Genomic DNA, 230,686 nt, shown 5'->3' with positions numbered 1-230,686 from the left:
CTCGGCGGCCAGCCCGTCGGCGAGCGCCCGCGCGTTGCGGACCACCTGCTCGGCGTATGCCCGGAACTCCGGCTGGGCGGCCTCGCGCAGCGCGACGGCCTTGGCCGCGACGGCGTGCATCAGCGGCCCGCCCTGGGTGAACGGGAAGACCGCCTTGTCGATCCGGGCGGCCAGCGACTCCCGGCAGAGGATCATGCCGCCGCGGGGGCCGCGCAGCACCTTGTGCGTGGTCGCGCAGACCACGTCGGCGTATGGCACCGGGGAGGGCACGGCCTCCCCGGCGACCAGGCCGATGAAGTGGGCGGCGTCCACCATGAGGTACGCCCCGACCTCGTCGGCGATCTCCCGGAAGCGGGCGAAGTCGATCAGGCGGGGGTACGCGGTCGCGCCGCAGATGATCATCTTCGGGCGGTGGGCGAGGGCCAGTTCCCGCACCTCGTCGTAGTCGATCAGCTCGGTGTCCGGCCGGACGGTGTAGCCGACCGTGGCGAACCACTTGCCGGAGAAGTTGACCCGGCTGCCGTGGGTGAGGTGACCGCCGTGCGGCAGGTCCATCGCCAGCACGGTGTCGCCCGGCTGGACCAGGGCGGCGTACGCGGCCAGGTTGGCGCTCGCCCCGGAGTGCGGCTGGAGGTTGGCGTGCTCCGCGCCGAACAGCTCCCGTGCCCGGGCGATGCCGATCTCCTCGGCCCGGTCCACCTCGGCGCAGCCGCCGTAGTAGCGGCGGCCGGGGTAGCCCTCGGCGTACTTGTTGGTCAGCGTCGAGCCGAGCGCGGCGAGCACCGCCGGCGAGGTGAGGTTCTCACTGGCGATCAGCTGGAGGCCGCCGCGCAGCCGGTCCAGCTCGCCGAGCACCACCGACGCGATCTCCGGGTCGGTGGCCCTGAGCTGGTCGAAATCCGGCCCCCAGAAGGTGGGCGTCGCGTTGTCCACAACGCCAGAGTCTATGGGGCCGCAGACTGGAGCCCATGAGATGCCTGGTCACCGGTGCCACCGGGTACGTCGGCGGGCGGCTCGCGCCGCGGCTGCTCGCCCAGGGTCACACCGTGCGCTGCCTGGCCCGGTCCGCCCGGCGACTGCGGGACGTGCCGTGGGCGGCGCGGGTCGAGGTGGTCGAGGGCGACCTGCGGAGACCGGAGACGCTGCCGGCCGCGTTCGCGGACGTCGACGTCGCCTACCACCTGGTGCACTCGCTCGGGCAGGCCGGGTTCGAGGCCGCCGACCGGGAGGCGACGACCAACTTCGCCCGGGCGGCCCGCGCGGCGGGCGTACGCCGGATCGTGTACCTGGGCGGGCCGGAGCCGGCGGCGGACGCCCGCCCCTCCCCCCACCTGCGCTCCCGCAGCGAGGTGGGACGGATCCTGCTGGCCAGCGGCGTGCCGACCGTGGTGCTCCGGGCGGCGGTGATCATCGGGTCCGGTTCGGCGTCGTTCGAGATGTTGCGGCACCTCACCGAGCGGCTGCCGGTCATGGTCACCCCGCGCTGGGTGCGCAACCGGATCCAGCCGATCGCGGTCCGGGACGTGCTGCGCTACCTGGTCGCCGCCGCCGACCTGCCGCCGGAGGTCGACCGGGCCTTCGACGTCGGCGGGCCGGACGTGCTCACCTTCACCGAGATGATGCAGCGGTACGCCGCCGTGGCCGGGCTGCGCCGCCGGATCGTCCTGCCCGTCCGGCCGCTGACCCCGTCGCTCTCGTCGCACTGGGTGGGCCTGGTCACCCCGGTGCCGAACCGGATCGCCCGGCCGCTGGTGGAGAGCCTGGTCCACGAGGCGGTGGCGCACGAACACGACATCGCGCGCTACGTCCCCGACCCACCCGGCGGGCTGACCGGCTTCGACGACGCGGTCCGGCTGGCCCTGGCCCGGGTCCGCGACGCCGAGGTGGAGACGCGCTGGTCCACCGCGAGCGGGCCGGACGCGCCGGCCGAGCCGCTGCCCAGCGACCCGCAGTGGTCCGGCGGGTCGGTCTACACGGACCTGCGGTCCCGTCGGGTCGCCGCGCCGCCGGACGCGCTCTGGCGGGTGGTCGAGGGAGTGGGCGGCGACCACGGGTGGTACTCCTTCCCGCTCGCCTGGTCGGTGCGGGGCTGGTTGGACCGGCTGGTCGGCGGGGTGGGGCTGCGCCGGGGCCGGCGTCACCCGCATCGGCTCCACGTCGGCGAGGCGCTCGACTTCTGGCGGGTCGAGGAGATCGTCCGGGGTGAACTGCTGCGGCTGCGGGCGGAGATGCGCCTGCCCGGCCGGGCCTGGCTGGAGATGCGCGTCGAACCGACCGACGACGGCGGCAGCCGGTACGTCCAACGCGCCGTGTTCCTTCCGCGCGGACTGGCCGGGCACGCCTACTGGGCGGCGGTCGCCCCGTTCCACGCCGTGGTCTTCGGCGGCATGGCCCGCAACATCGCCCGGGGCGCCGAGCAGGTCGCCCGCGCCGGGCGCTGCTAGTTCCCCGCGCGTGCGGCGTTGCCCCACCGGGCGATCGCCTCGGTCGGTGGGGCGAAGTCGCGGACCGGTTGGTCCCGCAGGGCGGCGGTCATGATGTCGGCGACCTGGTCGACCATCCTGGCCTGCACCGCCTCGCCGGCCGGGTCACGGGGGTCGTCCGGGTTGGTGGCCATCGTGGCGACCACGAGCTGCGGGGTGGCGGCCACCACCGTCTCCGTGCCGTACCCCTCGGAGCTGCCGGTCTTGCCGATCACCGGCCGCCCCAGCCGCTCGCGCAGGCCGTCGGCGGTGGCGCCGTCGCAGCGCCCGAACGCCGACTGGTCACCGACCGGGCAGCGGGCCGCGTCGGCCGCCGCGCGGGCCACGTCGACGTCCAGCACCCGGCGGCAGTCCGGCCGGGCGACGTCGAGGGGCCGGCCAGCGTGGTCGACGATCGTGTTCACCGGCAGCGGCGTGCAGCGGACCCCCTCGGCGGCCACCGTGGCGTAGGCGGTGGCCAGGTCGAGCGGGGTGGTGGACGCGACGCCCAGCACGAACGGACCCCAGTTCCGGGCACCGTACCGGGCCAGGTTGGCGTCGTCCTCGGCCCGCAGCACGATGCCGAGCCGCTCGGCCATCTCCACCACCCGGTCCGCGCCGACCCGCTCGGCCAGCCAGACGAAGTACGTGTTCACCGACCGCCCGAACGCGGTCCACATGGTGCGCTCGCCATCCATCCACGCCGGGTTGGCGTTCGCCGGGCACCACTGCCCTTCGCAGCTCGCCGGCCCCGAGGCCGGCCACTGGCTGACGATCCGGGTCGGCGCGTCGTAGCGGGTGTCCAGGGGCGCCCCGGCTTCCAACGCGGCCAGCAGGGCGAAGATCTTGAAGGTCGAGCCGGCCTGGTAGCCGACGATGTCGTCTCCCCCGGCGACGAGCTGGTTGACGGTGTACGGGCGGTTCTCCTGGCCGGCCGGGTTGGGGCCGAGACCGTACCTGCGGTTGACCGCCATGGCGAGGACCCGTCCGGTGCCCGGTTGCACCACGGCGGTGGGCAGCGCGTGGGGGCTGTTCTCGTCGTACACCTCCAGCACCCGATCCTGCGTCTCACGCTGCACGGTCGGGTCGAGGGAGCTGACGATCCGGAAGCCGCCCCGGCGCAACGTCCGCTGCCGCTCGTCCGGCGACGTGCCGAACGCCGGCTGCGCGTTCCACCAGTCCGTGAAGTAGTCGCAGAAGAACGCCCAGTCGTTGCGGTCCTTCGGCACCGCCGCGCAGTCGTCGGGTTCCACGCTCGGCTTCAGGGCGAGGGCCTCCGCACGGGCCCGGTCGGCCTCGGCGGACGTGACCGCGCCGGTCTCCACCAGCCGGTCCAGCACGTAGCCCCGCCGGCTCAGCGCCGCGTCGGCGTCGCCGTGGATCGGATCGTCGGTGTGCGGTGACTGGACCAGCCCGGCGAGCAGCGCCGCCTCGGCCAGGGTGAGGTCGGCCGGGGACTTGGAGAAGTAGCGCCGGCTGGCCGCCGCGACGCCGTACGCCCCGGCGCCGAAGTAGACGATGTTGAGGTAGCGACCGAGGATCTCGTCCTTGTCGAGCTGGCGTTCGAGCGCCAGGGCGTACCGGATCTCCTGGATCTTGCGGGCGGTGCTGATCTCGGTGGCGGCCTTCCGCTGCGCCTCGCTCAGGGTCGGGTCGCTGCTCAGCACGTTCCGGACGTACTGCATGGTCAACGTCGAGGCGCCCTGCCGGACCGGCCCACCCTGGTTGGCGGTGAACGCCCGGGCGACGCCCCGCAGGTCGACGCCGCTGTGGTCGTAGAAGCGGGAGTCCTCGGCGGCGACGATCGCCTTCCGCATCACCGGGGCCACCTCGGTCAACGGCACGTCGGCCCGGTTCTCCTCGTAGAAGGAGGTGATCAGGGTGGTGCCGTCGGCGGCGTAGAGCGTGGACCGCTGCGCGGTGGGGGGCGTCACCAGGTGCTCGGGCAGCGTCGAGTACGGGGCGGCGAGCGTGGAGAAGCCGAGCCCCAGCACAAGCGCGAGGGGCAGGGCCGCCGTGGCGAGCACCAGCCCGGCCAGCGTGCCGGCGATCACGACGGTCAGCAGCTTGTGCAGACGGGCCTGGGTCATCAGCTCTCCCGGAGCAGAGGCTGGGCTGGGACCCGTTCAGAATGGCCCGGACCGACCGGCCGGAGCCGGCCTTTCGGTAAATCAGCAGATATTTCGCAGAAAGCCGCAAACCACAGCAGAGTACGCGTCAGATCAGGGCAGCAGGACCGCCGCGAGCGGCTGCACCGTCTCCTCGATCTCGTCGGCCACCCGGCTGAAGCACTGGTCACCCCGGCCCCACGGATCGTCCAGGTCGTCACCGGGCAGCGCGGAGGCGCCCGCACGCGCGGCGTGGGCCGCCGCGACCAGGGCCGTCCCCCGGGCGTAGACGGCCTCCGGGGACGCTTCGGCCGGAGGCAGGGCGGCGCCGTCCACCGCACCGAGCAGCCGGCCGAACTCGCCCAGCACGAAGGTCCGCGCGGCGGCGTCCGGGCGCAGCGCCACCACGTACTCCTGCTGGTCGGCGGTGGCGGTGAGCACCAGGTCGGCGGCGTCGATCTGGTCGGACCGCAGCCGGCGGGCGGCGAACCCGACGCTGTCCCCGCCCCGGGCGGCGACCTGGCGGGCCGCCGGCGGGTTCATCTCCGACCCGACGTGCCAGCCGCCGGTGCCGGCGCTGTGGCTGAAGAGCAGTTCCTCGGCGCGTGCCGGGTCGAGCGCGCGCCGGATGAGCCGCGCCCGGACGGCCAGCACCAGCAGGCGTTCGGCCATCGGCGACCGGCAGATGTTCCCCATGCAGACGTGCAGGACGGTGAAGGGCGGCACCTACGCCACCCGGCTCTCGATGTCGGGCACCACGTCGCGCAGCTCGGTCAACGAGATGGCCCCCTCGCGCAGCAGCTGCGGCACCTCGCCGGTGAGGTCCACGATCGTGCTGGGCACCGGGTCCGGACAGGGCCCGGCCTCCAGGTAGGAGCGGACCGCGTACCCGAGCTGGTCCCGCGCCTGCTCGGCGGTGAGCGCCGCCGGCTGGCCGGTCTTGTTCGCCGAGGAGACCGCCATCGGGCCGGTCTCCCGCAGCACCTCCAGCGCCACCGGGTGCAGCGGCATCCGCACGGCCACCGCCCCGTTGGTCTCGCCCAGGTCCCACTGGAGGCTGGGCGAGTGCTCCACGACGATCGTCAGCGCCCCCGGCCAGAACGCCTCGACCAGGTCGCGGGCCGCCCGGGGCAGGGTGAACACCAGCCCGTCCAGGGTGTGCCGGGAACCGATCAGCACCGGCGGCGCCGCCCGACCCTGACCCTTCGCGTCCAGCAGCGCCTTCACCGCGAACGGGGTGAAGGCGTCCGCGCCGATCCCGTACACCGTGTCGGTCGGCAGGACGACCAGTTCGCCATTCTTGACGGCCTCGATCGCCGCGGCGATGCCGCGGTCCCGATCGGCCAGCGACCGGCAGTCGTAGAGCATCACGAGGAGCCAGTCTGCCACGCCGGGCCCGACGCGTCGTCGCGGCGGCGCAGCGCGGTGGTGAAGCGGGGGCGACCGGCGAGGTCGGCATGGCCGGTGACCGCCTCGAACCGGCCGTCGGCGGTGATCAGGTCGGGCACCGCGCGGCCGTGCGTGTCGTCGTGCTCGACCGCCAGCGCGCCGCCCGGACGCAGCAGCCGGGCCGCCCGCGCGACCACCGGCCGGACCACGGCCAGACCGTCCGCCCCGCCGAAGACCGCCTCCGCCGGGTCGTCGGCCACCTCCGGCGGTACGGCGGTCCCGGCCGGCACGTACGGCGGGTTGCAGAGCAGCACGTCGACCCGGCCGGCCAACTCGTCGAGCAGCCCGGGAGCGGTGACGTCCGCCTCGACCACCTCGATCGGCCGGTCCCCGGCGGCGGCCCGGTCCGTCGCGTTGCGCCGCAGCCAAACCAGGGCCGCCGCCGACCGCTCGACCGCCACCACCCGGGCCGTCGGCACCTCCTGGGCGACCGCGAGCGCGACCGCCCCGGAGCCGCTGCACAGGTCCACCACCAGCGGCTCGACGCTCCGGCGGGCCCGGTCGATCCCCCATCCGGCGAGCAGTTCGGTCTCCGGCCGGGGTACGAAGACACCCGGGCCGACCGCGAGCTCCAGATGCCGGAACCCGGCGGTCCCGGTCAGGTGCTGCAACGGCTCCCGGGCCGCCCGACGCGTCACCAGACCGGCCAGTTGGTCGAGCTGGTCGTCGGTGAGGCCGTCGACCAGCAGCAGCCGTCCCCGGGGCACGCCGAGCACGTGGGCGGCGAGCAGTTCCGCCTCGACCCGGGGGGCGTCGACACCCGCCCCGGCGAGGGTCCGGGTCACCCGGGCGAGCACCGGCGGGCACGGGTGTCGGTTGTTCGTCCCTTCGGACGGCTGTTGCGGCGTGGCAGTCACGACATAATCATGAAGCGTCGCGCACGTCACCCCGAACTGTGACGCGTCCTTCTCCGGCACGCCCCGGTGGCGTCGGCCGGCTGTCGGGCGCGGCTCGCCGAGGGTGTCACCGGCGACCACGGTGCGGCGCCGGAGCCGGCGCGGACGGGAGGCTGCGGGTGGGTTGGCTCGACCGGGTCACCGACCAGGTTGACGCTCTCACGAAGGCGCGCGACCTGCAGGAGGCGAGCCGGTCCGCCGAGGCGTGTGTCCTCCTCGACCAGGTGATCCGCACCACCACCGACCCGTTCGCCCGCGCCGACGCCCGCGTCCAGCGCCTCTCCGCGCTGATCAACCTCGGTCGGACGGCCGAGTTCACCCGGGCCATCGAGGAGGCGTCCACCGCCGTCCGGGACCTTCCCGAGCCGTACCTGCACGGGCACCTGCACGCGCTGGCCGCGCTGGCCGCGCACCACCAGGGCGCCCTCGACCGGTGCGTCACCCACCTGGTCCGGGCCGCCCGGATGTTCGACGCGGTGGACGACCCCGACCGGGACACCGCGTGGGGCTGGCACGACCTGGCCATGACGTACTCCTACCTCAGCTTCCACGGGTACGCGCTGACCGCCATCGAGAAGGCGCGGCAGCTCGGGCTGGCCGCCGGCATCCCCGAGGAGACGTTCGCCGCACCCGGCATCCGGCTGCGCAACGCGGTCGCCCTGGACCACAACGGCGACAGCGACGGCTGTCTGCGGGTGCTCCGGGACATCGCCGCCGACCTGGACCGCTTCCGGCGTACCGGGCGGGCCGGACGGCTCCGCCCGAGCAGCCTCGCCGCGTACGGCTACACCGTCGCCCGCCGGGCCGCCCTCGGCGACCGGGTGGAGACCGACCCCGAGAACAACCCGGTCCGGCTGCTCGGGTTCGGTGGCGACAGCGCCCGCGCCCGCGACTTCCGACAGCTCGGGCAGGTCTGCCTGGCCATCGCCGACGGCCGGCTGACCGAGGCGGTCGCCCGGCTGGACACCGCCTCGGTCTCCACCGAGACCCTCGGTGCGGCCGAATCGGCCCGGCTGCGCAGCATCGCGCTGGCCACGGCCGGGGACCACGCCGGCGCGCACCGGGCCGACCGGACGGCGTTCCGCCTCGCCGCGCAGCGCAACGACCGGCTGCGGGACGTCTACATCGACGGCATCGCGGCCCGGATCGACCACGAGGAGATGCGGCGGGAGGCCGCCCGGTTCGAGGGCGAGGCGCTGACCGACCCGCTGACCGGGCTGCCCAACCGCCGTCGGCTGGAACGGCACATCGCCGGCATGGTCAACCGGGGCGAACGTCTGGTCATCGGGGTCTGCGACCTGGACGGCTTCAAGGCGGTCAACACCCGGCACGGCCACCACTCCGGCGACCTGGTGCTGCAACGGGTGGCGGGCGTGATCAACCGGGTGATGCGGCGCGGCGACTTCGTGGCCCGCTACGGTGGGGACGAGTTCGTGGTGGTGCTCGCCGGCACCGGGATCGAGGAGGCCGCCGAGGTCTCCCGCCGGATCGACGCGGCGATCCGGACCGAGGACTGGGAGTCCGTGGTCCCCGGCACCCCGGTCCGGGTGACCATCGGCTTCGCCGAGGTCAACGCGGCCACACCACTGGGCCGGGACGCCATCCGCGCCGCCTTCGACGCCGCCGACCAGCAGATGCTGCGCGCCAAGTCCCGCTCCCACCCCGGCTGACCCCCGCACCGCCCCCGCCCTGACGCGCCGCCCTCCGCCTGACGTGGTGCCGGCGCTGACGCTGGGGTGGTTGCAGGGGTCCCCTCCTCGGCAGAAAGCGGTAACAGGGGACCCTTGCTACCACCCGGGCGGGCAGCTCGCCGCGCCCGCTCAGCGACGACCGAGTTCCGGTTCCCCGGCCAGTCGGGCGGCCCGGTCGGCCTCGGCGAGGGCGTCGAGCACGCCGTCCAGCTCACCGGCGAGGGCCAGGTCCAGGTTGTACGCGGTGTAGCCGATCCGGTGGTCGGTGATCCGGTTCTGCGGGAAGTTGTACGTGCGGATCCGCTCGGACCGGTCGACGGTGCGCACCTGCGCCTTGCGGGCGTCCGAGGCGGCGGCGTCGGCCTGCTCCTGGGCGGCGGCGAGCAGCCGGGCCCGCAGGATCCGCATCGCCTGCTCCCGGTTCTGCAACTGCGACTTCTCGTTCTGGCAGGAGACCACGATCCCGGTCGGCACGTGGGTGATCCGGACCGCCGAGTCGGTCGTGTTGACCGACTGGCCACCCGGGCCGGACGAGCGGAAGACGTCGATGCGCAGCTCGTTCGGGTCGATCGTGACGTCGACCTCCTCGGCCTCGGGCAGCACCAGGACGCCGGCGGCGCTGGTGTGGATGCGGCCCTGCGACTCGGTGACCGGGACACGCTGCACCCGGTGCACGCCGCCCTCCCACTTGAGCCGGGACCAGACCCCGTTGCCGCCCTCCGGGACGCCCTTGGTCTTGATCGCCAGCGAGACGTCCTTGACCCCGCCCAGGTCGGAATCCTGCGCGTCCAGCACCTCGGTGAGCCAGCCGTGCCGCTCGGCGTACCGGGTGTACATCCGCAGCAGGTCACCGGCGAACAGGGCGGACTCCTCGCCGCCCTCGCCGGCCTTGATCTCGACGATGACGTCCTTGGCGTCGTGCGGGTCGCGCGGGATCAGCAGCTCCGCCAGGCGCTCCTCCAGCTCCGGCAGGGTCGCCGCGATGGCCTCCGCCTCGGCCGCGAAGGACGGGTCCTCGGCGGCCAGCTCCCGCGCGGCGGCGAGGTCGGAACGGGCCTGCTCCAGCTCGCCGGCCGCCTTGTGCAGCGGCACCAGTTCGGCGTAACGCCGCCCGACCCGACGCGCCGTGCCCTGGTCGGCGTGGATGGCCGGGTCGGCCAGCCGCTTCTCCAGTTCGGCGTACTCGTCGAGAAGGGTCGCCAGGCGCTCACTGCTCATGCTCGTACTCCCTGCGGTCGGCGCGAATCGGGCAGAGACGGACGACGCCCGCGCCCGGTGGTGAACCGGACGCGGGCGTCGAACGGACGGCTACTTGGCCTTCTTCGCCTGAACCTTGGCGTACTTCTGCTGGAACTTCGCGACCCGACCCGCGGTGTCGAGCACCCGCTGCTTGCCCGTGTAGAACGGGTGGCAGGCGCTGCACGTCTCGACGTGGATCGAGCCGCCCTTGGCGGTGCTGCGGGTGGTGAAGGAGTTGCCGCAGGAGCAGGTGACCTCGGTGGTCACGTACTCCGGGTGGATGTTGCGCTTCATGTCGCCTTCGGTCCTCTCGTGGGTGGTCGCCGGGTCGCCGTCCGCGCGGGTCGTGCCTGCGCAGGATCGGGCGTGAACCGGAACCGGTGGCCGATTGACCAGTGTGCCATGGGCTTCCGCCGACCCGGAAACCGGGCCGCACAGCTCCCCCAACACGGTCCGGACCACCCGCATTCCCGGCCCGGCCCGGAGCATTACCGTGACCGGGTGACCCGTCTCATCGCCACCCGGGGGCTGCCGGCCTCCGGCAAGACCACCTTCGCCCGGACGCTCCAGCCGTCGGTCGTCCGGGTCAACCGGGACGACCTGCGTCGCATGCTGCACGGTGCCCGGCTCTTCACCCAGTGGGCGGAGGCCCAGGTCACCACCGCCCAGCGGGCGCAGGTCGAGGCCCTGCTGCGGGCCCGGGTCGACGTCTGCGTGGACGACACCAACCTGCGCGCCCGCACCCTACGGGAGTGGGCCCGGCTGGCCGGCCGGTACGGCGCCAGCTTCGAGGTGCACGACTTCACCGACGTCCCGCTGGAGGAGTGCCTGCGGCGGGACGCGGCACGACCAGCCGAGGACCGGGTCGGCGAGGAGGCCATCCGCCGCCTGCACGAACGTTTCCTGGCCCACCGTCCGTTGCCCCTGCCGGTGCCCGAGGTGCCGCCGGGCGGGCCGGCCCGGGTGCGTCCGCCGGCCCCGGAGCCGACGGAGGTCGTCCTGGTGGACATCGACGGCACGGTCGCCCTGAACGTCTCCCGCAGCCCGTACGACATGACCCGGGTCGGTGAGGACGAGCCGAACGAGGCGGTCATCGCGGCGGTCCGGGCGATGCACGGGGCCGGCTACGGGGTGGTGTTCTGCTCCGGGCGGGACGCCTCCGCCCGCGCCGACACGGTGGCCTGGCTGGACCGGCACGTCCGGGTGCCGTACCTGGCGCTGCACATGCGGGCGGTGGGCGACAACCGGAAGGACTCCGTCGTCAAACGTGAGATCTACGAACACGAGCTGCGCGACCGGTACCGGGTCGTCGGGGTCTTCGACGACCGCATGCAGGTGGTCCGGATGTGGCGCGAGCTGGGTCTGACCGTCTTCCAGGTCGCCGAGGGCAACTTCTGACCGGGACCGCCCCGACCCACCCCCGGGGACGGGGACGGGATCGACCGGATCCGGGCGGAACGGAGCGCTTGTTAATCGGCTCCACATCGGAGGATCACCCGTGTCGTAACCGACGGTTCATCTGCCCGGTGCGCTCTGGTGGTGACGCGGTCGGACGGGCCCCGGCCGGGTGACCCCCGCGCCCGCGTCCGGCCGGGCCCTGCCCCGGTCGACGGTTCCGGTCGACGGATGGGCGGTCTCACGGTGCTCGGTTCCATCAGAGAGTGGGCGGTCTGGTCGCTCGTCGGCGGGGACACGCCGGTGGGCGCCGTGCTGCTCGTCCTGCTGCTCACCGTCTCGTGGCAGGTGTGGCGGGAGATCCGGGCACGCCGGGCGGCCCGCAAGCGGCTCTCCTACCACGTCTCGTTCAACTCCCGGTTGGGCTTCGACCCGCCGGACGCCGGGGAGATCACCCGGCTGCTCGACCGGAACGGCGAACCGGTGCCGGACCCGTCCATGGTGGTCATCCGCATCTCGAACACCGGGACCAACGACATCGCGGAGACCGACTACCAGCTACCGCTCAAGTTCGACTTCGGCGGGCGGACCGTCCGGACCGTCGACGTCAGCGAGGGCGTGCCACCGGCACTGGAGGAGGTCTTCGCCCCGCACATCGTGGCGACCGAGCACGGCGTGGTGGTCCCCGACCGGCACCTCAACGCGGGCAGCCGGTTCAAGCTCCTGATCCTGCTCAGCGGGAACAGCGCGGACAACACCGTCCGGGCCGGTGGGGTACTCAAGGGCGGTGACGTCGTCGACGCCCGGCACGAGCAGAAGAACCGCATCCGGTACTGGCGGGCCGGTACCGCCGTGGTGGCCTCGCTCTGCGTCGGGGCCCTCGCCGCGGTGGGCTTCGGCCTGCCCGGCGGGCCGGCCGGGGAGACCACCTGCGTCGACGGCACGCTCCGGGCGGTCGGGTCCAGCGCCTTCGCCACCGCCGCCGCGCAGGCCATCGGCTCGTACGAGGCGTTCTGCGCCGACTCCACCATCGAGTCCTCGTTCACCGGCAGCCGCCAGGGGGTGGAGGAGTTGCAGAAGTCGGACGGGGACGTGGTGGCCTTCTCCGACGGCCCGGAACCGGGCCTGGATCCCGGTCTGGTCGTGGGGCGTCCGCTCGCCGTGATCCAGTTCAGCGTCGTGGTGCACCCGGGCGTCGTCGGGCGGCACACCGCTGCGCTCGACCTCAGCGCGGCGGACCTCCGGAAGATCTTCGAGGGTACGGCGCGGCGCTGGCCCGAGGTCCGTCCGGGCCTGGCCGACCTGCCGATCAGGATCGTCGGCCGGCGCAGCCAGTCGGGCAGCCGGGTCGCCTTCGAGCGGTACGTGCTCGGCCGCAACCAGGGGGCGTTGACCTCCACCGACTGCGCCCAGCCAGACAGCCCCGGAGGTCGGGAGCCGACCCTCTGCGAGGTCAGCACCACCGAGGACGTGCTGGACCGGGTGAGCAGACTGCCCGGCGCCATCGGGTACGCCAGCACTCCGGACGCGTTGAAGGCCCGCAACCAGTTGGTGTCGGTCACCATCGACGGGCGGGCCGCCGACCCGGACGACCCCGGCAACGGCTACCCGTTCTGGACCGTCGAGTACGTCTACCACCGTCGCGACCCGGCCGGTCAGCCGTCGCTGGCGGAGTCGTTCGTGACGTACCTGACCGAGGAGTCCCAGGCGCAGGCGCTGGCGCGGGCCGGCTACCCCGCCTGCCGTGGTCTGGGCCTGCTCTGCCCCGACCGCACCTGACCCCGCCGCCGGCCAACGGTCGGAGGCGGGGTCGGCGGCGCGCTCGGTTGGTTGGTTGTTCGGTTGGTCGGTTGGTTGGTAGCAGGGGCCCCCTGCTACCCAAAAAGCGGTAACAGGGGGCCCCTGCAGACACCTCAGGCGGCGGGAGCCGCCTCGGACACGGCCGCCGTGAGGCGCACGGTCGCCTCGGCCCGGACGCCGTTGACGGTCACCGCGAGCACCACCGAGCCGGCGGGTCGCAGCGCGGTGAGCGTGCCGGTGGCCGGGTCGAGGCGGGCCACGTGCCAGGGCTTGACCTTGCCGTCGCCGACCAGGACGCTCGGCGAGGCCGACCAGTCGGCGCTGACCGGCGCAGCCACCGGCACGGTACGACCACCGGGCTGCGTGATCGTCGCGGTGACCTTCCCCGGGGTGCCGACCGCGACGGTGTCCGGAGCGGCCAGGGTGAGCCGGTCGACGTGCGCCCGGAACTCGGCGGCCACCCAGCGCGGGCCCTCGACCAGCGGGTCACGGCGGGCCCGTTCGGCCTCCTGTCGGGTCACCGGGTCCACCCCGACCATCGTCCAGCCGGTGAACCCGCCCTGGTCGGCGGGGCTGGACGGGCCCTTGCCGGCGTTGCCGTTGATCAGGAAGGGCACCCCGTCGATCCGGTCGGCGTGGAACGTGCCCACGTGGCCGCCGACGAAGAGCGCGCCCTTGCCGGTGCGGTGCTGGAAGTCGGCCAGCCACTGCTCCACCAGCGCCGCCTCCTTCCGGTCGGTGAGCTGGCTGGCCTTGGCCGGGCCGGGGTCGCGCGGCGGGTGGTGGTGCAGCACGACCACCGAGCCGATCCGCTCGTCACCGGCCGCGGAGTCCAGCGCGGTCCGCAGGGCGCGGACCTGGTCGAAGCCGCCGCCGCGCAGGGTTCCGGTGGAGCTGTTCAGCGTGACGAAACGGGTCCCCCGGTGGTCGAAGACCCGCGACGGCGCGCCGAAGACCGCCTCGAAGTTGGCGATCGGGGCGCCCATGATCTCGTGGTTGCCCGGCACGTAGTAGTAGGGCAGTTCGCCGCCGAGCTCCTCGTCGAGGATCCGCTTGGCCAGGGCGAAGTCCGCCGGGTAGGCGGTGTCCACGAAGTCCCCGTTGATCACGAGGAAGTCCGGCTTCGCCGCCTTGACCTCGCGCAGCGTTCGGCGGGCCTGGGCGACCAGGTCGCTGTCCGGGTTCGCCGCGACGAACTGGGCGTCGGAGAGGACCGCGAAGCGCCACGGCATCCCGGCCACGGTGCCGTCGCGCAGCACCACCGGATCGGTCCGGTGCGGCTCGGCCGGTACGTCGACGGTGGGCGACACCTTCGCCACCAGGTCGTCGATGATCACCTCGCTGGTGTACTTCGCGGCGGCGTTGGTCTCGGCGACGTAGAACCGGCGGACCCGCAGCGGGTACTGCACGCCGGCGGGCACGGCGAACTCGACGTACCGCCAGTCGGTCCAGGTGACCAGCGGCCCACGCAGCACGTGCTGGGTGTCCTGGGCGTCGTGCAGGTGCAGGCTGGGCCACTCCCCCGTGCCGTTGCCCTTGATCCACATGCCGAAGGCCTGCGGCTGACCGGGCACCTGGATCCAGGCCGGCGGGTCGGCGTACGCGGCCCGGGTGCCGGTGGACTGGCCGAAGTCGTACGACATCTTCAGGCCGGTGCCGGTGCGGCCGGGCACGGGCGTGACCGAGCCGGTGGCGCGGGCGGCGCTGAACTTCCAGTTCGCCGCGTCGTCGAAGCCGGCGACCGGCACGTCGGTGAGGCCGACGGTCACCGGCACGATCGTGCGCTGCCCGGCGACGGTGACGGTGACCAGGGCGGATCCGCTGTCGCGCAGCGCGGCGACGGTCAGGTTGCCGTCGGCGGTGGGCGTGATCCGCAGCAGGTCGCGGTCGTAGTCGAGGGAGAGGTCGGCGGGCTCGATCGGCGCGGTGTTCCCCTCGGCGTCGTAACCGACCACGCCGAAGGTGCCGGTGCCCCCGGTGCCGTCGAGGCCGACCCGGTCCACGGTGGAGTCGATCCGGGCCAGCGGCCCGAGCACGGTGAGGTCGAGCGTGCCCCGGGCCGCGCCGCGCGAGGCGGTGACGGTGGTCCTGCCGGGACGGCTGGCCCGGAAGACACCGTCGGCGTCGACCTTGCCCTGAGCCGCCGGGTTGGCGCGCCACTGCGGCGTGCCGGCCGCCGGGCCGTACGTCTCGTCGTGGCCGGCGGCGGTGAGCCGCCGGGTCAGGCCGGGGAAGACCCGGTCCGGCCGGCCGCCCCGGACCGGCGAAACGCCCGGCGCGGCGGTGGGGTCGGCGGCGGTCTCCAGCCAGTACCCGGTGAGCCGGCCGCTGCCCTCGGGCGCGTAGACGGCCAGGCCGTTCGGCACGGCCCGCTCGGTGCCGTCGGAGGGGCTGTTCTCCACCTGCACGGTCGGCGCGCCGGGCTCCCGGGCGAGCAGCGTCGAGGAGCCTCCGCCGTCGAGGTTGAGCGCGTGGTGCGCGCCGAGTTCGGCCATCATCCGGCCCATCTCGGTCTGGGTGACGCCCCGGCTGTCGACCTGCCGGCCGTCCACCGTGAGCATGATCATCTTGCGTCCGTCGGCGGTGAACCCGACGGAGGTGCGCGGCGCGAGGGAGGTGTCCGCGATCTGCTGCACCACGCCGTCGCGGACCAGCACGTTGCCGCCGCCGACGGCGGCGTGCAGGGTGCTGCCATCGGACGGCTTGGGCCGGTAGGCGACGGTCACCGCGTCGCCCGGCCGCAGGCCGGCGAGGGCGTTCGCTCCGGCGTCCCGGCCGAGCAGGATGGTGGTGCCGGCGGGGATCGGGCCGCTGCCGGCCCGGTCGGCGACGGTGGCGACCCGCCCGTCGACCACGGCGACCTCGGTGACCCGGGCCGCGCCCTCCACCGCCCGGCCCCGGTCGTACGAGCCCCAGAGCGCGGTGAAGACGCCGATGCCGTTCCCCTGCACCATGTTGTTGAACTGGGTCAGGGTGACCGGCCCACCGGGCAGGGTCGCGGTGCCGTCGAAGTGCACCTGGATCACCCGGCCGAGCCCGTCGGCGGTGACCGCCACCGCGTTGGTGTGTCCGGCGACCGGCGACTGGATCAGTTCGCCGTTACGGATGCCGATGCCCTGCGCGGCGCCGGAGTTGTTGATGTCGAAGAAGTCGCCGTTGACCGCGGCGACCGCGCGGGAGGCGTCCGCCGCGCCGCGCAGCGGCTCGGCCCGGCTGACCGCGCCGGAGTTGACGTAGTCGACGCTCAGGTCGCCGGTCAGGTCGGCGGTGAGCGCGTCGGCGCGCAGCCAGCCCTGCTGGTCGTAGCGGTCGAAGGAGGTCAGATCGAGCCCGGGGGCGACCGGGCGGGTGGTCTTCGCGGTCTCCAGGCCGTCGGCGGGCGCCACGCCTGCGGCGGCCAGGGTGGTGACCGAGGTCGGATGGGAGGAGGCGCGGGGGACGTCCTCGGCGGCCGTGTCGGCCCCGGGCGGCGCGGCGACGACCGGGGGCGGACCGGCCAGGCCGAGCAACGGCGTCAGCAACAGCACGCCGGCAAGTCGGGCGGATCGGGTACGCATGGCCGTCAGTCAACCCGCGACGAACAGAACTTTCAATACCCTGCCGACCAACCGAAGGAAAACTTCAGTCGACGCTCTCCCCCTGAGCAGCGAAAAGGGGCCCGACCGCGGACGGCCGTGCCCCTTTCTCGCGTACCCGCCGGGTTACTCGCCCGGCGTCGACTTGGCGATCTGCATCAGGAACTCGATGTTGGTCCGGGTCTGCTTGAGCTTGTCCAGCAGCAGATCCAGCGCCGCCTGCGAGTCCAGCGAGTGCAGGACCTTGCGGAGCTTGCGGTTGATGGCCAGCTCCTCCGGTGCGAGCAGGATCTCCTCCTTACGGGTGCCGGAGGTGTGGATGTCGATGGCCGGGAAGACCCGCTTGTCGGCGATCTTCCGGTCCAGCTTCAGCTCCGCGTTGCCGGTGCCCTTGAACTCCTCGAAGATGACCGTGTCCATGACGGAACCGGTCTCCACCAGGGCGGTGGCCAGGATGGTCAGCGAGCCGCCGTTCTCGATGTTCCGCGCCGCGCCGAGGAAGCGCTTCGGCGGGTAGAGCGCGGTCGAGTCGATACCACCCGACATGATCCGGCCGCTGGCCGGTGCCGCGAGGTTGTACGACCGGCCGAGCCGGGTCACCGAGTCGAGCAGCACGACCACGTCGTGCCCCAGCTCGACCAGGCGCTTGGCCCGCTCGATCGCCAGCTCGGCGACGGTGGTGTGGTCCTGCGGCGGACGGTCGAAGGTGGCCGCCACGACCTCGCCCTTGACCGAGCGCTGCATGTCGGTGACCTCTTCGGGCCGCTCGTCGATCAGCACCACCATCAGGTGGCACTCCGGGTTGTTGTGGGTGATCGCGTTGGCGATCGCCTGCAACACCATGGTCTTACCGGCCTTCGGCGGCGACATGATCAGCGCCCGCTGACCCTTGCCGATCGGCGTGACCAGGTCGATGACCCGGGTGGTGAGGATGTGCGGCTCGGTCTCCAGCCGCAGTCGCTCCTGCGGGTAGAGCGGGGTGAGCTTGTAGAACTCCGGACGGCGGCGGGCCTCCTCCGGCTCCATCCCGTTGACCGAGTCCAGCCGGACCAGCGGGTTGTACTTGTCCCGCCGCTGCTCGCCGTCACGCGCCGCGCGCACCGCACCGGTGATGGCGTCACCGCGCCGCAGGCCGTACTTCTTGACCTGGGACATCGAGACGTACACGTCGTTCGGGCCGGCCAGGTAGCCGGTGGTCCGGACGAAGGCGTAGTTGTCCAGCACGTCGATGATGCCGGCCACCGGGACGAGCACGTCGTCCTCGCTGACCTGGGGCTCACGCCCGCCGCCGGTGTCACCGCCGGTCTCGTTGCGCTCGCCACGGCCCCGACGACGGTCCCGGAACCGGCTGCGCCGGCCGCGCCGGCCGCCGCCCTCGCCGTCGTCGTCGGTGTCGGTGTCGCGGTCCCGGTCACCGCGCTGGCCCCGCTCGGCCCGCTCGCCACGCTCGTTACGGTCGGCCCGCTCGCCCCGCTCCGTGCGCTCGTTACGGTCGCCACGCTCGGCCCGCTCACCGCGGTCACCACGCTCGTTGCGCTCGGCCCGCTCGTTACGGTCCCCACGCTCGGCCCGCTCGCCACGCTCGGCCCGCTCGCCACGCTCGGCCCGCTCACCGCGCTCGGCCCGCTCACCGCGGTCACCACGCTCGTTGCGCTCGGCCCGCTCGCCGCGCTCCACGCGCTCGCCACGCTCGGCCCGTTCGGGACGCTCGGTGACCTCCGGGGCGGCAACCTCGCGCGGCTCCGCCTCGGTGACGGCCGGGGCGGCGGCAGCGGTGGCCGCGGCGCGTTCGGCGGTCGCGGCGGCCCGGCTACGCCGGCTACGCGGCCGGGGCTCGGCCTCGGCCGGTGCGGCCGCCGGCTCCGCGGTCTCCCGCACCTCCGCCCGGACCTCCTCACGGACCGGCGTGGCGGCTGCGGCCGCCACCTCGGCACGCGGTCGAGGGGCCCCGGCGGCGGCCCCGCCCTGCCGCTCGGTGATGGCGCTGATCAGCTCGACCTTGCGCATGCGTGCGGTGCCGGAGATGCCGAGCGACGCGGCCAGGCTCTGCAGCTCCGGCAGCAGCATCGCTGACAGACCGGTCCCACTCCGCCGACGACGGGCAGGGGCGGCGGCGGTGGTGGCTTCGCCAGCGACGTTGGAAACATCCGACGTCACGTCGGTGGTGTCGCTCAATGGATTCCTTCCCTCGATAGGCCGGGGTCGCCCGGAGTCAAGAGCTCAGGTGGCCGGGCGGCCTCGGTGCACCCGTGTCGCGTGACGCGCCGCGGGAGTCTGTGACACAGCAGCCGGTCGGTTTCCCGACCCACCAACTTCGGCGGGTAGGTCTCGCCGTCTGCGGCGACCTGCGGAAACTGCGGTACGGCGTGGGCCTAGGCAGGGGTGAGACGGGCTGACCGCCGATAGCTTCGGGGGTGCGCCGACCCGCAGGAAGATCGCATGCTTCGCGGCTGTGCTAAGTCTAGAGCGTAATCAACTCATACGACCTGCGGCAACAGGGTCCCGCTCGGCGTGTCCCAGTCTACCCGACTGACCTGGGCACCGCTGCTGTCCACTGGTAACCGCCAGGAGTGCCATCCTGTTCCCGGCTCGAAGCCCGCTCCGGGATCGGTCAACGCCAGCACCGTCGGTCCCGCCCCACTGACCACGGCCGCCACACCAGCCTCCCGCAACGCCGTGACCAGCGCAAACGTTGCCGGCATCCCCTCGGCACGATAGTGCTGGTGCAGTCGGTCCTCGGTCGCCGGCAGCAGCAGCGCCGGGTCGGCGGTCAGCGCGTGCACCAGCAGCGCGGCCCGACCGGCGGTCAGCGCGGCGTCCGCGTGCGGCACCGACGCCGGCAACGCCGCCCGCGCCGTCGCGGTCAGCCCCCGCTCGTCCGGTACGAACACCGTCGGGCTCACACCGGCCGCCGGGGCGAGCGAGACCGCCCGCGCGCCGGTCGGCTCGGTCCACGCCACGGTGAAGCCGCCGAGCAGGCAGGGCGCCACGTTGTCCGGGTGGCCCTCGATGTCGGCGGCCAGCCGCAGCGCACCGGCGTCGTCCAGGCGCTCCGACCCGTCCGTGACCAGCGCACGGGCGAGCAGCACCCCGGCGACGATCGCCGCCGAGGAGGAGCCCAGCCCTCGGGCCTGCGGGATCCGGTTGACGCACTCCACGGCCAGCCCGGCGGGTTGGCCACCGAGGGCGTCGAAGGCGACACGCATGGCGCGCACCACCAGGTGCCGGTCGTCGTCGGGCAGCTCGCCGGCGCCCTGGCCGGTCACCGCCACCCGGACACCACCGGTGGTCACCTCGGCGGCCACGTCGTCGTGGAGACCGAGCGCGAGGCCGAGCGCGTCGAAGCCCGGCCCCAGGTTGGCGCTGGTCGCGGGGACCCGGACCCGGACGGGACCGGAGACGAAATTCGGGGACACGGCTAGATGCTAGAAGGACGGCCGGCCGGATGGGGGGTCGGGACGGCCCTGGTTCACCGGGACGTGACCGGATCCACCGCCGGGGCCTGCTCGGTCAGCGAGAGCCGCCGGGTGGCGATCCGCCAGCCGATCGCGTACACGAGGGTGGTCAGCCCGCAGCCGGCCAGCACGATCCGCTCGTCGATGCTGTCGATCAGCGCGGCCACCACCAGCTGACTGACCGAGATGGCCAGGGTCGCCAGCATCATGTCGGTGGCGAAGACCCGCCCGCGCAACCGGTCCGGCACCTCGCCCTGGAGCGCGAAGTTCGACATCACCCAGTTGCTGCCCCCGGCGAAGTGCGCCACGAAGACCAGCACCAGGACCAGCGGGAACCAGCCGGTCAACGAGACCCCGACGTAGGAGAGGCCGTAGGCGGACATGGACAGCGCCAGGCCGGTCAGCAGCCAGCGGCGGTTGGTCAGCACCCGGCGCATCAGGAACGGGCCGACCAGCGCCCCCGCGCCCCGGACGGCGAAGAGGAGGCCCGTGCCGACCGCGCCCACCCCGTACAGACCGGCCAGCAGGGGGAAGACGGTCAGCACCCCGTTGCCGAGGCCGACCGCCGACTTCACGGTCACCAGGGCGAGCACCCGGGGACGGTGGGCGATGTAGGCCAGCGCCTCGCGGATCGCCGCCCAGGTCCGCTGGGCCGGCTCGGCATGGTCACGGGGCGCCTGCAACGGCCGGCGGATCAGCGCGGTCAGGCCGGCGGCGAGCGCCAGGGCGACCGCCGCCACCCAGAAGCAGACGTACGGGCCGAAGGCCGCGCTGAGCAGGCCGCCCAGGGACGCCCCGACCACGGTCATCGTGCCCCAGGCGGAACCGGCGACGGCGTTGCCGGCGGCCAGCTCGTCCGGGTCGAGGACGTTCGGCAGGGCGGCCTGCGCGGCCGGGGAGTAGAACGCCTTCGCCACCGCGATCACCGAGATCGCCAGCATGGCCAGCCAGGCCGTGCCGGAGGTGCGGACGGCGAGCAGGAGCAGCGCGCCGACCAGGGCGGCGCCGTTCGCCGCCATGAGGATCCGCCGACGGTCGAACCGGTCGGCGACGGTGCCGGTGTACGGCAGCAGGAGCGCCACGACCCCGGTGTCGACGGCGAGCACCAGCGCGCCCCACACCCCGCTGCCGGTCAGCTCCGGCAGGAGCACCAGCAGGGGCACCATGACGAACCAGTCCGCGCCGAAGACCACCAGTTCGGCGAGGAAGAGGATGCGGAAGTTCCGGTTCCGGCTGAGGACGGAGAGGGTCGACGCCACGTACCCACACGCTACCCGCCGCGGCCGACGCCGGTGGGGCGCAGGTCCCCGGCCCGGCCACCGTCGGCGGGTGGGGTGTCCCCGGTACGGCCGTGGGCCGTACCGGGGACACCGGGATCACTCCTGCGGGGGCAGCGGCGAGTGCCGGCTCTTCGGCAGGCGCAGCACCTCGAACTGGTCCGTGCCGTCGACCAGCGCCGGCGAGGGCGTCGGGCGGGCCGGGTCGTCCCCGGACGCGGTGGCCGACGCCGGACCGGCGGCGACCGTGGCCGGCTCGGGCGCGGCGACCTCCGCCGGCTCCTCGCCGGCCGGGGCGGTGTTGTCGCCGGCCGCCCGCCGGGCCTGCTTCCGTTCCTTGCGGCCCTCCACCATGGTGTAGAGCGTCGGCACCAGCACCAGCGTGAGCAGGGTCGAGCTGAGCAGGCCACCGATCACCACGATGGCCAGCGGCTGGGAGATGAAGCCGCCCTCGCCGGTGAGGCCGAGCGCCATCGGCAGCAGGGCGAAGATGGTCGCCACCGCGGTCATCAGGATCGGGCGCAGCCGCCGCCGGCCGCCCTCGACGACCGCCTCCCGGACGCTCATCCCCTGGTCCCGGTACTGGTTGATCAGATCCAGCAGGACGATCGCGTTGGTGACCACGATGCCGACCAGCATCAGCACGCCGATCAGTGCCGGCACGCCCATCGGGGTGCCGGTGACCAGCAGCAGTCCGATCGCGCCGGTCGCCGCGAACGGGATCGACACCAGCAGGATCAGCGGCTGCACCAGGCTGCGGAACGTCGCCACCATGATCAGGAAGACGATCGCGATCGCGGCCAGCACCGCCAGCCCGAGGTCGGCGAAGGCCTCCGCCTGGTCGGCGCTGACCCCGCCGATGGTCAGGGTCGCCCCCGGCACGTCGATCCCGTCCAGCTTCTGCTGCAACGCCGCGGTGGTCGCGCCGAGGTTGGAGCCGGTCGCCGTGCCGGTGACCGTGACGCTGCGCTCACCGTCGATCCGGGTGACCTGCTGCGGCCCCTCGACCTGCTCGACGTCGGCGATGGCGTCCAGGGTCACCGCGCCGACCCGGAGCTGGCGGAGCTGCTCCACGGTGGTCGGCGGAGCGGCGGCGAACCGGAGCACCACGTCACGCTGTCCGCTGTCGAGGTTCACCCGGCCCACCGGGCTGCCCCGGAACGCCTGCCCGACCAGCTGGCCGACGGCCGCCTCGGTCAGGCCGGCCCGGGCCGCGGCGACCCGGTCGACGGTGACGTCGATCCGGGGCACCCGCTCGGCCAGGCTGGACGAGACGTCCTCGACGCCGTCCAGCTCGGCCATGGCCTTCCGGGCCTCCTCGGCGGCGCGGGCGAGCACCTCCGGGTCACTGGCCTGGACGACCACCGCGAGCTGGTTGGCCGAGGCGCCGCCCTGGGCGGCGCCGAAGCTGATCTCGCCGGTGCCCTCGCCGAGCGCGTCGAACTCCCGGCGCAGGTCCTCCTGGAGCTTCTCGGTGTCGGTGTCCCCGCCGAGCGCGACGACGTAGCTGGCGGTGCTGTTGCCGCCGCCGCCCTCCCAGGGCAGGCCGCCACCGCCGATGGTGACCTGGTACGTCTCGACGCCCTCGGTCCGTTCCAGCACCGCCTCGACCTTGCGGGCCGCCTCGTCGGTGCCGGCCAGCCCGGTGCCCACCGGCAGCTTCTGGCTGATGTTCAGGGTGTCCTGGCCGGAGTCGTCGATGAAGTTGGTCTCCAGCCGGGTGGCCAGCCCGAAGGTGCCCAGGAGCACCACCAGGCCGATCGCCACCGTGGCCCACCGCCGACGGGTGGCGAACCCGATCACCGGCAGGTACGCCCGCTGGAGCGGGTTGCGCAGTTCCTTCTCCTCGGCCTCACGGCGGACCGCCTCGACGTCCACCGAGTCGCCGGCCGGCTTGAGGAACCAGTACGCCAGCACCGGGATGACGGTCAGCGAGACCAGCAGCGAGGCGAGCAGCGCCACCGTCACGGTGATCGCGAACGGCGCGAAGAGCTGCCCGACGAAACCGCCGACCAGGGCGATCGGGGCGAACACCGCGACCGTGGTGAGGGTCGAGGCGGTCACCGCGCCGGACACCTCGCGCACCGCGGTGAGGATCGCCTGACGTTTCGGCTCGCCGTACTCCAGGTGGCGCTTGATGTTCTCCAGCACCACGATCGAGTCGTCCACCACCCGGCCGACCGCGATGGTCAACGCGCCGAGGGTGAGCAGGTTGAGCGAGTAGTCCCCGCTCCAGAGCGCCAGCAGGGCCACCAGTACCGACAGCGGGATGGAGACCGAGGTGACCAGGGTGGAGCGTACCGAGACCAGGAAGACCAGGATGACGATGACCGCCATGACCAGGCCGAGCAGGCCTTCGGTGGTCAGCGACTCGATCGACTTCTCGACGAAGGGCGCCTGGTCGAAGACGATGGTCAGCTCCGCCCCGGAGGCCTCCGCCAGGTCGGCGAGGCGGTCCCGGATCTCGTGGGAGATCTCCACGGCGTTGCCGTCCGGGGTGGCGGTGACCATGATGCCGAGGCTGTCCTGCCCGTTGGTGCGGGTGACCGAGGTGGGGGGCGCGAGCTGCTCGGTGACCGCGGCCACGTCGCCGAGGCGGACCGGGGCCGCGCCCGGGGCCAGCACGATGCCGCGCAGGTCGTCGAGGGTGGCCAGCGGCTTGCCGACCTGGACGGTCAGGGAACGTCCACCCTCGACCACCGCGCCGGCCGGCAGGGTGACCCCGTTGGTCTGCAACGCGGTGCCGATCGCGGTGGGCTGCAACCGCGCGGCGGCCAGCTTGGCCGGGTCCGGCGTGATCACCAGCAGGTCGTCGCGGGTGCCGGTCAGGTCGACGGTACGGACCCCCTCGACCGCCTTAAGTTCGGGCAGGACCGCGCTCTCCAGCTTGTCCGCGAGGGCACGCGGGTCGTCGCCGCCGGAGGCGGCGATCACGACGGCGGGCAGGTCGTCCGTGCTGCCGGCGAGCACCTGCGGCTCGACGTCTGCGGGCAGTTGGCCCTGGATGCGGTTCACCGCGGTCTGCATCTTGTTGACCATGTCGTCCACGTCCGAGCCGAACTCGTACTGCACGACGACGGTGGCGGCACCCTCACGGGAGGTGGAGGTGATCTCCTCGACCCCCGGGATGCCCTGGAGGCTGGTCTCGATCGGTTCGGTGACCTGGGACTCGACCACCTCGGGACCGGCGCCGGGATAGGTCGCGACCACGAAGGCGGCCGGGAACTCCAGCGACGGTAGGAGTTGCTGCTTGAGCGACGGTACGGCGAACAACCCGAACGCCGTGGTCACCACCGCGATGAGGGCGACCAGCCCTCGGTTGGCGAGGCTCAATCTGGCGAGCAGCGACATCGGCGTGGCTCACTCCTGGAGTATGGGTTGGCTCGGTACGGCTAGTCTGCCCGACCGAGGTAACGCTCCCACCTCCGGGGTCACCGTGAGGAAACCGCCTGTGACCAGCTCTTTTCCAGGGTTTTGCCATCCCGGGTCGACCGGATCTCCACCCCGGGTCGACGAATTCCCGCCCCGGGGTGGAGGACGGTCAGACCAGGTCGAGGGAGCGGGCCGCGGCGAGCGGGTCGTTGGCGATGGTGATCGGGGCGGGTGCGGTGGAGATCGCCCACTCCGGGTCCTTCAGGCCGTGCCCGGTGACGGTGCAGACGACCCTGGAGCCGGCCGGCACGCGGCCCGCCGCCGCCTGCTGGAGCAGCCCCGCCACGCTGGCCGCGCTGCCCAGCTCGACGAAGACCCCGACCTCCCGGGCGAGCAGCCGGTACGCGCTGAGGATCTCCCGGTCGGAGACCGCGGCGATCAGCCCGCCCGAGTCGTCCCGGGCGTCGACCGCCTTCGTCCAGCTCGCCGGGTTGCCGATCCGGATCGCGGTGGCGATGGTGGACGGCTCGTGCACCACCTGCCCGGTGACGATCGGGGCCGCGCCGGCGGCCTGGAAGCCGTACATCCTCGGGGCGCGGGTGGTGGTGCCGGCGGCCAGTTCCTCGGAGTAGCCCATCCAGTAGGCGGAGATGTTGCCGGCGTTGCCCACCGGCAGGCAGTGGATGTCCGGGGCGTCACCGAGGGCCTCGACGATCTCGAAGGCTGCGGTCTTCTGCCCGTGCAGCCGGTCGGGGTTGACCGAGTTGACCAGCGCGACCGGGTAGTCCTGGGCGAGCTTGGCGGCGAGCGACAGGCAGTCGTCGAAGTTGCCCTGCACCTGGAGCAGCTTCGCGCCGTGCACCAGCGCCTGGGCCAGCTTGCCCAGGGCGATCTTGCCCTGCGGCACCAGCACCGCACAGGTCAGCCCGGCGCGGGCCGCGTACGCGGCGGCGGAGGCGCTGGTGTTGCCGGTGGAGGCGCAGATGATCGCCTTGTTGCCCGCCTCGATCGCCTTGGAGACGGCGAGGGTCATCCCCCGGTCCTTGAACGAGCCGGTCGGGTTGGCGCCCTCCACCTTGAGGTGGACGTCGCAGCCGAGCCGGCTGGAGAGCACCGGCGCGGGCAGCAGCGGGGTGTTGCCCTCGTGCAGGGTGACGACGGGCGTGGCGTCGGTGACCGGCAGTCGTTCCCGGTACTCCTCGATCAGACCCCGCCACATATCGCTCTCCTCGTGTTCCGCGTCGACCCGCCGGACCAGCCCAGCCTGGACCAGTCTCCCGGCCAGCGGGAGGGCGGACCCGGGAATAACCACCTGACGGGACGGGCCGAGCCCGGCTCGCCTACCGGCGCCGGCCGCCCGCCCACCGCCGGCCCGGACGGCGCGACCCGGACGTCGACGGCACATCCACCCACACCGCCGTCACGTCCGCCGAGCGCTGGTCGTTCACTCGCCGCCCTCGACCCGCAGCACGCTGGCGATCGAACGGACCGCGTCCAGCCCGCGCAGCTCCTCGACGGTGGCGGCGAGCGCGGCGTCCGGAGCGGTGTGCGTCACGATCACCAGCACCGCGTCCGCGCCCCGGCCGGCGGGCTCGGCGCCGGCCGGCACCTGCCGGACCGTGGCGATCGACACGTCGTGCCGGGCGAAGACGCCGGCCACGGCGGCCAGCACACCCGGCTTGTCGGCCACGTCCAGGCTGACGTGGTACCGGGTGAGCGCCTCCCCCATCGGCCGGACCGCCAGGTCGGCGTAGGCGGACTCGCTGGGCGCGCGCACCCCGGCGAGCCGGTTGCGGCAGACCGCCACCACGTCGCCGAGGACGGCGCTCGCGGTGGCCGCGCCGCCGGCTCCCCGGCCGTAGAACATCAGCGGCCCGGCCGCCTCCGCCTCGACGAAGACCGCGTTGTACGCGTCGCCGACGCTGGCCAGCGGGTGGCCGAGCGGGATCATCGCCGGGTGCACGCGGACACTGACCGACTCCCGGCCGGTCGCGTCGGCGCCCCGGGCCGCGATGCAGAGCAGCTTGATCGTGCAGCCCATCGCCTTGGCGCTGGCCACGTCGGCGGCGGTGACCTCGGTGATCCCCTCCCGGTGCACGTCGGCCGCGCCGACCCGGGTGTGGAAGGCCAACGAGGCGAGGATCGCGGCCTTCGCCGCCGCGTCGAAGCCCTCCACGTCGGCGGTCGGGTCGGCCTCGGCGTACCCGAGTTCGGTTGCCTCCTCCAACGCCTCGGCGAAGCCGGCGCCGGTGGCGTCCATCGCGGAGAGGATGAAGTTCGTGGTGCCGTTGACGATGCCGGTGACCCGGTTGATCCGGTCGCCGTGCAGCGACTCGCGCAGCGGGCGCAGCAGCGGGATGGCCCCGGCCACGGCGGCCTCGTAGTAGAGGTCCGCGCCGCCGTCGGCCGCCGCGTCGTGCAGCGCCGCGCCGTCCTCGGCGAGCAGCGCCTTGTTGGCGGTGACCACGCTCTTGCCGGCCCGCAACGCGTCGACCAGCCAGCCCCGGGCCGGCTCGATGCCGCCGACCACCTCGACCACCACGTCGACGTCCTCGGACTTGACCAGGCCGACCGCGTCGGTGGTGAAGAGTTCCGGAGCCACCGGCAGGTCGCCCCGGTCCCGGCCGAGCCGGCGGACGGCGATCCCGGCGATCTCCAGCGGCGCGCCGATCCGGGCCGCGAGGTCGGCCGACTGCTCGTGCAGCAGCCGGACCACCTCGCTGCCGACGGTTCCGCAGCCGAGTATCGCCAAGCGCAGGGGTGAGGTCATCCGACATCCAATGCGAGCAGGTCCGCTTCCGTCTCCCGCCGGACGATCAGCCGGGCCCGGCCGTCACGCACGGCCACGACCGGCGGCCGGGGCACGTGGTTGTAGTTGCTGGCCATGCTCCGGCAGTAGGCACCGGTGCCGGGCACCGCGACAAGATCTCCGGGCTGCACGTCGGCGGGCAGGAATTCATCCTTCACCACGATGTCCCCGGACTCACAATGCTTTCCCACCACGCGGGCGAGCAGCGGTGGAGCGGTCGAGGCCCGGGAGGCCACCGTCGCCGAGTACGAGGCGTCGTAGAGGGCGGTCCGGATGTTGTCGCTCATCCCGCCGTCGACGCTGACATACGTGCGGATCCCGTCGACGTCCTTCACCGTGCCGACCTCGTAGAGCGTGAACACCGCCGGGCCGACGATCGCCCGGCCCGGCTCGATCGACAGGTGCGGCACGGCCAGCCGCTGCACCAGGCACTCCGCCTCGACGATCCGGTGCAGCCGCTTGGCCAGTTCCTGGGGCGCGGCCGGATCGTCCTGGGTGGTGTACGCGATGCCGAAGCCGCCGCCGAGGTCCAGCTCCGGCAGCTCCACGCCCCGGGCGTCGCGGATCTGCGCCTGGAGGCCGAGCACCCGCCGGGCCGAGACCTCGAAGCCGTCGGTGTCGAAGATCTGCGAGCCGATGTGCGAGTGCAGGCCGCGCAGCTCCAGCACGTCCTCGTCGAGGATCCGCAGGGCCGCCGTGGCGGCGGCCCCGCCCGCGAGGGAGAAGCCGAACTTCTGGTCCTCGTGGGCGGTGGCGATGAACTCGTGGGTGTGCGCCTCCACGCCGACGGTGACCCGGACCAGCACCCGGGGCCGGACCCCGCGCTCGCGGGCCAGGGCGGTGAGCCGGTCGATCTCGTCGAACGAGTCGAGGATGATCCGGCCCACCCCGGCGTCCAGCGCCCGGGTGAGCTCGGACACGGACTTGTTGTTGCCGTGGAAGCCGATCCGCTCCGGCGGCATGCCGGCGGCCAGCGCGACCGCCAGCTCACCGCCGGTGCAGACGTCGAGGTGCATGCCCTCCTCGGCGATCATCCGGACCACCGCCCGGCAGAGGAACGCCTTGCCCGCGTAGTAGACGTCCTCGTCGGCGAAGGCGGAGCGGAAGTCGCGGCAGCGCGACCGGAGGTCGTCCTCGTCGAGGACGTACACCGGGGTGCCGAACTCGGCCGCGACCGTCCGGACGTCCAGGCCCGCGACGGCCAGCGCGCCGTCCGCGCCGCGCGTCACGTTGCGCGGCCAGAGCTGCGGCACCAGGGCGTTGACGTCGACCGGGGTACGCAGCCACGCCGGCCCCCGGCTGCCGATGTCGCCGTGCAGCGCACCGGCCTCGTGGGCCCGCACTACCTGTCCCCGCTTCGCGACGAGTGGGCTCGCATGGGTGTTACATCCTCTCCGGGGCGGAGACGCCGAGCAGGTGCAGGCCGTTGGCGATCACCGTGCGGGTGGCGTCGTTGAGCCAGAGCCGGGCCCGGTGCAGGTCGGTGACCTCCTCGTCACCCCGCGGCAGGATCCGGCAGCTGTCGTAGAACCGGTGGTACGCCCCGGACAGGTCCTCCAGGTAGCGGGCCACCCGGTGCGGCTCGCGCAGCTCGGCGGCGGTGGCCACCACGGCGGGGAAGGCGGCGAGCGCCTTGAGCAGCTCGTTCTCCTTCTCGTGGTCGAGCAGCTCGGGACGGAACGCCTCGGCGTCGCCCCGGGTGAGCCCCACCTCGGCGGCGTTGCGGCCGACGCTGGCCGTCCGGGCGGCGACGTACTGCACGTAGTAGACCGGGTTGTCCCGGGTGGCCCGGGTCCACAGCTCCACGTCGATGTCGATCATCGAGTCCGAGGAGTAGCGGGCCAGCGCGTAGCGGGCCGCGTCCACGCCGATCGCGTCGACCAGGTCCTCCAGGGTGACCACGGTGCCGGCCCGCTTGCTCATCCGCACCGGCGCGCCGTCGCGGACCAGGTTGACCAGCTGGCCGATGAGGATCTCCAGGTTGCGGGCCGGGTCGTCGCCGAAGCAGGCGGACATCGCCTTCATCCGCCCGATGTAGCCGTGGTGGTCGGCGCCGAGCATGATCACGACCCGCTCGAAGCCGCGCTCCCGCTTGTCGAGGTAGTACGCGCAGTCGGCGGCGAAGTACGTCCACTCGCCGTTGGACTTGCGCAGCACCCGGTCCTTGTCGTCGCCGAAGTCGGTGGTGCGCAACCAGACGGCACCCTCGGTCTCGTAGACGTGACCCTGCTCACGCAGCCGGTTCAGGGCCTGGTCCAGCTCGCCCCGGTCGTGCAGCGACTTCTCGTTGAAGTAGGTGTCGAACTCGACCCCGAAGTCGCGCAGCGACGACTTGATCTCGGCGAACATCAGCTCGACGCCCTCGACCCGGAAGACCTCCTGGGCCGCCGCGTCGTCGAGGCCGAGCGCGTCCGGCCGCCGGGTGAGCACCTCGGCGGCGATCTCGGCGATGTACGCCCCGCCGTAGCCGTCCTCCGGGGCCGGCTCGCCCTTCGCCGCAGCGAGCAGCGACCGGGCGAAGCGGTCGATCTGGGAGCCGGCGTCGTTGAAGTAGTACTCGGTGCCGACGTCGGCCCCGGTGGCACGCAGCAACCGGGCCAGCGCGTCACCGACCGCCGCCCACCGGACCCCGCCGATGTGCACCGGGCCGGTCGGGTTGGCCGAGACGAACTCCAGGTTGATCCGCTCACCGGCGAGCCGGTCGCTGCGGCCGTACTCCGGACCGGCCTGGACGATCGAGCGGGCGAGCACACCGGCGGCGGCGGCGTCGAGCCGGATGTTCAGGAAGCCCGGACCGGCGATCTCCACCGACTTGATCCCGGGGGCCCGGCCGAGCTGCTCGGCGAGGGCGGCGGCGAGCTCCCGCGGCGGCTGCCCGACCTTCTTGGCGAGCTGGAGCGCCAGGGTGGAGGCGTAGTCGCCGTGCTCCGGGTTACGGGGTCGCTCCACCACCGCCCGCTCGGGCAGAGCGGAGCGGTCGAGCCCGCGGTCGGTGAAGACGGCGTGGGCAGCGGATAGGACGACCTCGGCGAGTTCTGCGGGAGTCACCGATCCATGTTATCGGGGGTAGACTCGGTCACTCGTGGGCGACCCTGAACGTCATCGGCCCGCCACTTTCCCCTGACCGACCGACCTGACGAGGCACCATGAGCATCAGCACCCCGGGCGGCGACCAGCGCCGTCCGTCCGTGGTCAGCACCGGCAAGAAGCCGGCCGCCGGCAGGCCCGCGTCCGGCGGGAAGACGGCCGGCGCGAAAACGGCCGGGAAGACCGCCACCGCCCGCCCAGCAGGGGGTGGCAAGGGTCCCCGGAAGCCGATCACCCCGGTGAAGGTCAGCCAGGGGCGCTCGTGGGGTCCGATCGCGCTCTTCGTCGCGGTCGGTGTGCTGGCCGCCGCGATCATCGGCTACGGCGGCTGGGCCGCCTTCAACGGCGCCAAGCCGTGGGACGAGCGGGCCGCCGCCATCGACGGCATCAGCAACTTCCGGGAGAGCGACCCGGACCTGGTCAAGGGCGGCAACCACCAGACCGGCGCCATCCAGTACACGGTCCTCCCGCCGGTCGCCGGGCCGCACAACGCCGCCTGGCAGAACTGCCAGGGTGACGTCTACGACGCGCCGATCTCCAACGAGCACGCGGTGCACAGCCTGGAGCACGGCGCGATCTGGATCACCTACCGCCCCGACCTGCCCGCCGAGCAGGTCAAGAAGCTGGCCGAGCGGGTGCGCGGCCAGGAGAAGACCATGCTCAGCCCGTTCCAGGGGCTGGACAAGCCGATCTCTCTCCAGGCGTGGGGCTACCAGCTCAAGGTCGACAACGCCGACGACAGCCGGATCGACGAGTTCATCAAGACGCTGCGGATCAACGCCTCGGTCGAGGGCCCGAACGCCAACTGCGGTCAGGGCATCACCGCGACCGGCACCGCTCCGCGCGACCTCGGCGACCCGATGACGCAGGGCTGAGCCGATGACCACCGCCACCACGAGGGAGAACACGGCCCCGGCCGCCGGTGACGGCGGACCGGGCGCGGCCCCGGCGCGACGCTGGGGCACCGTCGCACTCGCCGTCGCCGTCGTGCTCGGGCTCCTCCTCGGGTACACCGGCGGCCTGCTCACCCCCCGCATCACCCGACCCGGCGACACGTCGGCGGAGGCCGGTTTCGCGCGGGACATGACCACCCACCACGCCCAGGCGGTGGAGATGGGTCTGATCGCGTTCGACCAGGGCACCGACCCCGAGGTACGCCAGATCGGCGGCGACATCGCCACCGGCCAGCAGGGCGAGATCGGCACGATGCAGACCTGGCTGCGGTCCTGGGGTCTCGATCCGACCGGCTCCGAGCCCAAGATGTCCTGGGTCGCGGACGGCGGCGACATGGTGCGTAACGGGCTGATGCCCGGCATGGCCACCCCGGAGGAGATGGCCCGGCTCCGCGCCGCCCAGGGCCGGGAGTTCGACATCCTCTTCCTGGAGCTGATGACGGCTCACCACATCGGTGGGGTGCACATGATCGACGCGGTGCTGAAGGTCTCCGACGAACCCGACGTCGTGCGCAGCGCCCGCACCATGAAGAACACCCAGCAGAAGGACCTCACCAACCTGCAGAACGCGTTGGCGCGGCTGAGCGGCTGAGCCGCCCGTCCACGCTCCGACGATCGCCGTCCCGCCTGGCGGGGCGGCGATCGTCGTTGGAGGGGAGAGCACCGCCCAGGGGCCGGCATCCGGTCACCGCCCCACCCGTCGACACCACCCGAACTGCGAACCTTTTGTCCGATTCGGTTAGTTCAAGGTTTTTCTACCCACATATCGTGACCAGTTGTGATTCGGGGTCGTTGCGCAGGACGTGGGGGTTGCACTCAGAGACGCACGACGCTCGGTCACCAGTTGGTGCCGACGCCACACCATCGGCGGTGACGGGACGGTGGCAGCCGTCCGTCGCGGACAGCGGGCGGGCGAGCCGGGAACGCTCAGCCGCGAACAGGAACTCGACCTGATCGACGCCCTGCGGGGCGTCCACCCCGACGAGTTCGACCTGGACGAGGAGCTGTGGACACGGCAGAGCCTCACCGACCTCATCCGACGCCGGTACGACCCGTCCATGGACACCGGGGCGGTCGGGGCGTACCTGCGGGCGTGGGGGCTGGGCCCCCGGGAACCGAGGGAACGGGCCTGCGGGCTCTGCGTCGGCGCGGTGGAGCACTGGGTCCGCACCGAGTACCCGGCGATCACCCGGGCCGCCCAGGAGCACCTGGCGGAGGTCTACTGGCTCGGCCGGGTCCGTCTGCGCGGCACCATGCCGGCGGCGGACGTGGTCTCCGCGGTCTCCTCCCGGGGACGGGTCCGCTTCATGATCACCACACCGTCGGTGGACCCGCCGCTCCCCCGGGACTTCGTGCTCCGGCTCAGCGGCGCGGAGGAGCGGACCGTTCACGTGATCATGGACGGCTCCTGGCCGAGGAACGAGTGGCCCCGTCGACTGCCCCGCCGGATCGTGCTGCACCCGCTGCCGAGCTGTGGACGCGTCGCGGCCACCCGGTCCGGCCGTCTCGGGCCAGCGGCCTGACCCGCCCCCGCCGCCGGGGGCGGGAGACTGCGAGCTTCCGCCGGGGCGGGAGGCCGCGGCCTTCCGTCGGACCGACCCGCCCCTCGACGCCGCCGACGGCGGGCTGGCGCAGGCCGCCCGGACACCGCGTTTCACCAGGTACGACGTGCCGACACACCGGCCAGCGGACGGATCGTCCGATACCGATTCGGCGGTTCCCGGGAGCGTTTGCTACTCTTTCCCGGTCGCTGAGCCCCCGTAGCTCAGGGGATAGAGCACCGCCCTCCGGAGGCGGGGGCGCAGGTTCGAATCCTGCCGGGGGCACCTCACACAACTGCGCGACGCCGCCAGAGCTGCTGGTTGTCGCCAATGGCAACACCGCATAAACTGCGACGGCAACGACCACGAACCCCACCGGTCCGTGGTCGTTGCAGTTCGCGGGGCACCAGGATCCGGTGGGCGGCGGTGGGCGTCGTCGCCAGCGGCAACGGCTGTCGGGCCGACGATCTTGTGATCCCCAGAGACAGCGACGTATCGTGGTGGCGCTGTTGCGGCCGACTATGACGTGTGCGTGGTAGCGGGCTCGGCGAGGGGGACCCTGAGTATGTACAGCGTGGGTATCGACCTGGGCACCAGCTTTACCGCCGCTGCCGTCGCCTCCGCCGGGACCGTGAACATGGTGCCGCTGGCCGGGCAGGCACTCGTCACCCCGTCCGTCGCCTTCCTCGACGAGAAGGGCACGCTGCTGACCGGTGAGGCGGCCGACCGCCTCGGTCTCCAGGACCCCGGCCGGACGACGCGGGAGTTCAAGCGCCGCCTCGGTGACCCCACCCCGGTGATCCTGGACGGGGCGCCGTACTCCCCCACCGCTCTGATGGCCGGTCTGCTCCGTTCCGTGGTGGACACCGTCAGCCAGGCCCAGGGCGGCCCGCCCGAGCGGATCGTGCTGACCCACCCGGCGGTGTGGGGCCCGTACCGGCGCGAACAGTTCGCCGCCATCCCGCACCTGGCCGGTCTGTCCCGCCCGGACGACGAGCCGGGCACCGCAGCCGGGTCGAACGGCCCGACCGTCGTCACCACCACGGAACCGGTCGCCGCTGCCACCTACTACTGCTCCACCCAGCCACTGCCCCCGGACGGCCTGCTGGCGGTCTACGACCTGGGTGGAGGCACATTCGACAGTGCGGTGGTCCGTAACGGCCGAGACGGACTGGAGATCGTCGGTACCCCCGAGGGCATCGAATGGCTCGGCGGCGCCGACTTCGACCAGGCGCTTGTGGACCACGTCGACCGTCAACTGGACGGAGCGGTCACCGCGCTGGACCCGGCCGATCCCGGCACCACGTCCATCCTGGCCACTCTCCAGCGCAACTGCATGCTCGCGAAGGAGGCCCTGTCCAGCCACGAGAAGGCCGAGATCCGGGTGCCGCTGCCCGAGTCGGTCCGGCACGTGACCGTGACGCGGGAAGCGTTCGAGCAGATGATCACGCCGCCCGTGGAGACCACCATCGAGACGTTCCGGCGGACCCTGACCGCCGCCGGCATCACCCTGCAGGACCTCACCGCCGTGCTCCTGGTCGGCGGATCGTCCCAGATCCCCCTGGTCAACCGGATGCTGCGGGACACCCTGCGGCGACCGATCATGATCAATACCCATCCGAAGCACGCGGTCGCGCTGGGCGCCGCGATGCTCAGCGCCGCTCCCCGCCCGGCGGCACGGGCCATCCCGGCACCCCGGCGGCCCGAGCCCGCCGCGCCGCCGGCCGCGCTGGCCGTCGCGGCGCCGGCCCGGACCGAGGCTCCACCCGCGACAGTCGGCCGTGACAGCGACGCGCCCGCAGCCGCAGCACCCAGAACCGCGGCTGCATTCGCAGCCGCAGCCACGGCCGTGCTGACGTCCAAGGGCAGGCGTAGCGCGAAGCACCGGGCGCAGCCGCCAGCCCCGCCAGCCAAGTCGGTCACGCCGGTCACACCGGTCAGCCCGGTCAGCGGTCCCCCCGGGCCCAAACCCCCGGCGGACGTGCCGCCCCCGCCGTGGCGACGGTGGTCACGACTCGCGATCACGCGCGTCGTCGTCGCGCTGGTCGCGGTCTTCAGCCTGGTGGGCGCGGTGCTCGTGTTCGGGACCGACACCCCGACCGACCCGCCGAGATCACCCAGCGCGACGTCGATCGCCACCGTTCCGAGCAGCCCGCCGCCGGCACCGACGCCGAACTCGACCCCGAGGGCCACCACCACCCCGAGCAGCACCCCACGGCCGTCCAGCCCGCCCGCCAGGTCCGCCACCCCGAGCAAGCGGCCCACCCAGACGGTGCTCGCACTCACGGACGTCCGGGTGGGCAAGCCGTCGAAGCTGTCCAAGGTTCGCCCGGCAGAGGTCGGTGCCAAGCACTTCGTCGACCGGACAGTCAAGATCTCGAGCATTCCGGGGCCGCTCGACGGAGGAGTGCTGATCCCCGGCTCCAGCGACGACAAGCGGATGACTTCGCCGGCGGACTACCTGACTTTCGATGTCGCGCGCAACGCCACCGTGTACGTCGCCGTGGATAGTCGTGGAGCACCGAATGTGGACAACTGGTGGCCGGCGTGGTTGAACCAGCAGGGCTTCGCCCGTACCAGCATGACCATCAAGACCACCGACACGGCCCAGCCCGGTTTCGTCGTGTTCGCCAAGCAGGTGCCGGCAGGACCCGTCACGCTCGGACCGAACAGCGCGACGAGCGTGTACTCGACCGGCTACATCACGGTCGTGACCGCTCGCTGACGGTGATCCCGTGACGAGGTGACCGCAGGGCCATGAGCCGGAGCACTCGGTCGTCTACGCGGCGGTGGTCACCGGAGCCGTCGGCGCCTGCTCGCGCATGACGTAGAGGCCCCGCTCCACGTCGACGAGCAGGGTCCCGTACGGACCGTAGATGACCGCCGTGACGTCGTAGCGGTACTGGTGGAACGCCCGCTTCGCCTCCACGTTGCGCTCGTTGACCTCGCTCATCTCGGCCGCGTGGGCTTCGCCGTCCTCGCGACCGACGCCGTAGCCGTCCCCGTTCCAGCCGAGCTTCTTGATGCCGCCGGTACGCTCGCCGACCTGCGGACCGAACGAGAACTCCCAGCCCGAGGAGGAGTCACCCTTGTTGATCGGGCCCGCCTCGTTCTGCTGGTACCGCCGGGCCTTCTGCTCGAAGGCGAGCGGCCGGCCGTCCTTGTCGACGTAGAACTCCGCCCGCCGGAGGTCCAGCCCGAGAGTGACGTCGGTGCCCGGAACCTGGTAGCGGTGTTCGAGCAGCGGCTCGAGGCGCGACCGCAGCATCATCTCGGACGCGTGGTGCGCCATCAGGCGGTCGAAGTCGCTTCCCCCGGGCACGCCCGGCACCCGCCAGGCGCCGTCGGCACCCAGGTCCAGGCCCTGCCGCAGCCGTGGCGGCTGGGTGGTCAGCGCCGCCCAGCGTTCGAACTCCCGGGCCACCCGGTGCAGCCGCCACGGATGGACGTTGCGGTCACCGACGAGGTCGTCGTTCAACCGGGGCCGGGTGGCGCTGGGCTCCGCCCACCGGGGTACCGGCCGGCCAGCCGGGGCCGGGGGCGGGGTCGGGGGCGGGGTTGGGGTCGGGGTCGCGGTCGGGGCTGAGACCGGGGCCGGGGCCGGGGCTGGCCCCTGCCAACTGCCCGGCTGTTCGGCCGTCGGCCGGGTCAGGTATCGCGGCACGACGAGCCGGACGTCCCCGGCGACCTGGATCTGCTCCTGCCAGCCGATCCCGGGCAGGTTGTCCCAGAGGTCGCGGACCGACCGTTCCAGGTTCGGCTGCCAGAGGCCGGCGAGCCAGGCGCCCCCGAACAGCACGTTGCGCACCGAGTCGAGCACGTACGTGACCGCCTGGGGCATCTCCGTGGTCAGCGTCATGTCGATGGTGAAGTCCAACGGGTACTCGACCTCGTGCGACTTCTTGGGTCCGGTCCGGAAGATGTCCTTGGACTCGGACTGCGTGCCGCGTTCACTGGACTTCGCGCTCTCCTGCCCGTAGTCACCGTGCCCGCCGAGGACGCTGCCCTCGTCGTTCAACGCGCCCCGGCCGGAGAGGTTGGCGAGTCCGCCCCACGACGCTCCGTAGCTTGCCGTGTTGGACTGGGCGTCGTGCGTCTCCCCCCGCAGGGTGAGGCTGACCTGCTCGCGGGGGCGGTCGCTCGACTGCGCGGCCGACGGGGTGGCGCTGACCCGCACCCACAGGTACTGCGTGGTGTGGTAGGGCGTGGGCACCGGGAACCAGCCGTACACGCCCTGCCCGGACAGGGGAAGGTACTGCGTCTCCAGGTGGCGGGAGGAGAACCGCTTCACCAGCGCGCGTCGCAGGTGGTCGGGAATACCCTCGCCGGAGGCGAACAGGCCACGCTGCCGCAGCCGTTGCAGGATCGTGTCCAGCACCGCGTTGGCCCGCAGCCGCTCGGGGTGCCCCACGGCGGGCAACAGCTCAGGATCGATGATCTCCCGCGACGGCGCCGGGCCGGCCACCTGCGGCCGGGGACGGTACAGCCCCAGATCCTCGGCCGCACGATCGGTCAACAGGAGATCCACCGCGTCGTCGGCGTCCAGGTAGACGGGTTCGGTGGCCGTGGTCTCGCCGCCCCGGGTACGCAGAGCGGTGACCTCGAAGACCACCCGGCCGTGATAGGCGTGGACGACGTCGTTGTAGGTGGCCCGGGTGATGTCGATGGCGCCGTAGTCCCTACCGTCCGAGCCGCCGAACGACACCCCGCCCTCGACGTACAGGCCGCCCCCGACCCGGCCGCGCTCGTGGGCCTTGTCCGAGCCGCCCCGGTCCGGGCCGTCGCTGTCCGGGCTGCCGCTGTCCGCGCCGCTCTTCTTCGCGGCGGTCCCGTGGTTGAGGTACTGGCCCCCGACGCCGGCCTTGCCGCCGAGGCTGAGCTCGTTGCTCGTCCCGGCGGCATGGCTGATCGCCGACTGCCGGTACTGCTCGAGTTCGACACCGCCCGCGCTGTCGATGCCGTCGCTGCTGTACTGGTACGTCAGGCCCGCCGCGAAGAACCGCTCCCGGATCCGGACGGTCTGCTGGTACCCGTCGTGGGCGGGCAGTCGCAGCTCCCACCCGTGCTCCTCGACCGCCTCCGGGAACCCGGCGGCCAGTTCCGAGCCGGCGCCGAGGTCGAAGATCTCGTCGGGCCAGTTCATCGGCTCGTCGAACCACTCGTCGGGCAGGTCGTTCACCTGCTGGTACAGCCGCGCCGCAGTGGCGGGCAGCTCGGGCACGTACCGGAAGGCCGCGTACATGCCGGCGCTGCCCTGGACGTCCAACGGCAGGTACGGCGGCCGGGCGGCCGGTGCCCACGCGGAGTCGGGTCGCGGGCTCGTGCGGGTCACGCCCGCGGCGTCGAGCTGCGCCGTCGTGACGGTCCGCTCCTCGCCGGTGCGCGGATCACGCGGCACGTGCTCGACCGGCACCGCGATGTGGGTCGCCACCTCGGCGCCGTGTCCGGCGCCGACCAGCCAGGTCTCGCGGGGTCCCCAGCCGCTCTCCGTCTGCGCGCGGATCACCACCTCGAACGCCGTACGGTAGCGATGGTCGACGACGTCTCCGAGGGTCTCGGTCCGGCGGTACTCCTGCACCACCTGGCTGAGCTCGTGCTCCTTCGACCGGGTGTGCTCCGCCGTCACGCCGAGTCGTGGGAAGAACACCCTCCCCTGGAGTTCCGTCCCGCTCTCCGGCGTCTGCCCGTTCCGGTCGGACTGCTCGACGGTGCCCACCGGCTTGGACACCCGACCGCCCAACCGGCCGCTGACGCTGCCCTCGGTCGACCGGGAAGCCGACGTGGTGGCTCCGGTCAACGCACGGGCGTTGACCGTCATCGGGTATTCCGGACTGTCCAGCAGTTCCCGCCGGTGCTCGGTCACCAGGATCTGGTACCGCTCGCCGCCGACCCGCACGGTGAACTTCTTCCCGGCCTGCGTCCGCGTCGGATCGGCCTCCATCGCGGCCCGGCCCACCTTCGCCAGGACGGTGCGGCGCACCACGGCGCCGATGTCGGCGCGCCCCGACTTCTGTCGCAGCACCGACTCCACCAGGTCGGCGACCTGTTCCGACCCGGGCATGTTCGCCGCGATCCCCAGCCCCTGGCCGCGCCTCATCGCCAGCGCCAGCGGCTCGCGAGGCGCCGGGCCGGCGGGCGGCACGTAGGGCTGCCGCGCCTGCGGCGCCCAGAGCACCGGCGGCGACAACCGGACGGCGATCTCGTCCGCCGGGGTCGGAGCCGGTGCGGGGATCGCGGCGGCCGGCGTGATCAGCGCCCGTGGCCGCCCCGTGCCCGGCCCACCGAACTCCGGGGTGAAGACCGTCCCGAAGACGCTGCGCTCGAACTGCTGCGCCTCGCTCACCGGCACGCCCAGCTCCGCCACCACCCGCCGGGTCACCGGCGCCACCGGAGCATCGCCGTGCGTGGTCACCGTCAGGTCGAACACCACCCGGTAACGCGCCTGGTCCTCCCTACGGTTCAGCACCGTGTGGTTCAGTGCCTTGCCGCCCACCTCCAGCGCGGACTCGCGTTCGGACTCGCCGCCCAAGCCGAACGAGAAGCCACCGGCCGTCTTGTCGGCGGCCTCCTCCCGGCCACCCGGGTCGGCCGCCGCGTGGGTCAGTCCGAGGAGCACCGCGTCCACGTCGAGGCCGGCGCCGCTCGTGTCCGACACCTCCTCGCCGGAGGTCGCGATCACCCCGAGGTCGTCCCGTACCGTAACGCCCTCGGTGACCCCCACCAGCTGCAACTCCCGCAGGACCGCCTTCGTGTCGACGTAGCCGCGGAACCTGCGGACCGTGAGCCGCTCGTCGATCGTGTCCGTCATGTCCCCGTTCGACAGCACCCAGCGACTACGGTTGCGCGTCGTGCGTTCGTTGAGTAGTTGGCGGGTGACCTTCGCGGCGACGCCCGCCGCGGTGTCGGCCGGCAGGGCAGCCGTCAGTGCCTGGTGCCAGCCGGTCACGAGTGGGGTCAGGTCGATCGCGTTGAGCACGTCCCGGGCCTGCGACGTCGACCGTGTCGGTGGCTCGGGTGGCGACGGCGCGAGCGGGGCCGCCGGGTTCGGCGCGGCGCTGCCGTCGGCGTACAGGGTGGGCAGGGAGATGTCGAGGAGGCCGGTCTCGGCCGGCACCGACGCCCGTCCCCACTCGACGCCGTTCACGAAGACCTGGAAGGACACTCCGCTGGTGAACGACGTCGACTGGGTCACGTACATCTTCCGGCCCCAGATGACCCGGGTCTCCCGGGACATCGCGTGCTCGCGCTCGCTCTTGATCGACACGGACGGGAGGTTCGCGATCAACCTGGACGCGTGCCCGGTCGAGATGTCGAAGGTCTCCTCCAGCCCACCGTCGGTCTTCCGTCCGCTGGACACGGACGTGCCGTCGCCGACCTTGGTCGAGCCGAACGAAACTCCGTACACCCGCGTGCCTCCGGCATCCCCTGCGGGCGACGGTCGCGGACCGTACGGCACGGGACGGATCCACACCAGTCGCCCGCCGGCGCTGAAGGTCTCCCCGGAGAACAGCACCTGCTCCCAGCGCTCCCGGTGTTCCTCGACGGCACGGGAGTCCGCCGGATCCGGTGCCGTCAGCAGCCTGTGCAGCGCCGCCGACACCCGTGCGTGGATGGCTGCGGTGCCCAGGTCCAGCCAGTCGGTCGCGCCCAACTCGATGTCGTCGGCGGCCCCGGTCGGCCACCCTGACGGCAGGTCGTCCATCAACTGCGCGACGGTCTCCGTCACCTGCTGCGGCGTCAGGTGCCGCACCGCCGAGACGCTCAGCTCACCGAGGGCACCGGCGGCGAAGTACCACGGCGTCGCCGGCTCGACGTCCCTGGTCGTCCCCGTGGCCCCGGTCCGAGCGGCGTCGGCCCGATCCCGCTCCTCGACCGCACGCTCCCAGGCCGTACGCGCGGCGGACGCCGCGTTCCTGGCCCGGTCGACCTGCCCCCGGTGGCGGTCGACGTTCTGCTGCAACCGGGTGCGTTCCGCCGTACGCGCCGCCGCGTCGACCGCGTCCCTCAGCTCGGCCTGACGCCACGTCTCCGCCTGGCGCTGCGCGTCGTCGGCGTGCTCCCGCTCCGCCTGGACGCGTTCGCGTTCCGCCTCGACCGCACGCAGGTCGGCCTGCCGCCGGTCCTCCTCCTGCCGCCGCGCGTCTTCGTCCACCCGGACCCGTTCGGCCTCCGCCAGTTCGGCCTCCCGCCGGCCCTCCGCCCACTGCCGCTGCGCCTGCTCGGCCAACTCGTCGTCGGCGCGCTGCTGGTCCTGCCAGGTCCTCGCTGCGGCCTCGGCCAGTTCACGCTCCCGTGCGCGCCACTGCGCTGCCGCAGCGGCGACCTGCCGTTGCTGCGCACGCTCCGCCGCCAGGTGCTGCTGCCCGGGGTCCTGGTCCGCCAGCTGTCGCTGCGTCTCCTCCTCCGCAGCCCGCGCCTCCTGCTCCTGGCGTCGTTGCTCCTGCCGGTCGGCCTCCGCCTGCGCGGCATCGCGGACCGCCTTCCGGGCCGCCAGCGCCCGCTGTACGCCCTGCCACGTGTCCCACCGGGCCTGCTCGTCCCGCCGGGCCTGCTCGCGTGCCGCCGCCCGCTCGCGTGCCTCCTGGCCCGCCACCAGACGCTGCGCCGCCCGGGTGGCCGCCTCCTGCCGGGCCACCTCCCGCTCACCGGCCCACTGGTCCGCGCGCTGCTCGGCAGCCACCTGGGCCGCGTTCCGCTGCCGGCTCCGCTCCGCTGCCCGGTCCGCCGCCGCTGCCTGGCCGACCTGCAACGCCTGGAGGCCGTCCGTCCACTGCTGTGCCGCCGTCCGCCAGGCCGCCTCCCGGCTGGCGGCGTCCTGCTCCAGCGCCTGCCGCGTCCGGTCCGCCGCCCGCACCGCCCGTTCCAGCAGCTTCTGCGTTGTCCCGCGCTGCCGTTCCAGCTCGGCCACCCGGTCCTGGGCCCTGGTGAGCCGTTCCCACGCCGCACGCTCCACCGCCTGGGCCGCAGCGCCGCTGGCCGACGTCTCATCAGCGTGGGGCGGGGTCTGCGTCTCGGGCACCGGTGGCACGGCCGGGCGGGCCTCGACCTGACGCGCCACGGCCTCCCGCGCCGACGACAGCTCGCTCCGGGCTGCGGCGAGGTCGGCCTCGACGGCAGCGGTCCTGTCCCGGATGCCGGCCAGTTCCCGGTTCAGCCGCTCGACCTCCGGCGTGCTGCCGGCCGGCGTCGCCGCCACGTCGCCATCCTCGACGACGCCGGCCGCCGTGGAAGGCGCTGGGGCGCTGCCCCCGCCGGCACCGGCCAGATCCTCCCCGGCCGGAACCGTCGCGGTCGCGTCGTCCCCCGCCGTCGAGGACGCCCGCGGCACACCTACCCCATCCGTCGTCGCCACGAACCGCACCCGGCCCGGTCGGGCGGGCCCCCGGGCCAGCCCACCCTCCTGACCGTCGAGGAACACCACCTTCCCGTCGTCGGTCCGCACCACGTTGACCGGGTGTGAGATCCGGTCACCCTCACCCGTCACCACCATCACACCACGGGCCCCCGGCGCCGCGGCTTCCATCACATCCACCACCGCCGCGTAGCCGGCCGCCTCCACCAGCGGTCGGCCCGCGTACCGCTCCAGCCATGCCACCGGGCTGGCCTTCTCCGGCGGCACCTGGTGCCCGACCCCATCAGCCAACGACAGGTCGGTGCCGATCGCCGCCAAGACGCAGTTCGTCTCGAAGTCCCCACCACGGTACGGATTCACCCCGCGCAGCCACGGGAACCGACTCAACGCCTCGGCCTGCGACAACCCACCCGGCAGCAACTCGTCTCCCGTCGCCCGGCCGGCCAACCCGGCGGACGCCGGATGCGGGGACGGGACATGGACGACGACGTCGGCCCGGCGGAGGTCGTCGGCCGCCGTGACCCGGTCAGCGACGGTGTCGCCCAGGTCACGACCTTGAGAGTCCGAGGTGAACACGATGTCGGCCGCCGTCACGTCCTGCCCGCCATCGAGCAGCGTGGTCAGGTCCTGGGCCACGTGCCGACTGAGGACGTCGCTGACGCTGTTTGCCCGTTCCCACCCGGTGGCCACCGCGCTACCGGGCCACAGGCGGGTGCCGTTGCCGTATCCGGTGACACCGATAGTGGGCATGGGAAGGCCGTTGTCGTGCCGCCATACGGCGAGCTTGCTGGTCTGCCGCGAGACCGAGCGCAGCTTGTTGAGTTCGACCGGTCCCGGAGTCTTGGACCCTGGATCGAAGCTGATCCGCATCGGCTCGGGAACGGTGGAGCCGCCGACGACGACTGTGGTGAGTGGGTTGGATTGCGCGACCGGCACGCCGGCGTCGTAGAGCACCGCCATCTGCTCGTGGAAGGTCTCGCCGGGGCGCTGGCTGAACATCTTGAAATGCCACATGTCGCTCGCCCGCGGCAGATCCATCAACTTCGCCATGGCGGCGCGAGCGGACTGCCACGCCACCGCGTCAGACCCGGCCGCCCCGGTTCCCGACTTCTCGACGATGGAGAGTGCCTCCGCCAGGTCCAATCTGCGTTGCAGCGCGTCGACGACCTGGGGGTCGCCGCCACCATCCGCCACCGCCTGCTCGAGCGTCGCCTTGACGGTGTCGAACCGACCGCGATACGAGGCCAGTGTTCGTTCGATCGCCTCGTCGACGGCACGTCTGCGCCCACCGACACGGGCGTAGTTCTCCAAGGTGATCTGGGTCTTTCCGTCGGCGCTCTGTGCGACGACCGCAGCGAAGTGGTAGCCGTAGGCGTTGGCGACCGTACCGCCACGGGCGAAGTCCGTCGTCATCGAGGCTTCGCCGTCGGCACCCTGAGACATGATGGTGCTGGTGGCGTAGGCCTCGCCGACCCTGGGCCAGGCATGTTCGTTGATGCCGATCCGCCTCGCGACCTGGCTGAGTCTGGCGTGCTCGGCGCGGCTCCCCCAATCGTTCCGGAGCGCCGCACCGTACGCGGCACCAGGAAGTGGGGGTTGTGTGACGCCGCCGGTCAACCGCGGGTCGGCCTCGATCCTGGCCGTCGCCCATCCCGGGTCGACGGCGGCGAGGGGGAGGGCGCCGGCAGCGACGGCAGCCACACCCTCGGCGAGATGATGCACACCCAGCAACTCCCGCCCGTTGCCGGCGTCGGTCGCCGCCAGGAGGGTCTGTCCCTCGGCTCGGAACACCACCCCGTCGGGTACGCCACCGAGGACAACGCCCGCGAACTCGACGCAGACGTCCGGCGGGGGGTTGTCGAAGTCCGCGCTCACCTTGCGGAGCGTCACCTGTCGGCCACCGTGGTCGACAGTGACGGTGACGGCACTGTCCACCGTCAGCCTGACGTTGGCCCCGGCCCTCGCCAGCCCGCGCCGTGCCGCGTCGATGACCTCATCGGTCGCGTAGAACTCCGTCGCCTCGGTAACCGGGCGGGCGCCCCTGACCGAGGCGATGCCGTTGATGGCGAGCGTCCCGTCGTCGGACAGCCGCAGCGGTGGATGCCGGTGGGTGACCACCTGTTGTGCCGGAACGTGCGCGGGAAAGTCCGCCTCGGTGGGCCGGCTGTCCGGGCTCGTGCTGACGACGCTCAGCCGCTGGTACGACCGCAACGGAGCCCTGACCTGACCCGTGCTCGGGCCACCGGAGGATGCCTCGAGCTGGTACGCGCTCGTCGTTCTGGGCCTCGGCCGGGGGTGCGGCAAGGGTGTTCTCGTCAGCCGCGGCCGTTCGACCTTCGGCGTGCTTCCGGTCGGCGTCGCGTCCGCCGTCGCGGATGGCGTGGCGCCGCCACCTCCGATCGTGGCGGCCCGACCCTCGGCGTCGACCGGACTGACGGGGTCGGCCGGCGGGGGCCATTCCTCCGGTACGGCATCCAGCCTGGGCGAGTAGTCGGATCCGAACGGGCTCGGATCCGGGTCCTCCGGAAACGGGCCGGGCTCGGCGTCGGTCGGGTCCAGCGCGGTGTTGCGCCGGGTCGGGGGCACGAGAATGCTGACGATCGAGCCGGACAGGCTGCCAGCCGTGCCTGTGTTCACCCGCGAGAGGCTGGTGAAGAGATCGACGAATGAAGATTCATCATCCGAGGTCTCCTGGTTGTTCTGCGCGTACTCGAGTACGGCCAGCATCTGATCCAGTTGGGCCAACGGGTTGCCGGCGGTCTGGCTCTCCAGCGCCATCGACCATTTTCTGGTGAGGCTCTCCGGGCTCTCGTCGACCCCGGGTTGGTTCGCGTCCGAGACCACGAAGATGTATTTGCTGTCCTTCCGTTCGATCGGCGGGAGCTCGGGAAGCGAGTCCTGCAGACCGATCCGGTTGTACTCCTCCCGGCGGTAGGTGAGCTGTTCGTAGAGCTGTTGCTGACGCTCGTCGAACGTCTTCGAGGTCTTGCCCTTCTCGAGCTTCGGAACCCGCTCGTCGTAGGACCCCTGGGAACGGACGACGTACTCACCCGCCTTCTCGATCTTGTTGTCGGCGACGAACTCCCAGGCGACGACCCGAAGGCCCTCGATCTCGCGCCGGTCGACCTTCTCGAAGAGGATCTTCGCCTCGGTGTTGTGCAGGACGCTCGGTACCATCACCCCCCGGTAGACGTGGGCGTCGATCATCCCGTCGGTGACTGCCACGAGCTGGTGGGAGAACTGTTCCCACATCCGGTTGAAGCCGGGCGGGTAGTTAAAGAAGCTGCCGGTGCCGAGCATGATGTTGTCGAAGATCTGCCCACCGGGCGTCGCCTCGAGCATCCGGTTGCCGCTCTGCTCGGTGATCCGTTCGGCGACGGCGGGGCCGATCTTGCCCCAGAGGGCGAGCTTCGACCGGAACTGCTGGGCGGCTTCCCGGAACTGGTCGTCGAAGTCGCTGTCGTGCTGGTGGTTGAACCACCACTTGGCCGGGACCGAGAACGCGTAATTGTCCGCCATCAACTGCGCGAACGGGGCGACCCGGTCAGAGCCGAACCGCTTGACGACCTCGGCATCGATCTCGTCGTTGGTCCGGCCCTCAGCCTTCAGCCGGAGCTCGAGCTTCATCTGCTTCTTGAAGTCCTCGTAGGCGGCTCTCAGTTCACCGTTGTTCCACAGCTTGTCGTAGCGGGACATGCGGTACTCGATCTTGTGCCAGTCTTCCTTGGCCTTCCGGAAGTCGATCGTCGAGCCCTGCGCGGGGAGGTCCTCGGACGAGGAACTCTCCGGCGAGGGGATCTGACCGGGGGAATGCGGCGACGCATGGGCAGCTTCGTCCATCCCGGCCAGATCTGCTGTTTCCGGGACGGTCACGGTCGCGGCGTCTGCCACCCCCGCCGGCGGGCGCGGAATACCCACACCATCGGTGGTCGCCACGAACCGCAACCGGCCAGGCTCCACCGGCCCCCGCGCCAGCCCACCAAGCTGACCGTCGAGGAACACCACCCTCCCGTCATAGGTACGCACCACGTTCACCGCATGGGAAACCTCGTCACCCACACCCGTCGTCACCAACACACCCCGGGCACCCGGCTCCGCCCCAGCCATCACCTCCACCACCGCCTCGTAATCGGCCACCTCCACCAACGGCCGACCCGCAAACCGCTGCAACCACCCCACCGGCGACGGCACCTCCGGCGGCACCTGCCAACCCACCCCATCCGCCAACGACATGTCCGTACCGACCGCCGCCAACACACAGTTCGTCGCGAACTGCTCCCCCCGACCCCGGAACGGATTCACCCCACCCAGCCACGGGAACCAGACCGACACCTCAGCCGGCGACAACTGACTCGGAAGCAACACGTCATCGCGTACCGACCCACCAGCCACATCCGCCGAGGAGTCCGACCCGTCCGCGTCGGAGTCGTTCCCCCCATCAACCGGCCCATCCGGCACGCCGGGCAACCCCGCCGGCCCACCAGCATCATCGGTCAGCGACCACAACCGCACCGTGTGGTCGTCACCGGCGGAGACCACCACCTGTCGGCCCGACTCGCCCTGCAACGACGTCACCGCCACCGCCCCGCCGGTGTGGCCCTCCAACGTCCAGAGCAGCGCACCGCTGTCCGCGTTCCAGACCCGCACCGTCCCGTGCGCATCGGCGGTGGTCAACCGCCGCTCCGACCCCGCCTGCCACGACGTCACCACCGTCGCCCCGCCGGTGTGGCCTTCCAACGTCAGGGGGGGCGCACCGGTGACCGCGTTCCAGACCCGCACCGTCCCGTCCTGACTGGCAGAGGCCAACCGCCGCTCCGACCCCGCCTGCCACGACGCCAGTGCCACCACAGCGCCGGTGTGGCCCCGCAACGTCAGGAGCGGCGCACCGGTGACCGCGTCCCAGACCCGCACCGTCCCGTCCCAACTGGCGGAAGCCAACCGCTGCTCCGACCCCGCCTGCCACGACGCCAGTGCCACCACACCGCCGGTGTGGCCCCGCAACGTCAGGAGCCGCGCACCGCTGGCCACGTCCCAGACGAACACCGTCCCGTCCGCCCAGTCGGCGGAGGCCAACCGCCGGTCCGCCCCCGCCTGCCACGACGCCACCGCCCCGACACCGCCGGTGTGGCCCCCCAACGTCAGGAGCCGCGCACCGGTGACCGCGTCCCAGACGAACACCGTCCCGTCGTCGCTGGCGGAGGCCACCTGTGGGCCCGGCTCCCCCGGCCACGACGTCACCGCCCACACCGGGCCGACGTGGCCCCGCAACGTCAGGAGCCGCGCACCGGTGACCGCGTCCCAGACGAACACCGCCCCTTGCATGTCGGCGGTGGCCACCCGCCGGTCCGGCCCCGCCTGCCACGACTCCACCGCCACCACCCCGTCGGTGTGGCCCCGCAACGTCCGGAGCGGCGCACCGGTGACCGCGTCCCAGATCCGTACCGTTCCGTCGTCGCTGGCGGAGGCGACCTGTGGGCCCGGCTCCCCCTGCCACGACGTCACCGCCCACACCGCGCCGGTGTGACCCTCCAACGTCCGGAGCTCCACACCGTCGATGACGTCCACCGACGATGTGTCAGGCGCCTGTCCGAGGTGCTGGTCCAGCTCTGCGGCCGCTGTCTCGACCTGACCGACCCGGTCCCCCAGCCCCCCGAGCTCGGTCGCGGGCAACGATTCCACGTAGGCGTCCACGGTGCGGTGCATCCGCGCACGGCTGAGACCCTGCATCGCATGGAGGTACCGGTCGGACAGCCCCGCCAGGGCGGACCGCGCCGGGCTGTCGTCCTGACCGGGGGCGGTCATCCGCCGCAACTCCCGGTCAGCGGCGTCCATCCGCCTCGCGTGGCCGTCGGCAAGATCTCGCCACCGCCCGATCAAATCCGCACGCGCAGTGGCGACCCCGTCGTCGGAAACGGGCACCGTCTGGTCACCCGACCCGGTCGCACCGTCCCCGGCCTGCCCCGGCAGCGCTACCGACCCCACCGGCAACGACGAGACCTGCTCCTCCAACCACTGCCGCGCCAGGCCGAACGCACTGACCGCGGAGAACAGCTCCGCCCGCCACTGCTCGGGCACCTCCGGCACGCGCCCCACCACACGCAGGTAGGGCAGCGGCTGCGACACCCCAAGGGCCGCCCGTAGCTCGGAAACCTGCGCTACCGCACCCTCCGTCGACCACAACGACGCCACGTCCTGGCCATGCTCCGACAGGAACCGGTCGAAGTCCGCCACCCCCAGATCCCGCACAGCGGACAGATCGACAATCCGCCGACCGTTTTCGCTCTGGACCCCCTCCGGCAGGTTCTCGCGGGGGTTTTCAGGTCTTTCGATCACCACCGGCCGGCCCGGTGCCGTATAGAAGACCCAGGCACCCAGGTACATCGCCCGCAACACCTCCGAGGCGGCGTCCGGCACCCCCCCGTCCGCCCGGACCGCCGACACCGGAGCCACCACCGTCTCCCACACCCGGTCGATCTCCTCCTCGACCCGTTCCACCACCTCCTCGGCCACCACGTCGTCAGTCGCCACCAACGCCGCCGCCAGCCGCCGGTTCCGCTCGTCGCCGGCCCACCTCTCCAGCCGCAGATCAGGCCGATCCGTCCCCACCGGGAGCGCGCCCTCACCCGTCCACCCGCGCGTGAGCCCGACCAGCCGCTCACCCAACGCCACCAACTGGTCAATTCGCTCACCCATCCGACGCTGCCCGTCCACAGCCGCCGGATCACCCGCCACCTCGGGAAGCGCCGCCCTCAGCTCCCCGGCCCAACCGACCCGCCCCAGAGCCGCCGCCCCAACCGTCTCCGGGATCCCCTCCACCTCGGCCAACACGCGGGTCCACCCCTCCGCCTCGACCAGATCCCGCGCCGCCCGAAGGCCCCCACCCGCCGGCCCGCCGGTGGCCAACTCATCCATCCGCACCGGCCACAGGTCGTCCTCGGCCGCATGCGTCAACACCACCGTCGACGTCCACCCACCGAACCCGTGCACCACCACGTACACCGGCTCCCGCAACCCCGACGCCGCTGGCGGCAACGCGCCATTAAGGAAGTCGAACAAAGACGGCACGACCGCCTTGGGATCGCCCGGATACGGCCCCGGCACACCCACCACCAACACCCGCGCGCCAGCCGGCACCCACCCCGCCGGCCCCACATCCGGCACCCCCGCCAGGCGCTCTCCCACACTCGCCGCCGCGATCTCCCCCGCGAGCAACTCCGCCTGCCGCAGCTGCGTCACCCGCAAACCACGCTCCGACGGCACATCCGGGAGGAACACCCAATCCCGGAAATGCGAGAACGCCCGCTGCCTCAACCGCGCCCAATGCAGGTCGAAAGGCAGGAGGTACGGCCCATGGTGAACGGGCAATCCAGCCAGCCTCCGCCGGCCCCGATAATCAAGGTCAACGTCCTCGTTGATCGGACGCGCCTGGACCTCCCGCAACAACGCCGGGAACGTCTCCCGACCCGAGAAATCGACAGCGACCAGACCGGGCGGGACCACCCCCGGGTCCGCCTCCGCCACATGCCGCCCGAGGATTGCCACCGCCCCCGACTCGGCACGCGCTGCCCGCAACGCCGCGACCTCGACCAACGTCCGTGGCTGCACCCCAGGCACACCGGACGGGTCAGCACTGTACGGCGACAGCTCGATCACCGCCGCCTCCGGCACCTCCACGCCCAACTCACCGTCAATCAACCGCTTGGTCAGGGCAAGCACGTCCTCATGCCCACGGTCCTCGAACGCCAGCACCACCCGCCAGACCGCATCACCCGCAGGCCGATCCTGCCCCGTCCTCGCCGCCCACGCCTCGGCATCCGTCACCGCCTGCTCCCGCGCCACCGCAGCGAGACGCTCCACATCGATTCCGGCGCTCACGCCCTCCGGATACACCACCACCGACCCATGACCCGACTCTGTCCGGAACCGTTCCCCCGACACCAGCGGCAACCCCACCGGCCAGGCAACTCCGTCCGACAGGGACCACAACCGCACCGCCCGCCTCTGGCCGACAGCCAACAGCCACCGGCCCGGCCCCTCCGGCAACAACGTCAACGCCTCCACGCCGTCGTGGCCCTCCAACGTCTGGAGCACCACCCCGCGGTCCACGTCCCAGATCCGCACTCTCCCGGCCACGTCGCCAGCAGCCAACCGCCGCCAGCCCGACTCGTCCTGCCACGACGTCAACACCCGCACCAAGCCGTCGTTGCCCTCGAACGTCTGGAGCAGCACACCGTTGTCCGCGTCCCAGACCCGCACCGTCCCGGCCGCGTCGGCGGAGGCCAACCGCGGGCCCGCCACCGCCGGCCACCCCGTCAACGCCACCACCGCGCCGGTGTGACCCCCCAACTCCCGGAGCACCACACCGTTGTCCGCGTCCCAGACCCGCACCGTCCCGGCCGCGTCGGCGGAGGCCAACCGCGGGCCCGCCACCGCCGGCCACCCCGTCAACGCCACCACCGCGCCGGTGTGACCCCCCAACTCCCGGAGCACCACACCGTTGTCCACGTCCCAGACCCGCACCGCCCCGGCCACGTCGGCGGAGGCCAACCACCAGCCCGCCACCGCCGGCCACCCCGTCAACGCCACCACCGCGCCGGTGTGACCCCCCAACTCCCGGAGCACCACACCGTTGTCCACGTCCCAGACCCGCACCGCCCCGGCCACGTCGGCGGAGGCCAACCGCGGGCCCACCACCGCCGGCCACGACGTCAACACCCCGGAGTAGTGGCCCTCCAACTCCCGGAGCAGCACACCGTTGTCCATGTCCCAGACCCGCACCGTCCCGGCCACGTCGGCGGAGGCCAACCGCCAGCCCGCCACCGCCGGCCACGACGTCACCGCCAACACCTCGCCGAAGTGGCCGATCAGCGGGCCCCGCCTATCCGGCACGGCGGACAGGCGGGCGACGGGAAGGTCCAGTGCGACGGTCCGGTCATGCCAGGGTGCGACATCGTCGTTCTCGTGAGGTCCGGACCCGGCCGGAGCCACGGTGACGTTGACGGAGAACGCCTCGGACAGCAGGTGCGGTAGCGCCCCCGTGAGGCGGGGAACCGACGTCCCCCGCGCATCCAGTGCCTGCCGCAACAACGCCCTGTCGTCCGAGGACAGGCCAGCCCTTCCCTGGTCGAGAACGTTGGTTCTGTCGACGAAGTTGTCGAACGAGTCGCGCAGGTGGTGGCGGACGGCGTCCGGCGTCCGCTCATCCAGCGACGCCGCGACCCCATCCCCCGTCCTGTCGAGGAACTGCGTGAACAACCGATCCCACATGTCCGACCGCAGCAGCCCGGCCGGCAGGGACGGCAGCGGCACAGGAACCGAAACGGCCTCCGACGGGGGTCGGGCATTCCCGTCCATCCCGGCCAGGTCCGCATGCTCCGCAACGGTCACGGTCGCGGCGTCTGCCACCCCCGCCGGCGGGCGCGGGATACCCACACCGTCGGTGGTCGCCACGAACCGCAACCGGCCAGGCTCCACCGGCCCCCGCGCCAGCCCACCAAGCTGACCGTCGAGGAACACCACCCTCCCGTCATAGGTACGCACCACGTTCACCGCATGGGAAACCTCGTCACCCACACCCGTCGTCACCAACACACCCCGGGCACCCGGCTCCGCCCCAGCCATCACCTCCACCACCGCCTCGTAATCGGCCACCTCCACCAACGGCCGACCCGCAAACCGCTGCAACCACCCCACCGGCGACGGCACCTCCGGCGGCACCTGCCACCCCACCCCATCCGCCAACGACATGTCCGTACCGACCGCCGCCAACACACAGTTCGTCGCGGAATCCCGCCTCCGCGAGTTCGGACTGTCCGGATCGTCAGCACGGCCCGGGTTCACGCTGCCCAGCCACGGGAACCAGACCGACACCTCAGCCGGCGACAACTGACTCGGAAGCAACACATCCCCACGTCCCGCCTCACCAGCCATATCGGGTGGGGGTGGCGGCTGGTGTGGCGCGGTCGCCGGGCCGGGCTGCGACGATCCATCCTGGATGCGCGGACGCTTCGGGGCCCGCCGACCTCCCGACTCAGCTCGCTCTCGGCGCTGGTCGAGCAACGTCCGCCGGTTTCTGAGCTGCCTTATGAGAGCGGCGTAATCCGCTTCATCCCTGACGAAGACCCGGAAGGCGTATTCGGGTTCGGACGCCGGCGCGTTCGGTTCTGGGACCAGGGGCACCTTGACCACGACGACAACCTCGTTGACGGCGTCATCATTCCCGACCGGCCGGAGCCGCTTCCCCACCTGCAAAGTGACCGGCGTCCCAGGGGCGAGATTCACCTCCCGCCCATCTAGCGTCTTGGCCCCTATGCCACCGAGAGTGAAACTCAGAGGACTAGGCAATCGACCATTCGAGCCAATTGTGTCATCGAAAGATTCAACCCGGGAAGTGCTCCACCAATGCACGTCTCTTTCCCACAGCGCCGTTTTGCGCAGCAACTCGATGTCGGCGACGGTGGGGGCAGGATTGACCAGTTGCAGATAAAGGTCCCGCTCAACCCCGCTCTTCTCAGCCGGCATCACCACGACCGCGATGGGTCGACCATCCGGGCCGTACCCGAGCCGAAGAATGGCCTCCTTCATGTTCCCCGGTATGACAAATGAACTTCCGTCGGCCACTTTGACGACCGGGATCCGGACTCTCTGGAGTTTGTTGCCCTCCGAGCCCTTGCCGAAGGAGCGGGTCAATAGACCCTTCTTGGGGTCCAAGCCCGCCGTGATGTGAAAGAGGGAGCTGACCGACGGCTCGTCGAGTTGCCACACATGGCCGGGTGCGCTGCCTCTCAGTTCAGCCAGCTCGCTGTCAGAAAATCTGCGCTCGATCTCGCGGTAGGCAAACTTCTCGGCGCCGTCGGCCAGGTACGGGATCTTGACAATGCCGACACCCTCCCCGTTGACCGACCCGAAGTCGACAGCGACCCTATCGCCCGGTAGGACCACGTGGTCGACACGAGTGAGTTGCACGTCCTTGCCGCCCAGCCGGAAGCGCAATTCCGCGTACGCGCCACTGTTGGCCTTGACGTGGGCAGCGATACGGAGGGTGAACGGGTCTTTGAGTTCCCATCGGTAGTCACCTGTCCAGGCGCCGTCGCCGCTGAGGCCGGTGAGGTACCGGTGGTATGCGTCAAGTTCTTCGGCTTGGCGGCGAGGAGAGAAGGGGCGCTTACCGATGGCCGCGAGGTCGCGGTCGAGTTTGTGTCGCAGGACGGACCGGTGAGGCCCGGGAGAATTCTCTTCCGCCGTGTCGATCCTGTCCTTCAGCAGACCGAGCGCCCCGCTGAAAAGGCTGTCCCATCGCGACCGTACGCGGTCGGGCCACTTCCGCCGGTAGCCGCTGGCGATGCGGGCGAGGATGTCGGCCGAGTCACGAGGTATGAGGACGATGTAACCACCCTTCCACCACACGACGGGGCGTGGGATGGCACCGTCATCGGACGGCGGGCCAATGTCCTCGTACGGGTCGCCGAACGGATGATGGATCCGCATCTGCTGGCCCAATCCCATGGCCAGCAGATGGAGAGCGACATGGGTGATTTCGTAACTCACGGATCGGGGGTTTGCAATCTTGTCGATCCAGATCCGGTGCAGGGCGTCTCGTTGCTGCTCGGACATGTTCTCCGGATCCGGATACGGAAGAATCTCCCTGAGCCTCGGCGATCCCCCCGGGGCGAGTTCCTTGGCCAGTTGGCGGGCCAGCCATCCGCTCAATCCAGCCGGAGTGGTGATGCCTTTCTTCTCCAGCTCTTCCCGGTAGGTGTCCAACACCGACTCGTTGAAGACGTAGTTCGGCCTCGGGTCAAGAGTTGCGGGATCGAATTCGAACACCTCGCGCGCCCACCTGCCGAACGCCGCCTCGGCAGCGGCTCCAGCGAGCTTCAAGGAGCCGGTGGCGTCCGCCACCTCCCTTTCCCAGTCCGGCCTCTGCCCGCCCGACGGCGACCATCCCGAGCCGGCCGCCGGTGTCGTCAGATCGAGTCCGGCCAGCGGGTCGTCCCACAACGGAAAAACCTCCGGGTCAAGACCGGAGGGGTCACCTTCCGCTGGGCCGGACGGCTGTCCGTCCGCCTCGGAGTCGTCCGGGGGATGCCATTCCATCGCCGCCGGCCGGCCCGGCAGCGAACCGGAAACCGGCTCCGACGACACCGAGCCCGACCCGGACGACCCAGCCGGCCGAGGCGCGACCGTGGGAGCCACATACGAAGCAGCCGTATCCCGGATCTGGTCGAGCTCCCACTCGGTGAACCCCGGCTCATGCAGATGATCGTCACCCACACCCCTGGCCGTCCTGAGCAGATCACCCGGCGAACCATCGTGCGGCACCCCGGCGAAATGCTTCAACTCATGCCCGTAAGCGCGGGACGGAAGACCCGCAAGCCAGTGCAGCTGGTTGATCCGACCCGCCGAACCGTCCTCGCTGACCCAGACATCCTTACTGTTCTTCAGGCCACTGCCGTAAGGGCTGAGCCGAACCACCGTCTCCGCGGCCGGATCGAACACCACCGCCACCGCCGGCGGCCCACCCTCCGGCCGCAACCGCTCGTTAGTCCGCACCACCCACTGCTCGACAGCACCCAACGTGCGCAGAATGGATTCCTCAACCACGTCCGCGTCAGGCTCCAACCGAAGACGGAACACCACCGTCCCCGACTCACCACGCACCCAATAATCGACGTAGACCCGTACCCCCGCGTCCTCCCCCGCCGTCTCCACCCGGAACGGACGCCCCTCCCCCGGCGTCGACACGAACCGCAACGGCTCCGGACCCCGCCACGTAAACCGATCCGAATACACCCGCGTCATCTCGCCCCACGAAGGCAAACCCTCCATGCTGCGATACGACACACGCCAACCACCAACAACCCGCACCACCGACGGCTCCACCCCAGCCGCCCACCCCGACGACGACCCAACCCCGCCATCGGCCGAAGCCGCACCAGCCCACTCGAACGCCGCCGCACCCCCCGGCAGCGACACGTCACCGCGTACCGCACCGGCCACGTCCGCCGGAGGGGCCGGCTCGACCGGCGGGGTCGACGTCGACGTGGTCCGCGCTGCCACGTCGACGTGGTGCGCGAGGGCCGACGGGTCACGGGGGCGGTCGGTCCCGTTCGGTGTCAGGACGATGTACCAGATGTCGTCCGGTCGGGCGTCCTCGCCGGCCCGGCGTTTGGCCCAGGTGCCGAGCATCTGCATGCTGCCGGTGTGGATCTGGTTGCGGGCGGGTTCGTACCAGTGCAGTTGCGTGGTGGGCAGGACCACCCCGGCGGCGGCCGTGGACCCGGCCACGGCCAGCACCCGGGCACCCGGGCGTTGGTCGGCCGGCAGTTCACGGGTCGGCCGGCCCACGACGAACCCGAGCCCGGGGACGGCGTCCAGCATGTCGGCGAGCATTTCGGCGCGGTGCTGCGGGATGTACGCCAGCCAGGCGGCGGCCACGGCGTCGGGGCGGCCGGTCTCCACCGGTCCGGCCGGCGGCGTGCTGGTGGGCTCCGGCCAGGCCCGGGTGTCCAGGCCGTCAGTCAAGGCCCGTAGGCCGGCGGCGTCGACCGGCGGGACGGCCTGGGTGATCCACCGGTGGGCCAGGTATCCCTGGTGTCGGTTCAGGTTCTCCACCAGGGCGACCACCGCCGTGGCGAAGTCCTGCCGCGACTCGATCTCCGCCTCGTGCAGGATCTCCAGCCGGGAGTTCACGTCGGGCCGGCCCCGGTGGGCGGCCAGGTCGTCCTGGACGCGCTGCGGCAGCCGCCGCACGGCGTCGTCGAGGGTCTCCGGGCGGCCGGTGATGTCCAGCCGCACCACCTCTCCACCCGGGTAGGCGAGGTACGGCGGCTCGACGCTGGTGCCACCGTCGACCCGCAGTTCGACCGGGACCGCCAGGGTCGCGGCGAGGTCCCGGGCCAGTTGCACCCGGTCCAGCTCGTGTACGGCGGTCTCGTCCGCCGGGGCGGTCGCGGCGTTGTCGGCCTGCCGGGTCGGGTTGGTGTTCAGCACCACGCGCGCCGGGAGCGTTCCGCCGTGCTCGGCGCGTACCGCGCGCTCCAGTTCCGGGACGACGGACCGGCCGTGGCCGGCGCGGGCGATCTCGGCCAACGCCGTGTCCACGTCCACGACCGGGGTGCTGCGCGGGACCGGCGGGACCGGCAACGCCATCGCGTCCGCCTGCTGTTGCGCCGCGTCCCGGGCGGCCTCGCGGACCGTCCTGGCCTCGTCGAGCATCCGTACGGTGTTGGTGTGCGCCTGCGCCGAGACGTCGCGGGCCCGGAGCTCCTCGCTCGCGGTCTCGACCTGCCGGCGCAGGTCCGGCAGCTCCGCGCGGACCCGGTCGAGGTCCTGTCCGGCGTCCCGGAGGTCTCCGGTGGCGTTCTCCAGCGCCGTCCGGGCCACGTCCAGTTCCCGCCGCGCCTGGTCAAGCTCTGCCCGGGCGGCGGCCCGCCGTGACTCGTCCTGGCTGGTGGCGGGGTCGTCGACGGTCTGCCGGGCCGCTGACTCCAGCCTCTCCCGTCGCGTCACCTCCGCTTCGAGTTCCGGCATCGCCCGGTTGAGGTGGTCGATGTTCTCCTCGAGCCGGGCCCGTTCTCCTTCGGCCCGGGTGACGGCGGTCCTGGCGGCGTCGAGCGACGCCTCCGCGGCGTCCCGGGCACCCTGGGCGTCGCGTTCGTCCCGGCGGGCCTGGTCGAGGTCGTCGACGGTGCGCTGGAGTTCCTGGCTGGCCTGCTGGAGGCGCTCCCGCGTCACCTGCCGCACCCGGGCCACCTCGGCGTCCGAAGCGTCCGAAGCGTCCGGGGCCGGATCGGGATCCGGTGTCGTGGTGAACAGCCGGTCGGCGACGTGACGCAGTGCCGGCCCACGGGTGCCGGTGGCGTTGTCAGCGAGGTGGCGGATCGTCTCGGCCCACTGTTGCCGCTGCGGCGCGGAGAGGGTCTGACGCGCGTCCCGCACCAGCGTGGTGACGGCGGCGTCGGCGATGTTCAGGCCGGCGAGCGCGTCGGCGGTCAGGTGCAGGATCGCCGCGTCCACGGCGTTGACCGGACCGTCGAGGGTGGCGGCCAGGTAGCCGAGGGCCGACACGGCGGCCGGGTCGGCCACGTCCGGCCGGGCCAGCAGCCTGGTCAGCAACTCCTGCCGCCCGGTCGGCGCTCCCGGCAGCGGGTTCGGGGTCCCGGCCGCTGCCGACGCCGGCGGGGTGGGGCCGAGCAGGTACCGGTATCCGTCGTCGAGGTGACCGTAGCGGGCCAGGGTGAGCAGCGCGTCCCGGGCGGCGAGGTCGACGTTGTGGGGCAGTCCCGCCCGGCGGATCTGCAGCGCGCTGTGCGCCCGGTCGGAGAGCAGCTCCGCCCCGTGGTCGTCAAGGAAAGTACGGGAGTCCTCCCAGTCGCCGATGGTGAGCCACTCGTCGAGGGCGGCGGTGACCGGGGGCATCGGATGGTGCACGACGTCGGCCGGCGGCAGTACGGTGTCCGCCGTGCCGGCCCAGGTGGCGGCTGGTGGGGGCAGCGCCGGGATCAGGTCGGCGGCGGTGGAGACGTCCCGCCACGCGTCAGCCAGGTCGGTCGCGGTCGTCCCGGACGCGGTCACCGCGGCGGCGACCGCACCGGCGTCGTCCGGGGTCAGGCCGTCGAGCAGGTCGGCGACGCCGTGCAACCGCTGCCGCTCGATGATGTCGAGCGCGTCGCGCAGCGTCGCCACGTCGCGGCCGGCCGCCGTGGGCAGCTCGGTCAGGGCTTGCAGAGTGTCCGGCCAGTTCTGCGGAGGGTTGATGGTCCACGCGGCGGAGGCGATGGCCCGGAAGGTGTCCAGTGCGCCGACGGCCGGGTCGAGGATGTCGGCCACGGCCCGCAGGATGCCGGCGTCGGAGACGGCCTCCGGCCCCGGCCGGGGTCGGGTCACCCGGGGGTCGGCGTCGACGAGGTCCGCCAGGGCCCGCAGCCCGGCCGGGGCGGCCGGGTCGGCCGGAGCCGTCGGGTCGGCCGGTACCACTGCGGCCACCGCGTCGGCGAGCGCTCGGTGCCGGGCCGTCGCGTCGGCGGCGGCGAGGTAGTCGTACGCGGCGGTCAGTTGTCCGGCCCGGATGGCGTCGAGCAGGGCACGGTGCCGGTCGAGGACCGGATCGCCGGCGGGTGCCGGGGTCGTCCCGGGCCGGGCCGCGTCGGGCTGGACGGTTTCGGGCTGGGCCGGCGCGGTCGAGGGTGACGCCGGCCGGGCCTGCTGCTGGTCCTGCGTCAGCCGCGCCGCGGTCGGGTCGGCGCGCAGCACCTCGAGGTTGTCCTCCGCGAGCTGCCGGGAGGCCGCCCAGTTGCCGTCCTGGAGCAGCCAGCTCGTCAGCACGTCGGGCTCGACCAGGGTGACGGCCTGCGCCCCGGCGAGTACGTCCCGGAACTGCTGGGCGTCGAGGGTCCGCTCGGCCGTCCCGAGGGCGAACGGGTCGTAGAGCCGGTACGTGCCGTCGACGTCGATACGTGCCGCAGCGGCACCCTGGGGGCGGGTGATCCACACGCGGGTGCCGGGGCGCAGCATGTCCGGCGCCTGGGGCAGCGGCCCGGTGGTAGTCCATCCCGAGGGCAGGACGGCGGCCAGCAGCCGCCGCGCCTGACCGGCCCGGGTCCCGGCGGTGTCGGTGTCGTCCCGGGCGGTGTGGACGGCAAGGGGGTTCGCGGGTTTGGCGGGCAGGCCCTCGGTGATCCACTCACGGGCCCGGTCGTCGGCGTCGGCGCGGGCCTGGCGGATGTGCGTCTCCAGCTCCGGACCCAGCTCCGCAGCGGCGTCCATCTGCACCGGGGTGCCGCTCAGCAGCTCGTGGTAGAGGGCCATCTGCCGTCGCAGGCGGATCCCGGCCGCGTCGGCCCGCAGCTTCAGGTCACGGTCCAGGTCGAAGATCACCTCGGGGGCCGTGACCGGGGCGAACGTGCCGTCCGGCCCCTCCCGCAGTGCGACGATCCAGCCCTGCGGGTCGATCCGGTACCGGCTGGCCGTGCCCTGGTCGTCGGTGACGGTCAGGTCGAGGTGGGTCTTCAGCTCGAACGCCACCACCCGGGCCACGGTGCGCGGGTCCTGGGCGAGCAGCTCCACCTCCTCCGGCGGGGTGACCGACGGGGAGCCGGGCGGCTGCACCGCCTGCACCCGCTCGACGATCTGGGGGATCCGCTCGGCGAACTGCCGCACGTCGGTGGCGGGCAGCACGGCACCGACTGCGAACTTGCCGACCCGGTTCTTCCAGGCGGTCAGCTCGGCGAGGCCGGCGGCGGCCTGCTGCACGGGGTTGAGCCGCTGGAGGTGACCCACCGCCCAGTCCAGCACCACCTCGTACCGGAGGCGGGTCTGCTCGGCGGCACTGGCGGTCAGCCGGAGCGGGCTGACCGGGTCGTAGTGGTTGCCGATCTGGTCACGGATCAGCAGGGCCACGTGCTGGGGCGCCTGTTGGGGGTCGAAGGTGCCGGCGTCGATGACCCGGCCGGCCACCGGAGCGGCGGCCATGCCCGCCGGGGTCGCGCGTTGCAGCAGGCCCTCCAGGCCGATCGTGGGGGCGTCGGCCGCCGGTGCGGGCCAGTCGGCCGGGTTGTTCGCCTTCCAGTCGTACCGTTCGGAGAGCGCGCGCTGGAGCTCGTGTACCTCGTCGGCGAACATCTCGTAGAACCCGTCGCCGCTCATCCAACCGGTGCCGGGGGCGTCGTCGGCCTCGAACCGCGCCGGCTCCATCGGGGCCAGGCCGGCGTCGCGGTGGAACGCGCTGTGCTGGTGCGGGACCGCGACGAAACGCGCCTGGGTGCGGATCCGGACCAGGTACGTCCGCCCCTGCATCTTGAGGTGGTTCTCGAGCCGCTTGGTGTCGTCGAAGGTGGCGCTGTGGCTGGCCGGCGCGTTCCGGTTCGCGCCGGTGGAGATCCCGCCGGTGGCCGTCGTGTCCTCCTGCGGGCCGATGTTCGTCTTCCCGATCGGCGCGCCGTAGGCCATCCCCACGTCGACGTTGGGCCGCCACCGGCTGCGCGACTGGGTGGCCGAGGTGGTGAACGCGAACTTGGCGTACCGGCCGGTGCCGGTGGTGGCGAGCTCGCTGATGATCTCCAGCGAGTGCAGCTTGACGTACATCCGCATGGCGACCCGGTTGTTGGACGAGCCGGCGACGAACAGGTGCGAGCCGAGCAGGTATCCGCCGTCGTCCAGCCCTTCGGAGAGGTGGTTGTCGACGTTGAGCCGGGACAGCAGTCCGTCGAGCGCCACGCTGCCCCGGTACAGCGGGGCGTTGGCCTGCGGGCCGAGCACTTTGCCCATGAGGTGCCGGGCGGCCGGGTAGAGGTCGTCGACCAGGGCGGCGCTGACGTAGGCGTCGCCGGGCAGCGACGGCAGCGCGCGCAGGTCCAGCTGCGGCGACCGGGGGACGGGGGTGGCCTCGGCCAGCCCCCGGGGCACCTTGAAGTCGATCCGCCCCTCGTAGTGACGGGTCAGCACCGGCTCCACCGGCGCGAGGGAGATCGCGTTGGCGAAACCGGCGGGCGCGCGGTGCAACGCCCAGTCCGCCGCGTTGTTCAGACCCGTCAGCACGTGGTTCACCAGGTAGCTCGGCTGCCAGCCGTGCATCTGCACCCGGCTGAGCTCCATGGTCAGGCCGATGTCGTCTTCGGCTTCGTAGTTCCCCGTCCAGTCGTAGACGGTGCGTTCCCGGACGACCTGCGCGGCGCCCTTGACGCCGCGCCCTCCCCCAGGCGCGAACGACAGCGACGCGGCGGTGGACACCGGGACGCCGTCGACCGAGAAGCCGAACCGGGCCGGCGTCAGGTTCCAGCCCAGCGACTGTCCGATGATGCGAGCGGTGGCACCGTAGGCGTGCTCGTAGTTCTCGATGCCGTAGTCGGCCCGCCAGCCGGTGTACCGCGGTCGGCCGCCCAGGGTGCCCGAGACCTTCAGCTTGAACATCTGGGCCGCCACCGGGTTGCGCTGGTCGACCAGGTAGAACGTCACGCCGTTGTAGCGGTGCAGCATGTCGGCGAACACGATGTTGGCGCGCTGGCCGGCGAGCGTGGACTGGAGCGTTTCGAGGCCGCCGGGCAGCGCGCCGACCACCGACTCGTCGGGCGAGACCATCAGCACGCCCCAGCTGGTCCCCGCCCCCGGCCAGTTGTCGTGGCTGGCCCCGAGCAGCCCGGGCCGGCCGGCGTCCACCAGTTCCCGAACGGCGTCCAGCACGGTCGTGGTGGGGCGCGGCCCGCCGTCCGCCGGGGCCGGCCCGGTGAACAGCACCAGATCGTCGACGCCCGCGTGGCCCAGCGTCCGGTCACCGGTCCGGGTCAGGTAGGGCGGCATGGTCAACGCGCTGAACGGGTTGGCGTTCGGGTCCAGGGTGATCCCGAATTCGGTGGCGAACCGCTCGCGGCGGCGCGGGGCGAGCACCGCGCCACGCTGGGGCAGGTCCACGTGCCGGTCGGCGAGCGTCAGCGCCCACGTCTGGACCCGGTGCTGGATCAGGTACGCGCCGAGGTCGGGCAGACCGCCGGCCACGCGGTCGGCCAGCTCGCCACGCCACCGGCTGAGCAACCCCGCCACGGTGTTGCCGCTGAGCACCAGCTCACCGCGGGACCACCGGCCCATCGCGTCGACCAGCTGCACATCGCTGACCGGCAGCTTCCCGGCCGCGTACTGCGCCAGGGCCTCCGCCTCCGGCAGGATGAACAGCATCGTGCGGTCCCGCAGGTCGGCTCCGGGTGGCACGCTGACCCGGCTGGCGGCGAACCCGACCTGCGTACGGACGCCGGCGCGGACGTTGGCGTCGAATTCCGCCACATAGGCGTACCCCCGGCCGAAGGCCAGCTTGAGCATTTCCAGGCCGCCGACGCGCTTGGTCTCCGCCGACTCGCTCTTGCTGACCCGCACGCCCGCCGACTCGCCGAAGCCGACGTTGACCGGGCCGAACTTGCGGCTGAGGCCGATGTTGGGCAGGTTGAACGCCTTCGTGAACGACTCGTTGGCGACGTTGACGGTCTCGGCCAGGTACAGCTCGATCAGACCGGTGACGTACTGGTCCGGGGTGGCGCCGACGAACTGCACCCTCCGGATCCGGGGCACCTTGACCGAGAGCGCGGCGTTGGTGTTCGCCCAGAAGCCGGGCTCGACCAGGGTGGTCGCGCCGTACTGGCCGAGCATCGCCTCCTTGAACCGCGCCTGGAAGGTGACGTGGTTGGTCAGGCTGGCCACCGGCCCGGTCATCGGCCGGCCGGCCAGGGTCAGGTCCCGCGGCAACTGGTTCTGCGCCGCGGCGCGCAGGCCGTGCGCGTCGACGAAGTACACGATGCCCTGGTGGAGCGCCGACGGTGCGACGTCGCCGGGGGCCACCTCGCTGAAGGTTGCCGGGTCGGAGTTGAACTTCAGCAGCGCGGCGTGCACGTTGGCGGGGATCAGCTCCGGCGAGACGATCGGGGCGTCCCGGTCGCTGATCCGGACCACGTAGCCCAGGTCGTACGGCGCGTTGACGAACATCACCCGGCCGCCGTACTCCTTCAGCTCCGGCCGGTTGACCACCCGGGTCACCCGCTCGGCGGCGCCGACGTTGCGGCTCACCGACCCGCCGAGGAGTCCGACGGACCGGACATCCTTGACGCTCGGCGGCAGCGCGGTGTTCACCCCGCCCTCCACCGACCAGCCCTGGTTGCCGCTCGCGCCCTGGCCGGCGATGCCGAGCGACATCCCGAGGGTGACCGTGCTCACCTCGTCGCTGAGCCGTTCGAAGTGCACCGAGTTGCCGTCCGCGTCCACGTCCGCGGTGATCCGGGGGATCGCGAAGACGGTCACCTCGGCGGTAAGTTTCACCGCGTTGCGCCAAGTGTTCAGGGTGAAGGACATGCCCGCCTCCGGGGCGGGCGCGTCCGGGTCGTCGACGAGCGCGGCGCCGTCCTGGACGAGCGAGTCGAAGTGCGACTCCAGGCCGTCGCCGCTCACCATCTTGTTGAACAGGTCCAGGTTGTCGATCGTGGCGTCGGTGTCGCGGTGGACGACCTCGTCGTAGGTGTCCCGCGCCCCGTCGACCATCCGACCCAGCAGCGGCCGTTCCTCGAGGGGCGTACCGGGATCCGGGGTCGCCGGCCGGTTCTGCTCCCCGTGCGCCCACGGCCGGTCTCCGTCCGCCGGAAGGAACCCCTCACCGGCCAGCACCTCCATGAGACCGGCCCGGAGCCGCCGCACCGCCGGCTTGTCGATCCTCGGCAGGGCCTGACCCAGCAGACCCCGCCCCTGGATGACGTGCCGGGGCAGCAGGTTGCCGCCGGTGTCCTCCGGGTGCACGCCGGTGTTGCGCAACCTCGGCCGCCACTGGTCGTGCGGCACCGACCGCGGTCGTCCGCCTGCGGGCACCACCGCCAGGTCACCGTCCGCCAGACCGGGGACGGGATCGGGGGCGAAGGCGTCGGCGTCGACGCTGAACCCGTAGTCGAAGGAGTCCGGCTCGGACATCCGGAGCACCACCGACCCGTCCACCACCGGCGTCGGATGCGGCCACTCGCGCGGCCGGCGGGAGGTGATCACCTCGGCGTGGAACTCGAAACGCACCTCGTGGCCGACGGTCTGGCCGGTGTACCGGCCGACCACGACGTTCAGCGACGCCACCGTGACGCCACCACCGTCGTTGCTGGTCCAGCTCATCCCCGCACGGGCGGAGAGACCGAGCTTGGTGCTCTCCTTGTACGCCTGTGGATCGTCGAGACGCCGGGCCAACGGCAGATCCACCGCGCCACCGAAGGACAGCCCGGCGGACTGCCCGAGGGTGAACTCGCCGCCCTGCCCCACGATGCCGGTACGCACCTGCTCGATGTGGGCCTTGTCGCTGCTGGCGCCCACCCGCGTGGAGCCGTCGCCGAGGCCCACCTGCACCGAACCGCCGAGACGACGGCCGTACACCCGGATGCTGGCCGCCGCGTGCCCGTCGTCGTGCAACGTGAACGCGTAGCCCCGGGTCAGCGCGCCGGCGTCGCCGTCCGTCTCCGGCGTACGCCGGTTGTTCACCGCCTCGTCGAAGTGCGTCTCCAGGTTCCACAGCTTGCGCTGCAACTCGTTGCGCATCGGGCTTTCGATGGACATGTCGAAGCCGTCGGCGCGCAGCCGGTCGATGATGTGGTCGTACAGTTCGTTGAGACCGGTGATGTTGCTGGCGGAGAAGAGCTCCGGCACCCGCGTCAGGTTGTCCCGCAGGTGCTCGGGCAGGTCGGCGACCACCTGCTCGCCGGCGTTCTCCAGCAGGTGGTCGGGGATCGCCACCACCAGCCGGGCGGCCTCCTGCCCGTCCGCCGGCTCCGGCACCTCCACCGCCTGCCACGGCTGCCCGTCGCCGCGTGCCTCGATCAACCACCCCGGCTCGTACGAGTAGAACGTCGAATCCGCGCGGGTGTCGAACACCCGGCCCTTCTCGGCGTCGATCAGGTAGGCGGACTTCTGGTCGACCTTGTTGAGGGTGGCGTTGAAGTTGGGTCCCCAGTGGGTCATCGGGCCGAGCGGCACGTCGACGTTGAAGCCACCCCGCAACCGCATCGCCCGCGTGGTGGTGCCGTCGGACTGGCTGTGCGCACCGGTCTGGAAGACACCCTGGGTGAACTGGTTGGCGTGGAAACGGCCGTCCTCGCTCGTCCGGCCCTCGGTGTCGTCCAGCGACGGACCGGGCGTCTCCGTGTCGAACGAGCCGGCCGGGTTCGCCACCAACTGCGGGTCCTCCGGCCGCAGGCGGGCCCGCACCTCGATGCCGCCCAGCGTGAACAGGAGCCCGTCCGCGGAGACCAACTGCGGGTAGTTGTTGAGCAGCCGCTCACGCAACTGTTCCCACTCGTTGTCCCGCACGGTGACGCCCCGGCGGGCCACCTCCGCGCGCAGCCCCTGCTCGACACGGTCGACGTCCGGCAGGTTGGCCTTGGGATCGCCGAGCGCCAGCGCCCGCCGGTCCGGGGTGGCCGGCAGCGCCGGAGCCGACGCGGACGACCCGTCAGGATCGGGTGCGGCCGGTCCGGCGCTGGTCGCGTTGCCGAAGACCCGGACGTCCCGGTCGGCCTCCGGAACACCGGACAGCAGCCGGGCGACCGTGTCGGCCACCTCGCGCGGGATGGGACCGCCCCGGGACTGGACCACCACGGCCACCCCGCTCGCGGGGGCCGCCAGGGCGTCGGGGGAGAGCGTGTGCGGGCTGGTGCCGTTCTGCGCGAACAGGACAACGCCAGTCTGTTCCCGGACCGTCCAACCCCGGTACACCTCGTACCCGTCGGTGGCAGCCGGTCGCAGGCCCAGCGGCCCCGGCTGCCGGGGCGGTGCCGGACGCAGCGGCACCCGCCAGGCGTGCGCGGCGGCCGGGAAGGTCTCCTGCCCCCGGGCGTCGACCGGGATCAGCTCGTCGGCACCGGCCGGCTGCCGGCCCACCACCGAGACCGGCAGCACCAGTTCCAGCCGCCCGCCGAACCGCTCCCGCAACACCTTTGCCACCCGGGCAGCGTCCACCGCACCGGACGGCGTGCCCGAAGTACCGGCGGCCGGTGGCGCGACGAACACCTGGAGCGGGCCGGCACCCGAAGGAAGCCCTCGATGGATGGCCTCCACGACGGCGACCGGGTCGCCGACCGACTCGTCCACCACCAGCCGGGGCCGGTCCGGGCTGGTCAGGTCGGACCAGTTCAGGGTCGTGGCACCGGCCGGCGGCCGTGGACCGGTGTGGGCGAGCACCCCACCCGGAACGTGGCTCAACTGGACGCCGGCCGGCAGCCCGGACACCTCCGACGGGACGAGAGTGCGCCGGTCCAGCCCCATCCCGGAGGTGATCAGGTTCGTCGGCGCGGCAGCAGGCATGCCCCCGAAGATCCGACCGACCCGGTGACCCACCTCGGCCGGCAGCGCAGTCGCTGCCCAGCCCAGGAAGACCACCGGCTCGGCCAGCCAGCCACCGGTGTCCGGCAGCAACCGCCGCGCCCCGTCCAGCTCGGTCGCCGGCCCGATCCACAGGTGGCTACCGCCGTCCCAGACCACCCAGCCGTCGCCGAGCCCGTACACGCCGGGCGACTGCTCGGGCAGGCCGTACGGGGCGGGCCGGCGCGGTGCGCCGGTGACCTCGGGCAGGAAGAGGTACCGCTCGGGCCGCCCGCTGAAGAAGGTCACCTCACCGTTGGCGTCCAGCGGCACGATCTGCGGGCTGGGCGTCGGCCGGTCCCTCAGCGCCGACCGGGGCACCGACAGCATGGCCGAGGACTGCGGCCCCAGCGCCTGCGCGGTGACCTCCAGCGCCCGGGCCACGGTGACCGGCTGGTCCTGCGGCCAGTGCAGGACGGCCATGGTGGTGTCCTGCGTCCGCATCCCGGCCAGCGCGGTGCCGAGATGGTCCGGGTCGAGCACCGAGGAGTGCAGCAGGATGGCCGGGCCGGGGCCGGTCGGGGGCAACACCCGCGAGCTGATCGGGCCGGGTGCGGCATCCCTGTCGTGCAGCAGCACACCGCCCACCGCGCGCTGGAGCCGCAGGTCGTCCGGCAGCCCCTCGGCCATCAGGACCAGCGGCGCGTCCGGGGAGGCGGCCAGGGGGACGACCTGCTGTTGACCGTCGTCGGCGGCCGGGGCCGGCGGTTGCGGGGTCGGCGCGAGCTGCTGCGGGGGTACGGCCGACAGCTCGACCGTCGCAGGGGTTTCCGGCACGAGCGCATCGAAGTGGACGCCCGGTCGCTCCGGGTCGGCGGCCGATCGGGCCAGATTGACCGGGGTGCCCCCGGTCGGGCCGTACGCGCCCACCGGCCGCACCCCTTCCGGGGCGACCTGGGAGACCCGCATCCGGGCATCGGTCGCGTGCGCCAGCAACGGTGTCAGGAACCGGCCGGCCGGGCTGTTCGACAGGTTCGCCCAGTCGTTCACGGCCGCCTTCACCGCGGCCAGTTCCCCGGAGTCGAGCTGGCGCTCGGGGTCGGTCAACACCTCGAGCAGGTGACGGCCGGCGTCCGCCGGATTCGCCCGCATCTCGTCGAGACGTGCCCGCGCGATGTCCGGGTCCAGGAGACCGGCGTCCACGAGTTCATCGACGCGCTGCTGCGCCTGGTCGGGGCTGAGCGCCGCCGCATCCCGCTCGTGTTGCTCCCGGAAGGCGAGCCGCTGCGCGGTCACGTCCGCCGGCAACCGCCCCGCGTTCTCCGCCAGATAGTCCGACACGTGGTCCCGCAACAACTCGGTGACCCGGCCGAGCTCGGACCCCTGCGGCACTCCGGTACGCACCGATTCGGCGACAGCGGCCCGCACCCCGGCCGCATCGGAGAGGAACTCCCGCAGGTCCGCCGGCAGCCCCGCGTCCAGCGCGGTGCGGACCAGGGCCGGTTCGGAGGCGACGAACGCGGACAACAGGTCGCGACCGTCGCGGGGCACGCCGAGCGGGACCAGAACCGGTTGGGGCGCGTCCGTGGGAGCGACGTACGAAGCGGCCGTATCCCGGATCTGGTCGAGTTCCCAGGCGGTGAACCCCGGCTCGTGCAGATGATCGTCACCGACAGTCCTGGACGTCCTGAGCAGATCACCCGGCGAGCCGTCGTGCGGCACCCCAGCGAAATGCTTCAACTCATGCCCATAGGCGCGGGACGGAAGATCCGCAAGCCAATGCAACTGGGTGATCCGACCCGCCGAACCATCCTCGCTGACCCAGACACGATCACTGTCCCGCAGATCACTGCCATACCGGCTGAGCCGAACCACCGTCTCCGCGGCCGGATCGAACACCACCGCCACCGCCTGCGTCTGCGGCCCGCCCTCCGGCCGCAACCGCTCGTTGGTCCGCACCACCCACTGCTCAACCGCACCCAACGTGCGCAGAATCGAATCCCGACCCACATTCGCGTCGGGTTCCAACCGAAGACGGAACACCACGTTCCCCGACCCACGATGCACCCAGTGATCGACGTGGACCCGAACCCCCGCGTCCTCCCCCGCCGTCTCCACCCGGAACGGACGCCCCTCCCCCGGCGTCTCCACAAACCCCAACGGCTCCGAACCCCGCCACGTAAACCGATCCGAATGCACCCGCGTCATCTCGCCCCACGAAGGCAAACCCTCCACACTGCGATACGACACACGCCAACCACCATCAACCCGCACCACCGACGGCTCCACCCCAGCCGCCCACCCCGACGACAACCCAACCCCGCCATCGGCCGAAGCCGCACCAGCCCACTCGAACGCCGCCGGCCCCCCAGGCAACGACGACCCCCCGGTACGCGGACGCTTCTCGAGTGGCCCCGCAGGCCATGCCGGCGCGGCCGGACGTTTGCCGCTGTCGGTCGTCTCCCACTGCGTCTTGAACTCGTCGAACCACTCGTTCGGCAGGTTCGTGTCGACGAGCCGGTAGGCGTATCCGGACTGGTCGGCCAACGGCGCCTTGACGGCGGCGAAGATGCTCGTGACGACGTTCGACCCCTCCATCCGGAGGAATCGGCCGACCCGCAGGGCGACCTCCGTCCCAGCAGAGAGATCCACCTCCTGCCCGTCCAGCGTCCTGCCCGAGTTGTCATCGCCGAACGTGAGCGGCAGCGGGTTTGGCGTGCGCCTGTCCTCCTGCATGACGAGATCGATGGATACTTCGTCGAGAAGCGCCGCCGGCTCGACTGACTCCCACAGCGCCATCGAGCGCAGCCGCTCGATGTCGTAGGCGGTGGGGGCCGGCGAGGACAGCTCCAGGTACAGGGGCGCTCCGGTGCCGTTCCTTCCGGCGGGTGCTTCCAGGACCGCCAGGGGTCGGCTATCCATGCCGTATCCGAGCCGGAAACGGCCCTCCCTCAGTTCAGCGGCGATGACCGGCGGAAGTCCGTCGGCCATCTCGACGGGTGGGAGCGTGACTCGCTGGCCGCCGAAGGTGATGTCAAAGGTTCCGCCTTCGCTCACCGGCGCCGTGATGTGGTAGACATTGCCGAACGTCCACCGGTCGACGGTCTCCCACACTGAGCCGGCTGCCGTGCTCCACAATTCGGCCAGCTCGCTGTCGGTGAACCTGCGGGCGATCTCCTTGTAGGCGAACCTCTCGGTGCCGTCGGGCGCGGTGTACGGGATTCTGGCGATACCGACACCCTCGCCGTCAACCTTTCCGAAATCGACAGCGACCCTGTCGCCCAGGACGGCGACTCGATCGACATATCCGAGGACCGTGTCGTTCCCGTCAAGCCGGAGCCGGAGAGTTGGACGACCTGCGGTGTCCTCGACGAGGACGGGGATGGTGAACGGGTCTTGCAGGTTCCAACGGTTCTCGTCTTCCCAGGTGCTCTCCGCGCGGAGGGCGTCGCGGTATCGGAGGTGTTCTTCGAGTACGTCGGCGAGCCCCTGGGGGGAGCTGGGGCCTTGGCTGATAGCCGCGACGTTCCGGTGGAAGGTGTCCCGCAGGAGCGGCCAGTGGCCGATCGCCGTGTTCTGTTCCGCCGTGTCGACTTCGGTTTTCAGCACCTCGATCGCCTCGTCGAACACCACGTCCAGTCGGCGCAGTTCGGTGAGGGCTGCGGGTGACGGGAAACCCTCGGCGATGCGGGCATCGTGTGGATCACGAGGCTGGGCGAGATAGTAGGCGCCGTCGAACCAGACGACTGGTTGCGGGACCTCACCGTCATCGGACGGTGGACCGATGACGTACGGGGGGGCACCGTACGGATGGTGGATCGCCATCGGCAGACCCAAACCCCAGGCCACGATGTGGGGAACCACGTGCACGACGTCGGGATAGCCCGGCTGGCGGTGTAGGAGTTTGTTGAGCAGGTGCTGGTGCAGCGTCTCCCGTCGCTGCTCGGACATGTCCTCGGGATAGGGGAGAAGTGCTCTGAACATTGACTGCTCACCCCGGCGGAGGTCGGCGTCCAGGTGGCGGGCCACCAGCACGCCCAGTCCAGCCACGGTGGTGACGCCCGACTGCACCAACCGTTCCCGATGGGTTTTCAACACCGTCCCGTAGAAGGCGTCGAGCGGCTCCGCGCCGCTGTCCGCGCGACCGATGCGGAAAACCGCATACGCCCAACGCTTGAATGCCGACCCTTTTTGGGTTCTCGAGTTCGTCAACTGACTGAGGGCCGAGTCCACTTTCCGCCACCGGGCATCCACTGCCCGCGCATTCAGAGTATCCAGGTCTGCCGGAGTAAAGTCCGTACGATAGTCCCGGTAGATAAATTCCTCGGTTCCGTCGGGCGCCCGGTAGGGAATTCTGGCAACAGCGAATACCTCTTCACCGTCCATCCCGAAATCGAGGGAGATCCGGTCGCCCGGCATAGCGACAGTATTCAGATGGCGGATACGCAGGCTCTTGTTTTCCACTTGGACAGACGCCGCTGCCTGCGATTCACCGTGGTTGGCGGCGTGGATGTGGAGGGTGACCCGACCTCCCTGAGGCCTTGGGTCCTCTCCTCTCCAGAGGCCGGTCGCGCTGACCTGGGTAATGCTGCTGAGGTACCGGCGGTATTCCGTCAGGGTGTCGGCCTGCTGCCGGGGCGATTCGGGGCGTTGCCGCTCGGCGAGATCTACCCCGCCGACCCCTTGACGGATGACCGCGAGCCTACGCTCTAGTACTTCCCGCTGGACGGGCCAGTGCCTGCCGGTCGTTCGGAGTTTCTCTTCCACCGCGTCGATTCGCATCAGCAGCATACCGAGCGCCTGGTCGAACAGTCCATCCAGTCGCCGCTTCTCACCTTCCGGTATTGGCGTCCGCTCGGGACCCCTGGCGATTCTGGCGGCGAGGTCAGCATCGTCTGGATCAGCAGGCCGGACGAGGTAGTAGGCGCCCTTGTAGAAGACAACTGGCAGCTTGGTGGAATCGGACCCCGGGCCAATGTCGTACGGGGCGTCGAACGGTTGGTAGATGCGCACCGACTGGGGTATGAGCCGGGCCAGGGCATGGACAGCCACATGCGCGACGTCGTGATCGCCGCCGACGCCGTACGCGATTTTGCCGATCCACTGCCGGTGCAGGTCCTCTCGTCGCTGCTCGGACACGCCCTCCGGATACGGAAGCAAACGCCGAAACTCCGACGCGTCACCCAGACGGAGATCGGCGGCCAGGCTGCTGGCCGTCCATTCGTGCAGTCTTTGACGGTTGATCCCCAAGTCCGCAAACTGCTCACGGAAGGTGCGGAAAACCGATTCGTAGAAGTTGCCCGGTCTCGCTCGCGTGAGATCGAGTCCGAACACCTCGCCCGCCCACCGCACGAAGTTCTGCTCGTCGCGGTTGCCCACGGCTGACAACAGTTCGATCGTCGTGGCAACCACCGCCGGCAGCGAGCCCGACGTTACAAGGTTCGCCTCCGCCAAGCCCCGCGCCGCATCGTCGGCCCTCTCCGCCAGCATCGCCGCAACCGACCCCGGCTTTGTCAGCGCCTCGGTGATGTCGCGTTTCAGGTCGTCGAAGCGCTCGTTGTCCACACCCGTGTCAAGGAGCTGGTAGACGTGTCCGGACCCGTCGACCAACGGCGCACGGACCACGACAGGAATGGTGCCGGCCACATCCGCCCCGACCCGCCCCTGCCACTGCCCCACCGACAGGGTGACCGATGTCCCCGGAGAGAGATCCACCTCCGCCCCGGCCAACGTCCTGGCCGAGTCAGGACCGCCGACCGCGATGGGCAGCGGACCGGGTGTCCATTTCCCCGGCTCCAATAGGACTTCGAAAGACATCCGCTCGGAGAGAGCCCACCGATCCTCCGGTTCCCACAGCGCGTCCTTGCGCAGGCGCTTGATGTCGTCGACGACGAAGGCGGGCTTGCCCAATTCCAGGTAGAGGGGCAGTCCTGTGACGTTCTTCTCGGCCGGTGCTACCACGATCGCAGTGGGTCGACCGTCCTCGGCGTACGAGAGGATGAGACGGCCGTTCAGCTCGGCGTAGAGGACAGGCGGAAGCCCGCCGACCACCGGGACGTGTGGGACCGTGATCTGTCTGTCGTTCCTCGGGGCCGCCGGGTCGCCGTAGCTACCGCCAAACATCCCGCGTCCCAATAGAGGCAATGTCACCTGATAGTGGTCGTTCGACAGCGGCCGGTGGTGAAGGTCCCACACGCGGCCGGCTGCCTTCACCCTCAATTCGAGCAGTTCACCGTCGCTGAATTTGCGTCCGAGTTCTCGGTAGACGATCCTGTCGGTGCGGTCGGTCGCGTCGGTATACCGGAATTCCGCAAAAGCGATGCCTTCTTCGCCTCTTGCCCCGAAATGAACAGGAAGCCGGTCGCCCCGCTCGGCCACTCGGCCGATACCCATATTTACGGTTCTGCCGTCCAGCAGCACGCTCAGCTCCAGCTGCTTAGCATCCTTTGGTCGCTTGGCACTGATGTCGAGCGTGAATTGGTGACGGAAGTCCGTCGTTTCTTCCTTCCATCGAGGATCCGCACGAAGGTGCTCGATGTATCGGCGGTATGCGAGAAGTTCGAGTTCCTGGGCTTTCCTGTTGTGCCGATAGTCGGGGTGTTCACGATGGATGACCGCGAGCTCACGCTGAAGCGTTTCCCGCAGGAGGGGCCAGTGCTTGGAGTTGGTCGGATGGGGGTTGTTCTCCGCCTCCGCGATCCTCGCCAACAGCAGATCGCGTGCTTCGACGAACAGTCGATCCAGTCGCCGCTGCTCGTCTTCGGATACCTCTGTCCGAGGGAAACCCTCAGCGATGCTGCGAGCGCGTTCGACATCTGCCGGGTCAGGTAGCTGGCCGAGGTAGTAAGCGCCCTTGTGGAACACGACCGGATACCGGATGTCGACGGTGGCCGGGTCCGCCTCGGGGGTGTCGACCTCAGCACGGGGCTCTGGGCCGATGTCATACGGAGCACCGAACAAGTGGTGGATCCGCATCGACAGGGACAACCGCGAAGCGATGACGCGCGGAACCACATGCGCAACGTCGTCATGGCCGGACTTGTGGTTCGCGATCTTGTTGAGCCATTGCCGGTGCAGGTCCTCCCGTCGCCGCTCGGACATGACCTCCGGATACGGAAGCAACCTGCTGAACTCCGACTCGCCACCCCGGCGAAGATCAGCGGCCAACTCGCGGGCCACCCACGCGCGCAGCCCAGAAACGCTGCGATCGACCCCCGCAGCCTTCAACTTCTCGTCGAAGCGATCCAACACCGCGTCGTAGAAGTCGTTCGGCTTCGGAAGGCCAGCCGAGAGACTGATCCCGAGCACGTCGCGCGTCCACTGCACGAACTCCGCCTCGACATCGCGGACTCCACCCGCCTCACCACGGGTTCCCACGGCCGACAACTGCTCGATCGCCGAAGCCACGGTCAGCGTCCAGCCCTTCGGAACACCGGACCTACCTACCGCCGGCACCTGAGTCCGCCTCGGAACCTCCCGCACCTGAGTCCGCCTCGGAACCTCCCGCACTTCCGGTGGGGCCGCGCTGATCTCGCTTGTCAGGTCGTAAAAGCGCTTGATGTCCACACCGGTGTCGAAGAGCCGGTAGACGTGTCCGGGCCCGTCGACCAACGGCGCGCGGACCACGACAGGAATGGTGCCGGCGACACCCGTTTCGTCCTCCCCCTGCCCCGGCCACTTCCCCACGGACACGGTGACCGATGTCCCCGGGGAGAGATCCACCTCCGCACCGTCCAAGGTCCTGGCCCGACCACTAGCCCTGACCTCGATGGACAATGGACCCAACACGGCAAGAATCGACAATACCCGAGGGCGAGTCGCTCCCCGCTGCAACACGACATCGAAGGACATCTGCCCGGAAAGAGCCCACCGATTATTCGGTTCCCACAGTGCTTTCTTGCGCAGCCGCTCGACGTCGGATCGAGTGGTGGCAGGTTTGGACAATTCCAGGTACAGGGGCTGACCTTTGACGTTCTTCCCGGCCGGTGCTTCCACGATGGCAGTGGGTCGGCCGCCGTCCCGGGCATACCCGAGCAGAAGCCGGGTCTCGTTCAGCTCCCTGTTGAGAACGGGCGGGAGTCCGCCGACCACCGGGGCCGTCGGGATCCTCGGCTTCAGGGCATCCTGGCCGGGGGCAGCTTGGCCGAGCCCCACGCCCAATTCCCCGTTGTGTTGCACGGACGTCGTCGTGTAGAAATCGCGCACCAATGGCGGACGGTCAACGTCCCACACCTTGTCGACCGCCCTACTCCTCAGCCTGGCCAGCTCCGAGTCGTTCAGACTGCGGCCGATTCCTCGGCGAGAGTGGACTTCGGTGCCGGCAGCCGAGGTATACGAGACTTCAACAAAGCCGGTGCCCACTCCGCCGACCTTGCCGAAATGGACAGCGACCAAATCGCCCGGGACAGCCATCCGTTCGACATCAACGGCGGCCGACTGGCTGTTGCGCAACCATACGCGCAAATACTGGTAATCCGCGCGCCTTGCGTCAACGGAGACGGGCAGGTGGATGGTGAACTGGTTTTCCAGGTTCTGCCGGTTCCCGGACTCCCATCTGCTGGCAGTGAGGAGCCTCCGAAGGTGATGGACGTGGTCAGCGAGTTCCCGGGCCTTTTTGTGGTGGGGAGAGTCGGGATGTTGACGGATGACCGCAAGTTGGCGGTGAAAGGTCTCCCGCAGGACGGGCCACCGGTCGGAGTTGGTCGGATGGGGGTTGTTCTCCGCCTCCGCGATCTCCGCCCGCAGCAGTTCGCGTGCATCGACGAACAGTTGATCGAGACGCCGCTGCTCGTCTTCGGATACCTCTGTCCGAGGGAAACCCTCAGCGATGCGGCGAGCGCGTTCGACATCTGTCGGGTCAGGTAGCTGGCCGAGGTAGTAAGCGCCCTTGTGGAACACGACCGGATACCGGATGTCGACGGTGGCCGAGTCCGCCTCGGGGGTGTCGACGGTGGCCGGGTCCGCCTCGGGGGTGTCGACCGCAGCACGGGGCTCCGGGCCGATGTCATGCGGAGCACCGAACAAATGGTGGATCCGCATCGACAGGGACAACCGCGAAGCGATGACGTGCGGAACCACATGCGCAACGTCGAAGTCGCCGGTCTGGTGGAGCGCGATCTTGTTGAGCCATTGCCGGTGCAGTTCCTCCCGTCGCTGCTCGGACATGACCTCCGGATACGGAAGCAACCTGCTGAACTCCGACTCGCCACCCCGGCGAAGATCAGCGGCCAACTCGCGGGCCACCCACGCGCGCAGCCCAGAAGGGCTGGGCTCGACCCCCGCAGCCTTCAACTTCTCGTCAAAGCGAAGCAACACCGCGTCGTAGAAGTCGTCCGGCTTCGGACGGTCAGCCAAGAGATCGACCCCGAGCACGTCGCGCGTCCACTGCACGAACTCCGCCGCGACATCGCGGACTCCACCCGCCTCACCACGGGTTCCCACGGCCGACAACTGCGCGATCGCCGAAGCCACGGTCCGCTTCCAGTCCTGCGGGACCCCCTCGGCCCCACCGACCGCCGGTGCCCCACTCGACCCCGGGTCCGGCCCGATTGGTGCGGGGTTCTCCGGCAGGGTGCCGAAATCACGCGCCGAATCCTGCTGGTCCCACACTGCCAGCAGATGCACGGCTCGGCGCGGGTCGGCATCCGCCAGCCAAGGGGTGCCAGCCACCGATGCCTGCATAGGAATCTCCGCCCACGGACTCCCGGAGTCGACCGAGCCGGTACCCGCCGGCGGCTCCCCGTCCTCGGACGTCGGTGAATCGACCCCTGCCGGCACGTCCGACTCGACCTGTTCGGGTTCAGCCAGCCGATCGACGTCGGACACCGGTGCCGGCGATTCGACCAACGCCGGCGGATCCCAATAGCCGACCTGGCCGGACTCCGCCCGCCAATCGACGCCACCCAAATCTTCGATCGGCTCCCAGGGGTCGTTCAGGTCGGCATCCGCCAGCCAATCGGTGCCGGACTCCGATGCCGGCGAATCCACGCCCGCCAGCGGATCCGAGGGGTCGACCGGCTCGGCGCCCCTCGGCGTTCCCCCGTCCATGTCGGACGCCGGTGATTCCCCTCCTGCCAGCAGGTCCGACTCGACCGGATCGACACCCCACGCCGGCTCCCAGTCCGGTTCGACCTTTGGCGGTGGTGTGCGCAGATCCAGCCCGCTCAGATCCGGATGCGCGTCTTGGAATCCCAGACCAACAAACTCCGGGCCGGTGCCAGGCGCATCGTCCATCTCCGCCGGGTCGGACGGCTGCCCGGGGGAGGTGGCGTCCGCCTGCATCGCCTGGGACGGGCCGCGTGGCGGGGTGGTGGAGGCGAGCAGGATGGCGCTGGGGTCGATGCTGGTCGTGGTACTCGGCTGCGGGTGCGCGCTGGTGCGGTCGGGAAGGAGGTCGGCGATCGTGGTGGGTCGCCCGGTGCTGTCGAACGCGGCGAGCCGGGTACTCGAGGCGAACAGGTGCCCGAACCACGGATCGCGTTCCGGGTCGGTCGGTTCGGGTCGGTCCTCGGCACCGGGCACCAGGCCGTCGCGCACCTTGATCGTCGGCGGTCCGGACGGTTGTGGCTGGCTGTGGAGGGCGAAGACGTGTTGTGGCTCGTTGGGTGGTGCGACCCTGACCACGACCATCGAGCCCGGTGCCGCTCGCAGCGCGGCGAGCACGTCCTCCGATCGGACTCCGCCGGGGAGGGCGACGCTCTCGTCTGTCGCGCCGAGGATGTCCAGGAGTTGCGGCCAGCTCGTGGTGGGTGCGGGTCGGCCGTCGGGTCCGAGGATCCGGTCGTCGAACACCGCCCGCTTGCCCGGCCGTCCGTACACGGTGGTGTAGGCGTCGAGGGTGGCCTGTACGCACCACCACCACGGGTCGCGGCTGCTGTCGGGGCCCACCGGGGTCTGATCGACCCAGTCGGCGACCCGCCGCGCGGACTCGGCCGCCTCGACGGGCTGCCCCATTGCCGCGACGGGCTGCCCGGTGGCCGCGACCGCCGGCTCCGGTGCCGCGCTGGCCGGCTCGCGGCGTCCGCCCGGGTCACCACCGACCGGCTCGTCCAGCGAGGACACGTTGCTGAACGAATCCCTGCCGCCGACATCGCGCGTGACCGGGTCGCCGCTGATCAACCCGTCCCGCGAGGAGGCGTCCCTGAACGGGTCCGTGTTCCTGAATTCGCGCTTGGCCGCCTCACCATTGTCCGACTCGTCGAGGGACGAGACGCCACTGACCGAATCCCCGTCGATGACGTCGCGTTTGACCGGGTCGCGGCTGATCGGCTCGTCCAGCGAGGAGAGGTCGCTGACCGTCATGGCGTCGTCGCGGCTGGTCAGCTCGTCCGACGAGGAGAGGTCACTGACCGTCATGGTGTCGTTGAAGCTGCTGTCGCGGCTGAAGACATCGTCGCTGGAGACGGAGAGTTCACTGACCGATATCCGGTCGCTGGTGCCGTCATGGTTCGGCGTGCCGTCGGTCCGAGGGGCAACGCCACCCGGCACCGTACCGCGGACGCCGGCCGCATCCGGCGTGCCCGGAGTGCCCGGCGCGCCCGGCGTGCTGGGGGTGCCCGGCGCGCCCGGCGTGATGGGTGTGGCCGGCACCCCCGACGTGGCCGGCACGCTGGGCGTGGCCGGCACTCCGGACGTGCCTGCCGCGCCGGGCATATCCGGCGTGCCGGGGGTGGCGGTGGCCTGGGCGAGTACCTGGTGGTACCCGTCGACCCAGTCCTGCCGGAAGGATCCGGCGAGGGCGTCGTGGTTGGCCGGCTCGACGCCGTACTTCTTGGCCAGGTCAGCGAACTGGGTTTCTGCCAGGTTGGCCGCTGCTGCGGTGTGCTGCTCCGGGGTCACCGGCACCGTCGGCACATCGGTGCGCCGGTTTGCCGGGGTGTCCGTGCTGGCTGGGGTGGTGTCCGGTCCGGTGGTGTCGGGGATGACCGCGGCCGTGAAGCGGGCGGGTAGGTCGGTGACGACCTGCCGGACCACGTCCGCCACGGCGTTGACCTGCGCGGCGCCCGGACTGGCCACCGCAGCCGACGGCACGGCGGGCGGCACGGTGAGTGGTGCGGTGGGCGGTGCGGTGAGTGGTGGGGTGGTGCCGAGGATCGCGTCGAGGCTGCGGTCCACGTGGGCCCGCACGTCACGCGCGACCGCGGCGCGCACGGCGTCCGACGGCACCGCCGCCCCGGGAGCCCCTGGCACGCCAGCGCCGCCCGGAACTCCAGCGCCGCCCGGCAGGCCCGGGGCTCCCGGCGTACCGACGGCCGTCGGCAGGGCGGCACCGCCCGGCACACCAGCGGTCCCCGGCACCTGAACGGCCCCGGGCAGGACCAGTCCGCCTTGCAGGGTGACGGGCGTCGGTGTGCCGGTGGTGAGGTACTGGTCGATGTGGTGCTGGGCGGCCAGGTGCACGGCAGAGCGCAACGCCTGCCGGTCGAACTCCGCCGGCAGCGCGGCGACGACCAGCTCCGGGCGTACCGCCGCCGGGATCTGCCCGCCGGCGGTGACCGACTGTGCGAGGGCTTCGGTGATGCGGGCGACGGCCTGGTCCCGGACACCGAACAGGTACTGCTCGGTGAGCGCGGTGGCGGGCAGGCCGATCTGGGACAGGAAGGCGGGGACGGTCGGGTCGTTCTGCCGGGCGTCGGCCCACTCGGTGAAGACCTGCTCGACCGGCACGGGAAGCGCGGCCAGGAACTGCCGCGCCTGCCCCGTCCCGGCGAGCAGCCCACCGTAGTGGTCCACCAGTTCCTGCTGGAACCGCTGCCACTGCTCCACCGCCGGCGCGCCGGCGACCGCGACCCACTCCGGCACGGGCACCACCGGCACCGTCGGCACCGAGAAGTTCGGCACGGACCACGACGGCGCCGGCAGGTCCGGCGCCGACCACGACGGCGCCGACCACGCCGGTACCGGCGGCACCGGCTCAGGCGCCACTGGCGCCGGTGCCGACAGCGACGGTGCCGGCACCGGCGGGACGGGCACCGGGGCCGGCCCGCCGGAGCCCGCACCCGCCGGATCGCCGACCTCCGGCTGATACGCGGACGGGTCCGCAGTGACCGGGATGGGCGGCGGCACCGGAGCGACCGGCCTACCGTCGGCGGTGAAGCCGACACCATCCGGCATCCGCCACCGGGGCCGGGTCGGATTGAACCCCAGGCCCACCGCGCCGCGACGCGCACCCATCCCGGCCCCGGTCGCGGCCAGCTCGCCCGAGCCCGACAACGCCCCGGAGAGCGCGTCCGGCCCGAGACTGCCCGGGTTGTAGTACCCGTCGACGATGTAGCTGGCACCGATGCCGCCGACCACCTCCATGCCGACTTCCGACACCGGCACCATCATCAGACTGGTCAACAGGTCACGCGTGGAACCCGACACCCCGAGGTGCGCCAGACCACCACCGACGGCACCGGCGAACCGGGCCAACGCCGGCGAGGCCGCCGTGGTGACACCCGCCACCGCCAACCCGTACAACGCCTGCTTACCGACCTGCGCCCAGTCGATCCCCGGCATCAGACCATCAGCCAGCATGCTGATCTGCGCCAACAGCGACGAGCCCGGCATGAACAACATCTGGATCGCCGTGCTGCTCGCCGCCGCCCGCACCATCGACGACCGCAGGATCGTCTGGATGATCGTCCGGGTCTTCACGATGTGCGCCGCCGCCTCCACCGGCAGGAAGAACGCCATCGCGAACGCGACCGCCAACTCGGTCATCATGAAGATGAACATGACCAGCGCCTGACGATCCGTCAGCTCCATCTGGTTGAGGAAGCCCCGCATCGCCTGGGCGGTGTTCACCTTCAGATCGGCGACCCCGTCCAGCAACTCCACGAACGGAGCGGTCTGCGCCACGAAACGGTCGTAGACCTCACCATCCCCCGCCGCCCGAACCGCCCTGATCGCCCGGATCAGCTCCGGAACCAACACGGTCCGCACCCGATCCGCCAGCACCTCCAACGCGTTCAGGTCGTACGCCAACATCGCCAGATTCGACCGGTGCAACCGCATCCCGGTGAAATTTTCCAGGGCCTGCTTCGACGACTCAGGGAGCCCAACGGAAGGAACGGGGGCCTGGCCCATCGCGCAACGCCTCCGTTCCCTTCCCCTGGTCGCTCAGTGCGAATCACTCAGCGGTGCAGACCACCGCCCCGGCCCTCGGCTATCTCGTCTCCGCGGATCAACCCCGCGTGCCACCGCTCATGTCCGGGACCATTTCGTTGATGGTGGCCTCGGTGTTCTCCCCGATCTGGAAAACGTTGTGCAACTTCTCGCCCTGGAATCCGGCCGCCTGAGCCAGCTTGGCGTACATCATGAGCACCATGCCGCCGATCACTTGCTGCACGGCCGCGCGGGCCTGCAGGCTCAGTTCGTCGTCCGCGGGGACGCCGGCCGCCCACCGGCACTCGGCGATCTGGCGCACCGGGTCCACCGTGTTGATCAGGTGGTCCTTGAACTGGAGCACCGCCGGCACATTCCGGAGCAGGATATCCCCGTGGTGCTCGATCCGTTGCCCGCTCATGACGCCGCCTGCCCGGTCCGCCGGTCGGCACCGCCGGAAACCATGCTGGCGATGCCCTCGACAAGTTCCTCGATGCTCCCGGCCGACTGCGCGGCGTCGTCGAGGCCGGTGAGGTGACGCGTCAGCTCGGCGGTGCCGGCCATCGTCTTGCGCTGGGCCTTCTCGCGGGCGGTACGGGCCGTCGTCACGATCAGGTCGGCCAGCTCGGCTGGCGCGAGTCGCCGGTAGGCGTCCCCGTTGAAAGTGATCCGGGTCAGCTCGCCGTGGCCACCCACGGTCACCGACAGCAGCTTCTTCTTGTCCTCCACGGTGGTCTGCGCCCGGGCCACGCGCCGGCGTACCCGGTCGGCCGCCTCGTCGACGTCCTTCAGGGCCGCACGCATCTCGGCCAACAGTTCCTCGTCGCCCAACAAGCTCATCCCGACTACCTCCTCTTCTATCCCACGGCTGATCTGCGGCACCGGGTTCACGTCGGCGCAACAGTGTTCAACGGCCCCGGTACCGGCGGCGTTCGTCCTGGCTGCCGGGGCGCTCGTCGACCGGCATGCCGAACTCGTCGTCCTCGACCCGGGTGTCACGACCGCGCCGGCCGATGACCGCGGGCGCGCAGTCGGGGTCGGTGCCCCAGACCTTCTCGTCCTCCTTCAGCCAGGTGCTGCGCTGGCGATCACGGTCCTGCCCTTGGTGGGGTGCGCCACCCATGCCCGGCATCATCGGGGGCATGAACGGCATCCCACCGCCCGGCATACCGCCCGCGCCGGGCTGCGGGAGACCAGGGCCGGCACCCGGCCCTGGGGTCAGGTTGGCCCCGACCGGGCCTCCGACGGGCACTCCCAGCTTGTCCGGGGTCAGCGCCCCGGGCGAGCCGGATACGCCCGGCACCGCCGACAGACCCCCGGTGCCGACCTGCACCCCGGGAACGTGCGGGAAGCTGGCCGAACCGGGTCTCGTGACGTCACCGAATGCCGGAGGGGTGGTGATGCCTCCGGTCATACCCGGCTTGGGCGACACGTCCTTACCGTCGACCGTGGTCGGGAACGCATTCCGGTCAATCGGTGCCGACGGCCCGGTGTCGGGCCACGGCAACCTGCCCGCGTCCAGGCCCGGTACGGACCCACCCCCGCCGGTGTCGGGCCCCGGCAACCTCCCCGTGTTCAGGCCCGGCACGGACCCACCCCCGCCGGAACTCCCCGACGGGTTGGGCGGCAGCCCGAGTTTCGCCCGCTCTTCCGGCGACAGCGGGACATCGTCCAGCAGGCCGCCGCGTTGCAGCGCGTCGAGCTGATCCGGATTGAGCTGACCGAGATTCGTCGCACCGCCCGGCGACAGACCGTTCTTCCGCAGGTAGTCAGCCTGCTCAGCCGTCAGCGGCGCATCGTCCAGCAGCCCGGCCCCGTCCAGCCTCTGCAACTGGGACGGCGTCAGGTCACCCAACGACTGCGGCCCGTTCAGGCCGAGCTTCGCCCGCTGGTCGTTGGTGAGGGGGGTCTCGTCCAGCAGCCCGCCGCGATCCAACGCGTCGAGCTGATCCGGGCTGAGCTGACCGAGATTCGTCGCACCGCCCGGCGACAGACCGTTCTTCCGCAGGTAGTCAGCCTGCTCAGCCGTCAGCGGCACATCGTCCAGCAGCCCGGCCTTGTCCAGTTGCTCCAACTGGGACGGCGTCAGGTCACCCAACGACTGCGGCCCGGACGGCTTGCGGTTGAGCCCGAGATTGCTGGTCGGCAGGGAACTGCCCGCGCCACCACCGGTGAACGGATTTTCCAGGCCACCGCCGGCAGACGGGGTGACCGGTTTGGGGGCCGGAATGGGGGGAAGGCCGCTCGCGCCACCGCCGCCAACCACAGCATCCAAGCCGCCATTGGCGAACGGATTGCCCGCGCCACCGCCCTCGGACGGCATGCCCGACTTGACCTTCAGGTCGGTGGGAAGGCCGCCGCCGGCGCCACCACCGAACGGATTCTCCGCGCCGCCACCAAAGGAACCATCCAAGCCATTGGCGAACGGATTACCCGCTCCACCACCGGCGCCCGAGTTGGGCATCATACTGGCGGGAAGGTCGCCGCCGGCGCCACCACCGAAGGAACCACCCAGGCCATTGGCGAACGGATTACCCGCACCACCACCCTCGGACGGCATTTCCGACTTGACCTTCAGGTCGGTGGGAAGGCCGCCCCCGGCGCCACCACCGAACGGATTCTCCGCGCCACCACCAAAGGAACCACCCAAGCCATTGGCGAACGGATTACCCGCACCACCACCGGCGCCCGAGTTGGGCATCATGCTGGCGGGCATGAAACCACCGCCACCGGTGCCGTTGGCGAACGGGTTACCCACGCCGCCGCCGTTGGGGAACGGGTTGCCGAAGTTGGCTCCCACGTTCGCGAACGGGTTACCCACGTTCGCGAACGGATTGCCCATGTTCGCGAAGGGGTTACCCACGTTCGCGAAGGGGTTACCCACGTTCGCGAACGGATTGCCCATGTTCGCGAAGGGGTTACCCACGTTCGCGAACGGGTCGCCCCAGTTGGCGAAGGGGTTACCCATGTTCCCGAACGGGTTGTTGGCGAAGCCGCCCACGTCGTTGGGCATCGGGTTCGGTGGCACCGGCTTCGGGTCGGTGATGCTCAACGGGTTGCGCGCCTCGGCGAACACCGACACCAACTTCTTCGCCGCGAGAATCGCCGGCTCGAAGGTCTTGAGGGCGTTGTCGGCCCACATCTGACGCAGATGCTGGTCCAGCTTGTTCCACTCGGGGATGCTGAACGCGTCGAACGGGTGGTACTTCACCCACGCGGGCGGCGTCCACGTGACGATACCCGCGTCCGAGCCACCGAACTTGGTGCCACGGTATTCCGATCCCGCTTCGTCCCCGGTCTCGGCGTACTGCTGACCCAGGTCCCAGGCGTTCGACTGGCCGTCGTGCAGGTCGCCGTACTCGAGCGTGCTCTCGTTGAACATCTGGGCGATGACCCGGTACGGGTGCTGCCAGATGCCGGCCGGGTGGATCGAGGACCACTTCTCGAAGGTGTCGGCCACCGCCGTGATGAAGTCCCTCATGGCCTGCTCGACCTGGGCCAGCGAGGTGTCCCACTGCTTGGCCTGGGGCATGATGTCCGCGAGGTACTTGTTCGCCTCCTGCACCCGGTGCCGCCAGGCTGATTCGGCGGAGCCCTTGAAGTCGGGGCTCTTGGCGTTCACCGACTTGACCTGATCGGTCAGCTCGCTCGAGATCCCCAGCGCGTGGGTGGTCAGGTTGGCCAGGATCTCGCGGACCGACCCGATCGAGTCCGGGTCGAACGCCTTGTTCGGCCCGGCCACCTTGGGCAGGTCGGCGATCATCCGTTCCCACGCGTTGCCGAGCGAGACGACCGGGTTGCCGTCGGGGTTGGTCGAGTTCCCCGGGTCGGTGGTGTTGCGCTCCTGCTTCTGGGTGTCGTCCCGGCTGGTCACGCCCACCCACACCGTCACCCGGGTGATGTGTTTGTACACCCCTTTCTGCTTCCACCGGTAGAAGGTGACCGCGTCCTTGTTGTACTCCGGCATCCACCCGCCGATTACGTTTGACTTGAGGGTGCTCGTCTGGGTGATCAGCCAGTAACCGGGGCCCTTGATGGTCCGCGGTCGGAAATTGTCGTTGATGGAAGCCTTTTCCCCGCCCTCTCCACCGCCGAGCACCAGCCCCAGAATGCTCGCCAGGGCATCCTCGAACGTCGCGGTGTTCGCCATGACTAACCCCCGGCTTTGGGCATGAAGTACTCGAACTGCTCGGCGCTCAGCGTGCTCGTCTGCTCGACGGCGTCGGAGTCGGCCAGCAGGAACTTGATGCCGTGCTCCAGGTTGTTGAGCTCGGTTCGCGCGCCCTTGAGCCGGTTGGCCAGGCCGGCCCGGACGACGTCGATCGCCCCCGTCAGATCCTCCGCCTCGGTGAAGCCCTTCGGGCCGATGCGCAGCTTGAACTGCTTCGTGATGTCGACGGTGGAATCCGGCAGGGAGCCGTACGGGTAGTTCTTGCCGTACATCAGGTCGATCTCGTCGACCTGCTTGGTGTAGGTGCCGTGCAGCTTCCGCAGGTAGCTCTCGTTGATGACGATGTTCTTCATCGTGTGTTCCTCTCGGATGGAGACGGGCCAGCGGGACTCGGCTGTCCGTACCCGGCCGGAGTCGAGGTCCGGACGAGTCCGTGGACAGCGGTGGGTCAGACGCGCTGGTCCACCCGGCGGTGCGGCGGACCAGCGCGCCTGACCCGGTATCGGCTCGGCGGAACTGCCGTCCCGACCTCGTGCGAGGTCAGGTTCGGCGGGGTACTAGCTGAAGATGGCCGCGCCCCGGTTGTCGCCGTGCTGGTAGTTGACGTTGATCTCCTGAAGGCGCTGCTGCCCCAGGGCCAGGGCCGCCCGCATCTCCTGCTGGCCCTGGTTCCACAGCGCCTGGGCGGCCTTGTAGGCCTCCGGCGCCTGACCGTTGTTGGCTGCGGTGAACCTCGCCACCGAGGTCTGGAGGTTCGCCAGCGACTGGTCGAGCTCGCGGGTCTCCCTGGCCATCTCCTCGGCGACGGCCTGAACCGCAGCGGGATTGATGCTGTAGTTGGCCATTCTCGGCCTCCTTGTCGTTCGTCGGTCCGGGTTTCGTCGGCCCGGGTTTCACAGGTGAGGGTTCGGCGGTCAGCCGGCGGCCCAGCCGCCGGCCCGCATCGCGCTGTCGTCTTCGGTCGTGGTCGTCAACTGCGCGTACTGCTGCATGTTCTGGTTGAGCATGTCCAGGCCCGCCTGGACCTTCTGGAAGCCGTTCAGCCACTGCTGGACGGCCTGGAGGAACCGCGGCGCGGCCGAGTCGCTCTGCCACTGGGCGGACAGGTTGCTGCTGGCGGCCGTGACGTTGGCCTGGCTGTTCTTGGCCTCGGCCTGCGCCTGCCCGAACGCCATGACCATGCCCTTGATGGTCGCCTCATCAGCGACGATCCCCTGCTGGTTGACTGGCATGACTCTCCTTGTCTTCTATCGGAACGTGATGCTGGTGAATGGGTGGGAAATGTGCTCGCGCCTGCCGCAGGTCCGTCCGGAGGGGCGGGCCACGGCGGCGGGACGTTCGGGTACCCCGCGGCCTCACCTCCCTTCCGGCCGGACCAGCGCCGGCCCGGGGGCAGCATGGCGACCAGCGCGGTGGGCATGACCACCGCCTGGTTGAGGGAGTAGCCCAGGGTGGTGACGTCGCCGCCCATGATCGGGTAGGCGATCCCCCGCTCGTTGACCAGCAGGCCCTGCTGCCGCCACCGGTCGGTCTCGGCGGTGGCCGGGGGCATCAGCAGCGCTCCCCCGCCCGACGGCACCCGCACCGTCACGGCGGTCTTCCCGCCGCTGCCGCCGGTCGGCATGCCGGTTCCGCTGGTCAGGACGACCGTGGGTTTCTCGTCGGCCTGGCCCGCGTACTCCACGCAGACCACGGCGTCCTCGGGCATGGAGGGTGGCACTGGTGGGGTGGCCGGCAGCGTGGTCAGCGGGCGCACCGGGCTGCGCTGACCGGCGGCGACCAGATCGGCCGCGGTGATGGCCGTCTCCCTGGCCCCGACCGGCGTGGCCCGCTGCAACCGGTACTCGGTCTCGGTCAGCGGGGCCAGCCCGTCGGCGGTCATCAGGTAGTGGTTGACCGTGCCGTTGCCCAGGTCCACGGCGAACATCTGGCCGATCGACGTCGGCCGGCCGGCCACCTTCGGGCCTGCGCCGCCGGCCCGGGCCACCTTCGGCGGGCCGACCGTGCCGCCCAGCGGGATCGACTCCAGCCAGGCGGTCGCCACCGGTACGGGAGCGAGCAGCCCCAGCCCCAGCACGTCGGCCATCCACGGCTGGGGAAGGAGCAGTCGTCGCCCGCCCCACAGCAGGTAGGTCTTGCCGCCCGCGGTGACCGGCAGCGCCTGCCCGTCGCCGAGCGGATCGGGGGCCGCCGGCACGTCGACGTCGAGCACGACCCGGCCGGTGTCCCGGCTACAGGCCCGCCACACGCCCTGGTTGACCCGGTTGGCCGCCGGCAGCACCTGCGGCCCGGTCGGGGTACCCACCGGCGGGCCCTGCGGCACCTTGGCGAGTTTGGACGAGGAGACGGTGACCGGGGTGAGTCGACCGCCGGCCAGCAGGGTGGCCGTCGCCACGTCGTTGACCAGGCGCAGTTGGCCGTCGACCAGCACGTACCGCGCCCCGGTCGAAGCGTCCACCACCAGCATCCGCGGCTGCTGCCAACTGGTCGAGCCCGATCCCGGCATCAGCGCCCAGATCGCGACCCCGGCCAGCACCAGGATCCCGAGCACGAGACCGGCGATCGTGCCGGTGCGGTCCCGGCGGGTCGGTGACTCGGCGGTCTCCGGCTCGGCCCGCACCAGCGCACCGGTCACCCGGGTCATCATGTACCGCTGGGCGTCCACCTGGTCACGACGCGACGACATGTCAACCCACCCGCGCCCGGACCACGTCGATCAGGCCGGTGATGACCACGACGGTCGGCCCGAGGGCGGCCACCATCGCGGTGTGGGCCAGGTCGCCCATCCGGCCCCAGATCGGGTTGAACCGCCGGCCGACCGGAATCCGCGCGGCCACCCCGCACGCCACCGCCAGGAGCAGGCAGCAGCCGACGGCCAGTTGGGCGGCGAGCGGACTCCGGTCCGTGGGCGCGGTCAGGCACCAGGCCGCGATGGCGACCAACGCCGGACCAGCCAGCGCCACCCGGTGCCAGATGCTCGTCATCGGGCGGGTGACCAGGATCTGGGCGACGGCGGCCAGCCAGGCGGCCAGCGGTGCGGCCCAGCCGGGCGCCGTCGCCAGCCACACCATCGCGGCTCCGGAGACCAGTCCGAGCGCCGCGTACAGGGCGGTCATGAACTGGTCGGCGGCGGCGGCCCGGGTGAGCACCCCGGCGGCCGGTTCCGGGTCGATGTCCTTCTGCAGGTCCGCCGGTTCGACGGGCATCTCCGGCAGGGCGAACCCGGCGAGCTTGAAGGCCGCCGGCGGTACCGCCGGGCGCAGCGCCGTGGTGACGACGACCGTGATCGCGGCGATCGTGGTCCAGTCCAGCATGGCCCTGGTGTGCAGTGCGAGCGCGGCGACGACCAGCAGCCAGGCCGCCAGCAGGCCGACGGTCACCTGCCGCCAGCCGGTGCGCGGGAAGACGAACGCGGCCACCAGCAACGCGGCGACGGTGCCGACGGTGACACCCACGAGGACCAGCCGGGGTACGGCAGCGCCGGCGAACGCCTCCAGCGCGGCGACCACCGTACCGACCACACAGGCGGCCCCCAGGACTCCGGCCGTGGCCCGGTCGGCCAGCTTGCGTACCACCGCGAAGCCCGCGACGAAGCACATCCCCGCCATCGCGGCGAGCAGCGCCGGGTTCCGGGACTCGGCCGGCCACATCCGCGCGGCGGCCAGCCAGGCGGCCAGCCAGGCGGCCAACAGCAGCAGGGCGGTGACCCGCGTGGTCTGCGGACGCCACAGCCCGGACCGCTTGCGGATGCCGGCCGAGACGCCGTCGACCAGGTCGTCGTAGGCCAGCGGCGGGATCTGGTCGGTACGCGGGCGTACGTGCACGACCTCGCCGTCGAGCAGGTCGAGATCGCCGACGGTGCGCGACTCGTCGAAGGCCGGTCCACCCAGCCGCTGCACGATCCAGCCGCTGTGCTCCAGCCCACGATCGGCGAGGTCGGGTCCCAGCGCGCTCAACAGGGCCGGCATCATGTCGGCCAACGGGATGTGGGTGGGCAGACTCACGTCGACCTGGCTGGTCGGTCCGACGACCAGCAGTCGGCAGAGTTCCCCGCGCTCGGCGCTCATATCCCGAACACGTGTGCACGGTCACCGGAGTTCACAAGTTTTTCGTCCGCCCCGATTGCTACCTGCGGGGCGGCGGGCAGCACCCGGGCCGGGACGTGCAACAGCCCGGCAGCGCCCAGTTGCGGCACCTGGACGCTGCCGGAGCCAGGTCACGCCAGGTTCGCTGTCGAGGCCCACCAGGTGCGTGACACCTCGGGTCCTCCGCACGACCCGCCTTCTCCCGCACCCGGCAGCGCAGCAGATCGTGGATCACCTGGCCGGTGCCGTCATCGCGCCACAGCGCGAAGTAGTAGTACGTCGCGGACATACGTCTTCCGCTGGGCCGGCGCCGGCCCAGCGGAAGACGTCCATCTGACAGTCACCCTCTGTGAAGCGTCCGCGACAGACCGGGGACAGGCTGTTCCCGGGCCCAACTGCCGGCCTGCATGGCGCTGTCGTCCTCGGTCGTCGTGGTCAGTCGCGCGTACTGCTGCATGTTCAGGTCGAGCATGTCCAGGCCCTGCTGGACCTTCCGGAAGCCGGCCAGCCACTGCTTAACGGCCTGAAGGAACTGCGGCGCGGCCGTGTCGCTCGTCCACGAGCGGATCAGCGCCTCGGTTGCGGCCACGACGTTCGAGTGGCTGTCCCTGGCCTCGATCTGGGCCTGAGCGAACGCCTTGACCATGCCGGTGATGGTCGCCTCGTCGGCGACGATCGAGTCCAGTTTGATGCCGGGCACGACGTATCCGGCCTGTGTCTCTGCCATGACTCTCCTTGTTCGTCATCCGGCGCGCGTCGCCGGAAGGTGGATGATGTGGCCGCCTGTGCCACGTTCGCCTGGTGGGTCGGGCCACGACGGCGGATCGGTTGGGCACCCGGCGGCCTCATCGCCCTTCCGGCCGGACCAGTCCCGGCCCGGCGGGCAGCAGCCGGGCCGGGACCGTGCGTTCGCCGAGGAACCAGTACTCCCGGCCGGCGGCCTGCGGTCCGGCTCCCTCAACATCGCCGGAGTGGGCACCGGAACCGAACCAGGTGGCCGGTGTCGCGGCACGGTCCAGCAGCGCCTCCGCCTCGGGCGGCAGTACCACCACGTCGAGGGTCTGGTCCTGGTTGCGCCGCCGGTCGGTGACCGACGTGACCGGGCCGAGGTCGGTGGAGAGGTGCCCGAACGCGAGCAGCAGCGCGGTCCACGCGGTGTCCGGCTCGGGCAGCCCGCGGACCAGTGGAGCGACCGCGGTGAGGCAGAGGTCCCCGGAGCGCGACAGGTGCTGCCAGCGCAGCAGGTCCACACAGGCGACCAGGGTCGGCAGCGGGTCCGGGTCGGGGCAGACGACCGGCGGTTGGCCGTCGACCGGCGGCAGCCAGCTCAGCTCGCTGTGGCCGCGTACCGCCGGCGCCGGCTTGACCAGGTCGGCCGCGCCGATGCCCAGCCGGGCCAGCAGCCAGTGGTGCACCCGCCCGGTACGCATGGCGGTGACCGCCCAGGTCCAGGAGGCCGGCTCCCCCCGCCACCCGGACGCCCCCGCGACCGGCGGGTCGGACCCGGCGCCCGGGTCCGAGGTGGGCGATGGATCCGAGCCGGCCGGTGGATCCGAGTCGGCCGGTGGGTCCGAGCCGGCCGGTTGGGGGGCGTCGGCGGCGTACAGGTCGCGCGGGTCGCGCAGGTAGTTGTACCGCGCGCCCTCCAGCCACAACGCCAGCGCGGGATGCCCCGCCGGGGCCAGGATGACGTCGTTGAGGACGATCTCGTCGGTGAGCGCGTGCAGCGTGAACCCGTACGTCGACGCGGCGACCCGGTCGAACAGCTCCGGCAGCCGGGCCGGCCCGTCGGCCTCCGGCGGCCCGTGCCACCGGCCACGGAACAGCCGGTACCCACCACCCGGCGAGCCCTCGGTGTCCTGACTTACCGGGCTTCCGGCTGCCTCGTCCGTCGGACTGCCGGCCCCCTCGTCCACCGGGCTGTCGGCCCGCTCGTGCGGCCCGAGCGCGGTGTCCGGGAGGAAGTGCAGGTCACCGTCGGCGTACAGGCCGCCGAACCGGTGCACCACCTCGACCCGCAGGTGGTCGCTGGCCGCCGCGAAACCCTGCGGCAGCCCCCGGTTCAGCTCCAGGGCGTACGGGCTGTGCAGGGTCATCGGCGCGTTCGCGGGGAACAGTTCGGCCACGCTCACCAGGTGGATGCCGTGGGTGTCGGCCCAGGTCAGCAGGGCGCGTACCGGGGCCAGCGGATCGGGTCGGCCGGCCGGAGCGGGCGGGGTGGCGCGGGCCGCGTCGAAGCGGGCCCGTGGGATGTCCGTCCACAGCACGAAGTCGACCTGGCCGGCGTAGCTGTCGGCCGCCGCGCCGTAGTTGGTCCAGAAGCCGTTCGACTCGGGCAGCGGGCGGCCGAGCCAGATGCCGTGCACGACGTGCGGGATGGTGGTGATGTCGGGAAGCGGTGGCGCGTGCTCCGGTTGGCCCCAGAGCCGGGCGGCCCCGTCGCGCCGGAACGTGCTGACCCGGCCGGCGTCGGCGGCGAGGGCCGCCGGCTCCAGGTCGGCGGCGCTGGGGGCCGGTCGCGTCATGCTCACCCGCCGCAACAGCGGCGCGACCAGGTGCGGGGCGAGACGGCGTAGGTCGGTGCCGGCGAGGAACTCCGGTGCCGGCGACAGCCGGCGGGAGCCGAAGACGTCGCCGCCGATCCAGCGGCGCGCCAGGTTCTCCTCTGCCGCCCAGGTGTACAGGGCGGGGTAGGTCATCCGACGGAGCCAGTCCAGCAGCCCCGTGTCGCAGGGCCAGGCGGTCGGCGAGGCGGACGGTCCGGGCAGGCAGGCCAGGGCCCGCAGCCGCCGGACCAGTTCCTCGGCCGCCGCGTACGCCGCAGCGGGCTCGGCGGGCTCAGCCGGCTCAGCGGGCTCGACCGGCTCGGCCGCCGCGACCGGCCTGCCGGGGCGGGCCGATGGGGTGGACGTACGGCGCCGGCGAGTGGCGGTGCGGGTCATCGGTCGGCCCCCGCGGGCACCACGGGCCCGGGTACCAGTGCCGTCTGGATCAACCGGCCGCCGCGCCGGGTGCACAGCAGTGCCCGACCCGGGGGCAGCGGACGCGGCTTGATGTTGCCCAGCAGCGGACCCTCCGTCGGCGGGCAGGACAGCGCCACGTCCGGGGTGTTCAGTTCCTGGATGCGCCGCAGCAGCGGGTCCATCGACAACCGCATCGCCCCGGCCGCGGCCCGCGCGACGACCACGTGCAGCCCGATGTCGCCGCCCTGGGGCAGCAACGGGATCAGGTGGGCCAACGGGTTGTCGGGCCCGGCGAGCAGTTCGTAGTCGTCGACCAGGACGTACAGTGAGGGGCCGGACCACCAGTCGCGGGCGCGTAGCTGCTCGGGGGTGATGTCGGGGCCGGGAACCCGTGGCCGGAGGCCGGCCAGCGCCTCGGCGGCGGTGTCCCGGGTGCTGTCCGGCGAGACCGAGTAGCCGAGCCGGTATTCGGCCGGTACGTCGTCGAAGAGCTGCCGCCGGTAGTCGACGGCCATGATGCGCGCCTGGGCCGGGGTGTGGCTGGCGACGATCGAGTGGGCGATGAGGCGCAGCATGTTCGTCTTGCCGCTCTCGGTGTCCCCCAGCACGGTCAGGTGCGGCATCAGCCGGAAGTCGTGCCACACCGGCGCGAGCTGGTCCTCGTCCACACCGAGCGCGATGCGGGCACCCTGCGGCGCCGGCAGCTCGGCCATCGGCAGCGAGGCCGGCAGGGTGCGTACCGCGGCGGCGCGTTCCCCGGTCCAGTTGTCCGCCACCGCGGACACCAGGTGCTCGGTGGCCGCAGTGAGCCCCTCGGCCGACTGGACGCCGTCGATGCGCGGCAGCGCGCCGAGGAAGTGCAGCTTCGCGTCGGTCAGCCCGTGGCCGGGGCGGCGGGGCACCTGGGCCGCCGCCCGCAGGTCGATTCCGGACTCCACCGGGTCGCCCAGGCGCAGTTCGAGGCGGGTCCCGATCTTGTCCCGCATCGACATGTGCAGCTCCGACCAGCGGCCCATAGTGATCATCACGTGGACCCCGTAGTTCAGGCCACGGGCCGCGATGTCCCGGGCCATCTCCTCGGCCGGCTCGAACTCCTGGCGCAGCACGAACCACCCGTCCACGACCAGGAACACGTCGCCGAACCGGTCCTCGGGGATGCGCCCGTCGGCCTGCGCCTGCCGGTAGGCGTCCCGGCCGTGGATGCCCAGCTCCGCGCAGCGCCGTTCCCGCTCGATGAGGATCGAGCGGACCTCGGCCACCGTGCGGCCCACCCGCTCCGGTTCGTGCCGGCCGGCGACCCCGCCGATGTGCGGCAGGCCGGTCAGCCCGGCCAGCGAACCGCCGCCGAAGTCGAGGCAGTAGAACTGCACCTGTCGCGGCGAGTGGGTCAGGGCCAGCCCGCACACCAGCGACCGCAGCAGCGTGCTCTTGCCGCTCTGCGGACCGCCGGCCACGCCCACGTGCCCGCCGACCCCGGCCAGGTCCACCACGAGCAGGTCGCGCACCTGCTCGAACGGCTTGTCGATGAGACCGACCGGCACCCGCAGGTACCCCTGCCGGCCGGCGTCGATCGGACGCAGCCCGTGCTCGGGGTCGGGCAGCAGCGGCGGCAGCACGTCGTCCAGGGTCGGCGCGTCCTCCAGCGGCGACATCCACACCTGGTGCGCCGGCGGCCCCTGGTCGACCAGCCGTTCCACCAGCGCGTGCAGCACGGTGGTGCCGGTGTCGGTCGACTCGTCCGGCGCCGGGTCCGAGGGCGGGCGCGGCGCCGGGACGGCCGGCGCGGCGGCCCCGGCGGTGAACGCGACCACCTGGCTGGCGATCACCTCGCGGTGCAGCCCGGTGCTGCGCACCCGGTGCGGGCCGGACACGTACGCGGCCCGGAACCGGGTGATGCTGGTGACGCTGGAACGCAGGTATCCGTTGCCCGGATCGCCCGGCAGCTCGTACGCGTCGGGTACGCCGATGACGGCCCGCGACTCCATCGCGGAGAAGGTGCGCAGCCCGATGCGGTACGACAGGTGGCCCTCCAACTGGTGGATGCGCCCGTCCTCCAGGCGCTGCGAGGCCAGCAGCAGGTGCACCGCGAGCGAGCGGCCGAGCCGACCGATCATCACGAAGAGCTGGATGAACTCGGGGTTGGCCGCGATCAGCTCGCTGAACTCGTCCACCACCACGAACAGGGTGGGCAGCGGGTCGAGTTCGGCACCCTGGGCGCGGGCCTTCTCGTAGTCGCGCGCCGAGGTGAAGTTGCCGGCGCTGCGCAGCAGTTCCTGCCGGCGTACCAGTTCGCCCTGGAGGGTGGTCTGCATCCGGTCGACCAGCGCGGCCTCGTCGGCCAGGTTGGTGATGAGCGCGGAGACGTGCGGCAGCCGGTCCAGCCCGACGAAGGTGGCGCCGCCCTTGAAGTCCACCAGCACGAAGTTGAGGGTCTCCGAGGAGTGCGTGGCCGCCAGGGCCAGGACCAGGGTGCGCAGCAGCTCGCTCTTGCCCGACCCGGTGGCGCCGATGAGCATGCCGTGCGGTCCCATCCCGCCCTCGGCGGACTCCTTGATGTCCAGCTCGATGGGGGAGCCGTCGGCGGCCACCCCGATGGGCACCCGCAGCCGGTCGGCGGGCGAGCGGGACTCCCACCGGGCGCGCGGGTCGAAGGTGTCCAGGTCGGGGATGTCCAGCAGGTCCGGCAGGTCGAGGACGGCGCTGAGCCCGCTGGCCGGCTGCTCGCCGGTGACCTTGGTGGCGTGCCGGGCCATGATCCGGGCCAGCGTCCGCAGCCGGGGCAGGTCCAGGTGGTCGGGTGCGGCGAGCCGGGTGCGCACCTCCCGGCCCACGTGATCCTTCTCGATCATTTCCACGTCGGTGGCGGACACCTCCAGGTTGAGCACGTTGTCCCCGTCGGCGAGGCCACGGCCGTCGAAGTCGACGAGGACGGCGTTGCGGTACCCGGCGACGGTCAGCCGGGCGCCCGGCGGGATGACGCCGCCGTCGCAGACCACCACGACGAACGGTTCCTCGCGGGAGGGCTGGGCGTCGTCGTCGAACCGGGAGCGGCCCGCGAACTCCCCGCCCAGCAGCCGCTCCACCTCTTCCAGCGTGGTGCCGAAGAGGCGTACCGGCCCGGCCACGTCGACGTCGGTGGCGTGCTTGGCGTGCGGCAGCCACTTGGCCCACTCCCACTGCCCGGCCTCCTCCGCGCCGACGCAGAGGGCCAGCCGCAGTTCGTCCGGGGCGTGGAAGGTGGCCAACTGGGCGAGCATGGCGCGCACCATGCCCCGCGCCACGTCCCGGTCGCCACTGATCCGCACGTGCGCGAAGCCGGGCAGGCACAACGCGACGGGCTGGTCGGGAACGGTCGTGTAGGCCTTGATGAACCGGCGCAACGCCTTGGCGCACACCGGTTCCAGGTCCTCCACCGGCTTGGTGTCCAGCGGGGTCATCCGCACCGCGAGCCGCTGGGCGCCGGTGCCGACCCGGATCTCGCCGAAGTCCGGATGCGTCGGCCGGCGCTCCCACAGCCGACTGGTCATCGCCAGCGACCACAGCGACTCCGGGTCGGGGTGCCGCCAGGCCAGCGCGTCCCGCTGTTCCGCCGCGTACTGGCGGACCTGCGCCCTGGTCTGGGACAGGTAGCGGAAGTAGTCGCGCCGGTCGCCGTTGATCTGCTGCTTGCGGTTGCCGCCGGTCATCGTCATCTGGAACACGGCCATGGCCAGCATGCCGCCGCCCATCATGACCAGCATGACCATGCCCATCGGGCCTCTGAGCGAGTTGCTCATCATCATGAACATGAACCCGCCGGTCATCAGCAGGCTCGGCAGGATCATCCCGAGCGAGCGGAACCCGGCGGGCTGGACCTCCGGGACGACCGGCGGCTCCTGCAGGGTGATCTCGCCGTGCGGCAGCTCGGGTCCGTTGCGGCGGGCCGGCCGCCGGAAAGGTCTGGTGCTCACATCCGTTACACGGCTGCGGGCCGGGAAGGGTTGACCGGGACCGGGATCGATACTGTCCGCACCGCGAGATCGCGGAGACGCCGTCAGCCGGGCGGGGCGGGCCGGGGCCCGCGGGCGATCAGAAGGACCGTCTCCGCAGGGGAGTTCCCGCCGGCCCCGGCCGACCGTACGACCGCAGCCGCTCCGGCGTCGCATCCGCGCCGTCCATCGCCGGGAGCACCGGCATGTCCGGCAGCCCGTGCAGGTTGACGTCGACGGCGAAGGGCACCCCGGCCGCTCCCTCCTCCGGGTCACCCGCCGACGCCGGCCGGGTGAGCAGCAGCTTCAGGTCGTCGTGTCCACGGTCACCGCTCCAGTACACGTCCTTCGTCGCGATCAACCGCTGGAATTCGTTGCCGCACCGGACGATGGCACCCGCCTCCACCGAGACGTTCGGCCGCCAGACACCGTCCCCACGGTTGTGTTCGAACCGCAGCCGCCAGCGCCGCCCACTCGCGGACGCCGACGTCCCGACCCCCAGTTCGAGGATCTTCTGGACGTCACCGGAGAACACCAGCCGCTGCGCGAAGGCGGACTCCTTGCCCACCACCGTGATCCGCCACGTACCGCTCATACTCACTGCCGGCATCTTTCGGGCTCCTTCTCTCGTGACTACGGCGGCGGGTCAGGCCGCCACGGCGGCCCGCACGTCGGCGGCGAACAACTGGCGCATGTCGTCGACGGTCGGCGCGGCGGTGCCGCGCAGCCGGTTGGCCTGCTTGGTGATGGTGCGTTCGAGCAGCTGGCGGGCGTACCGGCCGTTGCCGAAGCTCTCGTCCCGGGTCAGGCTGTCGAAGTGCTCCGACAGCACCGGGAGGCAGTCGTTGCTGAAGTCGAAGCCGCTGTCCCGGGCCAGCGTCTGCACGATGGACACCAGTTCCGAGGCGGTGTACGACTCGAACGGGACCTGCCGGCTGAACCGGGAGGCCAGCCCCACGTTGTTGGCGAGGAACCGCTGCATGTCCCCGGTGTATCCGGCGGCGATCACCACGATGTCGTCCCGGTGGTCCTCCATCAGCTTCACCAGCGTGTCGATGGCCTCCCGGCCGAAGTCGTTGCCCTGGCCGGCCAGCGCGTACGCCTCGTCGATGAAGAGCACCCCGCCGCGCGCCCGGTTGAACACGTCGGTGGTCTTGACGGCGGTGTGTCCGACGTACTCGCCGACCAGGTCGGCCCGGGACACCTCGACGAGCTGCCCGGTGCGCAGCACGCCCATCGCGGCGAGCAGCTGCCCGTACAGTCGGGCCACGCTGGTCTTGCCGGTGCCGGGCGCCCCGGCGAAGACCAGGTGCCGGGAGATCGTCGGAGCGGGCAGGCCGGCCCGGGTCCGGGCCTCGGTGGAGGCGATCAGGTCGATGACGTCGGTCACCTCGCGCTTGACCGCGTCCAGGCCGACCATCGCGTTCAGCTTACCGAGCAGGTCCTGGACGACCTGCGCCACGCCGGCCGCCGCCGACGGCGCGGCCGCCTGCTCACCCAGGTCCTCCGGCAGCAGCCGGGCCAGTTCGAGGTCCGGGGCCTGCGGGTTGTTCGACAGCCGGTACGCCTGACGCCCCAGCATGTCCTCGAAGACCTGCCGCGCTACCCGGGCGTTGCCGAAGGTCTCGTTGCGGGGCATGTCGCTGAAGTGGCGCACCAGGGCCTGCCGGGTCTCGTACTCCAGCGCGTAGTGGTGGGCGCGGCAGAGCCGCTCGACGATCTCGGCCAGTTCGTCGTCGGAGTAGCTGTCGAACTGGATGGTGCGGGCGAAGCGGGACTCCAGGCCCGGGTTGGCGGCCAGGAAGGTACGCATGTTCGGGGTGTAGCCGGCGACCACCACGACCACCTCGTCGCGGTGGTCCTCCATCAGCTTGACCAGGGTGTCGATGGCCTCCCGGCCGAAGTCGTGACCGCCGCCCCCGCCGGTCGAGAGCGTGTACGCCTCGTCGATGAACAGCACCCCGCCCAGGGCCTCCTCGAACCGGGCGGTGGTCTTCACCGCGGTGCCGCCGACGTGCTCGGCGACCAGGTCGCTGCGGGACACCTCGACCAGTTGCCCGCTGGCGAGCACCCCGAGGGTGGCCAGGATCCGGGCGAAGATGCGGGCCACGGTGGTCTTGCCGGTGCCGGGCGGCCCGGCGAAGACCAGGTGCCGGGACATGGGCGGTACGTGCAGCCCGGCCTCCCGGCGACGCTTGGCGATCTGGTTGAGCCCGACCAGGGTGGCCACCTCGTGCTTGACGCCGGCCAGGCCGACCAGTCCGTCCAGTTCCCGCAGCAGCGCGGCCACCGGACCGTCCGCCTCCCCGCCACCGCCCGGCGCGCTTCCCGGCGTGCCGGCACCGGGGCCGCCGCCGGCGGGTACCGCCGGAGCGGGTGACCCGGCGTCGGACGGCGTGGGGCCCGGCGGACGGGCGCCGGACGGTTTCCCGGGCGGCGCGACGCCCGACCCGGCGCCACCGGTCGGGTCGGGAGCGGACGTCGGGGCGTCGTCGACGGTCGCTGGGGTCGGCCGCCCGGCCCCGGGCGGCGGGAGGGAGATCGGGCGTCCGTTGTGGCCGGTGTCCACTCCGGACAGTTCGACGGCGGCGGTCGGGCTCGGCGCGTCCACGGCGACACCGCCGTTGCCGCGCACCACCCCGCCGTGGAGCCGCACCGGCGCGTCGGTCTCCACCACGACACCCGGGCCCTGGTTACCCACGATCTCGCAGTCCGTCGCGGTGACGCTGCTGCCGGCGCCGGCCCGGATCCCCGGGCCGCGACTGCCGCTGATCCGGCTGCGGGACAGGGTGGCCGCGCTGGGGCCGCCGGTCAGCACGCCCGCCCCGCCCGACTCCTCGACGGCCATCGAGGACAGTGTGGGCCGGGCGTTTCCGGCCACCTCCACGCCGACCCGGCAGCCGGTGATCCGGGAGTTGGACAGCACGGTGGTCGCGCTGTCGGCGAGCTTCGCCCCGGCGGTCCGCGCCCCGGTGACCTGGCCGTTGGAGAACCGGCCGGCTCCGCCGGTCGCGTGCAGGCCGTACCGGACGCCCTCGATGGTCAGGTTGTGCAGTTGCGGGTCGGCGTCCTGCTCGATCGCCACGCCGATGGGGACGTCGCGTACCTCGACCCCGTCCAGCCGTGCCCTCGACCGGCCGGTCAGGAACACGCCCGCGTCCGCGCAGTCCGCCACGGCGCCCCCGGTGAGGTGCGGCGTCGCCGTGCCGTTGACCACCACCCCGGCCGCGCCGCAGTCGCGCACCTCGCAGTTGGTCAGCGTCGGCGCGGAGGTGTCCCGGCAGTCGAGGCCGTGGCCCCGGGCCCGGGTGACGCGCGTGTCGGAGAGCGTGGGCGCCGCCTGCCCCATGGTCACCACGGCGTGCACCCGGGCGTCCAGGATCTCGCAGCGCTCCAGCACCGGGGTCGCCCGGTCGCTGGCGAGCAGCCCGACCTCGCCACCGGACACCGTGGTCCCGACCAGGTACGGACGGGCGGCCTGCTGCGCGACCACGGCGTACTGGCCGACCTCGTCGATGCGGCAGTCCTCCAGGCGCGGGGCGCTGGCGCCCACGGCCAGGAGCGCCGCCTCGGCGATCCCGGTGAACGTGCAGTCCCGGAACACCGGGGCGCTCGACCCGGCCGTCATGACCGCGCACTTGGCGATGCCGCGTACCCGCACGCGGGTGTACTCGCCCGCGCCGGCCTCGTGGACGACACCCGCCCCACCGGAGTTGCCGATCGCGCCGCCACGCATCTCCACGGTGCCCCCGCGCACGTGGATCGCGGCGGCCCCCGTGGCGTCGACGGTGCACGCCTCCAGGCGGACCCGCCCGGCCGCCACCTGGAGCAGCGGCATCCGCTCGTCGCCGCCCCGGATGGCGATGTCCTGGATCAGGATCTCGCCCCCGGCGGCCAGGATGGCCCCGCCCGTGGGCACCTCGATGGTGACGGTGCCCGGGCCGTCCTCGGCGACCAGGACGACGTTCCGACGGAACAGCGGCGCCTCGCGGTACACGCCGGGGCGTACCGCGACGGTGTCGCCGGGCGCCGCCGACTCCAGTGCCCGGGAGATGTCGGTGAGGCATCCGGTGTCCCTGGCCGACACCGACAGCACGCTGCTGGTCACGAGTTCGCTCCTTGCTGACTGTCGCCGCCGGGGGTGTCGCCGGCGTGGGGCGGGCCGGGCCGGGCCGGGCCGCCGGGGTCGGACCGGAGGAAGCCGGGGACGGTCTCCTCGTACATCACGCGCCGCCCGGTCCGGGTTCGAGGGCGAACGGGCGGTCGCCGGCCGCGAGGCCCAGCGGCCAGGGCAATGGTGCGGGCGCCGCGCGTTGCGGCTGGGCGGCGAGCGCGTCGCGCAGCTTGCCGGCCACCCGCTCGTCGACCGCGCCGTCGCGGTGTCCGGAGACGACCTCCCGCAGCAGTACGTACGGCGCGCCGTCCGGCCCCTCGTCGACGCCGAGCACCGCGAAACGGGAACCGGCGGCGAACATGGCCCGCCCGGCCCGGACGCCTGGCCCGTCGGCGATACCCAGTTGGTCCAGCCGCCGCGCGGTGGCCGACCAGATCGCGTACCGGCCCGCGTCGCCCTCGCTGCCGCCGTGGCACGACACGGTGGTGAACGCCGGCTCCACCAGCAGTTCCCCGGCCCGGTACCGGGTGACGTCGAGGCCGGCGGGTACCGCGGCGAAGACGGGTCCCCCGACGGCCGGCAGTTGCTCCAGCCCGGCGCAGGCACACCGGGCCAGCAACTGGACGTCCTCGTCGGGCGTGCCCCCACCGCGCAGCGCGCCGTTGACCCGCTCGCCCACCCCGTCGAGCAGAGCCAGCACCGTGACCAGCCCGGCCATCACGTCGTGCGCGCCGACCGCGCTGCGCAGCCCCGGGTGCAGCGACAGCGCCCGGGCCACCGTCCGGGAGTGGGCCTGGAACTTCCAGCCCAGCACGGTACGCAGCCGCTCCCGGTCCGCCTCGTCGGTGCGGGCCCGTACCCCGAACCACGCCGCCCCCCGGTCGGCAGGCGGCACCGGCGGCGGACCGACGCCCACGCCGTTCGCCGGGGCGTCGGTGGTTGCCGCGCCGGTCGTCGGAGCCTCCGTGGTCACTGGGCCGGCCGCCGGAGCATCCGTGGTGTCCGGGCCTGTGAGGGTGGCCACAGCCGGTACGGACGCGGTCAGGGTGACCGCAGCCAGGGCGGACGTGGCCGGGTCGGCGGCCTCCGGGTCGGCGACCAGCGGCCGGCAGGTGTCCAGCTCCAGCCGGGGCACGTCGAATTCCGTCAACACCATGCGCTGGACGCCGAGGTCGGGCCGAGGCAGCTCGACCACCGGAAGCGTCAGGGTCTGCACCTCGAACGCCGCCCCCAGGGGCAGATCGGTCCCGGCTTCCGGTGCCGCCACGGGCGACGGGACCGCCGGGTCGACCGGCGACGGGGCGGTCCCCGGAGCGGTGGTCGCGGGCGACGGCACCGGAGACGGCGGCTGCTGGTCGCGGGCGGGCACCCGACCGGTCGGGGCGGGGCGACCGGGCACCCGGCCGGGCGGGGCGGGGCGGACGCGTACCCGCCCCAGCGGAGGCAGCACGTGACCCGCCGGCTCCGGTTCGTCCCCTCCGCCCGGACGCCAGCACCAGAACAGCCCGTCCGTCGAGGCGCGCCCGAAGGTGAAGCGGATCCCGGCGTCCGAGGCGTAGACCGGGGCCCCCAGGTCGACCGCGAGTTGATGCAGCGCCGGCCCGACCCGGTCGGTCGACGCGGACCGCTGGGTGACCAGCAGCACCGGCCGGCCCCGCCAGCGGGAGCAGTGCCAGATCGCCTGGGCCAGGTCGGCGGCGGCCACCGGCCGGCCGCCCAGCCGGAAGCCGGACCGGCCGGTCTCGACCGCGAGCGCGAACCAACCCGCCGGACCGGGGGTGACCGATCCCGGTGCCTCCCACGGTCCCGGGTCGAGCACCGGCACCCGGGCACCGGCGTCCGGCCGGATGCGCGCCACGGCGGCGCCCACCGCCTGCGACGCCTGCCGCAGGTACCGCGCCACGTGCTGCCCGACCGGTACGCCCTGGGCCGGCTGCGGCACCTTCCAGGACGACGGCAGGGGTGCCCCCTGCCGCAGGGCGAGCAGTTCGGTCACGTCAGCACCGGCCGGTGCGTACCGGCGTCCGGCCTCGCCTCGGGCGTCACGTCCGGCAGTTCCGGGCGCGCCGGCACGCCGTCGGGCGACGGGACGTCGGACGAGGCGGCGTCGGCCGGTGCCACCGGGTCGTCGTCGGGGCCGGGCGCCTGCCAGACGACCGCCTCGGCGTCGGGCCGGCACAGGTGCACCAGGGCACGGTGCACGGAGATCTCGTCCAGCGGCTCGATGGGCCCGTCCCCGGTCAGGTGCGTGACCAACTGCGGGTCCGGCGCCAGGCCGTAGTTCTCCAGGTAGTACCCGACCGCCTCGCTCCACAGCCAGGTCCCGTCGGTACGCAGGTGCATCGGCACCACGTCGCCCCGGTCCGGGGCCAGGATGTCGGGCATCGCGGCGCTGCTCCACGCGATGACCACCCCGCCGCGCAGCGCGGCGAGCAGCTCGTCGCGTTCCGTGGCGTCGGAGACCACCGGCCGGTTGGTGGCGAACCAGGGGCCGCGTTCCGGGTCGACGCCGTCGAAGAGGCGGGCGGTGGTCACCGGCGTGGCCGGGCGCGCCGCCCACAGCAGGGAGCCGGACGCGCGGGCCAGGGTCTGGTAGAACGGCGCGTCCACCCCGGCCCAGCAGACCTCGACCTGGGCGTCGGCGTCCCCGGCCTCGACCATGGCCTGTCGTAGCCGGGCGCTGGCGGCGGGAAGGGAGTCCATGGTGTCGTCGACGCTGACCACGGCCACCCGTAACGGGTCCTGCCAGGGGCGTGCGGCGGACGGCATCCGCCACGCCCGCCACACCGCGCGTACCGTCGGGATCGCCGACGCCGCCTCCAGCAACGCCTGGTCGATCGGGTCGAGAAGGTCGACCGGGTCGGCGGTGCGGTCCTGCGGGAGCACCATCGACGCCAGCTCCTCCTGCGTGGTCGGCAGGTCGGACAGGAACTGCCAGGGTGCCGGCGGGCGTTCCCCGCGCAGCTCCTCCAGGGCCATCCCGAGGTCGAGGTCCCCGTCGCTGAGCGCCAGTTCCTCGCGCAGCGCCGCGATCTCGTCGGCGTCCAGTTGCAGCGGCTGGGAGACCGCCTCGAAGGCGACCGCCTGTACGACGTCCAGCCGACGGCCGGCGGCCAGCGCGTCCCGCGCGTCGGTCAGCACCCGGTCCGGCAGCGAGCCGGCCAACCGGAGCAGCAACGCGTGCATCGACTCGTCACGTTCGCCGTCACGTTCGTCGTCCCGTGTCACCTCCGGTGCCACGTCCAGGTCCGTGTCCACGCGTCCTCCTTCGCCGTGCCCGTGTTCATCTGTGGCACGCCCGGCAACGCCAGCAGGGTTCACGCCTACCCCGCCCCGGATTCGCCTACTTGTGCCGCCACCACGACTCGGTGCTGGTCCGGTCCTCCTTGCGGAACTCCGTACAGACCTGGCGACCGTGCACGATCATCCCCGCGTACCAGGTGCGGGCCACGTAGTTGAACGGACCCATGTCGAGCGGGCCGGCCTCCCGGGCGTTGGTGACGCAGAACTCGAACAGGTCCCGGCAGAACTCCAGCACCGTCTCCCGCCGGCCGCCGACGAGCCCGGCGTTGAGCAACTGGACCCCCCGGTTGTCGGACAGGAACTGCAACAGGTTGGCACTGCCACCGTGCTGGTACACCATCCACGGGATGCACAGCGGCGCCGGCTCGTCGCCGACGTACAGCCGGTCGTCCATCTCCGGGAACGGATCGCGCAGCATCTCCACGTCGGTGCCGTCGACGCACCACACCTGCTCGATCTCGGGGTGCTCGCGCAGGTACCGCCAGCAGCACAGCCAGCGGTGGAAGTACGGCGAGCCGCCGTCCCCGCCCGGTGTCACGCGCACGTGCGTGACCAGGTCGGTGTCCGGCTCGTCGTCGAAACAGTCGTGCAGCACCACCAACCGCTGCCCGTGCCGCTCGACGGAGCTGCGCAACTCGGCCAGGTCGGCGTAGTTCGGCGTCCAGGTGACGCCGCGCTGCGGGTCGGCCTGCGCGGTGAGGTACGTGGTCAGCACCACGTTCCGCGTCGCCGCCGCACCGACCGGGACGGTGCGGAACTCGCGGTACTCGGTCGAGGTGTAGCTGGCCTCCGACCGGGCCTTGAGATTGCGCACCAGGGTGAAGCGCTCGATGTCGGACACGCTGGAGCCGACCCTGGTGCGTTCGTCGCAACTGAAGATGAGGTCTCCGCTGCCGACCACGTCGGCGAACCGGAACGAGGTCAGGCCGGCGTTGTAGATCCGGTTGGAGAGGTCCAGGTGCTCGTATCCCCACCGGCCGTACCGGGTGTCGTACCCGCCCACCCGGTCCAGCACCCGCCGGTCGAAGTAGAGCATGCAGCCACGCGGATGGGTGTACGCCCGCAGCTCCGCGTCCCGGTAGAGCTCCACCGCGTCGGTCAGCCGGCCCTGCGGGGTGTCGGTGAACATGTACATCAGATGCGGCTCGGCGCTCTCGATGTACGGCCGCTCCCAGCCGTCCACGATCGGCCAGCAGTCGTCGTCGAACAGGAACAGGTGCGTACAGCCCTGCTCGACCAGCAGTTCCAGGCACTTGTTCTTGGCCCGGGCGATACCGACGTTGCGGTCGAAGCGGAACGTCGCCTCCTCCACCGGCTCGTCGCTGGCGTCGTCGACCACGACGATCGCGGCGCCGCTCGGCGCGTACTTGCGGATCGCCTCCAGCGCGGTACGGAGCACCGGGCCCCGGTTGTGCGTGGTGACCCCGATACCCACCGTCGGGAAGTCCGTCTCCATGCCCACCTCTTCGGTCGGGGCGCCACGCGCCGTCGCTCGGGCCGCCGCCCGGCCGTGGTACCGGTCGTCGGGGCAGTGCCGGACGACCATCGCCGCCGGCCCGTACCGCCGCCGGGTGCGAGGGCGTCCACGTGGGTCACGGCATCAGGGCACCGTCGGGTTCACCGGTCGACCCGCGAACCGTCGCCCGGCGCGGCGTGGGCCGCAGGTCCCGGGCGGGGCGTAGGGATAACCCTCTCCGACTCGCGGGTCCGCCCCCGCAGGAGCAGGGATCGCACCATGTCGGGCGACCGGCCTGCGGCGGCACTGTCATCTGCATGGGCGAACGGGCACAGAGCAGGCGACACGGCAGCGCGCTGGAGAGCGACTCCCGCCTCCGCGAACTGATGGACACCTACCAGCAGCCGCTGTTGAGGTACGCGCAGCGGCTGACCGACGGCGACACCGGACGCGCCGAGGACGTGGTGCAGGAGGCGTTCCTGCGGGCGTGGCGGCACCTGGACCAGCTCACCGCCGACCGTGGTTCGGTGCTGGGCTGGCTGCGCCGGGTGGTGCACAACCTGGTGATGGACGGGTACCGCATGAAGAAGGCCCGGCCGACCGAGGTGGACATCGAGAACGCCGCCGAGGTGGCCACCTCGGACCCGATGGCCGGCGTGGTGGACTCCCTGCTGGTCGAGCAGGTGCTCGGTGGGCTGTGGCCGGAGCACCGGGCCGCGCTGGTGGAGACGTACCTGAACGGCCGGACCGCAGCCGAGATCAGCGCGACGCTCGGGGTGCCGGTCGGCACGGTCAAGAGCCGGTTGCACTACGCGCTGCGGGCGGCCCGCAAGGCGACGGCGGGCCACCTGCTCTGCGCCGCATGAGCCGCTGGACGCCACCGTGGCGGAAGGCCGCCGGGGCCCCCGAGCCGGGTCAGCCGACCCGACCGGAGCCGCCTACAGTGGGGGACATGCGCCGCTCGACGCAACACGCCGACCGGCCGTCCCCGGTGCCGGGCCCGCCGGACGACGTGGCCCGGGTGGTCGACGCGGTGCACGGACTGCCGGGTCGGCCGCTGCCCGGAGTGCAGGCCGAGGCCCTGGCCCGGGCGCTGGCCGGGTGCCTGGAGGCCACCACGGTCACCATCGCGCTGTGGCTGCCCCTGCCGGCAGGCCACGAGGCCGACGACGCCACGGTCGACCACATCGTCGAGGAGTACCGCTGGCCCGCCACCGACGCCGAGGCGACGGCACCCGTGACCGGCGCGACACCGGTGCGGCTGCGCGACGGCGAACAGGTCCTGGCCGACCTCGTGATCGAACCTCCGAGCGCGGCCGAGCGGCTGCGCCGGTGGCCCGAGCTGCACGCGGTGACCCGTCTGCTGGTCAGCGACATCCAGGCCCAGTCGGTCACCGCCGCCGCCGAACGGCTGATCGGTCAGAGCGTCCTCCTGCTGGCCGACACCCGCCTGCGGGCCGCGGGCGAGATGGAGCACCAGCGGTACCAACTGGAGCGCGACCTGCACGACGGCGCCCAGCACCACATGGTCGCGTTGCAGATGTCGCTGGCCATGGTGGAGCACCAGCTCGACGCCGGCAACACCGCCGAGGCGGGCCAGCACCTCGACCGGCTGCGGGAGCTGCTGGCCAGCACCGAGGAGGTGCTGCACACCACCGCGACCGGCCTGCTGGCGCCGTTGGCCGACCACGGTCTGGTGGCCGCGTTGACGGCCCGGCTGGAGGCGCTCGACACGGTCACCCTGGACATCGACCCGGAACTGGTCGGTTACCGGTACCTGCCCGAGGTGGAGGCCGCCGTCTACCTGGCCTGCCTGGAGGCGGTCAGCAACGCCCACAAGCACGCCCCGGGCGCTGCGGTCACGCTGACGCTGGCCACCTCCCGCCGGGGCCTGAGCTTCGAGGTCGCCGACACCGGGCCGGGCTTCGACACCGAGGGGCGGATGCCGCTGCGCCAGCTCGCCGCCCGCCTGGCCTCGGTCGACGGCACGCTGACGGTGCGGTCGAGCCCGACCACCGGCACCCGGGTCAGCGGGTTCGTGGCGCTCTGAGCCGTCCCGCCGGTGCCGCCGGGTCGCCCTCCCGGGCCGTGCCGTCCCACGTGCAGAAGACCTGCTCGGGGAAGTCGCCGGTCAGTCGACGCCGTCGGTGAGCAGCCGCTCGCATGTCCGGACCAGCAGCGCGCAGGCACTGCGTCCGGCCGGTCCCGAGTCCGGCACCATGGTCTGGGCCCGCCAGAACGCCAGCGCCCGGGTTGCGGCCCGGGTCACCTCCCCCGGGTCGGCGTCGCCGGCCAGGCCGAGCCGGGACCGCGAGTCCGGGCCGTGCGCGCCGAGCAGGCGTACCGCCTCGTCGTGTCCGCGCGGCAGCCGGATCCGGCCGCCCTGCAAGGCCTGCAACAGGTCCAGCTCGGGTATCTCGTGCGCGCCCGCGACGGCCGCCTCCACCGCACGGGCGAACCGGTCGTCCAGCTGCCCGGCGGCCAGGCAGGCCACCAGCGCGCGCAGCGCCCACCGGGCGGCCAGTACCCCCGCCCGGGCGCGTAGCCGGGTGCGCAGCGCCGCCTCGATCTCGGCACCGCCGTCCGGGGCCGCACGCCAGTTCACGACCGCGTCGCACATCGACCCCAGTTGCTGGGGCGTTCCGGCCGTCGCGGCGGTGCCCTCGGGCAGCGCGCAGACCACCACCGGGGAGAACCCCTCCCCGTACGGCGACCGCAGGGCGGTCAGGAACTCCGACTCCGCCGCGCTGGCCGGCCCGGACAGCACCAGCACGACCGCGTCGGGGGGCCCGTCGGCGGTCCCCGTCCAGCGGCGCAGCCGGGCCGCGAGGTCGGCGTCGACGTGGTCGCGGTGGTGCAGCAGCCGCAGCCCGCGCAGCGCGTCCACGGGTCCCTCGACCAGGATCCGGTCCACCCCGGCCGCCGCGCCCGGCCACGCGGCGCCGGACCAGTCGGGCAGCCGGACCGGCCGCCACGGCGGTGCCCCGCGAGCCGGGTCCAGCGTGATCCGTGGGTACGGCTGGTGCTGGTAGCCGGTCGGCGGGGACAACCCGGCCGGTGGCTCCCCTCGTGGCGTGCCGGCCGGCTCGAACAACGCCGACACCAGCTCGGACGCCGAGGCTCCGACCACCACCACCCGGGTCCGACCGTCCTGCCGGTCGACCGCGACCCGTAACGGCGGGCTCTCCGTGAGCGCCTCCCGGCTGGTCACGAGCAGGGTCAGCAGGCGACGCACGGGAACACCGGCCAGCAGCTCGGGTGCGGCGGCGTCGGCCTCGGCCGGCGGCGGCTCGGCGACCCGCGCGGGCTCCGGCCAGTCGCCGCCGAGCCGCTCCGGAAGCAGGATGTCCACCACGGTCGGCGCGTCCCGACCATCCCGCTCCACCCGCAGCCGCCCGCCCAGCGCGGCCAGCCGCCGGGCGTCGTCCCGCAGCGCCGCGGCGACCTCCGCCGGCTCCGCGCCGGTCCGCTGCGCGCGGATCGTCAGCACCCCGCCGGACCGGCCCAGTTCCAGGGTCACCGGCTGATCGCCGCCGCTGGCGCCCAGCGCCGCCGCCGCGGACGCGCCCGCCTGGTACAGCCCGGACTCGACCTCCCAGCCCTGCCGCCGGCCCAGTTCCCCGCTGAACACCACCGGCACCGGCAGCGTCGCGGTGACCTCCTCCAGCGCCGCGCGCACGCCGGTACTGCGCAGCACCTGCGGGTACACCCCGCGGACGACGGACCGGAACTGCTCGATCATCTCGCCCAGCCCGGCCCGGATGCCACCGACGATCGCCGTGGCCTCCGGGGCGCCGGCGCGCAGCGCCCGCTCCAGGTCCGTGGTGCGGTCCAGGATCGCCTGTAGCTGCCGGCCGGGTGTCGCGGTGACCGCGGTGGCGAGCCGATCGCGCTCCACCGCCTGCACCGTGAGCAGCTCCAGCCGGGTCGCGCCGACCCGCTGTGCCGCCTGGTCGACCCGGGCCCGCACGGCGGTGCACGCCGCGCGGTGGCGGGCCTGGCGCAGCAGCAGGCCGACGGAGACCGCCGCCTCGCCCAGCGACGCCGTCCCGGCCAGTGAGTACCGGGGATCCTCCGGGTGGGCCAGCACCAGCACCCCGGACCGGGTCCCGCCGTCGGTGACGTCCGCGGTCGCGACCACCCCGGCCGCGTGCAGCAGCAGGTCCGGGTCGGCTACCGGGTTCGGCAGCGCGCCCCGCCCCCAGCGCCGGGACTGCCATGCGACGGCGGGTGCCCAGGGTGGGGCGCTGGTGCCGGGTGCCGTCTCCCCCGGCAGCCACAGTGCCGCGTAGCGCACCGTGTGCGCCTGGGCGACGTCCCGCAACAGCGTGCGCAGGATCGGTCGGTACCCGCCCAGCGGGTCCCCCGGCCCGCCCGGCGCGGGCAGCGCGTCTGCGGACGCCAACTGGACCAGGGCGGTGAACGCCCCGCCTGGACGGGACGGATGCGCCCGCTCGCCGCCGGTGGCCCGAAGCACGGCCCTAGTCCGCCATCTGGTTCGAGCGCATGTACGCGAGCACCGCCAGGACCCGCCGATGGTGCGCTGCCGACTCGGCCGGCAGGTTCAGCTTGGTGAAGATGCTGGCGATCCGCTTCTCGACCGTCTTGACGGACAGGAACAGCTCGGCCGCGATCCCGGAGTTCGACCGTCCCTCCGCCATCAGCCGCAGCACGGCGCGTTCCTGCTCGGTGAGGTCGGCCAGCAGGCTCCGCACCGGAGGGCTCGGCCGGTCCACCAGGTTGGCGGCCAGCACCGGCTCGATCACGATCTCACCGGCCGCGATGCGCACCAGCGTGTCGGCGAGCACGGCCACCCCGGCCACCTGGTCCTTGAGCCGGTACCCGATCCGTTCGGTGCCGATCTCCAGCAGCCGGAACAGGTAGTGCGCCTCGGCGTGCTGGGACAGCAGCAGCAACCCGACGTCGGGGAACCTCGCCCGTACGCGCTGGGCGGTGTCCAGTCCGCCGTCCGCGCCCGGCGGCATCCGGATGTCCATGATGGCCACGTCGACCGGGGTACGGGCCATCAACTCCAGCAGCCGGTCGCCGTCCTCCACGCAGCCGACCACCGTGTGCCCGGCAGCGGACAGCAGCAGTTGCAGGCCCTCCCGGAACAGCGCGCCGTCGTCAGCCACCGCAACGTCCATGGCTCGCCTCCCGACCTCGACACCGACGATCTTGTGATCCCCCAATACAGTGGCGTATCGGCACGGCGTTGTCACGGTCGACCGCGACGTCGCGTGGTGGCGACGGCCGGGCTCGGCGACGCCCGCAGCCGGTCCACGGACCCGGCTACCGCAGCTTCAGATTCCAGGCCGTCACCGCCGCCACCGGGTCGGCCACCGTCGTGATGCCGGTGCCGCCGGTGAGCCCGACGTGTGTCTGGCCGGTGCCGACGATCCGGCGCAGGTCGACCGAGGTCGTCACCAGCGGCTCGGCCGGGCGGAAGCCGGACTTCCTGCTCGCGTAGACCCGCAGTCGGTGCATCCGGGCGTCGTAGTCGATCCACACGTTGACGACGCCCCTGCCGTACAGGCTGAAGCCCGGTTCGGTCCACACGAGATGCCGGGTGACGTCGCCGTTCCTGGTCACCGCGACGTGCTGGCGGTCGACGGGGTCGAAGGCGTTGGGCCAGGCGTCGAACTCGACCGCCAGGCTCGGCCGGATCCGCGGCCGGCCGGTGCCCGGCCGGGCCCCGTACCCGAGCCCCTCGCCACTGCTCCCGCGCGCGGTGCCGGACCGGCCCTGGACCACGAACGCGATCCCGTCGCTGATCTTGCTGATCTCGAAGGTGAACCCCGTGCTGAAGGAGCGGGACGGGTCGATCGTGGTGGTCGCCCACGCGCTGCCCGCGCGGTCCCGCCCGGACGCCAGCACCAGCCGCCCGTCCGCGACGGTCGCCGACCCGTTGAGCCGCAGGTGGGCGTCGTCGGGAAATCCCCGGAACGAGAACACCGGCGCGACCTTGCTCATCGGCATCTTCACCGTCGGTGGCCGGGTCCGGCCGACTGCGGGTGCTGACACCGGTGCCACCCTGGTCGGCTCGGGGGTCGCCGGGCCGGACGAGGCCGCGTTCGCCAGTACCAGAACGGGGGGCGCGTCGAGCGACGCCTCCGGGATCCCGGCGGCGCTGTTCGCCGAGAACGTGACGGCACCCGCCACGGCGAGCACCGCGACCGCTGCCACTCCCGCGATGCCGCGCCGCGAGATCTGCCGTCGGGGCGAGGGCCGGATGATGCGGCCAGAACGTGCGGACATGACGTCAGCTCCCGCCTCGTGAGCACACACCCGCGTCGTCGTGGGTCATGCTTTCTGCACGCGCCGAAAGCGGGTCGTGGTTCACGGGTCACGCGTCGCGGTTCGACGGTCCGTGGTCCGTGGTCCGTGGTCCGTGGTTAATGGTTCGTGGGTTTCGGGTCGCGGTTCGTGGGTTTCGGGTCGCGGTTCGACGGCGAGCAGATCGAGTGCTTCTGATAATTCGTATTAGCGCTCTACTATCTCGGCACACGGTCGAACCTCGCTACGAAAGGGGCATCCATGCCTCCTCGGCGAAGAGTGCTCGTCGCAGGGCTGACCTCGGTCGTCGCGGCGCTGTCGCTCGCCGCGGTCGGTGTCGCAGCGATCCCGGACGCGGTCGCCGTGCCGGCTCCGTGCCACCCGGACGCCGACGGACGGCCGGACTGCACGGTGACGGAGAAGCAGCTCACCGCAGCTGTGCCCGCCGAGCGCGACCTCGCGCTGAGCAGTCTGGACATCCGCCTGATGCCGCTCGGCGACTCGATCACCTACGGCGTGGAGAGTTCCGACCGGAACGGCTACCGCGACGAGTTGTACGACCACCTCAAGGGCAACGCGCGACACGTCAACTTCGTCGGATCGGTGAAGACCGGGTCGATGAGCGACAACGACCACGAGGGCCACCCCGGCGACCGGATCGACGAGATCGCGGCAACCGCCGACTGCAGCGTGCCGCGCTATCAGCCCAACGTCATCGCGCTGCACGCCGGCACCAACGACATCGGCCAGAACTTCGCGCTGTCGTCCGCGCCCACCCGGCTCAGGAACCTGGTCGACCAGACGCTGGCCGACTCGCCACGGGCCACGGTGCTGGTCGCCCAGCTCATCCCGATCGGCAAGGCCGGGTTGCAGTCGCGCGTCGACGCGTACAACGCGGCGCTGCCCGGCGTGGTGCGGGACCTGCAGAACGAGGGCAAGCGCGTGCTGCTGGTGGACATGAGCAGGGTGCTGGTCACCGACGGTCTGCAGAACGACGCCCACCCGAACGACGAGGGCTACGCCAAGATGGCCGCCGCCTGGTACGAAAGCGTGCTCGAGGCGACCGCCAGGGGCTGGATCCAGGCGCCGCTGCCGGAGAACGCCCCCACCGGCTGCACCCCGGGGGACTCCGACGACACGGCACTCGGTACGGGGTGGCGCAACCTGGGCGTGATCGCCCCCGGATACGGCGGCACCCCCGGCCGTACGATCATCGCCGAGCTGAACGGCGACAAGCGGGCCGACTACCTCCAGGTCTATCCGGACGGCAGTTTCCGCGCCTCGGCGAACACGGTCGGCACGCCCGGGCAGCCCGACTGGGTGGACGTCGGCAGGTACGCCCCTGCGGCACAGACGGCGGTCCACGGCGACGAGGTGCGGTTCGCCGACCTCAACGGGGACGGGCGCGACGACTACCTCGTGGTCGGTTCCACCAGCGAGGTGCGGGCGTACCTCAACGTCAGGGGTTCGGGTGACACGCTCGCGTTCGTCCCCTGGGGGATCGTCTTCCGCGTCGACTCGTTCAACCGCAACAACCTGCGCTTCGCGGACGTCACCGGAGACGGGCGTGACGACCTGCTGCGGGTCGGCGCGGAGGGCGCGGTGCACGTGTACCGGAACATGTGGGACCCCGCCACCGAACGCCAAGCCGGTGAACCCCAGCCGCCGGCCTGGCGGCTGTGGCTCGACTGGGCCGGCGGCACCCGGGGCTCGTCGCTGGAAGCGGTCCGGCTCGCCGACGCCGACGGTGACGGGCGGGCCGACTACCTCCAGGTCAGCGTCGAGGGCGCGGTACACGCCTTCCTCAACCGTGGTGGCGGGGGCAACGGCGGCTTCCAGGCCCGCTACGACTGGGCCCACGAATCCGGCTATCCCCGCCCGTACATCCAGTTCGCCGACATCAGCGGCGACGGCAGGGCCGACTACCTGGTGGTCTACCAGGGCGGCGCGGTCCGCGCCTGGCTGAACCGGGGCGGCAACTAGCAGCGGCACCCGCCGGGCGGGCCGCCGTCCGGGACTAGCCGGTCCCGCCGGCTTCCGCTCCGGCGGCCCGGCGGGCCCGGGCCCGCCGCTTCCCCTCGTGCATGGCCTGGACCCGGGCCACCGGGATGGTGTGGCCCTCAGCCACCAGGTCCGCCGGGAGCCGCTGCGGCGCGGGCATCCGCGCCGACCACGGGTCGTGGGCGGCGACCAGCGCCGGCACGGTCCGGAGGGTGAAGTCGGCCGGCGTGACGTCGGCGAGGTCGGCCCAGTCGACCGGGAAGGAGACCGGCACGCCGGGACGGAGCCGGGGGCTGTACGCGGCGACCACCGTCGCCCCGCCGGCCCGGGTGGAGTCGACGAAGACGCGGCCACCCCGGTCCTCGCGGATGAACGCGGTGGTCGCCAGCGCCGGGTCGATCCGGGCGGCGCGGGCGGCGAGGGCCCGGGTGGCGGCGGCGGTGTCCGCCGGATCGGTTCCCGGCTCCACCGGTACGAAGACGTGCACCCCCTTGGCCCCGCTGGTCTTGACGGCGCCGGCGAGACCGGCGTCGGCGAGTGCCTGCCGGACCAGCCCGGCGGCGGCCACAGCCAGCCCGAAGGCGTCCGGATCGGGTGGGTCGAGGTCGAGCACGAGGTGGGTGGGGCGCTGCGGGTCGTCGGCGGTCGCGAGGGTCGGGTGGTACTCCACCGAGCGCTGGTTGGCGAACCAGAGCAGGGTGCGGCGGTCGTCGCAGAGCGCGTACGACACCTCGCGGTGGGACGCCTCTGCCCACAGCGCCACCCGGCGTACCCAGTCCGGGGTGTAGCGGGGCAGGTTCTTCTGCATGAAGGGGGCCTGGCCACGGAGTGCCCGGACCACCGAGAGCGGCCGGTTCCGCAGTGCCGGAAGGAGACGGTCCCGGACGGCGTCGAGGTAGTCGACCAGGTCCCGCTTGGTGAGGTCGGAGCCGGCGACGAGCGGCTGGTCCAGGTTGGTCAGGGGGACGCCGTCGCGCATCTCGTCCGCAGCCGCCATCAGCCCACCCTCCCGGCCACCCGGCCGGCGCGCAACCGGAACCGTCGACCTGCCGCATACCGGGCCGGGGTGATCCGGCCGGTGACCGGTGGGCGTGACGCCTTCACCCCACCTTTCTCCGATCCGGGCGGATTGTGACGAACACCACGACCTTCTTCTGACCGATCGGTCAGCTCCTGACCGATCGGTCAGGCATGCTCGATGGTGGGAGGTGGCCAGGTTGGCACGGTCGGTACCGGAGACTCGGGACGAGATTCTCGCCGCAGCCGCGAAGCGGTTCGCGGTGACCGGTTTCAAGGGCACGTCGTTGCAGGACATCGCCCGGGACGTGGGGTGCTCCAAGGCGGCGGTGCTCTACCACTTCGCCAACAAGGAGACCCTTTTCACCGAGCTGATGGCCCCGGCGATCGGCATGCTGCTCGCTCTCGACGAGCGGCTGCTCGGCGCGACCGGGCAGGCCGCGCAACGCGATGCCCTCGAAGGCATCGTCGGGCTGTCGCTGCGCTTCCGTCGGGAGATCGCCCTGTTGCAAGGCGAGTTTCCCGAACTGCTCCAGCACCCCGCCTTCGCGCACATCCAGCGCTGCTCCGACCGGCTCCGCGACGCCCTGGCCGGCGGATCCACCGGGGCCGAGGCCCGGGTGGGCGCGCTGATGGTGCTCGCCGGGATCGCCGCCGCCTGCGCGCAGTTCCCCGACCTGGACGACGACGAGCTGCGTGCCGCGCTGCTGGCCGTCGCCCGCCGGGCGCTCGGGCCACTGGACTGACGTCCGTTTCCCATCCACGACCCCGAGGACAGGACTAGAAAACCATCATGGCGACCCTCTTGTACCGGCTCGGCCGGGGCGCGCTACGGCGACGGCGACTCGTCGTCGTCCTCTGGCTCGTCGCACTCATCGGCCTCGGTGGGGCCGCGGCACTGTTCCGCGGCCCCACGTCGAGCGACTTCACCATGCGGGGCACCGAGTCGCAGGAGGCTCTCGACCTGCTGGCGAAGGAGTTCCCGGCGGCCAGCGGCGCCACCGGCACCATCGCGGTCAAGGCACCCGCCGACGGACAGCTCGGCACCCCGCAGGGGCAGGCCGTGATCCGGGAACTGGTGCAGGAGGCCAGCAGCCTGCCCGGCGCGGTCGGCGCAGTCGACCCGTTCCAGGCCGGCGCGGTCTCGCCGACCGCCCGGTACGCCCTGATCCAGGTGCAGTTCTCCGGTGGCGCGGACGAGGTCACCGACGAGCAGCGCGAGGCGTACGAGGAGATCGGCGCGCGCGCCGAGAGCCAGGGTTACCAGGTCGCCCCCGGTGGTGAGGTGCTCAACGCCGAGCCGGAGGTCGGCTCGACCGAGGCGATCGGCGTACTGGTGGCCCTGATCGTCCTGGTGGTGACCTTCGGTTCGCTGGTCGCGGCGGGAATGACCATGCTCAACGCGCTGATCGGCGTCGGCGCGGGCATGGCCGGGCTCTTCGCGCTCAGCGCCGTCATCGACCTGACCAGCACCGCCCCGATCCTGGCGCTGATGCTCGGCCTGGCGGTCGGCATCGACTACTCCCTCTTCATCACCTCCCGGTACCGGCAGAACCTGCTCTCCGGGCTCACCCCCGAGGAGGCGGTGGGGCGCGCGGTGGGGACCGCCGGCTCGGCCGTGGTCTTCGCCGGGGCGACCGTGGTCATCGCGCTCGCCGGGCTCGCCGTGGTCAACATCCCGTTCCTCACCGTGATGGGTCTCGCCGCCGCCGGCACGGTGACCGTGGCGGTGCTGGTGGCGATCACGCTCCAGCCGGCGCTGCTCGGCTTCGCCGGTCAGCGGGTGCTGCCCCGCAAGCTGCGCGGCTCCGCCACGACCGACGACCCCGCCACGACTGACGGCTCCACCCCGGCCCACGGTTTCGCCCCGGCCGACGCGGACGTCGCCGAGGACCGCTCCGGCTTCGGCTTCCGCTGGGCCCGGTGGGTCACCCGGCTGCGGATCCCGGTCATCCTGGCCGGCCTGCTCGGGCTCGGGCTGCTCGCCGTCCCCGCCACCGACATGCGGCTGGCCCTGCCGGACGCCGGCACCGCCCCGGTCGGTTCGCCGGCCCGGACCTCCAACGACCTGATCACCGAGGGCTTCGGGCCGGGCTTCACCGGTCGCCTGGTGGTGGTGGTCTCCGGTGACTCCGCCGAGCAGACCACCGCCGCGCTGCCCCGGGTCACCCAGGCGATCCAGGGCACCGAGGGCGTGCTCGCGGTGGCCCCGCCGCAGCTCGCACCGGACGGCCGGACCGCGTTGCTGGCGGTCATCCCGAAGACCGGCCCGACCGACCAGGCGACCGAGACCATGGTCCACGACATCCGGGGCTCGGTCGACGGGATCGACGGGGCCGACGTGCTGCTGACCGGGGTCACCGCGATCGGCATCGACGTGTCGGAGAAGCTCGCCGACGCGCTCCCGATCTACCTGCTGCTCGTCGTCGGGCTCTCCGTCCTGCTGCTGATGCTGGTGTTCCGGTCGATCCTGGTGCCGGTCAAGGCGGCCCTGGGCTTCCTGCTGACCGTCGCGGCGACCTTCGGCATCACCGTCGCGATCTTCCAGCAGGGCACGCTCGCCGACCTGGTCGGGCTGGACACCCCCGGTCCGCTGGTCAGCTTCCTGCCGATCCTGCTCATCGGCATCCTGTTCGGGCTGGCCATGGACTACGAGGTCTTCCTGGTCTCCCGGATGCGGGAGGACTTCGTGCACGGGGACACCGCCGCCCAGGCCACCATCAACGGCATGGGGCACGGCGCCCGGGTGGTCACCGCCGCCGCGCTGATCATGATGTCGGTCTTCGGCGGCTTCGTCTTCCTCGACGACCCGATCATCAAGTCGATGGGCTTCGCGCTCGCGATCGGCGTCGCCATCGACGCCTTCGTGGTGCGGATGACCATCGTCCCGGCGGTGATGTCGCTCCTCGGCGACAAGGCGTGGTGGCTGCCCCGCTGGTTGCAGCGGTCCCTGCCGAACGTCGACATCGAGGGCGAGGGGCTGCGCGCCCACCTCGACGAGAAGGCCGCAGCCGGCGTCCGCTGACCTGTCCCACCCCGCCCCGACGCCGGTCCTCGCCGGAGTGCGCGCCCGGGGTGGGGTGGTAGCAGGGGCCCCCTGCACCGCAAAAAGCGGTAGCAGGGGGACCCTGCAAACACCCCGGCCGGACACGGCACACCCACGCCGGATACCGCGCACACCCCGGCCACCTGCGGCTCACATGCCGGCCGGGTACGTCTCCAGCTCGCCGGGGGTGGTCAGGGCGGGCAGCGGATGCAGGGCGGTGGTCTCGTCGCACCAGACGAAGGCGTCGTAGCGCTCGCCCAGTCGGGTCGGCACGTAGTTGGACCGCGCCTCCCGGGACGGGTCGTAGACCACGCCGATCGCCCGGTGGTCGACCGTGCCGGTGACCCAGTCCGGCTGGTCCGTGCCGTCGAAGACCAGCACCGCCCGTTCCGGCAGCAGTTCGTGCAGCCGGTGCTCCAGCGAGCCCGGACGGGCCGGCGGGCTGGTCATCGCCTCGGCTGCCGACCCCCAGCGCGGCGCGGCCACCACACCGCCCCGGTAGCTGCCGAACCCGACCAGCACCACCGCCGGGTCGCCGTGCCGTTCCCGGGCGAGCTGGCCGATGTTGACCAGGCCGGCCCCGGCCATGTCGGTGGCCCGGGCGTCACCGACATGCGTGTTGTGCGCCCAGACCACCCCCCGGGCATCCGGGCCGTACCGGTCCAGAAGGCGGTCCAGGGTGTCCGCCATGTGGGTGTCCCGCACGTTCCAGGAGTCGTCCCCGCCGTTGACCATGGTCCGGTAGTACCGCTCCGCGCCGGCCACCACCTCCGCGTTCTGCCAGGCCGAGAAGCGGTCCGCGCCGTCGGCGGCGGCCTGTTCCCGGGTACGGGCCAACAGGCGCACGACCTCCTCCTCGCACCGTGCCGAGACGAACCGGCTGGCCAGGCCGTACTCCTCGGGTCGTTTGCCGTACGGCTCGAAGCAGCGGTACGCCTCCTGCGCGGCCTCCAGCGACCCCGGGTCCTCCTCGCCCAGGTAGTCGAAGATGGCCTGCATCGACTCCCAGAGGCTGTAGACGTCCAGACCGTGGAAGCCGGCACGCGCCGCCTGCGGCCGGTCCAGGTTCCACGCGCGCAGCCAGCGGCAGAAGCGGGCCACCTCGGCGTTCGCCCACATCCAGGTCGGCCAGCGCTCGAAACGTTCGAGCGCGGCCAGCGGGTCGGGGGCACCGCGCGGGACGGCGGTGACGGATCGGTTCACCCGGTCGCAGTCCGGCCAGTCCCCCTCCACCGCCACGAAGGAGAAACCGCACTCGGCGATCAGCCGGCGGGTGAGCTGTTCCCGTAGCCGGTAGTAGTCGTAGGTGCCGTGCGTCGCCTCGCCGAGCATGACGATCCGGGCATCGGCGACACGGGCCAGCAACGGGTCGAAGTCGCTCGGTGCGCCGAGCCGCTGGACCAGCATGTCCGCGGCTACCCGGGGCGGGTCGGGGCAAACCACGGGTGTGCGTCGACCGCCAGCGGGTAGCCGACGTCCATGACGGTCACCGACGGACAGTGGTGGGAGTACCTGGCCGGACTGGACTACCCGGTGTCCCGGGAGGACCTGGTGCGCCGGGCCCAGGAGATCGGCGCGGGCACCGAGGTGCTCCAGGCCCTCCGGTCGCTGCCGGTCGAGGAGTTCGCCTCCGCCGACGAGTTGACCGACGCCCTGGCCACCATCGCCTGACCACCGGAACCCCCGACCGACGCCCCGCCCCCGCTTGGGTGGTAGCAGGGGCCCCTTGTTACCGCTTTATGACGTGCAGGGGACCCCTGCTACCACCCAGGGCGGCAGCGCGAGAAGCGTGCGCCGAGCGGGAGCGGGGTCAGGGACGGAGCGTGGCCGAACCGGGGGATCAGGGGACGGCGTGGGAGCGGGAGTCGGTGCGGGACTGTTCGGCGGCGGCGAGGACGGCGACCACCTCCCGGCCGAAGCGGACGTCGCAGTGGTGGTCCCGGGTGCCCGCGTCGATCTCCGCCAGTAGCTGGTCGACGGCGAGGCCGAAAGCGTTGACCGGGCTGTCGTCCCCGGGTGGCACGGCCGCGACGCCGTTCTCGCCGAAGAAGACGACGTCACGGGTCACCGCTTCGGGCGGCGCGTCCAGGGTGAGCGACAGTGAGCTGGTGGCCCCGCCCTCGTGGGTGAGCAGCAGGTGCACCAGCCCGCGCGGCCCGTCGGTGGCGGAGACCCGGCTCACCGGGCCGAGCACCGGCAGGACCATCGACAGCGCGTGCGGGCCGATGTCCCAGAGCGCGCCGTGCTCCCGCCGCCAGGTCGAGTCCGCGTACGGCGTCGCCGGCTGGAAGATCGAGGAGAACAGGGTGACCCGGGCGTGGTGCCAGCCGCCCGCCGCAGCGGTCGCCCCGAGGAAGCCCACCACGTTCGGGCGGAAGCGCTGGGTGAAGAAGACCACCGAGGCCACCCCGGACTGTTCGGCGGCGGCGACCACCCGGTCGGCGTCGGCCAGGTCCAACGCCAACGGCTTGTCCAGCAGCAGGTGCCGGCCGGCGGTGGCGGCCCGGACCGCGATCTCCGCCTGCACGTCCGGCGGCAACGCGACGGCGATGGCGTCCACCGCCTCGATCAGCGCGTCCGCCTCGTCGTACGCGGGCACGCCGTGTCGCCGCGCCAGCGTGGCGGCCTTCTCCGGGTTACGTCCCCAGACCCCGGCCAGTTCGGCGCGTGGATGCGCAGACAGCGCCGCCGCGTGCGTCTCCGCCGCCCAGTGACCGGTGCCGAACAGTCCGAACCTCAGCAAACCCGCACCCCCATCGTCGATCGGTCCTGGCCAGCCGCCCGGTCCGCGCTCCACGCTAGTGCGCCGGACGCGCGGACGCAGCCGGCAGCAGGTCGTCCCGGAGGCCGCCGGAAGGCTGAGTACGCTGTCCGGGTGACCGAGGTAGGGACGGAGTGTCCCCGATGACCAGCGCCGCCGCAGCCAGCTCACCGGTGGACGGAATCCTCGCGACCGTCACGATCGTGCTGTCGCTCGTACTCGCGGCGTGGAGCCTGCTGACTGCGGCGCGCGACCGACCCCCGGACCGCACCCACCTGCTGGGCCTCGCCGTGCTGGAGGTCGCGCTGCTGGCGCTGGCCGTGGTTGCCCTGGTGGCGCTCGGCGGGGGTGACCGGCCGGGCGAGCCGGGCGCGTTCGCCGGCTACCTGGTGACGCTGGTCTTCCTGCCGCCGCTGGCCGGAGTGCTGGCGAGGATGGAACCCACACGCTGGGGCGCGGCCATCATCGGTGTGGTGTGCCTGGTCCTTCCGGTGGTCGTGGTCCGGCTCCAGCAGACCTGGGAGGTCGTCGGTGGCTGACCGACCGGAGACGCCTTCGGCTCCCGACCGACCGAGGGCCTCGGCGACCGGACAGCCGGGGATCTCGGCAACCCGACCGGGGACCTCGGCGACCGGACATCCGGAGCGGGCGTCGTCGGCCGATCGGCCCGGGGCCTCGGTGGCGGTGAGCCCGCCCGGGACGTCTGGACGCGCCACCGGCCAGGGACCGGGACGGCTGCTGATCGCCGTCTACCTGCTCTTCGCCATCGCGGCGACCTCGCGGGCCGGGCTCCAGATCGTCACCAGGTTCGACGAGGCCCCGTTGGCGTACCTGCTCTCCGCGCTGGCCGCAGTGATCTACATCGTGGCGACCGTCGGACTGGCCCGGGGCGGACGCTCGGGTCGCCGCATCGCCCTGGTCTGCTGCACGATCGAGCTGGTCGGGGTGCTCGGGGTGGGTGCGCTCAGCCTGGTCGACCCGGCGCTCTTCCCGGACGACACGGTCTGGTCCGGGTTCGGCAGCGGCTACGGTTACGTCCCGCTGGTGCTCCCGGTGCTCGGCCTGGTCTGGCTCTACCGAAGCCGGCACGAGCGGGCCTGACCGCCGCGCGGGCCGCTCGACTCCCGCGCGGGCCGCTCGACCGCAGCGCGGGCCACCGGACTCCCGTGCGGGCTGCCGGCGACCCGGTACGGGACCGCCTGGGGCCCGGTGGAGCAGCCACCGGGCCACGGACCGGGGTCGACGGACGGAGGTCGACGGGCGGGGGTCAGTCGCGGGGGCCGCCGGCGACGTAGACGACCTGACCGGAGACGAAGCCGGCCCCCTCACTGGCCAGGAACGAGATGGTGTGCGCCACGTCCTCCGGACGACCGACCCGGCGGACGGGGATCTCGGCGGTGGCGTGCTTCTGGAGGTCCTCGAAGTCGACCTTCATCCGGGCGGCGGTCGCCGCGGTCATGTCGGTGACGATGAATCCGGGCGCGACCGCGTTGACGGTCACCCCGAACGGGCCGAGCTCGATCGCCAGCGTCTTGGTGAAGCCCTGGAGACCGGCCTTGGCGGCGGCGTAGTTCGCCTGCCCCCGGTTACCCAGCGCGGAGGTGCTGGAGAGGTTGACGATCCGCCCCCACTTCTGGTCCACCATGTGCTTCTGGGCGGCCTGGCTGAACAGGAACGCCCCGCGCAGGTGCACCCCCATGACCGTGTCCCAGTCGGTGTCGGTCATCTTGAACAGCAGGTTGTCGCGGAGCACCCCGGCGTTGTTGACCAGGACGGTCGGCGGCCCCAGTTCGGCGGCGACGCGCTCCACCGCCGCCTCCACCTGACTCCGGTCGGACACGTCCGCGCCGACGCCGAGCGCCCGGCCGCCGGCCGCGCCGATCGCCGCGACGGTCTCCTCCGTCGCCGACTCCTCGATGTCGACCACGGCGACCGCCAGACCGTCGGCGGCCAACCGGCGGGCGGTGGCCGCGCCGATCCCCCGCGCGCCTCCCGTGACGATCGCGACCCGCTGCCCTCCGGCCATACCTACCTCCCAGTAACAAGGCGACCCCCGCACCCTCCCCCCCGGGCCCGCACCAGGCGGACCCGCGCGGGGAGCGCGGTGCGGGCCGCACGCCAGGGCGGCGACGCCGCTCGGGGTGAGGTGCCTGCAGGGGACCCCTGCTCCGCAAAAAGCGGTAACAAGGGACCCCTGCATGACGGAAGCGGGAGCACAGGCCGCGCGGCGGCCGGGCGCAGCGGCCGTACGGGGTCAGGAGGACCAGGCGCGACGCAGCCGGATCCAGCGGTAGCCGTAGCCGGCGATCCGGAGCTCGTCGAGCTTGCCGACGCCACCGTAGTCCCGGTCGGTGAGGACGTCGATCGGCAGGTCGGCCTCCTGCTGGAGCGTGCTGAGATCCACCACGGCGTCCTGCGTGCCGAGGTTGTGCAGGAAGAGCATCGTGCCGGTCGCGCCGTCGGCCCGGTGGGCGAGCACGCCGGGCGGCATCGGCACGTCGATGTGGGTGGTGGAGCCGGAGCCGATCTCGGGGGCCTCGCGCAGCGTCCCGATCATGCGCTCGAACCAGGCCAGCAGGGAATTGCGGTCCCGACGCTGGTCGGTGACGTTGACCTTCTCGTACCCGAACTCCCCCTTGTCGACGACCGGGCGGACCAGCTTCTCCGGGTCCGCCGTGGAGAAGCCGGCGTTCGGCTGGTACGACCACTGCATCGGGGTACGGATCGCGTGCCGGCCGGGCAGGGAGAGGTCCTCCCCCATCCCGATCTCCTCGCCGTAGCGGAGCACCGGCGTGCCGCGCAGCGAGAACTGGAGGGCGTACGCCAGCTCGATGCGGCGGCGGTCGTTGCCGAGCATCGGGGCGAACCGGCGGCGGATGCCCCGGTCGTAGATGCGCATGTCCTTATCCGGGCCGAACTGCACGTACACCTGCTCGCGCTGTTCGGCGGTGAGCCGGGACAGGTCGATCTCGTCGTGGTTGCGCAGGAAGGTCGCCCACTGCGCGCCGTGCGGCAGCGCCGGGGTGTCCCGCAGCGCCTCGATGACCGGCTCCGGGTCCTGCCGGGCCAGGGCGAGCATCAGCCGCCCGTTGAGCATGAAGTCGAAGAGCATGTGCACCCGGTTGGCCGAGCCGGCGGCGTCGCCGAAGAACTGCGGCAGGTCGTCCGGCTCCACGTTGGCCTCGGCGAGCAGGACCGCGTCGCCCCGCCGCCACTGCACGTGCTGACGCAGTTCGGTGAGGAACTCGAAGTCCTTGGGCGAATTGGCGTTGCCGGCCTCGGTCAGCTCGATGATGAACGGCACGGCGTCCATCCGGAACCCGGAGACGCCGAGCTGGAGCCAGAACGACATGATCTTCTTGATCTCGTTCCGGACCTCGGGGTTGGCCATGTTCAGGTCCGGTTGGTACTTGTAGAACCGGTGGTAGTACCAGGACTTCGCGGTCCGGTCGTAGGTCCAGGTCTCGTGCTGTTCGCCCGGGAAGACCATGCCCTGGAAGCGGTCCGCCGGCTCGTGCTCGGACCAGACGTACCAGTCACGGTACGGCGAGTCCGGCGAGGAGCGGGCCGACTGGAACCAGGGGTGCTCGTCGGAGGTGTGGTTCACCACCAGATCGATGATCACCCGGATGCCCCGGTTCGCCGCCTGGTGCAGCAGTTCGGCGAAGTCGCCGAGGGTGCCGAAGCGCGGGTCCACGTTGTAGAAGTCGGTCACGTCGTAGCCGTCGTCCTTGTTCGGCGACGGGTGGATCGGGTGCAGCCAGAGGCAGGTCACCCCGAGTCGGGCCAGGTAGTCGAGCCGGCCGATGAGGCCCCGGATGTCACCGACGCCGTCGCCGTCGGAGTCCGCGTACGTGTCGATGTCGAGGCAGTAGACGACGGCCTCGGAGTACCACCTGTCACCCATGCCGCCATACCTTCTCCCGTCGGCCATCTCGGCAAACACGAGCACGACTCGGCGGCGGGACGGGCGGCGTTCCGGGCCGGTAGCCTGCCGGACATGGAGCATGAGGACGGCCCGCAGCCGGTCGACTGGACCGAGGGGAACTGGTCACGCCAGCCGGTGCGCGTCGAGGCGACCCCGACCGGTGACCTTCTCGTCGAACCCGCCGCGAGCAGCGACCTCTGGCGGCACACCAGCTACGGGTTCGTGCACGACGACGCCCCGGCCCTGCTCGCCCCGTTCCCCGCCGGGAGCGCGGTCGAGGTGAGCTTCCGGCTGGACTACACGGAGCAGTTCGACCAGGCCGGCGTGCTGGTCCGGGTGGACGAGGAGCAGTGGATCAAGGCCGGCGTCGAGGTCTCCGACGGTCAGCCGCAGCTCGGCGCGGTGGTCACCCGGGGCGTCTCGGACTGGTCGGTCGCCCCGGTGCCGGAGTGGGTCGGCCGCCAGGTGACGGTGCGGGCCAGCCGGGCCGGCGACGCGCTGACCGTCCGCGCCCGGGTCGACGGTGAGCCGTGGCGACTGGTCCGCCTCGCCCCACTGGCCCCGACGGCGTCGGCCACCGCCGGTCCGTTCTGCTGCTCACCGACGCGCGGCGGGCTCACCGTACGATTCACCGGCTGGCGTCGCGGTCCGGCCGACGCCGCCCTGCACGACTGAGCCGACCGCCGCGTTTGCGGGGTAACTCCGGTGGCGGGTGCCACGCCGAGGTGTGACCGCCCCGAAATCGGGTAGCACCATCCGATCGATGGGCCTCCGGCGGAAGGACACGCATGGCACTCGCCGACAACGTCGACCCGGCACAACTCGGCGGGCTGACCGGTTGGGTGGCCGGCGTCATCGAGGCGATGGGCGCGCCCGGGGTGGCCTTCCTGGTCGCCCTGGAGAGCATCATCCCCCCGATCCCCAGCGAGATCGTCCTGGCGATGGCCGGCTACCTGGCCGGCGAGGACCGGTTCAACGTGGTGGTGGTCTGGCTGGCCGCCACCGTCGGTTCCCTGCTCGGCGCGCTCGCCCTCTACTGGCTCGGCGCGGGGCTGGGCGAGGACCGGCTCAAGCGCTGGCTGGACCGGCTCCCCCTGGTGGACAGAGACGACCTGGAACGCGCCGACCGCTGGTTCGAGCGGCACGGCCGCTGGGCGGTGCTGTTCGGCCGGATGGCACCGGTGGTACGCAGCCTGGTGTCGATCCCGGCCGGGGCGAACCGGATGCCACTGGTGGAGTTCAGCCTGCTGACCACGCTGGGCAGCGGCGTCTGGAACGCGATCTTCGTCGGCCTCGGGTACGCCCTCGGGTCGCGCTGGAAGGAGATCGACAAGTACAGCAGTTGGTTCGACTACGGCATCCTCGCCATCTTCGCCCTCATGATCGCCAGTTGGGCGGTGAAGAAGGCGCGCCGCCGTCGGGCCCGGCGCGACCGGCAGTCGGTGACCACCGGTCGGTGAGCCGGACGGCGAGCAACCGGATCGGGCCCGGCGGCACGGCCCGGACGCCGATCCTGTGGAGCTGACCACAGCCCGGACGCCGACCCCCCCGAGCTGAGCACGGCCCGGACGCCGACGCGCCGACCGCACCCCGGCCGGTACGGACGACGTCCGGGCCGAGGCGGATCAGGGCAGCGTCGCCAGGTGCGGCTTCACGGTACGGGCGAAGCCGTTGCCGTTGCTGACGTCCCAGTTGACCGACCAGGTCATCGCGCCGCGCAGGCCCGGGTAGGTGCGCGGCGGCCGGAAGCTGCCGCAGTTGGTGCCCTTCGCCAGGCAGTCCAGCGCGGCGTTGACCACGCTGGGCGGGACGATGCCGCCACCGGCCGCGCCCGGACCGGCGGGCAGCCCGAGCGCCACCTGGTCGGGGCGGAGCCCGGCCTCCAGCTGGATGCAGGTGAGCGCCACGATGAAGTTCACCGTGCCCTGCGGGTACGCGGCGTTACGGTCGCAGCCGAGCATCGCCCCGGAGTTGTAGAACTGGGTGTGCACGACGGTGAGGATGTCCCGGATGTCCAGGGCGAGCTTGAAGTAGCTGCCCTGCGGGGACTGCATGTCGATGGTCTGCGGGGCCATCGTGATGATCAGGCTGGACCCGACCTTCGCCCGCAGTGACCGCAGTGCCTGGCCCATGTACGTCGGGTTCAGGCCGTTCTCCAGGTCGATGTCGACCCCGTCGAAGCCGTACCGCCCGATCAGCGCGTGCACGCTGTCGGCGAAGGCGACCGCGCTGGCCGCGTCGTTGACCGCCACCCGCCCGGTCTCGCCGCCGACCGAGATGATCACCTTCTTGCCCCGGGAGCGGAGGGTCTGCACGTCCGCCCGGAAGTCGGCGTCGGTGTAGCCGCCCAGCGACGCCGACAGGCCCGGGTCGACGGCGAAGGACACCGCGCCGGGCGTGGCGGTGGCGTCGGCGAAGGCGACCGCGACCACGTCGTACTCGTTCGGCACGTCCCGCAACCGCAGCTCGACCGCCGGGTTGTCGAAGTTGTGCCAGTACCCGGTGAGCACGTGCTTCGGCAGGCCGGTGGTGGGCGGCGGGGTGGTCGGTGGCGGTGTGGTCGGCGGCGGGGTCGTCGGGGGCGTGCTGGTGGGCGGCGGGGTGGTCGGTGGCGTGCCACCGCCGCAGGCGGCGCCGTTGAGGGTGCAGTTGCGCGGCGTGCCGGAGCCGGTGGCGAGGAAGCCGAACGACACCGACGCGCCTGGGGCGATGCTGCCGTTCCAGGAGCGGTTGGTGAAGGTGTGCCGCTGGCCGGAGGACGTGAGCAGGGCGTCCCAGTAGGAGCCGAGGGTGGTGCCGGCCGGGAGCTCGAAGGTGAGGTTCCAGCCGTTGATGGTGCTGCCGCCGCCGTTGGTGATGGTGTACTTCCCCTCCCAACCGGTGCCCCAGTCGGCGGTCTTGACGAAGGTCGCGGTGGGTCCGGCGGCGAAGGCGGGCATTGCCACCCAGGCCACGCCGACGGTCGCCACCAGGGCCGCGACCAGGGAGAGGACAAGAGATCGGGAACGTTTCACAGGACCCTCCACGCCCGAGCGGGCATCCATGGATGTCGACAGGTCCGGTAATTATCAAGAAAGTTAACTGTTTCTGTCCAGAGTTGGTCGCGAGGTCCGTCGGTCGCGGCGCAGCACGGTGTGTTCCAGGGCGGTGAAGGCGGTGGTGGTGACCAGGTAGAGCACGCCCGCCAACGGCACCACCAGCGCGACCGGCAGCATCGCGTACGGCAGCAGCGGCAGGAGCCGCCCGACGGCCGCCCCCACGTCCCCGGCCACCCCACCGGCCCCCACCGCCTCCCGGGACGACGCCCCCTGGGACGCCCCCGACCCGCCGGACGCCTCCGGACCACCGGACGACTTCGGCCCTGCGGCTGGTGCCGACCCGCCGGGCGACGCCGAGTTGGCGGCCATGGTCCGGCGCATCCGCCGCGACGCCAGCCAGGCCAGGGCGAGCAGCGCCGCCAGGAGCACGCCCCAGACCGGTCCGGCCGCGCCGGCGAGCCCGTCGGCCAGGTGGTGCCCCAGCGGCACCCCGGCCAGCTCCCCGGCCAGCGGTGCCGGGTCGCCGGCGGTGAAGAGGCGGTACATGATCAGGAAGAACGGGGCCTGGAGCAGGGCCGGCAGGCAGCCCGCCAGCGGACTCGCCCCGGCGGTGCCATACAGGTCGAGCAGTTCCCGCTGCAACCGGGCCGGGTCGCCGCCGTACCGGCGACGCAGCTCGGCGACCTGCGGGGCGAGGGCCGTGCGACGCCGCTCCCCGCGCACCTGGGCGACGGTGAGCCGGACGGCGACGGTGAACGCGACGATGGCGACGGCGGTGGCGGCCCCACCGGCCAAGGGCGCGACCGCGCTGGCGAGCGTGGAGACGGCGTGGGAGGCGACGCCGACGGCGGCGTCGAGTGGCGCGAAGGCGAGCATGGGTGTACCCCTCGGTGCGATTCCGGTCGGATGTCCGAGATGGACGGAGGACGGGCGGAATCGACCGCGTGCGCGGAGCCGACGGCGCGGTCCGGCCGGCCCGACGGTGCGGGCCAGCGGTTGGCGGGTTGGCAGATGGCGGTGCCGGCGGTGCCCGGCGACGCGTCACGCGGTCGCGGGGCGTACCCCCGGCGCGCGGGGGCGGGGGCGACCCGGCGCGTCCGGGTCGAGCTGCCGGGGCACCCGACGACGGCGTGCCCGTTCCCGCAGGGAGCGGGCCCGGCGGACGGCCTGCGGGCCGGCTGCGCCGACCGTCGTGACCAGGACGGCCACCATCGTGGCGAGCAGCAGCGCCGCACCGACCGCCACCCCGGCGAACACCTCGGCCGGCCGGTCGGCGAGCACGACGAACTGACCCAGCGCGTACGCCCAGGCCCAGATCACCACCGACAGCGGAGCCAGCACGGGCACAGCGTAGGACCCGCTGTCACGTTCCCGACCCCGGCGATCCCGGGCCGACACGCCGGGACAACGTTTTCCGGCCGCGTACGGCTGGGTAGCCCTGAGTCCAGCCTCCGCGAGTGACGCGGACCGGAAGAAGGTGGTGAAGGCCGTGGCCGGCCAGGTGGCGATCCAGGACGCGACGAGCACGCCGGACGGATCCGATCTGCTCACCGTCGGCGTCGAGGAGGAGTTCCTCCTCGTCGACCCGCACACCGGCGTGGCCGTGCCCGCCGTCGACCTGGTGATGGAACAGGTGCCCCCCGAGCTCAGCGGCCAGGTGGAGCGGGAGTTCCAGACCAGCCAGATCGAGATCGGCAGCCCGCCCGGACTGGACCTCGGGGCGATCCGGCACTCCCTCGGGCTGCTACGCGCCGGGCTCGCCGACGCCGCCGACCGGGCCGGCGTCCGGCTGCTCGCCATCGGCACCGGCCCGGTCGAGGGACCGGTGCCGCCGGTGGTGGACAAGCCGCGCTTCGACCGGATGGTCGAACGGTTCCGGCTGCTCGCGCCCGGACCGGGCAACAACGGCATGCACGTGCACGTCGGGATCCCCGACCCGGACACCGGCGTGCAGGTGCTCAACCACGTCCGGCCCTGGCTGCCGATCCTGCAAGCGCTCACCACCAACTCCCCGTTCTCCGCCGGGGAGGACACCGGGTACGCGAGCTGGCGCTCGATCGAGTGGGAACGCTGGCCCTCGGTGGCCCCGACGCCCCGGCTCGACTCGCACGAGCACTACCAGCGGCTGATCCGGCAGCTCATCGACAGCGGCGTGATGCTGGACGAGGGGATGCTCTACTGGTACGCGCGGCTGTCGGCGAAGTACCCGACGGTGGAGATCCGCATCGGTGACGTCTGCCCGTCGCTGGACGACACGATCCTGGTGGCCGCGCTGGTCCGGAGCCTGGTCGGCACGGCGCTGGCGGAGATCGCCGCCGGCCGTCCGGCCCCCCGGGTCGACCACCACCTGCTGGTCGGGGCGCACTGGCGGGCCGCCCACGACGGCCTGACCGGCAAGGCCGTCGACCCGCACACCGGCGAGGTGGGTCCGGCGTGGGAGCTGCTGGACCGTCTGGTCGACCGGGTCCGCCCCGAACTCGACCGGCACGGCGACGCCGACCAGGTCGACGACCTGCTCGCCGGGGTGCGCCGGCACGGCACCGGGGCCGAGCGGCAGCGCGCGGTGCACGCCCGCACCGGTCGTCTCGTCGACGTGGTCGAAGACGTGGCGCGACAGACGCGCGGCGGGACGCCGACGGTGGAAGACTGAACCGGTGGCGGAACGGTTGATCGTGGTGGGCGCCGACGCCGGCGGCATGGCGGCGGCGTCCCAGGCCCGGCGGCGGCGCGGTCCGGACGACCTGGAGATCGTGGCGTTCGACCGGGGACGCTTCACGTCCTACTCGGCCTGCGGCATCCCGTACTGGATCAGTGGGCTGGTCGACGAGCGGGACGACCTGGTCGCCCGGGACCCGGCCACCTTCCGGGACGAGTACCACGTGGACGTCCGGCTCCGGCACGAGGTCACCGCCATCGACCTCGACCGGCGCGAGGTCGTCGCCCGGGACCTGGCCGGCGGCGGCGAGGTGCACGAACGGTTCGACACCCTGGTGTACGCCACCGGCGCGACCCCGGTGCACCCGAAGTGGGCCCGCACCGACGCGGACGGTGTCTTCGGGGTGCAGACCCTCGACGACGGCGACGCGCTGCGCGACTGGCTCGAACGCGACCCGGCGCCCCGGCGCGCGGTGGTCGTCGGCGGTGGCTACATCGGCGTGGAGATGGCCGAGGCGCTGATCGTGCGGGGGCTGGAGGTGACCCTGGTCGAGCAGGCCGACCAGCCCATGTCCACCGTGGACCCGGACATGGCCGGGCTGGTGGCCGACGCGATGCGCGGGCTCGGCATCGACATCCGTACCGGAGTGACGGTCACCGGGCTGGAGACCCGCGACGGCCGGGTCACCGGGGTCCGCACGGACGCCGGCGAGTTCCCGGCCGACGTCGTCGTCCTCGGTCTCGGGGTGCGCCCGAACACCGCGCTGGGCGAGGCGGCCGGCCTGCCCGTCGGCCCGTCCGGCGGGATCCGGGTGGACCGCCGGATGCGGGTGATCGGGACCGACGGGGTGTGGGCGGCCGGGGACTGCGTGGAGACCCTGCACCGGGTCAGCGGCCAGCCGGTCAACATCCCCCTCGGCACGCACGCCAACAAGCAGGGCCGGGTCGCCGGCATCAACATCGGTGGCGGGTACGCCACCTTCCCCGGCGTGATCGGCACGGCGGTAACCAAGGTCTGCGACCTGGAGGTGGGACGGACCGGCCTGCGGGAGTCCGACGCCACCGCCGCCGGCTTCGAGTTCGTCTCGGTGGTCACCGAGTCGACCAACCGGGCCGGCTACTACCCCGGAGCCCGCACGATGACGGTCAAGCTGATCGCCGAGAAGCCCGGCGGCCGGCTGCTCGGCGCGCAGATCGTCGGCTGGTCCGAGGCGGCCAAGCGGATCGACACGCTGGCCGTGGCGCTGTGGAACGGCATGACGGTGGACGCGATGACCGGCCTCGACCTCGGTTACGCGCCGCCCTACGCCCCGGTCTGGGACCCGGTGCTCATCGCCGCCCGCAAGGCGGTCGACGCGCTCTCGGCCTGATCGTGGGACCCCGGCCGGTGGTCGGGGTCCCACGATCCGTCAGCCTCAGCGGCAGGTCCATCGAACCGGACGGTGGTCGACGAGGGACAGCGCCGAGGCCACCTGCAGCGGATCGCGGTCGCGACGGACGGTCTGGGTGCCGCCGATCGTCCGGGCGTCGTCGCTGACCACGCTGACTCTCGGGTCGTACCGTTCCGCTTGGTGCTCGGGTTCGGGGAGGTCGAGCAGTCCGGTGTCGGTGAGCAGCCCGACGCGTCCGTTGCCGCTTGTCCCGTCGACCTGCCCGACGGCCCAGCCCTGCGCGTTACCGGCCGTGGGCTGGAACTCGGCCGGCTGCGGCAGCGGAGCGAACGTCCCGGTCGTCAGGTCCAGTCGGACGACCTCCTCCTGGACCGTGTCGGACAGGGCGCGGCGGGCTGTGCCGACGACCCAGGAACCCCGGACCGAGACCGGCCAGAAGGCGGTGGCCGGTCCGTCCCTCATCTGCGGCAGTGGCAGGAACTCGCCCGTGCCGTCCGCCCGCCAGAGGTAGCCCCTGGCGTGGTCGGGCGCGAACCCGTCGCTCACCGTGCCGACGACCGTCCCGTCGTCGCCGATGTCCCGCACATGTCCCTGCCAGTCCGAACCGGGCAGGGGCAGATCGACAGGCTCGCTGGTCGGCGAGGCCCAGAGGATCGGCACCGACCGGGTTCCCCGGTTGCCGGCTGTCACCTGAAGCTCGCCTGCGATCCGGCCCGCTTCGTTGATCGCGACCGGCTGCCGGCCCACCCCGCCGAGAAGCCGGCGGACCTTGCCGGGCCCGCCCGCCGGCTCCGACGACGCGCCCCGATCCACTGGATCGGCCTGGTAGAGGTACGCCCCGCCGTCGGCGACGCCCACCACCTGCCCGGAGGAGGTGACGTCCCGGGGCCACATGTCCCGGACCGGCGCCGGCATCCGCTGAACCCGTCCGTCCACCCAGATCACCGACTGCGTGCCCCACATCGTGTCGGTTGTCCCGTTGGTCCGGCCGGCCAGGTAACGGCCGGTCGGGTCCCCTGCCAGCACCGTGCCGTAGGTAGCCCGACCGGGGAGAGGCAGCAACTCGGCCACGCATCTCGTCGGTGGCGTCACCGCGGCCGGCGTGGTCGGCGGTGCCGAGTCGGCCAGTACCGGCACGGCTGCCACCGCCGCCAGCGTCACCGCCGCGCCCGCGCCCACCCCGGCTGCTCGACGACGACGGCGACGGCGTCCGTCGCGTACGGCACGGGCAACGTCGATCCGGGGCGGACGGCCAGATTCCTCGTCCAGCGCGCGCAACAGCCCGGCGATTCGGTCGTCGTCCACTGTCAGCTCCTCTCCCTCACTGCGCTCACGGTCGGCGTCGACCCGCCGAGCAATCGGCGCATCGCGGCCAGCCCGTGCGCGGTCTGGCTCTTCACCGTCCCGGCGGAGCAGCCCAGGGTGTGGGCCACCTCGTCCACGGACAGGTCGTGCAGGAAGCGCAGCACTAGCACCGCCCGCTGCCGGGGCGGCACCCGGGTCAGCGCGGCCCGCAGCACGGTCCGGTCCTCGATCCCCGCGTCCCCGGAGACGGGTGGCGGGTCCGGCGGGACGGCGGAGAGGCGTACCCGCCACCAGCCACGCCGCTTGCCGTCCAGGAACAGCCGCACCACCACCGTCCGGACGTACGCGTCGATCCGCTCTGCCCGGGAGACCTTCGACCAGCGCTGGTACAGCCGGGTCACCGCCTCCTGCACCAGGTCGTCCGCTTCGTCGGCATCACCGCACAACGCGTACGCCAGCCGGTGCAGGGCCGGCAGCCGCGCGGTGACGTACTCCGTGTACTCCTGATCCGATGCGTCCGGCATCCGGTTACCTCCGTCGTTCCCCCATTTAGACGGAGGCTGACCGGAAACGGTTGTACGACCGGGCCGGACCGACCCGAGGATGGTCCGATGGAACTGGAGATACCTCAGCGGCTGGACTGGTTGCGGCGGGTGCCCGCCGGGCGGGAGTGGCTGGCGGTGCTGCCGGAGCGGCTGGCCGCCTGCGTGGACCGGTGGTCGCTGCGGCTCGGCCCGGCGTACCCGGGGGCGTTCGTGTCGCTGGCGCTCGCCGCCGACCTGCCGGACGGCACACCGGCCGTGCTCAAGCTCCAGTATCCCGACTGGGACAGCGAGCACGAGGCGGCGGCGCTGGCGCGGTGGGACGGCGACGGCGCGGTGCGGTTGCTGGCGCACGAGCCGGCGTGGCGGGCCCTGCTGATCGAGCGGTGCGTCCCCGGGGAGCCGCTGTCCCACCGCCCGCCGGAGGAGGCGCTCGGAGTGGTCGTCGACCTGCTCCCCCGGCTCTGGCGGCCGGCAGGTGCCCCGTTCACCTCGCTCGCCGAGGAGGCGGCCGGCTGGGTGGAACGGCTGCCGGGCAACTGGGAACGGGCCGGTCGGCCGTACGAACGGCGGCTCCTCGACGCCGCCCGCGACCTGCTCACCGGCCTGGCCCCGACGCAGGGCGAGCAGGTGCTGGTCAACCAGGACCTGCACGCCGGCAACGTGCTGCGGGCCGGCCGCGAGCCCTGGCTGGTGATCGACCCGAAGCCGCTGGTGGGCGAACGCGAGTTCAGTGTGGTGCCGATGGTCCGCGGCGCGGAGCTGGGCCACTCGCCGGCGGCGGTGCGTCACCGGTTGGACCGGCTCACCGCCGAGCTGGGGCTGGACCGGGAACGGGTGCGGGGCTGGGCGATCGGCCAGACGCTGGCCTGGAGCATCGGCGAGGGGCAGGTGTTCCCGCAGCAGGTCGAGGTGGTCCGCTGGCTTCTCGGCGACGACTGAGCCGCAGGTCAGGCCCGGTGCGGCGGCCTTGTCGGGGGCGGGGGTTACGGTGTGCGGGCTGTCGACGTACCGGTCGGATCGCCACCGGTCGCCCCGCCCCCGGAGGATTCCCCATGGCACAGGAGACGACGTACCTCGAGCTGTCCGAAACGGACGGTGGGGCGCACAAGTTCTACGAGACCGTCGTGGACGGCTGCGACCTGACCGTCCGCTACGGCCGGATCGGTGACCAGGGGCAGGTCAAGACCAGCAGCTTCGCGGACAACGCGAAGGCCCGCGCCGCCGCCGCGAAGAAGATCGGCGAGAAGGTCCGCAAGGGGTACGCCCCGGCGGTGCGCGGCGTGCGGCAGAAGCGCGCGGTCAGCCGCCGCCAGATCGTCAGCACCCACTCCACCGCGCGCACCGCTCCGGTGCTCTGGCGGTACCACTCCGGTGCCCCGGCGTTCGGCATCTTCGTCGACGGCCAGCACTGCATGGTGGGCAACGAGCACGGGGTCATCACCACCCTCGGCCACGACGCCCAGGTGCTCAGCCAGGTCCGGCTGCCCGACGGAGTGAAGTGCATCGTCGCCGACGACGCCTGGATCTACGCCGGCTGCGACGACGGCAACGTCTACGACCTCTCCGGCAAGGTGCCCCGGGTGGCGTACACCATCGCACCGGAGATCGACATCTACTGGCTGGACATCCACGACGGGGTGCTCGGCGTCTCCGACGCGGGCGGCGGGATCTCCGCCGTCGACCACGAGGACGAGTTCCTCTGGCGGCGGCCGGGGCGCGGCTCGTCGGCGTGGATGGTGCGCTGCGACGACGACGCGATCTACCACGGCCACTCGGCGGGGGTCACCGGCTACGACTGGCGCACCGGCCAGGAGCTGTGGAACACCCGCACCGGCTCGGTCCTCTTCGGCTGGCAGGAACGCGACCACGTCTTCGCCGGCACCGGCACCCGCCAGGTCGTCCGCCTGACCAAGCCTGGCCGGGCCGACCTGACGTACCACTGCGACGCCCCGGTCTTCTCCTGCGCCGCCACCGAGAACGGCCGGTACGTCTTCGCCGGGGACAACCACTCCTCGATCTACTGCTTCGACGAGGCCGGCAACCGGCTCTGGAAGCTCGGCACCGGCTGCGGTTCGGCGTACTCCATGCAGTACCACGACGACCGCCTCTACGTGGTCACCACCGGCGGGTACCTGGCCTGCATCGACGCCAGCGAGCCGGCGATCCGGGCGGCCGAGGGCGGCAGCGTCCCGCAGGTGGTGGACGTGAAGGCCCCACCCCGGATGGCCGCCACCGCTCCGTCCACCACGATCGAGGTGGTCCACCACGCCGAGGGCGGGGTGGTCGTGCAGTGCGTGGAGGAGCGCGGCCGGCTGCGCATCCAGGTGCTCTCCGACGGCTACCACCGGGACTGGTCGGTGCAGTTCCCCAAGGGCATCCGCGAACGGGGGGCCCGCTACCTGGTCCCCGAGGTCCGCGAGTCCGGCCGGGGCGGCTTCTACCGGGCGTACGGCGACATCCGCCGGCTGGTCTGAGCGCGGTGGTCGGGCCGGCGGTGCGGGCCGGCCCGACCACCAAGCCGGACCGCGAGCGGCCGATCCGGCCTGAGCCGCAGGGCAACGGCCGGGTCAGCCGGCCTGGCAGGCAGCGCACCAGTAGAGGTTCCGCCCGCCCAACTCACCCCGGCTGACCGCCGAGCCGCAGACGTGGCAGGGGTCGCCGCTGCGGCGGTAGACGTACACCTCGCCGCCGTGCCGGTCGACGCGCGGCGCTCGCCCCATCGCCTCGGGCAGGTGTGCCGGGCGGACGGTGTCGATCCGCCCCCGCTCGACGGCGAGGGTCATCAGCTCCACCAGATCGGCCCAGAGCGCCTGCCAGCCCGCCGGGGTCAGGTTCCGACCGGGCAACAGCGGCGGCAGTCCAGCCCGGAACAACGCCTCGGTCACGAAGATCAGCCCGGTGCCGGCCACCACCGACTGGTCGAGCAGGAGCGCGGCGAGCGGCGTCGGGCTGCGGGAGATCCGGGCGTACGCCCGCGCCGGGTCGGCGTCGGCCCGCAGCGGATCCGGGCCGAGCCGGGCGCGCAGTGCCTCGACCTCACCCGGGGTGAGCAGTTCGCAGGCGGTGGGGCCGCGCAGGTCCAACCAGTGGCGGTCGCCGACCATCCGGAGCCGCACCTGCCCGACCGGTGCCGGCGGCTCCCCCGCCCCGTCGGTGAACTTCCCGTAGAGCCCGAGGTGGATGTGGAGGGTCATCTCCCCGGCGTAGTGGTGCAGCAGGTGCTTGCCGTACGCCTCGGTGCTCTCCAACAGGGTGCCGGAGATCAGCGCGGCCCCTTCGGCGAACCGGCCCTGAGGGCTACTGACCTGTGGTTTCTCCCCGGCGAACAACTCGGCGTGCCGGGTCGCCAGGCGGTGGATGCTATGTCCCTCGGGCACGACCACCAAGGGTAGTCAGGGGCGTTCGCTCCCCACCATCGGGCTTGCGCGAACGACGCCATGCGCAAAGCAGCCGGAGAGGATGAAGATCTCCACGTGGCCTGCCCTGGGCCACTACGTAAGGTCGAGAATGCTCCAGCGATCCGGCAGGACTGCTGCCGCAGCCTTCGGATCGGTGGTCGCAAAGTGGGCCTCATGGATGAGAGCCACAACGGCCGCGTGCCCCATCGCGAGGTCTCCCTCAACGGTCCGGGCACGTACTCCCACCTGACGGGCGGTCTCCGGGCCGAGCGGCACGATCCGCACGACGGGAGAGGTCATGAGGAGTCCGAGCATGGCGGCGTCGAGGTCATTGCGGCCTGCGGCGTAGGCGGCAGACAGGCAGGCGGCGGGTACGGCCACGTGTCGACCTTCGTCCGCCACCTCGGCCATCAGTTCCCCGACCGCGACCTGGCCACGCGTGTAGGCGATCAGGGCGGTAGCGTCGAGCACCACCGCGACGCCGTCCCTCATGCCGCCTCGTCGAGGAGGCGACGTCCCTCGGCCAGGGCCTCGGCGGGGATGGGCTGGGCCAGCCTGGAGCGCCAACTGGCCTTACCTTCTTCGGTCACCTCCATGCCGACGCGACGCAGCACGTCCTCCAGTCGCCCCGTCGCCATCTGCAACCGGACGGCGTCAGCGATGGCAGCGGAGATGTTCGGCTGCTCGTCGAGGTACCTGGCGACGTCGTCGGGCAGGCTGACGCTGCGCTTCGTGGTCATGAGCCGATCGTACGCCCCCTGGTGGCACCGACGGTGCCACCAACAGCGTGTCGGTAGTCGGAATGATTCGAGCGCGCCAAAGGCTGGGCAGTTATCCGCCGATCTGGGGCTACGCGCCCGTTGCCTCGTCGTCGTCAGCTTCGATCAGGTGTGGGCGGTACTTTCCGATCCACTCCTCGATGTCCTCCTTGCGCCAGACCGTTCCCATGGCAAGCCGGTCGTAGGGCGCAGGCCAGTCCGGGCGGAGGGTCAACTGTCGGACCCGCTCCCGCGAGACGCCAAGCCGCTCCCCGATTTCCTGCGGCCCGTACAGGTGGTCTGGCACGTCCGCAGGTTAGCCACGCGTGAAGTTGTCAAACGTGTAGTGCACGGTTAACCACTTGTCAAACGCGCACTACACGCTTGACAAGTGCGGCGTGGGGCGAGAGCGTAAAAGCCATGCCCCGATCACGGAGAGAACGGCCGGTCCCGTTCGTCCCCGCACACCGTCCGGTGCTTCGCCGCTGGCTGCGTCTTGGGTGTTCGTGCGGCCTCAACTCTTGGCGGCGCTGCCCGGATCGCCGACTACCGGCGTCGTGGAACGCGCTAGCCAACCCGCCACGGCGCAGATCACATCCCGCGCCGCCCCCGCTATCGGACGAGGCGGACAAGCAAGGCCCTTCAACGGCCAGGGCGGTTCATGCCCCCGACCGGGCAACGGCAATCGGCTGGCGCGCCGGGACCCCTGTACCACGCGAGGTGCCGTTCCTGGTGCAGGCGGCCTGGTACTGCCTGGACCACCACCGCCACAGTCGTTGCCCGAGGTGCACGGAGACCGGGTTCTGCCCGATGGTCGAGGCCGCCCGGGCCCGGATCAGGGCATGGCGTCGGCACCGTGGCGTGTTCGGCTGGCGATGACCGCTCCCCTGCCCAGGGCCGGTGACCTGGTGCTGGTGACCCGCGCGGCCAGCGTCCAGTTCGTCACGCCGATCATGTTCCGGGTGATCCGGGTGCTCGACCGGGCCACCTTCGACGGGTGGGTCTGGCTGGACGGCTACCAGCTCGACAGGAAGGGTGAGGCGCTCACCCGGCGGTCGATCTTCGTGCAGCCGGCTGGGCTACGGGTGCAGCAACGCTCACCCGCGCCCCGACGGCCGGCGACCCTGCCGACCGTACGCCGGAATCGTGGACCCGCCGGCCTGCCCCCGGTCGCCCCGCAGCCTCGGACGACGCAGGCGCAGCGGACGGCGGGCCACGGCTGACCGGACCGGTATCGCCGCCGCGCCTGACGCGTCGACCGGCCGTCAGCCGGTCAGACCGCCCGCGAAGGGCATGGACCGCCACTGTTCGAGGAGCGGCCGGGTGGCGTCGGCCAGCATGGGCAGTTGCGGCGCGAGCGCGAGGCAGGCGACACCCCGCAGCATCCCCACCGCGTTGACGAAGCCCAGGACGTCCTTGTTCAACTCCCGCAGGCCCCTGCGCCGCGCTTCGCGGTCGTAGGCGGCCTCGCAGTCGGGGCCGAGGCCGGCGAGGTCCCACTCCACCGGTCCCGACATGACCATCTCGAAGTCGGCGTACAGGTGCCCGCGCGCCTCGGGGACGATGTTCACCGCGGGGCAGTCGCCGTGGATGGGCTGGAGGTCGATCCCCGGGAACGTGCGCTCGAACGTCGCACGGGACCGCACGAGGGGTTCCAGGACCTGCCACTCGCGGCGGGCGCGGTCCAGGTCGGCCGGGTCGAGCAGGTCGGGGTGATCCGCAAGGAGAGCGAGGCTGTCCTCGACGAACCGGGGTTCGGCAGCGGACAGGAACGAGAGGTCGCCCGGGTAGTCGCGCATCGCGGCGTGCAGGTCGGCGACGAGGCCGGCGTTCGCCACGTAGTCGGGCTGGGCGTCCGGGTCCACGTCGACGAGCTGCCAGAACGTCATCGAGAACCCGTCACGCTGGACCGGTTCCCGGGGCACGAGCGGGCTGGGCGGGATGACCGGCACGCCCCGGTCGGCGAGCCACCGGGTCACATCCAGTTCCGCCCGCTGCCTGGCCGCCTGGCTGTCGAGGTCCGCGTAGTGCGGCAGCACCGTGAGCACCCGGGCCACGACCGGCGACGGCGCGAGGTGGACGACCACCGAGAACACCTCGTACAGCACCTTCGGGTCGGTCACGGTGAGCCCGAGACCGCGTCCGGCGTGGACAGCCGCGTCGACGGCACGTGCGGTTCGGTGGGCGATCTGTTCCGGGGACATCAACACGGTCACGGCGTGATCGTGCCATTTCCGGGCGGAAGCAGAAACGTATAAATCCGGTCGAGCACCTCGGCCTGGGCCGGCCAGGACCACGACTTCAGCAGCCCCGGCGCGTCGTACGCGGCGCGGTAGCGGGCCGGGTCGGCGAGCACCGTCCGGACCGCGCGGACCAGGTCGGCGACGTCCCCGGCGCGGAACACCTCGCCCTGACCGGTACGCCGGACCGTCTCCGCCATGGTCCGTACGTCGCTGACCACGATCGGCAGCCGGGCGTGCGAGTACTCGAAGAACTTCGTGATCAGGGCGATCTCGTGGTTCGGCCAGTGCTCGATCGGGATCACCCCGACGTCCGCCCCGGCGAGCAGCGACACCACCTCGTCGGCGGCGACGTACCCGCCGACGTGCAGCCGGTCGGCCACGCCGAGTTCGGTCGCCCGCGCGACCAGACCCTGGACGTAGTCGCCGTCCGGCCGGTTCACCACGAACGCGAGGTGCGAGCCGGGCAGCGCGGGCAGCGCCTCCACCAGCACGCCCAGCCCGCGCTGCGGGGCCGCCGCTCCGCTGTAGACCAGCAGCGGCACCTCCGGTCCGATCCCGCACCGCTGGCGCAGCGACTCCGTCGGGGTCACCCCGTCGGGCAGGTCCGGGGCGTTGAGCACCACCGCCGGCCGCTCGGCGAGGCCGTGTTCGGCCTGCAACAGCCGGGCCAGTTCGTCGGAGACGGTGACCACGGCGTCGGCGTACGGGGCGTACTCCCGTTCGTGCGCCCGGTGGGCGGGCAGCCAGCGGACGTTGTCCCGCCACGGCTTGATGCCGGGCAGGAACTCGTGCGCGTCCCAGAGCAGCCGGACCGTCCGCCCCCGTTCCCGGGCCCGCAGTTTGGCCCGCGCGCCCACCCCGAGCATCCGGAAGTCGTGGGCGTGCACGAGGTCCGGGTCGAGGGCGTCCACCACCGGCCCGTACGCCCGCTCGTACTGCCACAGGGACGGTTCGAGCCGCCGCCAGGCACGCTCCCGCATGGTCGCCGACCAGAACCGGGTGTACGCCAACTCGAGCGGCTTGCGCAGCCCGCCGAGCGCCGCCACCGCCCGCCGTCGGCGCGCCTGCGCCCCCGTTCCCGGGCCGCCGCCCATCGGCAGCAGCCGCACCTCGGCGCGGCCGAGCCGCCAGCGGTGCGGTACGCCGTCCGGCGAGCGCCCGAGCAGCGTCACGTCCCAGCCGGCGGCGGCAGCCGAACGGGCCGCCTTCTGCACCCGCGAGTCACCGTGCACCGCGTTGTCGACCAGCATCACCACCCGGCCCCGGGCACCTGGAACACGCTCGTCGTCTCTGCCCGCACCGGTCACGGCTCGGGATCCTACGGCCGCTCCGGCCCCCGCCACAGCGCGAAACGAACCGGTCAACCCCTCGTTCACCTGCAATTCCGGTTGGGGACTCCGGAAGGGACAGGTGTGCCGGAAGAGGACCGGGGGTACCTCAGGGGTACCACCGCGTGGCAGCCGGCGGCGCGTCCGAGGTCTCCACGCACCGACCAGGAGGTGTACGTCGTGAGGATTCCCCTGCTGTCGAGCCGGAACGAACCGGCCACCCGGGACGGGAACGAAGCTGCCCCGGAGACCGTCCACGCCGCCGACCGCGACCCGTCGACCGGGTCGTCCACCGGTCGGGTCGCCGAGCCGATGGGCACCGACCGGGGCGGCGACCGGACGACGTACCGCAGCGCCGCCGCGACGGTCGACGGCCGGGACCAGCGGACGGACCTGCCGCCGGCGGACGGCCGGGTCCGGGACCCCCGGGACGCCGACGCGGAGCGACGGGCTGCGGCCCGGGCGGCGACCGCGCGGGCCGCCACCCGCCCGGCGGAGGCGGACCAGGATCCCGTCCGGCCGGGCCCCGAGCCGACCACCGGCACCGCGACCACCAGCACGATGGAGCGGACCATCGACCTGGACCGGGCGACGCAGGAGCGTACGGTCGACCGACACCCGGACCTCGACCCCGTCGTCGCGGACCGGCGTGACCCGGAGCCGGCGGTGGTGGCCGGGAAGAAGCCGCGGGCCAGTCTGCTCGCCACCGTGGGGCTGGTCGTCGGTGTGGCCGGGCTGCTGTTCGTGCTCACCGGCACACTCGCCGGGTACGGCATCGCGGTCGGCGCGGTCGGCGCGGTGCTGGCCGTCCTCGGCCTGATCGCCACCCGTCGCCGGCACGTCGCCGGTAAGACCGACGCGCTGCTCGGCATCCTGGCCGGCCTCGCCGCCGTGGTGCTCGGCATTCTCGCGATGACCGGCCAGTACGACTGGCCGACCACCGACGGCGACCTTGTCAACCGGTTCCGCGAGTGGCTTGACTCACAGTTTGTCGACCGGCTCTGACGGGCACTGTTGGCGGCGCCGGTGGTGCACCGGTCGAGCCCGGTCAAACTGGTGGTTCACCAGCGGGGGCGACATCTCTTTCAGGGGCGGCGGTTCGCCGCCCCTGAAGCGTGTCCGGGGCCGGATGCATGGCGGGTGAGCAGAAGGTCCGTCACCAGGGCACGTTCCCGGCGTCGTCGAACAGCCCTCCGGTCGGGCCGTTGTCCGGCAGCGTGGCGAGCCGAATGGCGATCCTGGCGCCTTCCGCGGGCGTGCTGGTTCCGTGGAAGCCGTTGAGATCGGTCGCGACGTAGCCGGGGCAGGCGTTGTTGATTTTGATGTTGGTGCCGCTCAACTCCTTGGCGTACTGGATGCTGACCGCATTGAGGAACGTCTTCGACGGCGAATACGCCCCACTGACTCCGCCGAGGTCGACGCCCGGCGTGGTTTGCAGGGTGAGGGAGCCGACGTGGCTGGACTGGTTGACGATCCGCGGATGCTCCGAGCGGCGCAGCAACGGCAGCATCGCGTTGATGACCCGGACGACGCCGATCACGTTGGTCTCCACCACCGCCCGCATACTCTCCGGCGTCACGGTCGAGGGCTCCTCCGGCCATGCCCCGGCGATCCCGGCGTTGTTGACCAGCACGTCGAGCCTCCCGGCGCGCTTCTCGATCAGCGCGACGGCGGCCGCCACACTCGCGTCGTCGGTCACGTCCAGGGGCACCCCGAAAGCGTCGACGCCAGCCGCGCGCAGCTTCGCCACGGCATCCGCCCGGCGCTGCCCGTCCCGGGCCCCGACGCCGACGCTGCAGCCCAACGCACCGAGCCCCGCCGCGATCTCGTACCCGATTCCCTTGTTCGCGCCGGTGACCAGCGCGATCGTCTTCTCGCTCATGCCGGCAATCGTGGCCGCGCGCCAGCGCGGGACCAACACCGTCTGAGTCACGCAACGATACCCAGCCGGTATTGATCGGGCGGTAGTCTCGAACGGTGGAGACGCGAGAGCTGCGGTACTTCGTCGCGGTCGCCGAAGAGCTGCATTTCGGCCGGGCCGCGCAGCGCTTGGGCATCGCCCAGCCGCCGCTGTCGCGCACGATCAGCCAACTCGAACAACGGCTCGGGGTCGCGCTACTGAACCGGACCAGCCGCAAGGTCACGCTCACCGAGGCAGGGTCGGTGCTGCTGGCCGAGGCCCGACCGATCCTCGGCGCGGTGGCCGCAGCCGAGCGACGCGCCCGGCGGGCCGCGACGAGTCAGCCCTCGCTCGTGCTGGCCACCAAGGCCGGCGCCTCCGGCGAACTGCTGGCGAAACTACTCGACGCGTACGCCGCCGAGCCGGGTGCCACCCCGGTCGATCTGCTGCTCTGCGAATCCCACCCGCAGCAGCTACTGCATGACGGGCAGGCCGACGTGGCACTCCTGCATCAACCCTTCGACTCGACCGCCGGACTCGACACCGAAATCCTGAGCACCGAGGGACAGGTCGCCATCCTTCCCACCGCACATCCGCTCGCCAGCCGGTCCCACGTCCGGATGGCGGACGTCACTTCGCTGCCCGAACTCCCGTCGGCTCGCTGGCCCGGCCCCGGCGGCGCCTACCCCGAAGGCCCCGGCGCGGAAGTGCGCAACCAGACGCAGCTCTTCCAACTGATCGCGCTGGGCCGCACCACCGTGGTCCTGCCCGAGTCCTGCCGCGCCAACCTGTTGGCAGGCCTGGCCGCCGTGCCGGTCCTGGACGCGCCGGCCGTCACGACAGTCATCGCCTGGCCACCGCACAGCCGCTCCCGGGCACTCGCCGCCCTGGTCCGGGTAGCCACACGCCTCTGACTCGTCACTCCCGCAGCCCGCCGACGGCCGCCGCACGATTCGGGGGTGGGCCTGGATGACCTGCGGGGAAGACGGGCGGCGACCCTGATCGGCCGTCCGCCGCCGCTCCGGCACGCAACGAATCGCACGTCCGCTGTCCGACAGACGCAATGAATCTACGCTTCACGCAATCGTCACGGGTGGATACCGCCGCTGCCGGGCGCATAGCGTTGGAGCAACGGCGCCAGCCCGCAGGCCGCGAGTGGCCGGGCGCGCCCGACCCCCGGGAGCAGGACAATGACGATGGACGCCACCAGCCAGCGCTTCCTCATGTGCCGGCCGACGTACTTCGCCGTCGACTACGCGATCAACCCCTGGATGGACCCGACCGCGCCGGTCGACGCCGACCTGGCGATCCGGCAGTGGGAGCAGCTGCGGCAGACCTACCGCGAACTCGGCCACACCGTCGAGGAGATCACCCCGGTGCCCGGCCTGCCCGACATGGTCTTCGCCGCCAACGGCGGCACGGTGATCGACGGCCGGGCGATGGCCGTGCAGTTCCGCGACCCGCAGCGGGCCGACGAGGCCCCCGCCTACCGGGCCTGGTTCGAGGCCGCCGGCTTCGAGATGCACGACCCGAAGCACGTCAACGAGGGCGAGGGCGACATCCTGCTCGCCGGTGACCTGCTGCTCGCCGGCACCGGGTTCCGCACCGCGCACGCCTCGCACGCCCAGTTGCAGGAGGTCTTCGGTTACCCGGTGATCACCCTCCAACTGGTCGACGCCCGCTTCTACCACCTGGACACCGCGCTCACCGTGCTCGACGAGCGGACCGTGGCGTATCTTCCCGAGGCGTTCTCGCCGGGCAGCCGCGCCGCGCTGCGTCGACTCTTCCCCGACGCCGTGCACGCGACCATGGCCGACGCCGAGGTGCTGGGGCTGAACGCGGTCAGTGACGGCCGGCACGTGGTGCTGCCCGCCCAGGCCACCGCCCTCGCCGCGCAGCTGCGCGACCGGGGCTACGAGACCATCGGTGTCGACCTGTCCGAGCTGCGCAAGGCCGGCGGTGGCCCGAAGTGCTGCACGTTGCGACTCCGTCAGGGAAAGGCAGGCAAGTGATCGTCGACGACATGCTGCGGACGCCGGACGCGGTTCGGGACGCCGAACGGTGGACCGCGCACAACTACCACCCGCTGCCGGTGGTGATCTCGTCCGCCGAGGGTGCCTGGCTCACCGACGTGGACGGGCGGCGCTACCTCGACTGCCTGGCCGGCTACTCCGCGCTCAACTTCGGCCACCGGCACCCGCAGCTGATCGCCGCCGCGCACGACCAGCTCGACAGGCTGACCCTGACCAGCCGGGCGTTCATCCACGACCAGTTCGCCGTCTTCTGCCGCGAGCTGGCCCAGCTCTGCGACAAGGACCTCGTGCTGCCGATGAACACCGGCGCGGAGGCGGTGGAGACCGCGATCAAGGTCGCCCGCAAGTGGGGTTACCAGGTCAAGGGCGTGCCGGCCGGGCAGGCGAACATCGTCGTCGCCGAGGGCAACTTCCACGGCCGGACGACCACCATCGTCAGCTTCTCCACCGACCCGGACGCCCGGGACGACTTCGGTCCGTACACCCCCGGGTTCACCGTGGTCCCGTACGGCGACCTGGACGCGCTGGCCGCCGCGATCGACGACAACACGGTCGCGGTGCTGATCGAGCCCATCCAGGGCGAGCAGGGCGTGGTCGTCCCGCCGGAGGGCTACCTGCCGGGCGTACGCCGGGTCTGCACCGAGCGCAACGTGCTCTTCCTGGCCGACGAGATCCAGTCCGGTCTGGGCCGCACCGGGGAGACCTTCGCCTGCGCCCACGAGGGCGTCGTACCGGACATGTACCTGCTCGGCAAGGCGCTCGGCGGCGGCATCGTGCCCGTCTCGGCGGTCGCCGCGAACGCCGACGTGCTGGGCGTGCTCAAGCCCGGCCAGCACGGCTCCACGTTCGGCGGCAACCCGCTGGCCTGCGCGGTCGCCACCGAGGTGGTCCGGCTGCTGGCCACCGGCGAGTTCCAGCGGCGCTCCGCCGAGCTGGGCGAGCGGCTGCACGCCGGACTGCGGGAGCTGCTCGGCCGGGGGCTGGTCGCCGTCCGGGGCCGGGGCCTCTGGGCCGGCCTGGACATCGACCCGGCGCTGATGACCGGCCGCCAGGCGTGCGAGCGGCTGATGGAGCGCGGCATCCTCGCCAAGGACACCCACGGCTCCACGATCCGACTGGCCCCGCCCCTGGTCATCACCGCCGAGGAGATCGACCACGCGCTGGCCCAGCTCGCCGCCGTCCTCACCGGCACCTCCTGATCCCGCCCCACCCCGGCTCCCCGCCGCTCAGCAGGCAGGGCGAGGGAGCCGGGGTGGCAGGGCTCAGGGGCGGGGCAGGCGCATGGCCATGGTGGGGGCTTCGGCCATCACCGAGGTGGGGGTGTAGGGGGCACCGGCGGGCAGCTCGCCCGGACGGCCGATCTGCACCCCCGGGTACAACTCCACCATGTCACCCGGGTCCATCACCCGGGACTGCTGCGGGGCCAATGGGATCCGCTCCGCCTCGGCCATCGAGCCGCCGGGACGGATCCCGCTGCCGTTGGTGCTCACGTCGGTGACCACCACCGTGCCGGCCCGCAGCTCGAACTTCAGGTGGCTGCGACTGATCCAGCGCCGAGCCTCGTCGTTGAGCCACTGACCGAGCACGATCCCGCTGGACTGGTCCGGCGCCCGGCCGACCAGCACCGGCTCCTCGGACGTGAGCACGAACCGACGCCGGACCAGACCGCCGATGCGGACCGCGAGGACCTCGGTCCGGGGCCGGGCCCCGCCGTCACCGAGCCGGGTGTTGTGCCGGGGACAGGTCGGCGCGCCGGTCCGCAGCGTCGGCGGCGGCTGGGCGGCCGGACTCCGCTCCGAGCGGGGGGACAGATCCGCGAAGGCACCACCGCCGCCCCCGGAACCGAAGAGCGCGCAGCCCGGTTCGGGGCAGCGCCACAGCCGGGAGAGCAGTTTCGTCCCGACCGGTGACGGCTCCCCAGCGACCGGGGTCGTACCCGGGCCGACGTGCGCGACGAAGGCCGGTCCGCCCTGTCCCGGCACCGGCGCGACCACCCGGCCCGGCTGCTCGACCACCCACGGGTAGCGCCCGCGCAGCCCGTCGAAGCGGGCCCGGCTGAGCACCGGCAGGCCGAGCAGGTCGGCGACCTCCAGGATCCGGTCGTTCGGCTGGTCCAGCACCTCCACCAGGCCGTCGTCGGCCCAGCGGCGGACCACCATCCGCTCGTTCGAGGTCAGGTCGGCGTCGGAGAGCAGCGCCCGGTGCACGACCGCGTAGACCGGGACGCTGTCCTCCTCCAGCTGGCGGGCCAGCGCGTCGATGACCATGCCGAGCCGCAGCATGCTCGCCGGCCGGCCGGCGTCCAGATCCTGGTAGCGGATCACCTCGGCCAGGTCGACGACCGCTCGGGCCAGGGACGGGTCGGTGCAGACGCGTCCCTCGATCGCGTCCAGCACCTTGCTGATCTCGAATCTCATCGCGCGCTCCGGACGATCTCGTCGATCCGCCGGGCCAGATCGATGTCACGTTCGGTGACCCCGCCGGCGGAGTGGGTGGTGCAGCGGAACGTCAGCGTCCGCCACCGGATGTCGATGTCGGGGTGATGGTCCCGCTCCTCGGCCACCTCGGCGACCCGACCGACGACCGCGATCGCCTCGGGGAAGCTGCCGAGCTGGACGGTGCGACTGATGCCGGCAGGGTCGCCCGTCCAGTCCGCCAACGCGGCCAGTCTGTCTCGTACCGCCTCTGCGGTGAGCACCTCTGCCATGGTCAGCACCCTACCGGGGCGGTGCCGCCCACCGCCCGACCCGAGCGCCACGCAACGGCAACCGTCACTCCCCCCGCCCCCGCCGGTCACGGCGGGTGCCGCCGGTTGGTTGGTAGCAGGGGACCCCTGTTACTCGTTTTTGTCGTGCAGGGGGCCCCTGCTACCGAAGCAGCAGGGGCGGAAACGGCGCGACGGTCAGCTCCGCACCGGGCGGCCGGCCTCGTGCAGGTGCGCCAGCGCCTGCCGGTACGAGTCGAACAGGCCGGTCTCGGCGTACGGGATGCCCTGCTCGGCGCAGTACGCGCGGACGATCGGCCGGGCCCGCCGCAGGTTGCCGCGGGGCATGTTCGGGAAGAGGTGGTGTTCGATCTGGTAGTTGAGGCCGCCCAGCGCGACGTCGACCAGGCGGTTGCCCCGTACGTTGCGCGAGGTGAGCACCTGCTTACGCAGGAAGTCGAGGTCGTCCGCGGCGGTCGGCATCTCCATGCCCTTGTGGTTGGGGGCGAACGAACAGCCCATGTAGAGCCCCCAGAGCCCCTGGTGGACGGCGACGAACGCCACCGCCCGCCCCGGCGACAGGACGGTGCCCACCAGCACGAGATAGCCGACCAGGTGCGCGGCCAGGAGCAGCCCCTCCACCGTCCGGTGCCGCATCGGCGTCCGGAACCCGCCGTCCGGGTTCCGCCCGACCACGGCACGCACGCTGGACACGTGCAACGCGAACCCCTCCAGCAGGAGCATCGGGAAGAACAGCCACGCCTGCCACCGGGCCAGCCACCGCCCGAAACCCCGGGTCGCCGCCGCCTGCTCGTGGGTCCAGACCAGCGCGCCCGCGCCGACGTCGGGGTCCTCCCCCTCGTGGTTGGGGTTGGCGTGGTGCCGGTTGTGCTTGTCCACCCACCAGCCGTAGCTGAGCCCGACCGCCAGGTTGCCGGCGAGCAGCCCGACCACCTCGCTGGGACCGCGTCGACGGAACATCTGCCGGTGTCCCGCGTCGTGCCCCAGGAAGGCGACCTGGGTGGTGGCGACGGCGAGCAGCACGGCGACGCCGAGTTGCGCCCAACTGTCACCGACCGCGACGAACAACGCCCAGCCGCCGACGAAGAGGGCCACGGTCAGCGCCCCGCTCGCCACGTACCAGCCGGGTCGCCGCGCCAGCAGCCCGGCCTCGCTGATCCGCCGGGACAACCGCGCGTAGTCACTGCCCCGCCGTAGCGGCGGGTCGGCCACCGAACCGAGCGTCATCTGTGCCCTCGTCTCCTCGGGTGGTCGGGCCGCCGGCCGGCGGCCCGACTCCAGTCTCCGAACGACGGTTGCGCTGGGTAATCCTGCGACCCCCCGAACAGCCGGTAGGGCAGGCCCTACCCCATTCTCCCCACCACGGAACGCAGCCGGGCCAGATCCCGCCGACGACGCTCGTAGGTGGTCGCGAGTCCGATCAGCGCGAGACCGCCGACGGCGAGGAAGATCCACCGGGGCACCAGGTCCCAGCTGCGGACGACCTCGTGCAGGGCGAGCGGGACAAGAACGGTCGCACCGAGCACGACCGGGGCCTGCCACCGCCGGACCGCGCCGAACAGCACCACGCCGAGCGCACCGGCACCGAGCAGCAGCCGCCGCCACGGTTGCGGGTCCGCGCCCACCAGGACCGAAGCCAGACTCGGCAGCAGCGCCGCGGCGAGCCCGGGGCCGAGGGCGGTCCAACTCGTCAACCCCGGCCGGGTACGCAGCGCGACCAGCCCGGCGAGCAGCGCCAGCCCGGCCGCCGGCAGGGTGTACGCCTCCAGCAGGGTGACCTCGGCGACGGTGAGCAGCAGCCACGCCCCGAGCAGTTCGCTGCCCCCGGCGACGGCCGCGAAGGTCCACCGCCGACCGACCGACTCCCCCGGCCGCAGCGCCCGCAGCGCGACGACGGTGCCCCAGAGCACGCAGACCAGGGCGGCCTGCCGGCGTGACCCGACGGAGAGCAGGAGCGCTGTCAGGGCGACCCCCTGGGCGGCGGCGTCCAGCACCAGTCCCTCCGCCGGACGCCGACGGGCCAGCAGGGCAGCGGTGCCCAGCACGAGCACGGCCACCGCGAGCACGGCCGACCCGGCGGTGCGCAGCGGCAGGTCGGCGGCGGCCGTGGCGGTGACCGCGAACGCGGTGGCGGTGAGGGCCGCGCCCGCCCAGCCGACCGGCCGGACCGCGTCGACCCGACCGGCGGCCCCGACCACGACCGCGACCACCAGGGCCAGGCCCAGCCCGGCGAGGGTGCCGGCGCGGGTCGGCAACAGGCCGGCCAACCCGGCGCCGGCCAGGATCAGCCCGGTGCCCGCCAGCACCGGCAGCACCATCCGACGCGGGATCGACGTGCTGGCGAGCGTGGCGGACAGCAGGCCCGCCGCACCGAGCAGCAGGGACACCGCCGGCAGCACCGGCCAGGGCGCGCCGACCCCGCCGAGGAGCACCGGCACCGCCACCGCGCCGACCGGTACGGCGATCAGCACCGCCCGGCCCCGGCCGAGCGGGGTGGACCGGGCGGCCACCGCCAGGGCCAGGAGCAGCACCAGGAACGCGACCCCGGCGGAGAGTCGTGCCGGGGCCACCCCGGGCGCCAGCCCGACCCCGTCCGGCGCACCGGACCAGACCGACCCGAGCCAGCCGTACGGGGCGACCAGCACCCGGAGCACGGCGGGGACGAGCACCGCGCCGGCCGCCACCGCCAGCGCGACGCCGACCACCCGCAGGCCACCGTCCGGGCGGACCACGGCGGCCCCCACCACCGCCACCAGCACCGCCGCCGCCAGGTAGACCGGCACCGACTCCCCGGCCGGTACGACCACCGGCGCGAGGCCGGCCAGTGGGAGCGCCCCGGCCAGCGCGGCGCCGGCGTACCGCTGGAGGTCGGGCCAGTGCCGACGGACCGCGAGCAGCGCCACGGGCAGCAGCCCGACGGCGATGGCCGGCCCGCGCAGCCGCCACGGCAGCGACGGCGCCAGCTCGACCTGCGTCACCACCACCAGGGCCGGTACGGCGAGCAGCGCCACGGTCAGCGCCGGGCCGGCCAGCCACCGGACCGGTCCACCGAGCCGTCGGGCCCGGCCGGCCACCACCAGGCCGACGGCCAGCATCCCGGCCAGGACCGCCCCGGCCCCCACCGGCGCGGCGAGGCCGACGAGCAGGGCGTGCCCGGTCAGGACCACGCCGCCGGCGGCGGTGAGCACCGGCTGGTACGCCCGGCCGCCCGACCGGAACACCGCCACGAGCAGCAGGGCCGCCCCGGCGGCCAGCCCGAGGGCCACCACCACCGGCCAGGGCGTGGGCCGGACGGCCGGCGCGGCGAGCACCGCGACCACGCCGCCGCCGAGGGCGACCGGGAACCGGGCGGCCCAGGGCAGCAGGAGCAGGCCCGCCCCGGCGGTCAGCAGCACCGCGACCGGGAGCTGCCAGCCCCAGTGCAGGTCCGGGCCGGCGGTCGCGCCCCGCCACGGCGGGACGGACCGGAGCACCCCGGCGGCGGCCAGCCCACCGGTCGGCGCCAGGACCACGTGGGCCATCACCCCGGTCACGACGAGCGCACCGGCCCGGGAGCCGCTGCGCAGCCCGGCGGGCAGCGCCCGGACGGCAGCGGCCAGCGCGAGCACCACCACCGCCGAGGTGACGAGCAGCACCGAGGGGCGCAGCTCGGCCACCGGGCGGAGCACCGCCGGGGCCGATACGATCACCAGCAGCGCGGCGGCGACCGCCCGGAGGACCGGGCTGCCGGCGACCAGTGCGGTCCCGGCCAGGACGGCCGCCACCACCAGCAGCGGCAGCCCGGCCGCGAGCGGCGTGCCGAAGGCCTCCCCCGTCAGTAGGGCGGCCACCGCGCAGACCACTGCCGGGGCCAGGGCCAGGGCGTGACCGGTCCAGGCGGTGACCCGGCCCGCGACGATCAACGACCCACCCGCGCCGGCCCGGCCCGACAGCGCAGGCACCACGGCCCGGACCGACAGCGCGTGCACCACGGCCAGGTCGACCAGGGCGACCCCGGCGAACACCAGCGTCCACCCGCCGACGCCCGGTCGGGCCTCGGCGGCGAGCAGCGGCAGCACCGGCTGCGCGACGAGCAACGCCCCGAACCAGGGCACCGCCAGCCGGGTGGCCAGCGCGTACCCGGTGGCGACGGCCGCGCTGGCTCCCCCGACCAGCGCGGCGTACCGGGTCACCGGCCAACCGGTGACGCCGACCAGGTCGACCGCCCAGGCGGCGTACCCGTCGAGGAGCACCAGCAGCAGCCCGACGGCGGCGATGGTCTCGGCGGTGCCGCGCAGCCCCCGCCGCACCACGACCGCCGGCACGGCCAGCGCGAGCGCGGTGACCGCCGCCAGGATCGCCGCCCGGCCCACCACGCCCACCGCCGCCCAGGCGACCGCGGTGAAGACGATCGCCGCGGTGCCGAGCAGCAGGCCACCGAGGACGAAGAGCACCCCCTGCACGGTCCGGGTGGAGGTTTCCCGCTGCCCGGCGGCGGTGCCCCCCACCGCCGCCGGGCCGACCGGAACCGGGCCGGCGGCGGCCGGCCGGACCGGAGCCGGACCGTGCGGAAACGGACCGGACGGGAACGGGCCCGTGGGCACCGGCGCCGACGGGGTCGGGGCCACCGCCGGCCGGGGCGGGCGCACCGTGGCCGGCGCGGACGCCGTCCGGCTCGCCCGCACCCGCGCCGCCAGGTCGGCCCGGCGCCGCTGGGCCGAGCCCAGGGCCGCGCCGAGGTCCAGGTACGCCCGCCGCGCCTGCTCCACCCGCCCGGCGAGGACGGTGATCTCGGCGTCGAGGCGGACCACCTCGGCGGCGGTCGGGTCGGGTCCCCGGCCGCAGGTCCGGCAACCGACGGTCAGGTCGGCCGGGGACGCGCACGCGGGACAGGGGTAGCCGCTGGTCTGCACGCGGTCATCCTGCCCTGGCCGGACATCGTCGACCCAGAGTGCCCGTACTCAGGGCCGGGTCTGCTCGTGCACCCAGGCCGAGTAGTCCGGGTTGCCGCTCGCCACCCGGGTGACCAGGATCTCCGGCACCTCGTACGGGTGGCTGGCCCGGATCTGGTCGACGAGGGCGTCCACCCGGTCCGGGGCGGTCTTGAACTGCACCGACCACTCGGCGCTGGTCTCCATCGCGGACTGCCACCAGTAGGTGCTGTCCACCTGACCGCCGACCTGGGCACAGGCCGCCAACCGTCCGGCCACGGCGGTCGCCGCCAGCACGTCCGCGACCGAGCGCGCGTCCACCACGGTCGTCACCACGCAGATCTGATCCACGCAGCGCACCCTACGCGTCAGGCGGCCCGTCGCCGCTCAGCGCGGCCGTACCGTCGCGGTTGGCCTCGATCCACTGGTCGATCCGCGCCCACCAGTCGAAGAGCCAGTCGATGCGCTCCTGCCGCCCGGTCGGGACCTCCTCCGGCGGGACCGACCAGAACCGCATGACGATCCGCTTGTCCATCGGCAGTTCCCGCCAGACGTCCGCCACGGTCAGCATCCTGTCGAGCCCGGTGTGCGCCACGAAGATGACGCCCGCCTCGGGGGCGGCGTCGAGGGCGGCGAGCACCCCGCCCGGCTGGGGCGCGAGCACGTGTCGCATCCGCTCGGCGCGCAGCGCCATCCCCTCCAGGCCCCGGGAGCGAAGCCGGTCGATGGCCCGCAGCCGCCGCCGGGGGGTGAAGTTGCCGCCCTCCGGGAAGATGACGAACGCGTCGTTGTCGTCCAGCCCGGTGGCCAGGTGGGCGATCTGGTCGAGCACCGTCCCGTCGCGGCGGGCCCCGGGCGCGAGGAACCGGGTCGGCAGCCGGTTGAGCAGGACGTCGATCGCCGGGTCCCACTGGAGGGCGTCCTTCAGCACGATCCTCGGTTCCCGGTAGAACCAGTTGACCAGCGCGTGGATCAGGATGAACGAGTCACCCGGGCCGGCGTGCCGGCAGAGCACCAGTTCCGGCCGGCCGGGCAGGGCGGTGTCCGGGTCGGTGCCGGCCACGTCGATGCTCAGCCGCAGCGTCCAGCGGGCCTGCCAGAAGAGCGCCCGCAGGAACCAGCCGGCGAGCAGGTAGTGCACCCGTTGGAAGGCGGGGGCGCGGAGCCGCCAGCCGAAGCCGGAGGCGATCCAGAGCCCGAACAGGGCCAGCAGCGCGGCGGCGTCCCAGACCAGGTAGACGACACCGATCCAGACCAGCCGCAGCGGACGCAGCCGGCCGGGGACGAACGGCGACAGCGCCGCCGCGACCAGCAGCCAGACCGGCAGCGTGGTGACCACCGTGAAGGCGAGGAACACCACGGCCGGGGCGAGCAGCACCCGGCGGATCCACTGCGGCGGCAACGGCATCAGCGGTCCAGCGCGGCGAGGTAGTCGCGGGAGGCGATGTACGCGCGGCTGATCCGCCGGCCCACCGCGGCCATGTCCCGGTACGCCCACGGCGAGTCGTCCCGGGGCTCCAGGCCCCCGGTGGGCAGGACGTGTACCTCGACCCCGTCGGGCAGCGCCGCCAGTTCCCGGGCGAACCGGTGCCGGCGGGCGATCTCGAACGCGACCTGGGCGACCTCCCACGGCCGTCGGGGTGGGGTCAACGGCCGTTCGATCCGGCCCACCTGGAGGACGAAGACCCGGCGCGCGCCGAGCGCGACCGCCTCGCCCACCGGGATCGAGTTGACGATGCCACCGTCCACGTAGTGTTCCCCGCCGACCTCGGCCGGGGGGAGCAGCCCCGGCACCGAGGCCGAGGCGACCACGGCGGGCACCACCGGGCCGGTGCTGAACCAGTGCTCGGCGGCGCGTTCGATGCTCGCCGCGCAGCACCGGAAGGGGACCTTCAGCTCGCCGAAGGTGGTCTCCGCGCCGAGTTCCGCCTCCAGCAACCGGCGCAGCGGGCGGGGCGAGTGCAGGTGGGTACGGGCGGCGAACCGGCGCAACTGCCGGGCCACCGAGTCGCCGTACACCTCGCTCGCCTCGGGGGAGGCCCAGAGCCGGACCAGCCGATCGGTCACCGTCTCGGTCGGGTCGGCGGCGACGAGTGCCCCGTTGACCGCTCCGATCGAGGTGCCGAGCACCAGGTCGGGGCGGAGCCCGGCCCGGAAGAGAGCGCGCAGCATGCCCACCTCGACCGCGCCCAGCACTCCCCCGCCACCCAGCACGAACGCCACCGGACCGTCAGTCATGACGTTGATCCTGGCACGTCGGTGCCCGTCGGACGTCGGCCGGTGGACGGCGCGACGCCCCCTGCGGCGTGCCGGGTCCGGTGCCCGCCGCCCCGGCGTGGCAGGCGGCCGTACCGTCCCGCGGAACCGCCCAACCGTTGACACCCCGGACACATTCCCGCAACCTGATACCGCTCCGACCCGAGGCAGGTGCGTTCAGTGATGGGAGCGCTTCACGCCGGCAGTCTGCTGGCTCGCCGGTACCGGTTGGTCGACCGGATCGGCTCCGGCGGCATGTCGGTGATCTGGCGGGCCCGCGACGAGGTCCTCGACCGGATCGTCGCGGTGAAGGTGCTCGCCCCGTCGCTGGCCGCCGACGCCCGCTTCCGGGACATGGTCCGGGAGGAGGCCCGGTCCGCCGCGCAGCTCGTCCACCCGCACGTCACCTCGGTGCACGACTACGGCGAGGCGATCGCCCCGGACGGCACGATCACCTCGTTCGTGGTGATGGAGCTGCTCAGCGGCGAGGAGCTGGAGTGCCGGCTCACCGAGGGGCCGCTGCCCTGGACCGAGGCGGTGGAGATCGGCGTGCAGGTGGCCGACGCCCTCGCCGCCGCCCACCGGCTCGGCATCGTGCACCGGGACATCACGCCGGCCAACGTGATGATGACCTCGGTCGGGGCGAAGGTCCTCGACTTCGGCATCGCCACCCGGATCGGCGCCCCGGACGAGGACGAGGACGGCGGCACGTTCGGCACCCCCGCGTACGTCGCACCGGAGCGCCTCGACGGGGTACCCGCCCAGCCGTCGACCGACGTCTACTCCCTCGGCGTGCTGCTGTACGAGACGTTGACCGGCCGGGTGCCGTACCCGGCGGACACCTGGGAACAGCTCAGCGTGGCGTTGGAGACCCGGGAGGCGCCGTCGCTGGCCGGCGTACCGGATCTGCCGCCCCCGGTGGCGCGGACCTGCCTGCGCTGTCTCGCCCGGGATCCGGCGGAACGCCCGACCGCCCGTCAGGTCGCCGAGGCGCTGCGCCGGCAACTGGCCGCCGAACCGGCTCCCGCGCAGACCGTGCCGCTGCCGCCGAGCGAGCCCGCCCCGGTGCCCGTGCCGGCCGGCCCCGCACCGGCGCCACCCGCCCCACCGGTCGGTCGGACACCGGCCAACGGGGTGCGGACGCACACACCACCGGACCGGCGACCGGGCCGGTGGGCCCTCGCCTTGGCCGCCGGGGCGGTCGCGGTGCTCGTCCCGGTCGTGCTGGCCTGGCCGGACGACCCCGCGACGACACCTCCGCCCGCGCAGGTCCAGCCGACCACCGGGCCGGCGGTCGAGCCCACCGGCGAGTCGCCCGACCCGGCCGGGACGGCCACCGAACGGCCGTCCCGACCCCCGGCGGACGCACCCTCGCAGTCCCCGGCCGATCCGGACGCGGAGACGCTGGAGAGCGCGGTGGGTCGGCTCGACCAGCTCATCGACGCCGGGGTCACAGCCGGCGAGATCCGCGAGGACGTCGGCCTCGACCTGGACAACCACCTGCGCAACCTGACCGCCGCGGCGGCCGTCGGGCAACACGACGTGACGCAGTCGGTGGCGCAGCTGCGGGAGAAGGTGGCGCGCCGGGTCACCGAGGGCGCGATCACCCCCGGGTACGCCCGCCAGCTCGACACCGCCCTGCAACGTCTCGCCGCCGCGCGGGCATAGGCCTGAGCTGATCCAAGAGTTTGACCGTCGCTCATACCGTGTTGGATTTGGACATCGGATGCCCGTCGGAGGGAATTGATCAGATGCCGTTCTATGTCGAGGTGCCCCTGTCGGACGGTTCGGTCGTGCTCGCCGAGGTGACCGAACAGGTGGAGGGAATCGTTTCGGCAGGTCGAGCAGGCGACGTGGTGGGTCGCCTCACCGAATCGTTCGAGGACTCCTTCGCCCAGTTCCGCACGATCGCCGCCGGGGTCGCCCGACAGGCGTGGAATCAGGCGCACCCGCCCGATCGGGTGGCCATCGAACTGGGGGTGAAGGTCACCGCCAAGGGCCGGTTGGTGTTGGCCGAGACCGGAGTCGAGGGACAGGTGAAGGTCCTGTTCGAGTGGCAACGGCGCGACGCCACACCGTCGGCGTCGACCACTGACGAGTGAGCTGCGATTCGCCCTTCTGATCGCCGGCCAGCCGTCGACGTCGCTGTCGCGTTCCGGGGCCGGTGAGCGGAGACGGGAGGAAGGAAGGCGGGACCGTGACCGTGGAGTGGCGGACCGACAGCCTGCAGGCCTCGCAGGCGCGGATACGCCTGGCCGACGGCGAGGTGGTCGGTGCGGGTTTCCTGATAGCTCCGGACGTGGTGTGCACCTGCGCTCACGTCGTCGCGCAGGTGTTCGACCTGCCGGCGTCCGTGGAAGAGGCACCCAGTGGGCGCGTGGACCTCGACTTCCCGTTGCTGCCCGCCCGCCCCTCGGTGCGGGCGAGTGTGCTTTCCTGGCGTCACGGGGGAGCTGACGTCGCCCTGCTGCGGCTCGATGCGCCGGTCGAGGGCGCACGGCCGGCGAGGCTCGTCGACGGGACCGGCGTCTGGGGGCACTCGTTCCGGGTGTTCGGCTACCCGGCTGGGGCTGATCACGGCTGCTGGGTGTCGGGCACGCTGCGGGCCGAGCAGGGTTCGGGCCTGCTCCAGATGGAGGCGCATCTGCCCGGGCCGCGAGTCGCGGAAGGATTCAGCGGATCGCCGGTCTGGGACGACGTGCAGGACGGGGTCGTCGGGATGACGGTCGCCGTGCACCGAGGCGCGACCACCGCGTATCTGCTGCCGTCGGCTGACCTGATCGACGAGCACACTCTGCCGTCCCCCTGCCCCTTTCAGGGGCTGACGGCATTCACCGAAGAGGATGCCGAGTTCTTCCACGGTCGAGAGAGCGACACCATCCGGATACACGAGGCCGTTCACCGGCGGCCGGTGACGCTCGTGGTGGGACCGTCGGGATGCGGAAAGTCGTCCCTCGTGCAGGCCGGGGTGCTGCCCCGGCTACGAGGCGAAGGCATGAGCGTATGCGAGTTGCGGCCCGTTCCGGGCGCTCACGCGACCTCGATTCTGGCCCGGGCGCTGACCGATGTCCTGGAACCGGGGCTCGGCGAGGTCGAGCGCCTCACCCGAGCCGAAGAACTGGCGCGACTTCTCGCCACTGACGAAGGAATACTCGCCGAACTGCGCGGCCGGGTCCTCGCACGCGCCCAGGGCACCGGCTACGTCCTCTTCGTCGACCAGTTCGAGGAGTACGCCCGCGCCGTACCGGCCGACGCGCGCGAACTCTTCCGGCTGCTCTCCGGCCTGGCCGGCGGGACTGGGACAGGCGCGCTACGGATCATCGCCACCGCCCGCCCCGACTCCCTGGACGTGCTGGTGACGGCCGGCACGTCCCACCTCGTCAGCGACGCCGTGCAGTTCCTCGCGCCGCTGGCCGCCGACGACCTGAGGCGCGCGGTGACCGCGCCCGTGGACGCCGTGCCGGGACTGTGGTTCGAACCGGGACTGCCGGAGAGGATCGTCGCGGACGCGGGCGACGAGCCCGGACGGATGCCCCTGGTCCAGTTCACTCTGACCGAGTTGTGGCAGCGCCGCAGCCGTTCGATGCTCACCCATGCCGCCTACGACGACCTGGGAGGCGTCGCGGGGGCGCTCGTCAACTACGCGGACGGCGTCTACGCCGCGCTGACCCGGGAACAGCAGGATCTCGCCCCCCGGCTGTTCGCGCAGCTGGCGCGACCGGGCGACAACGACGCCTTCGTCCGCAGGCCGGCCCGTACCGCGGACCTCGCCCCCGAGCTGGTCGAACTGGTCCGGGAACTGGCCCCCGGGAAACTCCTCGTCCTCTCGCACGCCCCGGGCGGTGCCGGGCAGGAGGAGATCGTCGACCTGGCGCACGAAGCGCTGACCGGGCTCTGGCCGCTCCTGCACGGATGGCTCGTGGAGTCCCGGGACTTCCGGGCCTGGCAGGAGCAACTGCGCGCCGACCTGCACCGCTGGCAGGCCCGGAAGAGCGACTCCGCGCGCCTGCTGAGCGGGGTCGACCTGGCCGAGGCGGACCGCAGGCTGGCCCGGCACCGCAAGGATGTCTCCGCCGAGGAGTACGCCTACATCCAGCTGAGCCGTCACCATTCCCGTCGCAGGATCCGCGTCCGCCGGGCGGCGATCGGAGCGCTCGCTCTGCTCACCGTGATCTCCCTCGTTCTGGCGTTCTCCACCTGGCAGGGCCTACAGCGCGCCGAACGGCAGCTCCGCCTCCAGGCCGCGAACCTGCTCGCCCAGGCCTCCGCGGACCACCCGGCCGACGATCCCGCCACGGCGTTGCAGCTCGCGCTGGCCGCCTGGAACGCCCGGCAGACCCCCGCGACCCGCCAGGCTCTGCTGACCCAGTACGTACGCGGGCAGGACCTGCTGGGTAGCTACCCGTCGGTCTGGCGGGGGCAGGCCAATGATCTGGTGGCCACCCCGGACGGTCGGGTCCTGGTGCTCCGGTCGACGCTCGGTGGCAACCAGCCCGTGTACACCGCGGTCACCGGAGCCGTGCACGGCAAGCCACGCGCACGGGAGCTGCGCGACGCCCCGAAGGGGCTGGTCCAGTGGAACGCCCTCAGCCCGGACGGTCGGTTCTTCGCCGTGACCGCCGCTGGCGCGGTGCACATGTGGCGACTGGACGGCTCCCCGGACCCGGTGCTCCTGCCCCTGGCTCGTCAGCCGGCGACGGTGTCGAGGGCCACGTTGGATTTCAGCAGCGACAGCAGGCGGCTGCTCCTGACCATGAAGAACAATGCCGAGGAATCCTTCGCGGAAGCCTGGGAGGCCGAGTCCGGCTCCCGCATCCGCGTACCGGAGGGGATCGCCCCGGCGGGAGGAGCAGACGAGGCGGCGTTCACCGCTGACCCGAACTTCGTCGTCACGATCAGCTATACCCCGGACAACGACAAGCGGGTCGAGATCAGGGACTTCCGCACCGCCCGACTGCGGTACACCTCCACCAAGAAGATCAACCTGAGCAGCGAGGTCTGGCTGGGGGCCGGCGGCGAACTCCTGGTGTGGAGGGACGGTGACACCGAGTACTCACAGCCTCTCGGCGCTGTCCCCGGCCGTCGGACCGACCTGTTCGCCGCCGGCGGCATCATGGACGGCACCTCGCGATACCACCCGTTGCCACGCAACTCCGGGAACCGCTCCGACGCCGGACAGTACGACGAGGAGACCCTGGTCGACCTGAGCACCGGGGAGAGCTACCACGCCCGGATCCCCCGCGCGCACGAACTCTCCGACCCCGGCCTCGCGGCGGTGCCGCACCACGACGGTGGGCTGGTCGTCCTCGCGCCGCTCGGCACCGCGCTGATGGTGGTACGTGCCGAGAAGGACACCGGCGGCCCCTTTCCCGCCGTCAATGACGCCGCCTTCCGTCTGTCCCCGGACGGGCGTTTCCTGGCCATAGCTGACGAGCAGAGCCTGCAGGTCGTCGACTCAGGCGGAACCCGCCGCCAGTCGGTGCCGCTTCCACCACTCGGCGACAATTACTTTCCACATGTCACGCCCACCTGGACCGCGGACTCCCAGTGGGTCGTGCTCTGGACCACGCAGGGCAATCTCCTCGCGGCATACCCGGCACGTGACCTGCGCGACCGGGTGCCCCTCGACGACGTGCTACCCGGGGTGAAGGCGCTGGTGAGTGACGGTGATCGGGGCCTCCAGGGCGGCGAGGTGGAGCGAGTCGTCGCCCTGGAGGGCAGCGAGGTGGCCCTGTCGACCGTCGACGGCCACCTCGCCCGGGTCGACGCCGCCAGCGCGGCCCTGCTCACCCGACCGTTCCTCGCCCAATCCGCCCCCTGGACCGGCCCTCGCCATATCGGCGAGGTCTTCATCAAGGGTCACCTCGTCGCCCGACCGCAACACCCCGGCCAGGTCGCGGTGGTCACCCGGAGCAGTATGGGCCCCGGCCAGATCCTGCTGTGGGACCTCCGCACCCCCCGGCACATCGCGACCCTGTCGGGGCACGCGGTCAGCTCGCCGACCGGCTACGACCGCGAACCCGAGAGGCCGCCGCTCGTGTTCGACGAGAGCGGTTCCCGGCTCGCCGTGCAGAACACCGGCGGGGTGGTGCGGGTCTGGGACGTCGACGGGCAGAAGCAACTGGCCGGCAGCGCGTCCGTCTCGACGAGTCACGCCCTGATCGGCATCGGCAAGGGCGACCGCGTCGTCAGCTACGAGGAGGGCGAGGTGACGATCCATGACCTGACCGATGCCAGCAACTCCGACACCCTGCATGTCCTCGGCCAGCCGGCAGAGCACATGCGAGGGGAACACCTGACCGTCGTCATGCGGGATGGCGACGAGACCTTCCGTCTGCGTGAGCTCACCTTCGACCTGCGTCCCGAGGTCCAGTTCCGTACCCTGTGCGCCGTTGCCGGTCGCGACTACACGGAAACCGAGCGGGAACTGCTGCCGGACGGGACCCCGGCGCAGCCGCCCTGCGCCTGACCCGCCTCGGGTCCGGTCCCGGCCCACCGGGCCGGGTATCCGGAGCGCACCGGGGGCCCAGCGCCGTCAGAGCGGGTTGAGGCGGGCCCTGAGCAGGCAGAACTCGTTGCCCTCGGGGTCGGCGAGAACGTGCCAGGACTCCTCGCCGGTCTGGCCGATGTCGACCGGACGCGCCCCGATCCCCAGGAGGCGTTCGAGTTCGGCGTCCTGGTCGCGGTCGGTGGCGTTGACGTCGATGTGCAGCCGGGGCTTCGCCCGCTCCGGCTCGTCGCGGGGGCTGAGGATGATCGTCGGCTGCGGACCGCCGAACCCTTCGCGCGGCCCGATCTCCAGGCTGCCGTCCTCTTCGCGATCGAGCACCACGAAGTCCAGGACCTCGCACCAGAACCGCGCCAGCGCCTCCGGGTCGCGGCATTCGAGCACGAGTTCACTGATCCGACACGCCATCGACCAGACCTACTCTCCGTATGAAACTGCCGGGGCGGCCCCACACGGAGCCGTCGGGCTTCCCGCAGTGCGGACACGCCCGCGACCGTACCGGGCGAGGCGAGCAGTCGCGCAGGATTTACCTCGGCACTCGCCTCGCCCGGCCGGGTCGACCGGCGTCAGATGGGGACCGCCTCCCCGACGGGTCCGTCCGGTCCTGACCGGCGCACCGTCCGGGCGAGTCCGGCGGTCAGGAACGCCAGGGCGACCAGCAGCGCACTGACCCACAGTGGAGACCGGTAGCCGAATCCCGCCCCGATGGCGGCCCCGCCCAGCAGGGGGCCGAGGGCCGCGCCCACGTTGAGGGCGGCGGTCGCGAACGAGCCACCCAGGGACGGCGCGTCGACGGCTTCGTACAGCGCCCGGGTGACGAGGGTGGAACCGACCGCGAACGACAGGGTCCCCTGGACGAAGACCAGCAGGAACACCACGTACGCATGCTCCGCGGTGACCGTGAACAGGAGCCAGCCGACGAGCAGGGCCAGCCCACCGGGCACGAGGAGTCGCATCGGTCGGGAGTCCGACATGCGGCCCCCGATGGTCACCCCGGCGAACGATCCCAGGCCGAAGAGGACCAGCAGGACGGGCACCCACTGCCGGCCGAACCCGCTGACGTCGGTGACCAGCGGAGCCAGGTAGGTGAAGGTGCAGAAGGTCGCGCCGTTCACCAGGGCGCCCAGGAGCAGGTGCACGAGCAGGCGGGGGCGGCGCAGCGCCCGCAGTTCCCGCCGGGCGCCGGGGGCGGCCACGTCGGGCGCGCCGGCCGGGACCGAGCGCAGGATGGCGACGACGGCGGGCACCGAGACGACGGCCACCGCCCAGAACGCCGATCGCCAGCCCCACAGCTGACCGAGCAGGGCACCGGCGGGCACCCCGGCGACGCAGGCCAGGGTGATGCCACCGAGCAGGACGGCGGCGGCCCGGCCCCGGGCGTCGGGCCCGGCCATCCCGGTCGCCGTGGCCAGGCCGACGGCCAGGAAGCCGGCGTACGCCAGCGCTCCGACGACCCGGCTGGCCAGCAGGACCTCGAAGTCGGTGGTGACCGCCCCGACGACGTGCACCAGGATGAAGACGAGCAGGAAGACCAGCAGTGCCCGTCGTTTCGGCCACCGCAGGCTGAGGATGGCCGTCAGCGGCGCACCGATGATCATTCCTCCGGCGAAGGCAGACGTCAGCACTCCCGCCGCCGGGACGGAGACACGCAGGTCACGGGCGATGTCCGGGAGCAGGCCGGACAGCATGAACTCGGACGTCCCCTGGGCGAAGACCGCCAGTCCGAGCAGGTAGATGGCAATTGGCACGGCACACCACGTCCCTCGACGTACATGGATGAAAGAGGACGCGGTGGAACCACGGCGGGCACGGCCGGACGGCGACGGGCCATCGGTCCGGGCAGAGCGCACGGGAACCACCGCGCGAGGGGGGAACCGGGCTGCGGCACGGAGGCGACGAGGACGGTGAGCCTGGTCGCGGCCTCGCGAGAGACAGCCCACGGCGTCGGGTGGCAGGTACGGCGGAACCGCGCCGTCGGGAGATCCGACAGCGCTTCAGCGCGACGTCACCGCCACCGGAGACCGGTGGCTAGCGTCTGGACGCCTCGGGGCTCGACACGGGGCGAACCCTAGCCAGCGCGCGAACCCGCCGTCAATCGGGTTCACCGTCGACCGCTGGCCGAGGGCTCGATGAGCGTGGGCGATCCATCAGCGGACGGGCGTCCGGACCGCCCCGGCGGGAGCGGTGTGCGTCCGGGCGGCCGAGCGCCGGTACACGGCCTCGTATCCACGCGCCATCCCGGCGGCGGAGAAGTGCTCCGCCACGTGCGCCACGCAGTCCTCCGGCCGCAGGCGGGCCGCCTCGCGCAGCGCGGCCGGCAGCTCCTCCGGCCGGTCACAGACCAGTCCGGTGACCCCGGGCCGGACCACCTCGGGCACGGCGCCCCGGTTCAGCGCGACCACCGGGGTGCCGGTCGCCATCGCCTCGACCATCACCATGCCGAACGGCTCGTCCCACTGGATCGGCATGATCAGGCAGCGGGCCTCCACCAGCAGCCGCAGGCAGGTCTCCCGGTCGGCGTCGAACACCACCCGCACGTCCGGCCCGAGCAACGGCTCGACCACCTCCGTGTAGTGGCGACGCTCGCCCGGCTCGTTGCACTTGCCTGCCAGCACCAGCGGCAGCCCCGCCGCCCGGCAGGCCGCGACGGCCACCTCCGGGCCCTTGTCCGGGCTGAACCGGGCCAGCCAGAGCACCGGACCGGTGCCCGGCGCGTGCTTACGCGGGAAGAGCGCGGTCTCCAGGGCGTTGTGCACGGTCCCGACCCAGGGCAGGCCGGTGTTCAGCCGGCGCTGGGCGTGCGAGATGGCGACCAGGCCGACCGAGGGGGGCACCTGGCTCAGCACGTCGCCGTACTCACCGACCGGGTTGCCGTGCACGGTGGCGACCGTGGGGAGGCTCCGCCGGTCGGCCATCAGCGGCCCGATCGTGGTGTGGTCGTGGACCACGTCGAACCGGGCCGGGTCGAGCGCACGGTGCACCCGGGCCAGGTGGGCCAGTTCGGGCAGGGACTCGCCGAGCCGCTCGTGCTGGAGTTCGCCGACCGTCGGGACGTAGGCCGCGTCCGTGCCGTGGCGGGCACCCGCGCCGAAGACCGTCACCCGGTGTCCCCGGTCGACCAGACCGTCGACCAGACCGGCCACCACCTGTTCGAGGCCGCCGTAGCCGGACGGGGGCACCGGGTACCAGGGGGGCACCACCATGGCGATCCGCAACGGCCCCTCGCGCGCGGCGGACGAGTGGTTCACGACGAGACGCCTCCCCTGTCAGGTTCCGGACGGCGTCTTCCCGTCAACGCCGCGGGTAAACGACCGGGCCGGCTCAGCCGGAGACGGACACCTCGGTACGCACCACGCAGACCCCCGGGGTCGACCAGGCGATACGTTCCGCCTCGTCCCGGTCGGCCAGGGTGCGCACCGTGCCGGCGAGCAACACGGCGTCCCCGGCCACCTCGACCGTGATCCCCTCCGTGCCGGCCCGGCGCGTCAGCGTCCGCTGGATCCGCTGGCGCAGCTCCTGCCCGGTGGACGGGCCACGGGGGCGTACCCGGACCAGGTTCGTGATGCCCCGCACGCCGCGCAGCCGGCGCAGCTCGCTCTCGGCCGTGCGCCGCTGGAAGCCGAACTCCACCTGGCCACGGAGCATCACCCAGCCGTTGGCGACGGTGACGTCGAGCCGCTCGGCCGGCACGTAGCTGTCCCATTCGAGCGCCCGGACCGCCGCGAGCGCCACCTCGGCATCGGTGCGTTCCGCGTCGGCGCCGAGGCGCACCTCCAGGTCGTCGGCGACCGCCCGGACCCCGCGCACCCGCTGCGCGCTCCGCTGGGCGGCCCACCGTTCCGCGTAGCTGCCCACCTGGCCGGTGAGCGTCACCACCCCGTCGTGGACGGTCACCCCAACCCCGGTCGACGGGACGCGGGGCTCCCAGACCAGCTCCTCGGAGACGTCCTGCTGGATCTGCCCGTCGGTGGGTCGTCTCCTCGCTGTGGTCATGCCGCTCCCCTCTCCCCTGCCGCCCACGGATGCCGTCGACGGTGCCCGCGACCGGGGTGAGGTGACCTCACCCGGCCCGGGTGGGCACAGGGGGACGGCGGGCGACGGAACCGACCCCCTCGGTTCCGCCGCCCGCCGCCTGTGGGGAGGAGACAGTTTCGGTCAGGATGCCTCGGCGAGCGTCGCGGTGACGGTGGCGGTCGCGCCGTCGCGGCGGTACTCGATCTCCACCCGGTCGCCGACCTTGCCGGCCTGCACGGCCGCCACCAGGTCGTTCGAGTCGCCGATGCTCTTGTCGCCGAACTTGGTGATCACGTCGCCCTGGCGCAGGCCGGCCTTCTCGGCGGCGCTGCCCGGGGTGACCGTGGAGACCAGCGCGCCGCCGCCCTCGGCACCGGTGACGCTGACCCCGAGCGAGGGGTGGCTGACGTCCTCGCCCCGCTGGAGCTGCTCGGCGACGAGCTTGGCCTTGTTGCTCGGGATGGCGAAGCCGACGCCGATGTTCCCGCTGCTCTGGCCGCTGGTGGCGATCGCGGTGTTGATGCCGATCACCTCGCCGCGGGTGTTGACCAGCGCGCCGCCGGAGTTGCCCGGGTTGATCGGGGCGTCGGTCTGGAGCAGGCCGGAGATGGAGCTGCCGCCGGCCTGCGGGTCCTGCTGGCTGCCGGCCCGGATGGTCCGGTCCCGGGCGCTGATGATGCCGGCGGTCACCGATCCCTGGAGGCCGAGCGGGCTGCCCAGGGCGAGCACCTGGTCGCCGACCTGCATCGCGTCGCTGTCGCCGAGCTTGGCCGGCTGGAGGCCGGAGACGCCGGACGCCTTCACCACCGCGAGGTCGGTCCTCGGGTCGGTGCCGACGACCTCGGCGGTGGCGCGCTTGCCGTTGGCGAAGACCACCTGCACGGACTCCCGGCCGGCAGAGGCGACCACGTGGTTGTTGGTCAGCACGAATCCGTCGGCGCTGAGGATGACACCGGAACCCTCGCCGCTGCCGGCCTGGATGGAGACCACGCTGTCCTGCACGCCAGCGGCGATCTTCGGCAGATCGGCGCCGTCGAGCACCGGAGCGGCGGAGTAGGTGACCTTGGTGCCGGCGTCCTCGAACAGCGCGAGCGCGAGCACGCCCCCACCGACACCGGAACCGAACATCAGGGCCAGCACGGCGACCCCGGCGGCGGCGAACTTGGCCACCCGACCCGGCTGGGCGGGACGGGGGGCCGGGCCCTGCGCCCACGGCGGCACCGGCCCACCGGGCGGCACGGGGCCGAACGGGCCCGCCTGCCCCGGGTGGCCGGCGTGCCAACCGCCCTGGTTCCCCGGATACCAGGGGGTGTTCGGGTAGGGGCCGCCGGACGAGGGGTGACCGGGCTGGGCGGACGCGTGGCCCGGGTAGGGCGGGGCGGAGGGAGGCGTCGGGTCGGCCGGTCGCCAGCCCTGCGGCCCGCCGGCCGTGCCCGGCCCGGGAGCGCCGACCGGAGCCGGAGCCGAGCCCGGAGCGCCGGCCGGAGCCGAGCCGGGAACATCGGCCGGAGCCGAGCCGGATGCGCCGGCCGGAGCGGGGGCTTCGTGCGGGGCGGCGGTCGAGGCGAACGAGGACGTGGGGGCACCGGCCGGGGCGGGGCCGGTCGCCGGCACGTCGGGGGCGGGGGGCGTCACCGTGGACGCGTCGGCCCCGGAACGGTCGGCGGACGGCGCAGCGGCGTCCGGGGCGTACGGCGACTGCGCGTGCTCGGCGCGGGGCAGCTCGGCGGTGGGGTGCACCGGCTCGGCGTCGGCCGGTCGCCGCTGCGGGTCGGTCTCGTACTCGGTCATGTCCCTACCTTGCCTCGACGGGCTGCGTCCAGCCTGGAACCCGCCTGAATGTTGCCTGAAAATCACCGGCCGTCGCTGGCTGCTTCCTCCACGGAGTCACCCGGCTCCTCGGGGGCCAGCGGCAGCCGGACCCGGAACGTCGCGCCGCCTCCGGGGGTGGGCACCGTCTCCACGGTGCCCTGGTGCACGGCGACCAGGGCGGCGACGATGGCCAGTCCCAGCCCGGTCCCGTTGGCCCCGCCGACCCGTCGGGTGCGCGCCGCGTCGGCCCGGTAGAACCGCTCGAAGACCCGTTCGGCCTGCTCCTCGGAGAGCCCCGGCCCGGTGTCGACCACCTCCACCACGGCCGTCGCGTCCTCGGCGCGCAGCCGTAGGGTCACCGACGCGTCCGGTGGGGTGTGGGTCAGCGCGTTGGTCATCAGGTTGCCGATGATCTGCCGCAACCGGGCGTCGTCGCCCCGGACCACGAGCGGACCGGAGTTCGGGGCGATGTCCAGGCTGATCCGGCGGTCCGGGGCGACCACCCGGGCGGCCTGGACGGCGTCGGCGGCGAGCACTGGCAGCTCCACCGGCGCGAGCGACAGCGGCCGTTCCCGGTCGAGCCGCGCCAGCAGCAGCAGGTCCTCCACGAGCAGCCCCATCCGGGCGGCCTCGTCCTCGATCCGGCGCAGCAGACCGGCGGTCTCCCCGGGCTCGCGGGCCGCGCCCTGCCGGTACAGCTCGGCGAAGCCCCGGATGGTGGTCAGCGGGGTCCGCAGCTCGTGCGAGGCGTCCGCGACGAACTGCCGCATCCGTTCCTCGGAGCGGATCGCCCGGGCTTCGGAGGCCCGCGCCGCCTCGGCGGCGTCCCGGGCGGCGGCCTCGGCCCACCGGGCCGACGCCTCGGAGGCGGCCCGGGCGGTGAAGGCCGCCTCGATCTGGGTGAGCATCGAGTTCAGTGCCCGGGAGAGGCGGCCCAGCTCGGAGGTGGGGCACTCGTTGCCCTGTTCCGGGTCGGGCACCCGTCGGGTCAGGTCGCCGCCGGCGATCGCGGCGGCCGTCCGCTCGATGTCGACAAGCGGTTTCAGGCTGGTCCGTACGATCGCCGCGCCGATCGAGGCGAGCAGGATCAGCACCGCGCCACCGACCAGTAGGTCTATCCAGATGAGCTGCTTGACCGCCTGGTCGACGTCGGAGAGGTGCTGCCCGATGGCGAGGACCGGGCCGTCGGGCAGCTGGATGTAGAGGATCCGCCAGCGGATTCCGCCGTCCTGGGAGCGCACCGTGAACGGCTCACCGACGCGCTCCTGGGCGCTGGTGAGCGTTCCGGACAACGCGGGCAGGTCCGCCGGGCCCAGGTTGCTGGTGTCGTACCGCAGCGGCTCGACCCCGCTGGCGTCGATCACCGCGACCATGTAGTCGGTCGGCAGGTCCGCCTTCTGCGGGTTTCCCTCGGACAGCAGGCGGCTGATCGCGCCCCGGATGGTCGCCTCGTTGCTGCGCAGTTCCGCGTCCACCTGGTCGACTAGGTAGGTGCGGAGGAAGAAGGTGGTCAGCGTGCTGATCACCACGAGGGCGGCGGCGACCAGGGCGAGCACGGCCGCGACCAGCTTGACCCGTAGCGGTACGGCCCGCAGTCGTCCCTTCGCCTGGTCGACGGCGTTCACGCCGCCGGCTTGCGCAGCACGTAGCCGACCCCACGCAGGGTGTGGATCAGGCGGGGCTGGGTGTTGTCCACCTTTCGCCGCAGGTAGGAGATGTACGACTCGACGATGTTGTCGTCGCCCCGGAAGTCGTAGTTCCAGACGTGGTCGAGGATCTGCGCCTTGGACAGCACCCGGTTGGCGTTGAGCATCAGGTAGCGCAGCAGCTTGAACTCGGTCGGCGAGAGCTGCACCCGCTGCCCGGCGCGGTGGACCTCGTGGGTCTCCTCGTCCAGCTCCAGGTCGGCGAAGGTGAGGCGGGACGGCGAATGCTCCCCGGTGACCGTGCGCCGCAGCACCGCCCGGATCCGGGCGGTCAGCTCCTCCAGGCTGAACGGCTTGGTGACGTAGTCGTCGCCGCCCAGCGTCAGGCCCCGGATCTTGTCGTCGGTGGCGTCCCGCGCGGTCAGGAAGACCACCGGTGTCCGGGTGCCGCCCTCGCGGAGCATCCGGATCACCTCGAAGCCGTCGAGGTCGGGCAGCATCACGTCGAGGACGACCAGGTCGGGGCGATGGTCCTTGGCGGCGCTCAACGCCGCGCTGCCGCTGGTCGCCGTCGCCACGTCGAAGCCGGCGAAACGCAGGCTCGCGGAGAGGAGTTCGAGGATGTTGGGGTCGTCCTCGACGACGAGCAGTCGCGCCTCGGTCTGGGTAGGGGCCATGTGGCCATCATCCGTGACGACGCTGCGCCCGGGCTGGGCGCTTCCTGCAAAAACCCTGAAAGCCGTCCGGCTCGGGGAACCGGACTCAGGTGCCACTCTTCCACACCGGCATCAGCCGCAGCGCGGACTCCGCCGTCCGGGCCAGGCCGCGCCGGTCCGCCCCGGGCCCGGGGTGCAGGGCCGCGCCGACGGTCACCGACACCACCAGGTCCCGGGCGCCGAGCACCCGCCGTATCGACCGCCAGAGGTTCTCCTCGCCGAGGAAGGCCGGGACGGTGGTGTCGACGCCGGCCGAGGCGCAGCGGTAGGCGATCCGGACCGGCACGACCGGTGTGCCGGTGTCGACCGCCGCCTGGAACACCGCCGGCCGGAAGCCCGGCCGGGGTCGGGCGTGGACCGGGTCGACCGTACCGCACCAGGTGGTTCCCTCCGGGTAGACCGCGACCTGCCGGCCCGCCCGGAGCAGGTCGGCCACCCGGCGCACGGTCGCCGGCAGCGCCCGGGGGCGGGAGCGGTCGACGAAGACCGTGCCGGCCCCTCGGGCGAGCAGGCCGACCAGGGGCCAGTCCCGCACCTCCCTCTTGGCCAGCATCCGGGCCGGGGCGACCGCGAGCAGCGCCATGACGTCCAGCCAGGAGACGTGGTTGGCGACCAGCAGCGCCCGGCCGCGCGGCGGTCGACCCCGGACCACCAGCCGCACGCCGAACGCCCGCGCCGTGCCGCGCGCCCAGACCCGGCACCCGGCCCGCCGGGCGGGAGCGGGCAGCAGCGGCAGCGCGGCGGCCAGCGCGGCTCCGGCCAGCAGCATCCCGAGTACGGCCAGCAGGCGGGCCACCCGCCGGGTGACCGGTACGGCCGACACGTGGCCGTCGGCCGGCAGGCAGTCCGCGCCGCACGCGGAGAGCGGACGCCAGAGGTCGTACCCGACGGCGCTCACGCCGTGGCCCCGGCCCGGCGTGGGGCGGCCGGGTCACCGAGGAAGTGCCGCAGATAGCGCGGGTTCATCCGGTCCAGGCTGAGCAGCACGTAGAAGTCGGCCACCGCGAAGTCCGGGTCGTAGGCGGGTTCGCCGCAGACCCACGCGCCCAGCCGCAGATATCCGCGCAGCAGCGGCGGCACCACGGTCCGCCCGGCGTCGTCGGCCGGCGGGGCGTCCGGCTCGGCGAACCAGGGGCGGTGCGGCCGGACCCGCAGCGGCGGGGGCGCGAGGTGCCCGGCCCGCACCCGCTCCCACACCCCGGCGGCGGTGTGCCCGCCGTCGGTCAGCGGCACCGAGGCGCAGCCGCCCAGCCAGCGGCGTCCCCGCAGGTGCAGGTAGCGGGCGATGCCGGCCCACATCAGGTTGATCACCGCTCCGGAGCGGTGGTCCGGGTGCACGCAGGAGCGACCGACCTCGACCAGGTCGTCCCGGAGCGGGTCGAGCGCGGTCAGGTCGAACTCCTGCTCGGCGTACCGGCGGTCGGTGCGCCCCGGCGGCAGCAGCCGGTACGTGCCGACCACCGCGCCGGTCCGCTCCTCGCGGACGATCAGGTGGTCGCACCAGGGGTCGAGGTCGTCGGTGTCCAGCCCGGCGGCGCCGGGGCGCAGGGTGGCGCCGAGTTCGGTGCCGAACACCTCGTGCCGCAGCCGCTGGGCGGCCGCCACCTCGGCCGGGCGGTCGGCGATGTGCAGGGTGTATCCACTGGTCGTCAGGGGGGTGCCAGGGGCGTTCGGAACGGCCATGAGCACTGTGTAGGCGACCGGGGTTGCCGGGCACCGGTTCGGTGGGTGTCGATCGGATGAACGCCTGTCGCCGGCCGGGGACCTGTCGGCGGGCGGGGGGACGTGGCAGGCTGCCCGAGGGCCCGGCACCGCCGCCGGGCCGTGGCGACGGAGGACCTACCGGATGATCATCGAGGCGCGCTACAACGGACCGCCCGGCTCGGGCAACGGCGGCTGGAGCGCCGGGATCTTCGCCACCGCGGTCGGCGGCACCGGCGGGGACGCCGGCTCCGCCGCCGCGCCGCCGGGGACGGTCGAGGTGACCCTGCGCCGACCCCCACCGCTGGGGGTGCCGCTGCGTACGGTTCCCGCCAACGACCAGCCCGGTCGCCACGAGGTCCACGACCCGGACGGGGCGCTGGTCGCCCAGGTGACGCCGGTGGCGGAGTTCGCCCCGACCGTGCCGGGGGTGGACCTGGCCACCGCACGGGCCGCCTCCGCCGACTATGCCGGTTTCACCGGTCATCCCTTCCCCGGCTGCTACGTGTGCGGGCCGGAGCACCCCGACGGTCTGCGGATCTTCCCCGGGCGGCTTCCCGACGGCCGGACGGCGGCCCCGTTCCGGGTGCCGGCCGAGGTCCGTCCGGAGACGGTCTGGGCGGCGCTGGACTGTCCCGGCGGCTGGGCGGTGATCGGCCCCGGCCGCCCGTACGTGCTGGGCCGGATCGCGGTGCGCGTCGCGGCGCTGCCCCGACCGGGCGACGAGTGCGTGGTGACCGGGGCGGCGAGCGGCGGCGAGGGACGCAAGGCCCTGGTGCACTCCAGTCTGTACGCCCCCGACGGCACCCTCCTGGCCCACGCCCGCGCCACCTGGATCGCCCTGCCCGCCGACTGATCCACCGCCCCGCCGCCGAACAGGCCGCTCCCCGGTACTGGACGCGCCGGCCGGCCGGCGCGGCACGGGCGGCACCACTTCGGTGGCGCAGCCGCTACCCAAGGTAGTGTTCTCCCCCCTGGGGAGGACCCGGTCCTGCCTGAGGTGGAGACACATCTCAGAGTCGAGCGTTATTGACCTTGCCCGACCCAGCCGTCACGCTGGGTAACGGCGCTTCTCTGCGCCAGGGAGAGGAGAAAGATGTCTGACGGGCAGCCGAGCCCCGCCGACCAGGGTCGGATCGTGGTGTCCGGCCTGACGAAGCAGTACCGCACCGTGCGAGCGGTCGACAACCTGTCGTTCACCGTGCAGCCGGGGAGGGTGACCGGCTTCCTCGGACCGAACGGCGCGGGCAAGACCACCACACTGCGGATGCTGCTGAACCTGGTCACCCCGACCGAGGGGACGGCCACCATCAGCGGGACGCGCTACGCCGACCTGGCACAGCCGCTCCGACACGTCGGCGCGGTCCTGGAGGCGTCCAGCGCGCACAAGGGCCGTACCGGGATCAACCACCTCCGGGTGATCTGCGCGGCGGCGGGCCTGCCGAAGCAGCGGGCCGACGAGGCGCTCGCCATGGTCGGCCTGACGCCGGCGGCGAATCGCAAGTTCAAGGGCTACTCGCTGGGCATGAAGCAGCGGCTCGGCATCGCCGCGGCGATGCTGGGCGACCCCCGGGTGCTGATCCTGGACGAGCCGGCGAACGGCCTCGACCCGGAGGGGATCCGCTGGATGCGGGGCTTCCTCAAGGGCCTGGCCCACCAGGGGAAGACGGTGCTGGTCTCCAGCCACCTGCTCTCCGAGATGCAGCTGCTCGCCGACGACGTGGTGATCATCGCGGCCGGGCGGCTGATCCGGCAGGGACCGGTCGCCGAGGTCCTCGGGTCGATGACCCAGTCCGCCCGCGTACGGGTGCGGACCCCACAGGCGGAGGCGCTGGTCACGGCGCTGAAGGAACTCTCCGCCACGGTCGAGCCGGACGGGCAGGGCGCGCTCCTGGTCGCCGGCGTGGACGCCCCGGCGGTGGGCCGGGCCGCGCTGGCCGCCCAGATCGAACTGCACGAACTGACGCCGGAACGACCCGACCTGGAACGGGTCTTCCTGGACCTGACGGCCGGAAAGGCGGACATCCGATGATGAACCTGGTCCGGTCCGAACTCCTCAAGATCCGGACGACCAGCACCTGGTGGCTGCTGGCGATCGGGGCCTTCCTCGCCACGGCGGTCGCCTTCGCGTTCAACGCCTGGATCACCCACGTCTCGCTCACCGGCGACCCCGCCGAGATCGGCCTCCCGCCCGAGGAGGCGGCAGCCCAGGCCGACGTGGCCGGGCAGGCGGCGAACCTCTACACCTCCGGGCAGTTCTTCGGCCTGCTCCTGGTGATGCTGATCGGCATCCTGATGGTGACCAACGAGTTCTTCCACCAGACGGCCACCACCACGTTCCTCAGCACGCCCCGGCGCACCTCGGTGATCGCCAGCAAGCTGATCGCGGCGTCGGCGATGGGCTTCGTGTTCTGGCTGGTCACCACGGTGATCGCCCTGGTCGCTGGCGTGATCTTCATGTCCGTCAACGACTTCGGCACCCAGCTCGGCGAGTGGGAGGTCCACCGGGCCCTGCTGCTCAACCTGCTGGCGTACGCGATCTGGACGGTCCTCGGCGTCGGCCTCGGCACGCTGATCACCAACCAGCTCGGCGCGGTGATCACCGCCTCGGTGGTCTACCTGGTCGGCACCCAGGTCGTGGGGCTGCTCTTCCTGCTCCTGTCCAACCTGCTCGACTCCGAGGCCATCCTGGAGTGGCAGGTGGTCTGGCCGGCGATGGCCTCCCAGATCATGATCAGCGGCATCGACTCGCCGATGCTGCCGCCGTGGTGGACGGGCGCCCTGGTGCTGGTCGCGTACGCGGTCGCCGCCGGGCTGGCCGGCGTCATGATCACCCGCCGCCGGGACATCTCCTGAGGCCGGAGCTTAGGGAGCTGGCGGGGCGCGTCGACGCCGCTTCCACCCGGGGTGGATTCCCTTAGCAGGAGACGACGACGTACCCGGCAGTTGGTGAATTTCTGGCGTCTTCTGTGAAACGTGACACGGGCCGGAGGCGGAAATGCCTCCGGCCCGCGCACGGCGTAGCCTGGGAGCCGTCTGTCCGCTCCCCCCGGGGACTGCCCGCGGACGTCGCGAGACACACAACCCGCGTGAAAGAGGCGATTACCGGCCGTGTCGACCCAGCAGACTTCGCAGGAGAACCCACTGGCGGGTTTCGGCCCGAACGAGTGGATCGTCGAGGAGATGTACCAGCGCTACCTCGCCGACCCCAACAGCGTCGATTCGGCCTGGCACGACTTCTTTGCCGACTACCGCCCCGGTCCGGGCGCCGGTAGCCCGGCGACGGCGCCGAAGAAGGCGGCCCCCGCCACCACGGCGGAGCCGGCCGGGCAGCAGGAGCCCGCCGCGACCGTGACCCGGACCGACGGTGACCGCCCGGCCGCCGGGCAGCCGGACAACGGCCGGACGGCCGCGCCGCAGGCGAAGCCGTCGGCCAAGCCGGCCGCCACCGCGCCCGCCAAGACGGCTCCGGCCAAGCCCGCCCCGGAGAAGGCCGCCCCGGCCAAGCCGGCCGCCAAGGCCGCTGCCCAGCCGGCGCCGAGCGGCCCCCGCACCACCCCGCTGCGGGGCGTGGCCGCGCGCATCGTCCAGAACATGGACGCCTCGCTGAACGTGCCGACCGCGACGAGCGTCCGGGCCGTGCCGGCAAAGCTCCTGGTGGACAACCGCATCGTGATCAACAACCACCTGGCCCGGGGCCGGGGTGGCAAGGTCAGCTTCACCCACCTGATCGGGTACGCGATGGTCCGGGCGCTGGTCCAGCACCCGGAGATGAACAACTCCTTCGCCGAGGTCGACGGCAAGCCGGCGATGGTCACGCCCGAGCACGTCAACCTCGGCATCGCCATCGACCTGACCAAGCCGGACGGCACCCGCAACCTGGTGGTCCCCTCCATCAAGGCCTGCGAGCAGATGGACTTCCGGCAGTTCTGGCAGGCGTACGAGGACGTGGTCCGGCGCGCCCGCCGCAACGAGCTGACCATGGACGACTACGCCGGCACCACGATCTCGCTGACCAACCCGGGCGGCATCGGCACGGTGCACTCGATCCCCCGGCTCATGCAGGGGCAGAGCGCGATCATCGGCGTCGGCGCCATGGAGTACCCGGCGCCGTACCAGGGCATGAGCGAGGCCACCCTGGCCGAACTGGCGGTCAGCAAGGTCATCTCGCTGACCAGCACGTACGACCACCGGATCATCCAGGGCGCGCAGTCCGGCGAGTTCCTCAAGGTCATGCACGAGCTGCTCCTCGGCGAGCACGCCTTCTACGACCAGATCTTCACCTCGCTGCGCATCCCGTACGAGCCGGTGCGCTGGATGCGCGACGTCGCGGTCAACAACGAGGGCCAGATCAACAAGACCGCCCGGGTGCACGAGCTGATCCACGCGTACCGGGTGCGCGGCCACCTGATGGCCGACACCGACCCGCTCGAGTTCAAGATCCGCAAGCACCCGGACCTGGACGTCCTCCAGCACGGACTGACCCTGTGGGACCTGGACCGCCAGTTCCCGGTCAACGGCTTCGCGGGCAAGAAGCGGATGAAGCTGCGCGAGATCCTCGGTGTGCTGCGCGACTCGTACTGCCGCCGGATCGGCATCGAGTACATGCACATCCAGGACCCGGAGGAGCGGCGCTGGATCCAGGAGCGGATCGAGCGCCAGTACGAGAAGCCCACCGCCGACGAGCAGAAGCACGTGCTCAACCGGCTGAACGCGGCCGAGGCGTTCGAGACCTTCCTCCAGACCAAGTACGTCGGGCAGAAGCGCTTCTCGCTGGAGGGCGGCGAGTCGCTGATCCCGCTCCTCGGCGAGGTGCTGGAGTCCTCCGCCGAGGCCGGGCTGGACGAGGTCGTCATCGGCATGGCCCACCGGGGCCGGCTGAACGTGCTGGCCAACGTGGTCGGCAAGCCGTACGAGAAGATCTTCTCGGAGTTCGAGGGGCACCTCGACCCGCGCTCGACCCAGGGCTCCGGCGACGTCAAGTACCACCTCGGCCAGAACGGCAAGTTCAGCACGCCCGACGGCGCGCACCAGGTGAAGGTCTCGGTGGTGGCGAACCCGTCCCACCTGGAGGCGGTCGACCCGGTGCTGGAGGGCATCGTCCGGGCCAAGCAGGACCGGATCGACCTGAAGCTGGAGGGGTACACCGTGCTGCCGCTGGCGGTGCACGGTGACGCCGCCTTCGCCGGTCAGGGTGTGGTCGCCGAGACGCTCAACCTCTCCCAGCTGCGCGGCTACCGCACCGGCGGCACCGTGCACGTGGTGGTCAACAACCAGGTCGGTTTCACCACCGCCCCGGAGTACTCGCGGTCCAGCCTCTACAGCACCGACGTGGCCCGGATGATCCAGGCGCCGATCTTCCACGTCAACGGCGACGACCCCGAGGCCGTGGTCCGGGTCGCCCGGCTCGCCTTCGAGTACCGTCAGGCGTTCAACAAGGACGTCGTCATCGACATGGTCTGCTACCGGCGGCGCGGGCACAACGAGGGCGACGACCCCTCGATGTCCAACCCCCAGATGTACAAGATCATTGACTCGAAGCGCTCGGTCCGGAAGCTCTACACCGAGGAGCTGATCGGTCGGGGCGACATCACCGTGGAGGACGCGGAGGAGCTGCTCCGCGACTACCAGGCGCAGCTGGAGCGGGTCTTCAAGGCCACCCGGGACGCCGCGTCGGCCCCGAAGCAGGTCGCCCGACCGCGCCGCGAGGACGAGCCGGAGCCGCAGGTGGAGACCGCCACCGACGCCGCCGTGGTCAAGGCGGTCGGGGACGCGCACGTCAACCTCCCCGAGGGCTTCACCCCGCACAAGCGGATCCAGCAGCTGCTCGACCGGCGGGCGAAGATGTCCGTCGAGGGCGGGATCGACTGGGGCTTCGGCGAGATCATCGCCTTCGGCGCGCTGCTGCACGACGGGGTCACCGTCCGGCTCGCCGGTCAGGACTCCCGCCGGGGCACCTTCGTGCAGCGGCACGCGGCGGTGGTCGACGCCAAGACCGGCGACGACTACCTCCCGCTGAAGTCGCTCACCGCCGACGGCGAGCGGTCCCGGTTCTTCGTGCACGACTCGCTGCTGTCCGAGTACGCCGCGATGGGCTTCGAGTACGGCTACTCGGTGGAGAACGTCAACGCGCTGGTCTGCTGGGAGGCCCAGTTCGGTGACTTCGTCAACGGCGCCCAGTCGGTGATCGACGAGTTCATCTCCTCGGGCGAGGTGAAGTGGGGCCAGCGCTCGGCGGTGACCCTGCTGCTGCCGCACGGCCACGAGGGCCAGGGCCCGGACCACACCTCCGGTCGACCCGAGCGGTTCCTCCAGATGTGCGCCGAGGACAACATGCGGGTGGCCATCCCGACCACCCCGGCGAACTACTTCCACCTGCTGCGTCGCCAGGCGTTGTCGCCGAAGCGCAAGCCGCTGGTGGTCTTCACGCCGAAGTCGCTGCTGCGGCACAAGCTCTGCGTCTCGCAGGTGGAGGAGTTCACCTCGGGCACCTTCCAGCCGGTGCTGCGCGACGGGGCCGCGCCGGCACCGGAGCAGGTGAAGCGGGTGCTGCTCTGCTCGGGCAAGGTCTACTACGACCTGTTCCAGGCCCGCGCCGAGCGGGGCATCACGGACACCGCGATCATCCGGATCGAGCAGCTCTACCCGCTGCCGGTGGCGGAGATCCGGGCCGCCCTGGCCGAGTACCCGAACGCCGAGGACTTCGCCTGGGTGCAGGAGGAGCCGGCCAACCAGGGCGCCTGGAGCTTCGTCGCGCTCAACCTGCTGGAGCACCTGGAGGACGTCCGGCTGCGGCGGATCTCCCGGCCGGCTGCGGCGGCCCCCGCCGTCGGCTCGGCGAAGATGCACGACGTCGAGCAGACCGCGCTCATCGAAGCGGCCCTGCCCCGTCCCTGAGCCCGTCCCACGCTGGGGCAGCGCCCGCCGACACCGGCCGGGCCTGCCCCAGCGGCATGTCGAGGAGAGCACCGTGTACTTCACCGACCGTGGTATCGAGGAGCTGGTCCAGCGGCGCGGAGAGGAGTCCGTGTCGGTCGAGTGGCTGGGCGAGCGGCTGCGCGACTTCGTCGACCTGAACCCGGAGTTCGAGACGCCGATCGAACGGTTCGCCACCTGGCTGGCCCGACTGGACGACGAGGACGACGACTAGTTTTCCCAGCTGGGGCAGCAGGTAGCGTGACGGCCGTGCGCAACAGCCTCCGCCCCGGCCGCCGTGCCGCCCTGCTGGCCGGGATCGCGCTCACCGGGTTCCTGGCCGGCTGCGCGGACGGGGCCACGGGCGGGCGGACGCCCACCGGGACGGCCCCGGTCGCCCCGGCCGCGCCACCACCGCCGGTCTTCTACGTCGACCCGTACAGCGCGGCGGCGGAGCAGGTCACCCGATGGGAGCGGACCCGCGGTGGCGACGCCGCGACACTGCGCGGGATCAGCACCCGGCCGACCGCCCGGTGGCTGGTCGACGGCACCACCCCGGTCACCGACCAGGTGGCGGAGTACCTGGCCGGCGCGGCGCTCGCCGGGCAGACGCCGATCCTGGTCACCCACAACCTGCCGCAGCGTGACTGCGGTCGGCGGGGCGGCGGGGGCGCCGGCACGGCCGGGGCGTACCGGACGTGGATCCGGGAGCTGGCCGGCGCGGTCCGGGGTCGTCCGGTCACCGTGATCCTCGAACCGGGCGCGGTGCCGGACGCCGTCGACCGGTGCGTGACCGACGTCGACGAACGGCTCACGCTGCTGCGCGACGCGGTCACGGTGCTCAGGAGCACCGGCAGCGCACGGGTCTACCTGGACGCGGGGCACCCGGGCTGGGTCCGGGACGACACGAAGCTGGCGGCGGCGCTGACCCGGGCCGGGATCGCCGACGCCGACGGCTTCGCCCTGAACGTCGCCAACTTCGTCGGCACTCGAGAGAACCTGCGGTACGGCCACCGGATCTCCGACGCCCTGGGCGGTACGACGACGTTCGTGATCGACACCAGTCGCAACGGCAACGGCCCGTACCCGGAACCGACGGTGGCGGGCGCGCCGAGCTGGTGCAACCCGCCGGGGCGGGCGCTCGGCGAGGAACCCACCACCGAGACCGGCCTGGACCGGGTCGACGCGCTGCTCTGGGTCAAGTACCCGGGCGAGTCCGACGGGTCCTGCCGCCCGGGCGAGCCGGAGATCGGCGTCTGGTGGCCCGAGTACGCCCTCGGGCTCGCCGAACGCGCCGGCCGACACGCCGGCCGCTGACCCGCGTCGCCCCGCCTCCGGCCGCTGACCCGGCACGTCACCTCCGGCCGGTCACCGGCGCCACCGGTCGGCCCGACTGACCGGGGCCGGCGGCGTCGAGCCCGGTGCGGCGCAGCTTCTGCCAGCCGAGCCGGCCGCCGGTCAGCGCGGTGACCACCGACTGGACCAGCACCAGGTACATCAGCTGGCGGTAGACGAACTGCTGCAACGGCAGCACCCAGAGGACCCCGAGCTTCTCCCGGTCCAGACGGAACGCCACGACCGCGGTGAGGAACTGCAACCCGAGCATCGCCAGCCAGGCCAGCGCGGTCTCGGTCCGGTCCAGGAAGACCAGGCCGTACAGGGCGAGCAGGTCGATGACCGGGGCGGTCAGCGGCAGCACGACCCCGAAGAGGGTCAGGAACGTCAGGCACCGCCGGCTGAACCGGCCGGAGGCCCCCCGGTCGAGCACCGAGCGGCGGTGCTTCCACATCGCCTGCATGGTGCCGTAGCTCCACCGGTAGCGCTGCTTCCACAACTGTCCGAGGCTGGTCGGCGCCTCCGTCCAGGCGCGGGCGCTCTCCTCGTACACCACCTTCCAGCCGGCCCGGCCGAGGGCCATGGTGACGTCGGTGTCCTCGGCGAGCGTCTCGTCGGTCATCCCGCCCGCGTACGCCAGGGCCTGCCGCCGGAAACCGCCGATCGCGCCCGGGACGGTGGGCATGCACCGCAGCGTCTCGTAGAGGCGACGGTCCAGGTTGAAGCCGATGACGTACTCGATGTGCTGCCACTTGGCGATCATGCTGCGCCGGTTGCCCACCTTGACGTTGCCGGCGACCGCGCCCACCTGCGGGTCGGCGAAGGGCTGGACCAGGCGGCGGACCGCGTCGGGCTCGAAGACGGTGTCCCCGTCGACCATGACGATCAGGTCGTGCCGGGCCAGCGCGACCCCGGTGTTGAGCGCGCTCGGCTTGCCGCCGTTCGGCTTGCGGACCACCCGCACGTTCGGCAGGCCGAGACCGGCCACGATGTCGGCGGTGCCGTCGGTGGACCCGTCGTCGACGACGACCACCTCGATGCCGCCGGGGTGGTCGCCCGAGGCGAGCGAGCGGACCGCCGCCGCGATCCCCTCCTTTTCGTTGTAGGCGGGTACGACCACCGAGACCGGCTCCGTCACCGGTGGACCCCAGGACCAGTCCCGGCGGCGTCGGCGGCGGGCGTGCCGGAGGGCCAGCAGGAAGAGCAGCACGGTACGCCCGATGGTGAGCACGCCGACGACGACGAAGAGGATGTTGAAGACCACGAAGGTGGTGTCCGCGGCCCGCACCGCCCGAATCAGCATGGCGCCCCGCCACTGCTCCCCCGCCGACGCGCTGGTCGGACCGGGCCCGCCCCCGGTGGCCCCGGCCTCGGCGAGGGCCAGGTCCAGCGCGCCGCTGACCGTGGTGAAGCGGTACCCCCGCTCCTTCATCATCGGGATAAAGCGGTCCAGCGCCTCGACGGTCTGCGAGCGGTCACCGCCGGAGTCGTGCCAGAGGGTGACCGCCCCGGCGTAACCGGTCGGGGTGGAGTTGGCGATCATCGAGTCCGGGCCGCGCCGCTCCCAGTCCCGGCTGTCGAGGTCGTTCACCACGGTCAGGTAGCCCAGCTCACCGGCTTGTTGCAGCAGCGGCCAGTCCCGGTCGAGGAAGGCGTCCGCCCGCGACGAGTACGGGAACCGCAGCAGGTTGGTGCGGATCCCGGTGGCGCCGGCGATGGCGAGCTGGGTCTGGGTGTACTCCAGCCGGCGCTGCCAGCCGGGCAGGTCGACGAGGTGGGGGTGGGTGAAGGTGTGCACGCCGAGTTCGTGCCCTGAGTCGGCCAGCGCACGGACCAGGTCGGGATGCCGCACGACCTGGTTACCGAGGACGAAGAACGTACCGGGCACCTGGTGGCGTTCCAGCACCTTCGTCACCTCGGGGGTCCACCGCTCGTCCGGGCCGTCGTCGAAGGTGAGCACCATGGTGCGGGGCGGCAGCCGGTACGACTGCGGGCGGCCGGAGGTGGTGTTGACGATCGGCCCGCCGCCGAGGATCTCCTCGGGCACCTCGCCCTGCCCGCCGCCGGCAGTGACCTCCGCCCGGTAGTCGGGGACGAACGAGCCGTTGGCGTACGCCTGGACGAACAGGATGCCGCCGAGGAGGACGAAGACCATCGCGAAGATGGTCCAACTCGGTCGTGGCACGTAGCGCCGGACGCGGTTCGCCGGACCGGCGAGCGGGAGCGGCCGGGCGTGCCGGCGTGGCCGACGGGGCCGGTCGGCCGGTGGACCGGGTGTGCGGTGGGGAGGCTGGCTCACGGGGTGAGCACTTCGGCCGACGCGATCGGCTCCTGCGGGGACGGCGTGGGGGGTACGGGCGACGGGCTGGTGACCGGCGGCGTGGGCGACGTCGTCCGGGTCGGTGTGTCCTCCGGCCGGTCGCTACTCGATCCCTCCGCCGACGGGCTCGGCGAGGGAGTGCTCGGCGTCGGCGCGGCGGTGGTGGGGGTGGCGGAGGGCGAGGTGGGCGGGGTTGCCGCCGAACGACGGGGTGGCGTGCGGGTGGTGGGCGTGGCGGAGGAGCCGACGGCGGGCGTGGACCCGGCTGCGGGCTCGACCGCCGGAGGCGGCTGCCACTGCCGGGTCGTCGGCTCGACGAACGGGATGATCGTCTCCGGCCGGACCGGCCCGCCCGCGAAGCTGACCCCCACCAGGGCGGTATACGCCACCCCGGCCAGTCCGACGGCGTACGCAGTACGGCGGAGCCACCGCCGGCGGCGTCCACTGGGATCGACGAAGATAGGGGATGATTCCGGAGCTACTGGGATGATCTCGGTTGGGCCCTCCACCCCGGCGAGTCAACCACGGACAAGTCTCGCAAACCCGCGCCTGTGTCCCGTCTGACATGGGAAAACGTGGCGACGGGACCATCCGGACCGCAGGCGGGCGCGGCGCACGCCGACCTAGTAGGTTGGCCGCGTGGCCCGCAGCGTCTATCTCACCAGCGTGGGTTCCGGCGGAGGAAAGTCGACGATCGCGCTCGGGCTCGCCGAGTTGCTCTCCCGACAGGTCGAGCGGATCGGCGTGTTCCGACCGCTGGTCTCCGGAGTCCGGCCGGATCCGATCCTTGCCCTGCTCAGCGACCGCTACCGGGTGGACGTCAGCGCGGCCGAGCCCGCCGGGGCCACCTACGCCGAGGCGAGGGCGCTGGTCGGCGAGGGTCGGCGGGAGGAACTCGTCTCCCGGATCGTCGCACGGTACCGGGAGATCGAACGGGGCTGCCCGGCGATGGTCGTCGTGGGCAGCGACTTCACCGACTCCGGTGACGGGGCGGCCCCCCGTGAGCTGGCCTTCAACGCCCGGCTGGCGACCGAGTTCGGCAGCGTGGTGGTGCCCGTGGTGGACGGTTTCGGGCAGGAGCCGGAGGCGGTGGCGGCGGCGGCCCGGGGGGCGTACCACGACCTGGTCGACCTCGGGGCGACGGTGCTGGCGGTGATCGCCAACCGGGTGTCCGGGCCGATGACGCTGCCGGAGCTGCCCGTGCCGGCGTACGCGATCCCGGAGGTGCCGACCGTGTCGGCGCCGACGGTGGCCGAGGTGGCGGCGGCGCTCGGAGCCACCCTGCTCGCCGGGGACGACGCCGCGCTCGGCCGGGACGTGCTCGACTACGTGGTCGGCGCGGCGCACGTGCCGACCCTGCTGGAGCACCTGACCGACGGCTGCCTGGTGATCACGCCCGGGGACCGGGACGACCTGCTGGTCGCGGCGAGCGCCGCGCACGTGGCCGGGCAGGTCTCGGTGGCCGGACTGGTGCTCACCCTCGGCGAGCGACCCGATCCCCGGGCGATGCGGCTGGTCGAGCGGATGAACACCGGCCTCGCCGTGCTGTCGGTGCCGACCGACAGCTACGACACGATCTCCGCGTCGAACCGGATCGAGGGGCGGCCCAGCCCGGCGAACCCCCGCAAGGTCGAGGCCGCGCTCGGCGCGTTCGAGTCGCACGTGGACACCGTCGACCTGGCCCGCCGGCTGGAGGTCAGCCGGTCCGCGCGGGTCACCCCGCTGATGTTCGAGTACGACCTGATCGACCGGGCCCGCGCGCGGCAGCGGCGGCTGGTGCTGTCCGAGGGGTCCGAGGAGCGGATCCTGCGGGCGGCCGAAATCCTGCTCCGGCGGGGCGTGGCCGGGCTGACCCTGCTGGGCCGTCCGGACGACATCGCCCGGCGCACCCGGGAGCTGGGCATCGACGTCGGCGGCGTCGAGGTGGTCGACCCGGTCACCAGCGAATGGCGGGACGAGTTCGCCGAGCGCTACGCCGACCTGCGCCGGCACCGGGGCGTGACGGTCGAGTTGGCGTACGACATCGTGGCCCAGCCGAACTACTTCGGCACGATGATGGTGCAGACCGGGCACGCCGACGGCATGGTCTCCGGGGCGACGCACACCACGGCCGCCACCATCCGCCCGGCCTTCGAGATCATCCGTACCGTGCCGGGGCTCTCGGTGGCCTCCAGCGTCTTCTTCATGCTCCTCGCCGACCGGGTGCTGGTCTACGGCGACTGCGCGGTCAACCCCGACCCGGACGCCGCCCAGCTCGCCGACATCGCGATCTCCTCGGCCGACACCGCCGCCCGGTTCGGCATCGACCCCCGGGTCGCCATGCTCTCCTACTCCACCGGCAGCTCGGGCGCGGGCGCGGACGTGGAGAAGGTCGCGGCGGCCACCAAGCTGGTCCGGGAGCGCCGGCCGGACCTGCTGGTGGAGGGACCGATCCAGTACGACGCGGCGATCGACCCGAAGGTGGCGGCCACCAAGCTGCCGGAGAGCCCGGTGGCCGGGCGGGCCACGGTCTTCGTCTTCCCGGACCTGAACACCGGCAACAACACGTACAAGGCGGTGCAGCGCTCGGCCGGCGCGGTCGCGGTGGGCCCGGTGATGCAGGGCCTCCGCCGGCCGGTCAACGACCTGTCCCGGGGCGCCACCGTCGCCGACATCGTCAACACGGTGGCGATCACCGCCATCCAGGCCGCCGGCAGCGGGGAGTCGTCGTGAGTCGGGTGCTGGTGCTCAACAGCGGGTCGTCGTCGGTGAAGTACCGCCTCTACGAGGGGGACACCGTGCGGGACCGGGGCACCGTCGAGCGGATCGGCGAGCCCGGCGGTGGCCCGGCCGACCACGCCGGCGCGGTCCGGGAGATCCTCGCCGGGCTGGACCTGACCGGCCTGGTCGCGGTCGGGCACCGGGTGGTGCACGGCGGGCAGCGCTTCACCGAGCCGGTGCGGGTCGACGACGGGGTGCTCGCCGCGATCCGCGACCTGTTCCCGCTCGCGCCGCTGCACAACCCGGCGAACCTGGCCGGCATCGAGGTGGCCCGCGACCTGCTGCCGGAGACCCCGCAGGTCGCGGTCTTCGACACCGCGTTCCACCACACCCTGCCCGAGGCCGCCGCCACCTACGCCGTCGACCGGGAGACCGCCCGGCGGTACGGCGTCCGCCGGTACGGCTTCCACGGCACCTCGCACGCGTACGTCTCCCGGCGCACCGCGGAGTTGCTCGACCGGGCGTACGGGGAGACCAACACGATCACCCTGCACCTGGGGAACGGGGCGAGCGCCTGCGCGGTGGCGGGTGGACGCAGCATCGCCACCTCGATGGGGATGTCGCCGCTGGAGGGCCTGGTGATGGGCACCCGCAGCGGCGACCTCGACCCGGCGATCCTGTTCCACCTGCACCGCGAGGGCGGTCTCGGCGTCGACGAACTCGACGACCTGCTCAACCACCGCAGCGGGCTGCTCGGGTTGGCCGGGGCCAACGACATGCGGGAGGTGCTGGCCCGCCGCGCCGACGGCGACCCGGCGGCGGCGCTCGCCTTCGACGTCTACTGCCGACGGATCACCGGCTACGTGGGGGCGTACTACGCCCTGCTCGGACGGGTCGACGCGGTCACCTTCACCGCCGGGGTGGGCGAGCACGCCGCGCCGGTACGCGCCGCCGCGCTGGCCGGGCTGGAACGGCTGGGGATCAGCGTCGACCCGACGCGCAACGCCACCGGCGACGGGGACCGGATCGTCTCGCCGGACGGCGCCGAGGTCGCGGTCTGCGTGGTCGGCACCGACGAGGAACGGGAGATCGCCCGGGCGGCCCGCTCCGTGGTCGCCGCCGGCTGAGCGCACCGGGAGCGGCGGCCCGACCACCGGGCGGCCCGACCGGATGCTGCCCGAGCTGGGCGGCCTGAGCGGAGGCAGCCCGAGCTGGGCAGCCTGAGCCGGGCGGTCAGCCCAGCGCGATCCAGAAGGCCAGGGAGAGCAGCACCGAGGCCACCACCACCGCGAGAATCAGCGAGGGCTTCGACGACTGCGACACCGGCGGGCCGATCTGGCTGGCCAGGTCCGGGGCGGGCACGAAGGCGCGGAACGACTCGATGCCCCCACCCGGGTCGACGGAGTCGTCAGCCATGCCGACGAGGGTATCGAAGCCGCGCAACCCGGGCCCGGCGAACCGTCCGTACGCCGACCGGGTCGGCCGGACCGACCGGCCGGTGGGCGTACCCGGTCCGGAAAGCGGGACCGCCCGGCCCCGCCGCCACCTACCGTCTGCAACATGAAGCTGTCTCGCCTGCTCGCCGTGCTGCTGGCGGCGCTGGTGGCCGGGTGCGGAACGGCCACCGCCGCTCCCGGCACGGCGTCGGCGCCCCGCCCGGTCCCCCGGGAGGCGTACGACGTCGGCATGCGGACGCTCACCGTCGAGCCCCGGTCGGCCCGCCCGCTGCCGGTGACCGTCTGGTACCCGGCGGTCGGCCGGTCGGTCGCGCCGGGCCGGTTCCCGGTCGTGCTGTACAGCCACGGGCTGCGCAGCGTCCCCGCGCTGCACGCCGCGCTGACCACCCGGTGGGCGGCGGCGGGATTCGTGGTGGCCGCGCCGACCTACCCGAACACCAACCTCCGCTCGCCCCGGTTCGACCGGGCCGACGTGCGCAACCAGCCGGCGGACGCCTGGCGCGTGATCCGCCACCTGATCCGGCTGGACGGCACCCCCGGCGACCTGCTCGCCGGGCACCTGGACACCGGCCGGGTGGCCGCCGCCGGGCACTCGGCCGGGGGGTTCACCACCGCCGGCATGTTCGCCTCGGGTCATTCGGCACGACTGCGCGCGGGTGTCATCATCGCCGGGGGCGGCATAGCGGGCAGCTTCGCCGGGCCACCGGCCGCCCTGCTCTTCGTGCACGGCGGAGCCGACCAGGTCGTGCCGTGGCACGTCGGCCGGGCCGGGTACGACCGCTCAGACTGGCCCCGGGCGTTCCTGACCCTGCCCGGCCAGGGGCACGGCGAGTACCTCACCCCCGGCCGCCCCGGTTTCGCGCAGGTCCTCGCCACCACCACCGACCTGCTGCGCTGGCGGCTCTACGAGGACCCCACGTCCGGACGGCGGATCGCGGCCGGCGCCCGGCTGCCCGGGGTGACCGCCTTCGAGGACCGGCTCGGCGTCGCGCGCTAAGCCGCCGGGTCGACCCCGGTTCCACGGTCCGCACCCTGGTCATCGGGTCGGGCGCGGCGTTCCGCGAGGCACAATCGGGGGCATGCCCCGTCGCCGTACCGCCGCGCTCGTCGCCACCACGCTGCTCACCGTGGGGCTGGCCGCGTGCTCGACGGACGCCGCCCCGACCACCCGGTCCCCGGCGGCCGAACCGTCGGCGACCGCCACGCCCGGCCCCGGGGTCCCGCGCGGGCGGGCGCCGGAGCAGACGTTCGCGGTCGGCGTGCGCCAGCTCCCGCTGAACCGGGACGGCGACCGGCCCCTGCCGGTGACCCTCTGGTATCCGGCCCGGGGCGAGGCGGGCGGCACGGCCGAACGGTCCGCCCCGGTCGCCGGGGGCCGCTTCCCGGTGGTCGTGTTCAGCCACGGCCTCGGTGCCCGGCCCGCCGACTACGCCGCCCTGCTCACCCGGTGGGCGGCGGCGGGATTCGTGGTCGCCGCGCCCACCTTCCCGCACACCAGCCGGGGCGCCCAGGTCAACCCGCTCGACGTGCTGAACCAGCCGGCCGACGTGTCGTACGTGCTCACCGAGGTGCTGGGGTTGGACGAGCGGGCCGGCGACCCGCTGCGCGGGCGGCTGGCCACCGACCGGGTGGCCGCCACCGGGCACTCCGCCGGCGGGGTGACCACCATCGGCCTGTTCACCCTGGACCGGGACGAGCGGCTCGACGCCGGGGTCGTCCTCGCCGGCACCGCGCTCGGCGTGGGCAGCACGTTCGTCGGCGCCGCCGCCCCGCAGCTCTTCGTGCACGGCGAACTCGACGAGGTGGTCGACTACGCCTCCGGCCGGGCCGCCTACGACCGGGTTCCCTGGCCGAAGGCGATGCTGAGCCTGCCCCGGGGCGACCACGGGCGGGCCCTGCTCGCCGACGGCGCGTCCCTGCGGGTCGTCTCGGACACCACGATCGAGTTCCTGCGCTGGAGCCTCTACGGCGACGAGGCGGCCCGGGGCCGGCTGCCGGTGGACGCGGCCCGGGGCGGCCTCGCCACCCTGGACGACCGCCTCTGACCGTCCCTCGACGACCGCCTCGGGACGCGCCGACGGGCGCCCCGACCGTCACCGGTCAGGGCGCCACCGGAAGCCGTCGAGCGGGGTGTCCGGTCAGGGGTCAGCGGGTGTGGTCGACGACGACCTTGCCGAAGACGTCACCGGAGTGCAGCCGGGCGAACGCCTCGGCCACCTGGCTGAACGGGTGCACGCTGTCGACCACCGGCCGCACCGCACGCTCGGCGCAGAAGGCGAGCAGCTGCGCCATGTCGTCCCGGGTGCCCATCGAGGTGCCGAGGATCTGCAACTGCATGGCGAAGATCCGGCGCAGGTTGACCTTCGGCTCGTGCCCGGCGGTCGCCCCGGAGACGACGATCCGGGCCATCGGCGCGGCCGACTTCAGCGAGTGGTCGAAGGTGGCCGCGCCGACCGTCTCGATGACCACGTCGACCCGCTCCGGCAGCCGGGCCCCCGGCGCCACGGCGGTCGCGCCCAGCGCGGCGATCCGCTCCCGCTTGGCTGCGTCCCGGCTGGTCGCGTAGACCCGCTTGCCCATCGCCAGGGCGAGCGCCACGGCCGCGGTGGCGACCCCGCCGCCGGCGCCCTGCACGAGCACGGCGTCGCCCTCGTCGACCCGTCCGACGGTCCGGAGCATCCGCCAGGCGGTGAGCCAGGCGGTGGGCAGGCAGGCGGCGTCCGTGACGGAGAGCCCGGCGGGCAGCGGCAGCAGGTTCGCCCGGGGGACGGCCACCCGCTCGGCGAGGGTGCCCTGGGCGTGCTCGGAGAGGAGGGAGATGCCGCGCGGGTCGCCCTTGTCGGCGATCACCGGGTAGACGACGACCTCGTTGCCGTCCGGGTCGACGCCCACCGCGTCGCAGCCGAGGATCATCGGCAGGCGGTCCTCGCCCAGGCCGACGCCGCGCAGCGACCAGAGGTCGTGGTGGTTGAGCGAGCTGGCCAGCACCCGGACGGTCACCCAGTCGTCGTCCCAGGGGGTCGGCTCGGGCTGCTCTCCCACGGTGAGGGCGGCGAGTGGGTCGGCGTCGTCGAATCGGGAGGCGAAGGCGGCACGCATGGTCGGCACGGTAACAAGGATGACGGTGGCGTGCAGCCCCCGCCACGTGACGCTCGGCAACGGCCCGGGAAGGCCCGCCGGATGCCTCAAGGCCCAATTCGCCGTTTCACCGATGTCTACTGATATGCGGCTTTAAGTTACTTCTGTCCGTTGCATTCCATAGTCAAAGGTGGGAATCTTTCGTGAGGGCAAAATTCCTGGTCGCCGGCCTGGCCGGCACCGCACTGGCCATCGGGCTCGCCTCCCCGGCGTTGGCCGAGGACACCATCGTCACCCTGACCGTCGCGGCCGAGGACGGACTCGCGATCTCCGTTCCGGCCACGGCGAACATCGGCGCCGGAAATCCCGGTGACACCGTCTCGGGACAGATCGGGCCGGTGACCGTGACAGACCAACGCGCCGCCCTGAACGCGAGTTGGACCGCGACGGTCATCGCCACCGACTTCACCACCGGCGGTGGCACCCCGGCGGAGACGATCCCCAACATCAACGTTCTCTACTGGTCCGGCGGCGCGACCGCCACGACGGGCAACGGCACCTTCACCCCTGGCCAGCCCGGTCCCGGTGACGCAGTGATCATCAACGTGCCGCGGACGGCGTTCTCCCTGACCGGCGGCAACGGCGACAACTCCGCCACCTGGAACCCGACGCTCGTGGTCAACATCCCCGAAACCGCTGTCGCCGGGGTCTACACGGGCACGGTGACCCACACTGTCCTGTGACCGCGTCCGGTGGCTGGTGGTGCTGGCGTCCGTCGCCGTCGTGGCGTTCGCGGTGCCCGCATCGCCAGCCACCGCCTTCCCAGGAACCACGCACCGGGTCGAGGACGATCCGACCATCAGCATCCGGATGCTGGACATCCCGGCCGCCCGGGTGAAGGACCCCCGTGCCCGGGCGTACATCGTGGACCACCTCAAACCGGGTACCACCATCCACCGCCGTGTCGAGATCCAGAACTCGTCCCCGGAGCGGCAGCACATCGAGCTGTACGCGGCGGGCGCGACCGTCCGGGAGAACGTCTTCACCGCCTTTGACGGTCGCGGCGGCAACGAGCTGAGCAGTTGGGTGCGCACCGAGGTACCCGACATCGACCTGCCGCCCGGCGCCAAGAGAGCCGTCAAGGTCACCATCAGCGTGCCGGAGTCCGCGTCCCGGGGCGAACGGTACGCGGCCCTCCTCGCCCAGGTCACCAAACCACCGACCGACGGCAGCAACATCGGCCAGATCCGCCGGGTGGGCGTGCGGATCTACCTCGACGTCGGCCCCGGCGGCGAACCGCCCACGGACTTCCGGATCGACGGACTCACCGCCGGCCGAGGCCCCGGGGAATGGCCCGTCGTCACCGCGCGGGTACACAACACCGGTGAGCGGGCCCTGGACATGAACGGAACCCTCACCCTGTCCCGCGAGTCCGGCACGGCCAGGGTCGGCCCCTTCAGCGTCACGACCGGCGTCACGATCCTCCCGGGCCAGACCGGCCAGGTCAGCGCGGAGGTGACCGAACCTCTCGCCCCCGGCCGGTGGACCGCCCGACTGGTGCTGACCAGTGGAACGGTGGAACGCGAGACGGAGGGGAAACTGACCTTCCCCGTACCGGTCGAGGCCACCGCGGCGGAACCCGCCGGACGAACCGGCCTCGTGCTGTCGGTCGGCGTCGGAGCGGTGCTCGCCATCGCCGGCACGCTGCTCGCCTGGCACCTGATCCGGCGCAGCCGCTGCACCTGATCCGTCGTGGGCGTTCCCGGACACCCCCCGACAAGCCTGCCCAGGGCAGGGGGCGTCCGAGGCGCGGCCCAGGTCGTCGTCGGGAGAGACGGAGGGCTCCCGCCCATCGAGCGAGCGGGAGCCCTCCGGTCTGCCGGTGGTTCAGGCGCGGGCGACGCCGTCGACGCGGGCCGCCTCGGCGACGGCCTCGGCGACGGCCGGGGCGACGCGGGGGTCGAGCGGGGAGGGCACGATCGCGTCCGCGGTCAGCGTCTCGCTGACCACCCCGGCGATCGCGTCGGCCGCCGCCACCTTCATGTTCTCGGTGATCCGGGTGGCCCGGGCGTCCAGCGCCCCCCGGAACACGCCGGGGAAGGCGAGCACGTTGTTGATCTGGTTGGGGTAGTCGCTGCGGCCGGTGGCGACCACCGCGACGTGCCGGGCGGCCACCTCCGGGTGCACCTCCGGGGTGGGGTTCGCCAGGGCGAAGACGATGCCGCCGGAGGCCATCCCGGCCACCGCGGCCTCCGGGATCTGACCGCCGGAGACGCCGATCAGCACGTCGGCGTCACGCAACGCCTCGGTGATGTCCCCGTGCCGCCCGGCGGCGTTGGTGATGGCGGCCAGTTCGGCCTTGGTCGCGGTGAGGTCGGCGCGGTCCCGGCCGATGATGCCCCGCGAGTCGCAGACCACCACCTCGTCCGGGTTGACGCCCCCGGCGATCAGCATCTTGGTGACCGCGATCCCGGCCGCGCCGGCACCGCTGACCGCGACCCGCAGGTCGCCGAGCTTGCGGTTGAGCAGGCGGGCCGCGTTGCGTAGGGCGGCCAGCACGACGATGGCGGTGCCGTGCTGGTCGTCGTGGAAGACCGGGATGCCGAGGGCCTCGTCGAGGCGACGTTCGATCTCGAAGCAGCGCGGCGCGCTGATGTCCTCCAGGTTGATCCCACCGAACGACGGGGCCAGGGCGGTCACCGCCGTGACGATCTCGTCGACGTCCTGGGTGTCCAGGCAGATCGGCACGGCGTCCACGCCGCCGAACTGCTTGAACAGCACCGCCTTGCCCTCCATCACCGGCATCGCGGCACGGGGACCGATGTTGCCCAGGCCGAGTACGGCCGATCCGTCGGTCACCACCGCGACGGTGTGCGACACCCATGTGTAGTCGTCCACCAGGGCGGGATCGGCGGCGATGGCCTCACAGACCCGGGCGACGCCCGGGGTGTAGGCGAGGGAGAGATCCTCCCGGCTGGTCAGCGGCACCGTCGAGGTGACGGCCATCTTGCCGCCGGCGTGCAGCCGGAAGACGGGATCAGCGGGATCCACAGAAGACGATGACATGGTGACTCCAGGATCTGTCGAGCAGATGGACCGGCCAGCCGGGCCACGTTGGTCAGCGGCAGCGGGCGGCGCGCGGTGCGGGGGGTCACCCGGGCACTGCCCGAGCATAGTGTCCGGCATGAACCTCGAATGTGAGTAGGGTCATAACCGTCGGTTACTGAAGCGCCGGGGCTGCGGCCAGTAGCGCGCCACCACCCGTCCCCACACGTCGGCCACGCCGTGGACGCGGGAGTCGTCGGTGACGAACTCGTTGTCCCCGCGTACCCACCAGCCGCCGTCGGCCGGGCGGACCGCGCGCTTGACCACCAGCAGGTCCGGCCGGCTACGGAAGACCGCGACCACGATGTCGTCCGGACGGATGGCGCGACCGCCGCGCCGGACCAGCAGGGCGTCCCCGTGCCGCAGCGTCGGGGCCATGGAGGGCCCGGTCACCAGTACGGCGGTGAGCGGCCAGCGCGTCCGGGCCGACCCGCCGCCACCAGCGGTCACCGGGTTTCACCTCCGCACCGTCGGGGAGCAACTCCAGGAGTAATGTCATCTCGGATCATCGCAAACGTCTCATGGAGGATCCCGATGCGTCTTCCCCGCATCTTCACGCCGCGCGTGACCGCAAGCGCCCACTGCGACCTGCCGTGCGGTGTCTACGACCCGGCGCAGGCCCGGATCGAGGCCGAGTCGGTCAAGGCCATCTGCGAGAAGTACCAGGCGAACACCGACCCGGAGTTCCGCACCCGCGCCCTGATCATCAAGGAGCAGCGCGCCGAGCTGGTCAAGCACCACCTGTGGGTGCTGTGGACGGACTACTTCAAGCCGGCCCACTTCGAGAAGTACCCGAACCTGCACACGCTGTTCAACGAGGCCACCAAGCTGGCCGGCGCCAACGGCGCCAAGGGCACCATCGACCCGGCCAAGGCCGACGAGCTGCTCCAGAAGATCGACGAGATCTCCAAGATCTTCTGGGAGACCAAGCAGGCGTGACCCTCGCCGCAGTAGCACCGGCGATCCGGCCGGTACGTCCCGCGGACGTACCGGCCGTCGTCGCCATGGTGCACGAGTTGGCCGAGTACGAACGGGCCGCCGACCGGTGCCACCTCACCGCCGGGCAGCTGGAGGCGGCGCTGTTCGGCCCGGCACCGGCGCTCTTCGGTCACGTGGCGCTCGACGCCGCGGAGCAGCCGGTCGGATTCGCCCTGTGGTTCCTCACCTTCTCCACCTGGGAGGGGACCCACGGCATCCACCTTGAGGACCTCTACGTCCGTCCGGCCGCCCGGGGCACCGGGGCGGGACGGCTGCTGCTGGCGGCCCTCGCCGCGCGCTGCGTCGAGCGGGGCTACCGCCGACTGGAGTGGATGATGCTCGACTGGAACCCGGCCGCCGGGTTCTACCGGGCGATCGACGCCCGCACCGTCGACGACTGGGTGCCGTACCGGCTGGAGGGGGCCGCGTTGCGGCGGCTCGCCGCCGCGTCCACCGCTGGCGGAGCGCCCGTCGGCCCGACCGGGTAGAGTCCGCGACCGGGGGGATGAGCGTGACTCAACTGACCGGGCGGACGACGGCCGACGAGGACGTCGTACACCTCACCGTGCCTGCGGACGGCGGCTATCTCAGCGTGCTGCGGACCGCGACCGCCGGCCTCGCCGCGCGTCTCCAGTTCGCCCTCGACGAGATCGAGGATCTGCGGATCGCGGTCGACGAGGCCTGCGCCATGCTGCTCGCGATCGCCACCCGCGACGCCGAGCTGGAGTGTTCCTTCGCGGTCACCGAGGACGCGCTGACCGTCGAGGTGACCGTGCCGACGGTCCGGGGCGCGAAGCTGCCGGCCGAGTCCTCCTTCGCCTGGAAGGTGCTCACCGCGCTGACCACGTCGGCCGCCGCGACCGCCACCGACGGCCGGGCCACCATCTCACTGCTCACCCGCCGCGCCACCCACTGACGCCGCCGAACGGCCGTCCGCAACCGGACCGCTGTCGCCGTGGGGCGTGCCCGGCGGGCCGGACGGCGTCAGTCCAGCAGACCGAGCGCCCGGGTGGTGGCCGGGGCGAGCAGGAGCGCGCACACCCCCACGCCGAGCGCCATCAACGGCACCCCGAGCCAGCCCAGCCCGCCCTGGATCATGTACCAGCCGATCGGCAGGAGCATGAGCTGGAGCACGATCGCGGGGGCACGGGCACCGGCCCGGCGACGGGTCAGCGCGGTGCCGAGCGCCCAGAGCGCCAGCGCGCCACCGGCCGCGAAGACGGTGACGAGCACTGCCGAGGCGAGGTCGAGCGCGTCGGCGGTGAGGTTCTCGTAGACCAGCCAGGCGGCGACCAGCCCGAGGGCGACCGCCTCTGCCCACAGCAGGCGGACTGCCCAACTCAGCGTGGTGGGCACCGGGTCGGAGTCGATCGTCACGGCGACACGATACCCGTGCGGGATCGCGGTACAGTCCGGCCATGCGGGCCGTCCTGGTAGTCAACCCGAAGGCCACCACCACGAGCGAACGCAGCCGGGACGTACTGGTCCGCGCGCTGCGCAGTGAGGTGGACCTCGCGGTGCGGTACACCCGTCGCCGGGGCCACGCCACCGACCTGGCCCGGGAGGCGGCCGAGGAGGGCGTCGACCTGGTGGTCACGCTCGGTGGCGACGGCACGGTCAACGAGGTGGTCAACGGACTGATGACCGCCGACCCGCCGACCGTCACCGGTGGCACGTCGGCCGACCGCCTGCCCGCGCTCGCCACCGTGCCGGGTGGGTCGACGAACGTCTTCGCGCGGGCGCTGGGTCTGCCCCGGGAATGGCCGGACGGCACCAGCATGATCCTGGAAGGGCTCCGATTGGGCCGTTCCCGGACGATCGGGCTCGGCCGCGCCGACGATCGCTACTTCACCTTCTGCGCCGGCTTCGGCCTCGACGCGGCGGTCGTGCATCGCGTGGAAATGGCACGGAAGCGGGGTCGTGTTTCCACTCCGTCGCTATATCTTCGCGCTGCGGTGAATCAGTACTTCCTCGGCTCCGACCGACGCCATCCGATGATCCGGTTGGAGCGTCCGGGAGAGGAGTCGGAAGGCGAGTTGGCAACGGCCATCATCCAGAACACCGCGCCTTGGACGTACCTCGGCGAGCGAGAGATCAACCCGAACCCGGACGCCTCATTCGACCTTGGCCTTGACGTGATGGCGCTTCGTCAGCTAAGGGTGGCGAGCACGTCACGTACGGTGACTCAGATGTTCTCCCGCCAACCGGACCCCCGGGGGCGACAGGTGCTCCGCCTCCACGACGTGGCCGAGTTCACCTTGGTCGCGGCCCGTCCGCAGGCGTTCCAACTCGACGGGGACTACCTTGGAGAGCGGGAGAAAGTTAGATTCATATCCGTACCCGCCGCACTGAGAGTAATCTGCTGAGTCTGGGGTACTGCCCTCGGTTGGCGCGACGGCGACGCGCCAGGAGGGCGAGGTGCCGGATATGCCTGCAATGTCGCGCGGACTGTACTATATTGATCCTCGGCTACGGGGCGGTGCGGGCGAGCCGGTCCGGGAAACCGGACAAACAGGTCGTGAGCTTGCTCACCGCCGAGAAGTTTTTCGGAGCGTCACCCTTGACATTCCGGTAGTTCGTGAAAGTATTCACAAGCGGACTTGAGTTACCGGGACATTGCGTGGATATGCTCGACGTGTTGAGCTGTTCCGCACTGCCCCAGGGCTAACGGCCTGCTCACGCAATGCTGATTCGATGAACGCGAACCGTCACCATCGGCACTGCGGATGCATATGGAAAACGGAAACAGCAAGAACTGCCACCCACCCAGAATGAGGAGTGTTGCCGCCATGGACTGGCGCCACCATGCTGCCTGCCGCGACGAGGACCCGGAGCTGTTCTTCCCGATCGGGACGTCCGGGCCGGCCCTGCTGCAGGTCGAGCAGGCCAAGGCCGTCTGCCGGCGGTGCTCCGTGACCGACGAGTGCCTGAAGTGGGCACTGGAGTCCGGTCAGGACGCCGGCGTCTGGGGTGGAATGAGCGAGGAGGAGCGTCGCGCCGTCAAGCGCCGCGGCGGCCTCCGGGTGCTGCGCGCTCACTCCGCCTGACCACACACACCACCGGAACGCCCCGCCAGCCCGGCTGGCGGGGCGTTTTCCTTTCCACCCGCCCGTGGACCCCGCTCCGCGTCCCGCCGACCATGGCGTCGGCCACCGGACGACCCGCCGACCTCGTGGTCACCCCGTCGGGAAGGCGGCGGGCGTGATCCGGGTGAGGACCAGTCGGACCAGGTCCGCAGTGTCGGTGAGCGGGGCGGAGACCGCCACCGCGCCGGCCTCCCGGGCCGCTGCCGTCACCGCGTCGTGGAACAGCCCCGGCGCCAGGAAATACGCCGACACCGCCACCCGACTGGCCCCTGCCGCCCGCAGCCGGGCCACCGCCGTACCGGTGGTCGGCGCGGCGGCCGACGCGTACGCCACCCGGCAGGGCACCCCGTAGCTCGCACCGAGCGCCGCAGCCACCCGTCCCACCGAGGCACGGGCCCGCGCGTCCCGGGTCCCCGCCGCCGCCAACACCAACGCGTCGAACCGGTCCGCCCCCGCCTCGGCCAGCCGCTGTCGCAGCCCGCCCAGAAGTGTGGCGTCCACCACCTCACCGACCGGCCCGAGGACGTCGGTCACCCGCACCGCCATCGGCGGTCCGGCGGCCCCGGCCTCCGCCACCGCCGCCGGAACGTCCACCCGCCGGTGGTACGCGGCGGTCAACAGCAACGGCACCAGCACCGCCCGGGGGTGCCCGGCGGCGGCCAGTCCCCGCAGCACCTCGACCGGCGTGGGCTCGGTGTGGTCCAGCCAGCTCGGCAGGACCACCGAGCCGGGCCGCGCGGCGGCGACCGCCTCGGCCAACGCCCGGGTCGCGACGGCGGCACGGGGATCCCGGCTGCCGTGGGCGACCAGGACGACCGGATCGACCCCGGTGACAGCCCGGGGCCGACCTGCCCGCGCGGGATCCCGGTGACCGGTCGCCGGGCCGGCGGAGGAAGCCCGCGCCGACACCCCGGGGCCCGGATCCGCGAACGGCCAGCCGGGCGGGGCAGCCGGTGCCGGGGCACCGGCGAGGGCCGCCCGCCCCGCTCCCCCGGGGATCAGACGTGCAGTCCGCACTCGGTCTTCTCGAACATCGCCCAGCGACCGGCGCGCGGGTCCTCCCCCGCCTTCGTCCGCCGGGTGCACGGCCAGCACCCGATCGAGCCGTAGCCCTGCCGGAACAGGTCGTTCACCGGCACCCGGTGCCGGGCGACGTAGGCGTCCACGTCCGCCTGGGTCCAGGCCGCGATGGGGTTGACCTTCACCTTGCCGCGCCGCTCGTCGTACCCGACCACCGGGGTGTTCGCCCGGGTGGGCGACTCGTCCCGCCGCAGCCCGGCCGCCCAGGCGTCGTAGCCGCCCAGCGCCCGTTCCAGCGGCTCCACCTTGCGCAGCCGGCAGCAGTCGTCCGGCGACTTGTTGAACAGGCGGGGGCCGTACTCGCCGTCCTGCTGGCCCACGGTGAGCCGGGGGCGGATCGAGCGGACGTTCACCGGCAACGTGCGGGCCACCTCGTCGCGGATCCGCAGCGTCTCCGGGAAATGCAGGCCGGTGTCCAGGAAGACCACGTCGATCCCGGGCGCGACCCGGGAGACCAGGTGGGCCAGAACGGCGTCCGCCATCGAACTGGTGACGCAGAGCCGGTCACCGAAGGTCTCGGCCGCCCAGCGGGCGATCTCCAGGGCCGGCGCACCCTCCAGCTCCCGGCCGGCCCGGGTGGCCAGTTCCCGCAGCTCCTCCGGGCTGCGCCGGCCCGCCTCGGCCGGGGCCGGGCGGCCGGGGCCGACCAGCCCGAGTTCGGCCGCCGACACCAGGCCGCTCATCGGGTCACCGTCCCCGGCACGGAACCCGCCCCCGCCGGGCCGGCGGCCGCCCGGGAGAGCAGCCCGGTGAACTTCACCGTGAAGACCCGCACGCAGGCGTGGCACTCCCACGCGCCGTGTCCGGCCTCGCTCGGCCGCAGGTCCTCCTCGCCGCAGTACGGGCAGTACAGCGGCACCGACCGGGTCTCGCTCATCGGGTCACCTCGCCGCGACGGGGCACACTGATGTCTCTGTCTGGTTCGCTCATCGGAGTTCCTCCTCGTCGACCCGGATCACCCAGTTCGCGAACGTCTCCCCCTCGGCCCGGCCGGCCAGGTAGCGCCGGGCCACCCGCTCCACGTACCCGGGCAGTTCCTCGGCGGTGGTCTTCAGGCCGCGCAGCTTCCGGCCGAAGCCTGCGGTCTGGCCCTGCGCCATGCCGAGCCCACCGCCCAGGTGCACCTGGAAGCCCTCGACCTGGCGGCCGTCCGGGCCGACCACGAGCTGCCCCTTCAGACCGATGTCGGCGACCTGCGTCCGGGCGCAGGCGTTCGGGCAGCCGTTGATGTGGATGGAGATGTCCGCGTCGAACCCGCGCAGCCGCTCCTCCAGCCGGGCCACCAGTTCCTCGCCCCGGGCCTTGGTCTCGACGATCGCGAGCTTGCAGTACTCGATGCCGGTGCAGGCCATCGTCCCGCGCCGCCACGCCGACGGCTCCGCCTCCAGGCCGATCCCGCGCAGCGCCGCCACCAGCGAGTCGGTCCGCTCCGGCGCCACGTCCAGCACCAGCAGCTTCTGGTACGGGGTGAGCCGCACCCGGTCGCTGCCGTGCGCCTCGACCACGTCGGCGAGTTGGGCGAGCTGGGTGCCGGAGACCCGCCCGACCACCGGGGCGGCCCCGACGTAGTTACGCCCGTCGGCCTGCTCCCGCACCCCGATGTGGTCCAGCGGCTTCGACGGCAGCTCCGGCGCCGGACCGTCCAGCAGCGCCCGGCCGAGGTACTCCTTCTCCAGCACCTCCCGGAACTTCTCCACACCCCAGTCGGCGACCAGGAACTTCAGCCGCGCCCGGTTGCGCAGCCGGCGGTAGCCGTAGTCACGGAAGATGCCCACCACACCGGCCCACACGTCGGGCACCTCGGCCAGCGGCACCCACACCCCGAGCCGCTTGGCGAGCATCGGGTTCGTGGAGAGCCCGCCACCGACCCAGACGTCGAAGCCGGGGCCGTGGTCGGGGTGCTCCACCCCGAGGAAGGCGATGTCGTTCGCCTCGTACGGGGTGTCGACCAGCCAGGAGATCGAGGACTTGAACTTGCGGGGCAGGTTGGAGTACTGCTTGTCGCCGACGTACCGGCGGACGATCTCGTCGATCGCCGGAGTCGGGTCGAGCACCTCGTCCCGGGCCACCCCGGCGACCGGGCTGCCGAGCACGATCCGGGGGCAGTCCCCGCACGCCTCGGTGGTCTGCAACCCCACCGACTCCAGCCGCCGCCAGATCTCCGGCATGTCCTCGACCCGGATCCAGTGGTACTGGATGTTCTGCCGGTCGGTGATGTCGGCGGTGTCCCGGGCGAACTCCCGCGAGATGTCCGCGACCACCCGCAACTGCGCCAGGCTGAGCTGCCCGCCGTCGACCCGCACCCGGAGCATGAAGAACTCGTCCTCCAGCTCGTGCGGCTCCAGCACGGCGGTCCGCCCACCGTCGATGCCGGCCTTGCGCTGGGTGTAGAGGCCCCACCAGCGGAACCGGCCACGCAGGTCCTGCGGGTCGATCGAGGCGAAGCCCCGGTGGGCGTAGATGTTCTCGATCCGGGCGCGGACGTTGAGCGGGTCGTCGTCCTTCTTGATCCGCTCGTTGGGGTTGAGCGGCTCCCGGTGCCCGAGCGCCCACTGCCCCTCACCCCGGGGTCGGCGGGGGGCCCGGGTGGCGGTCGCCACCGGGCGCTCGGGCCGGTCCGGGGTGCTGTTGACGGCCATCGCGGCGTCCTCCGTTGTCTGGTGATCGCGTCGGTACGCGCGCGGGACGCGCCGGCCGCCCGGGATACCGGGCGGGAGACAACGGTGTCGGAGAGCCGGCGCGAGTGCGCGCCCGAAGGGGTGGGTCGGGCGGCGTCAGTGGGCCGGACAGATGGCGCTGCGGACGCGGCCGTAATCGACGTGGCGGCGGGCCACGAAGCGGCGCTCGACAGCGGCGGTCATGCCGCCCATGCTGCCACACCTGCGAGAGCCCGGCCAAGGTCCCGGTGTGGCATCCCACATCACGGGCGACCTCGGAACACGCACTCCGGACCGGGCCGGACAGATCGACCTGTCCCGATCATCCCGCCGTCGGCGACCGGCGCGTGCGACGCTTCGGGGTGTGGTCGGCGGATCCGACGTGCCGGGCGGCCGGCGGGAGTGGTCACGGCGCGCCGGCCGCCCGGTGTGGCTCTGGCCGACGCTGCTGACCCTCGTCGTCGCCTCCACCGGGGTCGGGTACGCCCAGCCGTGGCGGGACGAGTTGGCCACCTGGAGCGCGGCCACCCGCCCGCTGCCCGACCTGGCCCGGCTGGCGGCCACCGTCGACGCCACCGTCGCCCCGTACTACCTGCTCCTGCACGGCTGGGTGGCGGTCTTCGGGGACTCGGTGACGGCGCTACGGGCCCCCTCCGTGCTGGCCGTGACCGGGGCGGCCGGGCTCACCGCCGTCCTCGGGGAGCGCCTGTTCGGAACCCGGGCCGGCCGGCTGGGCGGGCTGCTCTTCTCGGTGCTGCCGAGCACCTCCCGGTACGGGCAGGAGGCCCGGCCGTACGCGCTCGCCACCCTGCTGGCGGTGGCCGCGACCGTGCTGCTGGTCACGGCGCTGCGCCGGCCCGGCCGGGGCCGGTGGACGGCGTACGCCGCAGTGGTGACCGCCCTCGGCCTGACCCACCTGGTCGCGCTGGCCCTGCTCGCCGCGCACGCCCTGGCGGTGCGGGGCGCGGTCCGCCGTTGGCTGCTCGCCCTGGTGCCGGCGGCGCTGGTGGCGGTCCCGCTGGCGCTGCTCGCCCGGCGGCAGCAGTCCCGCCAGTTGAGCTGGGTGGATCCGGCCCGCCTCGGCGACCTGGCCGGACTGCCCGGCTCGCTCACCGCCAGCGCCGTGGTGGGCGGCCTGCTGGTCGGCCTGGCCGTGGTCGGCGCCGCCCGACCGGTCGACAGCACCCCCGCCGAGACGGACGTGGCCCGACCCGTCGACGGCGGTCGGGCCGACGACGACAGCGGCCCGGCCGACGCCGGCGCCGCCTCGTCGGGGTCCGGTGGCGGGCCGGCGCGGACGCCCGTCGCCCGGAAATGGGGGTGGATCATGCTGGCGGCGGTGGCGGCGCCGGCCGCGCTGCTCTTCGTCGCCGGGCTGGTGACCGCCGTCTGGGTGCCGCGCTACCTGGTCTTCACCACGCCCTTCCTCTGCCTTCCGGCCGGGGCGCTGCTCGCCTCGGTACGCCCGGTCCCCGCCCTGGCGGTGGTCGGCATCACCGCCGCCCTCGGCGCACCGGCCCAGCTCGACCTGCGCCGTACCCACGACTGGCCCCGCTCCGCCCAGGTCGACTACCGCGCGGCGGCCCGGATCGTCGCCGCCGGTCAGCGACCCGGCGACGGAGTCGTCTACGGCTCCCGGGACGGTTTCCTCTTCCTCGACCTCGGTCTGGCGTACCACCTCGGCGACGGGCGTCCCCGTGACGTGCTGGCCGTCCGCGACCCGCGTCGGGCCGGCGACCTGCGCGCGACGGAGTGCGAGCGACCGGCCCGCTGCCTGGCCGGGGTGGACCGGGTGTGGCTGGTGGTGGCCGGCGACCGGGCCGACCCGGTGGCCGCCCTGCCGACGGTGAAACGGGAGGCGCTCGACGGCTTCTCCCCCACCGGCCGTTGGACGGTGCCGGGCATCACCGTCGCCCTGCTCGCCCGAGCGGGCTGAGGTGCGCGCCTCAGCGGGAGCGGGGACCGGCCAGCGGGACGACCAGCACCGCCTCCGTGCCGCCGTCGGCGCGGTTGCGCAGTTCGATGCTGCCCCGCAACTCCCCGGTGGCGAGGGCCCGGACGATCTGCAGGCCCAGGTTGCCGCCGCGCTCGGCGTCGAAGTCGGCCGGCAGCCCACGGCCGTTGTCGTCCACGGTGACGTGCAGTTGCTTGCGGAAGCGGTGCGCGGAGACCACCACCTCCGCTCCGGCGGCCACCGCACCCGGCTCGGGGGCGGCGTCGCTGGGCGGGAAGCCGTGCTCCACGGCGTTGAGCAGCAATTCGTTGAGGACCATCACCAGCGAGGTGGCGATCTCGGCGGGCAGCACGCCGAAGCTGCCCTCCCGACGCATCCGTACCGGGGTGTCGGTGGCGGCCACCTCGGCCGCCGCGCGGGCCACCCGGTCGACGATCCCGTCGAACTCGACCGCCTCGTCGCTGGACATGGAGAGGGTCTCGTGGACCAGTGCGATCGAGGCGACCCGGCGTACCGACTCCTCCAACGCCGCGCGGGCGGCCGGGATGCCGACCCGGCGGGCCTGGAGCCGCAGCAGGGCCGCCACGGTCTGGAGGTTGTTCTTCACCCGGTGGTGGATCTCCCGGATGGTGGCGTCCTTGGTGATCAGCGCCCGGTCCCGGCGGCGGACCTCGGTGATGTCCCGGACCAGCACCAGCGCGCCGATCGGCACCCCGGCCGGCATCAGTGGCAGCGCCCGGGTGAGCATGGTCGCCCCCCGGGCGTCGATCTCCCGCCGGGGCGGGGCCTCGCCGCGCAGCGCGGCGAGGATGCCGTTGGCCGCGTCGGTGCCCTCCAGCGGGTCGGTGGCGAGCCGGCGGTGCAGCACCGCCAGGTCCTCGCCGACCAGATGCGAGGCGAAGCCGAGCCGCCGGTACGCCGACTGCGCGTTCGGGCTGGCGTAGGTGACCTTGCCGCTGGCGTCGAGCCGGACCAGCCCGTCGCCGACCCGGGGGGCGCTGGTCGTCTCGCCCGGGTGTCGGGGCGGCGGGAAGGTGCCGTCGGCGAGCATCTGGGCCAGGTCGTCGGCGGTGGTGAGGTAGTTCAGTTCGAGCTGGCTGGGCGTGCGGGCGGTGGAGAGGTTGGTGTCCCGGCCCACCACGGCGATCACCTCGCCGGCCTCGCCGTCGGCGGTACGCAGCCGCACCGGGATGGCCTCGTGCCGGGCGGGGACGTCGCCGTACCAGACCGGGTCACCCTCCCGCCAGATCCGACCCTGGCTGTAGGCGATCGTCAGGTGCGCCACCTCGGGCCCGCCGACGATCCGTCCCACCTGGTCGTCCAGGTACGCGGTCGGGGCGGTCGTCGGGCGGACCTGGGCGACGCAGAGGAAGCTCTCGTCGCCGTCGACGGGCACCCAGAGGAGCAGGTCGGCGAAGGACAGGTCGGACAGGAGCTGCCAGTCGCCGGCGATCCGGTGCAGGTGGTCGACGTCGGCCGGACGGAGCTGGGTGTGCTCCTCGGCGAGTTCGCGCAGCGTGGACACCCGGACAGCGTGCCACGCCGCGCTCCGCGTCGCCCGGCCGGTCGGCTTCCCGCCGACACCGTCACATCGTCGAGGTGACCTTCTTCAGTCCACGCGGCGCGTCCGGGTTCTCGCCCCGGGCGAGCGCCAGGCTGAGCGCGAGCCGCTGCAACGGCAGGATGTCGAGCAGCGGCGCGTACCGCTCGTCGACGTCGGGGACGGCGATCCGGGTGGCGCCCTCGACGTCGGCGGAGCCGACCACGACCACGTCGGCGCGGCGCTCGCCGAGCCGGGGCAGCACCTCGCGCATCGAGCGGCCACCGGGACCGGAGCCGACCACGGCCAGTACCGGCACGTCCGGGTCGGTCATCGCGAGCGGGCCGTGCAGCAGGTCCGCCCCGGAGAAGGCGAGCGCCGGCAGGTAGGAGGTCTCCATCAGCTTCAGCGCCGCCTCCCGGGCGGTCGGGTAGGCGTACCCCCGGCCGGTGGTGACCAGGCGCGCGGCGAACCGGTAGCGGGCGGCGAGCTGGGTCGGGGTCGGGTCGGCGAGAGTCCGGGCGGCGAGGTCGGGCAGGGCGTCGAGCGCCGCGCGCTCGTCGGCCGGCAGGGTGCCGTCGCCGTTGCGGATCCCCTCGACCAGCAGCAGCAGGGCCAACAGCTCGGCGGTGTATGTCTTGGTGGCGGCGACCGCCCGCTCGTGCCCGGCGGCGATGTCGACGCTCAGCTCGGCGGCCTCGGCCAACGGCGACCCCGGGGCGTTGGTGACGGCGAGGGTGAGCGCTCCGGCGGAGCGGGCCACCCGGAGCACCTCGACCAGGTCGGGCGAACCACCGCTCTGGCTGACCCCGACCACGAGGGCGTCGGAGAGGTCCGGCCGGGCGCCGAAGAGCGTCATCGTGCTCGGCGAGGCGAGCCCGGCGGGGATGCCGAGGCGGATCTCGGTGAGGTACGCGCCGTAGAGCGCGGCGTGGTCGGAGGTGCCGCGCGCGGTGAAGACCACGTGCCGGGGCCGCCGCCGGGCGATCACCTCGGCCACCCGGGCGATCGGCCCGCAGTGTTCGGCGGAGAGCAGCCGCGCGAAGCCGGCCGGCTGCTCCTCGATGTCGGCGGTCATGCCAGCCCCCGGAACCGTCACCGGTAACCTCCCTCTCTTGCGCGTTCCCGCGCGCTTCATGCTCAGTCTTGCATTTTTTTCCCCGATCGGGCAACGCAACGAGCATGAATGCGCAGGGGGGTCCCGGGGAAGCCGGTCATCCCCTACGCTGACCGCACCCGAGAAGCACGCCGAGTGAAAGGGCACCGTGTCCGAGGGAGAGGACGACCCCCGCCTTTCCGCCGAGGGTGAACTGGCCCTGGCCCGACTCGCGCTCGACCAGGGCGACCTGCGGCACGCCGCCGGCCACGTCGCGGGCGCGATCGCGTACGCCCCGACCATGCCCGAGGTGCACGAGACGCTGGCCCGGATCGCCGCGGTCAGCGGCGGCGGCATCGACCTCTTCCCGATCGAGCAGCACGTCTTCGTCGGCGCGGTGGTGGCCCGCGCCCACCTGCTGGCCGCCGCCGGCCGGGCCGGCGAGGGGCTGGAACTGCTCGCCGCCGCGACCGGGCACACCCCGCAGGCCGACTGGGCCGGCGTGCCCTGGGTCACCGCGCCGGAGCTGGCCGAACGCCTCGACCCGGAACGGGGCGCGCGGATCCTCATGCAGGTCTGCGCGGCCGTCCCCGACCCGGTGCCGAAGGCCGCCCGGGCGCCGCTGCGGCCGTACCTCACCCTGGCCCGACACGCGGTCAGCGTGCACAGCGAGCACGGCCTGCTGCTGGGGGCGGCGTCCGCGCTGGCCCGACGGGTCGGCGAGGTCGAGCTGGCGATCCGCTGGGCCGCCCGGGGGGTCCACGCCCAGCCGTCCAAGCTGGGCGAGGTCTGGCTCGGGTACGCGTACCGCAGCGCCGGCCGCACCCGGGAGGCGCTCGCCGCGCTCGGGCGCGCCGTGGAACACGACCCCGACGACCTCGCGGTCTACGCCGACATCGCCGGCACCCTGGCCGACAACGGTCGTCTCGACGAGGCACTGGCCTGGATCGACCGGGCGCTGGCCCGGGATCCCACCTTCGACTGCGCGGTGCACACCGCCCACCGGCTACGGCACCAGCGCGACGGGCGGGTCGGTCACCTGGTGGCGCTCGCCGACTTCACCCGGGACCATCCCGACGACTCCCACGAGCACGGCGACCTCGCCGAATGCTGCCGGGGGCGGCCCTGGCTCGGCCAGCTCACCCCGGCCGGCGGGCCGGCGGTGGAGGCGTTGCGCCGGCTCACCGCCACCGATCAGCCCACCGGCGGGCCGCCCCTGAGGTTGCCCGCCCCACCGCCGCCGAGCGCGCTGCGGACCCTGGCCACGAGCCGGCCCGGCCTACGGGTGGCGGCGACCGAGGTGGCCGGACCGGACCCACGCGCACCCCGGCGGGCCGGGGTGCGGCCGCTGTGGCGGTACACCGACGACGGTGTCGTACCGCTGGTGCCGACGCCGTCGGCCGAGGCGGTGGAACGGATCCGGCAGCTCGCCCACCCCGCCTGGCCCCACCCCCCGGCGGCGTACGACGCGGCGGTCGGGTTGGCCACCCTGGACGGCGTCGACCTGCTCGCCCTGCTGGCGCACCCGCCGGCCGCCCCGGCCACCGCGCTCGGCGTGGTGCTCGGTCAGGATCCGTCGCTGTGGGTGCGCTGCGTGCAGGTCTGGGCCTGCCTGGGACTGCTGCACCACCGCACCGACGAGCCGTGGGCCGGCTCGATCCGCCGCCGGATGCTGCTCGACCTGGTCTGGGGCGTGGAGGACTGGACCACCGAGGCCGCTCTCTTCGCGCTGGTCACCGCCGCCTGGGTCGACCCGACGGTGCGCCCGGACGTGGCCGGGGTGATGGCCGCACGACTCGCCGACGCGGTGGCGGTGGGCGCGGAGCGTCCGGTGCCGATCCTCGTCTCGCTGGCCCATCTGGCCCTCGCCACGCCCGACCTGGACGAGGCGAGCATCGTGCTGGCCTGTCAGGTGATCGGCGACCCACCGGCCGGGAACCGGTTGCGCCGACTCTGGCACCGGCTCACCCGCCGTCTCCGCCGGCACTGACCGCCCCGGCCCGGGTTCCGGCGCCGCCACGTGCCCCGCCCCCGGCGCTCCCGGAGGGCGTGGTCCCCACATCGCCGGAGGGCGTGGTCTCCGCGTCGCCGGGAGGCGTGGTCCCCGCGTCGCCGGAGGGCGTCGTTCCGGTGCCGTCGCCCGGAGGGATCTCGGGGCCGGAGCGGAGCGGGATCTCCCGGATGAACCAGGCGACCACCGGGACCGCCACCGTGAAGACCACCGCCCAGGCGAAGACGTGGGCGATGGAGTCGGCCAGGCCACCGAGCACGGTCGCCCGCAGTTGCTCGGGGAGCGCGTTCAACGCGGCCGGATCCACCCCCTGCTCGCTGGTGCCACCGCTGATCGCCGGTCCGGCCGGCGAGTCGGCGAGGCGGTTGGCGAAGACCGCGCCGAAGAGGGAGATGCCGAACGAGCCGCCGATGGAGCGGAAGAAGGTGGCCGCACCGCTGGCCGCGCCGAGGTCACGCTGCTCGACGCTGTTCTGCGCGATCAGCATCGTGGTCTGCATCAGGAAACCCATGCCGGCCCCGAACACGACCATGTAGAACCCGGCCTCCACCCGGCTGGTGCCGGCGTCCAGCAGGGTGAACAGGGCCACGCCCACGGTCATCACCACGCCGCCGACGACCGGGAAGACCCGGTACCGGCCGGTGCGCGTGATGGCCCGGCCGACGACCAGCGACACCACCAGCATGCCGAACATCAGGGGCAGCAGGAGCAGTCCGCTCTCGGTGGCCGAGGCTCCCTGCACGGTCTGCTGGTACAGCGGCAGGAAGTTCATCGACCCGAACATCGCGAAGCCCAGCAGGAACCCCACCACCGACACCAGGGCGAAGTTCCGGTTCGCGAACAGGCCCAGCGGCAGGATCGGCTCGGTCACCCGCCGCTCGACCAGGACGAAACCGCCGAGAGCGAGCAGCGCGACGGCGCCCAGGCCGAGGATCTGCGGGGAGAGCCAGGCGTACTCGTTGCCGCCCCACGTGGTGATCAGCACCAGCCCGGTGATGCCGGCCGACAGCAGCGCCGCGCCCAGCCAGTCGATCCGGTGCTCGGTGCGGTACCGGGGCAGACGCAGGGTGACGATCAGCAGCACCAGGGCCACCCCGCCGAGCGGGAGGTTGACGTAGAAGGCCCACCGCCAGGAAAGGTGGTCGGTGATGAACCCGCCGACCAGCGGACCGGCGACCATGGCGATCGCCATGATGCCGGCGAAGAGACCCTGGTAGCGGCCCCGCTCCCGGGGCGGGACCAGGTCACCGATGATCGCCATGACGCCGACCATCAGTCCGCCGGCCCCCAGGCCCTGCACCGAGCGGAAGGCGATGAGCTGGACCATCCCGCTATCCGCGCCGCCCAGCATCGCCGAACCGGCCGTGCCGCAGAGGGCGGAGCCGAACAGGAAGATGCCGACCGAGCTGAGGAAAACGGACTTGCGGCCGTACAGGTCGCCCAGCTTGCCCCAGATGGGCGTGGACACGGTGGTGCCGAGGACGTACGCGGTCACCACCCAGGTGAAGTGGTCGAGTCCACCGAACTCGCCGACGATGCGCGGCAGCGCGGTACTGATGATCATGTTGTCGAGCATCGCGAGCATCATCGCGATCATCAGGGCGACGAGGACGAGCCGGACGTTCGGACGTCCGGCGACGGGCTGCTTGGCCTGGCTCATGAGCTCCCCCGGGTGCGTGACCGACGTGCCGACCCGGGTGGTCAGCCTACGCCGGGAGGGCCGGGGGAACTGCTGGTTGCGCCCGCGCACCGGGTGAGACCGGGCACAACCGCACGTACGACGGCGCGTCCGTCGGCGTACCGACGGACGCGCCGCGTGCAGGACCGGTCGTCAGCTGAAGTTGTAGCAGTAGATCTGGACGTTCGCGTTGAAGAAGTACGGCCCGGACTGCGTGACGTTGCTGTAGGTCGTCCGGCAGTCGAGGAACGCGTTGAAGCCCGCCAGTTCCGCCTTCCACTTGGCGTCGTTCTCCGCCATGTAGATGGCCATCGAGGAGGTGGAGCTCGACCCGTAGCCGTTGTACCAGCCGACCGCCTGCGCGCCCTCGGTGGCGGCGGACGCCGGGGCGGCCCCCGCCAGCATCGACGCCGTGAACGCACCGGCGACGGCGGTGGCCGCGAGGGCCCTGCGGAACATGCGCATGACAGCTCCGTTCTCTGTTCGGTGGATGCGTCGAGCCTGGCATTCCCATCGATGAGAGTCAACGTCTCGTCACGAATAAGTCATTCCGATGACGAAGTTGCGTCAGGGGAATTCCACCGAACTGCCGGGAGAGCGCCCCGGCATGGGACGGACCCGGTCCGCCGTCCGACCCGCGACCGGGAGAATCGTCAGTCGATCACCGCGATCAGGTCGCCGTCCTGGACGACGTCACCCTCGTTGACCGCGAGCTGCTTGACCACACCGTCGCACTCGGCCACCACCGGGATCTCCATCTTCATCGACTCCAGAATCACCAGCGTGTCCCCCTCGGACACGGTGTCCCCGGCCGACGCGACGACCTTCCAGACATTGGCCACCATCTCGGCGCGGATCTCCTCGGCCATCGGACGGCCCTCCCTCTCCACGGGTTGCTTGCGAACGGTATCCAATCACGTGCCGGCCTCTCGCGCGGCACGCGCGGCGGTCGATCCGCCGCGCGGTTCACGCGGGCGACGGCTGGCGTGACGGCGAACGCGCCGGCCGACGTGACGGCGAACGCGCCGGCCGGCTGCGGACCGCAGGAGTCGACCCGTTCCGCCGGATCCCGCCCCAGCCGGTGGGACGGGGGCCAGCGGCACTAGCATCAGCGGGTCGGCCCGCAGGCGTTCGAGAGACCGGTGCGACCGGCTCCCCGGTCGTACCGCGGCCGACCAGGACTCGTCACGAGGAGGTCACCATGGCGAAGAAGGCCCGTAAGAAGAAGGCCCGTAAGAAGAGCTCCGCCAACCACGGCAAGCGCCCCAACGCCTGATCGACGGGACCGGTCGAGCGCCGGTCGCGTGTCGGGACGTCAACACACCGGTGGCCCGGGTCGCAGTCCGACCCGGGCCACCGGTGTGTCGTCGTTCGTCGGGCGGCGCGCGCCTGCCGGCGGCGGAGCGCGGACCCGTGGTCAGTCGGCCAGTTCGCGGGACTCGGACGTCTCGAAGACGACCAGCTCGCTGATCCGGATCCGCAGCCGCTCACGCAGCTCGGCGGGGGCGGTCTCGTTGCCGCAGCAGCGGGCCACCAGTGCCTTGACCTCCTGCTCGATGCCGTACTCCCGCAGGCACGGACTGCACTCGTCCAGGTGGTCGCGGATCAGCCGGCGGCGCTCCTCGGCGCACTCCAGATCCAGGTAGAGGTAGACCTCCGCGAGCACCTCGCGGCAGTCCGTCTCGTGGGGCTCCCCACAGCTCACGTCACACCTCCCGGCCGGCGGCGGTGGTCGAACCACCGGAGGAACGGGCCGCGGAGAAACCGCGATCCGCCGCGTAGCGCTCCAGCAGCTTCCGCAGATTACGTCGACCCCGGTGCAGTCGGGACATCACCGTACCGATGGGCGTGCCCATGATGTCGGCGACCTCCTTGTAGGAGAAGCCCTCGACGTCGGTGAGGTAGACGGCCAGCCGGAACTCCTCGGGAAGCTGTTGCAGCGCTTCCTTGACGTCGGTGTCCGGGAGCCGGTCCAACGCCTCGGTCTCGGCGGAACGCAGACCGCTGGAGGTGTGCGACTCGGCCTCGGCGAGCTGCCAGTCGGTGATCTCCTCGGTCGGCGCCTGGATCGGCTGCCGCTGCCGCTTCCGGTAGGAGTTGATGTACGTGTTGGTCAGGATCCGGTAGAGCCAGGCCTTGAGATTCGTCCCCTGCTCGAACTGGTGGAAGGCGGCGTACGCCTTGAGGAACGTCTCCTGGAGCAGGTCCTCCGCGTCGGCCGGGTTGCGGGTCATCCGCAACGCCGCCGCGTAGAGCTGGTCGACGAAGGGCAGCGCGTCGCGCTCGAAGCGCGCCCGGCGCTCGTCCGTCTTCTCGGTGGTCAACCGCACATCCCCTCGCGTCGGATGCCTTCCCGCCGAGAATACGCGCACGGACCTGTCCGCTGATTCACTTTCCGCCGGTGTGCTCGTGCTCACCCCGCCCGCCGGTGCCGTCGCGGACCACGCGGGCCCGTCCAGCAGCCGGCGCAGCCGACGCTCGTCCCGTTCCCGGCTCCGTGTACCGGTCGACACCGGTCACCCCTCTCGGTCGTCCCGCAACCCGTCCAGGGGGTGCAACACCGCCCCACCGGCGGCGCATTCCGCCCCCGTTCCCGGCCCCAGCGGCACCGGGGGGTGAACGCTGGGACCAGGAAGGGCCTGGGAGGGCGGTGCCCGCCACGGGAGCCGGCACCAATCGATGCAACGAACCGTCCTCGGCGGGGGTCACGGGCCGGACGCGCGCGGGACCGGGAGAGCCCGGCGGTGACGGCACGGCGAGGCCGGCGGTTCACGGCCGAACGACGCTTCCGTTGCCCCCTCGGTCCGGTCCAGGAGGACCGGGCCGACCGTGGGCCCAGCCCCGGGCGCGCAGCCAGTCGACCACCACCGCGGCGGTGCCCGTCGGGTCGGCGCGCAGGTCGTGTCGTTCTCCTGGGCGGACCACCACCCGCACCGACGGTCCCGCCTCCGGCACCCCGAACGGGTCCTGGTCGCCGTTGACCACCAGCGTCGGCAGCCCGGTGTCGAGTTCCGCCGCCCGGGACCGCTCCGGCCGGCCCGGCGGGTGCAGCGGGAACGCCAGGGCGACCACGCCCGACGCACCGACCGCGTGGGCCGTCCGACAGGCCACCCGCGCGCCGCTGGAGCGTCCGCCGACGAGGAGCGTCGGCGTGGGGTGGAGTCGACGCAGCTCGGCCAGGACGGCCCGCCACGCCTCGTCGAGGTGACCGGCCGGTGCCGGGGCACGCCGGCCCGCGACGCGGTAGGGCTGGGTCACCCGGACGACCAGGACCCCTGCCGGCACCGCTGCGTCCCGGAGCGCGACCAGGTCGGGCGCGTCCACCCCGCCGCCGGCGCCGTGCCCCAGCACGAGCAGGCTCGTCGCCGGCCCGGCCGGCGGGTCGCTGTCCAGCCACGCCGGGCCGCGGGGCGTCTCGACCTGTACGCGATGTCGCACCGGCCCATTCTGCTCCGGACGACCGGCGCGGGTGTCAGGAGAGCGGCACCAGGGCGAGCAGGCGATCACGGACCGGCGGCCCGGCCTCGTCGGCCGCGTCCGGGTCCGGCTCGACCTCGCTGCGCCAGGCGACCAGCATGGCCCGCCGTTCCCGGGGTGTGGTGCCACCCCACACCCCGTGGTAGTCCCCGGCCTCCAGCGCCCAGGCCAGACAGGACCCCTGCACCTCACAGGTGCGGCAGAGCGCGACCGCCGCATCGGCTGGTTCGTTCGGCGCCGGAAAGAACGTCTCCGGGTCCACGCTGCGGCAGGTTCCCTTGGTGCGCCACGCGTCGTCCTGCCGTCGTTCGCGCAGGGCCCGCAACAGTCGCGGATCGCGGCGCGCGGCGGCCACTTCGTGCGGGCGGGGCATTCGCGCCCGAGTCATCAACCCACCTCCCCCGTGGGACCGGCTAGATCGGCGATGGTCGATCGCACCGTGCGATCGACACCCACTACCGGCGCTGTGTTCTATCGCACTTGGACACACCGGGACAAGGGTCTGCCGGAAAATAGGCTGATATTCGCACGACGATTCGTCCGCAACTCTGGCAAATCAGCACCCGACAATGCGCTGACGCCGTTCAGAACAGCGTCATTTCGTCGGCCGCCTCCGCCACCGGCGGACGGCGACGCGGCACCGGCACACCGGGCACCCGGGCGGTCAGTTCCGGCCCCTCGTTGCGGACGTTGCCCACCGCCGGTCCGACCGGACGGATCTCCAGCCCGGCCAGCCAGTCCTCGTCCGCGCCGAGCAGGGCGGTCGGGTCGGCGGTGGGAGCGAGCCACCGGCCCCAGCGATCCGGCGGAAGGAGCACCGGCATCCGGTCGTGCACGTCGGCCAGCACGCCCAGGGCGGCGGTGGTGAGCACGCTACAGGTGAGACGAGGGCCGTCCGGGCCCCGCCACACCGACCAGATCCCGGCGAGGGCGAGCACGTCGCCGTCGGTCCGGGTCAGGTAGTACGGCTGCTTGCCGCCCTCGGTGCGGGCCCACTCGTACCAGCCGTCGGCGGGCACCAGGCAACGACGGCGGGCGAACGGGGCAGCGTACGCCCGGCTGGTCGCCACCGTCTCCGCGCGAGCGTTGATCATGCGCGCCCCGGCCGCCGGGGACGTCGCCCACGGCGGCAGCAGCCCCCAGCGGGCCAGGGACAGGGCCCGCGCCCCCTCGTCGTCGACCCGGATCACCGGCACCGGTTTGGTCGGCGCGACGTTCCAGTCCGGCCGCAGCCGGCCGTCGGTGTCGTCGTACGCCTCGAAGAGCTGGCTCAGCGTCCCGGAACCACGGGTGGTCGCGTACCTGCCGCACATGCGGACACGCTAACCCGCCCGACCGACTCCCGACCGTCCCACCGACGGCGGGCGATCCGCTCCGGCCGACGGCGGACGACCCCGTCCCTCCCGACCGGCGGACGACCGCGTCCCGCCCACCGGGAGGCGACGTGCCGGCTTCGTCCACCGGGGCCGGGAACCCGGCAGAATGTGACCGTGGGGAATCTGACCGCGATCCGTCCGTTGCAGCCGTGGACCGCACCGACCGCCAGCGACCCGGTCGCGGCGACACTCCGGCTGCCCGGCTCCAAGTCGCTGACCGCACGGGCCCTGGTGCTCGGCGCCCTGGCCAGCGGGCCATCCACCCTGCTGGGGGCGCTCCGGGCCCGGGACACCGAACTCATGGCCGGCGGGCTGCGGGCGATGGGCGCACACATGTCGATCGCCGACGACGACCGGTGGCTGGTCCGGCCGCACCCGCTGGTCGGCCCGGCGCACGTCGACGTCGGCCTGGCCGGCACGGTGATGCGTTTCGTCCCGCCCGTCGCGGGGCTGACCGACGGCCGGGTCACCTTCGACGGCGACCCGGCGGCCCGGACCCGCCCGCTCGGCCCGCTGGTCGAGGCGCTTCGGTCGCTCGGCGTCCGGATCGACGTCACCGGTCCGGGAAGCCTGCCGCTGACCGTGCTCGGCACCGGCCGGGTGACCGGCGGCGAGGTCGTCATCGACGCCTCCGCCTCCAGCCAGCTCGTCTCCGGGCTGCTGCTGGCCGCCCCGCGCTTCGACCGGGGTGTGGTGGTCCGGCACGTGGGCCCGCCGGTCCCGTCCGCGCCGCACCTGCGGATGACCGTGCAGATGCTCCGCGCCGCCGGCGCGGCCGTGGACGACGGCACGCCCGACGTCTGGACGGTCGAGCCCGGACCGCTCAGCGGACGGGTCTGGGAGATCGAGCCGGACCTCTCCGGCGCGGTTCCGTTCTTCGCCGCCGCGCTGGTCACCGGGGGCGAGGTGACCCTGCGTGGCTGGCCGCGCAGCAGCGCCCAGCCGGTCGAGCGGCTCCGCTCGCTGCTGCACGAGATGGGCGGGGAGGTGAGCCTCTCCACGGCCGGGCTGACCGTGCGGGGCACCGGCGCGGTGCACGGCATCACCGCCGACCTTTCCGACGTCAGCGAGCTGACCCCGGTGCTGACCGCGCTCGCCATGCTCGCCGACTCCCCGTCGACGTTCACCGGGGTCGGGCACATCCGGGGCCACGAGACCGACCGGATCGCCGCGCTGGCCCGCGAGTTCGCCGGACTCGGCGCGGACGTCACCGAGTCCCCCGACGGGCTGGAGATCCGGCCCCGGCCGCTGCGCGGCGGGGCGTTCCGCACGTACCACGACCACCGGATGGCGCACGCCGCCGCGGTGACCGGGCTGGCCGTGCCGGGCGTCGAACTCGACGACGTGTCGTGCACCTCCAAGACCATGCCCGAGTTCCCGGCACTATGGTCGAGGATGGTGACCGGCGGGAACTGACGGACAGGGGGCGGTCCTGGCGACCAGACGACGGCGCGAGTACGACGAGGAGGACGTGCGGGTCCGGCCCGGCCGGTCCTCCCGTCCGCGTACCCGGACCCGTCCACAGCACGCCGACGCGGTCGACGGGTTCGTGGTCGCCGTCGACCGGGGCCGCTACACCTGCGTCCTCCCCGACGACGGCCCGGACGACCCCGTCGTCACCGCGATGCGCGCCCGCGAGCTGGGCCGCCGGTCGGTGGTGGTCGGCGACCGGGTCGGGCTGGTCGGCGACACCACCGGGGCGGACGGCGCACTGGCCCGGATCGTCCGGATCGACGAGCGCCGCTCGGTGCTGCGCCGCACCGCCGACGACGACGAGACCACCCCCGAGGGACGGCTGGAACGCGTCGTGGTGGCCAACGCCGACCAGTTGGTGATCGTCAGCTCGCTGTCGGACCCACCACCGCGCACCGGTTTCATCGACCGCTGCCTGGTGGCCGCGTACGACGCGGACGTCGAACCGCTGCTCTGCCTGACCAAGGCCGACCTGGCCGGCCCGGAGGCCGTCCTCGGCTACTACGCCGAACTGGACCTGCCGCACGTGCTCGTCCGGCCGGACTCCGACCTGACCGGGCTGCGCGCACTGCTCGCCGGACGGATCTCGGTCATGGTCGGGCACTCCGGCGTGGGCAAGTCGACACTGGTGAACCGGCTGGTGCCGGCGGCCGACCGAGCGGTGGGCACGGTCAGTGCGATCGGCCGGGGCCGGCACACCTCGACCAGCGCGGTGGCGCTGCGGCTGCCCCCGGTGCCCGACGCCGACACCGACCCGGGCTGGATCGTGGACACCCCCGGGGTGCGCAGCTTCGGGCTGGCGCACGTCTCGGCGGAGAGCCTGCTGCACGGCTTCCCCGACCTGGTGGAGGCGACCGCCGACTGTCCGGCCAACTGTGAGCACACCGCCGACCAGGAGAACTGCGCGCTGGACGCCTGGGTGGCCGCCGGCAAGGCGGATCCGCGCCGGCTGGCGTCGTACCGCCGGTTGCTCGCCTCACGGGCCGGGGAGACCGACGTGCGGACGGAGGCCGACCCGCACGGCACGGCGTGACGGCGACGTCGCTACCGTCACCCCATGACCGGGTACGCCGACGACCTCGCCCTCGCCCACCTGCTCGCCGACGCCGCCGACGCCGTGTCCATGGCCCGGTTCCGCGCCCTCGACCTCCGGGTGGAGGCCAAGCCCGACCTGACGCCGGTCTCCGACGCGGACACCGCCGTGGAACGGGAGATCCGCGCCATCCTCGCCACCCACCGTCCGGCCGACGGTCTGCTCGGCGAGGAGTACGGCGAACAGCCGGCGACCGGCGCGGCCGGGCGGCGGTGGGTGGTCGACCCGATCGACGGCACCAAGAACTTCGTCCGGGGGGTGCCGATCTGGGCCACCCTGATCGCGCTGCTGGAGGCCGACCGGCCGGTGCTCGGGCTGGTCTCCGCACCGGCACTGGGCCGGCGCTGGTGGGCGGCGACCGGCGCGGGCGCGTACGCCGGCCCGGACGCGGCGCACGGCGAACCGATCCGGGTCTCCCGGGTGGGCCGCCTGGCCGACGCGAGCTTCTGTTACGCCTCGCTGGACGGCTGGGAGGCGACCGGACGGCTGGAGCCGATGCTCCAGCTCATGCGGGACACCTGGCGCAGCCGGGCGTACGGGGACTTCTACGGTTACATGCTGCTGGCCGAGGGCGCCCTGGACGTGATGGTCGAACCGGAACTGTCCCTGTGGGACATCGCCGCGCTGGTGCCGATCGTCACCGAGGCGGGCGGCACCCTCACCGACCTGGCCGGCGACCCCGCGCCCGGCGACGGCAGCTCGGTGGCGACCAACGGCGCCCTGCACCCCGACATCCTCGACCGGCTGGCTCGGCCTACCGAGCGCTGAACCGGGGCACCATCTATCCTCGCCGGGTGTCTACCTCCGGTTGGTGTTTCCTCGCGGCGATGATCGTCGCGTACGGCATCGCCAACCTCCTCCAGTCCGTCGCCGCCACGCGGACGACCGTGCACCACACCTTCCACCCGGGACTGCTGCTGCGGCTGGCCTGCCACCCCACCTACCTGGTCGGACTCACCTGTCAGGTGGCCGGGTTCGTGCTGGCCTTCCTGGCCCGCCGGGACCTGCCGCTCTTCCTGGTCCAGGCCAGCGTGGCGGCCGGGCTGGGGGTCACCGCGGTGCTGGGCGTGCTGGTGTTGAAGTGGCGGCTGCCGAGGGCCGAGGTGGCTCTGCTCGTCCTGCTCTTCGGCGGGATCACCGCGCTGGTGCTGGCCGCGCGGCCCGCACCGTCCGGCCAACTCGGCACGGCCGGGCTGGTCGGTCTGACGGTCACCCTGGCCGCCGTCGCGCTGCTCGGCTTCTTCGCGGTACGCCTGCACGGCGCGCCCGGCTCGGTGGCGCTCGGTTCCCTGGCCGGACTGGCCTTCTCCGCCGCCGCGGTGGCCGCCCGGCCGCTGGCGTCGGTGCCCTCGACGGAGGCGTTCCTCCGCGACCCGCTGCTCTACCTGCTGATCGCGCACTCGCTGGTCGGCCAGCTCCTGCTCGGGCTGGCCATGCAGCGCGGGTCGACCACGGCGGCGGTGGCCGCGATGGACGCCGCCGGGGCGGTGCCCGCCGCGATCGTCGGGCTGCTGCTGCTCAACGACAAGATCTGGCCCGGTCGGGAGTGGCTGGCTGCCGTCGGCTTCCTGGGCACGCTGGTCGCGGTGATCGGCCTGACCCGGTACGCCGAACCGCAGCACCACCGACCGGCCGTCGAGCGCCGTGACCGCCCGGTGCTCCCGGCGGCGCGGATGCCGGGCGGTGCGGGCGCTGGCGCGGCCGCTGAGGTGGTAGCAGGGGTCCCCTCCTCATCACCAGGCGGTAACAGGGGTCCCCTGCTACCAACCCGGCACGGCCCGCACGCGCACGCTTCTCACGCCTCCACCGGTTTGCGCCGGCCGACCACCCGTTCGTAGAGGCGCTCCAGGGCGCCTGCGGTCCGTTCCCAGGTGTAGCTGCACCGCACCCGGTCCACCGCCGCGTGCCCGTACGCGAACCGGCCGGCGTGGTCGGCGAGGATCCGTCGCAGGGTCACCCCCAGGACGCGGACGTCGCCGGGCGGCACCAGGCGGCCGGTGACCTCGTCCACCACCGCGTCGGCGATGCCGCCCATGGCGTAGCCGACCACCGGCACACCGCAGGCCATCGCCTCCAGCGAGACCCGCCCGGCGGAGGCGTAGTGCGGGGTGCAGACGACCACGTCGGCCGACCGGTACCAGGTGGCCATCTGGTCGTGCGGCACCGCGCCGACCAGGCGTACCTGCTCGGCGACGCCGGCCCGTTCGGCCAGTTCGCGCAGCCGGCGGGCCTCGGTGTGCGCGCCGAGCTGTTCGACCGGGGGTCCCCCGGCGATCACCAGTTCCGCGTCGCCGACCAGGCGCATCGCCCGGATCATGTCGTCGTGGCCGCTGGACGGGGTCAGCCCGCCGACGGTGAGGATCCGGGGCCGTTGCTCCCGGGGCGCGGCCTCCCCGTCGGGGTGGAACTGCTCGGTGTCCACGCCGGTCGGCACCAGCGCCACCGAGGCGCGTTGCAGGCCCATCCGGGTCAGCTCGTCGACCTCGTCGTTGCACTGGGCGACAGCCATGTCCACCGCGCGGGTCAGGGCCCGCTCCAGCGGGATCCGCTCCCCCGGTCCGGAGTACTCCCGGCCGAGATGGCGCAGTTGCTCGATGCCGAGGGAGTGGAAGGTCTGCACCACCGGCACGTCGGTCCCCCGGGCCGCGTGCGCGGCGGCCAGCCCGCCGACCCAGTAGTGGCCGTGCACCACGTCCGGACGCCAGTCGCCGGCCCACTGGTCGGCCAACCACTGGCCGAACTCGGCCACGTACGGCACCAGCCGGGCGGTGGGGGTCGGCGCGGGCGGCCCGACCGGGACCAGCTCCAGCCGGTAGCCGTCGCGGTCCAGGTTCGGGGGCACGTCGGGGTCGTCGCGTCGTTCGTAGACCCGGACGTCGTGGCCACGGCCGGCGAGTTCGGCGGCGATCCGGGCGATGTGCTGGTGTGTGCCGACGACAGGACCGTCGGCACGCCGGGCCGGCCCGGCGTGCGCGCAGACTAGGCCGACGCGCATGGTCACCTCCATGCGATCACGAGCTACGGTCCTCCGGTCAGAGGGTCCCATTAACCTGGGGCCAAGGAGTCGAAACCTGGCAGATCAGGATCGGTCGGACCGAGGCGCGGCCACCGGGGACGCGGTCGTCCGTGGTCGCGCGCACGATGGCGGGTCGGCACCCGGTCGACGAACACCGTCCACCTCGAACATGCCAGACCAATGCCGCCAACGGGAAGAATTACCTCGGACAGGCATGCAACCGGTGGACCGGGGTACCGGCTCAGAATGCCCCTCACCCGCAGCCTCGACGACTCGACCGTGGTGGTCACCGGCGCCTCCAGCGGCATCGGCGCGGCGACCGCCTGTGCCCTGGCCCGCCGGGGTGCCGACGTGGTGCTCGCCGCGCGCAGCGCGGACGCCCTCGCGGAGGTGGCCGAACGCTGTCGACGGTCGGGGGGACGGGCGTTGGCCGTCCCCACCGACGTCACGGACCCGGCGCAGGTCGAGAAGCTCGCCGCCCGCGCGGTGGCGCAGTTCGGCCGGATCGACGCCTGGGTGAACAACGCGGCGGTCAGCGCGGTGGGGCTGTTCGACGAGATCCCGGCCGACGAGTTCCGCCGGGTGGTCGAGGTGAACCTGCTCGGTGTGGTGCACGGCACCCGGGCCGCCCTGCCGCACCTGCTCGCGTCCGGCGGCGGGGTGGTGGTCAACAACGCCTCGGTGCTGGCCGAGGTGGCGATGCCGTACCAGTCGGCGTACAACGCGACGAAGCACGGGATCCGGGGGTTCGCCGACACGGTGCGGCAGGAGTTGCGGGTCACCGGGCGGCACGCCGTCTCGATCTGCACGGTGCTGCCGGCCAGCATCGACACGCCGTTCTTCGCGCACGCGGCGAACCACACCGGCCGGGAGCTGACCCCACCCCCGCCGGTCTACCCGCCCGAACTGGTGGCGGAGACGATCGTCCGATTGATCCGCCGGCCCCGGCGGGAGGCGTACGCGGGCGGAGCCGCCCGCCTGCTCGGCCTCCAGTGGCGATTGGTCCCGGCACTGGCCGAGCGGGCCCTCGGCTGGTACGCCGCCCGCACCCAGCTCGGACCGGAGGCCCGTCCCGGCGGCAGTGGCAACGTGTTCCGGGCCGACGCCACGGCCGAACCGGAGGGCGGCTGGCACGGTCGCCGCCGCCAGCTGGTCCGGGTCGGCACCGCGCTCGGTCTCGCCGCCGCCGGCACCGCCGCCGTGCTGGCCAGACGCACCAGGTCCGAGTCATGACCTCGCCGCCGGGCCGGCCGGATGCGCGCCCTCCTGGTGGCGTGCACAATAGGGCGACTATGCCGACGGACGTGCGCTGCCAGGTGGAGACGGACGGATCCGCACTGGTCCGGCTGACCGGAGTGCTCGACCGCGCCGGCATGACCCGCGTCCGGGACGCGCTCCTCGCCTGGCTCGGCGACCATGCCGGTCCGGTGGTGGTGGATCTCTCCGGGCTCCGGGTCACCGATCCCGCCGCCCGTACGGTCTTCACCGAGGTCCGCCGGGCGGTCGCCGACTGGCCCGCGGCGGACCTGCTGATCTGCGACCCGGCCGGCGGCTGGACGGTCGACGGGGCACCGGTCTGGTCGAGTCGCGACGTGGCCCTCGCCGGACTCCCCTCCGGTGGCGTGCTCACCCTGGACCTGCCGCCTGCGGCCGGCTCGGCCCGGCAGGCCCGCGAGCTGGTCGCCGCCGGCTGCGCCCGGTGGGGCCTGCCCGATCTGATCGAACCGGCCGCGATCGCGGTCACCGAGTTGGTCAACAACGTGGTGGCCCATGCCCTGACCCCGATGACGGTGCGGCTCGCCCCCGGCCACCGCCTGCTGCGGCTGGGCGTCCGGGACCACTCCCCCCGTACGCCCCGGTTCGCCGGGCTCGCCCCGCTCACCTCGACCGGTGGCCGGGGGCTGCTGCTGATCGACACCGTGGCCCGCCGCTGGGGTTGCACCCCGTTGCCGGAGGGGAAGCTGGTCTGGGCGGTCCTGCACGGGGAGGACGAGGACGCTCTGGTCGGTTAGTCCCGTTCTGGGGCCGTGTCGACGGGCCGGGGACGGTTACGCCGGGTGGGCAACGGGTAGGGACCAGCCATGCGCGACGACGAGTACCCGACCCCCGTGTCCGACCCCGAGGCGGAGGGCCTGCCCGACACCGCCGACGACGACTCCACCGCCAACGACGACGTCGAGACCGGCCGCGAGGCGGACGGTCCGGAGCCGGCGCAGCTGCCCGGTGACCGTACGCCGGTGGCCGTGGACCGGTTCGGGGCCACCGCCGAGGAGCAGCGCGACGGCGAGTCACTGGACTACAAGCTCGACCGCGAGCGGTACGAGCGTCCCGCCGACGATCCGCTGGCCGGTCCGGTCGACCCGGACATCGCGGCCGAGGCGGACAGCGAGGAGGCCGCCGCGCAGGCCCAGCTCGACGCCGACGTGCTGAATCCCGGCCCCACCTCCGACCCGAACTCCCCGGTGTCCCTCTACGACCACGGGCAGCTCGGCGGGGTCGCCGACGCCCAGGTCGGGCGGCTGGTCGAGCCGGACGAGGGGGCGCGGAGCGACACCGAGACCGACTCGGTCGCGTACGACGCCGGGGCGGCCGGGGGCGGTGCGACCGCCGAGGAGTTGGCCATCCACGAGACCCGCCCGCCCGAGGCGCACTGACCGCCACCGGGGCGGGTGCGGGTCAGTCGTCGAGGCCCTGGGAGATGGCGTAACGGGTCAGCTCGACCCGGTTGTGCAGGTGGAGTTTGCCGAGCGTGTTCTGCACGTGGTTCTGCACCGTACGGTGCGACAGGCCCAGCCGTGCGGCGATCTGCTTGTACGACAGCCCCTTGGCCACCAGGCGCAGCACCTCGGTCTCCCGTTCGGTGAGCCGGGGTGTCCCGTCGTCGCCGGCCGGCGTCCCCGGCCCGGCGGCCAACCGGCGGTACTCGCCGAGCACCAGGCCGGCGAGGCCCGGGGTGAAGACGGCCTCCCCACGCGCGGTACGCCCGACGGCGTCCAGGAACTCGGCCGCCGCGGCCGACTTGAGCAGGTAGCCGGTGGCGCCGGCCTTCACCGCCTCCAGGACGTCCTGCTCCTCGCCGCTGGCGGAGAGCATCAGCACCCGCACCTCGGGCAGTGCCGCCCGCAGCCCACGGATCACCTCGACCCCGCCCGCGTCGGGCAGGTGCAGGTCGAGGACGACGACGTCGGGCCGGGCGGCGGGGGCGATCCGGACCGCCTGGCGTCCCTCGCCGGTGGTGGCGACCACGAGGTGACCGGCTTCGGTGAGGTCCCGCGCCACCCCGTCCCGCCACATCGGGTGGTCGTCGACCACCATCACCCGGACCGCCTCGATCTCGCCCATCCCGCCACCCTAGGCGGCCCCGCCAAGGCCCCGTGGACGGGTGGCTCTCGATCGGGGCAGCACCAGTTCGATCTCGGTGCCCTCGCCGGGGTGGGCGGTGACCGTGGTGCTACCGCCGAGGTCGGCCAGGCGGCCCCGGATGGACTGGGCCACCCCGAGGCGACCCTGGGCGGCGGCCTCGTCCAGTCGGCCGGGCGGGATCCCGGGGCCGGCGTCGCGGACCGAGACCCGCACCAGGGTCCCCTCGTCCTCCAGCAGCACCCAGGCCCGGCCGTCCGCGTGCCGGGCGACGTTGTCCAGGGCCGCCGCCACGGCGGCGGCCACCTCCTCCGCCGCATGCTCGGGCAGCGGCACCGCCGTGGCGGGGGCGGCCAAGGACACCGTCGGCCCGGCGAACCGGCGGAGCAGGTCCCGCAGGTCGCGTGTCCCGTCCGCCGCCGTACCACCGCCCGGCGGCGCGGCACCGGCCCGTCCGGGTGCCGGGTCCACGGACCAACCCGCCGGCCCGGACCGCGACGCGGCCACCGACGACGCCCCCGAGACCGACGACGCCCCGGGAGCCACCGAACCGGGGGGCGAGCCCGGAGCCACCGGGCCGGACGGCAGCCGGGAAGCCGGCGGACCGGTGGCGATCAGGGCACGCAGGGCCGCCTCCTGCTCACCGGCGAGCCGGGCCAGTTCGCCGGCCTCGCCGTCGAGGTGCGCGCCGCGCCGCTGCACCATCGCCAGCACCTGGAGCACCGAGTCGTGGATGTCCCGGGCGAGCCGTTCCCGTTCCCGGGTCGCCGCCTCCAGTTCGACCGCCCGCTGCAACCGCTGCTCGGCAGTCACCGCCAGCCGGGCCACGTGCCCGACCACCACGCCGGCCAGCAGCAGCAGGACCGCGCCGTTGAGCGCCGACGGGGCGAGCCAGCCCCGGACCACGAGGTCGCCGGCTCCGAGCACCAGCGCGGCCGCCGCACCCCGGCGCCGGCCGCCGGAGACCGCCCAGGCCAGCACCGGGCCGCCGAGCCAGGCCACGGCGAGGGCGGGCACCCCGGCGGCGAGCGCCGCGCGCCCGACCACGCCGGGGCTGAGCAGCAGGATGCCGAGGACGACACCGAGGTCCGCCAGGAGCAGCGGCCAGCCTCGCCGGGTCGGCCGGGCGTACGCGTACGCGGTGAACGCCGTCCACCCGGCCATCGCCACCAGCACCGGCCAGGCGGCCAGCGGGTGGGCGTACCGGTGGAGGTCGCGCAGGAGCACCGCGCAGGCGTACCCGAGGGCGGCGACGCGGTAGACGGCGATGGCCCGCCAGAGCGGCACCTCCAGCCCGCCGGGCGGGGTCGGCATGGGCAGCAGGATGCCACATTCGGCCCGGGGGCGGCGGCTTGGTGACGAGCCACACGCCATACCCTGCCGTAGGGTGGAAATGCCACGAAAAACATCGAGAACCAAGCGGCGGTACGGGCCATGACGAACGCCGAACGCCCCACACCGCGTACGGTGGTGCCCATCGAACGTTCCCTGCTGATCGCCGAAGCCTTCGACCAGGCTCAGGTGACGGAGCTGCGACACTCCGTCACCTCCTGCGTGTATGCCGCCGGACTCTCCGGTCAACGCCTGGACGACTTCGTGCTGGCGGTCAACGAGCTGATCACCAACGCCGTCCGACACGGCGGCGGACGAGGCTGGCTACGGCTGTGGCGGGCGGCGGAGAGCGTGCTGTGCGAGGTCTCCGACCACGGTCAGGGGATCAGCACCCAGCGCCTGCGCGACCGGCGGCGACCGGCCCCGGACACCGCCGGGGGCTGGGGGCTCTGGCTGGCCCGGGAACTCAGCGACACCATGCAGGTGGAGACCGGCCCGGCCGGCACCACCGTACGGATCAGCGCCGCTCTCCAGGCCCCGCAGCCCACCGGGCGCGGGGACTGACGCGGGCGGCTCGGCCCGGGTACGGTGCTCCGGGTGAGCCCGGAACACGTCGCCGCCATCGATCAGGGCACCACCTCCTCCCGCTGCATCGTCTTCGACCGCGCCGGGGAGATCGTCGCCGTCGCCCAGCGCGAGCACCGGCAGGTCTTCCCCCGCCCCGGCTGGGTGGAGCACGACGCCGAGGAGATCTGGGCCAACGTGGAACGGGTGGTCCGGGAGGCGCTGGCGAGCGCGGGGCTCGGCCCGGAGGCGCTCGCCGCGGTCGGCATCACCAACCAGCGGGAGACGACAGTCGTCTGGGACCGCGCCACCGGTCGTCCGGTCGCCAACGCGATCGTCTGGCAGGACACCCGCACCGAGCCGCTCCTGCGGGAACTGGACGAGGAGCTGTTCCGCTCCCGCACCGGGCTGCCGCTGGCCACCTACTTCGCCGGGCCGAAGCTGCGCTGGCTGCTCGACCACGTCGACGGGCTGCGGGATCGCGCCGAAGCCGGTGAGGTGCTCTTCGGCACCATGGACAGCTGGCTGGTCTGGAAGCTCACCGGCCGGCACGTCACCGACGTGACCAACGCCAGCCGGACCCTGCTGATGGACCTGCGCACCCTGGACTGGGATCCGGAGCTGCTCGACGCGCTGGGCGTACCGGCCGGCATGCTGCCCGAGATCCGCTCCTCCGCCGAGGTGTACGGCACCGCGTCCGGGGTGCTCGCCGGGGTGCCGGTGGCCAGCGCCCTCGGCGACCAGCAGGCCGCCCTGTTCGGGCAGACCTGCTTCCAGCCAGGCGAGGCGAAGTGCACCTACGGCACCGGCAGTTTCCTGCTGCTCAACACCGGGGCCAGTCCGGTGCCGTCGAGCCACGGCCTGCTCACCACCGTCGCTTACCGGATCGGCGACCAGCCGGCGGCGTACGCACTGGAGGGGGCGATCGCGGTCACCGGGTCACTGGTGCAGTGGCTCCGGGACAACCTCGGGCTGATCTCCACCGCCCCCGAGGTGGAGGAACTGGCCCGCACCGTCGACGACAACGGGGGCTGCTACGTCGTCCCGGCCTTCTCCGGGCTGTTCGCCCCGCACTGGCGCAGCGACGCCCGGGGCGTCGTCGCCGGGCTGACCGGCTACATCACGAAGGGGCACCTGGCCCGGGCGGTGCTGGAGGCCTCGGCCTGGCAGACCCGGGACGTGGTGGACGCGATGAACGCCGACTCCGACGTGGCGTTGCGCCGACTGCGGGTGGACGGCGGGATGACCGCCAACGCGCTGCTCATGCAGTTTCTCGCCGACGTGCTCGACGTGCCGGTGGTGCGCTCCCGGATCACCGAGACCACCTGCCTCGGCGCCGCGTACGCGGCCGGCCTGGCGGTCGGCTTCTGGCCGGACCTGGCCACCCTGCGTGGGCAGTGGCGCTCCGACGCGCAGTGGACGCCCGACATGGACGCCGGCCACCGCGAGCGGGAGCTGCGCAACTGGCACAAGGCGGTGCAACGCACCCTCGACTGGGTCGACTGACCACCGGCCGACCGGGCCATGTCGGCCGGGCACCGGCCGGTCGACTCGCGCGGGCACGCCCGCGCGGGCCGGGTCACTGCCAGCGGTTGCCGGTCAGCTTCTCGTAGACGTCGACGTAGCGGGCCCGGGTCGCCTCGACCACCTCGGCCGGCACCTCCGGGGCGGGGGCCTGCTTGTTCCAGCCGCTGCCGGCCGCCCAGTCCCGGACGTACTGCTTGTCGTAGGAGAACTGGGGCCGACCCGGCTGGTACGACTCGGCCGGCCAGAACCGCGACGAGTCGGAGGTGAGCACCTCGTCGCCGAGGACGAGGGTGCCGTCGGGCGCCCAACCCAGCTCGATCTTGGTGTCGGCGACCAGGATGCCCCGGTCGGCGGCGATCTCCGCGCCCCGGCGGTAGACGTCGATGGTGATCTGCCGAAGCCGCTCGGCGGTCTCCTGGCCGACCTTCGCCGCCACCTGCTCGTAGGTGATCGGCTCGTCGTGCTCCCCCATCGGCGCCTTGGTCGACGGCGTGAAGATCGGCTCGGGCAGGATCGACGCCTCCACCAGCCCCCGGGGCAGCGCGACTCCGGAGACCGCCCCGGTGCGCTCGTACTCCTTCAGGCCGCCCCCGGTCAGGTAGCCCCGGGCCACACACTCGACCGGGACCATCTCCAGCCGGCGACAGCGGATCGCCCGCCCGGCGAACTCGGCCGGCACGTCGGTGGTGGAGACGACGTGGTTCGGGACGATGTCCGCGAGCTGCCCGAACCACCAGACCGAGAGCGCGGTCAGCAGCCGCCCCTTGTCCGGGACGGGGGTCGGCAGCACCACGTCGTAGACGGAGATCCGGTCCGAGGCGACCAGGACGAGGTCGTCCCCGTCGGCGTAGACGTCCCGTACCTTGCCGGAGTGCAGTAGTTCCACGCGGCCTAGTAGACCACGCGACGCCGGGTGCCCTTTCCCCCGTCCGTCGTACCCCGGGCAGCGGTCACCCGGGAGACCGGGCCCACACCCTGGCTTTCCGGGCCGGAGGTCCCGTCCCGCCGGACGTTGACACCTTCCCGCGTCACCTGGGTCAATGATCCGAATCCGTCCGGCGTCCCAGGAGTCGACCGTGTCCGCAGTCCCGTACCCGACCGCCCGCCGCACCGGCGCCGACCCGGGGCGTCGGCGGGTGCTCGCCGGCCTGTTCGGCCTGCCGGTCGTCGCGGCAGGTGGGCTGACCGGCTGCCGGAGCGAACCGGCGGCGCTGGTCGAGAGCGGTCCGGTCGAGCTGTCGGTGTTCTGGTGGGGCAGCGCACGCCGCGCCCAGCTCACCGAACAGGCGCTACGGCTCTACTCCGACCGGAACCCCCAGGTGACCTTCCGGGTCACCTGGCAGGGCCTCGACGGCTACTACCAGCGCCTTGCCACCCAGGCGGTGGGGGGCAACGTCCCGGACCTGTTCCAGATCGACGACACCTTCCTCACCGAGTACGCCCGCCGCGACATCCTGCTGGACCTCACCGGGTACGCCGCCGACCATCGACTCGACCTGAGCGGCCTGCCGGACGGGCTCGTCCGCTACGGCCAGGTCGCGGGCCGCACCATGGCGGTGGCCGCCGCGCAGAACTCGGCCGGGCTGGTCTTCAACCGGGATCTGCTGGCCCGGCTGCGCCAGCCCGCCCCACGCAGCGGGATGAGCTACCCGGAGTACCTCACCTGGGCGGCGCGGGTGACCGACGCCAGCGACGGCCGGGTCGCCGGCACCATGGATCCCTCCGGTGACCACCGGGCGCTCTGGCTCTGGCTGCGGTCCCGGGGCAAGGAGTTCTACCAGGGGCGCAAGCTCGGCTTCGACTCCCCGGAGCTGATCGACTGGTTCGAGCTGTGGCAGCGGGCCCGGACCGCGCGGGCCACCCCGAGCGCGGCGCTGGTGCAGCAGGCGAACGGCGGCGAACCGGCCCGCCAGCTCGTGGTCACCGGGCACACCGCCGCCTCGTTCGCCTGGTCGAACCAACTGGTCGAACTCCAGCGTCACAGCCGGGACGAGTTGGGCATCGTCAGCTGTCCCGGCCCGGCAGCCGCGCAGTGGGCGCGGGCGTCGATGTACTGGGCCGGCTTCCGGGGCACCCGCCACCCGGACGTGGTCGCCGACGTGATCAACTTCCTGACCACGAACGTGGCCGCGGGCCGGGTGCTCGGCTACGACCGGGGCCTCAGCCCGCACCTCAACATCCGCAAGTTCGTGGAGCCGACCATCCGGGACGCCTCGGTCCGGGCCTCGGCGGCCTTCGAGCTCAGCGTGGCCGACACGTTCGGCACCGCGCCACCGCCCCCGCCCACCGGGCACGCCCGGATCCGCGAGCTGCTGATCACCACCGCCGAGTCCGTCCAGGCCGGGCGGTCGACGATCCGGGCCGCCGCCTGGCGGTTCATGGCGCAGGCCGCCGCCGCGTTGGCTGCCTGACCGGCGGCGTCCGCGACCGCCCGGCGGGCGGGCCGACGCACGGCCCGCCCATCGGGTTCAGCGGGGGCCGGGGCCGCGCCGTCCGCGCGTCATCCGGATCAGCAGCAGCACGACCACCGCCACCACCACGAGGCAGCAGAGTAGGCCGAGCAGACCGAACCCGCCGCCGCGACGCCGCCGTGCGGCCTCCACGACCAGCTCGCCGGGGCCGGTGGACGCCCACGCGGCGACCGGCACGAACACGGAGAGCACCAGCGCACCGAGGACGGCTCCCAGCCGCCCCCACCATCTGTTCCAGGAAGACATGACCCCATCCTCGCCGAGGTAGGCAAGAACGGCACCCCGATCGTCCTGTGGGCGTCACCCCGCCGGGATCGGTCAGCTCTTCACGAGCCCGAGACGGAGAAGGACCCCCGGACTGTGTCCGGGGGTCCTTCTCGTGTGGTAGCGGGGACAGGATTTGAACCTGCGACCTCTGGGTTATGAGCCCAGCGAGCTACCGAGCTGCTCCACCCCGCGTCGGTATGACCACTCTATCGCATCGTCGAGCCGGGCATCGGGCGGGGGGCCCGTACCGACCGCCCCGTTCCCTGTCGCACCTGCTCTTTCCGGAAAAGCGCAGGTCATGGCGTTGCCGGACCGGTTCCGGGGTGCGGGCCGCCCGTGCGGGAGGAACATCAGGACCAAATCACGGACGGCGGGAAGCGGGACAGCCGACGAACGACGACCCGCGGAGGCCGTCTCGGCCAGCACAACGGAAAGCGAACGGCCCTCCGGTGAACCGGAGGGCCGTTCGTCGTGGTAGCGGGGACAGGATTTGAACCTGCGACCTCTGGGTTATGAGCCCAGCGAGCTACCGAGCTGCTCCACCCCGCGTCGGTATGACCAACCCTAGCGCAACCCGACGCGAACCCGCAAAACGGCCCCCCTCAAAAGTGCCGGGGCACCTTCCTCCGTACGGAACGGCAGGAAGGTGCCCCGGCGACCCTCGGGTCGGAGGTGGCCGGCGGATCAGCCGGTCGGGCTCGGTGCCGGCGAGGACGGACCGCCGCTCGGGGCGGGGGCGGACGGGCTGGCACCCGGCGCGGACGGGGCCGGGGTGGCGGCCCGCTGCGCCTGCTGGAAGGCGGTCATCGCCTCGTCCAGGGCCTTCAGCGCCCGGCCGTACCGCTCGAAGTCACCGGAGGTCTGCGCGGCCTTGACCTCCGCGATGGCGGTCTGCACCCGCTGCGCGGCCTCGGCCAGTTCACCGGTGAGCGGCGGCGGGGTCTCACCCCCGGCCGGCGGCGGCGGGGTCTCGCCCTCCCCGGCCGGCGGCGGGTTGCCGGCGGCGGCCTGCTTGCCCTGCTCGACAAGCTGCTTGATGCCCTCCTCCATGTTGTTGGCGAGCACCACGTACGAGCCGCCGTCACCGTAGGAGAGCAGCACCTTCTGCAACAGCGGGTACGCGTCCTGCTGGTTGCTCTTCACGTAGACCGGCTCGACGTAGAGCATGCCGTTGTCGAAGGGCAGCGAGAGCAGGTTGCCGTACTGCACCTGCGCCTGGTTCGAGGAGAGCAGGTTGAGCTGCTGCCGGATGGCGGCGTTGTTGGTCATCTGCTGGTGCACCTGGACCGGGCCGGAGACCCGGGTCTGGTCCGGCAGCTCCCACACCTCCAGCCGGGGCTGCCCGTCGACGTACGACCCGGAGATCAGCGCGGCCAGGTTCTGCCGGCCGTTCGGGGTGACCGCCGAGGTGAGCTGGAAGCGTGGCGCGTCCTGCTCCGGGAACTGGGTGTAGAGGTAGTACGGAGGCTGCTTCTGCCCGCTGTCCGGCGCGTCCGGCACGTTCGGCACCTGCCAGAAGTCCTGACCGGAGTAGAAGTCACCCGGGTTGGTGACGTGGAACTTGGTGAGCAGGTTGCGCTGCACCTTGAACAGGTCGGCCGGGTAGCGGAAGTGCGCGGCCAGCGCCTCCGGGATTTCCGACCTCGGCGTCACCAGGTCACCGCCGAACGCCTTGTTCCACGCCTTCAGGACCGGGTCGGCGTCGTCGAACTCGTAGAGCCGGACGGTGCCGTCGTACGCGTCGACGGTCGCCTTCACCGAGTTGCGGATGTAGTTGACGTTCTCCCGGGCGAGCTGGAAGGTGCCCCGCCCGGTCAGTTCGTCGGTGGTCTCCTGCTGGAGGTTGACCCGCTCGGCGTACGGGTAGGTGGCCGACGTGGTGTACGCGTCGACGATCCACTGGATCCGCCCGTCGACCACCGCCGGGTAGGGGTCGCCGTCGATGGTGAGGAACGGCGCGACCTTCTCCACCCGGTCCCGGGGGTTACGCACGTAGAGCAGCTTGGAGTTGTCGTTGACCGCCTCGGAGAGGAGGAAGTTCGACTCCTGCTCCTTGATCGCGTAGAGCAGCCGGCGGGTGAACGAGCCGATCTCCACCCCACCCTCGCCGGTGTAGGTGTAGTACTGCTCACCGCCGGTGGTCGGGGTGGGCCGGTCGAACTCGGCGTTCCGGTCCTCGTCGGTGGAGCCGACGATCGCGTAGTCGTCGGCGGTCATCCGCTCGCCGTAGTAGATCCGGGGCTGCTCGGTCGGGATCTGGTCGGTCTGCGCGGAGCAGCGCTCCTGCTCCCGCTCGCCGAGGAAGCCGGACACGAAGAACGGCTGACCGCCGCAGACCACCTGGTTGGCCGGTGCCCCGACCAGGCCGAAGCCGTGGGTGTAGACGGTGTGCCGGTTGATCCAGTTGCTCTGCTGGTCGGTCAGCTCGCCGTAGTTGATCTCGCGCATGCCGACCACGTAGTCCCGGGTCTGGCCGTTGACCGTGTACCGGTCGATGTCGAGCTTGGGGCCGAAGTCGTAGAAGCCCCGGACCTGCTGCAACTGGGTGTACGTCTCGGAGACCAGCTGGGGGTCGAGCAGCCGGGCGTTCGGCACCACGGCCTTGTCGGTGGCGAGCGCCGCCGGCGGGGTCAGGTTGTTCGCCCCGTACGGCGTGATCTTCGTGTCGGTCAGGCTGAACGCGGCCCGGGTCGCGTCGATGCTCCGCTGGATGTACGGGGCCTCCTTGTCCCGGGCGCTCGGCTTGACCTCGAAGGTCTGCACCGCCCACGGGTAGATGCCGCCGATCGCCACCGCGGAGATGCCCAGGAGAGCCAGCGAGATGCCCGGCCAGACCAGGTTCCGCATCACCGCGTTGGAGAAGACGATGATCGCGATGGCCACCACGATCGAGATGTAGGCGAGGATCTCCTTCGCCGGCAGCAGCGCGTTCACGTCGGCGTACCCGGCGCCGTAGAGCTTGGCGCTGTCGTTGTACTCCAGCAGCATCGCTCGCCGGTCCAGCACGTACGCGATTGCCTTGAGCAGGACGAAGACCGCGACCAGGGTGGTCAGGTGGGCCCGGGCGGCGTTGGTCATCCGGTCACCGACGCCCTGGAGGCGCACCCCGCCGAAGACGTAGTGCACGGCCAGCGCCCCGATCACCGCCAGCACCACGGCGGTGAAGCCCACCCCGAGCAGGTAACGCAGGAACGGCAACTGGAAGACGTAGAAGCCGACGTCGACGCCGAACTCGGGGTCCTTGACGCCGAAGTCGCCGCCGTTACGGAAGAGCAGCCACTGGCTCCACCGGCTCTGCGCCGAGAGCCCGGCGAAGAGCGCCACCACGGCACTGGCGAGCAGGATCCAGGTGCCGATCCGCGGTCCGAGGATCATCCGGTACCGCTCCAGGGTGGCCTGCTCGGCGGAGTGCGGGCGCAGC

Annotated in this window: 154 protein-coding genes, 3 tRNA genes and 2 pseudogenes (2 of these 159 cut by a window edge); 61 read left to right on the top strand and 98 right to left on the bottom strand. The window is 72.7% G+C overall.

What is annotated here, in order from left to right:
- A protein-coding gene (locus GA0070618_RS16060) for a serine hydroxymethyltransferase (protein ID WP_088982361.1) crosses the window boundary here: on the bottom strand, nt 1–933 show its 5' portion. It extends 354 nt beyond the left edge of the window; 933 of the gene's 1,287 nt are visible here — the first part of the coding sequence; its start codon is at nt 931–933; its stop codon lies beyond the left edge, outside the window.
- Nucleotides 934–968: 35 nt separating this feature from the next.
- On the opposite strand from GA0070618_RS16060, the gene GA0070618_RS16055 reads away from it, so the two are divergent.
- Entirely contained in the window at nt 969–2,444 is a 1,476-nt protein-coding gene (locus GA0070618_RS16055) for an SDR family oxidoreductase (RefSeq protein WP_088982360.1), read from the top strand.
- Here the strand turns inward: GA0070618_RS16055 and GA0070618_RS16050 are convergent.
- From GA0070618_RS16050 to prmC, 4 genes are all read right to left on the bottom strand, one after another.
- Nucleotides 2,441–4,552: a transglycosylase domain-containing protein gene (locus GA0070618_RS16050; protein WP_088982359.1), complete on the bottom strand. Its 2,112-nt coding sequence runs from the start codon at nt 4,550–4,552 to the stop codon at nt 2,441–2,443. The two genes, GA0070618_RS16055 and GA0070618_RS16050, sit on opposite strands and share 4 nt — an antisense overlap.
- A 132-nt stretch (nt 4,553–4,684) precedes the next feature.
- Nucleotides 4,685–5,296 (bottom strand): arsenate reductase/protein-tyrosine-phosphatase family protein, encoded by a 612-nt coding sequence (locus tag GA0070618_RS16045; RefSeq protein ID WP_088982358.1) that lies wholly within the window; start codon nt 5,294–5,296, stop codon nt 4,685–4,687.
- A complete protein-coding gene (locus GA0070618_RS16040; protein WP_088985567.1) occupies nt 5,297–5,938 on the bottom strand; it encodes an L-threonylcarbamoyladenylate synthase in 642 nt (213 codons plus the stop codon). It abuts the gene before it with no gap.
- The gene (gene prmC, locus GA0070618_RS16035) at nt 5,938–6,876 is read right to left on the bottom strand and encodes a peptide chain release factor N(5)-glutamine methyltransferase (protein WP_088982357.1); all 939 of its coding nucleotides are present in this window, start codon (nt 6,874–6,876) and stop codon (nt 5,938–5,940) included. Before prmC ends, GA0070618_RS16040 begins: the two co-directional genes overlap by 1 nt.
- Before the next feature lie 158 nt (nt 6,877–7,034).
- On the opposite strand from prmC, the gene GA0070618_RS16030 reads away from it, so the two are divergent.
- A complete protein-coding gene (locus tag GA0070618_RS16030) occupies nt 7,035–8,585 on the top strand; it encodes a GGDEF domain-containing protein (RefSeq protein ID WP_088982356.1) in 1,551 nt (516 codons plus the stop codon).
- 150 nt (nt 8,586–8,735) lie between these two features.
- Here the strand turns inward: GA0070618_RS16030 and prfA are convergent, their stop codons facing one another.
- Together prfA and rpmE are read right to left on the bottom strand one after the other, a co-directional pair.
- A complete protein-coding gene (gene prfA, locus GA0070618_RS16025) occupies nt 8,736–9,824 on the bottom strand; it encodes a peptide chain release factor 1 (RefSeq protein WP_088982355.1) in 1,089 nt (362 codons plus the stop codon).
- A gap of 90 nt (nt 9,825–9,914) precedes the next feature.
- On the bottom strand, nt 9,915–10,139 hold the full coding sequence (gene rpmE / locus GA0070618_RS16020) for a 50S ribosomal protein L31 (protein ID WP_088982354.1): 225 nt from the start codon (nt 10,137–10,139) through the stop codon (nt 9,915–9,917).
- Nucleotides 10,140–10,346: 207 nt separating this feature from the next.
- Here rpmE and GA0070618_RS16015 point away from each other — a divergent pair, with 207 nt between their 5' ends.
- Together GA0070618_RS16015 and GA0070618_RS16010 are read left to right on the top strand one after the other, a co-directional pair.
- Nucleotides 10,347–11,243, top strand: coding sequence for a phosphatase domain-containing protein (locus GA0070618_RS16015; protein WP_088985566.1), 897 nt, complete (start codon nt 10,347–10,349; stop codon nt 11,241–11,243).
- Between the two features lie 228 nt (nt 11,244–11,471).
- Nucleotides 11,472–13,019, top strand: a complete 1,548-nt coding sequence (locus tag GA0070618_RS16010) for a PstS family phosphate ABC transporter substrate-binding protein (protein WP_088982353.1) — start codon at nt 11,472–11,474, stop codon at nt 13,017–13,019.
- 134 nt (nt 13,020–13,153) lie between these two features.
- On the opposite strand, the gene GA0070618_RS16005 is transcribed toward GA0070618_RS16010, so the two are convergent.
- The 9 genes and pseudogenes from GA0070618_RS16005 to argS all read right to left on the bottom strand — a co-directional run bounded on the left by GA0070618_RS16005 (nt 13,154) and on the right by argS (nt 30,576).
- Complete coding sequence (locus tag GA0070618_RS16005) at nt 13,154–16,597, bottom strand: phosphodiester glycosidase family protein (protein ID WP_088982352.1); 3,444 nt, start codon at nt 16,595–16,597, stop codon at nt 13,154–13,156.
- 144 nt (nt 16,598–16,741) lie between these two features.
- Entirely contained in the window at nt 16,742–18,790 is a 2,049-nt protein-coding gene (gene rho / locus GA0070618_RS16000) for a transcription termination factor Rho (RefSeq protein WP_088982351.1), read from the bottom strand.
- A gap of 297 nt (nt 18,791–19,087) precedes the next feature.
- A pseudogene (thrB, locus tag GA0070618_RS15995) lies at nt 19,088–20,031 on the bottom strand (homoserine kinase).
- Nucleotides 20,032–20,084: 53 nt separating this feature from the next.
- A complete protein-coding gene (locus tag GA0070618_RS15990; RefSeq protein ID WP_088982350.1) occupies nt 20,085–21,329 on the bottom strand; it encodes an MFS transporter in 1,245 nt (414 codons plus the stop codon).
- Nucleotides 21,330–21,446: 117 nt separating this feature from the next.
- Nucleotides 21,447–24,698, bottom strand: coding sequence for an efflux RND transporter permease subunit (locus GA0070618_RS15985; protein ID WP_088982349.1), 3,252 nt, complete (start codon nt 24,696–24,698; stop codon nt 21,447–21,449).
- 190 nt (nt 24,699–24,888) lie between these two features.
- The gene (gene thrC, locus GA0070618_RS15980) at nt 24,889–25,938 is read right to left on the bottom strand and encodes a threonine synthase (protein ID WP_088982348.1); all 1,050 of its coding nucleotides are present in this window, start codon (nt 25,936–25,938) and stop codon (nt 24,889–24,891) included.
- A gap of 225 nt (nt 25,939–26,163) precedes the next feature.
- Nucleotides 26,164–27,477 carry a homoserine dehydrogenase gene (locus GA0070618_RS15975; protein WP_172900390.1) on the bottom strand — a complete coding sequence of 438 codons (1,314 nt, stop codon included), beginning with the start codon at nt 27,475–27,477 and terminating at the stop codon, nt 26,164–26,166.
- Nucleotides 27,478–27,485: 8 nt separating this feature from the next.
- Entirely contained in the window at nt 27,486–28,871 is a 1,386-nt protein-coding gene (lysA, locus tag GA0070618_RS15970; RefSeq protein WP_088982346.1) for a diaminopimelate decarboxylase, read from the bottom strand.
- A gap of 40 nt (nt 28,872–28,911) precedes the next feature.
- On the bottom strand, nt 28,912–30,576 hold the full coding sequence (gene argS / locus GA0070618_RS15965; protein ID WP_088982345.1) for an arginine--tRNA ligase: 1,665 nt from the start codon (nt 30,574–30,576) through the stop codon (nt 28,912–28,914).
- A gap of 98 nt (nt 30,577–30,674) precedes the next feature.
- On the opposite strand from argS, the gene GA0070618_RS15960 reads away from it, so the two are divergent.
- The 5 genes from GA0070618_RS15960 (at nt 30,675) to GA0070618_RS15940 (ending at nt 35,834) form a co-directional block, all read left to right on the top strand.
- Nucleotides 30,675–31,490, top strand: coding sequence for a DUF3105 domain-containing protein (locus GA0070618_RS15960; RefSeq protein WP_088982344.1), 816 nt, complete (start codon nt 30,675–30,677; stop codon nt 31,488–31,490).
- Nucleotides 31,491–31,494: 4 nt separating this feature from the next.
- A complete protein-coding gene (locus tag GA0070618_RS15955) occupies nt 31,495–32,160 on the top strand; it encodes a DUF305 domain-containing protein (protein WP_088982343.1) in 666 nt (221 codons plus the stop codon).
- A gap of 211 nt (nt 32,161–32,371) precedes the next feature.
- Nucleotides 32,372–33,091, top strand: coding sequence for a winged helix-turn-helix domain-containing protein (locus GA0070618_RS15950; protein ID WP_088982342.1), 720 nt, complete (start codon nt 32,372–32,374; stop codon nt 33,089–33,091).
- 231 nt (nt 33,092–33,322) lie between these two features.
- Nucleotides 33,323–33,394: transfer RNA gene (locus GA0070618_RS15945), tRNA-Arg, on the top strand.
- 289 nt (nt 33,395–33,683) lie between these two features.
- Nucleotides 33,684–35,834 carry an Hsp70 family protein gene (locus GA0070618_RS15940; protein WP_170107912.1) on the top strand — a complete coding sequence of 717 codons (2,151 nt, stop codon included), beginning with the start codon at nt 33,684–33,686 and terminating at the stop codon, nt 35,832–35,834.
- 54 nt (nt 35,835–35,888) lie between these two features.
- Here GA0070618_RS15940 and GA0070618_RS15935 read toward each other — a convergent pair whose 3' ends face one another.
- The 17 genes and pseudogenes from GA0070618_RS15935 to GA0070618_RS15855 all read right to left on the bottom strand — a co-directional run bounded on the left by GA0070618_RS15935 (nt 35,889) and on the right by GA0070618_RS15855 (nt 104,408).
- Nucleotides 35,889–80,231 (bottom strand): toxin glutamine deamidase domain-containing protein, encoded by a 44,343-nt coding sequence (locus GA0070618_RS15935; protein ID WP_157748946.1) that lies wholly within the window; start codon nt 80,229–80,231, stop codon nt 35,889–35,891.
- Nucleotides 80,232–80,427: 196 nt separating this feature from the next.
- Nucleotides 80,428–80,769: a hypothetical protein gene (locus GA0070618_RS15930; RefSeq protein WP_088982339.1), complete on the bottom strand. Its 342-nt coding sequence runs from the start codon at nt 80,767–80,769 to the stop codon at nt 80,428–80,430.
- On the bottom strand, nt 80,766–81,188 hold the full coding sequence (locus GA0070618_RS15925) for a YbaB/EbfC family nucleoid-associated protein (RefSeq protein ID WP_088982338.1): 423 nt from the start codon (nt 81,186–81,188) through the stop codon (nt 80,766–80,768). Before GA0070618_RS15925 ends, GA0070618_RS15930 begins: the two co-directional genes overlap by 4 nt.
- A gap of 67 nt (nt 81,189–81,255) precedes the next feature.
- Entirely contained in the window at nt 81,256–84,498 is a 3,243-nt protein-coding gene (locus GA0070618_RS15920; protein ID WP_088982337.1) for a hypothetical protein, read from the bottom strand.
- A gap of 2 nt (nt 84,499–84,500) precedes the next feature.
- Nucleotides 84,501–84,872 (bottom strand): hypothetical protein, encoded by a 372-nt coding sequence (locus GA0070618_RS15915; RefSeq protein WP_088982336.1) that lies wholly within the window; start codon nt 84,870–84,872, stop codon nt 84,501–84,503.
- Between the two features lie 204 nt (nt 84,873–85,076).
- A complete protein-coding gene (locus tag GA0070618_RS15910; RefSeq protein WP_088982335.1) occupies nt 85,077–85,364 on the bottom strand; it encodes a WXG100 family type VII secretion target in 288 nt (95 codons plus the stop codon).
- Nucleotides 85,365–85,558: 194 nt separating this feature from the next.
- Entirely contained in the window at nt 85,559–87,205 is a 1,647-nt protein-coding gene (gene eccB, locus GA0070618_RS15905) for a type VII secretion protein EccB (protein WP_088982334.1), read from the bottom strand.
- 1 nt (nt 87,206) lies between these two features.
- Nucleotides 87,207–88,586 carry a type VII secretion integral membrane protein EccD gene (gene eccD, locus GA0070618_RS15900; RefSeq protein WP_088982333.1) on the bottom strand — a complete coding sequence of 460 codons (1,380 nt, stop codon included), beginning with the start codon at nt 88,584–88,586 and terminating at the stop codon, nt 87,207–87,209.
- A 193-nt stretch (nt 88,587–88,779) separates the two neighbouring features.
- Nucleotides 88,780–88,890: pseudogene (locus tag GA0070618_RS35360) on the bottom strand (IS5 family transposase); the annotation flags it as partial.
- Nucleotides 88,891–88,944: 54 nt separating this feature from the next.
- Nucleotides 88,945–89,331 carry a WXG100 family type VII secretion target gene (locus GA0070618_RS15890; RefSeq protein WP_088982331.1) on the bottom strand — a complete coding sequence of 129 codons (387 nt, stop codon included), beginning with the start codon at nt 89,329–89,331 and terminating at the stop codon, nt 88,945–88,947.
- Nucleotides 89,332–89,449: 118 nt separating this feature from the next.
- Nucleotides 89,450–91,546 carry a hypothetical protein gene (locus GA0070618_RS15885; RefSeq protein WP_088982330.1) on the bottom strand — a complete coding sequence of 699 codons (2,097 nt, stop codon included), beginning with the start codon at nt 91,544–91,546 and terminating at the stop codon, nt 89,450–89,452.
- Nucleotides 91,543–95,517, bottom strand: coding sequence for a type VII secretion protein EccCa (gene eccCa / locus GA0070618_RS15880; protein WP_088982329.1), 3,975 nt, complete (start codon nt 95,515–95,517; stop codon nt 91,543–91,545). The genes GA0070618_RS15885 and eccCa overlap by 4 nt, the downstream gene beginning before the upstream one ends.
- A gap of 118 nt (nt 95,518–95,635) precedes the next feature.
- On the bottom strand, nt 95,636–96,145 hold the full coding sequence (locus GA0070618_RS15875) for a hypothetical protein (RefSeq protein ID WP_143740253.1): 510 nt from the start codon (nt 96,143–96,145) through the stop codon (nt 95,636–95,638).
- A 36-nt stretch (nt 96,146–96,181) separates the two neighbouring features.
- Nucleotides 96,182–99,643, bottom strand: a complete 3,462-nt coding sequence (locus GA0070618_RS15870; RefSeq protein ID WP_088982327.1) for a right-handed parallel beta-helix repeat-containing protein — start codon at nt 99,641–99,643, stop codon at nt 96,182–96,184.
- 115 nt (nt 99,644–99,758) lie between these two features.
- The gene (locus tag GA0070618_RS15865; protein ID WP_088982326.1) at nt 99,759–101,645 is read right to left on the bottom strand and encodes a hypothetical protein; all 1,887 of its coding nucleotides are present in this window, start codon (nt 101,643–101,645) and stop codon (nt 99,759–99,761) included.
- Nucleotides 101,642–102,907 (bottom strand): hypothetical protein, encoded by a 1,266-nt coding sequence (locus tag GA0070618_RS15860; RefSeq protein ID WP_088982325.1) that lies wholly within the window; start codon nt 102,905–102,907, stop codon nt 101,642–101,644. The genes GA0070618_RS15865 and GA0070618_RS15860 overlap by 4 nt, the downstream gene beginning before the upstream one ends.
- An 85-nt stretch (nt 102,908–102,992) precedes the next feature.
- Complete coding sequence (locus GA0070618_RS15855) at nt 102,993–104,408, bottom strand: glycosyltransferase family 2 protein (RefSeq protein ID WP_170107820.1); 1,416 nt, start codon at nt 104,406–104,408, stop codon at nt 102,993–102,995.
- Between the two features lie 317 nt (nt 104,409–104,725).
- Between GA0070618_RS15855 and GA0070618_RS15850 the strand changes: the two genes are divergently transcribed.
- Together GA0070618_RS15850 and GA0070618_RS15845 are read left to right on the top strand one after the other, a co-directional pair.
- Complete coding sequence (locus tag GA0070618_RS15850; protein ID WP_197701761.1) at nt 104,726–105,274, top strand: sigma-70 family RNA polymerase sigma factor; 549 nt, start codon at nt 104,726–104,728, stop codon at nt 105,272–105,274.
- 86 nt (nt 105,275–105,360) lie between these two features.
- Nucleotides 105,361–106,458: a sensor histidine kinase gene (locus GA0070618_RS15845; RefSeq protein WP_088982323.1), complete on the top strand. Its 1,098-nt coding sequence runs from the start codon at nt 105,361–105,363 to the stop codon at nt 106,456–106,458.
- Nucleotides 106,459–106,539: 81 nt separating this feature from the next.
- On the opposite strand, the gene GA0070618_RS15840 is transcribed toward GA0070618_RS15845, so the two are convergent.
- From GA0070618_RS15840 to GA0070618_RS15830, 3 genes are all read right to left on the bottom strand, one after another.
- Nucleotides 106,540–108,885, bottom strand: a complete 2,346-nt coding sequence (locus tag GA0070618_RS15840) for a hypothetical protein (RefSeq protein WP_088982322.1) — start codon at nt 108,883–108,885, stop codon at nt 106,540–106,542.
- A gap of 4 nt (nt 108,886–108,889) precedes the next feature.
- Nucleotides 108,890–109,555: a response regulator gene (locus GA0070618_RS15835; protein WP_088982321.1), complete on the bottom strand. Its 666-nt coding sequence runs from the start codon at nt 109,553–109,555 to the stop codon at nt 108,890–108,892.
- 145 nt (nt 109,556–109,700) lie between these two features.
- Nucleotides 109,701–110,666 (bottom strand): L-type lectin family protein, encoded by a 966-nt coding sequence (locus GA0070618_RS15830; protein ID WP_088982320.1) that lies wholly within the window; start codon nt 110,664–110,666, stop codon nt 109,701–109,703.
- A gap of 279 nt (nt 110,667–110,945) precedes the next feature.
- On the opposite strand from GA0070618_RS15830, the gene GA0070618_RS15825 reads away from it, so the two are divergent.
- A complete protein-coding gene (locus GA0070618_RS15825) occupies nt 110,946–112,667 on the top strand; it encodes an FG-GAP-like repeat-containing protein (protein ID WP_088982319.1) in 1,722 nt (573 codons plus the stop codon).
- 34 nt (nt 112,668–112,701) lie between these two features.
- Here GA0070618_RS15825 and GA0070618_RS15820 read toward each other — a convergent pair whose 3' ends face one another.
- The gene (locus tag GA0070618_RS15820) at nt 112,702–113,682 is read right to left on the bottom strand and encodes a DNA polymerase domain-containing protein (RefSeq protein WP_088982318.1); all 981 of its coding nucleotides are present in this window, start codon (nt 113,680–113,682) and stop codon (nt 112,702–112,704) included.
- A 220-nt stretch (nt 113,683–113,902) separates the two neighbouring features.
- On the opposite strand from GA0070618_RS15820, the gene GA0070618_RS15815 reads away from it, so the two are divergent.
- Entirely contained in the window at nt 113,903–114,448 is a 546-nt protein-coding gene (locus GA0070618_RS15815; RefSeq protein WP_088985564.1) for a TetR/AcrR family transcriptional regulator, read from the top strand.
- A gap of 47 nt (nt 114,449–114,495) precedes the next feature.
- Nucleotides 114,496–116,727, top strand: coding sequence for an MMPL family transporter (locus GA0070618_RS15810; RefSeq protein ID WP_088982317.1), 2,232 nt, complete (start codon nt 114,496–114,498; stop codon nt 116,725–116,727).
- Between the two features lie 171 nt (nt 116,728–116,898).
- Here GA0070618_RS15810 and GA0070618_RS15805 read toward each other — a convergent pair whose 3' ends face one another.
- Nucleotides 116,899–118,155 (bottom strand): erythromycin esterase family protein, encoded by a 1,257-nt coding sequence (locus GA0070618_RS15805; protein WP_088982316.1) that lies wholly within the window; start codon nt 118,153–118,155, stop codon nt 116,899–116,901.
- Nucleotides 118,156–118,227: 72 nt separating this feature from the next.
- Between GA0070618_RS15805 and GA0070618_RS15800 the strand changes: the two genes are divergently transcribed.
- Nucleotides 118,228–118,419, top strand: coding sequence for a DUF2795 domain-containing protein (locus tag GA0070618_RS15800; RefSeq protein ID WP_088982315.1), 192 nt, complete (start codon nt 118,228–118,230; stop codon nt 118,417–118,419).
- A 169-nt stretch (nt 118,420–118,588) separates the two neighbouring features.
- Here the strand turns inward: GA0070618_RS15800 and GA0070618_RS15795 are convergent, their stop codons facing one another.
- Nucleotides 118,589–119,488: a Gfo/Idh/MocA family protein gene (locus GA0070618_RS15795; protein ID WP_088985563.1), complete on the bottom strand. Its 900-nt coding sequence runs from the start codon at nt 119,486–119,488 to the stop codon at nt 118,589–118,591.
- A 164-nt stretch (nt 119,489–119,652) separates the two neighbouring features.
- On the opposite strand from GA0070618_RS15795, the gene GA0070618_RS15790 reads away from it, so the two are divergent.
- A complete protein-coding gene (locus GA0070618_RS15790; RefSeq protein ID WP_088982314.1) occupies nt 119,653–120,048 on the top strand; it encodes a hypothetical protein in 396 nt (131 codons plus the stop codon).
- Between the two features lie 145 nt (nt 120,049–120,193).
- On the top strand, nt 120,194–120,610 hold the full coding sequence (locus tag GA0070618_RS15785; RefSeq protein ID WP_088985562.1) for a hypothetical protein: 417 nt from the start codon (nt 120,194–120,196) through the stop codon (nt 120,608–120,610).
- A 166-nt stretch (nt 120,611–120,776) separates the two neighbouring features.
- On the opposite strand, the gene fabG is transcribed toward GA0070618_RS15785, so the two are convergent.
- Both fabG and GA0070618_RS15775 read right to left on the bottom strand, forming a co-directional pair.
- Complete coding sequence (fabG, locus tag GA0070618_RS15780) at nt 120,777–121,535, bottom strand: 3-oxoacyl-ACP reductase FabG (protein WP_088982313.1); 759 nt, start codon at nt 121,533–121,535, stop codon at nt 120,777–120,779.
- A gap of 228 nt (nt 121,536–121,763) precedes the next feature.
- The gene (locus tag GA0070618_RS15775; protein WP_088982312.1) at nt 121,764–123,416 is read right to left on the bottom strand and encodes an alpha-amylase family protein; all 1,653 of its coding nucleotides are present in this window, start codon (nt 123,414–123,416) and stop codon (nt 121,764–121,766) included.
- 93 nt (nt 123,417–123,509) lie between these two features.
- On the opposite strand from GA0070618_RS15775, the gene GA0070618_RS15770 reads away from it, so the two are divergent.
- Together GA0070618_RS15770 and GA0070618_RS15765 are read left to right on the top strand one after the other, a co-directional pair.
- The gene (locus GA0070618_RS15770) at nt 123,510–124,112 is read left to right on the top strand and encodes a DUF1349 domain-containing protein (protein ID WP_088982311.1); all 603 of its coding nucleotides are present in this window, start codon (nt 123,510–123,512) and stop codon (nt 124,110–124,112) included.
- Nucleotides 124,113–124,225: 113 nt separating this feature from the next.
- Nucleotides 124,226–124,897 (top strand): DedA family protein, encoded by a 672-nt coding sequence (locus tag GA0070618_RS15765; RefSeq protein WP_088982310.1) that lies wholly within the window; start codon nt 124,226–124,228, stop codon nt 124,895–124,897.
- A 165-nt stretch (nt 124,898–125,062) separates the two neighbouring features.
- On the opposite strand, the gene GA0070618_RS15760 is transcribed toward GA0070618_RS15765, so the two are convergent.
- The 3 genes from GA0070618_RS15760 to GA0070618_RS15750 form a co-directional block, all read right to left on the bottom strand.
- The gene (locus GA0070618_RS15760; RefSeq protein ID WP_088982309.1) at nt 125,063–126,451 is read right to left on the bottom strand and encodes a chitinase; all 1,389 of its coding nucleotides are present in this window, start codon (nt 126,449–126,451) and stop codon (nt 125,063–125,065) included.
- A gap of 63 nt (nt 126,452–126,514) precedes the next feature.
- Nucleotides 126,515–127,351 (bottom strand): YidC/Oxa1 family membrane protein insertase, encoded by an 837-nt coding sequence (locus tag GA0070618_RS15755; RefSeq protein WP_088982308.1) that lies wholly within the window; start codon nt 127,349–127,351, stop codon nt 126,515–126,517.
- Nucleotides 127,352–127,516: 165 nt separating this feature from the next.
- Nucleotides 127,517–127,816 carry a DUF6412 domain-containing protein gene (locus GA0070618_RS15750; protein ID WP_197701760.1) on the bottom strand — a complete coding sequence of 100 codons (300 nt, stop codon included), beginning with the start codon at nt 127,814–127,816 and terminating at the stop codon, nt 127,517–127,519.
- Nucleotides 127,817–127,955: 139 nt separating this feature from the next.
- On the opposite strand from GA0070618_RS15750, the gene GA0070618_RS15745 reads away from it, so the two are divergent.
- Together GA0070618_RS15745 and GA0070618_RS15740 are read left to right on the top strand one after the other, a co-directional pair.
- On the top strand, nt 127,956–129,125 hold the full coding sequence (locus tag GA0070618_RS15745; protein ID WP_088985561.1) for a carboxylate-amine ligase: 1,170 nt from the start codon (nt 127,956–127,958) through the stop codon (nt 129,123–129,125).
- A 4-nt stretch (nt 129,126–129,129) separates the two neighbouring features.
- Nucleotides 129,130–130,500 carry an FAD-dependent oxidoreductase gene (locus GA0070618_RS15740; RefSeq protein ID WP_088982306.1) on the top strand — a complete coding sequence of 457 codons (1,371 nt, stop codon included), beginning with the start codon at nt 129,130–129,132 and terminating at the stop codon, nt 130,498–130,500.
- 45 nt (nt 130,501–130,545) lie between these two features.
- On the opposite strand, the gene GA0070618_RS15735 is transcribed toward GA0070618_RS15740, so the two are convergent.
- On the bottom strand, nt 130,546–131,826 hold the full coding sequence (locus GA0070618_RS15735) for a hypothetical protein (RefSeq protein WP_143740252.1): 1,281 nt from the start codon (nt 131,824–131,826) through the stop codon (nt 130,546–130,548).
- A 2-nt stretch (nt 131,827–131,828) separates the two neighbouring features.
- Nucleotides 131,829–132,350: a SigE family RNA polymerase sigma factor gene (locus tag GA0070618_RS15730; protein ID WP_088982304.1), complete on the bottom strand. Its 522-nt coding sequence runs from the start codon at nt 132,348–132,350 to the stop codon at nt 131,829–131,831.
- Nucleotides 132,351–132,437: 87 nt separating this feature from the next.
- On the opposite strand from GA0070618_RS15730, the gene GA0070618_RS15725 reads away from it, so the two are divergent.
- Nucleotides 132,438–133,310: an aminoglycoside phosphotransferase family protein gene (locus tag GA0070618_RS15725; RefSeq protein ID WP_088982303.1), complete on the top strand. Its 873-nt coding sequence runs from the start codon at nt 132,438–132,440 to the stop codon at nt 133,308–133,310.
- Nucleotides 133,311–133,423: 113 nt separating this feature from the next.
- Entirely contained in the window at nt 133,424–134,845 is a 1,422-nt protein-coding gene (locus GA0070618_RS15720) for a WGR domain-containing protein (RefSeq protein ID WP_088982302.1), read from the top strand.
- Nucleotides 134,846–134,938: 93 nt separating this feature from the next.
- Here the strand turns inward: GA0070618_RS15720 and GA0070618_RS15715 are convergent, their stop codons facing one another.
- From GA0070618_RS15715 to GA0070618_RS15700, 4 genes are all read right to left on the bottom strand, one after another.
- Nucleotides 134,939–135,748 carry an Fpg/Nei family DNA glycosylase gene (locus GA0070618_RS15715; RefSeq protein WP_088985560.1) on the bottom strand — a complete coding sequence of 270 codons (810 nt, stop codon included), beginning with the start codon at nt 135,746–135,748 and terminating at the stop codon, nt 134,939–134,941.
- A 114-nt stretch (nt 135,749–135,862) separates the two neighbouring features.
- Nucleotides 135,863–136,261 (bottom strand): hypothetical protein, encoded by a 399-nt coding sequence (locus GA0070618_RS15710; protein WP_088982301.1) that lies wholly within the window; start codon nt 136,259–136,261, stop codon nt 135,863–135,865.
- Nucleotides 136,258–136,509 (bottom strand): hypothetical protein, encoded by a 252-nt coding sequence (locus GA0070618_RS15705; RefSeq protein ID WP_088982300.1) that lies wholly within the window; start codon nt 136,507–136,509, stop codon nt 136,258–136,260. The genes GA0070618_RS15710 and GA0070618_RS15705 overlap by 4 nt, the downstream gene beginning before the upstream one ends.
- Before the next feature lie 109 nt (nt 136,510–136,618).
- Entirely contained in the window at nt 136,619–136,834 is a 216-nt protein-coding gene (locus GA0070618_RS15700) for a helix-turn-helix transcriptional regulator (protein ID WP_088982299.1), read from the bottom strand.
- A gap of 535 nt (nt 136,835–137,369) precedes the next feature.
- Here GA0070618_RS15700 and GA0070618_RS15695 point away from each other — a divergent pair.
- A complete protein-coding gene (locus GA0070618_RS15695; RefSeq protein ID WP_414467584.1) occupies nt 137,370–137,750 on the top strand; it encodes a hypothetical protein in 381 nt (126 codons plus the stop codon).
- Between the two features lie 42 nt (nt 137,751–137,792).
- On the opposite strand, the gene GA0070618_RS15690 is transcribed toward GA0070618_RS15695, so the two are convergent.
- Together GA0070618_RS15690 and GA0070618_RS15685 are read right to left on the bottom strand one after the other, a co-directional pair.
- A complete protein-coding gene (locus tag GA0070618_RS15690) occupies nt 137,793–138,743 on the bottom strand; it encodes a phosphotransferase (RefSeq protein WP_088982298.1) in 951 nt (316 codons plus the stop codon).
- Complete coding sequence (locus GA0070618_RS15685; protein ID WP_088985559.1) at nt 138,740–140,020, bottom strand: glycosyltransferase family 4 protein; 1,281 nt, start codon at nt 140,018–140,020, stop codon at nt 138,740–138,742. Before GA0070618_RS15685 ends, GA0070618_RS15690 begins: the two co-directional genes overlap by 4 nt.
- Before the next feature lie 258 nt (nt 140,021–140,278).
- On the opposite strand from GA0070618_RS15685, the gene GA0070618_RS15680 reads away from it, so the two are divergent.
- Nucleotides 140,279–141,103 (top strand): DUF4383 domain-containing protein, encoded by an 825-nt coding sequence (locus tag GA0070618_RS15680; RefSeq protein ID WP_143740251.1) that lies wholly within the window; start codon nt 140,279–140,281, stop codon nt 141,101–141,103.
- Nucleotides 141,104–141,254: 151 nt separating this feature from the next.
- Here the strand turns inward: GA0070618_RS15680 and GA0070618_RS15675 are convergent, their stop codons facing one another.
- Nucleotides 141,255–141,980, bottom strand: coding sequence for an SDR family NAD(P)-dependent oxidoreductase (locus GA0070618_RS15675; protein WP_088982296.1), 726 nt, complete (start codon nt 141,978–141,980; stop codon nt 141,255–141,257).
- A gap of 95 nt (nt 141,981–142,075) precedes the next feature.
- Between GA0070618_RS15675 and GA0070618_RS15670 the strand changes: the two genes are divergently transcribed.
- The 3 genes from GA0070618_RS15670 (at nt 142,076) to rocD (ending at nt 145,230) form a co-directional block, all read left to right on the top strand.
- Nucleotides 142,076–142,912, top strand: coding sequence for a LysR family transcriptional regulator (locus GA0070618_RS15670; RefSeq protein ID WP_088982295.1), 837 nt, complete (start codon nt 142,076–142,078; stop codon nt 142,910–142,912).
- A 282-nt stretch (nt 142,913–143,194) separates the two neighbouring features.
- The gene (gene ddaH / locus GA0070618_RS15665) at nt 143,195–144,010 is read left to right on the top strand and encodes a dimethylargininase (RefSeq protein ID WP_172900388.1); all 816 of its coding nucleotides are present in this window, start codon (nt 143,195–143,197) and stop codon (nt 144,008–144,010) included.
- A complete protein-coding gene (gene rocD, locus GA0070618_RS15660; protein WP_172900387.1) occupies nt 144,010–145,230 on the top strand; it encodes an ornithine--oxo-acid transaminase in 1,221 nt (406 codons plus the stop codon). The genes ddaH and rocD overlap by 1 nt, the downstream gene beginning before the upstream one ends.
- A 63-nt stretch (nt 145,231–145,293) precedes the next feature.
- On the opposite strand, the gene GA0070618_RS15655 is transcribed toward rocD, so the two are convergent.
- From GA0070618_RS15655 to GA0070618_RS15625, 7 genes are all read right to left on the bottom strand, one after another.
- Nucleotides 145,294–146,448: an FHA domain-containing protein gene (locus tag GA0070618_RS15655; RefSeq protein WP_088982293.1), complete on the bottom strand. Its 1,155-nt coding sequence runs from the start codon at nt 146,446–146,448 to the stop codon at nt 145,294–145,296.
- Nucleotides 146,445–146,738, bottom strand: a complete 294-nt coding sequence (locus tag GA0070618_RS15650) for a 4a-hydroxytetrahydrobiopterin dehydratase (RefSeq protein WP_088985557.1) — start codon at nt 146,736–146,738, stop codon at nt 146,445–146,447. The genes GA0070618_RS15655 and GA0070618_RS15650 overlap by 4 nt, the downstream gene beginning before the upstream one ends.
- 195 nt (nt 146,739–146,933) lie before the next feature.
- A complete protein-coding gene (locus GA0070618_RS15645; RefSeq protein ID WP_088982292.1) occupies nt 146,934–147,983 on the bottom strand; it encodes a fatty acid desaturase family protein in 1,050 nt (349 codons plus the stop codon).
- A gap of 116 nt (nt 147,984–148,099) precedes the next feature.
- Nucleotides 148,100–151,648 carry an SCO7613 C-terminal domain-containing membrane protein gene (locus GA0070618_RS15640; RefSeq protein WP_088982291.1) on the bottom strand — a complete coding sequence of 1,183 codons (3,549 nt, stop codon included), beginning with the start codon at nt 151,646–151,648 and terminating at the stop codon, nt 148,100–148,102.
- A gap of 48 nt (nt 151,649–151,696) precedes the next feature.
- A complete protein-coding gene (gene cutA / locus GA0070618_RS15635; RefSeq protein ID WP_088985556.1) occupies nt 151,697–152,017 on the bottom strand; it encodes a divalent-cation tolerance protein CutA in 321 nt (106 codons plus the stop codon).
- A 10-nt stretch (nt 152,018–152,027) separates the two neighbouring features.
- A complete protein-coding gene (locus GA0070618_RS15630) occupies nt 152,028–153,074 on the bottom strand; it encodes a 1-acyl-sn-glycerol-3-phosphate acyltransferase (protein ID WP_088982290.1) in 1,047 nt (348 codons plus the stop codon).
- Nucleotides 153,074–153,904, bottom strand: a complete 831-nt coding sequence (locus tag GA0070618_RS15625) for a patatin-like phospholipase family protein (RefSeq protein ID WP_088982289.1) — start codon at nt 153,902–153,904, stop codon at nt 153,074–153,076. The genes GA0070618_RS15630 and GA0070618_RS15625 overlap by 1 nt, the downstream gene beginning before the upstream one ends.
- A 201-nt stretch (nt 153,905–154,105) precedes the next feature.
- Between GA0070618_RS15625 and GA0070618_RS15620 the strand changes: the two genes are divergently transcribed.
- The 3 genes from GA0070618_RS15620 (at nt 154,106) to GA0070618_RS15610 (ending at nt 160,391) form a co-directional block, all read left to right on the top strand.
- A complete protein-coding gene (locus GA0070618_RS15620) occupies nt 154,106–155,590 on the top strand; it encodes a serine/threonine-protein kinase (protein ID WP_088982288.1) in 1,485 nt (494 codons plus the stop codon).
- 20 nt (nt 155,591–155,610) lie between these two features.
- Nucleotides 155,611–156,024 carry a CU044_2847 family protein gene (locus tag GA0070618_RS15615; RefSeq protein WP_143740250.1) on the top strand — a complete coding sequence of 138 codons (414 nt, stop codon included), beginning with the start codon at nt 155,611–155,613 and terminating at the stop codon, nt 156,022–156,024.
- A gap of 95 nt (nt 156,025–156,119) precedes the next feature.
- Nucleotides 156,120–160,391, top strand: a complete 4,272-nt coding sequence (locus GA0070618_RS15610; protein WP_088982286.1) for an nSTAND1 domain-containing NTPase — start codon at nt 156,120–156,122, stop codon at nt 160,389–160,391.
- 66 nt (nt 160,392–160,457) lie between these two features.
- Here the strand turns inward: GA0070618_RS15610 and GA0070618_RS15605 are convergent, their stop codons facing one another.
- From GA0070618_RS15605 to GA0070618_RS15565, 9 genes are all read right to left on the bottom strand, one after another.
- Complete coding sequence (locus GA0070618_RS15605; RefSeq protein WP_088982285.1) at nt 160,458–160,838, bottom strand: VOC family protein; 381 nt, start codon at nt 160,836–160,838, stop codon at nt 160,458–160,460.
- Nucleotides 160,839–160,996: 158 nt separating this feature from the next.
- The gene (locus tag GA0070618_RS15600; RefSeq protein ID WP_088982284.1) at nt 160,997–162,178 is read right to left on the bottom strand and encodes a Cmx/CmrA family chloramphenicol efflux MFS transporter; all 1,182 of its coding nucleotides are present in this window, start codon (nt 162,176–162,178) and stop codon (nt 160,997–160,999) included.
- Nucleotides 162,179–162,577: 399 nt separating this feature from the next.
- A complete protein-coding gene (locus GA0070618_RS15595; protein ID WP_088985555.1) occupies nt 162,578–163,633 on the bottom strand; it encodes a glycosyltransferase family 4 protein in 1,056 nt (351 codons plus the stop codon).
- Nucleotides 163,634–163,751: 118 nt separating this feature from the next.
- Complete coding sequence (locus GA0070618_RS15590; RefSeq protein ID WP_088982283.1) at nt 163,752–164,423, bottom strand: BON domain-containing protein; 672 nt, start codon at nt 164,421–164,423, stop codon at nt 163,752–163,754.
- Nucleotides 164,424–164,585: 162 nt separating this feature from the next.
- A complete protein-coding gene (locus GA0070618_RS15585; protein ID WP_088982282.1) occupies nt 164,586–166,235 on the bottom strand; it encodes a trypsin-like peptidase domain-containing protein in 1,650 nt (549 codons plus the stop codon).
- Between the two features lie 62 nt (nt 166,236–166,297).
- The gene (locus GA0070618_RS15580) at nt 166,298–167,881 is read right to left on the bottom strand and encodes a sensor histidine kinase (protein WP_088982281.1); all 1,584 of its coding nucleotides are present in this window, start codon (nt 167,879–167,881) and stop codon (nt 166,298–166,300) included.
- The gene (locus tag GA0070618_RS15575; RefSeq protein WP_088982280.1) at nt 167,878–168,579 is read right to left on the bottom strand and encodes a response regulator transcription factor; all 702 of its coding nucleotides are present in this window, start codon (nt 168,577–168,579) and stop codon (nt 167,878–167,880) included. Before GA0070618_RS15575 ends, GA0070618_RS15580 begins: the two co-directional genes overlap by 4 nt.
- 85 nt (nt 168,580–168,664) lie before the next feature.
- Nucleotides 168,665–169,516, bottom strand: a complete 852-nt coding sequence (locus GA0070618_RS15570; RefSeq protein WP_088982279.1) for a lysophospholipid acyltransferase family protein — start codon at nt 169,514–169,516, stop codon at nt 168,665–168,667.
- The gene (locus GA0070618_RS15565; protein WP_088985554.1) at nt 169,513–170,301 is read right to left on the bottom strand and encodes a GNAT family N-acetyltransferase; all 789 of its coding nucleotides are present in this window, start codon (nt 170,299–170,301) and stop codon (nt 169,513–169,515) included. Before GA0070618_RS15565 ends, GA0070618_RS15570 begins: the two co-directional genes overlap by 4 nt.
- 163 nt (nt 170,302–170,464) lie before the next feature.
- On the opposite strand from GA0070618_RS15565, the gene GA0070618_RS15560 reads away from it, so the two are divergent.
- The 6 genes from GA0070618_RS15560 (at nt 170,465) to GA0070618_RS15535 (ending at nt 178,551) form a co-directional block, all read left to right on the top strand.
- Nucleotides 170,465–171,175 (top strand): hypothetical protein, encoded by a 711-nt coding sequence (locus tag GA0070618_RS15560; protein WP_088982278.1) that lies wholly within the window; start codon nt 170,465–170,467, stop codon nt 171,173–171,175.
- A 240-nt stretch (nt 171,176–171,415) separates the two neighbouring features.
- Nucleotides 171,416–172,351 (top strand): ABC transporter ATP-binding protein, encoded by a 936-nt coding sequence (locus tag GA0070618_RS15555; RefSeq protein ID WP_088982277.1) that lies wholly within the window; start codon nt 171,416–171,418, stop codon nt 172,349–172,351.
- Nucleotides 172,348–173,175 carry an ABC transporter permease gene (locus GA0070618_RS15550; protein ID WP_088982276.1) on the top strand — a complete coding sequence of 276 codons (828 nt, stop codon included), beginning with the start codon at nt 172,348–172,350 and terminating at the stop codon, nt 173,173–173,175. The genes GA0070618_RS15555 and GA0070618_RS15550 overlap by 4 nt, the downstream gene beginning before the upstream one ends.
- A gap of 255 nt (nt 173,176–173,430) precedes the next feature.
- A complete protein-coding gene (locus tag GA0070618_RS15545; protein WP_088982275.1) occupies nt 173,431–177,216 on the top strand; it encodes a multifunctional oxoglutarate decarboxylase/oxoglutarate dehydrogenase thiamine pyrophosphate-binding subunit/dihydrolipoyllysine-residue succinyltransferase subunit in 3,786 nt (1,261 codons plus the stop codon).
- A gap of 73 nt (nt 177,217–177,289) precedes the next feature.
- On the top strand, nt 177,290–177,469 hold the full coding sequence (locus GA0070618_RS15540; RefSeq protein WP_088982274.1) for a DUF6104 family protein: 180 nt from the start codon (nt 177,290–177,292) through the stop codon (nt 177,467–177,469).
- A 35-nt stretch (nt 177,470–177,504) separates the two neighbouring features.
- Nucleotides 177,505–178,551 (top strand): glycoside hydrolase family 6 protein, encoded by a 1,047-nt coding sequence (locus GA0070618_RS15535; RefSeq protein ID WP_088985553.1) that lies wholly within the window; start codon nt 177,505–177,507, stop codon nt 178,549–178,551.
- Nucleotides 178,552–178,588: 37 nt separating this feature from the next.
- Here the strand turns inward: GA0070618_RS15535 and GA0070618_RS15530 are convergent, their stop codons facing one another.
- Nucleotides 178,589–180,724, bottom strand: a complete 2,136-nt coding sequence (locus GA0070618_RS15530) for a bifunctional polysaccharide deacetylase/glycosyltransferase family 2 protein (protein WP_088985552.1) — start codon at nt 180,722–180,724, stop codon at nt 178,589–178,591.
- 140 nt (nt 180,725–180,864) lie between these two features.
- Nucleotides 180,865–181,278 carry a hypothetical protein gene (locus GA0070618_RS33485; protein WP_157748945.1) on the bottom strand — a complete coding sequence of 138 codons (414 nt, stop codon included), beginning with the start codon at nt 181,276–181,278 and terminating at the stop codon, nt 180,865–180,867.
- Between the two features lie 250 nt (nt 181,279–181,528).
- Here GA0070618_RS33485 and pta point away from each other — a divergent pair, with 250 nt between their 5' ends.
- Nucleotides 181,529–183,601, top strand: a complete 2,073-nt coding sequence (pta, locus tag GA0070618_RS15520) for a phosphate acetyltransferase (RefSeq protein WP_088982273.1) — start codon at nt 181,529–181,531, stop codon at nt 183,599–183,601.
- The gene (locus GA0070618_RS15515) at nt 183,598–184,716 is read left to right on the top strand and encodes an acetate/propionate family kinase (protein WP_088982272.1); all 1,119 of its coding nucleotides are present in this window, start codon (nt 183,598–183,600) and stop codon (nt 184,714–184,716) included. The genes pta and GA0070618_RS15515 overlap by 4 nt, the downstream gene beginning before the upstream one ends.
- A 106-nt stretch (nt 184,717–184,822) precedes the next feature.
- On the opposite strand, the gene GA0070618_RS15510 is transcribed toward GA0070618_RS15515, so the two are convergent.
- On the bottom strand, nt 184,823–185,005 hold the full coding sequence (locus GA0070618_RS15510; RefSeq protein WP_143740249.1) for a hypothetical protein: 183 nt from the start codon (nt 185,003–185,005) through the stop codon (nt 184,823–184,825).
- Nucleotides 185,006–185,149: 144 nt separating this feature from the next.
- On the opposite strand from GA0070618_RS15510, the gene GA0070618_RS15505 reads away from it, so the two are divergent.
- Together GA0070618_RS15505 and GA0070618_RS15500 are read left to right on the top strand one after the other, a co-directional pair.
- The gene (locus tag GA0070618_RS15505; RefSeq protein ID WP_088982270.1) at nt 185,150–186,043 is read left to right on the top strand and encodes an alpha/beta hydrolase family protein; all 894 of its coding nucleotides are present in this window, start codon (nt 185,150–185,152) and stop codon (nt 186,041–186,043) included.
- A gap of 82 nt (nt 186,044–186,125) precedes the next feature.
- Nucleotides 186,126–187,091 carry an alpha/beta hydrolase family protein gene (locus GA0070618_RS15500; RefSeq protein WP_088982269.1) on the top strand — a complete coding sequence of 322 codons (966 nt, stop codon included), beginning with the start codon at nt 186,126–186,128 and terminating at the stop codon, nt 187,089–187,091.
- 100 nt (nt 187,092–187,191) lie between these two features.
- On the opposite strand, the gene GA0070618_RS15495 is transcribed toward GA0070618_RS15500, so the two are convergent.
- Nucleotides 187,192–188,154 carry a zinc-binding dehydrogenase gene (locus tag GA0070618_RS15495; RefSeq protein ID WP_088982268.1) on the bottom strand — a complete coding sequence of 321 codons (963 nt, stop codon included), beginning with the start codon at nt 188,152–188,154 and terminating at the stop codon, nt 187,192–187,194.
- 173 nt (nt 188,155–188,327) lie between these two features.
- Here GA0070618_RS15495 and GA0070618_RS15490 point away from each other — a divergent pair, with 173 nt between their 5' ends.
- Together GA0070618_RS15490 and GA0070618_RS15485 are read left to right on the top strand one after the other, a co-directional pair.
- Nucleotides 188,328–188,867, top strand: coding sequence for a hypothetical protein (locus GA0070618_RS15490; protein WP_231931755.1), 540 nt, complete (start codon nt 188,328–188,330; stop codon nt 188,865–188,867).
- Nucleotides 188,868–188,883: 16 nt separating this feature from the next.
- Nucleotides 188,884–189,870, top strand: coding sequence for a hypothetical protein (locus GA0070618_RS15485; RefSeq protein ID WP_088982267.1), 987 nt, complete (start codon nt 188,884–188,886; stop codon nt 189,868–189,870).
- A 141-nt stretch (nt 189,871–190,011) separates the two neighbouring features.
- Here GA0070618_RS15485 and GA0070618_RS15480 read toward each other — a convergent pair whose 3' ends face one another.
- Complete coding sequence (locus tag GA0070618_RS15480) at nt 190,012–191,190, bottom strand: NAD(P)-dependent malic enzyme (RefSeq protein WP_088982266.1); 1,179 nt, start codon at nt 191,188–191,190, stop codon at nt 190,012–190,014.
- A gap of 141 nt (nt 191,191–191,331) precedes the next feature.
- Nucleotides 191,332–191,679, bottom strand: coding sequence for a S24/S26 family peptidase (locus GA0070618_RS15475; RefSeq protein ID WP_231931754.1), 348 nt, complete (start codon nt 191,677–191,679; stop codon nt 191,332–191,334).
- Between the two features lie 84 nt (nt 191,680–191,763).
- Here GA0070618_RS15475 and sodN point away from each other — a divergent pair, with 84 nt between their 5' ends.
- The 3 genes from sodN to GA0070618_RS15460 all read left to right on the top strand — a co-directional run bounded on the left by sodN (nt 191,764) and on the right by GA0070618_RS15460 (nt 193,123).
- On the top strand, nt 191,764–192,168 hold the full coding sequence (gene sodN / locus GA0070618_RS15470; RefSeq protein WP_088982265.1) for a superoxide dismutase, Ni: 405 nt from the start codon (nt 191,764–191,766) through the stop codon (nt 192,166–192,168).
- Nucleotides 192,169–192,233: 65 nt separating this feature from the next.
- Nucleotides 192,234–192,695 (top strand): GNAT family N-acetyltransferase, encoded by a 462-nt coding sequence (locus tag GA0070618_RS15465; RefSeq protein WP_088985549.1) that lies wholly within the window; start codon nt 192,234–192,236, stop codon nt 192,693–192,695.
- 23 nt (nt 192,696–192,718) lie between these two features.
- Entirely contained in the window at nt 192,719–193,123 is a 405-nt protein-coding gene (locus GA0070618_RS15460) for an ATP-binding protein (RefSeq protein WP_088985548.1), read from the top strand.
- A gap of 68 nt (nt 193,124–193,191) precedes the next feature.
- Here GA0070618_RS15460 and GA0070618_RS15455 read toward each other — a convergent pair whose 3' ends face one another.
- The gene (locus GA0070618_RS15455) at nt 193,192–193,584 is read right to left on the bottom strand and encodes a hypothetical protein (protein ID WP_088982264.1); all 393 of its coding nucleotides are present in this window, start codon (nt 193,582–193,584) and stop codon (nt 193,192–193,194) included.
- Between the two features lie 41 nt (nt 193,585–193,625).
- Here GA0070618_RS15455 and GA0070618_RS15450 point away from each other — a divergent pair, with 41 nt between their 5' ends.
- Both GA0070618_RS15450 and GA0070618_RS15445 read left to right on the top strand, forming a co-directional pair.
- Nucleotides 193,626–194,573, top strand: a complete 948-nt coding sequence (locus GA0070618_RS15450; RefSeq protein ID WP_088982263.1) for a diacylglycerol/lipid kinase family protein — start codon at nt 193,626–193,628, stop codon at nt 194,571–194,573.
- Nucleotides 194,574–194,996: 423 nt separating this feature from the next.
- Nucleotides 194,997–195,254 (top strand): WhiB family transcriptional regulator, encoded by a 258-nt coding sequence (locus tag GA0070618_RS15445; protein WP_088982262.1) that lies wholly within the window; start codon nt 194,997–194,999, stop codon nt 195,252–195,254.
- A 129-nt stretch (nt 195,255–195,383) separates the two neighbouring features.
- On the opposite strand, the gene GA0070618_RS15440 is transcribed toward GA0070618_RS15445, so the two are convergent.
- The 4 genes from GA0070618_RS15440 to GA0070618_RS15425 all read right to left on the bottom strand — a co-directional run bounded on the left by GA0070618_RS15440 (nt 195,384) and on the right by GA0070618_RS15425 (nt 199,012).
- The gene (locus GA0070618_RS15440; protein ID WP_231931904.1) at nt 195,384–196,103 is read right to left on the bottom strand and encodes a sirohydrochlorin chelatase; all 720 of its coding nucleotides are present in this window, start codon (nt 196,101–196,103) and stop codon (nt 195,384–195,386) included.
- Between the two features lie 188 nt (nt 196,104–196,291).
- Nucleotides 196,292–197,056, bottom strand: a complete 765-nt coding sequence (locus GA0070618_RS15435) for a phosphoadenylyl-sulfate reductase (protein ID WP_088982260.1) — start codon at nt 197,054–197,056, stop codon at nt 196,292–196,294.
- A complete protein-coding gene (locus GA0070618_RS15430) occupies nt 197,053–197,250 on the bottom strand; it encodes a hypothetical protein (protein WP_088982259.1) in 198 nt (65 codons plus the stop codon). The genes GA0070618_RS15435 and GA0070618_RS15430 overlap by 4 nt, the downstream gene beginning before the upstream one ends.
- A 49-nt stretch (nt 197,251–197,299) precedes the next feature.
- Nucleotides 197,300–199,012, bottom strand: a complete 1,713-nt coding sequence (locus tag GA0070618_RS15425; RefSeq protein WP_088982258.1) for a nitrite/sulfite reductase — start codon at nt 199,010–199,012, stop codon at nt 197,300–197,302.
- A 382-nt stretch (nt 199,013–199,394) separates the two neighbouring features.
- Between GA0070618_RS15425 and GA0070618_RS15420 the strand changes: the two genes are divergently transcribed.
- Nucleotides 199,395–200,966, top strand: a complete 1,572-nt coding sequence (locus GA0070618_RS15420) for a glycosyltransferase family 39 protein (RefSeq protein WP_231931753.1) — start codon at nt 199,395–199,397, stop codon at nt 200,964–200,966.
- 10 nt (nt 200,967–200,976) lie between these two features.
- Here the strand turns inward: GA0070618_RS15420 and GA0070618_RS15415 are convergent, their stop codons facing one another.
- Together GA0070618_RS15415 and GA0070618_RS15410 are read right to left on the bottom strand one after the other, a co-directional pair.
- Nucleotides 200,977–202,509, bottom strand: coding sequence for a PAS domain-containing sensor histidine kinase (locus tag GA0070618_RS15415; RefSeq protein ID WP_088982256.1), 1,533 nt, complete (start codon nt 202,507–202,509; stop codon nt 200,977–200,979).
- A 61-nt stretch (nt 202,510–202,570) separates the two neighbouring features.
- Nucleotides 202,571–203,602 (bottom strand): SIS domain-containing protein, encoded by a 1,032-nt coding sequence (locus tag GA0070618_RS15410; protein ID WP_088982255.1) that lies wholly within the window; start codon nt 203,600–203,602, stop codon nt 202,571–202,573.
- Nucleotides 203,603–203,789: 187 nt separating this feature from the next.
- Between GA0070618_RS15410 and GA0070618_RS15405 the strand changes: the two genes are divergently transcribed.
- Nucleotides 203,790–205,610 carry a tetratricopeptide repeat protein gene (locus tag GA0070618_RS15405; RefSeq protein WP_231931752.1) on the top strand — a complete coding sequence of 607 codons (1,821 nt, stop codon included), beginning with the start codon at nt 203,790–203,792 and terminating at the stop codon, nt 205,608–205,610.
- Here the strand turns inward: GA0070618_RS15405 and GA0070618_RS15400 are convergent.
- The 3 genes from GA0070618_RS15400 to GA0070618_RS15390 form a co-directional block, all read right to left on the bottom strand.
- Nucleotides 205,585–207,291 carry an MDR family MFS transporter gene (locus GA0070618_RS15400; RefSeq protein ID WP_088985546.1) on the bottom strand — a complete coding sequence of 569 codons (1,707 nt, stop codon included), beginning with the start codon at nt 207,289–207,291 and terminating at the stop codon, nt 205,585–205,587. The genes GA0070618_RS15405 and GA0070618_RS15400 overlap by 26 nt on opposite strands.
- A gap of 171 nt (nt 207,292–207,462) precedes the next feature.
- Nucleotides 207,463–207,774 (bottom strand): hypothetical protein, encoded by a 312-nt coding sequence (locus GA0070618_RS15395; protein WP_094977943.1) that lies wholly within the window; start codon nt 207,772–207,774, stop codon nt 207,463–207,465.
- Between the two features lie 188 nt (nt 207,775–207,962).
- Nucleotides 207,963–208,178, bottom strand: a complete 216-nt coding sequence (locus GA0070618_RS15390; protein WP_088982253.1) for a biotin/lipoyl-binding carrier protein — start codon at nt 208,176–208,178, stop codon at nt 207,963–207,965.
- Between the two features lie 332 nt (nt 208,179–208,510).
- On the opposite strand from GA0070618_RS15390, the gene GA0070618_RS35555 reads away from it, so the two are divergent.
- On the top strand, nt 208,511–208,585 hold the full coding sequence (locus GA0070618_RS35555) for a 50S ribosomal protein bL37 (protein WP_377658485.1): 75 nt from the start codon (nt 208,511–208,513) through the stop codon (nt 208,583–208,585).
- A 141-nt stretch (nt 208,586–208,726) separates the two neighbouring features.
- Here GA0070618_RS35555 and rsrA read toward each other — a convergent pair whose 3' ends face one another.
- The 5 genes from rsrA to GA0070618_RS15360 form a co-directional block, all read right to left on the bottom strand.
- Complete coding sequence (gene rsrA / locus GA0070618_RS15380) at nt 208,727–209,014, bottom strand: mycothiol system anti-sigma-R factor (protein ID WP_088982251.1); 288 nt, start codon at nt 209,012–209,014, stop codon at nt 208,727–208,729.
- A gap of 1 nt (nt 209,015) precedes the next feature.
- Nucleotides 209,016–209,822 carry a sigma-70 family RNA polymerase sigma factor gene (locus GA0070618_RS15375; RefSeq protein WP_269148491.1) on the bottom strand — a complete coding sequence of 269 codons (807 nt, stop codon included), beginning with the start codon at nt 209,820–209,822 and terminating at the stop codon, nt 209,016–209,018.
- A 256-nt stretch (nt 209,823–210,078) separates the two neighbouring features.
- The gene (locus GA0070618_RS15370) at nt 210,079–210,747 is read right to left on the bottom strand and encodes an alpha/beta hydrolase family protein (protein ID WP_231931751.1); all 669 of its coding nucleotides are present in this window, start codon (nt 210,745–210,747) and stop codon (nt 210,079–210,081) included.
- Nucleotides 210,748–210,781: 34 nt separating this feature from the next.
- Nucleotides 210,782–211,174, bottom strand: a complete 393-nt coding sequence (locus GA0070618_RS15365) for a WhiB family transcriptional regulator (RefSeq protein ID WP_088982249.1) — start codon at nt 211,172–211,174, stop codon at nt 210,782–210,784.
- Between the two features lie 196 nt (nt 211,175–211,370).
- The gene (locus tag GA0070618_RS15360; protein ID WP_088982248.1) at nt 211,371–212,099 is read right to left on the bottom strand and encodes an SOS response-associated peptidase; all 729 of its coding nucleotides are present in this window, start codon (nt 212,097–212,099) and stop codon (nt 211,371–211,373) included.
- Nucleotides 212,100–212,276: 177 nt separating this feature from the next.
- Between GA0070618_RS15360 and aroA the strand changes: the two genes are divergently transcribed.
- The 4 genes from aroA to GA0070618_RS15340 are packed head-to-tail and all read left to right on the top strand — an operon-like array spanning nt 212,277 to nt 216,566.
- A complete protein-coding gene (gene aroA / locus GA0070618_RS15355) occupies nt 212,277–213,578 on the top strand; it encodes a 3-phosphoshikimate 1-carboxyvinyltransferase (protein WP_088985545.1) in 1,302 nt (433 codons plus the stop codon).
- Nucleotides 213,579–213,633: 55 nt separating this feature from the next.
- A complete protein-coding gene (gene rsgA / locus GA0070618_RS15350; protein ID WP_231931750.1) occupies nt 213,634–214,668 on the top strand; it encodes a ribosome small subunit-dependent GTPase A in 1,035 nt (344 codons plus the stop codon).
- A gap of 24 nt (nt 214,669–214,692) precedes the next feature.
- A complete protein-coding gene (gene hisN / locus GA0070618_RS15345) occupies nt 214,693–215,496 on the top strand; it encodes a histidinol-phosphatase (RefSeq protein ID WP_088982246.1) in 804 nt (267 codons plus the stop codon).
- Between the two features lie 59 nt (nt 215,497–215,555).
- Entirely contained in the window at nt 215,556–216,566 is a 1,011-nt protein-coding gene (locus GA0070618_RS15340) for a hypothetical protein (protein WP_231931902.1), read from the top strand.
- On the opposite strand, the gene GA0070618_RS15335 is transcribed toward GA0070618_RS15340, so the two are convergent.
- Entirely contained in the window at nt 216,524–217,723 is a 1,200-nt protein-coding gene (locus GA0070618_RS15335; protein WP_088985544.1) for a glycosyltransferase, read from the bottom strand. The two genes, GA0070618_RS15340 and GA0070618_RS15335, sit on opposite strands and share 43 nt — an antisense overlap.
- 267 nt (nt 217,724–217,990) lie before the next feature.
- On the opposite strand from GA0070618_RS15335, the gene GA0070618_RS15330 reads away from it, so the two are divergent.
- From GA0070618_RS15330 to GA0070618_RS15320, 3 genes are all read left to right on the top strand, one after another.
- Nucleotides 217,991–218,977 carry an SDR family oxidoreductase gene (locus GA0070618_RS15330; RefSeq protein ID WP_088982245.1) on the top strand — a complete coding sequence of 329 codons (987 nt, stop codon included), beginning with the start codon at nt 217,991–217,993 and terminating at the stop codon, nt 218,975–218,977.
- Nucleotides 218,978–219,036: 59 nt separating this feature from the next.
- On the top strand, nt 219,037–219,756 hold the full coding sequence (locus GA0070618_RS15325) for an ATP-binding protein (protein ID WP_231931749.1): 720 nt from the start codon (nt 219,037–219,039) through the stop codon (nt 219,754–219,756).
- Nucleotides 219,757–219,825: 69 nt separating this feature from the next.
- Nucleotides 219,826–220,398 (top strand): DUF5709 domain-containing protein, encoded by a 573-nt coding sequence (locus GA0070618_RS15320; RefSeq protein WP_088982243.1) that lies wholly within the window; start codon nt 219,826–219,828, stop codon nt 220,396–220,398.
- Between the two features lie 22 nt (nt 220,399–220,420).
- Here the strand turns inward: GA0070618_RS15320 and GA0070618_RS15315 are convergent, their stop codons facing one another.
- Both GA0070618_RS15315 and macS read right to left on the bottom strand, forming a co-directional pair.
- Nucleotides 220,421–221,086, bottom strand: coding sequence for a response regulator (locus GA0070618_RS15315; RefSeq protein ID WP_088982242.1), 666 nt, complete (start codon nt 221,084–221,086; stop codon nt 220,421–220,423).
- 9 nt (nt 221,087–221,095) lie between these two features.
- Nucleotides 221,096–222,418: a MacS family sensor histidine kinase gene (gene macS / locus GA0070618_RS15310; RefSeq protein WP_088982241.1), complete on the bottom strand. Its 1,323-nt coding sequence runs from the start codon at nt 222,416–222,418 to the stop codon at nt 221,096–221,098.
- 120 nt (nt 222,419–222,538) lie between these two features.
- Here macS and GA0070618_RS15305 point away from each other — a divergent pair, with 120 nt between their 5' ends.
- Together GA0070618_RS15305 and glpK are read left to right on the top strand one after the other, a co-directional pair.
- Nucleotides 222,539–223,000, top strand: a complete 462-nt coding sequence (locus tag GA0070618_RS15305) for an ATP-binding protein (protein ID WP_088982240.1) — start codon at nt 222,539–222,541, stop codon at nt 222,998–223,000.
- Nucleotides 223,001–223,033: 33 nt separating this feature from the next.
- A complete protein-coding gene (gene glpK / locus GA0070618_RS15300) occupies nt 223,034–224,506 on the top strand; it encodes a glycerol kinase GlpK (RefSeq protein ID WP_088985543.1) in 1,473 nt (490 codons plus the stop codon).
- Between the two features lie 73 nt (nt 224,507–224,579).
- On the opposite strand, the gene GA0070618_RS15295 is transcribed toward glpK, so the two are convergent.
- Nucleotides 224,580–225,413: a phosphoribosylaminoimidazolesuccinocarboxamide synthase gene (locus GA0070618_RS15295; protein WP_088982239.1), complete on the bottom strand. Its 834-nt coding sequence runs from the start codon at nt 225,411–225,413 to the stop codon at nt 224,580–224,582.
- Between the two features lie 190 nt (nt 225,414–225,603).
- Between GA0070618_RS15295 and GA0070618_RS15290 the strand changes: the two genes are divergently transcribed.
- The gene (locus tag GA0070618_RS15290) at nt 225,604–226,938 is read left to right on the top strand and encodes an ABC transporter substrate-binding protein (protein WP_231931748.1); all 1,335 of its coding nucleotides are present in this window, start codon (nt 225,604–225,606) and stop codon (nt 226,936–226,938) included.
- A 57-nt stretch (nt 226,939–226,995) separates the two neighbouring features.
- On the opposite strand, the gene GA0070618_RS15285 is transcribed toward GA0070618_RS15290, so the two are convergent.
- The 4 genes from GA0070618_RS15285 to GA0070618_RS15270 form a co-directional block, all read right to left on the bottom strand.
- On the bottom strand, nt 226,996–227,244 hold the full coding sequence (locus GA0070618_RS15285) for a hypothetical protein (protein WP_088982237.1): 249 nt from the start codon (nt 227,242–227,244) through the stop codon (nt 226,996–226,998).
- A gap of 136 nt (nt 227,245–227,380) precedes the next feature.
- A tRNA-Met gene (locus tag GA0070618_RS15280) sits at nt 227,381–227,457 on the bottom strand.
- A 280-nt stretch (nt 227,458–227,737) separates the two neighbouring features.
- Nucleotides 227,738–227,814, bottom strand: a tRNA-Met gene (locus GA0070618_RS15275).
- A gap of 135 nt (nt 227,815–227,949) precedes the next feature.
- Nucleotides 227,950–230,686, bottom strand: partial view of a UPF0182 family membrane protein gene (locus GA0070618_RS15270; protein ID WP_269148490.1) — the 3' portion only. 260 nt of this gene lie beyond the right edge of the window; the window shows 2,737 of its 2,997 coding nt (coding positions 261–2,997); its start codon lies off the right edge, out of view — the gene reads right to left on this strand; it ends in the stop codon at nt 227,950–227,952.

This window comes from Micromonospora echinospora (assembly GCF_900091495.1).
Classification (GTDB): domain Bacteria; phylum Actinomycetota; class Actinomycetes; order Mycobacteriales; family Micromonosporaceae; genus Micromonospora; species Micromonospora echinospora.
This window is presented reverse-complemented; position numbering and strand designations above follow the sequence as displayed.

Bases quoted from the DNA above. Each gene is read 5' to 3' on its own strand.
- GA0070618_RS16055 (WP_088982360.1), top strand. From the start codon at position 969: ATGAGATGCCTGGTCACCGGTGCCACCGGGTACGTCGGCGGGCGGCTC.
- GA0070618_RS16050 (WP_088982359.1), bottom strand. From the start codon at position 4,552: ATGACCCAGGCCCGTCTGCACAAGCTGCTGACCGTCGTGATCGCCGGC.
- GA0070618_RS16040 (WP_088985567.1), bottom strand. From the start codon at position 5,938: ATGCTCTACGACTGCCGGTCGCTGGCCGATCGGGACCGCGGCATCGCC.
- prfA (WP_088982355.1), bottom strand. From the start codon at position 9,824: ATGAGCAGTGAGCGCCTGGCGACCCTTCTCGACGAGTACGCCGAACTG.
- rpmE (WP_088982354.1), bottom strand. From the start codon at position 10,139: ATGAAGCGCAACATCCACCCGGAGTACGTGACCACCGAGGTCACCTGC.
- GA0070618_RS16010 (WP_088982353.1), top strand. From the start codon at position 11,472: ATGGGCGGTCTCACGGTGCTCGGTTCCATCAGAGAGTGGGCGGTCTGG.
- GA0070618_RS16005 (WP_088982352.1), bottom strand. From the start codon at position 16,597: ATGCGTACCCGATCCGCCCGACTTGCCGGCGTGCTGTTGCTGACGCCG.
- GA0070618_RS15985 (WP_088982349.1), bottom strand. From the start codon at position 24,698: ATGTCGCTGCTCGCCAGATTGAGCCTCGCCAACCGAGGGCTGGTCGCC.
- thrC (WP_088982348.1), bottom strand. From the start codon at position 25,938: ATGTGGCGGGGTCTGATCGAGGAGTACCGGGAACGACTGCCGGTCACC.
- GA0070618_RS15960 (WP_088982344.1), top strand. From the start codon at position 30,675: ATGAGCATCAGCACCCCGGGCGGCGACCAGCGCCGTCCGTCCGTGGTC.
- GA0070618_RS15955 (WP_088982343.1), top strand. From the start codon at position 31,495: ATGACCACCGCCACCACGAGGGAGAACACGGCCCCGGCCGCCGGTGAC.
- GA0070618_RS15935 (WP_157748946.1), bottom strand. From the start codon at position 80,231: ATGTTGGCGTACGACCTGAACGCGTTGGAGGTGCTGGCGGATCGGGTG.
- GA0070618_RS15930 (WP_088982339.1), bottom strand. From the start codon at position 80,769: ATGAGCGGGCAACGGATCGAGCACCACGGGGATATCCTGCTCCGGAAT.
- GA0070618_RS15925 (WP_088982338.1), bottom strand. From the start codon at position 81,188: ATGAGCTTGTTGGGCGACGAGGAACTGTTGGCCGAGATGCGTGCGGCC.
- GA0070618_RS15920 (WP_088982337.1), bottom strand. From the start codon at position 84,498: ATGGCGAACACCGCGACGTTCGAGGATGCCCTGGCGAGCATTCTGGGG.
- GA0070618_RS15915 (WP_088982336.1), bottom strand. From the start codon at position 84,872: ATGAAGAACATCGTCATCAACGAGAGCTACCTGCGGAAGCTGCACGGC.
- GA0070618_RS15910 (WP_088982335.1), bottom strand. From the start codon at position 85,364: ATGGCCAACTACAGCATCAATCCCGCTGCGGTTCAGGCCGTCGCCGAG.
- eccB (WP_088982334.1), bottom strand. From the start codon at position 87,205: ATGTCGTCGCGTCGTGACCAGGTGGACGCCCAGCGGTACATGATGACC.
- eccD (WP_088982333.1), bottom strand. From the start codon at position 88,586: ATGAGCGCCGAGCGCGGGGAACTCTGCCGACTGCTGGTCGTCGGACCG.
- GA0070618_RS15890 (WP_088982331.1), bottom strand. From the start codon at position 89,331: ATGGCAGAGACACAGGCCGGATACGTCGTGCCCGGCATCAAACTGGAC.
- GA0070618_RS15885 (WP_088982330.1), bottom strand. From the start codon at position 91,546: ATGACCCGCACCGCCACTCGCCGGCGCCGTACGTCCACCCCATCGGCC.
- GA0070618_RS15875 (WP_143740253.1), bottom strand. From the start codon at position 96,145: ATGCCGGCAGTGAGTATGAGCGGTACGTGGCGGATCACGGTGGTGGGC.
- GA0070618_RS15855 (WP_170107820.1), bottom strand. From the start codon at position 104,408: ATGGAGACGGACTTCCCGACGGTGGGTATCGGGGTCACCACGCACAAC.
- GA0070618_RS15850 (WP_197701761.1), top strand. From the start codon at position 104,726: ATGGGCGAACGGGCACAGAGCAGGCGACACGGCAGCGCGCTGGAGAGC.
- GA0070618_RS15845 (WP_088982323.1), top strand. From the start codon at position 105,361: ATGCGCCGCTCGACGCAACACGCCGACCGGCCGTCCCCGGTGCCGGGC.
- GA0070618_RS15835 (WP_088982321.1), bottom strand. From the start codon at position 109,555: ATGGACGTTGCGGTGGCTGACGACGGCGCGCTGTTCCGGGAGGGCCTG.
- GA0070618_RS15830 (WP_088982320.1), bottom strand. From the start codon at position 110,666: ATGTCCGCACGTTCTGGCCGCATCATCCGGCCCTCGCCCCGACGGCAG.
- GA0070618_RS15825 (WP_088982319.1), top strand. From the start codon at position 110,946: ATGCCTCCTCGGCGAAGAGTGCTCGTCGCAGGGCTGACCTCGGTCGTC.
- GA0070618_RS15820 (WP_088982318.1), bottom strand. From the start codon at position 113,682: ATGGCGGCTGCGGACGAGATGCGCGACGGCGTCCCCCTGACCAACCTG.
- GA0070618_RS15810 (WP_088982317.1), top strand. From the start codon at position 114,496: ATGGCGACCCTCTTGTACCGGCTCGGCCGGGGCGCGCTACGGCGACGG.
- GA0070618_RS15805 (WP_088982316.1), bottom strand. From the start codon at position 118,155: ATGCTGGTCCAGCGGCTCGGCGCACCGAGCGACTTCGACCCGTTGCTG.
- GA0070618_RS15800 (WP_088982315.1), top strand. From the start codon at position 118,228: ATGACGGTCACCGACGGACAGTGGTGGGAGTACCTGGCCGGACTGGAC.
- GA0070618_RS15790 (WP_088982314.1), top strand. From the start codon at position 119,653: ATGACCAGCGCCGCCGCAGCCAGCTCACCGGTGGACGGAATCCTCGCG.
- fabG (WP_088982313.1), bottom strand. From the start codon at position 121,535: ATGGCCGGAGGGCAGCGGGTCGCGATCGTCACGGGAGGCGCGCGGGGG.
- GA0070618_RS15775 (WP_088982312.1), bottom strand. From the start codon at position 123,416: ATGGGTGACAGGTGGTACTCCGAGGCCGTCGTCTACTGCCTCGACATC.
- GA0070618_RS15770 (WP_088982311.1), top strand. From the start codon at position 123,510: ATGGAGCATGAGGACGGCCCGCAGCCGGTCGACTGGACCGAGGGGAAC.
- GA0070618_RS15765 (WP_088982310.1), top strand. From the start codon at position 124,226: ATGGCACTCGCCGACAACGTCGACCCGGCACAACTCGGCGGGCTGACC.
- GA0070618_RS15755 (WP_088982308.1), bottom strand. From the start codon at position 127,351: ATGCTCGCCTTCGCGCCACTCGACGCCGCCGTCGGCGTCGCCTCCCAC.
- GA0070618_RS15730 (WP_088982304.1), bottom strand. From the start codon at position 132,350: ATGCCGGACGCATCGGATCAGGAGTACACGGAGTACGTCACCGCGCGG.
- GA0070618_RS15725 (WP_088982303.1), top strand. From the start codon at position 132,438: ATGGAACTGGAGATACCTCAGCGGCTGGACTGGTTGCGGCGGGTGCCC.
- GA0070618_RS15720 (WP_088982302.1), top strand. From the start codon at position 133,424: ATGGCACAGGAGACGACGTACCTCGAGCTGTCCGAAACGGACGGTGGG.
- GA0070618_RS15710 (WP_088982301.1), bottom strand. From the start codon at position 136,261: ATGAGGGACGGCGTCGCGGTGGTGCTCGACGCTACCGCCCTGATCGCC.
- GA0070618_RS15705 (WP_088982300.1), bottom strand. From the start codon at position 136,509: ATGACCACGAAGCGCAGCGTCAGCCTGCCCGACGACGTCGCCAGGTAC.
- GA0070618_RS15695 (WP_414467584.1), top strand. From the start codon at position 137,370: ATGGCGTCGGCACCGTGGCGTGTTCGGCTGGCGATGACCGCTCCCCTG.
- GA0070618_RS15685 (WP_088985559.1), bottom strand. From the start codon at position 140,020: ATGCTGGTCGACAACGCGGTGCACGGTGACTCGCGGGTGCAGAAGGCG.
- GA0070618_RS15675 (WP_088982296.1), bottom strand. From the start codon at position 141,980: ATGAGCGAGAAGACGATCGCGCTGGTCACCGGCGCGAACAAGGGAATC.
- ddaH (WP_172900388.1), top strand. From the start codon at position 143,195: ATGGACGCCACCAGCCAGCGCTTCCTCATGTGCCGGCCGACGTACTTC.
- GA0070618_RS15655 (WP_088982293.1), bottom strand. From the start codon at position 146,448: ATGAGATTCGAGATCAGCAAGGTGCTGGACGCGATCGAGGGACGCGTC.
- GA0070618_RS15650 (WP_088985557.1), bottom strand. From the start codon at position 146,738: ATGGCAGAGGTGCTCACCGCAGAGGCGGTACGAGACAGACTGGCCGCG.
- GA0070618_RS15645 (WP_088982292.1), bottom strand. From the start codon at position 147,983: ATGACGCTCGGTTCGGTGGCCGACCCGCCGCTACGGCGGGGCAGTGAC.
- GA0070618_RS15630 (WP_088982290.1), bottom strand. From the start codon at position 153,074: ATGCCGTTGCCGCCGCAGTGGATCCGCCGGGTGCTGCTCGCCCCGGCC.
- GA0070618_RS15625 (WP_088982289.1), bottom strand. From the start codon at position 153,904: ATGACTGACGGTCCGGTGGCGTTCGTGCTGGGTGGCGGGGGAGTGCTG.
- GA0070618_RS15620 (WP_088982288.1), top strand. From the start codon at position 154,106: ATGGGAGCGCTTCACGCCGGCAGTCTGCTGGCTCGCCGGTACCGGTTG.
- GA0070618_RS15605 (WP_088982285.1), bottom strand. From the start codon at position 160,838: ATGGCGTGTCGGATCAGTGAACTCGTGCTCGAATGCCGCGACCCGGAG.
- GA0070618_RS15595 (WP_088985555.1), bottom strand. From the start codon at position 163,633: ATGGTGGTGCCCCCCTGGTACCCGGTGCCCCCGTCCGGCTACGGCGGC.
- GA0070618_RS15590 (WP_088982283.1), bottom strand. From the start codon at position 164,423: ATGACCACAGCGAGGAGACGACCCACCGACGGGCAGATCCAGCAGGAC.
- GA0070618_RS15585 (WP_088982282.1), bottom strand. From the start codon at position 166,235: ATGACCGAGTACGAGACCGACCCGCAGCGGCGACCGGCCGACGCCGAG.
- GA0070618_RS15575 (WP_088982280.1), bottom strand. From the start codon at position 168,579: ATGGCCCCTACCCAGACCGAGGCGCGACTGCTCGTCGTCGAGGACGAC.
- GA0070618_RS15565 (WP_088985554.1), bottom strand. From the start codon at position 170,301: ATGGCCGTTCCGAACGCCCCTGGCACCCCCCTGACGACCAGTGGATAC.
- GA0070618_RS15560 (WP_088982278.1), top strand. From the start codon at position 170,465: ATGATCATCGAGGCGCGCTACAACGGACCGCCCGGCTCGGGCAACGGC.
- GA0070618_RS15555 (WP_088982277.1), top strand. From the start codon at position 171,416: ATGTCTGACGGGCAGCCGAGCCCCGCCGACCAGGGTCGGATCGTGGTG.
- GA0070618_RS15550 (WP_088982276.1), top strand. From the start codon at position 172,348: ATGATGAACCTGGTCCGGTCCGAACTCCTCAAGATCCGGACGACCAGC.
- GA0070618_RS15530 (WP_088985552.1), bottom strand. From the start codon at position 180,724: ATGGTCTTCGTCCTCCTCGGCGGCATCCTGTTCGTCCAGGCGTACGCC.
- GA0070618_RS15510 (WP_143740249.1), bottom strand. From the start codon at position 185,005: ATGGCTGACGACTCCGTCGACCCGGGTGGGGGCATCGAGTCGTTCCGC.
- GA0070618_RS15505 (WP_088982270.1), top strand. From the start codon at position 185,150: ATGAAGCTGTCTCGCCTGCTCGCCGTGCTGCTGGCGGCGCTGGTGGCC.
- GA0070618_RS15500 (WP_088982269.1), top strand. From the start codon at position 186,126: ATGCCCCGTCGCCGTACCGCCGCGCTCGTCGCCACCACGCTGCTCACC.
- GA0070618_RS15480 (WP_088982266.1), bottom strand. From the start codon at position 191,190: ATGTCATCGTCTTCTGTGGATCCCGCTGATCCCGTCTTCCGGCTGCAC.
- sodN (WP_088982265.1), top strand. From the start codon at position 191,764: ATGCGTCTTCCCCGCATCTTCACGCCGCGCGTGACCGCAAGCGCCCAC.
- GA0070618_RS15465 (WP_088985549.1), top strand. From the start codon at position 192,234: ATGGTGCACGAGTTGGCCGAGTACGAACGGGCCGCCGACCGGTGCCAC.
- GA0070618_RS15450 (WP_088982263.1), top strand. From the start codon at position 193,626: ATGCGGGCCGTCCTGGTAGTCAACCCGAAGGCCACCACCACGAGCGAA.
- GA0070618_RS15445 (WP_088982262.1), top strand. From the start codon at position 194,997: ATGGACTGGCGCCACCATGCTGCCTGCCGCGACGAGGACCCGGAGCTG.
- GA0070618_RS15435 (WP_088982260.1), bottom strand. From the start codon at position 197,056: ATGAGCGGCCTGGTGTCGGCGGCCGAACTCGGGCTGGTCGGCCCCGGC.
- GA0070618_RS15430 (WP_088982259.1), bottom strand. From the start codon at position 197,250: ATGAGCGAGACCCGGTCGGTGCCGCTGTACTGCCCGTACTGCGGCGAG.
- GA0070618_RS15425 (WP_088982258.1), bottom strand. From the start codon at position 199,012: ATGGCCGTCAACAGCACCCCGGACCGGCCCGAGCGCCCGGTGGCGACC.
- GA0070618_RS15410 (WP_088982255.1), bottom strand. From the start codon at position 203,602: ATGACCGCCGACATCGAGGAGCAGCCGGCCGGCTTCGCGCGGCTGCTC.
- GA0070618_RS15400 (WP_088985546.1), bottom strand. From the start codon at position 207,291: ATGAGCCAGGCCAAGCAGCCCGTCGCCGGACGTCCGAACGTCCGGCTC.
- GA0070618_RS15395 (WP_094977943.1), bottom strand. From the start codon at position 207,774: ATGCGCATGTTCCGCAGGGCCCTCGCGGCCACCGCCGTCGCCGGTGCG.
- GA0070618_RS15390 (WP_088982253.1), bottom strand. From the start codon at position 208,178: ATGGCCGAGGAGATCCGCGCCGAGATGGTGGCCAATGTCTGGAAGGTC.
- GA0070618_RS15365 (WP_088982249.1), bottom strand. From the start codon at position 211,174: ATGACTCGGGCGCGAATGCCCCGCCCGCACGAAGTGGCCGCCGCGCGC.
- GA0070618_RS15360 (WP_088982248.1), bottom strand. From the start codon at position 212,099: ATGTGCGGCAGGTACGCGACCACCCGTGGTTCCGGGACGCTGAGCCAG.
- hisN (WP_088982246.1), top strand. From the start codon at position 214,693: ATGACCGGGTACGCCGACGACCTCGCCCTCGCCCACCTGCTCGCCGAC.
- GA0070618_RS15340 (WP_231931902.1), top strand. From the start codon at position 215,556: ATGATCGTCGCGTACGGCATCGCCAACCTCCTCCAGTCCGTCGCCGCC.
- GA0070618_RS15335 (WP_088985544.1), bottom strand. From the start codon at position 217,723: ATGCGCGTCGGCCTAGTCTGCGCGCACGCCGGGCCGGCCCGGCGTGCC.
- GA0070618_RS15330 (WP_088982245.1), top strand. From the start codon at position 217,991: ATGCCCCTCACCCGCAGCCTCGACGACTCGACCGTGGTGGTCACCGGC.
- GA0070618_RS15325 (WP_231931749.1), top strand. From the start codon at position 219,037: ATGCCGACGGACGTGCGCTGCCAGGTGGAGACGGACGGATCCGCACTG.
- GA0070618_RS15320 (WP_088982243.1), top strand. From the start codon at position 219,826: ATGCGCGACGACGAGTACCCGACCCCCGTGTCCGACCCCGAGGCGGAG.
- GA0070618_RS15315 (WP_088982242.1), bottom strand. From the start codon at position 221,086: ATGGGCGAGATCGAGGCGGTCCGGGTGATGGTGGTCGACGACCACCCG.
- macS (WP_088982241.1), bottom strand. From the start codon at position 222,418: ATGCCGACCCCGCCCGGCGGGCTGGAGGTGCCGCTCTGGCGGGCCATC.
- GA0070618_RS15305 (WP_088982240.1), top strand. From the start codon at position 222,539: ATGACGAACGCCGAACGCCCCACACCGCGTACGGTGGTGCCCATCGAA.
- GA0070618_RS15285 (WP_088982237.1), bottom strand. From the start codon at position 227,244: ATGTCTTCCTGGAACAGATGGTGGGGGCGGCTGGGAGCCGTCCTCGGT.